Genomic DNA, 226,151 nt, shown 5'->3' on the forward strand with positions numbered 1-226,151 from the left:
CCGTGAAATCGGTGACGGGCACGGCGACGCAGCGCACTTCCGGATTGAACTCGCCGTCGTCGAAGGCAACCCCGGTGCGCTGCACCTCGGCGATCTCGCGCATCAGCGCGCCGACATCGCTGATGGATTTGGGTGTCGACGGTTTCAGCTCGACGCGGTCGATGAAGCGCTTGAGCTGCTCGGGGCGCAGCGAAGCCAGAATGATCTTGCCGAGCGCGGTGCAATGGGCGGGCCGCACCACACCGACGCGATCGGTGAGCTGGAACGCGCCGGGGCCGCTGGTACGGGCGATCACGACCACCGCATCGCCCATTCGTACGGCAAAATGCCCGCTTTCGCCGGTCTGGCGCGATAGCTCCTCCAGCACGGGCGTTGCGACATTGACCATCTCGATCTCGTCGAGCGCCGATGCGGCGAGTGCAAAAAGTGGCCGGCCGATGCGGTAGCGTTTGTTGTCCTTCTCCTGGCGGAGGTAGCCGAGCGAGACCAGCGTCTTTGCGAGATGAAAGGTGGTGGAGTTGTGCAAGCCGACCAGCTTGCTCAGTTCCGCAAGTCCAATTCCTTCGCGATGGCGCGCCACTTCTTCGAGGATCGAGAAGGCGCGCCCGAGCGATTGAACGCCACCGCCGCGTTGCTTGTCCTCGGCCTCGTCGTCGCCATCCGCCTTGGGTGCAGGGACCAGTTTGGCAATCGCGGCCTTGCGCGGGCTTGCAGGCTTCTCGCCGGTGGTCGGGTTGGTACGCGATCTCAAGGACTGGGCTCCCTCTGGTGAATCGTCATGGCTCCGTTCTTGCGACAGTAGCACGCAACCGGCGCAGCCGTCGGCGCGGAGCTTCGCGTTTCCTCAAGCGCGAGTCTATCACAATATAAATTGACGTACAGCATTATGAGAAATAGGCTCCCCGCGGCCCCATGATGACCGGCCGCGTTCTCCGCATCGGTACACAAGAAATCGACGGGCCGAGAGGGAGACCGGTTGATGTCGAAGAACATGCTCAATGGCGCCCAGGTCATTGTCGATTATCTGATCCAGGAGAAGGTGCCGCAGGTGTTCGGGCTCTGCGGCCATGGCAACATCCAGTTCATCGACGCGCTGTACGAGCGATCTTCCGAAATCAAGACGATCTCCGTGCATCACGAGAGCGTCGCCGGCTTCATGGCCGACGTCTACTACCGCGTCTCCGGCCGGCCGACTGCGACCTTCACCTCTTGCGGGCCGGGCTCGGCGAATCTGCCGATCTCGCTGGCGAATGCTTTCCTCGATTCCGTGCCGTTCATGGCGATCACCGGCAATGTGCCGACCAGCCAGTTCAACCGCGGAGCGTTCCAGGAGATGTACCGGCACTACCAGGCCGACTTTCCCTCAACCGTGCGCACGATGTGCAAGAAGGTGTTCCAGCCGACGCGCGGCGAGATGGTGCCGCTCGCGGTACGGCAGGCCTGGAAGACGATGGTCACAGGACGGCCGGGGCCCGTTGTGATCGATGTACCCTTCGATGTCTTCATGGAATCGGCGGCCGAAGAGGCCCCAAAGGCGAGCGAGTGGAGCGCTAATATCTCGAGCCGCTGCGGCGCCGATCCGGAAGGCGTCGAGAAGGCGGTCGACATGCTGCTTGCGGCCGAGCGGCCGGTGATGCTGGTCGGGCAGGGCGTACGCTATGGTGGTGCGGCGGAGGAGTTGCGTAAGCTTGCCGAACGGCTGCAGATTCCGGTTGCGGCGTCCGCGAGCGGCCTCGGTGCGCTCGACGTCAATCATCCGCTGGCGCTCGGCCTCGTCGCGCGCGCCGGGCACTACCAAGCCAATCACGCCGCGCGGCAGGCCGACGTTCTGCTCGCGCTCGGCGTCCGCTTCGACGACCGTACCTCGAGCTCGTGGATTCCTGGCTATTCCTTCACGATCCCGCCGACGCGATTGATCCATGTCGACATCGACCCCGAGGAGATCGGCCGCAACTATCCCGTCGCGCTCGGATTGATGGCCGACGTCCGCACTTTCCTGCGGCAGGTGCACGCCGAGCTCGATCGCCGCGACAATCTGTTCAAGAAATCGGATGCGCGTAAAAAGTGGCTGGCGCAGATCGACGGCTATCGCAAGGAGTGGGACAAGTTCGTCGCGGCCGGCTTCTCCGACGACACCACGCCGATCAATCCGCAGCGCGCGGCGGCCGAGATCGACAAGGCGCTGCCGGAGGATGCGATTCTCGTTTCCGACATTGGTGTACATCACAACTGGCTGCTCGGCTTCTGCAAGCCGAAGCGGCCGGACTCGCTGATCGGCTCGATGGGATTTGGCCCGATGGGCTTTGGCGTTGCCGGCGTGATGGGCGCGAAATTTGCCGCGCCCGATCGGCCCTGCGTGTCGGTCTGCGGCGACGGCGCCTTCTTCATGCATGCCAACGTGCTGGGCACCGCGGTCGAATACAATCTGCCCGTGGTCTGGGTGGTCTGGAACAATTACGCCTATGCCTCAATCCGCGGGCTTCAGCGCGGCTATCTCGGCGGTCGCGAGCTTGCGACCGACTTCAAGCACCCCGAGACGGGCCAGCGCTACAACCCGGATTTCGCGGCGATGGCGCGCTCCTGCGGCGTCGAAGGCGTGCGGGTCGATCGTGCCGGTGATCTTGGCGAGGCGATCCGCAAGGGCATTGCCGCCAACAAGCCCTATCTGATCGACGTCGATATCGCCGCGGACGTCAATCCCTCCGGCGCCGGCGTCTGGGAATTGCCGGGCCTCGGCCAGAGCAAGGCCGGTATCGGCACGCGCTTCCAGCCGGGCTGATCGCGGTTCGCAGAAGCAATCAACAAGAATACAGGGAGATGGGAATGACGCTCGCAGGCAAGAAAATCGTCGTGATCGGCGGCTCCTCAGGCATCGGCCTCGCCACGGCGGAGCTTGCAAAACGAGAGGGTGCTGACGTCGTCATCGCCTCGCGCAGCGCCGCAAAGCTCAATCCGGTCGCCGAGCGGCTGAAGGTGACGGCGATCCCGGCCGACGTCACCAGCGATCAGAGCGTCGCCGAGCTGTTCAAGCGCATCGGCGCTGTCGATCATGTCGTGCTGACGGCTGCGCAGCTCCGCACCGGGCCGTTCAAGACCGTCGCGATGGAGGATGTGCGGGCCACGATGGAGGGAAAATTCTGGGGCGCCTGGCGCGTTGCGCGCGAAGCCGAGATCCGGCCCGGCGGCTCGCTGACGCTGGTCACCGGCTTCCTCAGTGTCCGGCCGCGGCCGAACTCGGCGATCATCAGCGCGGCCAATGGCGCGCTGGAGTCGCTGGCCCGTGCGCTGGCACTCGAGCTTGCGCCGGTGCGTGTCAATGCAGTCTCGCCCGGCGTGATCGACACGCCGATCCGGGCTGCGATGCCTGAGGCTGCACGAAAGGAGATGCTGGCCAAAACGGCGGCCGCACTTCCGGTCGGCCGCGTCGGCATGGCCGAGGACATCGCCCAGCAGATCGCGAGCTTCATGAACAACGGCTTTGCCACCGGCTCGATCGTCTATGTCGACGGCGGCGCGCTGGTGAATTAGGGAGCACTGACATGGTCGAGGAAAGCAACGGCGCCTTCATCCGCAACATCGCGGAAGTGCCCTGGCGCGAATTCCCCAACCATTTTGGCGGCGCGCTGTCGAAGCCGCTGGTGATGCCGGAGACCGCGGGCTCGCGCCGTATCGACTACCGCATCTCGATGTACCAGCCGATGGCCTATGTGGCGCGCCATCACCACAAGGTGCAGGAGCAGGTCTATCACGTGCTCGACGGCGAAGGATTGATGGAGATCGCCGGCAAAAACCATGTCGTGCGCAAGCACGACGTGATCTTCCTGCCGCCCGGCGTCGAGCACGCGATCTCGAATTCGGGCCTGACCGATCTCGTGTTCCTGGTGGTCACGTCGCCGGTCACCGACGACGAGAAGCCGGTGTGATCTAGCCCGAGGAATGTTCGCGCCGCGATAGGATGGCAGGAGCGGGTCGGCGTCGGCTACGCCTTGGGGAAATCCTTGCGCATGGCGATCTCGGCGGCATCGCCGGGCGACAGCACGGTCTGCTCAAACGCCGGCTGCGGCTTCGTCATGATGTCGTAGAGCGAGATGCCCTTGATCGGCTTGTCCATGAGCTCGCGGACGCAATCCGCCAACGTGCCGTTGTAGACGAGATAGGGCGGACCTCTGTCCTTCTGTCTTTCGCCCTTCAGCGAGGGCCACTTCTTCAACTCGGCCGGCGCGTCGTAAGCGATCGGCGATCCCTCTTTGAACATGCGCGTGGCCCCCGGGCGGCTTGGACTATCGGGGAATCTTAGGGCCGCCCGGTAAACACGCGTTAAAGAATTGGTTCAAATTAGCCGGGAATGAAGGCGAGCAGGGTGCCGTTGGCCTTGGCCGGGGGCACGACGATCGCGGCTCCGCTGCGGATACCGGCCGAACCCAGCGCCTTCTCGGTCGCCGCGAGATCGCCGCTGACGAGCACCAGCGCGGCGCCGCCACGCTCGGAAAGGCCGGCGAGTGGCACGCCGGGATAGCGTTTGCCGAACTGGTCGAGCGTCAGATAGACGAAGTCGGCGCGGTCACCGCCCGATGTCACCGTCACCGCGCCGTCGGCCTCCGCCTTCGGCTCGCGATCGATCAGCCGCGCCAGATGTGCTGCTTCCTTTGCGGGCTCGGGCGTTGCGATCAGCACCTCGCTGATCCGCTTCGTCGCATTGGCGTGCGTCATCAGTTCGGGGATCCATACCGTCTCGCAGGTTTTGTGCTGGCAGGCGAAGATGCGCACGCCGCCGGGGGCTTCTGCCGTCGGCCACATGAAGGTACGGAATTTGGCCGCCGAGATCGTGCCGTTCGGCAGCGTGACCGGCCGCTCGAAATCGGTCGGACCGATCGGCGTCAGGCCACGCGCGCGGATCTCTTCGGCGCCTTCAGCGGAATCGACCGCGGTGAAGGCGATGCGCTCGATGCCTTCACCGTGCCGCTCGACGAACGCGCGGGCCGGGGCGTTGTGCTCGGTTGGCACCAGCACGCCGAGCAGCTCCATATAGTCCGGGTCGAACATGATGGTGTAGTTGCCGGTACCCATATGCGCGCTGTGGGTGCCGCGCGGCGAGAGGGTGAAGCCGAGCTGTCTGTAGTTTTCGGCGGCCCTGTCGAGGTCCTGCACCATGACCACGGCGTGGTCGATACCGATGATGTTCTTGAGGGCCACTGTGATTTCCCCGGCAATTGCATACTGACTTTGGGCGGCCCGCGGCCGCTGGTCTTGTCTACGCCGGATGGGCGATCAAGTCATTTTCAAATCGGCGGGAGAGGCGGAATTTCATTCCGCGAAAAGCTCGATCGACGCGCTATGCCGTCAGCGATCCTGCTCGCTGATATAGGCGGCGAGGATGGCGCGCTCCTCGCTGGTCATCTCGGTGATATTGCCCGGCGGCATCGCATTGGACCATGCGGCCACGCGCCCGATCAGGCGGATGTTGCGGTGGATGTGCTCGGGCGCGTCGAGCAAGATCCCCTTTGGCGCGGTCACGATGCCGGCCCAGACTGGCTCGGCCGAGTGGCACATGCTGCAGCGGGACATCACGATCTCCTCGACATTGGCGACCGTAGGCTGCGCCGACAGTGCGCCCGTCTTCACCTCGCGCGGGCCGGCCGCAGACAGGAAGAGGATCGCGATGGCGCCCGCTGCTGCGACGCCCCACACCCACCACGGCGATTTGCGCCCGGCATGGCCCTCGTTGAAGAAATGACGGATCACCGGTCCCAGCGCCAGCACGATCGCAACGATGATCCAGTTGAAGCGCGTGGCGTAGAGCAGGGGATAGTGGTTGCTGATCATCAGCACGACGACCGGCAGCGTCAGATAGTTGTTGTGGACCGAGCGCTCCTTGCTGGTCTTGCCGAGTTTTGGGTCGGGCGCCTGGCCCGCGACCAGGCTGGCGACGATCTTCTTCTGGTTCGGGATGATCACCGCAAACACGTTGGCGACCATGATGGTGCCGATGATTGCCGCGATCTGGTTGAAGGCGCCGCGTCCGCTCAGCACATGGGTGAAGGCGTAGGTCAGTGCGACCAGGAACAGATAGCCGCCGATGCCGAAGGGCAGCTCGCGCTGTGCAAGCCCGGTGCGGCAGGCGGCCTCATAGAGCAGCCACGCCAGCGCAAGGCTACCAAAGCTGAACAACCCGGCCTGGATCGGCGTGAGGTCGAGGATCGACTTGTCGATCAGGAACAAATCAGCGTCGAGATAGTACACCACCACCATCAGCGCGAAGCCGGACAGCCAGGTGGTATAGGCCTCCCATTTGAACCAGGTGAGCTCGTCCGGCATCTGGCTAGGGGCCACCAGATATTTCATGATCCGGTAGAAGCCGCCGCCATGGACCTGCCAGGCGTCGCCCTGCACGCCATCAGGCAGGTCGCTCCTGGGTTTGAGGCTGAGGTCGAGGGCGATGAAATAGAACGAGCTGCCGATCCAGGCGATCGCAGCCACTACGTGCAGCCAGCGCAACAGCAGGCTCGCCCATTCCGATACGATCGATCCCCACATGATCACCCCATCAATCGCGACATCGATGCCGCAGCTTTGATGACCGCAACCGGCGGTCGTGCCCTTACAATCTGTTGCACCGATCCGCGCCATTTTCCAGTACGATGGGTCATACCAAATGCACATCGTGCGGGCATGAGCTGACGTGGGATTTGGCAGAAAAGTCCGGGAGGAAGGCGACGTGACAATTCGCGTTTCGCACATGATGGTGCCCGCATGGCTGTTGGTTGTGTGCGTCGGCGCGCAAGCCGAGTCCGTGCTGCAAGGCAAGGATGCCTATGGCAGCTGGCAGGCCGACAAGCCCGGCGTGGTCAGGCTGATCCGCCCGCAGGATCTGGCCAAACCCGGCGCCTCGCCGTCGGTCGCCAATTTTACGCGTGTGACGTCGCGCAATGGCGCCACGCCGCTCGTGCCGGAGGGATTCAAGATCGCACTGCTGGCTGACGGCCTGTCCAATGCGCGCGTGCTGCGTGTCGCGCCGAATGGCGATATTTTCGTTGCCGAGACCGAGCCGGGACGCATTCGCGTGCTGCGTCTTGGGGAGGGCGGCAAGGTCGTCACGAACGAGGTCTTTGCCAGCGGGCTCACCCGTCCTTTCGGCATCGCCTTCTTCCCGAACGGTGAGAATCCGCGATGGGTCTATGTCGCCAATGCCGGCAATGTCGTCCGTTTTCCCTATCACGCCGGCGACCTGAAGGCGTCGGGCAAGCCAGATGTCGTGGTGGCAAACCTGGCGCAGGGATCGGGCCATTCCACCCGCGATATCGTGTTCACGCCCGACGGCAGGCGGATGCTGGTCTCGGTCGGCTCCTCCAGCAATGTCGCCGAGGGCATGGGGAGCCCGCCTGGCGGGCTCGAAGCCTGGTCGCGCACGCAAGCTGTCGGCGCCTCCTGGGGCTATGAGGCCGAGCGTGCGGCGGTGCTCTCCTTCGATCCCGAAGGCAAGGACCGCAAGCTCTATGCCACCGGCATCCGCAACTGTGTCGGCCTCGCGATCCAGCCGCAGACCGGCCTGCCCTGGTGCTCGACCAACGAGCGCGACGGTCTCGGCGACGATCTCGTGCCCGACTACGTCACCAGCGTGAAGGAAGGCGCCTTCTACGGCTGGCCGTGGTTCTACATCGGCAACAACGAAGATCCGCGTCACGCCGGCGCGCGGCCGGACCTCAAGGACAAGGTGACGGTGCCTGATGTGCTGGTGCAGCCGCATTCGGCCTCGCTCGGCATGACGTTCTACCAGGGCACGCAGTTTCCATCCGAATACCAGGGCGACGCCTTTGCCGCCGAGCACGGTTCCTGGAACCGTTCGAAACGCACCGGCTACAAGGTGATCCGCATCAGGATGAAGGACGGCAAGCCGACCGGCGAGTACGAGGATTTCGTCACGGGCTTTGTCGTGAACGACACCCAGGTGTGGGGACGGCCGGTGGGGATCGCGGTGGCCAAGGATGGCGCGCTGCTGATCTCGGAGGACACGGGCGGCACGATCTGGCGGGTGACGCATTAGACTCGCGGCGCTGAAGGTGCACCCTCGCCCCTTGCGGGAGAGGGTGGCTTCGCGATAGCGAAGCCGGGTGAGGGGTTCTATCCGCGAGTCCATCTCGCTATGAGTTCGCCGACAGAACCCCTCATCCGGCGCTTCGCGCCACCTTCTCCCGCAAGGGGAGAAGGAAGAAAGGCCGTGCTCGCTTCGACCTACCCCCGCCGCACACTCGCTCCGCCGTCCACCGGCAGCGTCACGCCCGTAATGAAATTCGCCTCGTCCGAGGCCAGGAACAGCGCGGCGTTGGCGACGTCCCATCCCGTGCCCATCTTCTTGCGTAGCGGCACCTTGCTGTCGCGTTCGGCTTCGACTTCGGCGCGGGTCTTGTGCCATTCGCGGGCGCGGGTGTCGACGGCCATCGGCGTGTTCATCAGGCCGGGCAGGATGACGTTGGCGCGAATGCCGTATTCGGCGTTCTGGTAGGCGAGCTGTTCGGTGAAAGCGATCATCGCCGATTTCGTCGCCTTGTAGGCGACGTAAGGATAGGTGGTGATCGCCGCCATCGACGAGATGTTGATGATGGCGCCGCTGTTCTGCGCGCGCATGATCGGGATCACTTCCTTGGCCGCCAGAATGCAGCTCTTCAGATTGATGGCGACGACGCGGTCGAACGCCTCCTCGGTGATCTCCAGCAGCTCGGCATCGCCGCCGGACAGGCTGACGCCGACATTGTTGTGCAGCACGTCGATCCGGCCCCAGCGCGAATGCGCGTCCGCCACCATCGCCTTGATGTCGGCAGACTTCGTCACGTCGGCACTGAACGCCGCGGCGGTTCCGTGCTTCGCCGTAATCATCGCGACGGTTTCCTGCGCCGATTCCAGATGATGGTCGACGCACAGCACCTTCGCGCCTTCGCGCGCAAAGGTCAGCGCGGTGGCGCGGCCATTGCCCATGCCTTCGCCGGGGCTCTGGCCGGCGCCTACGACGATCGCAATCTTGTCCTTCAGGCGCATGTCAGTTCACTCCGGGGATCGGGTACTGCTGGAGTACCTCTTTGTAATAGGGCTCGTTGTCGATCTTCATGGTAGCGAGCACGCGCACCACGCCGCAATAGAACGCGATGGTTAGCACGAGGTCGACCATGTGCTCGTCGGAGAGAGTCTGCTTGATCTCGGCGAAGGTTGCGTCCGACATGGCAAGCTCGCGCACCATCTCCCGGGCGCCTTTCAGGATCGCTTTTGCAAGCGGCTCCAGCTTCGAGGGCTTGCCCACGGTCTCCGCCATCAGGGCGGCGATGTCCTCGTCGGTGACGCCGAACTCCTTGCCGATTTTCACGTGGTGGGTGAACTCGTATTCCGATTTCTCCATCCAGCCGACCTGGAGGATCGCCAGCTCCCGCAGCCGCGGGTCGAGCTTGCTCTTGAAGCGGATGTAGCCGCCGATACCGTTGAAGGCGCGCGCCATCTCCGGCGAGTTGACCAGCAGCTTGTGCAGATTGGTGTTGCGCTTGAGCATGTCGCGATATTCAGGCGCGACCTGGTCGGCCTCGAGATAGGGCAGGCGGGCCATCCGTGGTGTTCCTTTCAGTGCTCTTGTGAATCAAGTTGGGGCGCTTGCAGCGTCACGCCGCCATCGACCACCAGCACCTGGCCGGTGATGTAGCGCGCAAAATTGCTGAGCAGGAATTTGACGGCATAGCCGACGTCCCAGCCGGTGCCTTCGGTCTCGAGCACGGGAGCCCTGGCTCGCGGGGCGCGGGCCAATTGCTGCAGCGCGGCCGTTGCCGATGCCTTCGCCTGCGGCTCCTGCATGTCGTTTCATCCCGATATTTTTGTGCAAACTAGCAATGGAGCGTCAAGGTGAGAAGGCCGCGCGTCCCGCGCGGATGTCATTGACATCGCACGGAATTGCATGCCGGCGGACGAGACGAGCTGCGGCTGAGTGGCGATGGTGTGGAACCCTCTTCACACAACTGCGTTTGTGGCGGGGAGTTTTTGGCGCTACGCTTCCCCTCGGGGTTTCCCAATCGCCATTGGCTTTGCCGATGAATCTGCTCAATCCACAAGGGCCGGTGGCTGCCGCCAACAGCACCATCCTGGTCGATTCCGTCGCCATCATGCTCGCGATCGTGGTGCCAACCATTTTCGCGATCCTGGCTTTTGCGTTCTGGTTTCGCGCCTCCAATCCGAAGGCACGCTTCCAGCCCGACTTCGTCTATTCGGGCCGCATCGAGATGGTGGTGTGGGCGATCCCCGCGCTCACCGTGATCCTGCTCGGCGGCGTCGCCTGGATCGGCTCGCACCAGCTCGATCCCGCCGCGCCGGTGCCGGGTACGGGCAGTCCGGTGCGTATCCAGGCCGTCTCGCTCGACTGGAAATGGCTCTTCATCTATCCGGACCAGCGCATCGCCACCGTCAACACGCTGACGGTGCCGGCAGGCGCAGAACTGAATTTCCGGCTGACATCGTCGAGCGTGATGAACGTGTTCTTCATCCCGCAGCTCGGCAGCATGATCTACACCATGAACGGGATGGTGACGCGGCTGAACCTGCGCGCCGACAACGAGGCCAAGCTTCAGGGACTGTCGGCGCATTTCTCCGGCGACGGCTTTCCCGAGATGATGTTCGACGTCAACGTGATCTCGCCGCTTGCCTTTCCCGATTGGGTCGCGGCCACCGCGAAGTCCGGTGCCGTGCTGAACGAGGAGAGCTACAAGAAACTGATGCAGCAGGGCGTCGAGAGGGGTAGGCCGACCTATCGGCTCGAGGACCCGCGCCTGTTCGACCTGATCGCGACCCAGCACATTCCGCCGGGGCCGGGGCCGGAGCTCGTCTCCGATGCCGGCCGTCCGCACAGTGGAGGCCATGATGCTCGGTAAGCTCGATTGGTCGGCGATCCCGTTCGGCCAGCCTATACCGCTCGTCGCAGGCGCCGTGGTGCTGGTGGCGATCCTGGCGGTGCTGATCTGGGTCGTGGTGAAAGGGCATCTGCCTTATCTCTGGCACGAATGGATCACCAGCGTCGACCACAAGCGCATCGGCGTGATGTATATCCTGCTGGCTTCGGTGATGCTGCTGCGCGGCGGCAGCGATGCGATCATGATGCGGATCCAGCAGGCGATCGCCTACCAGTCGCAGGGCTACCTCCCGCCGGAGCATTACAACCAGATCTTCTCAGCGCACGGCACCATCATGATCTTCTTCACGGCGATGCCGTTCGTGATCGGGCTGATGAATCTCGTCGTGCCGCTTCAGCTTGGGGTGCGCGACGTCGCTTTCCCTACGCTCAACTCCGTCGGGTTCTGGCTGACCGCGACCGGCGCGCTGCTGGTCAATATCTCGCTCGTGGTCGGCGAGTTCGCGCGCACCGGCTGGCTCGCCTTTCCGCCGCTGTCTGAATTGACCTACTCGCCCGGCGTCGGTGTCGACTACTACGCCTGGTCGCTCCAGATCTCCGGCGTCGGCACGCTGGTGGCCGGAATCAATCTCGTCACCACCGTGCTGAAGTTGCGCACCAAGGGCATGAACTATTTGCGCATGCCGATGTTCTGCTGGACCACGCTGGCCTCGAACCTGCTGATCGTCGCGGCCTTCCCGATCCTCACGGCCACGCTCGCGATGCTGCTGCTCGACCGCTATCTCGGCTTCCACTTCTTCACCAACGAAGCCGGCGGCAACATGATGATGTTTATGAACCTCATCTGGGCCTGGGGACATCCCGAGGTCTATATCCTCGTGCTACCTGCCTTCGGCATCTTCTCCGAGGTGGTCTCGACCTTCTCCGGCAAGGCGCTGTTCGGTTACCGCTCAATGGTACTCGCCACCATGGCGATCTGCGTCATCTCTTTCATGGTCTGGCTGCACCATTTCTTCACGATGGGGGCGGGCCCTGACGTCAACGCCATCTTCGGAATCGCCAGCATGATTATCGCGGTGCCGACGGGGGTGAAGATCTACAACTGGCTGTTCACGATGTATGGCGGCCGCATCCGCTTTGCGACGCCGATGCTGTGGGCGGTCGGCTTCATGGTCACCTTCATCATCGGTGGCTTGACCGGCGTGCTGGTCGCGGTGCCGCCCGCCGACTTCATGCTCCACAACAGCATGTTCCTGGTGGCGCATTTCCACAACGTCATCATCGGCGGCGTGCTGTTCGGCGCCTTTGCCGGCTTCGAATACTGGTTTCCCAAGGCGTTCGGCTTCCGCCTCGACGAGCGCTGGGGCAAGCGGGCGTTCTGGTTCACGTTCACGGGCTTCTACATCACCTTCGTGCCGCTCTATGTCGCCGGCATGCTCGGCATGACGCGGCGCATGCAGCACTATGATGTCGCGGAGTGGCGGCCGTGGATGATCGTCGCGGCGCTCGGCATGGCCGTGCTGTCGATCGGCGTCGTCTGCCAGATCATGCAGCTCGTGGTCAGCATCCGCAATCGCGAGGCCTTGCGCGATCGCACCGGCGATCCCTGGGACGGCCGCTCGCTGGAATGGGCGACCTCATCGCCGCCGCCGGTGTTCAACTTCGCCTTTCATCCCGACGTCCGCGGCGAGGATGCCTATTGGGACATGAAGGTCGCCGCCCAGCAGCAATCGTTCGATCACACCGCGCCTGAGTATCACGACATCGAGATGCCCAGGAACTCGCCGACAGGGTTCGTCTGCGCGTTCTTCGCCACCATCATGGGCTTTGCGCTGATCTGGCACATCTGGTGGATGGTGATCCTGGGCGGTATCGGCGCGTTCGCGACCTTCGTCGTGTTCGCCTGGCGCGACCATGACGAATACGTCATTCCGGCCGCGGAGGTCGCCGCGATCGACCGCGTCAATCTCGAGGAACGGCGCAGCCTCGTCAGCATGGCGGGAGCGAGCTGATGTCGATGACCGCGACCGTCGGCCGCGCCCACGCCGATCCCCATCACATCGGGCTCGTCGTCGAGCATCCCGGACCTGCGCCGAAGCGGACCGTGACCGCCTACGGCTTCTGGGTCTTCCTGCTCTCCGACATCGTGATGTTCTCCTGCTTCTTTGCGGCCTATGCGGTGCTGGTGAGCCAGACCGCCGACGGCCCAAAGGGTTCGGAGATCTTCGAGCAGCGGAACGTCGCGATCGAGACGGTTTGCCTGCTGCTCTCGAGTTTCACCTGCGGCATGGCCAGCATCGCGGCCGACGTCCGCAACCGGTTCTGGTTCTATCTCGGCATGGCCGTGACCTGCGTGCTCGGCCTCATCTTCCTGGCCATCGAGTTCCGCGAATTCGCCGATCTCGTTTCGCGCGGCTACGGTCCATCGCGCAGCGCGTTCCTGACTGCGTTCTTCTCGCTGGTCGGGTGTCACGGCCTGCATGTGTCGGCTGGCGTGCTCTGGCTGCTCACCATGATGGCCCAGGTCTTCGCCAAGGGCTTTCGCGCCGATGTCCTGCGCCGGATGATGTGCTTTGCGCTGTTCTGGCACGCGCTCGACATCATCTGGGTCGGTGTCTTTTCCGTCGTGTACCTGCTTGGGAGTGGCGTATGAGCGATCAAGCGCATATTCCGGTCGAACGCGATCTCGCACCGGGCGAGGAGGAGCAACACAGTGTCGGCGCCCGGATCGTCGGCTACGTCGTGGGCCTTGGCCTCGCGCTGCTGCTCACGGCCACATCGTTCTTCATCGCCGGCACCAATCTAGTGTGGCAGCCTTCGATCCCCGTCGCGCTGGTCGTGCTCGCGATCGCGCAGATGGGCGTGCATCTGGTGTTCTTCCTGCACATCACCACGGGCCCGGACAACACCAACAACGTGCTGGCGCTGGCCTTCGGGCTTCTGGTCGTGTTCCTGGTGGTAGGCGGAACCGTCTGGATCATGTCGCATCTCAACCAGAACATGCCGCCGATGGATCAGTTCATTCGGATGCACAGCTAGCGTTGCGCAAAAAAGAAGAGCCGCTTGTTGTGACAAGCGGCCCAAGTCTAGGGAGGAAACGCCCGAGCAAAGCAATCGACCGAAGCCGGATTGCCGCCAAGGAAACGCTCGCGCAAAGCGCTTGCGTACACATATAGGTGTAGCAACTCGCGACGGAGTTCAATTCCGGATCAATACTGTCTCCGGCTACCACTCACGGCTGCGTGAACCATCTGTTCACTTTGGCCGGCGGCAATTGTAGGCCTTGCGGAAGCCTGAGGCCTGCGCGTCGTCCTCCGAGCAGAACCAGCGGTCCGGCCTGGTGGTCGCGGCGTAGCTCGGGCAGCCCCGCAGATGATAGATGCCGATATTTCCGGTGACGCGCGCGCGCACCGCGAGCTTGCCCTTGATGGCGCAGCTCGGCGGCGCCGTCAGCTCCTCCGGAAACAGCACCGCGCGAATCTCCTTGTCGCGGTCGGCGCGGCAGGCGGCGCCGAGCAGGGAGCCGTCCTTCTTCCCGGTGCGGAATTCCTGCGGTGCAACAAAGCAGCCCTTCCAGATGCCGGCTGACGCTGTCTTGGCCTCGGCGGCCGCCGGCTTGACGTTGGCCTTGAGGGGCTCTCGCGCGATGGCAAAGCCCAGCTTCACCAGCTGCTCGTTCAACGAGACCTTGTCGCCCTCGACCGTGCAGATCGCGCGGTGGCGCTTGCCAAAATTCTTCTCTGGCCCGACATCGTCGCAACGCACGGACTTTCCGCCGATCAGCTTGGTGAGCTGGTCGCGGGCCTCGATGCCGCAGGTCCAGGGATCGGCGTGGTCGTCGATGCAGACCTGGTCCAGCTCGGGCGCGTCGACGCCGTCGAGCCGGTAGGTGACGTCGCCGAGCTGGATCGAATTGGCGTCCCGGACCGTCGCAGCCGCGGTCAGCGCGGTGGCGGGGTTGGAGGTCCCCAGAAATCCGGACAGAGCGAGAAACAAGACAAGCGCGAAGGCGCGGGCGGCGACAAATGAATTCTCGACGGACATAATTTCTCGCTATCGATTGCTCTTGCCCCTCGTTCCTAGCATCCGGATGGGACGATACCAATGGTCTGCGCTGTGCGAAGTGCGACATTCGCGGGCCAGCCTTTACTCGCCGGCCGGTCTGCCCCTATCGTTTGCCGGCCTTGTGAACCGCGATGGCCGAATCGCCCGGGAAGCGGCGAGGGCGGGAGGAAGACTTTTCGATGAAAGACCCCGTGGACGTCCTGATCATCGGCGCCGGCGCTTCGGGCGCCGCGGTGGCGTGGTCGCTGGCCGAGACCAAGATGCACATTCTCTGCCTGGAGCAGGGCGCCTGGATGAACCCGGCGGAATATCCCAGCACGGGCCGCGATTGGGAAGCCAAGTTCTACGGCGAGTGGTCGTCGAGCCCTAATGTTCGCGGCCGGCCCGAGGACTATCCGATCAACGATGACAATTCGCCGATCAAGGTCGTCAACTATAATGCCGTCGGTGGCTCGACGGTGATGTACACCGCGCACTGGCCGCGGCTGCATCCCTCCGATTTCAAGGTGAAGACGCTGGACGGCGTCGCCGACGACTGGCCGATCGATTACGACGCGCTGACCCCGTTCTTCGAAGAGAACGACCGGATCATGGGCACGTCCGGCCTGTCTGGCGATCCGCTCTCGCCTCTGACGCATCCGCCGATGCCGCAACAGCCGATGGGATTGTCAGGCGCAATCATCGGCAAGGCTATGAACAAGCTCGGCTGGCACTGGTGGCCGTCGGATACGACGGTCGCGACCACAGACTACGAGGGCCGCGCCCGCTGCATCAATCTCGGCCATTGTACGCCGGCCTGCGCGCAAGGCGCAAAATCCTCGACCGACATCACCTATTGGCCGCAGGCGGTCCGCGCCGGCGTCGAGCTGCGCACCCATTGCCGGGTACGCGAGATCACGACCGACGAGAACGGCATGGCCACGGGCGTGGTCTATTACGACAAGGACGGTGTCGAGCAATTCCAGCCGGCGCATGTCGTCATCATCGCCTGCAACGGCGTCGGCACGCCGCGGCTGCTGCTGAACTCGAAATCCGATCGTTTCCCGAATGGCCTCGCCAATTCGTCGGGCCTCGTCGGCAAGAATTTGATGTTCCATCCCTATGCACAGATCTACGGTTACGTGAAGGAGCCGACCGACAGCAACCGCGCGCCGCCGACCTGCCTGTGGAGCAAGGAGTGGTATGACACGGACCTCTCGCGCGGCTTTGTGCGCGGGTATGGCGTCCAGTTCGTGCGTGGGGCAGGGCCGGTGTTCGAGGCTGTCGTCAGCGAGCAGAAGGGCATTCTGCCCTGGGGCGCGGATCATCACCGCGTCTTCCGCAAGCTCAACGGCCATCGGCTCGGCTTCTCCGCAATCTGCGAGGATCTGCCGGAGGAGCACAACCAGGTCACGCTGGATCCCGTGCTGAAGGATAGCCACGGCATCCCCGCGCCGAAGATCGACTACACGATCTCCGAGAACAGCCGGAAGATGATGGATCATGCGCTCGCCCGCGGCCGGGAGATCCTCGAGACAGCGGGCGCGACCGACATCTGCGTCAACTCGCCGATCCCGTGGGGCGGCTGGCATCTGCTCGGCACCGCGCGGATGGGCACCGACCCCAAGCGCTCCGTCGTCAACGAATGGGGCCGCACGCATGACGTAAAGAACCTGTTCATCGTCGACGGCAGCATCTTCGTCACGTCGGGCGGCGTGAACCCGACGTCCACCATCCAGGCCCTCGCGCTTTACATCGCCGACCAGATGAAGAGCCGCCTCGCCAATTTGTTCGATTGAGGCCGTCATGTCCGCAAGTCTTCAGCTCACGCGCGCCCAATGCAGCGATCTTCGCACCATTGCCGCGATGATCGTTCCCGCCAGCGACGAGTACAAGGTGCCCGGCGCCGACGACCCCGCGATCCAGGCCGATATCCTTGCGACGCTCGGCCGCGACACCAAACTGGTCGTGGCAGCGCTCGACCATTTGGCGTTGCTCGCGGGCCAGCCGCTCGCCGAGCTCGATGCCGCCAGGCGCGATGCCGTGGCGCAGGAGTTTCGTAGCTCCGGCGGCGCGGCCGCGGCAACGCTCGTTCGCGTGGTGCTGCAATGCTACTACCGCGACGACCGCGTGCTGCGTTCGCTTGGGCTCGAGCTGCGTGCGCCGTTCCCCAAAGGCTATGTGCTCCCGGATGGCGACTGGTCGCTGCTCGATCCGGTCAGGTCCAGGTCCGGTACGTTGCGACGAGCGCCCTAGCCACTTGGGTAGTCAAGCGCTGGCAGTCCAGCCTTGCGCCCCGGGCAGGCCACTTGCGCGAGAGGGAACAGGCCACCATCTGTGTGAGCCTCAAGGACTCTTGCCATGTTGGATTTGACCTCAGACATCGCCGATGACGGATCGTCATCGCGAACGGCGGCGGCTGTCCCGGACAATGACCGGGCCGTGCTGGATGCCTATTCCAATGCCGTGATCGACGTGACCGACCGCGTCGGTCCCGCCGTCGTGCGCGTCGAGACCGGGCCGAAAGTGCCGAACGGCCGCGAGCGCGGCGGGCTGGGCTCGGGCATCGTGATCTCGCCGGACGGCCTCGTCCTCACCAACAGCCATGTGGTCGGCGCCTCCAAGGAGATCCGGCTGCGGGATGTCGAGGGCAATGTCGGCGACGCAAGGGTGCTTGGCGTCGATCCTGACACCGACTTGGCGCTGCTGCGCGCCAATGGCGTACGCGACTTGCCCTATGCCGCGCTTGGCAATTCAAAGACCTTGCGGCGCGGCCAGCTCGTGATCGCGATCGGCAATCCGCTTGGTTTTGAATCGACCGTCACCGCCGGCGTCGTCTCGGCGCTGGGACGCTCGATCCGCTCGGTCAGCGGACGCACCATCGAGGACGTGATCCAGACCGATGCCGCGCTCAATCCCGGCAATTCCGGCGGGCCGCTGGTGTCATCGAATGCGGAGGTGATCGGCATCAACACCGCCATCATCAGCGGCGCGCAAGGCATCTGCTTCGCGGTCGCCAGCAACACCGCGCAGTTCGTGCTGTCGGAGATCATCCGCCACGGCTATGTCCGCCGCGCCTTCATCGGCGTCGCCGGACAGACCGCGCCGGTCCCGCGGCGGCATGCGGTGCTGGCCGGCATCGAGAACAAGATGGGCGCGCTGCTCGCCCAGATCGAGCCGGATGGACCAGCGGCGAAGGCGGGGCTGTTGCCTGGCGACGTCGTGATCAGGCTGGATGGCGTCGAGATCAACGGCGTCGACGATCTGATCCGGGTGCTCGATCGCGACCGGATCGGCCGGCGGCTGGCCATGGACGTGCTGCGGCTCGGCCGCCTGCGCGGGTTCGACATCGATCCCATTGAGCGGAAGCCGCAGCGCTAACCCCTGGTCCGGAAAGCCAGTGGTGGCTTCCCGGAACCAGCGTGTTCCTAGGTGTGCGACGACGCCAGGAACGTCGCGACCGCGGCACCCGTCAGCCCAGGATCGGTGATGAGCGTGCCGCCTTGGAAATCGCTCCACGCATGGAAGTCCGCCGCGGCGTACTGGCCCAGCAGGGTGATGGCGGAACTGTGGGTCCCGTCGCTCACTGTGAGCAGCCCGCCGCTGTTGTCCTGATTGGCGGCGTAACCGAGCGTGGTGCTCGGACCGAACGCGATACTGGCGAGGTCGATGCCGATCTTCACTGCGAGATTCGCGAAGGGCGTCGTCATGGCGGAGAAATCCGGTCCCTTCCCGTTACCGTCCACGATGACTGCGCCGTTCTGGGCGCCCCCGACGACCGCGAGCGAGTCCACGTTGTGCGCGTTATAGTCGGCACTGACCGTGTATTTGAACACCAGCTTGGTCGGATCGCTTAGCGCCGAGGTCGCGGCGGCGTCATAGGTAGCGATCCCGCCATCATTGAGCGTCAGGGTCGGCGCGCCGCCGGTGACCGTCACAGCCCGGCTCATGGTCATGGTCAGCGTGATGACGTCGCCGGGCAGCTCGGTCCCGCTCGAAGGCGAGGCCACGAACGAGGTTATCGTCGTCGCCGGCGTCGAAACTTCGACGCTGGGAAAATTCGTGAAGGCGCCGGAAAAATCGGGCCCCTGACCCGACGCATCCAGGATGTTCGCGCCATTCGTATCGCCTCTCACGACCGCAAGGCCTTGCGGAGCGGAGAGATCGGACGCCGAGATCGTATATTTGAACACCAGCTTGGTCGGATCACCCAGCGCCGCGGTTGCGGCCGCGTCATAGGTGGCCGTCCCTCCGTTGTTGAGCGTCAGCGTCGGCGTTCCGCCCGTGACCGTCACGGCGCGGTTCATTGTCATCGTCAACGTCACCGTGCCGCCGGCAAATTCGATCGGCCTCGGCGCCGAGGCAACCATGGACATCACCGCAGTCGGTGGCAGCGCAATCGCAATGTCAGGGAAATTCGTGAAGGCTCCCGAGAAGTTCGGTGTGTGCCCCGCCGTATCCTGGACGATTGCGCCGTTCTGGTCGCCGCGCACGACGGACAGCCCGTTCGCCGGCAGGTTCGATGTCCCGACGGTGTAGCTGAACACCAGTTTAGCGGGATCGCCGAGGGCAGCGGTCGCGGCTGCGTCATAGGCCGCTGTCCCGCCGTTGCTGAGCGTGAGCGTCGGGGTGCCGCCCGAGACTGTGACGGACCCACTCATGGTCATCGTGAACACGATGGTGTCACCGCCGTGCTCGGTCCCGCTCGCGGGTGAGGCAACGAGGGACGTCACCGTCACCGACGGAAACGCGTCGATCTGAATACCGGGGAAATTCGCCGACGCTCCCGAGAAATCGGAGGACAAGCCCGACGCGTCCAGGATCGCGGCGCCGTTCCGGCTGCCGAATGTGACGTAGAGGCCGTTCACCGACTCGTCCGACGCCGTGACCGCGTAGCTGAAGACGAGCTTGGTTGGATCACCGAGCGCTGCGGTGGCTGCAGCGTCGTAGGTCGCCGTTCCGTTGTTGCTGAGCTTGAGCGTCGGCGTTCCCCCCGAGACCGTCACGGCGCGGTCCATGCCGATCGTGAATGTCAGGGTATCGCCGGCATGCTCGACGCCGTTGGCGGATGACGCGACCATGGAAACGACCGCCGCACCCGACGGGAGCTGGATAGCCGGGAAACTGGTGAACGCGGCCGTGAAGTCCGGATTATGTCCGGCGGCATCGACGATGACGGCGCCGTTCTGGTCGCCGCGCACGATCGCAAGACCATTCACCGGCGGATCCGACGCTGCGACCGTGTAGCTGAAGACCATTTTGGTCGGATCGCCCAGCGCCGCGGTTGCAGCCGCATCATAGACCGCCGTCCCGCCATTGTTGAGCGTGAATGTCGGTGTACCGCCCGACACGGTCACACCCTGGTTGAACACCAGCGTCAGCGTGATGGTCTGGCCAATCAACTCGGAGCCGCTCGCTGGCGACGCAAGCACGGCCGTGACGGTGGTCGGCCGCACCGACAGGCCGGTAAGACTTGCAGAGAGACCGCTGTAATCAGGCGCATTGCCGGCAAGATCCGTGATGGTCGCGCCGTTCAAATTGTGGTCCACGACCGCAAGGGCGTCGACCGGCGTGTCGGAAGCGCCGACCGTGTAACTGAAGGCGAGCTTGGTCGGATCCCCGAGGGCCGCGGTCGCGGCCGCGTCATAGGTTGCTACACCTCCGTCGTTCAAGGTCAGCGTCGGCGTGCCACCCGAAACCTGAATGGCCTCGCTGAACGAGAGAGTGAGCTTGATCTTTTGGCCGAGATGCTCCGCTCCGGAGGTTGGTGATGCGCTAATTGACACGAGTTGAGGAGGCGTCGTCTCGAGCGTCGCGGTGAAGACGGGCGCGTTTGCCGTTCCCGCGCCATTGGTCGCCTGCGCGGTCAGGCTGTTGGCGCCCTGCGCCAGCGTCACGCCGGCGAGGCTCCAATGGCCATCGGCCGTCGCCGTCGTCGTGCCGACCAGCGTCGCACCGTCATAGACCGATATCGTCTGCCCGGCGTCTGCAACGTCGATCGTGCCGTTGACGGCCACCGTGGGCGCGTTGGTCAGACCATCGCTCGCGCTCGCTCCGTTGTCAGGGGAAATACCCGTGATCGTCAGCGTGAGAGGGGCGACAACAAAACCGCTCCCGGTGATCTCGAACACCGTGCCCTTATTGGACGCCCCGCCGGATGAGGTCGTGCCGAACAGGTTGCCGTTGGCGTCGGCGATCAGGCTGCCTTGCGGGTACGCGCCGTTGCTGGACGTGAAGCTGATCAGCGTGTTGGGGGCGCTAGCATAGCCGCTGCCGGTCTTGGCGATCTCGAACACCGTGCCTAGGTTGTTCGCACCGCCGTAGTTTGTCGTGCCGAACAGGTCGCCGTTGGCATCGATGATCAGGCTATCGACCGGGTTGGCGCCATTGCTGGAGTTGAAGCTGGCCAGGGTGGTGGGGGCGCTGGCATAGCCATTGGCGGTCTTGGCGATTTCGAACACAGTCCCATAACCATTCGCCCCGCCATAGGTTGTCGTGCCGAACAGGTTGCCGTTGGCATCGGCGACCAGGCCGCCTTGCGGGCTGCCGCCGTTACTGGAGGTGAAGCTGGCCAGGATGGTGGGAGCGCTGGCATAACCCTTGGCGGTCTTGGCGATCTCGAACACAGTCCCATAGCCGCTCGCCCCGCCACCCGCGGTCGTACCGAACAGGTTGCCATTGGCATCGGCGATCAGGCTGCCCATCGGAACGGCGCCATTGCTGTAGTTGAAGTCGACCAGCGTGGTGGGGGCGTTGGTATAGCCGGTGTCGGTTTTGGCAATCTCGAACACGGTCCCATAACCATTCGCCGTGCCGGAGACTGTCGTACCGAACAGGTTGCCGTTGGCGTCGGCGATCAGGTTGGACGGCTGGGCGCCATTGCTGTAGTTGAAGTTGACCAGCGAGGTGGGAGCGCTGGCATAGCCGCCGTCGGTCTTGGCGATCTCGAACACGGTCCCGGAACCACCCGCCCCGTTCGCGGATGTCGTGCCGAACAGGTTGCCGTTGGCGTCGGCGACCAGGCTGCCGTACGGGTAGGCGCCATTGCTGGAGTTGAAGCTGACCAGGACGGTAGGGACGCTGGCATAGCCGTCGGCGGTCTTGGCGATCTCGAACACGGTCCCACGGTTATTCGCCCCGCCGCTGTCAGTCGTGCCGAACAGGTCGCCGTTATTATCAAAGATCAGCTTCCCGTCCCACGGACCGCTGCCGTTAGTCCCGTCGAAGCTCACCAGGGTCGTCAGCGTGGCAGTCATGGTCTTCTCCTCCCCAGCGGATCGCGCTGGACACGTCGCTGCGGCGCCGCGGCGGATCAGCTCCGCTGCAGCCTGCGAATTAGTTGAACGCTGAGGGTGAGAGAACCTGCGCCCCGGTCGCCCCAGTTGTGGGACAGCTAAAGTAGTTATGTTATGTGTTAACGACATTAACATGAAGGGGCGGCGAGCAAGTCGCTATCGCCTGACCTTGTCCGAACGCGGTATGACAATGGCATGCCTCGTTCACGACGCCTTGCCGCATGATGCCGGCGCACGAAACCTACGACGTCATTGTCATCGGCGCTGGCGCCGGTGGCATGACGGCCGCGGCCGTGGCCGCTGCCGAAGGGCTGCGCGTGCTGGTGATCGAGAAGACCGCCTTTGTCGGCGGCACCACCGCGTGGTCTGGCGGCATGGTCTGGATCCCTGCCAATGCCAAGATGAAAGAGGCGGGGCTCTCCGACAGCGTCACGGATGCCGTCCGCTATCTGTCGAGCACGGTGCCTGAGCCGGCGAACGCCGGACTGCGTGCCGCCTTCCTCGCGCGCGGGCCGGAGGCGGTCGCCTGGCTCGAAGCCAACACGGAAGTTCGCCTGAAGCCGGTGAACGCCTATCCCGACTATTATCCGGAGCGGCTGGGTGCGACGCCGGGCGGGCGCGTGCTCGAGCCGGTTGTCTTCGACGGCACACGGCTGGGCGCGAATTTTGCCCGGCTGCGTGCGCCGCTGCCGGAGTTCACGCTGTTCGGCGGCATGATGGTCAATCGCCTCGACATCCCGCATCTGCGCCGGGTCGGGAAATCATTGCGCTCGACCTTGCGCGCGGCGCGACTGGCCTCGGAGTACGCGCTGCAGCGGCTGCGCTGGCCGCGCGGCACGACGCTGCATCTCGGCAATGCGCTCGCCGCGCGGCTTTACGCCTCGCTGCTGGCGCGGCAGGTTGAAATCCTCTTCAGCGCCGATGTCGAGGACTTGTCGATGCAGGGCGATCGTGTCAGTGGCGTGGTCATACGCCATGGCTCACGCGACCGTTTGATCGCCGCGCGCCGCGGCGTGGTGCTCGCGACCGGCGGCTTCTCGCACGATGCGACATTGCGCAAACGCCTCTTCCCTGCGGCGGCCGGCTTCGTGTCGGCCACTAACACGGCAGGCACCGGCGACGGGCTTCGCCTTGCGACCGCAAGCGGCGCCGCGCTCAACACCGAGGCGACGAGCCCGGCCTATTGGGTGCCGGCCTCGCTGTTCCGGCGCGACGATGGAAGTCGTGGTGTTTTCCCGCACACAGTGACCGACCGTGCCAAGCCCGGCGTGATCGCGGTGAATGCGGCGGGGCGGCGTTTCGTCAATGAGGCGTTGTCCTACCATGAGTTTGTGCTTGCCATGCTGCGCGACGGCCATGGCGAGCCGGATCGGCCGTTCTATTTGATCTGCGACCGTCAGTTCCTGTGGAGCTATGGCCTCGGTCGCATCAAGCCGTTCACACGCAGTGTGCGACGTTATGTGGCAAGTGGGGAGTTGATCGAGTCGCCTGACATCGCAGAGCTCGCAGCCAAGATCGGCGTCAAGCCGGCCGTGCTTACGGCAACGATCGCGGCCTATAATGATGGTGCCAAGGAGGGGCGCGATCCCGAATTCGGCCGCGGTAGCACCATCTATCAGCGGCACCTCGGTGACTTCAGCCACAAGCCCAATCCTTGTGTCGCGCCGATCCTTCGCGGCCCTTTCTTCGCGATGCGCATCTATCCGGCCGATCTCGGCACCGCCATCGGCATGAAGGTCGACGCGCAGGCGCGCGTGCTGCGCGAGGACGGCACGCCGATCGCGGGCCTTTACGCCTGCGGCAACGACATGGGCTCGATCATGAACGGCAACTATCCGGGCCCGGGCATCACGCTCGGACCGGCGCTCACGTTCGGGTATATCGCCGGCAGGCATTTGGCGGAGGGGAGTGTGGCAGCGACGCCGAGCGCCGCGAAGGGCTCCGTTTTGTAGTTGCGGTCTCCGCCGCGTCCGCAATCTCCGTCATTGCGAGCGCAGCGAAGCAATCCAGGCTGCCTCCGCGGAAGGACTCTGGATTGCTTCGTCGCAAGGGCTCCTCGCAATGACGGACGGAGAGAGTTTAGGCTCTAACGGCTACTCCGCCGCCACCGCAAAGCGGCTGTTCTCGAGCTCCGCTTCCAGCCGCGCCTTCTCGACCGCCGCCAGCTTGACGTTCGCTTCCTTGACGTGGCCGAAGCCGCGGATCTTTTCCGGCACGCGCGCGAGCCTTGCCAGCAGCGGAATTTGCTCCGCCTTCAGCCCGGCTGTCCGCTGATCGATCATCGCCAGATAATCAGCAACCAGCTTCCGCTCGGTCCGGCGCTCCTCGGTGCGGCCGAACGGGTCGAGCGCGCCGCCGCGCAGGAACTTCAGCTTCGCAAGAACGCGGAACGCGTGAAGCATCCAGCCGCCGAACTCCTTCTTCTGGAGATGCCCGGTCGTCTTGTCACGCTGCGCGAAGATCGGCGGGGCGAGGTAATATTTCAGCGTGAATTCGCCGTCGAACTTCTCCGACACCTTCTTGGCAAAGCTGCCGTCAGTGTAGAGCCGCGCAACCTCGTACTCGTCCTTGTAGGACATCAGCTTGAACAGGTTTTTCGCGACCGCCTCGGTCAGCTCCGTCGACGCGGGCGAGGCGGCCGTTTCCGCCTTGCGCACCTTGGCGACGGCGGCGAGATAGCGGTCGGCATACGCTTTGTCCTGATACCCGGTCAGGAATTCGGCGCGGGTTGCGATGACGTCGTCGAGCGATTTCGTCGGAGCAGACGCCCGGCTCTTGAACTGAAGCACGCTGCGCACCCGCGACATGTCGTGGGCCGCCAGACGTCCCCAGGTGAAGGCGAGCTTGTTCATCTCGATCGCGGCGCCGTTAATCTCGATGGCACGCAGCAGCGCCTCCAGCGACAGCGGGATCGCGCCCTTCTGGAAGGCGAAGCCGAGCATGAAGGGATTGGTCGCGATAGAATCGCCCATCAGCGCCGCGGCGATGCCCGTCGCGTCGATGATATCGAGGCTCTTGTCGCCGACGGCGTCGCGCAGCACGGTCTGCATCGTGCCCATCTCGAAATCGATATCGGGGTTTTGCACGAAGCTGGCGGTCGGCTGCAAATCGGCGTTGATATAGGCCTTGGTCACCCCGCGCTCGGCGCGGCTGAGTGCGGCGGGGCCGGCCGAGACGATCATGTCGCAGCCGAGGATGACATCGGCACCGCCGGTGGTGATGCGGACCGCCGAAATATCCTCCGGCTTCGGCGCGATACGGACATGGCTCATCACGGCGCCGTTTTTCTGCGACAGGCCGGTGAAGTCCAGCGCCGAGCAGCCGCGGCCGTCGACATGGGCGGCCATGCCGAGCAGGGCACCGATGGTGATGACGCCGGTGCCGCCGATGCCGGTGACGAGGATGTTGTAGGGGCCTTCGAGCTCACGCGCGGGCGGCAGCGGCAAATCGGCGAAGAGCTGGCCTGAGTCCACTGCCGATGTCTTCATGCGCTTTAATGAACCGCCATGGACGGTCACAAAACTCGGGCAAAAGCCCTCGACGCAGGAAAAGTCCTTGTTGCAGTTCGACTGGTCGATCTGGCGCTTGCGGCCGAACTCGGTTTCCAGCGGCTGCACCGAGACGCAGTTGGAGGCCTGCGAGCAATCGCCGCAGCCTTCGCAGACGAGCTCGTTGATGAAAGCGCGCTTGGCGGGATCGGGATAGAGCCCACGCTTGCGGCGGCGGCGTTTTTCCGCGGCGCAGGTCTGGTCGTAGATGACCACCGTGAGGCCCTGGATGTCGCGCAGCTCGCGCTGCACGGCATCGAGCTCGCGGCGGTGATGGATCGTCGCGCCCTGCGGGAAGTAGTTGCCGTCAGGGTATTTGGTCGGATCGTCCGAGACGATCGCAAGGCGCTTGACGCCCTCGGCCCAGACCTGGTGTGCGATCTGTGCGACGTTGAAGGCGCCCTCGGCCGGCTGGCCGCCGGTCATCGCGACGGCGTCGTTGTAGAGGATCTTGTAGGTGATGTTGATGCCGGCGGCCGATGCCGCGCGAAGGGCGAGGAGCCCGGAATGCGTATAGGTGCCGTCGCCGAGATTCTGAAAGATGTGCTTCTCGCTCGTGAAGGGCGACTGGCCGATCCAGTTCACGCCCTCGGCGCCCATATGCGAGATCAGGTCGGTGCGGCGGGTCGGCATGCTCAAGGCCATGCCGTGGCAGCCGATGCCGGCCATGGCGCGGCTGCCCTCGGGCACCTTCGTCGAGGAATTATGTGGGCAGCCCGAGCAGAAGAACGGCGTGCGCGCGAGCTTGATCTGCGTGCTTGACGTGACGGGATTGTCGAAGGCCTCGAGCCGGGCGAGGCGCTGCTCCAGCAGCGGGCTGTGATGCCCGAGCTTGCGCAAGCGCGCCACCAGCGCGCCCGCAACGATGGTCGGGGTCAGCTCGCCCTCGCTCGGCAGCAGCGGCGCACCGCTCTCGTCGCGTTTTCCCGTGACGGTCGGACGCCGGGACGCATCGATGTTGTAGAGGATGCGCATCAGCTGGTCTTCGATGAAGCCGCGCTTTTCCTCAACCACCAGCACGTCCTGAAGGCCTTCGGCAAAACGCCTGGCGCCGCTTTCCTCCAGCGGCCAGGTCAGTGCGACCTTGTAGATGCGAAGGCCGAGATCCTGCGCGTCCTTGTCGGTGATCCCCAGGTCGGCGAGCGCCTGGCGCAGATCGAGATAGGCCTTGCCGGTCGCGACAATGCCGAGCCGCGCGGGCTTTGAATCGAGCACGATGCGGTCAAGCTGGTTGGCGCGGGCAAAGGCGTGCACCGCGGCCATCTTCGGGCCGAACAGCCGTCGCTCGGCCTCCAGCGGCGGATCGGGCCAGCGGATATTGAGGCCGCCCGGTGGCATCTCGAAATCGTCTGGGATTACGATCTTGATGCGTTCAGGGTCGCTGTAGATCGATGCTGAGCTCTCCACGGTCTCGCTGATCGCCTTGAAGCCGACCCAGCAGCCGGAGAAGCGCGACAACGCAAAACCATAGAGGCCGAGATCGAGATAATCCTGCAGCGTTGCCGGATTGATCACGGGGATCAGCGCGGCCGCGAAGACCTGCTCGCTCTGATGCGCCAGCGTCGAGGATTGGCAGCCGTGGTCGTCGCCGGCGAGCGCGAGCACGCCGCCATTGAGCGACGTGCCGGCCGCATTGGCATGCTTGAGCGCATCAACCGAGCGGTCGACGCCGGGGCCCTTGCCGTACCAGATGCCGAACACGCCATCGACCTTGGCGCCAGGAAACAGGCCGACCTGCTGGCTGCCCCAGACCGCGGTCGCAGCTAAGTCCTCGTTCAGGCCGGGCACGAAGGCGATATCGTGCTGCTGAAGGTGCGACTTCGCGCGCCACAGCGCGTGATCGTACATGCCGAGCGGGGAACCGCGATAGCCGGAGATGAAGCCGCCGGTGTTGAGCCCCTGGAGCCGGTCGCGTTCGCGCTGCAACATAGGCAATCGAACCAGGGCCTGCGTGCCGGACAGGAAGATACGCTTCGATTCGAGCCGGTATTTGTCGTCCAGCTCGACCTGCATCAGCGTCATTTCAGAAGTCCTTGCTTTTCTTGGTCGGGCGGGGATTTTGCGCCGCGGAATGAGCTGCGGCTTGCGAAGCGGGAACAGGCAGTCAAAAGCATGGGCCAGCGAAGTCAATACGGCTAGCCGCATCCGTGGCGCTCCTGCTAGTCATGGCTTCGACCGGAGGACATCATGGCTGCAAACGCGTTCGACACCGAGATCACAGAGACTGCCGAGGCGCTGATCGGGCCGTGGCGTCAGCCGCGGCAGATGCTCCACGCGCAAACTTACGACGCGCATGCCTCGATCCATGACGACGCCACCGCGCAGAAGCTCGGCTTCAAGGGCGGCACCATCGAGGGTCCCACGCATTTCAGCCAGTTCGCGCCGCTCGGCGCGCGGTTGTGGGGACAGGCGTGGTTCGAGAGCGGCTGTCTCTCCGCGCATTACCGCAACGCCTGCTTCGAGGGCGAGGAGGTGCAGGCGATCCTGTCGAAGCCGCTGCCGGGCACGACCCAGTGCCAGATCCAGATGGTCAAGCGCGACGGCACCGAAGTGCTGCGCGGTACAGCCTCGGTCGGCGATGCGCAGATAGCGACTGCGCTGGAGACGCGCCTGACCGAGCTCAAGCCGCTTGCCGATCCCGTGATCCTGCGCGACGTGAACGTGGCGCAAACGAGCAAACGGCAGACGGTGCGGATGGCGTTCGACCAGAACATGGGCGACCTCTATCCGTTCTCGCTCAAGCAGAAGCTCGCCGTCATCACCGAGAGCTCCCCGTATTATGCGAGCGCCGACAACCCTTGGGGCAAAGCCATCATCCCGATGGAGATGCTGAGCGTGCTGTTCCAGTACCGTTCCAAGGACGATCCGCTGCCGGCGAAGGGGCCGGCCGTCGGCCTGTTCGCCGACCAGGAGATCCGGCTGGTGAAGGGGCCGCTCTTCGTCGACGAAGACTATGAAGTCGAGCGCGAGGTCGTCGCGCTCTCCGGCAGCCGCCGCACCGAAAGTGCCTGGATCAAGACGCGCGTGTTCGACACGGCGGGCGCGATGGTCGCCACCATGCTGCTCAACATGGCGACGCTGAAGGACTCTTACGCACACTATGAGGAGGAGCATCGGCGGCTGTATGGAGATACTGCCCGCTAAAAAAGCGAGCTTCGCTGCCGCTCATCCTTTGAGCAAATGCACGTCGCAAAGCCGTCGCACAGCGAATAAGCAGACGCGATCTCTTCCGATAACGTTCTGACAGCGCAGCAGATTTCCCCGCGCTGTCGGTCCAATCGCTATTGTACACAATGGCACGGCGCTTGCAGAACTCCTGGCAAAGAGAGTTCTCGCGGGGCCTGCGTCATGTTGAACTCAACCAAGCCGACACTGGGCGTCATCAGCGCCGAGCCCGAGCCGATCAAGCTCGACTGGGCGAGCACCGCGCTCGTGATCATCGACATGCAGCGCGATTTCATGGAGCCCGGCGGCTTCGGTGAAACGCTCGGCAATGACGTCAGCCAGCTCGCGCGTGCGGTGAAGCCGATCGGCGCGCTGCTCAAGGCGGCGCGCGACACCGGCATGCTCGTGGTCCACACCCGCGAGGGCCATCTGCCCGATCTCTCCGATGCGCCGCCGGCGAAAGTCGAGCGCGGCGCGCCGTCCTTGCGCATCGGCGATCCCGGCCCGATGGGCCGCATTCTCATTCGCGGTGAAGCCGGCCACGACATCATCCCCGAACTTTATCCGCTCGACAGCGAGGTCGTCATCGACAAGCCCGGCAAGGGCGCGTTCTACGCCACCGAGCTCACCGACGTGCTGGAGAAATACGGCATCGAGAACCTTCTGGTGTGCGGCGTCACGACAGAGGTGTGCGTCAACACCACCGTGCGCGAGGCCAACGACCGCGGCTATCGCTGCGTCGTCATCTCGGATGGCTGCGCATCCTACTTCCCCGAGTTTCACGAGATGGGCCTGAAGATGATCAAGGCCCAGGGCGGCATCTTCGGCTGGGTCGCGGACTCTGCCGCAGTACTGGAGGCGATGAAGGTTTCGACCACATAGGGGTAGCATCATGAGCACATCGACGGGAACGGCCGGCAGGTCTGATCTGAACAAGTCCGCTTTTCAGCCGGCACTATGGACACCGGGCGACTGGAACGCATTTTTCGGCTTCGGCACCAACATCCTCGTCAACATGCTGGTGCTCACGGGCCTGTTGCGCTTCGTGCTGAAGATGCCGGACAGTCTCGTGTTCGGCCGCATCCTGCCCGCGCTGGGGCTGATGATGTGCCTTTCCACCTTCTACTATGCGTTCCTCGCTTATCGCCTTGCGCAGAAGACCGGCCGTAGCGACGTTTGCGCGCTGCCCTCGGGCGTCAGCGTGCCGCACATGTTCATCGTGACCTTCGTGATCATGCTGCCGGTGACGCTCAAGACCGGTGATCCCTTGAAAGGCTGGTCCGCGGGTCTGGTCTGGGTGTTCTTCCAGAGCTTTATCCTGATGATCGGCGGCTTCATCGCGCCGTTCATCCGCAAGATCACGCCGCGCGCCGCGCTGCTCGGCACGCTTGCCGGCGTCTCGTTGACCTTCATCGCGATGCGCCCGGCGCTCGAGATGTACATGACGCCGCAGATCGGTCTGGTCTGCTTCGCTGTCATTCTCGTGAGCTGGTTCGGTGGCGTCAAATATCCGAAGGGAATTCCGGCCGGTCTCGTCGCGATCGTGGTTGGCATGATCATCGCCTGGGGCTCGAACCTGTTCGGTCTTAGCCTGGGCGGATTGAGCCTCAAGGGCGTCGGTGATGCCTTCGCCAATTTCGGCTTCTCGGTTCCGATCCCGGCGGTGGGCTACGTCTTCTCCGGCTTCGAATATCTCGGCGTCATCCTGGTCACCGCCATTCCGTTCGGCATCTATGACCTCGTCGAGGCCATGGACAATGTCGAGAGCGCGGAAGCCGCCGGCGACGAATATCCGACCACGCGGGTGCTGACCGCCGACGGCGTCGTCAGCCTGATTGGCTGCCTGATGGGCAATCCCTTCATCAACGCGGTCTATATCGGCCATCCCGGCTGGAAGGCGATGGGCGGCCGCATCGGCTATTCGGCTGCGACCGGCATCATGGTGGTAGTGCTGTCCTGGTTCGGCGTCATTTCGGTGCTGCTGGCGCTGGTGCCTGTCGTCGCGATCTCGCCGATCCTGCTCTATATCGGCATGCTGATGACCGCACAGGCCTTCCAGACCACGCCGTCGAAGCACGCGCCCGCCGTGGCTCTGGCCTTCACGCCTCATCTCGCCGCCTGGGCCAAGCTTCAGATCGACACGATGCTGGGTTCGACCATGAATGCGGCGGCGACGGTCGGCGGCATGGCCGCCGACAAGGCCGACGCTGTCAAGGCTGCCGCGATCGCAGCACTGCCACAGCAGGGTGTGTTCTATCACGGACTCGAAGTCATTGGCGGCGGCTCCATCCTCGGCGGCCTCATCCTGGGTGCGATCGGCGTCTTCATCATCGAACGTGACTTCGAAAAGGCGGCGGCCTTCGCTCTCGTCGGGGCAGTGCTGACCTTTTTCGGCTTCATGCATGGCGAGGCCGTCGGCATCGGCGTGACGCCTGCGGTGGCCTTTGCTTATGCCGTGATGGCAGCCGGGCTGTTCGCGGCCAGCAGGCTCGGCACCACCGAGCACTACGCCTCGCATCCGGAGATGTCGGCAGCGCCGGCGGAATAGGTTCGGCAAGCATGGATCCGGCCGGGCGGCGTCGTGTCGCCCGGCCGCTGCTTGTCTTCCGTCCCAAGCACGCGGCCCCGGTTGAATTTGCTGCGCCTGAAAAGGCAGATGTTGCGGTAATCCGCTATGGGGCCAGAAGCGGACATCGATCGGAGTATCGATGCCGCCCCAAGGGGCCAAGTTCCGAAAGGGAAGGTTCTACGACTTAAAGTGCAAGTACGTTCGAGGCGTGTTGTAGTAGAATTGGGAGCGTGGACGTTGACCGAGAGTCCATCATCTCGCGACGGCGAGTACGCCCCGAGAGAACGTCTCCGTCGGCTCTAACGAGCGATCAGCTTCAGGGGCGGGGATCGATCTTCCGCAGGCTTGCGGAAGCTGGCAACAGGCAACCTTGTTGGGTGAGCACATGAACCCGCAAGACCGCACACGCGCAGGGTGGAGCTGGTGGTACCTGCTCTTTCTGGTCCAGTATGTCGCCGTTCTCTGGCCGCCGTTCTTCAACAGAGCTGAACCGTCCTGGATCGGCATGCCCTTTTTCTATTGGTACCAGCTTCTCTGGGTCATCCTGGGGGCCATCCTGACGGCAATTGTCTACTTTGCAACCGACGACTAGGAGCTGCGGGGACCACGCAAGAGGAGATGACAGGGAGGGCTGCTCGGGAGAAGCGTCGTGCAGAACGTCGATTGGACTGCCTTCATCATTTTCCTGGCGCTGTTTGCCTTCATAACGTGGCTGGGCTTTGCGGCTGCGCGCTGGCGCAGGGGCGACCTCGACCTGTTGCACGAATGGGGGCTCGGTGGACGTCGCTTCGGCACCGTCGTCACCTGGTTCCTGATCGGGGGCGACCTCTATACGGCCTACACGTTCATCGCCGTTCCGGCGCTGGCTTTCGGGGCCGGCGCTGTTGCATTCTTCGCGGTCCCCTACACGATTGTCGTCTATCCCATTCTTTTCTTGGCCTTTCCGCGGCTTTGGTACGTTTGCCACAAGCACAATTACATCACTGCTGCCGACTTCGTCCGAGGGCGCTTCGGCAACCGCTGGCTTGCGCTGGCAGTGGCGATCACGGGCATCATTGCGACGTTGCCGTATATTGCGCTGCAACTCGTCGGGCTGCAGGTCGTGATCGGAGGTCTGGGCATTTCGGGTGAGGGCTATGCCGGCGACCTGCCGCTCGTCATCGCGTTCATCATTCTCGCTGCCTTCACTTATTCGAGTGGGCTGCGGGCCCCGGCCTCGATCGCGATCGTCAAGGACATCCTCATCTACCTGACGGCATTCGCCGCCATTATCGTTGTTCCCATACAGCTCGGCGGGTTTGAAAAGATCTTCGCCGCCGTACCCGCCTCGCAATTGCTGCTGGCCGTCCCCGGCGACAACACGACCGGCGCATACGGGGCCTATGCGACGCTGGCGCTGGGATCGGCGCTTGCGCTCTTCCTTTACCCGCATTCCATCACCGGAATCCTGGCCGCCAATAGTGGACACGCTATTCGTCGCAACGCGGCACTGTTGCCGGGCTATTCGTTCATGCTCGGTCTGCTGGCCCTCATCGGTTTCTTCGCCATCGCTGCGGGCGTCAGCGAGAGTCCTGAATATGCCGAAGGCTTCAAGCAATTTGGCAACAATTTCGCGGTGCCGGCGCTGTTCCTTCATAGCTTCCCGTCATGGTTCGTCGGGATCGCCTTTGCCGCCATTGGGATCGGCGCGCTCGTCCCCGCCGCGATCATGTCGATCGCCGCGGCCAACCTCTATACTCGCAACATCCACCGCGAGTTCATCAACAGCGAGCCGACCGACAAGCAGGAATCGCAAATGGCAAAATGGGTGTCCCTGATCGTCAAGTTCGGCGCTTTGGCCTTCATCGTCTTCATCCCCTCGAAATATGCAATCTACCTGCAGCTTCTCGGGGGCATCTGGATCATTCAGACGCTGCCTTCGGTCATGCTGGGCGTCTATACCCGCTGGTTCAACGATTGGGCGCTGCTCATCGGCTGGGCCGCGGGAATCACTGCCGGGACCGCAATGTTCGTCGCCGCGAACCTCACCCCGACCTACACTCTTGCGGTGGGCAGCTTCACTTTTCCCGGCTACGCCGCGTTGTATGCCGTCGTCATCAATCTCGTTTTGACAGTCGTCCTCACGCCGCTGTTCGACCTTGTGGGCAGAGGCCATGTCGACGAAACCATCGCCGCCGAATATCGAGCGCCGCAGCCAACCTGACGCCTAGCTGTGTCTTCATTAGCTACCCGCCCTTCACGGCTCCTGCCGTGAGCCCGGCAACGATCTGCCGCTGGGCGAACACCGTCAGCAGCAGCACCGGGAGGGTGACGATCAGCGCGGCGGCGGCAAGCGGGCCCCAGCTCAGCTGGTCGAACGAGATCATGTTGTAGACGGCGACGGGCAGGGTGCGGGTCTCGCGTCCGGCCAACACGATGCCGAACACAAAATTGTTCCAGGAGAAGATCACCGCGAGGATGAAGGCAACCGCGATGCCGGGCTTTGCAATCGGCAGCGCGACGTGGCGGAACACCTGCCAGCGTGTGGCGCCGTCGATCAGTGCGGCTTCCTCCAGCTCCATCGGGGTCGTCTCGAAATAGCCGATCATGATCCAGATCACGATCGGCACCGTCACCACGAGATGAATGATGATCTGCGGCACCAGCGTGCCGAGCAGGCCGAGCCACTGGAACAGCAGGAACAGCGGGATCAGGTAGGACAGGCCGGGCGTGATGCGGGCGATCAAAATGACGATCGCGGATTTATGCGCGGCCATGCGCGCGATGCCGTAGCCGGCGGGGACGCCGATGACGAGCGCGAGCACGGTCGCGCTGCCGGTTACGATCAGGCTGTTGAAGAAATAGGTCACGAAGCGGTTGGAGGCGAGCACGTCGGCATAGTTCTTCCATGCGAAATGCTCGGGGATGAAGACCGGCGGGTAAGAGGCATTATCGATCTCGAATTTGAGCGAGAGCGACAGCATCCAGAGGAAGAAGAGGATCGCCGGTGACACGATGACGAGCACCGCGAACCACAGGCCGATCCTGCCGATGATCTGCTTCGGGCTCATGCGTCGCTCGCGATCTCGGTCCACAGCATGCGCTGGCGGGCGTAGAGCATCACCGCCGCAAGCAGGACAATCAGCAGGAAGAACACGACCGCGATCGCTGAGCCGTAGCCCAGGTCATAATAGATGAACGCGACGCTGTAGAGATAGAGGTTGATCGTCTCCGACGCCGAGCCTGGTCCCCCCTGCGTGATCGCGAAGATGATGTCAAAACTCTTCACCGCGTCGATCATGCGGATCATGCCGGCGATGAACAGAAATGGCATGATCAGTGGCAGGGTGATGAAGCGGAACACCTGCCACAGGCTGGCGCCGTCGATCTGCGCGCTCTCGTAAGGTTCGGTCGGGATCGCAGCAAGGCCGCCGAGCACGATCAGCATCACCAGCGGCGTCCATTGCCAGGTCTCGACCAGCACCAGCGAGGGAATGACCGTTGCGGGATGAAACACCCAGAGCTGTGCGGGGATCCCGACCAGCGACAGCAGGTAGTTGAGCACGCCGAGCTGCGGGTGGAACATCATGGTCCAGACCAGCGCGATCGCTACCGGCGTTGCCATCATGGGCATGATGAAGATGCCACGCAGGAAGCCGCGGCCGGCGAATTTCTGGTGAAACACCACGGCCGCGAACGTGCCGAACACGAGCGGCAGCAGCACGGACAGCACGGTGTAGACCAGCGTATGTCCGATCGCCTCGATGAAGCGGGGATCGCTGGTCAGCCGCAGATAGTTGGAGAAGCCGACGAAAGTGGTCGACGAACCGACCTTCCACTCGTTCAGGCTCATCCAGATCGTGAAGACCCACGGGAAAATGATGATGGCGAGCACGACGACCAGCGCCGGCACCACGAACGGCCAGTAGGACGGCGGCCGCAATTCCTTCTCCGGCGCGGCATCAGACCGTGCCGCGGCCGGAGTCGATTGTATCAATGCACTCACGCCTTCTCGCTACGCTCCAGGATCGGCCGGTACTGGTCGTTGGCCTTCTTCAGCTCAGTTGCGGGATCGGCGCCGGACAAGGTCGCGGTGAGCGCCGCACCGACGATGTCGCGGAATTCGGCGACCGGGATCACCACTGGCAATCCAAGCTTGCTGATCTTGCCGGAATCGATCACCGATTGCAGCCATTCCTTGGGCATCTTCACGCCCTTCTGGACCTCTGCGTCGTTCAGGATTGAGTTGCGGAACGGCACACCACCGCCGGCCTGCAACAGCCGGGCACCCTGCTGCTTCGAGACAATCCACTGGCAGAGCAGATAGGCCGCCTCCTTGTTCTTGCTTGCCGCGGCAATACCGATGCCGTCGCCATAGGTGGCTGAATACTGTCCCTTCGGTCCGGCCGGGACCACGGTGTAGCCGACTTTGCCGACCACGCGCGAGGCGGCCGGATCTTCCAGCGGCGGCGCCCAGCCGACGCCGTCGATCCACATCGCAGACCTTCCTTGCGTGAACGATGCCATCGACTCCATCCAGTTGAAGCCGGCGACGCCGGGAGGGGCGACTTTCGTCAGCAGCGTCTGATAGAGTTTTGTCGCCTCGATGGCTTCAGGACCGTCCGTCAGGATGTTGCCCTTGGCATCGAGGAATTCGCCGCCGTAGTTGAGGAAGAAGTTGGTCCACAACGTCATGTTGGCGTTGCGCAAGCCGCGGCCGACGAAGCCGAAGGTGCCTTCCTTAGGATCGGTGAGCTTCTCCGCGGCCGCAACCATCTCATCGAGGGTCTTGGGGACCGCGACGCCCTTCTTCTGGAACAGCTCCTTGTTGTAGTAGAGGATGAAATAGTCGACCGACCAGGGCAGCGACAGCATCTGACCCTTGTCGTTCTTGGCGTATTGCAGGCCGGCGGCCGAGAAATCGCTCTCGACGAGGTCGGGCGCGGTCAGCGTCGGATCCTTCATGAAGGGCGTCATGTCGGCGAGCCAACCGGCTTTCTCGAACTGCCGCTTCTGCACGTGATAGCTGATATGGACCACGTCGAAGCTCGGCCGTCCCGAGGTGAGCTCGATGACGCATTTCTGGCGCTGCTGCTGCTCGGGAATCTGCTCTGATTCGACCTGGATGCCGGTGAGCTCGGTGAATTCCTTGACGTATTTTTGCAAATTGTCGCCGCGTGGGCCTTTGGCGAGGATCACCTCCAGCTTGGTGCCTGCGTATTTCTTCCAATTTACCTCGGCGCGCGCCGGAAGCCCGGTCAGGCTGAGCGCGCCGGCTGCAGCGGTGCCCGTCAACAGCGTGCGGCGCGAGATCTTATGGTCAGCCACTTTAGTCCCTCCCTATGATTCAATTCTTTGGGAGGGATACTAGCGACCGTTCCACGCCTGCCTAGCCCTAATTTGTGCGTTACGGTCGCACCGCTGGCGTTTCCATCGGCATGCCGCGTGCGCGCGCCATCAGATAGAGCTCGAGCGCGACCAGCTCGGGCGCGCCGTAATCATAGGCCTGGGCGCGGACGCCGGTCATGCAGCTGCGCAGGCGCCGCTCCAGCGATCCGAGCGTCTGCCATTCCAGCCGATAGAGCGGGTAGCCGGTCGGCTGTGCTTGTGTGATCGGCGAGCCCGCGAGGCGCTTCTCAAAGTTGTCGTCGTGGCAATTGGTGCAGGCCAGGTTGAGCTGACCCTCGCGCTGCATGAAAAGATTGCGGCCTTGCTCGACGAAAGGTCTGAGTTGTGGATCGTCGCCTGCGGTGATTGCGACGCCGCGCGATTGGTGGGCAACGAAGGCGGACAGCGCCAGGATGTCGCGGCTCTCGTAGGGCAGCGGTGCCGCCTGCTGATGATTGGCGCGGCAGAGGTTGATGCGCTGGTCGAGCGTGACGGGGCGCGCCAGCGCCTTGTCGAAGGCGGGATAGCGGGCCGCGACGCCCTTCATGCTTCGTGCATCGCCATGGCAGTCCGCGCACGCCTTGTCCGCGCTGCCCGCCTTCTTCGTCCACAGCGCCTCGCCGTCGAGCACGAACAGCATGCCCGGATTGGAGGTGTCGTCATCCTGCATGGCGCGCGTATCGGGGCCCATGAAGGAATAGCCGGAGCGCCGCGCATCGGGCGGGATTTCACCAGCGAGCAGGGCGGGGGCCGTGGCGACAAGCGCCGCCAGCGCTATCGCGCGCCAAAAATTCATTCGACCGTGATCGATGCCGATGCGGTGGACGAATAGCCGTTGTCGCCGATCCATTCGAATTCGAACTTGCCGCTCTCGTTGGCGAGCGTGAAGAAGGACAGATACGGATTGGCGGCGATGGCCGGAAACAGATCGGCGCGGAAGATCTCGGTGCCGTTGTAGCGGCAGGTGAAGCTCGTGATGATGTCGCGCGGCACCAGCGCACCATCCATGGTGTGGCGAAAGCCGGTTTCCATGATGTGCGAGGTCAGCGTGCGGATTTCGATGATGTCGCCGCGTTTGGCCTTCGCCGGGACGTTGATGAGGGCGGCCATCAGTTCACCTCCTCGGTGCAGGCGGCCAGCGTCACGACGATATCCGCCGTGACCTGCCAGAAACTGTCGTCGGACAGGCGCGCGATCGCGACCACCTTCTGGGTGTCGGCGAGCCGGATCCGCGTCGCGATCTGGGCCCGGCCGGAAGACGGGTTCAGATAGAAATTGCCGATGTTCGGTTGCGGGTTCTTCTCGTTGAAGACGTGGATGCTCTTGACGTAGTCGTCCGCCGTCATCGGGCTCGTGACGCTCACCGTCATCGGCACTGTGTTGCCGTTCTCGACCAGCGGCGGAATGTCGAGCTTGACCTTGCCGGTGCGAATTGGCGCTTCGCCGACGACGTTGCGGATGGCGGTGTTGAGCATCGCGGGCGTTGCTTCGACCGGCCGTAGTGTAACGATCGGAATGACCGTGGCACCGCCAGCCAGGCTTAAAAATCGTCGTCGCGTCGTTGGCATGACGAGTCCTAGTTCCGAAGTGTTGCAAGATAGGCCACGATGTCCTCGATCTCGGCGGCCGACAGTACCGGTTTGCCGGTGAAATTACGCCCGACGCGAACGAGGCCGTCCGCACGATAGTAGGACGGCATGATGGTGTCCGGGTTGAAGCGCGAGGCGTCGACCATCCGAAGCCGCAACTGGCTCACCGTCCAGCGGTTCCCCGCGCCGGTGAGATCAGGCGCGAGGTCGCCCTGGAATCGCGTTTCAGGGAACGGGCCGGAATGGCAGAGGATGCACGTCGTTGTGCGCGCCAGCACCAGCGCGCGCCCGCGCGCGGCATCGCCGGGCGTGCCTGTGAGCGAATTGGCAATGCCGCCGCCGGTGATCTCATAGGGCGCGAGTCCGTCCGCGCGCGCATTGGAGGCGAGCGCGAGTCCGGCGATCAACGCAGCGATGCAGACTGTCGACCTAGCCAAAGGTGTCCGCCGTGATGGTTTGAAACCAGCGCTCCGCCTCGGCCGCCTCGCGGGCGCGCAGTTCGCGCGGCGCATCGACCGGACTCGTCGCGCCGCCCTCGACCTCGGCAAAGATGTCGCCCTTGGGCTGGTAGTTGCCGGCGAGCGAGAAGCCGTAGCCGGGTGCGACGGTGTTGTAGCAGACGCCGGTCAGCCGTGGCGCCTCCGGCGTGCGGCCGGCGAGCAGGTTGACAATGGCCGCAGCGCAGGCCTTGCCTTGCGCGCTCGCGGCCGATGCCGATTTGGGAATGCCGCCGCCGAGGCAGGCGTCGCCGATGACATGGACGTTTTTGACGAGCTTTGACTCGAAGGTCACAGGATCGATCGGGCACCAGCCGGTCGCGTCAGTTGCGCCCGCTATCTCGGCAATGTGCCCGGCGCGCTGCGGCGGGATGACGTTGGCGACATCAGGCGTGTAGTTGCCGAACTCGGTGACGATGGTTTTGGTCGCGGGATCGACCGAGGTCACGCGGCCGCCTTGCGACAGGCCGATGCGCTCGATCATGTCGCCGTAGAGCTCCTTCCATGCCTTCTCGAACAGCCGCTGCTGCGAGAAATTGTCCTTGGCATCGAGGATCAGCACTTTCGAGCGCGGCTTCCGCGTCTTCAAATAATGCGCGATCAGGCTGGCGCGCTCGTAAGGAGCCGGCGGACAGCGCGAGGGATTGGCGGGGATCGCGATGGCGACCGTACCACCATCGTCCATTGCTTCCAGCTGCCTGCGCAGCAGCAGCGTCTGCGCGCCGGCCTTCCAGGCGTGCGGCATCTTTTCCGATGCGGCCTCGTCGTAGCCGGGTAGCGCCTCGAAATGGAAGTCAATGCCAGGCGAGAGCACGAGGCGGTCATAGGGCAGGGCGACGCCATCGGCTGTCAGGACGCTACGCAGCTGCGGCTCGATGGTGGTCACGGCCTGGCCGATCACGGTGACGCCCTCTGCAGCCAGCCTCTCGTAGTCAAACTGCTGCGCTTCGATGCCGCGCAGGCCCGCGATCACCTCGTTGCTCAGGGGGCAGCAGGTGAAGACCGCATTGGGTTCGATCAGGATGACTTGCGAGTCTTCTTGCGCACGCTTGAGCGCGCGGGCGCAGGCCGCGCCGCCGAAGCCGCCACCGACCACGACGACGCGGCTTGTCGATTGCGCGCGCAAGACCTGCGGTCGGGCCAATGTCGCGGTCGCGGCGGTGATGCCGAGCACGGCAGTTCGCCGTGTCATCGGTCGCGTGGTCATGCGGATCATCCAGTCAAATGCCGCGGCGGCCGTTGTGGCCGCCGCGGCCGCCTTTCTTACGCGAAGCTGATGTTTTGGTCGCGCAGCGGCACCGAGCGGATTCGCTTGCCCGTCGCCGCAAAGAAGGCGTTGAGCACCGCGGGCGCCGCAACACCGATGGTCGGCTCGCCGACACCGCCCCAGAATCCGCCGCTCGGCACCATCACCGATTCCACCTTCGGCATCTCGTTGATCCGCATCGAGTTGAAGGTGTCGAAGTTGGTTTGCTCGATGCGGCCGTCCTTGACGGTACAGCCGCCGTAGAACAGCGCCGAGAGGCCATAAACGAAGGAGCCCGCGATCTGCCGCTCCACCTGTGCCGGGTTGACCACGTAGCCGGGATCGGTGGAGGCGACGATGCGAAGCACCTTGATCTTGCTGCCGTCGGTCACCGAGATTTCGGCGGCGCCGGCGACATAGCTGCCATAGCCCATCACCTGCGCGATGCCGCGATAGACGCCTTGCGGCGCCGGCGTGGTCCAGCCGATCTTCTCGGCTACCGCATTGAGCACCGCCAGATGCTTGGGGTGATTGCCCATCAGCTTGCGGCGGAACTCGAGCGGATCCTGGCCTGCTGCATGGGCCAGCTCGTCCATGAAGCATTCCATGTAGATCGCGTTGTGATTGACGTTCACGCCGCGCCAGAAGCCGGGCGGAATGTGCGGGTTGCGCATCGAGTGCTCGATCAGCAGGTTCGGCACCGAGTAGCCGATCGCGGCTTCGCCGGATTGGGCGACGCCCTGGAACGCGGCCGGGTCCATGCCGTTCTGCAACGCTTCGGGGCGGAGCGAGAACAGGATCGACTGCCCGGACAGGCGGTAGTGCAGCGCGACCAGGTTGTTGTTGGCATCGAACGCGCCGGTCATCTTGCATTGGGTGACCGGGTGATACTTGCCGTGCGTCATGTCCTCTTCGCGCGACCACAACAGCTTGACCGGCGTGCCCGGCATCTGCTTGGCGATCTCGACGGCCTGGCGGACGTAATCGGTTATGCCGCGCCGGCCGAAGCCGCCGCCGAGCATCACCTTGTGCACGTCGCACTTCTCCGCCGGCAGGCCCGAGGCCTCCAGTACCGCCGCGAAGGCCGCCTCGCCATTCTGCGTGCCGCACCAGACCTCGCATTTGTCCGCGGTGTAGAGCGCGGTGGCGTTCATCGGCTCCATCGTGGCGTGGTTCTGGTAGGGATAGTTGTAGACGGCCTCGACCTTCTTGGCAGCGCCGGCAATCGCCGCCTTCACGTCACCGTTCTTGTTGCCGACATAGGCCGGCTGCGCGTCGTCGAGGCCCTCGGCCAGCCACTTCGCAATCGTCTCGCTCGAGACCTTTGCGTTGTCGCCTTCGTCCCAGACGATCGGCAGCGCTTCCAGCGCGGTCTTGGCGTGCCACCAGGTGTCGGCAACGACCGCGACCGCGGAATCGCCGACCTTGACGACCTTCTTGACGCCTTTCATGCCGGTGATCTTGGCTTCGTCAAAACTCTTCACCTTGCCGCCGAACACAGGGCAATCCTTGATCGCGGCGTTCAGCATGCCCGGCAGCTTGATGTCGATGCCGTAGACCATCGTGCCGGTGGTCTTGTCGGCGGTGTCGAGCCGCAGCAGGCCCTTGCCTGCGATGGTCCAGTCCTTGGGGTCCTTGAGCTTGACCTCGGCCGGTGGCGTCAGCTTGGCCGCGGCCTCGGCGACCTTGCCGTAGGTCGTCGTCTTGCCCGATGGCTTATGCGTGATGACGCCCTTGGCGACGGTGCATTCGGAGGCCGGCACCTTCCACTCGTCGGCGGCGGCCTGGATCAGCATCACGCGCGCGGTGGCACCGCCCTTGCGGACATAGTCCTGCGAGGTCCGGATGCCCCGGCTGCCGCCGGTCGAGAAATCGCCCCAGACGCGCTTGCGGGCAACGTTCTGGCCGGGTGTCGGATATTCGGTCGTGACCTTCGACCAGTCGCATTCGAGCTCCTCGGCGACGAGCTGGGCGAGGCCGGTGAGCGAGCCCTGGCCCATCTCGGAGCGGGCGATGCGGATGACCACGGTGTCGTCGGGCCTGATCACGACCCAGGCATTGACCTCGGGCGAGCCGTCGGCTGCGCGGACCACAGCGGGGCCGCCGAAGGGGATATCGAGGCCGATGGCGAGGCCCGTGCCGACAGCGGCGGTGCCGATGACGAAGGCGCGGCGGTTCATCTTGGGAGAAACGTGCTGGTTCATGTGCCGGCTCCTTTAGGCGCTCGCGATCGTGTGGATCGCCTCGCGGACCTGCTGGAAGGTGCCGCAGCGGCAGATATTGGTGATGGCCTCGTCGATATCGGCATCGGTCGGCTTCGGCTTCTCGCTGAGGAGTGCCGCCACGGCCATGATCATGCCGCTCTGGCAATAGCCACATTGCGGGACGTCCTTGGCGATCCAGGCCTGCTGCACCTTGTGCAGCTCGCTGCCCGAGGCGAGCCCCTCGATCGTGGTGATCTTTTTGCCTTCGGCCTCGGCGACCGAGATTCCGCAGGAGCGGGTGGCGACACCGTCCATGTGAACGGTGCAGGCGCCGCATTGTGCAATGCCGCAGCCATATTTGGTACCGGTGAGACCGGCATTCTCGCGGATCGCCCAGAGCAGCGGCGTGTCCGGCTCGACGTCGAGCGTGAAGGTTTTTCCGTTGATTGTTAGGTTTGCCATCGCAAGTCCCCTGATTGGCCCATCCACCGATGGACTCAGGGGCGCAATGTGTCCGGCAAACTGGAACTGTTCAAATCAATAGTCCGAGGGGCAGCTATCCAAGAATCTCGCGGCTGCGGGAAGATTATGGACCAGGCGGTGTTGTGCGCGTTCTGAGAAGGCCCGGCTGGCGCACCGATTGCGCCATCTCCCTGAACGCCAGTGGCATGGTCTGAGGCGACGTTTGCGCTCTTGGGGGCGCGACAGCTTGTCCCTTTTGACGGGGTGCAAGACCACGCTGCTTTGCTACACTGTGCCGAAACATTTGAGAGTTCCTTGGGAGTTCCATGAAGGTGCCGAGCCCCTGCAACGTGCTCATGCTCTATCCGCTGTTCACGGCGGAGTCCTTCTGGAGTTTTGGCGAGTCCTGTAAGCTGATGGGCGTCCGGCGGCCGGCCGCTCCCCTCGGCCTGATTACCGTGGCCGCGATGTTGCCGGAGAGCTGGACGGTGCGGCTCATCGACTGCAACACGCAAGCCTTCGGGGACGAGGATCTCGCCTGGGCCGACGTCGTCTTCACCGGTGGCATGCTGCCGCAGCAGGCCGATACGCTGCGACTGGTCGACAAGTGTCGCGCGGCAGGCAAGCCGGTGGTGGTCGGCGGCCCAGATCCGACGTCGAGCCCTCACGTTTACGCCAGCGCAGATTTTCAGGTGCTCGGCGAAGCCGAGGGCGTGATCGACGAGTTCATCGCGGCCTGGGACAGCGGCGCGCGCGCCGGCGTCTTCACCGCGCCGAAATTCCAGGCCGACGTCACCAGGACGCCGGTGCCGCGCTTCGACCTGCTCAAGTTCGAGGACTATCTCTATCTCGGTGTGCAGTATTCGCGCGGCTGTCCGTTCACCTGCGAGTTCTGCGACATCATCGAGCTCTATGGCCGCGTGCCACGCACCAAGACGACCGAGCAGATGTTTGTCGAGCTCGAGCGGCTCTACCAGATGGGCTATCGCGGTCATCTCGACTTCGTCGACGACAATTTCATTGGCAACAAGAAGTCGCTGCGCCAGTTCCTGCCCCAGCTCGCCGAATGGCAGCGCGCGCACGGCTATCCCTTCGAGCTGTCGACCGAAGCCTCGGTCAATCTCGCCGACGATCCCGAATTGCTGGAGCAGATGGGCGCTGCGAACTTCTTTGGTGTCTTCGTCGGCATCGAAAGTCCTGATCCGGCGACCCTGGTCGCGATGCGGAAGAAGCAGAACACGCGGCGCAACATCGCCGAGAGCATCCACAAGATCTACGGCGCCGGCATGCTCGTCACCGCGGGCTTCATTGTCGGTTTCGACAACGAGAAGGTCTCGATGGCGGAGGCCATGATCGATTTCATCGAGGAGGCCGCGATTCCCGTCGCCATGGTCGGCCTGCTCTATGCGTTGCCGAACACGCAGCTTACGCGCCGGCTTGCGAAGGAGGGCCGGTTGCATGCGGACCACGATCTGGCATCCACGACAGGCGGCGACCAGTGCACGGGCGGCATCAATTTCGACCCGGTGCGCCCGCTGCGCGATATCCTGATGGACTACAAGACGGTGCTGGAACGCGTCTACAGCCCGGCCGCCTATGCGGGTCGTGTCGACAAGCTGATGACGCTGCTCGACCGATCAAGGCAGCGCCATGAGCTCGCCGAGGGCGACATCCGCGCGCGAGTCGGCGCGATGGAAACCGTGCACCGCGTGGTCACCGCGATCCCCGAGGCGCGCGGACCGCTGTGGCAAACCTTCATGAATTGCGCCAAGCGCGACACCTCCTCGGCGCGGATCGCGGTGCAGATGATCGCGGCCTATGCGCATCTCGGACCGTTCTCGCGCAAGGTCATTGATGCCATCGACGCGCGCCTCGCCGCGCTGGACCACGAGACCGTGATGCCGGCGACTGTCGACTCGGCGGCACGGCACCTGGCCTGACGGCCTTACTTCACCGCCAGCCGCAAAAAGCTCATCACGCTGCCGAGCGCGGCAAAGCCTGCACCTAACGCCAGCGCGACGGTGGCGCCGTTGTGACCGGCCATGGCGAAGCAGGCTGCGGCGAGCGCCGCGCCCGTGGTTTGTCCGGTCAGGCGCGCGGTGGCGACGATGCCCGAGGCGCTGCCGCCGCGGTGCGGCGGCGCGCTTCCCATGATCGCCTTCATGTTCGGCGCCTGGAAGAAGCCGAACCCCATGCCGCAGATCATGATCCGCCAGACGATATCGGGAATGCTTGGGCTCGCCGGAAGCAGCGCGAGCAGCGCCATGCCGAGGCCGAGCAGGATGAGGCCGATGCCGCCCAACAGGCCGACCGGATGGCGGTCGGAGAGGCGTCCCGCGATCGGCGCCATGATGCCGACCACCAGCGGCCACGGCGTCATGAAGAAACCGGTCTCGACCTGCGAGCGCCCGAGCACGTCTTCGAAATAGAACGGCAGCGAGACGAAGGCGATGCCTTGCACCGCGAAGGAGCAGACCGCGGTCGCAGCCGACAGCGCGAACATCGGCCGGCTGAACAGGTCGATCGGCAGCATCGGCGCGGGATGGTCGGCGTGACGTCGTGTCAGGATGAAGCCGAGCGCCAGCGCCGTGACCAGTTCGACGGCGACGATAACAGGCGACAGATTATGCGCGGCGCTGCCGATGCCCGTGATGAACAGGCCGAGGCAGACGGCGGCGAGAAGCGCGCCGAGGAAATCAAAGCCGTGATCGGCGCGCGGCGTCTTCGGCAGCATCGCAAAGCCGATGCCGGTTGCGGCGAGGCCGAAGGGGATATTGACGGCGAACAGCCACGGCCACGGCCCGACCGCGAGGATGGCGGAGGCGATCGACGGCCCGACAGTGAAGGCGGTGGCGACCACCAGCGCGTTGTGGCCGAAGCCGCGGCCTTGCATCCGGCCGGGATAGACGAAGCGCACCAGCGCGGTGTTGACGCTCATGATGCCGCTGGCGCCGAGGCCCTGCAGCGTACGCGCGACCAGCAAACTGTCGAGCGACCAGGCGACCGCGCAGAACAGCGATGCGATGGTGAACAGCACGAGGCCGCCGAGATAGATGCGCTGGTGCCCGACGATCTCGCCCAGCGCGCCAAGCGGCAGCAGCGTCGCCACCAGCGCGATCTGGTAGACATTGACCACCCAGACCGACTGCTCCGGGCTGACATGCAGATCCGCGGCAATGGCGGGCAGCGCGATGTTGGCGATCGCGGTGTCGAGCGAGGCCATCGCCAGCGCGGTGAAGATCGCGGCGATCGCCCAGCGGCGCTGCTCGGCCGGCAGGCCATCGGCAACGGGATGATCGGGCTCGCGCACAGCGGCAGGTAACGTGATTGTCATTGCCTTGCGCGTTCTCCGACAGCGGGGCTCGAATGGTCTTTCGGCATGTACTACGCCCGGGGCTGCTTCCACAGGCATATGCTTGCATGCATTGTATGCACGACGGTCAGGCGCTGAGCCTGCGCCCTGGCGTATGATCGCGCCAGCTGCCGCTCTCGGAAGGGGATCACCATGCAAATCGTCGTTCTGCCGGGGGACGGCATCGGACCTGAGATCACGGCCGCGACAACGGGCGTGCTGCGCGCGGCGTCAGAGCGCTTCCAGCTCAATCTGCGGCTGGAGGAGCATGCGGTTGGCCATGCGAGCCTCAAGCAGTTCGGCACGACCGTGCGCTCCGAGCTGCTCGACACCGTCCGTGCTGCAGACGGCCTGATCCTGGGGCCGACCGCGACCTTCGACTTCAAGGACGAGGCGCATGGCGAGATCAATCCGTCGCGCCACTTCCGCAAGAACCTCGACCTCTACGCCAACATCAGGCCCGCCCGCACCTATGCAGGTAGGCCCGGCCGGCTCGGCGATTTCGACCTCGTCGTGGTCCGGGAGAACACCGAAGGGTTTTATGCCGACCGCAACATGGAGCAGGGCAATGGCGAGCTCTTGGTCACGCCCGACGTCGTGATCTCGCTGCGCCGGATCACGCGGCTGTGCTGCGAGCGCATCGCGCATGCTGCCTGCCGTCTGGCGGTGAAGCGGCGAAAACATCTCACCATCGTCCACAAGGCCAATGTGCTGAAGATCGGCGACGGCATGTTTCTGGACATCTGTCGCGAGGCGGCGAAGTCCTACGCGAACCTCACCGTCGACGACATCCTGGTCGACGCGATGATGGCGCATGTGGTGCGCAACCCCGATCGTTTCGATGTCATCGTCGCCACCAACATGTTCGGCGATATCCTGTCCGATCTCACCGCGGAGCTCTCGGGCAGCCTCGGCCTCGGCGGCTCGCTCAATGTCGGTAACCGCTACGCCATGGCGCAGGCTGCGCACGGCTCGGCGCCCGACATCGCAGGCCAGGACGTCGCCAACCCGGTCTCGCTGATCCTGTCGACGGCACTACTGCTCGGCTGGCATGGCGAGACAAACGGCGCGGTCCGTTACGAGGAAGCGGCGCGTGCAATCGAAGCGGCGGTGGCGAAGGCGATCGGCGAGGGCAGGGCGACGCGCGATGTCGGCGGCAAGCTCGGCACGATTGCGGCGGGGGCTGCGATCGCGGAGATCCTGCAGGCGGGGTGAGCCGCGCCTGCGCTTTTTCTGCTTTTTCTTTTGGGGTTCGAACCAAACAGCTCGAAAACAACCCCATGCACAGTAGAAGGCCCCTTGGTGGACAGGGGGTTTTCAGCGGGCTCCGATGCGACCTCCAGCACACCCGGGAAGTCGACACGTCGGGCAAAACACCGGCACGATGTCATCCTGGTGGTCATCCGGCTAAGCGAGAGAAAAACGCAGGGAGGTCGGACCATGCAATCTGCAAAGCCCTTGCTCGCCGCTTTTGCCTTGGTCCTGCTTGCGCCAGCGGCGCATGCCGAGCTCGACGTCGCGAGCCTGAAGCAATCGATCGAGACTTCGTTCGAGCGCGATTATCCAAAGCTCGATGCGCTCTACAAGGACATCCACGCCCATCCCGAGCTCGCCTTCCAGGAGGAGAAGACCGCCGCGAAGCTTGCCGCCGAGATGCGCGCGGCCGGCTTCGAGGTGACGGAGAAGGTCGGCAGGACCGGCCTGGTTGCGCTCTACAGGAATGGCGACGGTCCGACCATCATGGTCCGCACCGAGCTTGATGCGCTACCGATGGAGGAGAAGACCGGCCTTCCCTATGCAAGCCACGACAAGACCAATTGGCAGGGACGCGAAACCTTTGTCGCGCACAGCTGCGGCCACGACATCCATATGGCGAGCTGGATCGGGACCGCGAAGACGCTGGTAGGGCTGAAGGACCGGTGGAAGGGTACGCTGATGTTCATTGCCCAGCCCGCCGAGGAAGTAGGCGCCGGTGCGATGGCCATGCTGAGCGACGGCCTGTTCATCCGCTTTCCCAAGCCGGATGCCGGCTTCGCCCTGCATGATGGGCCGTTTCCTTATGGCGCTATCAGATACCGGGTGGGGGCCGGCTCCTCGAGTGCCGATGACCTCTTCATCAGGTTCAAGGGCCGCGGCGGCCATGGCGCGGTGCCGCAGGCGACCATCGATCCCGTGATGATGGCGTCGCGTTTTGTGGTCGACGTGCAGAGCGTCATTAGCCGTGAGAAGGACCCGGCCGAAGTCGGCATCATCTCGATCGGCTCGTTCCATGCCGGCACCGCCGGCAACATCATTCCCGACGAGGCGGTCCTGCGCGGCACCATCAGGACCTTCAAGCCGGACGTGCGCACCAAAATGTTCGATGGGATCGAACGGACCGCCAAGGCAATCGCCGCCATGGCGAACGCGCCGGCGCCGGATATCATCATCACCGAGGGTATCAAGGCGGTCATCAACGATCCCGCTTTGGTCGCGACCGCCGAGAAGGCACTGAAGCCGGCGTTTGGCGCGAAGCTGAGCCTGTCGCCGGCGAATACCACGAGCGAGGATTTCTCCGAATTCGGTGGATCCGGCGTACCATTGATGATGTTCAATATCGGCGTGTATGACTGGGATGCGTGGGCGGCAGCCAACAAGAGCGGAACGCCGCTTCCCGGCAACCATTCCCCGCTGTTTGCACCAGTGCCGAAGCCCACCATCCAGACCGGCATCACCGCGATGACGCTCGCGGTGCTGAGCGCGTTCGACCAGAGAGCCGGAAGCCCGTAGGATGGGTAGAGCATTTGCGAAACCCATCATGTTGGCGTTGGATGCTGTCGATGGGTTTCGCTGCGCTCTACCCATCCTACGAGCTAAGAGCTGATTCTCGCCGACTTAATCGATGATGTTGCCACCCTCCGCCTTCAGGCGGGCGACATTGTCCTTCATCTGCTGCAGCTGTTCAGGCGCGTGGCCTTGCCACTGCGTCACTTCGGCAATCACGCGTAGCGGGTCGCGGGAGCGATAGGACAGCGTCGGATTGCCGGGAAACTTCTTATCCGTCACGTTCGGATCGTCCATGATCGGTCCGGTCGGCTCCACGACATAAATGCGCCCTCGCGCGGTGCCTGCGGCAAGCTCCGCGCCCCAGATCGCCGCGTCTAGCGTAGCCGCGAAATACACCCAGGACAGCGGTTTGACGTCGGTTAAGTTGGATCGATGGCCGACGACGATGAGGTCGCCGGGTTTCAAATCGGCGCGCGTGCCGTGGAAGAACGATTGCGCGAAAATGGTTGCAGCAGATGACATCAGACGATCCTGCGAATGCGGAGGCAGCCCTCACGCCAACCCTCTCCCCGTAAGAACGGGGCGAGGGAGCGCACCGAGCGCGTAGCGTGAGCGAAGATCTAGAACTGATACCGTCTCAAGCCGCCATCCACCGGGATCACTGTCCCCGTGATGTAGCGCGCCACGGGTGAGGCCAGAAACACCGCGAGCGCCGCGAGGTCTTCCGGCTCGCCCCAATAGCCGACCGGAATCTCTTCCTCGGCAAAACGCTCGCGATAATCCGGCGGATAGTTGCGGCGGATCTGCTCGCTCATGATACGGCCGGGCGGGATGCAGTTGATGGTGATGCCGTGCTCGCCGATCTCGCGCGACAGGCCCTTGGCCCAGGCGTGCACGGCGGCCTTTGCCGCGAAGGCGGCGTTGAGGCCTTCCGGCTCGGACTTGCCGGTGATGTTGACGATGCGGCCCCATTTGCGTTCGATCATCTGCGGCAACAGCGCATGCGTGATGCGGCGATAGCTGGTGAAATTCAGCGCGATCGCCTCGTCCCATTTGCTGTCGGGCGCATCGACGGGCAGGGGGCGGCTGCCGCCGGCATTGTTGATGAGGATGTCGACATGGCCGAGCTCCTTTAGCGCGAAAGCCGCGATCCTCTCGGCCGCGTCCTTTGCCATCACGTCCTGCTCGAGCGGCGCGATCAGCCCGCCGCCGACTTCCTTCGCCAGTTCTGCGAGCAGGTCGGTCCGGCGCGCCACGCCGACGACGCGCACGCCTTCGGCCGCCAGGCCCTTGGCGATGGCGCGGCCGATGCCGATGCTCGCTCCGGTGACGACAGCGGTTTTAGATTTCAGCCCGAGGTCCATGGTCACACGCTCTCTTGTTCGCTTTTTGCGTTTTGGTGTTCGTTTGCCGTTCGTTTCCTGCCCTGTTCCGGGTGCGGCGATTTGCCCGACCGGGACGAGCAGTGGTAACCAAGGGCGACGGCGAAGGAAACACGAAAAAGAAAAGGCTCGAACGATGGTATGGGATCCGCAGCAGTACTTGAAATTCTCCGGCCACCGGCTCCGGCCCGCGGTCGACCTGTTGATGCGGATTCCCGATGTCGGCCCGCGCACGGTCGCGGACCTTGGCGCCGGCGCCGGCAATGTCACGAAGCTGATCAAGGAACGCTGGCCGTCCGCCGCGGTGACAGGCGTCGAGAGCTCGGCCGAGATGGTTGCTGCGGGGCGCAAAGCCGCGCCGGACGTGGAATGGTCGCACGAAGACCTCGGCCATTGGCGCCCCGCCAAGCAATATGACGTCGTCTATTCCAATGCCGCACTGCACTGGTTGCCCAATCATGCGGCACTCTTTCCCTCGGTGATGGAGAAGGTCGCGCCCGGCGGCATGCTGGCCGTGCAGATGCCGCGCAACTTTCTGGCGCCGTCGCACGTGCTGATCGGCGAGACCGCCCTGAACGGGCCCTGGCGGTCCAAGGTCGAGCACCTCGTGACGCCGCCGCCGGTCGAGGGGCCGGCCTTCTATCATGACGTACTCGCCCCCTTGTCGCAAAACATCGACATCTGGGAGACCGAATATCTCCAGGTTCTCGAAGGCGACAATCCTGTGAAGGAATGGACCAAGGGGACCTGGCTGACGCGCTATCTCGACGTGCTCGAGGGCGACGAGAAGGCCGCGTTCGAAGGGGCCTATGGGATGCGGGTGGCAAAAGCCTATCCGAAGAATGAAGCGGGGCAGACGCTGTTTCCGTTCCGGCGGCTGTTCATGGTCGCCCAGCGCAAGGGTTAATGCCCTGCGGCGATGCGACATAAGCGCTCGCTTCCGGGGACGGAGCGGGCGCCGGGTTGCGCATGCGACCGCCATCAAGATAGCTTCCCTGCGGCATAGCTTCGCTGCGGCAAATTGGGCTTAGGTCTAGTTGTTCGTAGTCCGGATTGCTGCCACTACTGAAACCGTAAAACAAAAAAAACGCCCGGTTTCCGAGGTTGTTGGGGAGGTTCTTCATGCGCAAACTGCTCTTTGCGGTCGCTGCGGCCGCGTTCGCTCTGGCCCCGGCCTTGTCTCCTGACTTGGCTCAAGCCCAGAGCCCGATCGTCATCAAGTTCAGCCACGTCGTCGCCAACGATACCCCGAAGGGCAAGGGTGCGCTGAAGTTCAAGGAGCTTGCCGAAAAGTACACCGACGGCAAGGTCAAGATCGAAGTCTATCCGAACTCCTCGCTGTACAAGGACAAGGAGGAGATCGAGGCGCTGCAACTCGGCTCGGTGCAGATGCTGGCGCCCTCGACGGCAAAATTCGCGCCGCTCGGCATCAAGGAATTCGAGGCGCTCGACTTGCCCTGGCTGTTCAAGGACGACGCGACCTATTCCAATGCGATGAAGGGCACGGTCGGCAAATGGCTGTTCCAGAAGCTGGAGGCCAAGGGCATCACCGGTCTCGCATATTGGGACAACGGCTTCCACATGGTGTCGTCGAACCGACCGCTGATGAAGCCGGAGGATTTCAAGGGGCTGAAATTCCGCATCTCCGGCTCGAAGATCGCCGACCAGTATTTCCGCCTGATGGGGTCGATCCCGCAGATCATGGCGTTCTCGGAAGTCTACCAGGCGCTCCAGACCGGCGTGGTCGACGGCTGCGAGAACACGGCGTCGAACTACCTGACGCAGAAATTCTACGAGGTGCAGAAGGACATCACCGTGTCCTATCACGCCCATCTGCAATACGCCGTCATCGTCAACTCGAAGTTCTGGTCCGGCCTGCCGCCCGACATCCGCAGCCAACTCGAGAAGGCAATGGCGGAGGCGACCGAATACACCAACCAGATCGCGCACCAGGAAAACGAGGACGCGCTGGCCGAGATCAAGAAGGCGGGCAAGACCACGCTGCATTATCTGAGCGACGCCGACCGCAAGGCGTGGCAGGAAGCGATGCGGCCGACTTATACCTGGGCCAAGGGCCGGGTCGGGCAGGAAGTGCTCGATCTCGTCGCCAAGGAACTTGACGTCAAGATGAACTGACGCGTTTTCCGGGAGAATAATACCAACGGTCGGGGGTGTGTACGCTCCCGGCCGTTTCGTATCGATAGGGGGACTTTGATTTGCTTCGCGCGCTCAACCAGTTGCTCAATCATCTCGAAGAATGGTTGATCGCGACGCTTATTGCGGCTGCAACCGGCCTGATCTTCATCGCTGTCGTGCACCGCTACGGTGCGGGCGAGTCGATCGTGTTCTCGCGATGGGCCGCCGCGCACGGCATGACCTGGCTGGCATCGCTGTCGATGGCGGTGTTCACCTTCCTTTCCGAACTCGATCTGTCCTGGGCGCAGGAACTCTGCATCTACATGTTCATCTGGATGGCGAAGTTCGGCGCGGCCTATGGCGTGCGCACCGGCATCCATGTCGGCGTCGATCTGCTCGTCAACCGCCTGCCCGAACATTCGCGCAAGCATGTCATCCTGTTCTCGCTGCTCTGCGGCGCGCTGTTCACCGGCATGATCGCCGCCTTCGGCGCCTCCTTTGTTTCGGAGATGTTCAAGACCGGCCAGCAGTCGAACGATCTGGAAGCGCCGATGTGGTTCGTCTATCTGGCGATCCCGCTCGGCTCCGGGTTGATGTGTTTCCGCTTCCTTCAGGTCTCCTGGTTCTATTACTGGACCGGCGATCTGCCGCATCATGACGAGGCCCATGTCGAGGGTGTCGAGACCGACGTTTCGCCGGCGCTGCATCCGCAGCCAGCCGGCGCCGCAACGAAGGCTGCTGCGCGAAAAGTCTCGCCGCTCGGCGTGATCCTGATCATGGCGCCGATCCTGATCTTCGCGATGTGTCTCGCCGAGAAGTTTGGCGTGATCGTGCTGCCGCATTGGCTGCGCGCCTTCACCGTGTTCGCGCTGCTGATCGCGCTGATGCTGACTGGCATTCCGGTTTCGATCGCGCTCGGCCTCACCGTGATGACGTTCCTGTTCACGCTGACGACGGTGCCGATCGAAGCCGTCTCGATGAAGCTCTTCACGGGCATTGAAGGCTTCGAGATCATGGCGATCCCGTTCTTCATCCTCGCCGGAAATTTCCTCACCCATGGCGGCGTCGCGCGCCGCATGATCAATTTCGCGACCTCGCTGATCGGGCACTGGCACGGCGGCCTGGGGCTTGCCGGCATCGTCGCCTGCGCGATGTTCGCGCTGGTGTGCGGCTCGAGCGTGGCGACGGTCGCTGCGATCGGCGCCATCGTGCTGCCGGAGATGGTCCGCCACGGCTACCCCATGCGCTTCGGCGCCGGCATCATCACGGTTGCGGGTTCGCTCGGCATCCTGATGCTGCCGTCGATCCCGAAGATCGTCTATGCGGTCTCGACCAACACCTCGATCGGCGCGTTGTTCGTCGCCGGTCTCTTGCCCGGTATCCTGCTGACGACGATGCTCTGCATCGTCACCTGGTGGCTTGCGCGCAAGCGCGACTATCCGCGGCTGCCGAAGGCGACCTGGGGCGAGACCATTCACGCCTTCCGCGAGAGCATCTGGGGCCTGATGCTGGTCGTCATCATCATCGGCGGCATCTATAGCGGCCTGTTCACCGCAACCGAAGCCGCCGCGATGGCTGCGGTCTACTCCTTCGTCATCGCCGTGTTCGTCTACAAGGCGATCAAGATGGCGGACGTGCCGCGGGTGCTGCTGCGCGCGGCGAACACCAGCGCGATGCTGCTCTACATCGTCACCAACGCGGTGCTGTTCTCCTTCGTGCTGTCCAACGAGAACCTGCCGGCGACCCTGGCCGACTGGATCGCGGCACAGAATCTCGGCTGGGTCGGCTTCCTGCTGGTCGTCAACGTGCTGTTGCTGCTCGCCGGCAATTTCATGGAGCCGAACTCGATCATCCTGATCATGGCGCCGATCCTGGCGCCGGCCGCGAAGAAGCTCGGCATCGACCTCGTCCATTTCGGCATCGTCATGGACGTCAACATGGAGGTCGGCCTCTGCCACCCGCCTGTCGGCTTGAACCTCTACGTCGCATCCATGATAGCGCGAATGCGGATCACCGATCTGGCGGGCGCGGTGATGCCGTGGCTGCTCACCATGCTCGGCTTCCTCGTCATCGTGACCTACTGGCCCGATCTGACGCTGTGGCTGCCGCGGGTGCTGGGCATGCATTAAGCGGCGCGTCGTAGCCCGGATGGAGCGAAGCGTAATCCGGGATTCTCTCGCAGCTCGATAGAAGGCCCCGGATTGCGCTTCGCTCCATCCGGGCTACGCACTACTCCTCGACTGACGATAGCAATCAACCGCGAGATGCGGTTAGATGCCGGGCATCAAGCCGGGAGGATACAAATGACCGAGATTTCCAGCAATGAGCCGAAGGACGCAACGCCGTCCGTCATTGCGCAGCAAACGGCGATGCTGAATGCGCTGCCGTTTTCCGACACACGGGATTTCGACGACGCTGCGCGCGGCTTTCTCGGCACGATCGAGCACGCGAAGATTGCGAACCCGCAGGGACGGACGGTCTGGAGCCTCGAGCCTTATGGCTTTCTGTCCAGCGAGCAGGCTCCGCCGACGGTCAATCCCAGCCTGTGGCGGCAGTCGCGGCTCAACATGCAGCACGGCCTGTTCGAGGTCGTGCCCGGCGTCTACCAGGTGCGCGGGCTCGACATCGCCAACATGACGCTGATCGAGGGCGACAGCGGTGTCATCGTTGTGGACACCCTGACCTCGATCGAGGGGGCGCGCGCCGCGCTTGATCTCTATTTTGAGCACCGAGGCCAGCGGCCGGTCGCGGCCGTGATCTTCACCCACACCCATACCGACCATTGGGGTGGCGCGCGCGGCGTGCTGGAGGAGGATGCGCTGGCCAAGGCCAGCGTGCCCATCATCGCGCCGAATTTGTTCATGGAGCACGCCGTCTCCGAGAACATCATCGCGGGACCGGCGATGCTGCGCCGGGCGCAATACCAGTTCGGGCCGTTCCTGGCCAAGGGGGTACGCGGGCAGGTCGATTGCGGCCTCGGAAAGACCATGGCGGCGGGCGCGGTGGCGCTGCTGCGGCCGACCGACCTGATCATGGCGACCGGGGACAAGCGCGTCATCGACGGCGTCGAATTCGAATTCCAGATGGCGCCGAACAGCGAAGCGCCGGCGGAGATGCACTTCTTCCTGCCGCGCTACAAACTGTTGAACCTCGCCGAGAACTGCACGCATAATTTCCACAATCTGCTGCCGTTCCGCGGCGCCGACGTGCGCGACGCGCTGGCGTGGTCGAAATATCTCAACGAGGCGCTGCAGCTGTGGGGCGGCAAGGCCGAGGCGATGTGCGGCCAGCATCACTGGCCGGTGTGGGGGCGCGAGCGCATCGACAGCATGATCCGCGAGCAGCGCGACCTCTACAAATTCGCGCATGACCAGACCATCCGCCTGATGAACCACGGGCTGAACGCGGCCGAGATCGCCGAGACGATCCAGCTGCCCAAGAGCCTGGAGGGCGCCTGGCACGGCCGCGGTTACTACGGCCATATCCGCCATAACGTGAAGGCGATCTACCAAAAATATCTCGGCTGGTACGACGCCAATCCGGTCAATCTCGATCCGCTGCCGCCGGTGGAGTCGGGGAAGAAGTACGTCGCGTACATGGGCGGCGCCGACGCGATCCTGACGCGGGCGCGTGCCGATTTTGACAAGGGTGAATTCCGCTTCGTGGCGCAGGCGCTCGGCCATCTCGTCTTCGCCGAGCCCGACAATGCAGCGGCGCGCGCATTGCTGGCGGATACGCTGGAGCAGCTCGGCTATGCCGCCGAAAGCTCGACCTGGCGCAACGCCTATCTGTTCGGTGCCCAGGAGTTGCGCCAGGGCATGCCGAAGACTCCGCCGCGTCCGCCGATGCCGCGCGAGACGCTGGCGGCGCTGCGCACCTCACAGCTCTGGGACGTGCTCGGCATTCGCCTCAACGGCCCGAAGGCGGACGGAAGGCACATCGTGCTGAACTGGAATTTTTCGGATACCGGCGAAACGTTCGTGCTCAATCTGGAGAACTGCGCGCTGACCTATACGGAAGGCGTGCAGGCCGACAATGCCGATGCCAGCTTCACGCTGGCGCGCGCGACGCTGGATGAGGTGATCGCGAAGCTGACGAGCTTTCCGGAAGCGGTCGCTGCAGGGAAGGTGAAGCTGTCGGGCAACCCAATGAAGCTCGCCGAGCTGATGGGCTTGATGGACGAGTTTCCGCGGATGTTCGAGATTGTGGAGCCGAAGCGGGCGGTGGTGGGGTAGGGCGCCCTTCTTCCTTCTCCCCTTGTGGGAGAAGGTGGCGCGAAGCGCCGGATGAGGGGTCTCTCTCCGCGGAGATGCTCTTTGCGGTGTGGAGGCAACCCCTCACCCAAGCGAGTGTGCCGCTCTGTTCGCGCAGCCCTCTCCCACAAGGGGAGAGGGCATTTCGCACCGGTGTAGAATCTCTACTCCGCGCTGCTCACCAGCTTGATCCGTGGCGCGGTGGCTTCGGTCAGGCTGCGATAGGCCGCGAGATAGTCCAGTGCCATGCGCCGCGCCGTAAAGCGCTTCTCGAACTGCTTGCGGATGGCGGTGCGGTCGAGCTGCGCGAGGCGGCCCACGACGCCGGCGGCGCTGAGGATGTCCTCGACCACGAAGCCGGTGAGGCCCTCGTCGATGATCTCCGGCACCGAGCCGCGATTGAAAGCAACCACCGGCGTGCCGCAGGCCATGGCTTCAATCATGACGAGGCCGAACGGCTCCGGCCAGTCGATCGGTAGCAGCAGGCCGAGCGCACCGCTGAGGAAATCGGACTTCTCGTGATCGCTGATCTCGCCGATGAAATCCACCAGCGGGTTGTTCACGATCATCGGCTTGATCAGCTCGTCGTAATAGTCCTGGTCGGCGCGATCGACCTTGGCCGCAATCTTCAGCGGGATGCCGCAATGCATGGCGATCTTGATGGCGCGGTCGACGCCCTTCTCCGGTGCGATGCGGCCGAGCACGGCGAGATATTCCTGCTTCGCCGGCTTCGGCGTCAGCAGGTTTTCCGGCAGACCATGGTGGATGGTCGTCACCCAGTTCGCCTGCGGCACCGGGCGCCGCTGTGCATTCGAGATCGAGATGACAGGCATCTTGGAGAAGGTGTTGAAGACAGGCTGATGCTCCGGCAGATCGAGCCGGCCATGCAGCGTGGTCAGGAACGGCGTCGGCTGCCGGTAGAACAGCGACCACGGATAATAGTCGAGATGGAAGTGGAGGAAGTCGAACTCCTCGTCGTCACATTTTTGCCGCACGCGCTCCAGCAGCACCATGTGCAGCGCGTTGGGATCGCGCACGGAACCGTCGAGGCGAAGCGCCCGCGGCCATAATGCATCCAGCTTCGCCGATGTCCGCGAGTCGCCGCTGGCGAACAGCGTGACGTCGTGACCAAGGCCAACCAACTCTTCCGTCAACCAATGCACCACCCGCTCGGTGCCGCCATACAGCTTGGGTGGAACAGCCTCCGTCAACGGAGCTACCTGCGCAATGCGCATCTCACCTTCTCCTTTGTGTGATCATGGAAGTTAAGCCCCTACCGACTTCGGCACCGGCATGCCGCGGAGGGAACGTTCTCGCATTTGCGAAGTTCCTTCTCCCGAACGTTACTTCTTCGACACACTGCAGCGTGGCCGCGATGATGCCATCACCTCATCTCACATCGTCCGCATCCGCATGTCGTGATGGTTTCGCCCGGGAACCGAGGCGAAGCGGTCGATGTTCAATCGGCTAAGAGAAAAATCGAAATCATCACGACGGGGTCGCAACGAATGGATCATCTTTCTGGATACGCGCGCAGGCCATTTGCCTTTGTCTTGCGCTATCTGCGGCGTCGATTGGCGTCGCATCTGGTGATCCTGGGCGCCGTCGTTGCTGCCGTTGCCTGCTCGGTAGGCACGCAATACGGCGTCAAATCGCTGGTCGACGCCTTGTCCGCGGGAACCTCGCATGGTGGCAGCGTATGGCTGGCATTCATTCTGCTCATGTCGCTGATTGCTGCCGACAACTTCCTGTGGCGGATCGCGAGCTGGACCGCCAGCTTCACCTTCGTTCGCGTCACGGGTGATTTGCGCCGCGACATATTTCGTCATCTGACCGGGCATGCGCCGAGCTACTTCTCGGACCGGATGCCGGGCATGCTGACCAGCCGCATTACCGCCACATCAAATGCGGTGTTCACCGTCGAGAACATGTTCGTCTGGAATGTGTTGCCGCCGTGCATCGCCACAATTGCGGCGATCGGGTTGATTGGAACCGTGAGCCCTTATATGGCGCTCGGCTTGATCGTGATCGCAGGTGGCATGGTGGTCGCGATGTTCCATCTGGCCGCGGCCGGCAAGCCGTTGCATGACGATTTTGCCGACAAGGCCGCCGCCGTCGACGGCGAGATGATCGACGTCATCAGCAATATGCCATTGGTCCGCGCCTTCTGCGGTATTGGCCACGAGCATGAGCGGTTCGATGCCACGGTGAACCGGGAGGTCAATGCGCGCGGGCGCAGCTTGCGCTATCTGGAGAAGCTGCGGTTGTTGCATGCCGCCGTGACCGTGGTTTTGACGATTGCTCTGATGGCCTGGGCCGTCACGCTCTGGCAGCAGGGCGAGGCGACCACCGGTGACGTCGTGCTGGTCTGTACACTCGGCATTTCGATCCTGAGCGCGACCCGCGACCTCGCGGTGGCGCTGGTCGACGTCACCCAGCATGTCGCGCGCCTGACCGAGGCGATCGCCACGCTGCTGGTGCCGCACGAGTTGCGTGATCACCCCGAGGCCGAGCCGCTGGTCAAGACCGGCGCCGCGATCGCGTTCAACAACGTCACCTTCGGCTATCCCGGGGCCGAGAAGATCTTCGAGCGGTTCAGCCTGCGGCTGCAGCCCGGCCAGCGCGTCGGCCTGGTCGGCCAGTCCGGCGGCGGCAAGTCGACCCTGTTCACGCTGCTGCAGCGCTTCTATGATGTCGATGATGGCAGCGTGACAGTCGATGGTCAGGACATCTCGATGGTGACGCAGCAGAGCTTGCGCGAGGCGATTTCCGTCGTGCCGCAGGATATTTCGCTGTTCCACCGCTCCATTCGCGAGAACATCCGTTACGGCCGGCCGAACGCGACCGACGACGAGGTGCTACGCGCTGCGATTGCGGCGCGTTGCGACTTCATCGATAGTCTTCCGGACGGTCTCGACACCATGGTCGGCGACCGCGGCGTGAAAATGTCGGGAGGCCAGCGCCAGCGCATCGCAATCGCGCGGGCATTCGTGAAGGATGCGCCGATCCTGCTGCTCGACGAGGCGACCGCGGCGCTCGACAGCGAGTCCGAGGAAGCGATCCGCGAGGCGCTGGGGCGCCTGATGCGCGGCCGCACGGTGATCGCGATCGCGCATCGCCTTGCAACGCTGCGCAATTTCGACCGGGTGGTCGTGCTCAAGAACGGCAAGATCATCGAGGACGGTGCGCCCGACCGCCTGATGCAGCGCCACGGTCCGTACCATGACCTGGTGACGCAGGAAATGAGCCGGCTCGCGAAGTTCGCCGCGTAAAACCCAGACGTTGCGTTTGCGTTGGCCGCGTTCGAAAAACAAGCCGCAGGGGAGCAGCTCATGGCAGCCGAAGCCGCGACCAAGATCATTTCGGCATCGCAGACGATAGAGACCGTCGCGGAGCAAGCGTTCTACATTCCGATGACGGGGCCCGCTGCGCGGCCCCGTCGCTCGCTCAAGCACGATGACACCTTTATCGTGCTGGACAGCCATGGCGACATCGGAGCGTCGGCCGGCGGGCCGGATGGGCTGTTCAACCATGACACGCGCTATCTGGCCCGGCTGGAGCTCGTGCTCGACGATCTCCAGCCGCTCTTGCTTGGCTCGAACCTGCGCGACGACAATTCGGGATTGACAGTCGACCTGACCAATCCCGACATCTATCGCCAGGGCCGTATTGTCCTGCAAAAGGACCTGCTGCACATCGTGCGCACGATCTTCCTGTGGCGCGGAACGGCGTATCAGCGCATCGGGCTGCAGAACCACGGCGAGCAGCGCGCCAGTTTCGAGCTGACGCTGCTGTTTGACAACGATTTTGCCGATCTGTTCGAAGTGCGCGGCGAGCGGCGTCCGCGCCGCGGCACCGGCACCAGCAAGCTGCTCGGGCCGACCGACGTCCTGTTCGAATATCGCGGTCTCGACGACGCCGAGCGAACGACCGGACTGCATTTCGATCCGCGTCCGACGCGGCTCTCGGTCAATGCCGCGACCTGGCAGCTCGAGTTGGATCCGCATGAGACGAAATCGCTGTTCGTGGCCGTGTCCTGCAACCGGCCGATCGCGGAGAAGCCGGCGCGCTTCTTCAGGAGCCTGCTCGCGCATCGTCGCGAGATGCGGCAGTCGACGATCGGCGCGGCCAGCATCGAGACGTCCAACAACATTTTCAACGAGGTGCTGTGCCAGGCCATGGCCGACCTCAACATGCTGATGACGGAGACGCCGCAGGGGCGCTATCCCTATGCCGGCATTCCCTGGTACTCGACGACCTTCGGCCGCGACGGCCTGATCACGGCGCTGCAGATGTTGTGGGTCGATCCGCGGGTCGGCAAGGGCGTGCTGCGTCGGCTTGCGCATTTCCAGGCCAAGGCGGTCGATCCGCTCGCCGATGCCGCGCCCGGAAAGATCCTGCACGAGATGCGCGGCGGCGAGATGGCGGCGCTGCGCGAGGTGCCGTTCTCGCAATATTACGGCAGCGTGGATTCGACCGCTTTGTTCGTCCTGCTCGCCGGCCGTTATGTCGAGCGCACCGGCGACGAGAAAACGCTGGTCGAGCTGTGGCCGGCGATCGAAGCCGGGCTCGCCTGGATCGACGGTCCCGGCGACCCCGACCAGGACGGCTTTGTCGAATACCAGCGCGCCACGGAAAAGGGGCTCGCCAACCAGGGATGGAAGGACTCTTTCGACGCCATCTTCCACGCGGACGGCAAGCTCGCGGAGGGCAACATCGCGCTCGCCGAGGTCCAGGGCTATGTCTACGCCGCAAAACAGCTCGCCGCGCGATGCGCGCTGCGGCTCGGCAAGCCTGACGTCGCCAAGCGGCTCGAGGCGGAGGCGAAGACGCTCGCCGAGCGTTTTGAGGAGGCGTTCTGGTGCGAGGAGCTCGGAACCTACGCGCTTGCGCTCGATGGCAAGAAGCGGCGATGCGAGGTGCGCACCTCGAATGCCGGGCAGGTGCTGTTCAGCGGCATGGTCCGCGAGGACCGCGCCCGTCTCGTCGCGGCCGATCTGATGCAGCCGCATTTCTTCTCGGGCTGGGGCATCCGCACCGTCGCGCGCGGCGAGGTGCGCTACAACCCGATGTCGTATCACGACGGCTCGATCTGGCCACACGACAATGCGCTGATCGCGCTTGGCTTGGCGCATTACGGGCTGAAGCATTCGGTAGCCCAAGTGTTCAAGGGCCTGTTTGACGCCGCGACCTACATGGATTTGCGCCGGCTGCCGGAATTGTTCTGCGGCTTCCGCCGCGAGAAGCGGCGCGGCCCGACGCTCTATCCGGTTGCTTGCGCACCGCAGGCCTGGGCCAGCGCGACGCCGTTCACGCTGCTGGAGGCGGCGCTCGGCATCGAGTTCGACGCCGCGCGCTGCGAGATCCGCCTGCGCAATCCGCAACTGCCGGCGTTCTTGAACGAGATCATCTTGCGCGATCTGCGATTGGGCGAATCCAGCGTCGATCTGCGCGTCAGCCGCCACGGCCACGACGTGGCGCTGGAGGTGCTACGGACGCGCGGTCAGATCCAGGTGTCGATCGTGCTGGCGCGCTAGCGGCGCGCGGCAAGGAGGGGTCATGCGTACCGCCGGATGGTTGGTCCTGAGTGTGGCGATCGTCGCGGGATTGACGGTTGCCGTATCGCGTGCCGCGGAGCAGCCGCCCGCGGCCGCAACCGAGGCGAACGCACCGCCGACGGTGCAGCCGCCGGCTTCGGTCGTGCCCGTCACGCCGAAGGATGCGGCGCCGCCGCCGTCGGTGACGATCATCGGCGCCAGCGATGCTCACGGCGTGCTCGGCCGTGACGTGCGCAGCGCTGCGGACGAGGACATGGGTCATATCGTCGACGTCATCGTCGACCTTACCGGCCATGTGCGCGCCGCCGTGATCGATTTCGGCGGCTTCCTCGGCGTCGGCAGCCGCAAGATCGTCGTGGATTGGAACGCGATGCGGTTCGGAAAGATTGTCAACAAGAAGGATAGCATCACGCTGGAATTGACCAAGGCGCAGGTCGCGGCCGCGCCGGAATACAAGGAAGACACGCCGATGGTCGTGCTCGGCGCGTCCGGCAGTCTTCAACCGCTGCAAGCGATTCAGTGAGGCGCGGGGAGGGATGGCCGCCGGTGCTTTTATCGAAGAAGCCGAACCATGGAGCCCGGGATCGCGGCGGCCGCGTTGAGCAGGACAATTTCGCTGGCGCGCCAACGGCCACGGGCATTCCGGCGCCGTCGCGCCGGAGCCTGCGCGGCCTCGACTGGTTCATCTTCTTCCTCGCCGACGTGCAGACCGGATTCGGCCCCTTCATCGCCGTCTATCTGACCACGCAGAAATGGACCCAGGTCGAGATCGGCCTGGTACTGTCGATCGGGGGCATCGTCGCGCTGATCGGCCAGATGCCGGGTGGGGCCATCATCGACGCCGCGAAATCCGAGCGGCTGGTTGCGGCGCTTGCGATCGTAACCATCGGCTGCTGCGCGCTCGCCTATGCGGCGATGCCGATCTTCCCGGTGGTGATCGTGGCGGCCACGCTGCATGCGGCGGCGAGCTGTGTGCTGGGCCCGGCGATCGCGGCGATCAGCCTCGGTTTGGTCGGCCCGTTCGCGATCGGCGAGCGGCTCGGTCGCAACGCCCGCTTTGCGTCGCTCGGCAACGGCGTCGCCGCTGCGGTGATGGGCACGGCCGGATATCTTCTCTCCAGCCGCTCGGTATTCCTTGTCACCTTTCTGCTCGCGATCCCGACCCTGATCGCGCTGTCGCGGATCCGCGAAGAGGAGGTCGACATCGCGCGCTGTCACGGCGAGATGCCGCGCGAGGCGCCGGTTCCCGGCGACACCAATATCTGGCATCTGATCCGGCAGAAACCGCTCATCGTCTTTGCACTGAGCGTGCTGCTGCTGCAGCTCGCCAACGCCTCGATGATGCCGCTGATGGCAAGCGCGGTGACGGCGCGGTCGAGCCAATGGGCGACAGTGCTCGTTGCCTTCTGCATTGTCGTGCCGCAGGCGATCGTCGCGTTGTTGTCGCCGACGGTCGGGCGCAAGGCGCAGCTCTGGGGCCGGCGGCCGTTGCTGCTGATCGGGTTCGCCGCGCTGACAATCCGCGGGGTGCTGTTCGCGACCGTGCGCGATCCCTATCTGCTGGTGCTGGTGCAGGTGTTCGACGGTTTTACCGCGGCGGTGTTCGCGGTGATGATCCCGCTGATCGTGGCCGACGTCGCTTTCGGCAGCGGGCATTTCAATCTGGCGCAGGGCATCGTCGGCACTGCGACCGGCATCGGTGCGTCCTTGAGCACTGCGCTTGGCGGCTATGTCAGCGACAAGTTCGGCAATGCGACCGCGTTCTTCGGGCTGGCGAGCATTGCTGCGACAGGGCTGCTGCTGATCCTGTTCGTGATGCCGGAGACCCGGCGCACCGGCGTCGCTGCAAAAGAAATGGCCGGCTGAACCAGGTCAGCCGGCCACAAATGGTCCTCGGCGGCGTGGCGCGGTCGCCGGCGGTCATGGCCAGCAGCCAGCAAAGCGTTAACGCTCCGCCGGTTCCGCTGATATCTGCACCCCCATCCGGACGATGGTCGCTGGACGGCCGGCGGTCGCCGGGCGTAACAATGCCGGAGGATTTTGCGTAAGGCTCTTTGGAGCAGGAGTGCGACGGGCATGCAGGGAAACGCCGAGATGTGCAGGCCCAACGACCTGCCGGGACAGATCGTGCTGGTGCTGCAGGGCGGCGGTGCGCTCGGCTCCTATCAGGCCGGCGTCTACCAGGCCCTGCACGAGGCGGGCATCGAGCCGGACTGGGTCATCGGCACCTCGATCGGCGCCATCAATGCGAGCCTGATCGCGGGCAACGCGCCGGAGAACCGGCTCGCGCGCCTGAAGCAGTTCTGGAAGCGGATGGAGCAGAGCCCGGCCTGGTCGCTGCGGACCGGCGTTCCCGGCTTCGACGACGTGCTCGGCTATTGGTCGACCGTCACTGGCGGCATTGCTGGCTTCTTCCAGCCTAATCCGCTGGCACATGCCGGCGAGTGCTATCCGCTCGGCGCCGATCGCGCCGGCTATTATTCGACCGCGCCGCTGGAGAGCACGTTGCGCGAGCTCGTCGATTTCAGCCTCGCCAATCGCGGCGCGCCGCGTCTCACGGTTGGCGCTGCGCATGTCGGCACCAGCCAGATGCGCTATTTCGACAGCCGCGACTGCGCGCTGACGGTGAAGCATGTGATGGCCTCGGGTGCGCTGCCGCCGGCTTTCCCGGCGGTGCGTATCGATGGCGAGCTCTATTGGGACGGCGGCATCCTCTCGAACTCGCCGACGGAAGCCGTGTTCGACGACAATCCGCGCCGGGATTCGCTGATCTTCTCCGTGCATCTGTGGAATCCCATCGGCGCCGAGCCGACCACGATGAGAGAGGTCCTGACCCGGCACAAGGACGTGCAATATTCCAGCCGGATCGCGAGCCAGATCGAGCGCCAGCAGCAGGCCCATCGGCTGCGCCACGTCATCAACCAGCTTGCGGCACGCTTGCCCGAGGGCGAGCGCGATGATCCCGCGGTGAGGGAGTTGATCAGCTATGGCTGCTCGACGCGCATGCATGTGGTGCGGTTGCTGGCACCGCAGCTCGATCGCGAGACCTATACCAAGGACATCGACTTCAGCCCGTCCGGCATCATGCAGCGCTGGGAGGCCGGTTACGCGCATACAAGGTCGGTGCTGGCGCGTGCGCCGTGGACCGGCGAATTCGATCCGTTGTCGGGCGTGGTGCTGCACGAGCATATCGACGAGATGCCGCTGGCCGCGGAATAGCGCTGCAAGCCGTCGTCCGCTTCATCGAATTGCCACAGGCCTTGCGGATCGTCGGCTTTCGTCCGCAAGCGAAAGGCCCTGCAAGTGGTGACCGGGAACGATCTGGAATTGGCTCTCGATCGGGTCCGTGCCCAAGCGGCGGGATCGGTGCCCGGCGTGTTCGGTCCTGACACGGTGACCTGGCGGATCGATCGCGAGGCCGTCATCTTTCTCGGTGCCGGCCGTGCGCTGCTGCTTCAACTCGCGCATCCCTGGGTCGCGGCGGCCATTGCCGAGCACTCCAAAACCCTTGCCGATCCGATCGGGCGCTTCCATCGTACCTTCGATATCGTCTTTGCCATGGTGTTCGGCTCGCTCGATCGGGCCATGCTGTCGTCCCGCCAACTGCACCGGCGTCACGGCATGATCGTCGGCGAGATGCCGGAGGCGGTCGGTCCCTTCGCGGCGGGCTCGCGCTATTGCGCCAACGACATCCCGTCGCTGCGCTGGGTTCACGCGACACTGGTCGAGACCGCGCTGATGGCGCACGATCTGGTGCTGCCACCGCTCTCGGTGGAGGAGCGCGAGCGCTACTGGACCGAGGGCCGGACGTTTGGCGCGCTGTTCGGTCTGACGGCCGATGATCTGCCGGCGGACTGGTCCGGCTTTGCGGCCTACACCGCAGCGATGGCACAGTCGGATACGCTGACCGTCAGCCCGGCGGCACGCGAGATCGCCGCGCAGATCTTTGGCGGTGCGCGCCCATGGTTGCGGCCGCCGCGCTGGTATCGCGCGCTCACAGCGAGCCTTTTGCCGGAGCGTCTGCGCGCAGGCTTTGGGTTTGAGCTTGATGAGCGCGACAAGAGGGCAGCCGACAATGCGCTGAGATGGATACGCCGCGTCTATCCGAAATTGCCCGACCGGCTGCGCTATGTCGGCCCCTATCAGGAAGCGCAGGCCCGGCTCCGAGGGGAGCCGCAGCCCGACTGGATGACCCGCTGCCTCAATCGCGCCTGGATCGGCCGGCCGCGGATGGATGCGCGCGGGAAGGGGTGAGGATCTCCACTCTTAATCCGTCATCCTCAGGTGCGAGTGGCGCGATGCAAAAGCATCGCGCCGGGAGCCTCGAAGGATGCACGGCCCCGCTGCTGCAGGCGGGCCGTCGCCCTTCGAGGGCCGCTGAAGGAGCGGCCACCTCAGGGTGACGGGAGATAGAGTAGCGCTCGCAATGACGGAGGTTGTGGAAGCAGATCCTGCCTCACACCGCCGCCAGCTTCCGGTACAGCGCGCTGTAGCTTCCCGCCGAGATGTTCCACGAGAACGACCGGCCCATGGCGCTGCGGCGCATGGTGTCGAGCTGGTCCTGGGCCATGAACGCCTCGAAGGCGCGGCGGACACCGCCGAGGAACGACTCGTGCGAAGGTCTTGAGAACAGGAAGCCGGTCTCGCCGTCGGTGATGGTTTCTGCAAGGCCGCCGGTCTGGTGGCCGATCGGCAGCGAGCCGAAACGCTGGGCATACATCTGGCTGAGCCCGCACGGTTCGAAGCGCGACGGCATCAATGTGAAATCGCTGCCGGCAAAAATGCGCCGCGCCTGGGCGTCGTTGAAGCCGATGGTGACGCCGATGGCGTCGGGACGGCGGCGATGGGCGTCGACCAGCGCCTGCTCGAGCGCCGGCTCGCCGGATCCGGTGACGACGATCTGCCCGCCGGCATCGATGATCTCGTCGGCCGCCGACAGCACGAGGTCGATACCCTTCTGGTGCACGAGGCGTGCGACGATCGCGAACATCGGCCCGCGCGAGACCGCGAGGCCAAACTGCTTGCGCACGTAATCCGCATTGGCCTTCTTGCCGACCCAGTCGCCGGCGCCGAATTGCTGCGCGAGCTGGGCGCAGGAGCGTGGGTCCCAGCTCTCGTCGATGCCGTTGAGGATACCGGTGAGCTCCGATGCATCGGAGCGGACGCGGAGCAGGCCTTCGAGGCCGCAGCCGAATTCCTCCGTCGTGATCTCGCGCGCATAGGTGCCGCTGACGGTGGTGAGGTGCGAGGCATAGACGAGGCCGGCCTTGAGGAACGAGAGCTGGTCGTAGAACTCGACGCCGTCGATGTGGAAGGAGCTTTCGGGAACGCCGATCCGCCGCAGCGAGTCCTTCGGGAAGAGACCCTGATAGGCGAGGTTGTGAATGGTCAGGATCGACGGCAGCTTGGCGCCGCGCCAGGCGAGATAGGCCGGCACGAGCGAGGCCTGCCAGTCATTGGCATGGACCAGGTCTGCTGCCCAATTCTTGTCCAGCTTGCCCATCGCAAGCTCAGCGGCAGCCGAAGCAAAGCGTGCGAAGCGGATGTCGTTGTCGGGCCAGTCGCGCCCGGACTCGTCGCCATAGGGATTGCCGGGCCGGTCGTAGAGTTGTGAGCACAACAGTACATAGACCGGCAGGCCGTCCTTGGTGGCGGCCCGGCCGAGCGAGCAGGCCGGCATCTCCGCGAACGCCGGGCAGCGCCCAACGATCTGAATATGCGTGAGTTGCTCGATGATATCGCGATAGCCGGGCAGCATGATCCGGATATCGGCGAAGGGGCGGAGCGCTCGGGGGAGGGCAGCGGAAACGGCACCAAGTCCGCCGACGCGGACGAAGTCGTCCATCTCTGTGGTAACGAATAAGACCCTCAAGAACGATTGCCCTCTCCCGATCCCGATTGCTGCTATGCAAGATCGGGTCCAGTTGTCCTGAAAATCGCTAGCCCCCCTGCGAGGCGCGTCCGTTCGGTAAAGACTTTCCTACTCAGCCGCCGCCATCTAGGGTCTGCGCACCAACAACAGGGAACATCGATGGTTCCTAAGGGCCCCAAGGACACCGGCAAGGACGCAGGCAAGGACGCGGCACGTATGCAGTTAGCAGATAAGCATGAGGGGACGACGACAAAGGCCTTCGCCGGCCTGCGGGTCCTGGATTTTTCGACCACGATCGCCGGCCCCCATTGCGCGCGGATGCTGGCCGACATGGGCGCCGAGGTCATCAAGATCGAGACCGACGGCGGCGAGACGATGCGGACGCGGCCGCCGTTGCGCAAGGGCTGCAGCACCGTGTTCGGCCAGCTCAATGTCGGCAAGAAGAGCGCGGTGCTCGACCTCAAGTCCGAGGACGGCAAGGAGGCGGTCCGCCGGCTGGTCGCCACCGCAGACATCCTGGTCGAGAATTTTCGTCCGGGCGTGATGCGTCGGCTGCGGCTCGACTATGACAGCCTCCGTTCGGTCAATCCCAGGCTGATCTACTGCTCCATCTCCGGCTATGGCCAGAGCGGTCCCTCGGCCGAGCTGCCGGCCTACGCGCCGGTGATCCATGCGGCGTCCGGCTACGACATGGCGCATCTCGCCTACCAGCCCGGTCGCAACCGTCCGGACTATTGCGGCATCTACCATGCCGATGTCGTCACCGGCACCTACGGCTTCGGCGCGATCGCATCCGCGCTCTATCAGCGCACCGTGACCGGGCTCGGCCAGCACATCGACGTCTCCATGCTGGAGTCGATGCTGACCTTGACGGTGATCGAGCTGCAGAACTCGCAATTTGCGGTGAAGCCGCCGCCGCGCCCGATGTTCGGGCCGACCGAGACGGCCAACGGCTATGTCATGATCACGGTCGCCAGCGAGAAGACGTTCCAGGCGCTGATGGGCGTGATCGGCCGTCCCGAATGGATCTCCGATCCGCGCTTCGCCTCCTACGCTCCGCGGCGCGAGCACTGGGCCGACATGATGGACGGCGTCGAGGAGTGGTCCAAGCAGCTCACGACTGACGCATGTCTTGTGGATTTAAGCGCTGCCGGCGTGCCGGCCTCGGCCTATCGCACGATCAAAGAAGCCCTGGCCGACCCGCAGCTCGCGCACCGGCAGGCGCTCTCGTCGGTGGACGACGGAGGCGGCTCGTTTAGGGTGATCAACCTGCCGTTCCGGATGACGGGCGCCGATACTACGCCGGGCGAGACCGTGGCCGAGCTCGGCGAGCACACGCGCGAACTGCGCGAGGAGATCGGCCTCGGCGGCGCGGCGCCAATTCCGTCAGGCAAAACACAAGCGACCAGCTGAGCGCGTCACGCCGCGCACGTGCGGCATCGAACCCCCTGTGTTCCTCTTGCCGTGGCGCGCATTTGTCGCCAAGCTCGCCCCCGAGTCATTCCAACGATCCGAAACATCGGACGAGGATCCCGGGAGGAACCATGACGAACATCGCCGCCGCAGCGTGCAAGCGCGCGCCGATTTTCCTTGTTGCGGCATTTGCGCTTCTTCCGCTGGCTACCCCAGTGCACGCGCAGAAGCCGGGCGGCAGCATCACCGTCGGCCTGGAGCTCGATGTTCCCGGCTTCGATCCGCTGAAGGTTGGCGTGTACGACGCGGCGGTGCTCACCCCGGCGGCCGCGATCTTCGACACGTTGACCTATCTCGACGACAAGGGCGAGGCGCAGCCCAAGCTTGCGCTGTCCTGGACGCATTCGGACGACTTCAAGACCTGGACGTTCAAACTGCGCCCCGGCGTCAAGTTCCACGATGGGACGCCTTTCAACGCCGAGGCGTATAAGGCCAATTTCGACCGGCAGAAGGATCCCGCCAACAAGTGCCGGTGCGCATTCTACATCGCTGCCGTCAATAACGTTCAGGCGCCTGACGAGCTGACGGTCGTCTATAATCTCAACGATCCCTCGGTGAATTATCCGACGCTGGTGTCCTATCCCAACCAGAACGCCGCGGTGCATTCGCCGACCGCCTGGAAGACCAAAGGCGACGACTACAACCGGAACCCCGTCGGCACCGGGCCCTATATTCTGAAGTCATGGACCGCCGGCGATCGCATGATCCTGGAGAGGAATCCCGACTATTGGGACAAGGACAAGGTCTATCTCGATCGCATCATCCTGAAGCCGCTGCCCGACGCGCAGTCGCGCTTTGCAAGCCTGCAGTCGGGCGAAGCCGACCTCATCTGGGATGACGAATACGATCCCGACAACATTCAAAAAGCTCAGAAGGATCCGAAGCTGACCGTGCACAGCTACACGGGCTCGGGCGCTCAGGTCTACGCCTTCAATACAAAGACACCGCCGTTCGACGACGTCCGGGTGCGGCAGGCGCTGGTGATGGCGATCGACCGCAAGAAGATGTCACAGGCGATCACCAACGGGCTCGCCAAGCCTGCGACAAACCCCTACGGCGACGGCTCGTGGGTCAAGTGCAAGGATGACGGCGCATTGCCGCTCGACGTTGCAAAAGCCAAGGCCCTGATCAAGGAGTATGGCAAGCCGGTCGAGTTCAAGATGGTGGTCACGGCCACGCCGCGCGGCCGTATCATCGGCCAGGTGTTGCAGCAATTCTGGAAGAATGTCGGTGCCAGCATGGAGCTCGATCAGGTCGATCAAGCGACCATTCCGCCGCGAGCCTTCATGCGGCAATTCCAGCTCATCCCATGGCGCATCGTCGACCTCGCCGATCCCGATCCGCAGATGTTCGCCAACTTCCACACCGGCAGCCCGGTCGCGCTGGCAAATTACTCGAACCCCGAGCTGGACAAGCTCCTCGAGCACGCGCGCGTGACCGCCGAGGTCGGCCAGCGCACCGAGGATTATTGTGCGGCCACGCGCGTAATCAACAATGAAGCGATCTGGTTCTGGACCTTCCAGAACACGTATTTCGCGGTATCGAGCGCGAACATCAAAGGGCTGCCCAAGATGTATAGCGGGATGATCGACGTGTCCCGCGTCTGGAAGGAATAACCTGCGCATGGTCGCCTTCGTTGCGCGCCGCTTCCTGTACGTTGTTCCGGTCCTGCTCGCCGTCTCGTTGCTGACCTTCCTGATCGCCTCGCTGCTGCCGGGCGATCTTGCCTATGTCATCCTCGGCGATCAGGCGACGCCAGAGAAGGTTGCCGCGCTTCGCCACGATATGGGGCTCGATCAGCCGATCTGGTGGCGCTATCTGAGCTGGCTTGGTCATGTGCTCCAGGGCGATCTCGGCCGCTCGTTCCGCACCGGGCAGACCGTGCTGCAGGCGGTCTCCGAGCGCATTCCGGTCTCGCTCGAATTGATGCTGATGGCCGAATTCATCGGCCTTCTGATCGGCGTTCCTGTCGCCATCGCCTGCGCCGCGCGCGCCGGCGGCGCGTTCGATCGCTTCATGACCGGCAGCGCGTTTGCAATGCTGTCGATGCCGTCCTTTCTGGTTGCGATTCTGCTGATCTACCTGTTTGCAGTCGAGCTGCACTGGCTGCCGGCGACGGGCTACGTGCCGTTCACTGAAGAGCCGCTCGCGAATCTGCGCTTCTTCGTGCTGCCGTCGTTGACACTGGCACTCGCCGAATGGCCGGGCATCATGCGGGTGCTGCGCTCCGACATGATCGCGACCTTGCAGGAGGACTACATTGCGCTCGCCAAAGCAAAAGGCCTGAAGCCCTCGCGTATCCTGTTCGTGCATGCGCTGAAGCCGTCGTCGCTGACGCTGGTGACGGTCACCGGCATCAATATCGGCCGCCTGCTTGGAGGCACGCTGATCGTGGAATCGATCTTCGCGCTACCGGGCATCGGCCGGCTTCTGGTCGGGGCGATCTACACCCGCGACCTCGTCATCCTCCAGGGCGTGGTGCTGCTGGTCGCCTGCGGCTTCGTCCTCGTGAACTTCATCGTCGACATGCTCTACGCCGTGCTCGATCCGAGGATCCGCCATGGCCACGCTTGAGCTCTCGATGCAGGACGAGGTGTCGGCGCCGGTCCGGCGCAAGCGCAAGCTCGGGCTGCTGTTCTGGATCGCGAGTACCTGGCTCGCCGCCGTTCTTGCGCTCGCGATCCTCGCGCCGGTACTGCCGCTGCAGAACCCTGTAGACATGGACATGCTGGAGCGCCGCGCGGCCTTTTCGAGCGAGCACTGGCTCGGCACCGACGGCCTTGGCCGCGACGAATTCGCCCGGCTGATCTTTGGCGCGCGCGTATCGCTCACGGTGGGGCTGATCGCGCCGATGATCGGCCTGACGCTCGGCGGTGCGCTGGGCCTGCTTGCCGGTTATTTCCGCGGCCGGTTCGAGACGCTCGTGGTCGGCAGCATGGATGTGCTGCTCGCGTTTCCGCCGCTGATCTTCGCGCTCGCCGTGACCGCCTTTCTCGGCCAGTCCATTCCCAATCTCACCATCATCCTCGGCGTGCTCGGCATTCCCGCCTTCATGCGGGTGGCGCGTGCGGCGACGCTGACGCTGGCGCGGCGCGAGTTCGTGATCGCCGCCGAGGCGCTCGGTGCCAGCCATGCGCGCATCCTGCTGCGCGAGCTGCTGCCGAACGTGATCCTGCCGCTGCTCGCCTTCTTCCTGCTCGGCGTTGCCGTCACCATCGTGGTCGAGGGTGCGCTGTCTTTCCTGGGGCTCGGTGTGCCGCCGCCGATGGCAAGCTGGGGCAGCATGATCGGCGAGGGGCGCGACAGTCTCGACGTCGCGCCGCGGCTGGCCTTCCTGCCGGCGATCGGGCTGTTCATGACCGTGCTGGCGTTCAACCTCGTCGGCGACACCATGCGGGCACTGACCGACCCGCGTCAGGGGGCGCTGTGAGCACGCCGCTGCTGACTATCGAGGATGTCGGGGTCGAGCTGCCGACCCCGCGCGGCAATTTGCGCGCGGTCGATCATGTCGATTTGTCGCTAGAGGCGGGCCGTACGCTCGGCATCGTCGGTGAATCCGGCTGCGGCAAGACCATGCTGTCGCGCGCGATCCTTCAACTGCTGCCAAGGAAGGCGAAGCTCTCCGGGCGTGTGATGTTCGACGGCCAGGATCTGGTCCGGCTCGCGCCTGAAAGCCTGCGACGCCTGCGCGCGCGTGACCTCGCGGTGGTGTTCCAGGATCCCATGACCTCGCTCAATCCGGTGCTCACGATCGGCACCCAGTTGATGGAGACGATCCAGGAGCATCTCGAGCTCGACGGGCCGGCCGCGCGGAAGCGCAGCATCGAGTTGCTCGCCGCCGTCGGCATTCCCGCGCCGGAGCAGCGGCTCGCGCAATATCCGCATCAATGCTCCGGCGGCATGCGTCAGCGCATCGCCGTTGCGATCGCGCTGTCTTGCGAGCCGAAGCTCCTGATTGCGGACGAGCCGACCACGGCGCTCGACGTCACCATCCAGGCGCAGATCCTCGATCTGCTGGCGCGAGAGCAGCGCCGCCGCCACATGGCGATGATCATCATCACCCACGATCTCGGCGTTGTCGCGGGCCGCGCCGACGAGGTCGCGGTGATGTATGCGGGCAGGGTGGTGGAGCGCGCGCCGACGCAGGCGCTCTTCAAGCGCATGCACATGCCCTACACCGAGGCGCTGCTGGCGGCGATCCCGAAGCTTGATACAGCGCCGCATACACCGTTGCCCGCCATCTCCGGCCGTCCGCCCGATCCGACGCGACCGCTCAAAGGCTGCTCGTTCGCGCCGCGCTGCCGCTATGCGGCCGGGCGCTGTCACGAAGCCAAGCCGGAATTGAAGAGTGCCGAGATGCCGGGCCATCTTTACGCCTGCTTCCATCCGATCCAGATGGCGGAAGGGATTGGCGCATGATGCAGCTCGCCGTGCGCGATGAGCCGCTGCTGAACGTCGACAATCTCGTCGTCGAATATGGTCTCGGCAACAAGACCGTGCACGCCGTCTCCGGCGTCAGCCTTTACGTTGCCCGTGGCGAGACGCTGGGGCTGGTCGGCGAGTCTGGCTGCGGCAAGTCGACGCTGGGGCGCGCGGTGCTGCAATTGCGCCGCGCCAAAAGTGGCCGCGTGCTGTTCGACGGCGAGGACCTCACCGCGATGGAGGGCGAGGCGCTGCGAAAAATGCGCCGCCGCGTGCAGTTGATCTTCCAGGACCCGATCGCTTCGCTCAATCCGCGCCGGCGCATCGGTGACATCGTCGCCGAGCCGTTGATCATCGCCGGTGTCAAGGATGCCGCCGAGCGCAAGCGGCGTGTTCACGAGGTGCTCTCCGCGGTTGGGCTCGATCCCGATCTCGTGGCAGGGCGCCTGCCGCACGAGTTCTCCGGCGGACAGTGCCAGCGCATCTGCATCGCGCGATCGCTCGTGCTCAACCCCGAGTTCATCGTCTGCGACGAGCCGGTCTCCGCGCTTGACGTCTCCATCCGCGCGCAGATCCTCAATCTGCTGGAGGAGATGAAGACGCGGTTCGGCCTGACGCTGCTGTTCATCGCGCATGACCTTGCCGTGGTCAAAGCGGTCAGCGATCGCGTCGCGGTGATGTATCTCGGCCGGCTCTGCGAGGTCGGCCCGTCCGAGCAATTGTTTGCAAAGCCCGCGCATCCCTATACCGGGCTGTTGCTGGAAGCGATCCCGGTGCCTGATCCGGATGTGCGTCCCGCCGAGAGTGTGGCGATCGGCGAGCCGCCATCGCCGATTGCGCCACCGTCCGGTTGCCGCTTCCGCACCCGCTGCCCGCGGGCGGACCAGCGATGCAGCGCGGAGATACCGGAGTTGCGTGAGGTCGCGCGCGGCCAGTTCGTAGCTTGCCACCATCCGCTGGGCTAAACTAAGACAGGTCCCGGGTTTGTCTCGCCTTGCCGGCCGTGGCATGGTGGCGCGACGAAGAGTATGCCGGGAGGACGCCATGAAGAGTTTCAAGGTCGCCGATTTCAAGGCGCCGCTGCAAGAGTTCGACGAGGCGACGCCGCAACCGTCGGGCACGCAGGTGCTGATCAAGGTGAAGGCCGCCGGCGTCTGCCACAGCGACCTTCACATCTGGGAAGGCGGCTACGATCTCGGCCATGGCCGCAAGCCGCTCTCGCTGAAAGACCGCGGCATCAATCTGCCGCTGACCATGGGCCACGAGACCGTGGGCGAAGTTTTGGCGTTCGGACCTGACGTGAAGCCGACCGACCAGGGCGGCCTCAAGCTTGGCGATGTCGGCCTGGTCTATCCCTGGATCGGCTGCGGCAAATGCGCCACCTGCCTCGCCGGTGACGAGAACATGTGCCTGACGCCGCGCTCGCTCGGCGTCTATTGCGACGGCGGCTATTCCGATCACATGCTGGTGCCGCATCCGCGCTATCTGCTTAACCTTAGGGGTCTCGAACCCGCGTCGGCCGCGCCCTATGCCTGTTCGGGCGTCACCACCTACAGCGCACTGAAGAAGGTCGAGCAGCATTTTGATACGCCGATCGTGATGTTCGGCGCCGGCGGTCTCGGCCTGATGGCGCTGTCGCTCTTGAAGGCAATGGGCGGCAAAGGCGCGATCATGGTCGATATCGACGCCAGAAAGCGTGAAGCGGCGGAAAAGGCCGGCGCGCTCGCGACCGTCGATCCCAAGGCGCCGGATGCGCTGGAGCAATTGGCGAAGAAAGCGGGCGGCCCGATCCGCGCCGTGATCGATCTCGTCGGCAATGCCGCGACGACACAGCTCGGCTTCGACTGCCTGACCAAAGGCGGCAAGCTCGTCATCGTCGGCCTGTTCGGCGGCGGCGCGACCTGGGCCCTCCCATTGATCCCGATCAAGGCGGTGACGATCCAGGGCAGCTACGTCGGAAATCTGCGCGAAACGCAGGAGCTGCTCGATCTTGTCCGCGCGAAGAACATACCGCCGATCCCGGTGACGCGACAGCCGCTCAACAGGGCCAACGACGCGCTGGTGCAATTGCAACAGGGCGCGGTGGTCGGGCGCACGGTGCTGACGCCGTAACGAGCGCTCCATCCTCCGTCATTGCGAGCGTATCGAAGCAATCCAGAAATCCACCCGCGGAAGCAGTCTGGATTGCTTCGTCGCGAGAGCTCCTCGCAATGACGAAATCACTCTGACCTTCGCGCAGGAACGCCCTCATGCCCGCAAACAACGCCTTCCACATTGCCGTGCTCGCCGGTGACGGCATCGGTCCCGAAGTCATGGCGCCCGCGCTCGAGGTGCTGCGCAAGATCGAGACGAGGTCGGGCTTGCGCTTCCGCTTCACCGAGGCGCCCGCCGGTGCCAACAACTATCTCGCCACCGGCAAGTCGATGCCGGAGTCCACAATCAAATTATGCGAGGAAGCCGACGCGATCCTGCTTGGCGCCTGCGGCCTGCCGGCGGTGCGCTACCCCGACAATACCGAGATCGCGCCGCAGATCGAGCTGCGCTTCATCTTCGATCTCTATGCGGGCGTGCGCCCGGCGCGGCTGATTCCGGGCGTGCCGAGCCCGATCGTCGGCGCTGACAAGCGCGGCATCGATCTCGTCGTGATCCGCGAGTCCACCGAAGGCCTGTTCGCCTCGATGGGCAAGGGCGTGGTCACGCATGACGATGCGCGCGAGACCATGGTGATCACGCGCAGGACCTCCGAGCGGCTGTTCGACTTCTCGTTTCGCCTCGCCGAGCGTCGCAAGGCACGTGGCAAGCCGGGCAGCCTCGCCTGTGTCGACAAGGCGAATGTGTTCAAGGCGTTTGCGTTCTTCCGCGGCATTTTCGACGAGATCGCGAAGAAGCATCCCGGGGTGAAGACCGATCGCCTCTATGTCGACGCCTGCTCGGCGATGCTGGTCAAGCGGCCCTGGGATTTCGACGTGATGGTAATGGAGAACATGTTTGGCGACATCGTCTCCGACATCACCGCGAGCCTGATCGGTGGCCTCGGCATGGCGCCGTCGGCCGATATCGGTGACAAGTACGCCGTGTTCCAGCCGTGCCACGGCACAGCGCCCGACATCATGGGGCAGGGCAAGGCCAATCCCACCGGCATGATCCTGTCGGCGGCGATGATGCTGGACTGGCTCGCCGACAAGCACGGCATCGAGAGCGCGGCGGAAGCCGGCGAGCAGATCGAACGCGCGGTCGATCAGGTCTATGCCGGTGGTCTCAAGCCGATGGAATTTGGCGGCAGCAACGGTACCGCCGACATCGCGAAGGCGGTGATTGCGGCGCTCTGAAAGTCATCGGACGGCGTGGTTGCTTCACCTAATGGGTCGTGGCGGCCGCTTCCTCGAGGTCAGCGTCTCCAAGGGGAGCAACGCGATAGCGCCCCATTGACAAGAAGAGGGCCGCGGGGATGGCCTGCAATGCGACCAGCATCAAAAGCGGTGTGCCTGCGCCGCCAAAGCTCGCGCTGAGCTGCGCGAAAGCCAGTGGCCCAACGGACGCCCCGAGGAAGAAGGCAAACAGGAACCAGCCAAAAATACGCGACACCGCACCATTGCCGAAATAGCGGCTGGCCAGATAGGGCATAAGGTCCGTGTCGCCGCCGATAGCGAGGCCATTCAGGACCGTCGCGATCACGATCAGTGCCGGCATTGCGCTGAGCGAGTAAGTTGCGGCACAGACCGCAGTCAGCGCCAACGCGATCAAGCCGACGATCGGCGCGTGGATACGATCGAGCAGATAGCCGAATCCGATCCGACCGAACAGCACCGCGATGCCTGACGCCGCTTGAATCATGGCGACGTCGCCTACGCTCATGCCGGCCTTCTTGGTCAAGATGTAAACGATGTTGGGCGCGATGGCGTAGAATGTCATGCCCATGATCGCGAAGCTGATTGCGAGTTTCCAGAACACCGCGGTGCGCAGGATCGCATTGGTAGGCATGCTGTCATCAACAGCTCGCATCGGCGCTTTCCGGTCCGGCTCACGGTCGCCGTCGGGCAAGAGACCGTAAGGTTCCGGACTATCCTTGATCAGAAGACCAACGAGCGGCAAGCAAACGACAATCTCAAAGGCCGCAAAGGCGATAAGGCTGAACGACCACCCGTATGCGTCGATTAGCCGATGTGCGAGCACCGGGATCAGGAAAGAGCCGATGGCTTGTGCACTTGCGGCAAGGCCGAGTGCGAAGCCGCGCTTGCGATTGAACCAAAGGGCGATTGCTCTGGCGTACGACACCACGTTGGTGCCGGCGCTGATAAAGCCCATGAAGGCGAAGGCAAGATAGAGCTGCGTCAGCGAATCACCGATCCGGCTGAGCAAAACCAGCGACACCGCGAACAGCGCGATGCTCAGCATCGCGAAGCGGCGTGAACCCCAACGGTCGAGCGGCAGGCCACAAAGGGGATAGGCCAACATCTGCATGAACAGATAGATCGATGCCGCTTTGGCGACGTCGGGCTGGGTCCAGCCGAACTGCTTGGCCATCGCGCTCGCGAGCAAGGCAAATCCCGCGGCGAAGAACGGCACGGAGCCGAAGGCAATCCCAACGCCGGACCCGATCACCACGCTCCAACCGGGGAAGTAGCTGCGCTTGCCCATGACTTTGCCTCACCGAACATGAAATCAATTTCATAATTCAGTCCTACGCAGCTGATTTCGTCAAGAGCGACGACGGTCGAATTTACGGCAATCCGCCTTCGAAATCCCGAGAAGCAGCCTATTTTTCGCTCAACTCAGGCCAATGCTTGACTTCCTGACGGTCTCCCGTTACGCCTATGGCTCACTGAAATTGTTATCATAGACTATGCCCGGCACCATCAAGACGTCTGGAACCAGCCGCCTCGCGGAAGTCGCCCGTCTCGCCGCTGTGTCGCCGGCGACCGTCTCGCGCGCCTTCAATGCGCCGAACCTGCTGAATGGCGAGACGCTCAAGCGCGTCACCGACGCCGCTACCCGGCTCAACTACATTCCAGACGGCCTCGCGCGCTCGTTGCGCAAGAACCGCAGCATGGTGATCGGTGCGGTGATGCCCGCATTGCGCCACGCTTACTTCGCCAGCACGGTGGAGGGCCTCCAGTGCGAGATTGCGAAGCACGGTTATACGCTGCTGCTGGCCGTCTCCGATTTTAGCGAGGCCACCGAGCTTGCCGCGGTGCGCTCGATGATGCGCCAGGGCGTCGACGGCTTCATTCTGGTCGGCATGCAGCACGATCCGGCGCTGCTCCCGCTCCTGCGAGATCTCAAGAAACCGTTCGTCATCACCTGGTCCTACGACCAGACTATTGCCTCAGTCGGGTTCGATCATCGCAAGGCAATCCAGCCGGTCATCAATCATCTCCTCGATCTCGGTCACCGCGACATCGTCGCGACGATGGCTTTTCTCAACGTCAGCGACCGCGAACGCGAACGGCTGGCCGGCATCCAGGAGGCGTTCGCCAAGCGCGACCTGCAATTTACCGCCGATCGCGTGATCTATGCCGGCGGCAGCGGATTGCAGGACGGCCGTAACGCTTTTCGCACCGTTCAGGTACGCTTTCCCAAGGCGACTGCTGTGATCTGCGCCAATGATCTTCTCGCCGCTGGCACCATGATGGAATGCGCCGCGCGCGGCCTCTCGGTTCCCGGAGACGTATCCGTGGTCGGTTATGGCGACCTCGACATCGCGGCGGCGATGAATCCCGCCATCACCACGGTGCGCACGCCCGCCGACGAGATGGGCCGCCTTGCCGCCGAATGCCTGATAGGGCGGCTCGCTGGACGCGATGGGCTCGAACATATCGAACTAGCCACCGAACTGATCGTGCGCGGCAGTACCGGCCCGGCGAAAACCCTTTGAGCCGACACCAAGGAGATCACGATGATGGCCCCGTCTCGCCCGCATGCTTCGCAGCCTTTCGTCGACAAGATCTACGAGGTGGGTGTCACCAAAGATGTGACTTACGGCTTTGGCGGCGTTGACTACGTTGCCGGGCGGGGGCCGTCACGCTATCGCGCGCTCAAGCTCGACGTCTATCAGCCGCAAGACGGTCGGACGACGCCGCGGCCGGCGCTCATCCTGGCTTTCGGCGGCGCATTTCACCGGGGCTCCAAGGGTGTCGAGGTCTTCGAGGGAGAGAATCCGAGCACCGCGATGGCGGAATACTGCCTCGAATTCGCGCGGCGCGGCTATGTCTGCTTCTCCATCGACTATCGACTGATGCAGGAAGCGCCCGATCCTGGAGTCACGCCCATTCTGCTGCCAGGCCAGCCGCAGAACCGTGACCGCATCGATTTCGTGCGCAGTCTCTTGGGTCTTCCGCCGAGTACAGCAGAGATGATGAACGACACACTGGAGGCCGCAACCGACGACATGACCATGGCGGTCAATTTCGTGCGCAGTCGGTCGGGGCACTTCGGCGTCGATGTTGCGCGAATTGCCGTCGGCGGCTTCTCCGCGGGCGCGGCAATTGCGCTCAACTCGGCTTTCGCCGAACAGGCACCCGTGGCAGCCGTCATTGCGCTGTCGGGTCGCATTGCCGGCCCCACTATGCAGGCAAATTTGAAGTCGCGCGCTCACCTGCCCGCCGCGTTTGTCTCGTATGGCGAGAGCGACCTTCCGGTTATCCTCGGTGGCATCGATGAAATGCGCGCCCATTTCGACGGAGTCGGCCTCGGCAGCCTGTTTGTCCGTGTCCCCGACGCCAATCACTTTTATCTGCGCAGCGCGCCGTCCGCCGCAGCCGATGGCCGCATAGCGCCTCTGGAAGACCTGATGGCCGGCTTCCTGTACGACCATCTCGCGCTGGCGCGTCTCGCAGACGCCGCCTGACCTCTTCAGACTTTCCGGGTATGTCCATGGCCGAAATGACCGAACAAATCCTCCAGGCTTTCGCCGATGCGTGGAACAGGCACGACATCGACGCGCTGATGTCCTACATGACGGAAGATTGCGTCTTCGAGGCCAACGCCGGCCCGGATGTGGTCGGCACCTCATTTCGTGGGTACGACGACGTTCGCCGCGGCTTTCAACGCGCCTGGCAGATCTACCCTGACGCCCGCTGGATGGACGCCCGGCATTTCGTCAGCGGTGAGCGGGGCGCTTCCGAGTGGATTTTCTCGGGCACCGACAAGAGCGGCAACCGAATTGAAGTCGCCGGTTGCGACCTGTTTCAGTTTCGCGGTGACAAGATCGTCGTGAAGAACTCATTCAGAAAGCAGAGGGGCTAGCACAGCCTTTGTTGCCAGAATTCATTGTGATCGAGTTTTTTAGTGGCGCGACCGGATTCCGGGGCTACTGCCCCGAAAACTGCGGCTTGCGCTTCTCCATGAAGGCCTGCCGGCCCTCGCGAAAATCCGCCGAGTCCATGCAGGCCGTGCCGATCGCCTTGATCGCGGCCATGTCGCGCGCACTTTCGTCCTTCAGCACCTGCGCGATGGTGATCTTGGCGGCCTTGATCGCAAGCGGTGCGTTCTGCGAGATCGTTGTGGCGATGGCCATCGTCTCGCCCCAGAGCTGATCGTCCGGGATCACGCGTTCGACGAGGCCGATGCGCAGCGCTTCGGCGGAATCGATGCGCATGCCCGTGTACATCAGGAGCCGCGCCCAGGACGGGCCGACCAGCGACACCAGATGCTTCAAGCCGTCATAGCCATAGGCGATGCCGAGCCTGGCGGCAGGGATGCCGAACTGGCTGTCATGCGCGGCGACGCGGATGTCGGCGAGCATCGCGACCTGCATGCCGCCGCCGAGGCAAAAACCCTGGATGCAGGCAATCGTCGGCTTCGGGTAATCGGCGAGCAGCGCGCGCTGGGCGGCGCTGCGCTTGCCGTATTCCTCGGACGCCGCCGCATTGTGGCGGGTTTTCTCGAACTGGCTGATATCGGCGCCGGAGACGAACGCCTTGCCGCCGGCGCCGCGCAGGATCACGACGCGCACCGTGTCGTCGTCGCGCAGGCTCGTCAGCGCCTCGCCAAATCCCTCCCACATCTCCAGCGACATCGCGTTGCGCTTGTCGGGATTGTTGAAGGTGATCACACCGACGCCGTCGGTGATCTGTGTGATGATCTTGCCGTCGGCGTAGGGAGTTTGATGGGAGAGGTCAGTCATCGCGCGCTCGCTTGTCATGGGCGAGGCGCAATGTGCGACTATGGCGAGGGCCGGGTCAACCGCGACAGGGCAAGGGGCTCTGCATCCGCCCGTGCCGCGATTGCATGCCTACTGCGCCATATGCGCGGTCAGCGGATGGTTGCCGGCATTGCTGAAGAACGCGGCTTCTTCGGCGGTCGCCTCCAGCAACTGCTCGTCCTGGTTATAGACGTCGTTGCGGAACTGGATGGTCTGGTCCCTGGTCATCCACGCCGTCAGATAGATCCACGCCACCGGCACCTTCCTCGCCATGGCGACCTCCTGATGCTGACCGGTGGCAATCTCAGCGTCGATCGCGGCACGGCTCCATTTCGGCTGGTCCTTGAGCAGCCAGGCGGCGAGGTCGCGCACATTGTCGACGCGGGAGCAGCCATGGGAATCGAAGCGGTAGTCATCGCTGAACAGATTGCGCTGGTTGGTGTCGTGCATGTAGACCGAATAGGAGTTCGGCATGTCGATCTTCACTGCGCCGAGCGCGTTGAAGGTGCCGTTCTGCTGGCGCACGGTGAAGTTCGGCGTGTGTGTGCCCGACCAGTCGACCGAATGCGGATCGATCGGATTGTCGTGGCCGTCGAGCACCTCCATGTGCATGCGCGACAGATAGGTCGGGTCCTTGCGCATATGCGCGGAGATCTCGGTCTTGGCGATCGAGGACGGCACCGTCCAGGTCGGGTTCAGCACCACGCCGGTGATCTGGGCCGTCAGCGTCGGCGACGGCTTTTCTGTCTTGCCGACGATGACGCGATAACGCCGCACCACGACGTCGTTCTCGACCGCTTCGGCGAAGGCGGCGGGGATGTTGACGACGACATAGCGCGGGCCGAAGCTGAAATTGGTGTTTTCGAGCCGCTCGAGCGACGCCTCCAGCTGGCGGATGCGCTTTTGCACCGTGACGTTCATGGCCGCGAGCGTGCGCGGCGTCATCGTGCCCGTCGGCGCAAGACCGTGGCGGGCCTGGAAGTGCATCACGCCGTCGGCGAGATCGTGGTCGAAAGCGCCGCTCGCCTTCTCGGCAGCGAGGTCGCCCGAGAGGATCAGCCGCTTGCGGAGGAGGTCGTCATTGGCGCCCTGGACGCCGAGCGCAAACTTGGCGTCCGCAGGAATCGCCGGCCAGCCGCCGCGCACCGCGAGATCGGAATAGCTCAGCGCCGCGTCCTTGATGCGCTGGGCGGTGCCTTCGTCATAAGCCGGCTCATGCGTCAGCGCGAGTGCTGCGGCCGAGCGGCTCTCGGCAGTCGAAGCCGGTGCCGCAGTGGCAGCTTTGGGGGCGGCGGGTTTGGGGCCAGCCTGGCCCGTGGTCTCGGTCTGCGCGAGCGCAGCGGTGCTGGCGAGGAGGCCCATGGCAATGATCACGGCATGGCGTTTCGACATCTGTCTGGTTTTCCCCATCAGGCAATTCCCGGCCGCTGCTGCGTGCGCCGATTCGCGAAATCGGCGGGAAGCTAGGGCATCAGGGTTGCGGTCCCATTAAGCAGTGCATATCGAGGTCCCCGTACGTCCACGCGGAGGCTCTCGATTAGGTCGCAACAAGATTGGGACGGGTTCGCGTAAACCGCGGCGAATGGCGATAAAACGCCAAAAAAAGGGGCGGCCAAGCCGCCCCAAAAATCGAAGGCCGCGCGTAAGGTGCGCAAGCCCTTGGCCAGCCAATCAGGCCTCATCCTGCCAACAGGCCTCGCCCAATCCGGCCGCGCCCCCGTGACGCGGCGGATTGAACATTGGCCGTGATGGCCAGACCGTCGATCGATCAGGCTTCGTTCGCCGCGATCGATTCCATCAGCGAGACGAGCTGACGCTGCACCGTCTGATCCTTGATCTTGCTGTAGGCGCGCAGCAGGCGGAGGCTGAAAGCCGAGTCCAGGAACAGGAGGCTTTCGACTTCGCGAGCCTTGTTGTCGCCGTCATAGAAGAAGGTCACGGGCACATCGAGAGCGGAGGCGATCTGCTGAAGCCGAGCCGCGCCGACGCGATTGACGCCTTTCTCGTACTTCTGGACCTGCTGGAAGCTCACGCCGAGCTTTTCGCCGAGCTCGGCCTGCGAGATCTTCATCTCGACGCGCCGCAAGCGAATCCGCTTGCCAAGCTCAATGTCCGGCTTGCCGGCACTGCGCTGCTTCATTCTCTTCGCCGCTGCTTTCATTTTGGTTTTCACCTTTGTTCTTCGGTTGAAAATCCCCCGAAGAGCTGGGTCAGGGGTTCGCCCATATACGAGTCCTTGAATTCATGCGGGTGCACAAATTCTTCCTTAAACCACGGGAACCGAGCTGGATTGAAAGCTTCGATCAGCCAATCAATCATGTGCCGCACGCGGGGAATCCGGCCACTACCAGGGTGGTAGGACAACCAGATATCCAGCGGTCGGTTCAATTCGACCTCCAGTGGAATCAATTTCCCGCCAAGCGCAATGGCATAGCTCGGGAATACGCCGATTCCGGCGCCATTCGCGACAGCCCAGTAGTTGGCGCTTGAGACGTTGGTCTTCATGACCAGAAGGTCACGTTCCGGAACGCCCGGGAAGAAGCTCTCAAATGTTTCCTTGGCGGCGAGCTGGTCGGCGAATTGCAGCACCAGGCGGTGCTTGATCAATTCGAGGGCCGAGCGCGGCGTGCCGTGTTTCTCAAGGTATTTTTCAGAAGCCCAGAACATCAAATGCATGCGGCCGAGCCGCACCAGCTTGACGTCGAGCGCCGCCGGCCGCGACAGATGGATGGCGACGTCGGCCTCGTGACGGGAGACGTCCGCCGAGCGCATCGCGCAATGCAGGTCGACCAGGACCTTCGGATAGGCCTGCTGGAATTCCACCAGCCGTGGGGCGAGCCAGAAGGTGCCCAATCCCTCGGTGACGGCGACGCGGACCTCGCCGGTGAGGGCGTTGGCGGTCGAATCGCTGGTGCGCAGCACGTCGAAGGCGGCCGCCTCCATGCGCTCGACAGCGGAGACCACCAGCGCGCCTTCGTCGGTGAGATGGGTGCCGTGGACGTCACGGGTGAACAGTGTGGTGCCGGTCTGGCGCTCGAAATCATCGATTCGTCGGCGAACGGCGTTGATCGACAAGGACAAGCGTTCGGCCGCCGAGCGGAAACTGCCGCATCGAACGACTTCCAAGAAGATGCGGGCCGCATCCCAATCGGAGAGGCCGCTGATGTTTGTCTTTAGGCGTTCCTCCAGTGGAACGCCCCTTTCCGCCAAGGAGTGCATACAAGTCCCTTCGGGTCGCTAAACTGGCAGAATCTAGCGCAAACCACAACCACGACGGGTTGGGGAACGGTGAGTTTTGAACGCCATACTTACCGCGCCCGAAGTGGTATTTTAGTGTGATTGGGATCGGGAAGCGGGCTATTTGTCGCCCGGAAGAGGGGTACGCGTGCGTTCCGTTGCGAGCCTTACCATGGCTGCGGGATTGCCGGGTCCATGCGGACCGGAGGGCGTGCGAAATGCCGCGCGAGTTCGCGGGATGGATCGATCGCGCGGGCCCAGGTGCTTTAGCTTTAAGCGTTTCACCTCTCACCGTTCCGACCTGCACCGCGTGGTGATGCTGTCTGGAATCGCGGATTCGACGCGGAAACACACTGAAATCATATTCGAGGGCACTGAGTCCTCATGCTATCCTTGGCTCTCTATGGGGGCCGAGGGGATCGTTTCAAGCACGTCTCGCAGCCCGAATTAACGGAAAGAACGCCGTGTCGCATTCAGACGAACAGTTGCAGTCGGTGCTCGAGACGCTCGAGGAGTGCCGCAAGGTCCTCAATGAGAGCAACAGCCGTGAGTCGGCTGAGCTGCTCTCGATCGTCATCCTCGATGTCAGGATGAAGCTCAAAGGAATTGACAGTGCCGACCTCAAGGCGCTGTGCGACGAAATGCTGCGGAGCGCTGCCAGCGAACCGCTGCCCCCCTCCAAGCAGACGCAGGACCAGCCCCGGCGTCCGCTGCTCCGCGTGGTGAAGTAGCCGCGCGCCGCTGATCTCGCTTTTTGGCGAGGTTTGTGCGCGTCCCGATGCCGCATCTGTGATCGCAGACGGCATCGGGAGGAGCCCTGGTTTGATCGCGCCTCTGTTGCGCATTCCCCGGTATCGGCTACACCAGAGCCGGTTCGGCCCCGGTTGCGTGCGCATTTCCCGCGTCCAGCCCGAGGGCCCGGGATGGCTCCGACTGCATCATGCAAAATGTTTCGATCACGGCGGCGCTGATTGCCGGCCTCGTCAGCTTCCTCTCGCCGTGCGTGCTGCCCCTGGTCCCGCCCTATCTGATCTATCTCACCGGCGCCACGATCGAGCATGTCGAGAGCGATAAGCCGGCCTCGGCCTCCAAGCGCGCGATCATGATGGCGGCGCTGCTGTTCGTACTCGGATTCTCCACGGTGTTCGTGGCGCTCGGTGCCAGCGCCTCGCTGATCGGCGGACTGATCCGCGCCTGGTCGGCGGAGCTGTCGATCCTGGCCGGCATCGTCATCATCATTATGGGCCTGCACTTCCTCGGGCTGACGCGGATCGGCCTGTTGATGCGCGAGGGGCGCCTGACCGCGCCAAAACCTGTCGGCCTCTGGGGCGCCTATGTGATGGGGCTCGCCTTCGCCTTCGGCTGGACGCCTTGCATCGGCCCGATCCTCGCCGCGATCCTGTCGATCGCCGCGGCCGAGGCCACGGTAACGAAGGGCGCGGGGCTCCTCGCGGTCTATTCCGCCGGCCTCGGCATTCCCTTCCTGATCGCAGCCCTGATGATCGAGCAGTTCTCAAAACTGTTCGCGCGCATGAAGGGCCAGCTCGTCAATGTCGAGCGTGCCATGGGCGTGCTGATGGTCATCACCGGCATCGGCTTCCTCACCGGCGCGGTCTCCAATGTGAGCATCTGGCTGCTGGAGACGTTCCCGGCGCTGCAGACGATCGGGTAGGGCGCGCGTCCGGCTTGCGAGACTAAGCGCGCAACCTCGGAATGAGGCGCGTCGCATTCTCGTGGCCGACGGCATCAAGATCCACTGTTGAGAGGCCAAGCTTCTGCAATTGTGCAAACTGGCCAAAGCCGAAATAGGGGTAGTCGGTGCCGTAGGTGATCTGCGAAGCAGGCACGAGCTTAAGCAGCGCCGCCATTGACGGCGCGAACGTTGCGTTAGCGGTGTCGTAATGAAGACGGCGCAGCTCGCCCTCGATCCCCTCCGGCGCAAATTCCTTCAGGTCGGCCCGCGCGCCGTAGAACGAGTTGATCCGCCCGGCCATCATCGGGATCGTGCCGCCGGCGTGCGAGAACAGCCATTTGATGTCGCGATAGCGGGCAAATGAGCCGCTGAGCAGCAGGCTCGTCACCGTGCGCGTGGTGTCGTGCGGGACTTCGATCACCGCCGGAAACGTGCCGACGCTGAGAGCACTGCAGCAGTTCGCGACCAACGGATGCACATAGACGACCGCCTTGCGGCGATTGAGCTCCTCGAGCACCGGCCTGTAAGCGGCATTACCGAGCCATTTGTCGCCGTAGCTCGTCTGCAATCCAATCCCGTCCGCCTTCAATGTGTCGAACGCGTATTCGATCTCCTTGAGCGTGGCGTCGGTGTCCAGCATCGACAAGGTCGCAAACAGGCCGAAGCGGCCCGGATGGTCGCGCATCATCTCCGCCGCATAGTCGTTGCAGATCCGCGCGAGCCGCCCGGCTTCCGCAGGCCCGAGGTCGAACCACACGCCGGGGGTGGAGGCGACCGACAGGATGCCGGTGCGAACCCCGTTGCTGTCCATATCCTCGACCAGCTTCTCGCGGGTCCATGCGACCTGACCCGGGAAATGTGGCTGCTTGCGCGCGTCCTCGTAGCCGAGCCAGAGCTTTTGATATTCGGGCGGATAGAAATGCAGATGAGTATCGATCAGCGTTGGCCTGGTTTGGCCGAGTGCCGTAACGGACGGGAGGGTCGAAGCCAGGCCAAGTGCGCCGAATCCCGCAAGAAAGCCGCGTCGCGACCATTTCGGATCGCAACAGCTGCAGCTGCGGCCATGCCCTGGCGATTTTTGATCCCTCGTGTTCATCTTGCGATTCTCCGATGACGATATGACACAGCAAGGACCTTCGCACGGCAATGGGACTTCGCCCATCTGCAATCGTCGTTCATCGCGTTTCATCCAGCGCGCAAATCACCGTGCAGACGACGCCGCGCGGCAGGAAGTCGACCGTTGCCTCGCCGCCGAGCTGGTCGCGCGCGCTGCGCTCGATCAGGCGCGAGCCGAAGCCGCGCTGCACCGGTGCGGTCACCGGCGGGCCGCCAGTCTCGGTCCAGATTAGCCGGAGCCGCGGTTTGGGCGTATCTTCCACAATCTCCCAGTCCAGGGTCACCCGGCCGGTCTCGTTGGACAGCGCGCCGTATTTCGCGGCGTTGGTCGCGATCTCATGCACGATCATCGAGAGCACCACGGCAAGCCGCGGCGACAGTGGCACGGCGGGGCCGGCCATGCGGATGCGATCGGGACTTGTGAGCAGGAACGGCTGCAGCGCGCGCGCGATCACGTCGCGCAGCTCCGAGCCGGCCCATTTCTCCTGGCTGAGCAAATTATGTGCCTCGGCGAGCGCGCCGAGACGCCCCTCGAACTTGGTCCGCTCGTCGCGGCTGGCGCTGCGAAACGTCTGCACCGCGATCGCCTGCATCAGCGCCAGCGTGTTCTTGACGCGGTGGTTGAGCTCCTCGATCAGCAGATCGTGCAGCATCTCGCCGCGCGCAATCGTGGTCGCCATCCTGACTGCAAAGGTCAGGCCGATCAGCAGCAGCACGCCGCCGATCAGGCTGGTGATCGCGATGTTGCGCCAGAGCGGTGCGATCAGCGAACTCTCCGGAACGCCGGCGGCGACGGTCCAGCCGGTCAGATGCGATCGCGTATAGGCGGACGCGAGCAGAATGCCGTCGAGCGAGACCGACGAGAGTGCAGCCTCGTCGCTGCGAAACATTTCCGTGTAGAGCGAGGGCGAAGCGCGCTTGCCGAAGGTTTCGCTCGGATTGGGCACGCGGGCGAACACGGTGCCCGTAGTGTCGAGCAGGGAGACCGTCCACTCCTTGTCGGGCCGTTGCTTCTCGACGAGGTTCTGGAAAATGCCGATCGGCGGGCTGAAGCAGAGGTCGTAGACCACTTCGCCATCGTGGAACACCGGAACTTCGACGGTGAGAACCTGCCGATGGTTGTAGGCGCCGTTGAACAGGTCGGAATATTGCGGCGCCTTGGTCGAGAACAACTTCTCCACGATCGCGATGTTGCTACGTGGCGGCAGGCTCGCCGTGTCTTCCGTCGTGGAAGAAAACAGGATGCGTCCCTTGCTGTCGGAGACCAGCACCAGGCCGCCCTTGCCATATTGCTCAAGGAAGCCGAGCGCGATTGTTCGAAAATTGACGAAGTCATCGTTGCGCAGCGAATTCGTGAGCGCCAGAACCTGCAATCCGCCGGTCATCCGCTGCACCTCGGAATCCAGCACCAGGCGCATGCTGCGCACGTTCTCCAGCACGCGACGGGTCGCGTCGCTGCGGTCCTGCCTGTAATTGTAGACGGCGATGCCGACCGCGAAGACGATCAGCGGCAACATCGTTCCCGCGACCAGGAGAGCGAGCCGGACCGGCAGGGTGAGCTTTGACAAACGGGGATATCCCTGGCCCCGGCGCGACGGCGCCGGACAGGCGAAGCATAATGCAGCGCCGGTGTTCCGCCACTGCACTTTTCAGAGGGCTTGCGCGCCGGCGTCTGCGCGGCGCGCAGGTTGCAGTGCAAAAGCAGCTTACAGATTGCTCTCGGTGATCGCGGCGTAGACCATGCTGCGCAGCTCACGGCGAAGCGGATAGGCGCTCGACGGCAGCACCTGCGTCATGAAGATCGTGATCAGCTCTTCTGCCGGGTCGATCCAGAACGAGGTCGTGGCGGCACCGCCCCAATTGTATTCGCCGGGGCTGCCGGCGATCAGGGTTTCGGACGGGCGCATTGTCACGGCGAAGCCGAGACCAAAGCCGATGCCGTTATAGGTGGCTTCCGAGAACAGCGAGCGCGACATTTCCGGCAGCGCCTGTCCGCCCGGAATATGATTGCTCGTCATCAGCGCCAGCGTCTTCGGCCCAATCAGGCGGACGCCGCCAAGCTCGCCACCGTTCAGCAGCGCGCGGCAGAAGGTGAGATAGTCGGCCATCGTCGAGCACAGCCCGCCGCCTCCAGAGATGAGGGAGGGCGGTGACAGGAAAGAGCTCTTGGCCGGATCGTCCTGGAGCGTCAGGCCCTCGCGGCGCTGGCCGGCGTGGAAGGTGAATCCACCCGCGGGATCGGCGTTGTAGCAGGCGGCGAAGCGGTGCGCCTTCGAGGCCGGCACGTGAAAGTCGGTGTCGATCATGCCGAGCGGATCGAGAATCCGTGTTTTCAGGAACTGCTCGAACGGCATGCCCGAGATCTCGCCGACGAGGTAGCCGAGCACGTCGGTCGAGACCGAGTAATTCCACGCCTCGCCCGGCGAGAATTCGAGCGGGATTTTGGCAAGGCTCTCGATCATGGTCTGGAGCGTGCCGGCTTTCTCGACTTCGCCGATCTTCTCGGCGCGATAGGCGGCATCGACATTGGAGCGCTGCTGGAAGCCATAGGTGAGCCCCGACGTGTGGCGCAAGAGGTCGACGATCAGCATCGGCCGGGACGGCGGCCGGGTCAGGAAGTTGGGCGAGGTGCCGGCGACGAACACGCCAAGATTTTTCCATTCCGGAATGTATTTGGCGACAGGCTCGTCGATCGCGACGAGGCCTTCCTCGACCAGCATCATGAAGGCGACGCTGGTGAGCGGCTTGGTCATGGAATAGATGCGGTAGATGGTGTCGTCCTTGACCGGCGCCTTGCGCTCGACATCGGCAAAGCCCTGGACCGAGCTGTGCGCGACCTTGCCGCGGCGGTAGACCAAAAGATGCGTGCCGGGGAAACGGCCGGCATCGATGTATCGGTTCTTCAGATGGGCATCGACGCGGTCGAGCGCGGCCTTGGACATGCCCACGGATTCGGGCGAGGCGGGGGTAGGGGCGAGCATCAGTTCCTCCGGGCAGTTTCTCATGGACGTGATAGCCGAAATGGGGACCCCATTCCAAGCGGGTCGCGCTTAACGCGAGGCCGCCTACTGGTGTAGGCTCCAATCTGGAACGCCTCCAAGGAAGCCCCCAGGACCTGTAATGGGGCCAACGAGAAAAACGCAAGGCAGCGCATCATGACCCAGTTCAACGAGAGCGAGCTCACCGAAGCCGTCGTCAAGAGCTTCGACAACACGCCAAATCCGCGGGCAAAATTCCTGCTCCAGGAATTGGTGAAGTCGCTGCACGATTACGTGAGCAAGACCGGTCTCACCTTCGAGGAATGGGAATACGCCATCGACTTCCTGACCCGCACCGGCCAGAAATGCACCGACACCCGCCAGGAGTTCATCCTGCTCTCCGACGTGCTCGGCGTCTCCATGCTGGTCGATGCCGTCAACCACCGCGACCGCGATGGCGCGACCCAGACCACGGTGCTCGGCCCGTTCTATGTCGGCGAGCACAAGATCACCGCCCACGGTACCGACATCTCGCCAAACAATCTCACGGGCGAGCGGATGTTCGTGCAGAGCCGCGTCACCGATCTCCACGGCAAGCCGCTCGCAGACGTTCCTGTCGACGTCTGGCATGCCGACGATGACGGCTTCTACGATTCCCAGAAGGCGAATTATGACGAGGTCGGCGCCTCGGCGCGGGCGCGCTTCATCACCGACAGCGATGGCCGCTTCTTCTTCCGCACGATCCTGCCCTGCAGCTACCCGATCCCGACCGATGGCCCGGTCGGTGAGATGATCGTGCAGACCAAGCGGCATCCGATGCGCCCGGCGCATGTGCACTTCCTGGTCAACGCAAAGGGCCACGAGCCGCTGATCACCCACGTCTTCATGGACGGCGACAAATATCTCGATTCCGACGTGGTGTTCGGGGTCAAGGACGACCTCGTCGCCAAGGTCGAGCCGCGCAACGATCCGGCGATGCCCGACGGCACCAAGGCGAACGGGCAATGGCACCTGATGACCTACGAATTCCACCTCAAGCCGGGCGGCGGCATCGCGCCCAAGCCGCTGGGGACGAAGGCGGCCGAGCCGGCCTGACCGGGACAAATCTAGCGCCCGTGCAAGAGCGCGAGCAGAACGACGACGGCGCAGGCCAGGGTCACCGTGGTCAGCTTCCAGAACAGCAGCGGATTGCGCTCGATCAGGGGCGTGGTCCGCGTGCTGAGATAGGCCGGGTTCGGGATCCTGAGCTCGTAGGTGAATTCGGACAAATCCTCGTGGCGCTTGTTGGGATCGGGATGCAGCGCCTTGCGCAGCGCGCCGTCGATCCAGACCGGAACGGCGCGGTCGTCGTGGCTGGCCGGACGATATCTGAGCTTCCATGCGTCCGATCGTCCCCTGATGCGGGCGACCTGGGCGCCATATGGCAGCTCTCCGGTCAGCATCTGGTAGCAGATGGTCGCCAGCGCGAACATGTCCGATCGGGGCGAGCCGCCTTCGCCGAGGAAGTATTCCGGCGCGGTGTACTGCACCGTGCCGAGGATTTCAGCGTCGGCCGGATCTGGTGCCGCCTCGACGATTCCGGCGACCTTGACCGCCCCGAAATCGATGATCTTCGCGGTGCCGGTCTTGTCGATGATGACGTTGTCGGGCCTGAGGTCCTGATGCAGCATCTCCATGCGATGGAAGGCGCGCAGGCCCGCGGCGATCTGATCCACGATGCCGCGCACCGTCTCGAGGTCGGGACGCGGATTGTCCAGCATCCACTGCCGCAGCGTCTGTCCCTCGATGAACTCGGTCGCGACGTAGAGGTAGTTGCGTCGTTTGGACCGCGCGCGGGGTTTCAGGACGTGCGGGCTGTCGATGCGACGCGCGATCCATTCCTCCATCAGAAAGCGCTTCAGATAAGCGGGGTCGTCGCGAAGATCGATTGAGGGAATCTTCAAGGCGACCATCTCGTCGGTCTCGGTGTCGACCGCAAGATAGATGTGGCTGCGGCTGCTAGCGTGCACCTCCCGGACGATCCGGTAGCCGTCAAACAGCGCCCGCGGCTCCGGCAGCGGCGGAAGCGGCAGTTCGGCCGTGCTGCCAAACATGTCGGATGAGCCGGTCTGTGGCACCTCGTCGATCCGCAGGATCTGGACGGTGATGTTGTCGTCGCTGCCGCGCCGACAGGCTTCCTCGACGATGGATTTCGCTGCGCCATTGAGATCGCCGGCATAGGCATCGAGTGTGCTGGTGACAAAGCGATGATCGACGAATTCGTAGGCGCCGTCGGTGGCCAGCAGGAAGATGTCGCCTTGCTCGATATCGAGAGCCTGATAGTCGATTTCGATTTGCGGGTTGATCCCGAGTGCGCGGCCGAGATAGGTCCGATCCGACGAGGCGATGATGCGGTGGTCTTCGGTGAGCTGTTCGAGCGCCTTGCCGGCGACGCGGTAGATCCGGCAATCGCCGACGTGAAAGATATGGGCCGTGGTCGATTTGACGACCATTGCCGTGAAGGTGCAGACATAGCCCTTGTCGCGATCGTAGGCGTATTGGCTGCGGCGCGTCTCGGCGTGGAGCCATGAATTCGTGGCCTCCAGCACCCGTCGCGCCGAGGTCTTCACCGTCCAGGACTCGGATGTGCAGTAATAGTCGGTCAGGAAGCTCTTGACCGCGGACTCGCTCGCCACCTGGCTCACCGCGCTGCTCGAGATGCCGTCGGCCAGGACGACGGCGATCCCCTTCAGGCTCAACAGCGGCTCCGCCGGGATAAGGGCGCCGTGAAAGTCCTGATTGACCGGCTTGCGCCCCTTGTCGGAGTGCTGCCCGATCGAAATTCGCAAGCCCCGGCCCATCCTCGCCACCAATGCAAAGGGAGCCTCACCTTATCAGGCAAGGCTCCCTTGTTGACGTGCAATCCAATCAGGCCGCAGCGCGGGTCGAACTGCTGACTGCCGGCTGGCGCTTCGGCTTCGTCAGCACGTGCGTCGTGTAGAGCGTGAGGCCAGTGAAGGCGAGGCCGCCGACGAGATTGCCCAGCACGGTCGGGATCTCGTTCCAGATGAAATAATCCATGATCGAGAATTTGGCGTGGAGCATCAGGCCTGACGGGAACAGGAACATGTTCACCACGGAATGCTCGAACACCATGTAGAAGAACACCAGGATCGGCATCCACATCGCGATGACCTTGCCGGGCACCGTGGTGGAGATCATCGCACCGACGACACCGGTCGAGACCATCCAGTTGCAGAGCATGCCGCGGATGAACAGCGTCGCCATGCCGGCCGCGCCGTGCGCTGCGTAGCCCAGCGTTCGGCCTTCACCGATATTGCCGATGGCCGTGCCGACCTTGTCGGGATCCTGGGTGAAGCCGAACGTCGTGACGAACGCCATCATGAAGGCGACGGTGAGCGCCCCACCGAAATTGCCGATGAAGACAAGGCCCCAGTTCCGCAGCACGCCGCCGAGCGTGACCCCGGGCCGCTTGTCGATCAGCGCGAGCGGCGCGAGCACGAACACGCCAGTGAGGAGGTCAAAGCCCAACAGATAGAGCATCGAGAATCCGACCGGAAACAGCAGCGCGCCGACGATCGGCTGGCCGGTGTTGACGTTGATCGTGACGGCGAACCAGGCGGCCAGCGCCAGGATAGCGCCGGCCATATAGGCGCGGATAACCGTATCCCTGGTGGACATGAAGATCTTGGATTCGCCTGCGTCCACCATCTTGGTGACGAATTCCGAAGGTGCGAGATACGACATCAACAGCTCCTTTGCTCATGTGCGCGATCGACCCTGCCCGTGCCGGATCGACGCCTTTGTCAGACCAGTGAGCTTTCGCGCCCCGTGGGACGGCGTGCGTACCGGATAAGGACCATGCGCAAAGGGATAGCGTCACGATGACCGCGCCTTGGCGGACCAGCGAACAGGCTTCCCAGTGGCCTGCGGTGGCTTGGCGCTCCGGCTCACTGTCAGTCATCGTTGACTAAGCAGAATGGAAGCAATCGATGTGCCAGACGATCCGGCAACGACGCTCAGCATTCCGAGCCCGAACTTTGTCCGCGCTGGAAGGGGATAGCCCTCCTGGAGAAGATCGCATCAGCCTTTCCAGCAGCCCGCTGGCGCGAAAACGGGCTCGTGCCCAAGCCCTGTGCGACGCACAATCAACGGGCGAATCGGCATTCAAGAAATGAGCGGTCCGCAAGTTTTTGATGCAATTATGGGCGTGATTATCTTTTCATCACAACAGGCAAGCCATTGCAAATATTTACCTTTCTTGCCGTGTCCGATTTGGCACGGAGCTTGAATTAAGGCTTTCGACGCCATCGACGCCGTCACCGAGCAATCATTCAAATCGTGACACCGCCGAAAACGGGGGCTTCCCCGAGCGCGCATCTTTGCGCCCCCCGCGTCAGTCGGTGTCCTGCTTCCTAGTGAAAGGGACTTTTCCAATGAGGGAAGGCAATCCGACGTGGATTTCTGACTGGCGCCCCGAAGATGAGGCGTTCTGGAATGCGGGCGGCAAAGCCGTCGCCCGGCGTAACCTGATCTGGTCGATCGTCGCAGAGCACATCGGCTTCTCCGTCTGGCTGATCTGGAGCATCGTCGCGACCAAGCTGCCGCAGGCGGGCTTTCACTACTCGACCGACGAGCTGTTCCAGCTCGTGGCTGTGCCGGGCCTGATCGGCGCCCTGATGCGCTTTCCCTATACGTTCGCTGTCACCACGTTCGGCGGTCGCAACTGGACCATTTTCAGCGCTGCCGTGCTGTTCATCCCGACGCTGGCGCTTGCCTACTTCGTCGGTCAGCCCGACACGCCGTTCTGGCTGATGCTGCTGATCGCGTCGACCGCGGGCCTCGGTGGCGGCAATTTCGCCTCCAGCATGACGAACATCTCCTTCTTCTTCCCGGACCGGATGAAGGGTTGGGCGCTCGGTCTGAACGCGGCCGGTGGCAATATCGGCGTCTCCAGCGTGCAGCTGCTCACGCCGATCCTGATGACGCTCGCCGTCATCAACCTGTTCCAGGCCGCGCCGGTCGGCGGAGTCTACCTCCAGAACGCCGGCCTGATGTGGGTCTTGCCGATCGCGATCGCAGTGTTCGGTGCGGTGTTCTTCATGAACAACCTCACGTCGGCCAAGTCGTCGATCAAGAACCAGCTCGCCATCGTCAAGCGCAGGCACACCTGGATCATGGCCTTCATCTACATCGGAACGTTCGGCTCGTTCATCGGCTACTCCGCCGCGTTCCCGCTGCTGATCAAGACCCAGTTTCCGACGGTCACGATCTCGATCGCCTTCCTCGGTCCGCTGGTCGGCTCGTTGTCACGGCCATTCGGCGGCTGGCTCGCCGACAAGGTCGGTGGGTCCATCATCACCTTCTGGAATTTCATCGCGATGGCGGCGGCCACGATCGGCGTGCTGTACTTCGTCGGGCAGAAGGACTTCACCGGCTTCCTTTCGATGTTCCTGATCCTGTTCCTGACGACGGGCATCGGCAACGGCTCGACCTACCGCATGATCCCGTCGATCTTCCGCGAAGAGAACCTGTTCAAGGTGCGCGGCAAGGGCGATGCAGCGCGCGCGCTGGCGCTGAAAACCGCGAGCATCGAGAGCGGCGCGGCTGTCGGCTTCATCGGCGCGGTCGGTGCCGTCGGCGGCTATCTGATCCCGAGCAGCTTTGGCAAATCGATCGCGATGACGGGCGGGCCGCAGGTCGCGCTCGCCATCTTCCTTACGTTCTATGCTGTTTGCCTCGGACTGACTTGGTGGTTCTACCTGCGTCGCAGCCCGCAGGCTGAAGGCGCGCCAAGCCTTGCCGAAGCGCGTGTGTAATCGCGCGTTACGAATCCTGCCTCTCCCCGTACGCGGGGAGAGGTCGCTCTGATGACGTTTGATCCATGAACTTTTTCCGCAACGGCGCGGACAAAGGCAGACCGAAACAGACAGGAGACCATCATGACGCCCCAGCAGATCGCCCTCGTGCAGCAAAGCTTTTCCAAGGTCGCACCGATTTCGGAGGCAGCCGCCGTGCTGTTCTACGACCGCTTGTTCGACGTGGCGCCGTCCGTGCGCGCGATGTTTCCCGAGGACATGACCGAGCAGCGCAAGAAGCTGATGGGTATGCTCGCCGCTGTCGTCAGTGGCCTGTCGAACCTCGAGACGATCCTTCCCGCGGCCTCGGCGCTGGCCAAGCGTCACGTCGCCTACGGCGCCAAGGCCGAGCACTATCCCGTGGTCGGCGCGACCTTGCTGTGGACCCTGGAGAAGGGGCTCGGCGAAGCCTGGACGCCTGAACTCGCAACCGCCTGGACCGACGCCTATGGCGTGTTGTCCGGCTACATGATTTCCGAGGCCTACGGCGCACAGTCGCAGGCCGCCGAATAGGAGATGCCTTGTGAGTGAACCCCTGGTCATCGTCGGTAACGGTATGGCGGCTGCGCGTCTGGTCGATGAACTCGCCAAGACTGCACTCGGCCGCTACGCGGTTGCCGTCATCGGCGATGAGCCTCGGCTCGCTTACAATCGCGTGCTGCTCTCCTCGGTGCTGGCCGGCGAGACCGGCTCGCACGAGATCGAGCTCCGTCCGGCAGACTGGTGGCGCCATCGCGGCGTCACCGTGCGCTACGGCTATCGCGTAACCGAGATCGACACCGGCCGCCGCGAGCTCAAGATCGCCGGCGAAGAGAGCATGGAGTATTCCAAGCTCGTGCTCGCTACCGGTTCGACGCCGCTGCGGCTGAACGTCCCGGGCGCCGATCTTGCCGGCGTGCACACGTTTCGCGACACCCGCGATGTCGACCTGCTGCTGACGCTGGCGGCTGCGAAGAAGCGCGTCGTCGTGGTTGGCGGTGGCCTGCTCGGCCTTGAAGCGGCATACGGCCTGGCGAAAGCCGGCGCGCCCGTGACGCTGCTGCATCTGATGGACCGGCTGATGGAGCGCCAGCTCGATGGGCCTGCTGCCGATTTGCTCAAGACGCTGGTCGAACGCAAGGGCATTCGCATCCTGCTCAATGCCAGCACGAAGTGCATCCACGGCAATGGCCGCGTCGAAGCCGTCGAGCTTGCCGACGGCAGCCGCATCGAGGTGGACGCCGTGATCTTCGCCGCCGGCATCAGGCCCAACGTCGCGCTCGCCAAGGAGGCCGGCATCGCCGTCAATCGCGGTGTCGTCGTCAATGACGAGATGCAGACCGCATCGCCCGACATCTACGCGCTCGGTGAGTGCGCCGAGCATCGCGGCACCTGCTACGGCCTGGTCGAGCCGGCCTACGAGCAGGCGCGCGTCTTGGCGCGGCATCTCGGCGGCCGCCCCGCGGCCTATCAGGGCAGCGTGGTCTCGACCAATCTGAAGGTGTCCGGCGTCAGCGTATTCTCCGCCGGCGACTTCATGGGCGGGGAGGGCAGCGAGAGCCTGGTGCTGACCGACCGCAGGCGCGGCACCTACAAGAAGCTCGTAATCGCCGACGGATGCCTCACCGGCGCCGTCCTGATCGGCGATACGGCCGATGCGCTCTGGTATCTCGAGCTGATCCGCACCCGCGAGAAGATCGCCGGGATTCGCGCTGACATGATGTTCGGCCGCGCGCTCGCGCTTCCGTCCAAAGCGGCGTGAAGGAGGCGGCTTGATATGACGGCGATCGACCCGAACCTCCGCACCACCAAGACGACATGCCCCTATTGCGGCGTCGGCTGCGGCGTGCTCGCAACGCCTGACGGCGCGGGTGGCGCGGCAATCGCGGGTGATCCCGATCATCCCGCCAATTTCGGCCGGCTGTGCTCGAAAGGCTCTGCGCTCGGCGAGACCGTCGGGCTCGAGAGCCGGCTGCTGTATCCGATGATCCGCTGCAAGGGCGTGCTGGAGCGCGTTGCCTGGAGCGATGCGCTCGACCATGTTGCGCATCGCATGCAGCACATCGTCGCGCGCGACGGTGCGGATGCGGTCGCGTTCTATCTTTCGGGCCAGCTGCTCACCGAGGACTATTACGTCGCCAACAAGCTGATGAAGGGCTTTGTCGGCACCGCGAACGTCGACACCAATTCGCGGCTCTGCATGTCGTCCTCGGTCGCCGGCCACCGTCGCGCCTTCGGCGCCGACACTGTGCCCGGCTGCTACGAGGATCTCGACCAGGCCGATCTGCTCGTCTTTGTCGGCTCGAACGCGGCCTGGTGCCACCCGGTGCTGTTCCAGCGCATGCTGAAAAACCGGCAGGAGCGCGGCGCGCGGATGATCGTGATCGATCCACGCCGCACTGATACCGCGAGCGACGTCGATCTGTTCCTCGGCCTCAAGCCCGGCACCGATACCGCGCTGTTCTCGGGCCTGTTCGTCCATCTCGCCGACAGTGGCGCGCTGGATCAGGAGTATATCGCTCAGAACACGTCGGGCTTTGATGATGCGCTGGCGCGGGCGCGCAACATCGCCGGCAGCGTCATCGCAACCGCGCTGGCGACCGGCCTCTCCGAGCAGGACGTCGCCGCCTTCTTCAGGATGTTCCGCGACACCGAGCGTGTCGTCACGCTCTATTCGCAGGGTGTGAACCAGTCGGCGCAGGGCACCGACAAGGTCAACGCGATCCTGAACTGCCATCTCGCCACGGGCCGTATCGGCAAGCTCGGTGCCTCGCCGTTCTCGCTCACCGGCCAGCCCAACGCGATGGGCGGCCGCGAGGTCGGCGGCCTCGCCAACCAGCTCGCCGCGCACATGAACTTCACGCCGCCCGACATCGACCGTGTCAGGCGGTTCTGGAAGGCGCCGCGCATCGCCACCCATGAAGGGCTGAAGGCGGTGCAGCTGTTCGAGGCGATCAATCGCGGCGAGGTCAAGGCGCTGTGGGTGATGGGCACCAATCCCGCGGTGTCGCTGCCCGATGCGGATTTCGTGCGCGAGGCGCTGAAGAAGCTCGAGCTGTTCGTGGTGTCCGAGAACGTGCTGTCCAACGACACGGTCGAGGCGGGGCCGCATGTGCTTCTGCCTGCGCTGGCCTGGGGCGAGAAGTCGGGCACGGTGACCAATTCCGAGCGCCGGATCTCGCGCCAGCGGTCGTTCCTCCCCGCACCCGGCGAGGCGCGCCCGGATTGGTGGATCCTGAGCGAGACCGCAAAGCGCCTCGGCTTCGGCGACAGCTTCAATTACAAATCCGCCGCCGAGATTTTCCGGGAGCATGCCGCGCTCTCGGCGTTCGAGAACAATGGCAGCCGCGATTTCGACATCGGCGCGCTGACGTCGCTGTCCGACGAGGATTTCGATGCCCTAAAGCCCGTGCAATGGCCGGCGCGCGAGGGTGACGCGCCGGGCGAGCGCTTCTTCGCGACAGGCGGCTTCTTCACCAATGACGGCAAGGGCCGCTTCGTCGCGCCGGAGGTGCCGGCGCTGCGCAGCGAGACCGGACCGTCACGGCCATTGCGGCTCAACACGGGGCGCATCCGCGACCAGTGGCACACCATGACCCGCACCGGGCTGAGCAAGCGGCTCGGCGCGCATCTGCCCGAGCCGTTCGTCGAGATCCATCCCGACGACGCCAACAAATACAACATCGTCCATGACGGCTATGCCCGCATCACCACCGATTATGGCCAGTGCATCTTGAAGGCCATCGTCAGCGGGCGGCAGCAGCGCGGTGCGTTGTTCGCGCCGATCCACTGGAGCGCGATGAATGCCTCGCACGGCCGCGTCGGTGCGCTGGTCGCGCCGTTCACCGATCCGTTCTCCGGCCAACCGGAGTCGAAGGCGACGCCGGCTGCCATCGCACCCTATGAATACGTCTTCCGCGGCTTTGCACTCTCGCGGAAGCAGCTCGACTTGCCTCAAAACCTGCTGTGGACTCGCGCCACCGTCGCCGGCGGCTTCGGCTATCTCTTCGCCGACAACGCCGATCTGTCGCGCTGGCCGGCCTGGCTCGACGGTCTTGCCGGCGAGGATGTCGCCGACTATCGCGATTTCGGCGGCGGCGTTTATCGCGCGGCGTCGTTCGCGGGCGAGCGCATCGAGACCTGCCTGTTCGTCGGCCCTGCGCACGATGCCGGCGACTGGGAGGTGGTGAAGAGCGTGTTCGCGGCCGATCACGTCACCGACGATCAGCGCCGCATGCTCTTGTCCGGCAAGTCCAGCGAAGGCGCCGCGGCGACCGGTCCGATCGTCTGCGCCTGCTTCGGCGTCGGCCGTGGCACCATCTGCGACACCATCGCGAGCGGCGCGCGCACTGCTGCCGAGATCGGCGCAAAACTCAAGGCCGGCACCAATTGCGGTTCCTGTATCCCCGAGCTGAAGCGCCTGATCGCGACGACGGAGGTTGCGCCGGTGAAGCAAGTGAAGGTCGCGGGAGCGGCGGGCTAGGGGCGCGCACTCTCTCCCAATGTCGTCCCGGCCCCCCGTGCGCGATTGCGCACTAGGCCGGGACGACTGCGGAGAGCGTCGCACCAGCTCTGCCACATCATCCGCACCAATCGACGTCCCCCGCATTGTGCCCTATGCTGCCGCGCACTCCGTCAGCCCAATAACCACAACATCCAATCATGAACACAAAACCCTTCGGCAACACCGGCTCCAGTGTCTCCGTGATCGGGCAGGGCACCTGGTATCTCGACCATGGCGATCGCAAGCGCGCGGTCGCGGCGCTGCAGCGTGGGCTCGATCTCGGCATGACCCATATCGACACCGCCGAGATGTATGGCGATGCCGAGCTCGTCATTGCCGACGCGATTGCGGGCCGCCGTGATGAGGTATTCCTGGTCTCAAAGGTGCTGCCGAGCAATGCCTCGCGTCGCGGCACCATCACCGCTTGCGAGCGCTCGCTGAAGCGGCTGAAGACGGATCGTCTCGATTGCTATCTGCTGCACTGGCGCGGGTCGTATGATCTTGAAGACACCGTCGCTGCATTCGAGGATTTGGTGAAGGCCGGCAAGATCAAATCCTGGGGCGTCTCCAATTTCGACGCCGACGATCTCGACGAAATCCTCGATGTTTCCGGCGAAGGCAAGATCGCCTGCAATCAGGTGCTCTATCATCTGAAGGAGCGTGCGATCGAGCACGCCGTCGTCCCCTGGTGTGAGAAGCACGGCGTCGCTGTCGTCGCTTATTCACCGTTCGGGCACGATGATTTTCCCGACGAGCGCAGCAAGGGCGGCGCCGTGCTCGCGCGCATTGCGGAGGCGCGTCGCGCGACGCCGCGTCAGGTCGCGCTGAGCTTCCTCACCCGTGCGACTACGGTGTTCGCGATCCCGAAGGCGTCGTCCGCCGAACATGCCGGCGAAAATGCGGCCGCCGGCGATCTCGTGCTGACGAAAGAGGAGATTTCGGCGCTGGATGCGGCGTTTCCGCGCGGTCCGAAGCCGCGTAGCCTGCCCATGCTGTAGTGCACAAAGGCCTATTATTAATGGAGTATTGACGCGCGCGGACATGAGCGCATATCGGCATCCTGTTTTCGGAAGTTGTGAAAGCGGCGCATTTGTCGTTTTTTACGATCGATCCCGAATCGTCGTTTTCCCAGGTTCCAGCCGTGACACCGCCGCCCGCCGCAGCCGCAAGGCTCGACAGTATTCCCATGCCCGTGCCGGAGAAGAAGCAGGAGGCTCGCCGCGCGCCTGCGCGCGTCGATCATCCCTTCAAGGGCATCGCGCTGGTGCTGCTGTCGACGATCTTCCTCGGCTGCTCCGACGTCACTGCGAAATATCTTTCGACCAGCCTGCCGTCGATCGAGATCACCTGGATCCGCTTCGTCACCTTCGCGCTGATGTTCACGCCGGTGATGCTGCCGGGCTCGCCGCTGCATGCGATGCGCACCGAACGTCTCGGATTGCAATTGATGCGCGGCGTCGCGCTGCTCGGCTCCTCACTGTTCTTCATCACGGGCCTGCGTTTCCTCCCCATCGCGGAAGCCTCCGCCACCGGCTTCGTTTCACCGCTGTTCGTCACTGCGCTCTCGATCATCTTCCTGAGCGAGAAGGTCGGCATGCGCCGCTGGATCGCGACCGCGATCGGCCTCGTGGGCGTGATGATCATCCTGCGGCCGGGCTCGAGCGCGTTCCACATCGCCGCCGTCTTCCCGATCGTCTCGGCATTCTGCTGGGCCGCCGCGCTGATCATGACGCGCATGATGAGCGGGCGCGAAGCCGTGCTCACCACCATGGCGTACTCGGCTCTCACGGGTGTTGCGATCCTCAGCGTGATGGTGCCGTTCGTCTGGGTCACGCCGACCTGGACAGGCATCGGGCTCGGCATCCTGATCGGTCTTGCCTCCACCATCGGCCAGTGGATCGTCGTGCTCGCCTATCGCTACGGCGATGCCTCGGTGCTGGCGCCGTTCTCCTACACGCAATTGCTGTGGGTCAGCATTCTGGGCTTCTTCCTGTTCGGCGAGCTGCCGGACGTCTGGACCGTCACGGGCGCGGCCTTCATCGTCGCCAGCGGCCTCTACATCGCGCATCGCGAGCGCATCCGCCGCGCCCAGCTGCTGGTGCTGGAAGAGCGTTCCCCGAACCCCTGACGCAAGTTTGCACGTCCAACTTCGTGCTATCAGTGGCTCCAACGAAGTGGGAGGAGCCGGATGCGCGCTGCGATTTTCAGGAACGGTGAAATTGTCGTTGGTCAGATGGCCGAGCCGAAGCCCGGTCCCGGCCAGGTGCTGGTCAAGACGCTCGCCTGCGGCATCTGCGGCTCCGACCTGCACGCGCGCCATCACGCGCCGCGGATGGTGGAGATGGCCCGGAAGACAGGGCGACCGCCGATGGATCTGTCGCGCGACGTCGTCTTTGGCCACGAGTTCTGCTGCGAGATCGTCGACTACGGCCCCGGCACGACGCGCAAGCTCAAGGCGGGCACGCATGTGTGCTCGCTGCCCGCGCTGCTGACGCCGGAGGGCATCAAGGGCATCGGCTATTCCAACGACTTTGTCGGCGGTTATGCGGAGCAGATGCTGCTCAGCGAGCCGCTGCTGCTGGAAGTGCCGAACGGCCTTGCGCCGGAACATGCCGCGCTGACCGAGCCGCTCGCGGTCGGCGTTCACGCGGTCGAGAAAGCCAACATCCGCGGCGGTGAGGTGCCGCTCGTGATCGGTTGCGGGCCGGTCGGGCTCGCGGTGATCGCCGCACTCAAGATCAAGGGCCTGCATCCGATCGTTGCGGCGGATTATTCGCCGGCGCGCCGCGCGCTCGCAGCTCAACTCGGTGCTGACATCGTCGTCGATCCCAGGGTGTCGCAGCCCTATGCGACCTGGGCCGAGCACGCGCAGATGTCGGAGGCTGAGAAAGCGGCACGGCCGCCGCTCCAGGCCATGCTGCCTGCGCTGAAGCCTGCGGTCATCTTCGAATGCGTCGGCGTGCCCGGCCTGCTGCAGCAGGTGTTCGAGGGCGCGCCGCGCGATGCCAAAATCGTCGTGGTCGGCGTCTGCATGGAGAGCGATAAAAGCGAGCCCATGCTCGGCATCATGAAGGAGCTCAATGTCCAGTACGTGCTGGGCTACACGCCGGAGGAGTTTTCGGCGTCGCTGCGCCTGATCGCGGAAGGGCAGGTGGATGCCGCGGCGATGGTGACGGCGGAAGTGGGCATTGACGGTGTCGCAAAGGCGTTCGCCGATCTCGCCAATCCTGAGGCGCACACCAAGATCATCGTGCAGCCGTGGAAATAGGGAACGGCTGAAGCACGGCGCCATCGGATTCTTGCGCGACGTCGGCATGGCCGATCTGGGCGATCACGGCCCGGCGATCGACGATCGCCTGATGGAATTGCGCCAGCACGAGGCCGAAGGCGGCGAGATCGCCGTCCTCGATGGCCCCGTCTTCGTGACAGACAAGCGTCTCGCGCAAGATGTCGTCGGCCGCACTCTGCATCGAGGCGAGCGCGTCGAGCGATGTCGCCTCGCGCACGCTGGAGATCGCGTTGAGCAGGCGGTCGCGATGCAGCGCGTTCTCGCTGCGCTCCTCGCGCCGCAGATAGTGCCGTAGCCATGCGGCGACCGAGCCGAGGCCGGAGAGCAGCAGCACCACGCCCCAGATGTAGTCGCTGTACTTGTCCATGAAGCTGCGTTCGTTGCCGTCGATATAGGCGGCGGCTCCAGGATGCGCCGGCAGCGCGGCATCCTTGTCGGTGTCGGGCTTCTGGATGTGGCTCGCGCCGGGCAGCTCCTTGGCCAGCGACGGCTTGACCGCGAACAGGTCGCGGGTGAAGGCGCCAACCGTGTCGTCGGACAGCGCGCTCGACGCCACGATCAGATGATTGACGGCGATGGTCTCGATCTTGTCGTCGGGCCGCTGCGGTGAGGCAGCGAATGCGCCGGCCGGGATCTCCTCGGACTCGTAGAGCGGATGCCGCTCGGCGATGGCCTCGGAGACGTCGACGGAGAGGAATTTCGGCTCGCCGCGCAGGCGCGTGGTGGCGGCAATCGTCTCAGCAATGACCTTGTCGTCGAGCGCACCCACCATCATGAAGGCATCGAACGACGTGTCCTGGGTCATCTCGGAGATGCGGTCCGTGCCGAACTGGGTGGTCGTCACCTTCTGCGGATTGACGCCGGACTCGGCCAGGATGACGTGCAGCAGATCGGGATTGGCATCACCGAGGCCGACGATGCCGATGCGGCGGCCACTAAGCGACGCGATATCCGTGACCTTCGATTTGGGTGCGCCCTTGCGCCCCGTCGGCGCCCACAGCACCACAAAATTCCGGCGCAGGATTGCCACCGAATTGACATCGGGCGGCATGGTGAGGTCGCCGCGCGCGACCGCGAGGTCGGCCTTGCCGCCGCCGAGCAGATTGAGGCTTTGCAGCGTGCCGTCGGTCTCGATCGGCGCCAGCCGCACCGCTCCGCTTTTCGCCTCGATTGCCTTGGCGATGGCAAACACCAGCGTCTGGTCGTCGCTGCCGGCCGGTCCGACGGCGATGCGCAGCGTCGCTGGCTGCCAGAGCCAATAGGCAAGTGCGAGCACGACCGTCAGAAGCGACAGGAGGCTCGCCACCGCAAGCCATGGGCCGAAGCGATTGCGGCGGCGGGACGGAGTGTCCCTGGTCACGCTCAGATCGCTCGGCACGGGCATCTCGCTTTCCTCATCCGGAAGCTCGCCCGCCGGTCCACGCGGCGGGTGCCGTCAGTATTTCGAAGGCACGTACATCTCCGGCGGGATCGGGCCGCGGTGATAGTCGGGATTGTAGACGCGCGGCGGCAGCACCACGGGCGCACGGCCGACCTCCTGGTAGGGGATCTGGCTCAGGAGATGCGCGATGCAGTTGAGGCGCGCACGCTTCTTGTCGACGGCGTCGACGATCCACCACGGCGAGTCCGGCAGATGCGTGTGCTCCAGCATCGTCTCCTTGGCCTTGGTGTACGCCTCCCAGCGGCTGCGCGCCTCGACGTCCATCGGGCTCAGCTTCCACTGCTTGAGCGGATCCTTGATGCGCATGGTGAAGCGGAACTGCTGCTCGTCGTCGGTGATGGAGAACCAGTATTTGACGAGGATGATGCCGGAGCGGATCAGCATCCGCTCGAACTCGGGAACGGTCTTGAAGAACTCCTGATACTGTTCGTCGGTGCAGAAGCCCATCACGCGCTCGACGCCGGCGCGGTTGTACCAGCTGCGGTCGAACAGGACCATCTCGCCGCCCGCGGGCAGATGCGAGACGTAGCGCTGGAAATACCATTGCGTGCGCTCGCGCTCGCTCGGCGCCGGAAGCGCCGCGACGCGGCAGATGCGGGGATTGAGGCGCTGGGTGATGCGCTTGATGACGCCGCCCTTGCCGGCGGAGTCGCGGCCTTCGAACAGCACGACGACCTTCCTCTTCTCGCTCTGTACCCAGTCCTGGAGCTTGACCAGCTCGCCCTGGAGCCGGAGCAGCTCCCGGAAATAGAGCCTGCGATCGACCGTCGGGTTGAGAACGTCGGTCTCGTCCAGCAGCTCGTCGAGCCTGCTGTCGTCCAGCTCCATCTCCAGCTCCTCGTCGAGATCGTCGGCCATCTCCTGGATGATGCGCTCGCGCTTGGCGGACTGGGAGGTGCGGTCGGATGCAGTCATAGGTCTTTCTCGGGCCAAGGATGCCTGTCGCCCACGACCATCGACGGGGTTTATTGCGTCCATGTGACACCGGCGGCCGGCCGGGCAGGCCAGCCCGAAAATGGCTCGGCGGGGTCCGTTAGACCGGCAGCGCGATCGAATATTTGACCTGACTGAGCGCAAAGCTGGACTCGATCGAGGCGATGCCGTCAAGCCGGGTCAGCTTGGTCTTGAGGAAGGTCTCATAGGAGGCGAGGTCGGCTGCCACCACGCGGAGCAGATAGTCGCGGTTGCCGGTCATCAGATAGCATTCCAGCACCTCGTCCCATTTCGAGATCGCGCGGGCGAAACGATTCAGATCCTCCTCCTTCTGCCGCGCCAGCTTGATCGAGATGAAGACGCTGACATGCAGGCCCAGTGCCTTCTGGTCGACGGTCGCGATGTAGCGCGAGATGACGCCGCGTTCCTCCAGCAGCTTGACCCTGCGATGACAGGGCGAGACCGAGAGCCCGACCTTGTCGGCGAGCTCCTGCATGGTCAATCGACTGTCGGTCTGGAGGTAGCCGAGGATTTTTCGGTCGATGGTGTCGAGCTCGGGCATTGGGATAAAACCTGCATTTTATGGCCAATTATTGGTATGCTATACCAATATCGGCGGGTATGACGCTAAAAATTGAGAAATCTGGCGCGGCCCATAGGCGTATGATCGGCCTTATTTTCCGGAGCATCGCCATGCCCGTCGATTCCGCGCGTCTCGAAACCCTGACCGCACTGGCCCGCAAAGCGCTGTGGCTGTCGTCGTGGACTATCCACCACGCCAACCATGTCCGCCCCAATTCGGACGGCTTGAAGGTTGGGGGACATCAGGCCTCCTCTGCCTCGCTCGCGACCATCATGTCGGCGCTGTATTTTAGCGTGTTGCGGCCCGAGGACCGCGTCGCGGTGAAGCCGCATGCGAGCCCGGTGTTCCACGCCATCCAATATCTGTTCGGTCGGCAGAGCCGCGAGAAGCTGGAGAATTTCCGCGGCTTCAAGGGCGCGCAGTCCTATCCCTCGCGCACCAAGGACGTCGACGACGTCGATTTCTCGACCGGCTCGGTCGGCCTCGGCGTCGCGCAGACGCTGTTCGCCTCGCTGGTGCAGGACTACGTCAAGGCGCATGGCTGGATGAAGGATCGCCGCGAAGGGCGGATGATCGCGCTCGTCGGCGATGCCGAGATGGACGAGGGCAATATTTTCGAAGCGCTGGCCGAAGGCTGGAAGCACGGCCTCCGCAACACCTGGTGGGTGGTCGACTACAACCGCCAGTCGCTCGATGCCGTCGTGCGCGAAGGTCTCTGGGAAAAGTTCGAGACCATGTTCCGCAATTTTGGTTGGGATGTGGTGATCGTGAAATACGGCCGGCTGATGCGCGAGGCGTTTGCGGAGGCGGGCGGCGAGGCGCTGAAGCGCTGGATCGACAATTGCCCGAATGCGCTCTATGCGGCGCTGTGCTTCCAGGGCGGCGGCGCCTTCCGCAAGCATTTGCACGACGAGATCGGCGACCAGGGGCCGATCACGAAGCTGATCGACAAGCGCAGCGACGAGGACCTGCTGGCGCTGATGTCGAATCTCGGCGGCCATGACATGGCGAGCATGCTGGAGGCGTTCGAATCGATCGACCACGACCGCCCGGTCTGCTTCATCGCCTACACCATCAAGGGCGTCGGCCTGCCGTTCCAGGGACACAAGGACAACCATGCCGGCCTGATGACGGTCGCGCAGATGGAGAAATATCGCGAGAGCCAGAACATCCGTCCCGGCCACGAGTGGGACAAGTACGAGGGCCTGACGCTAGGCGCTGCCGAGCTCGACGCATTCCTCGCGCGCGTGCCGTTCAACAAGGATAGCCGCCGGTTGACCGCGCCGGTCGTCGAGGTGCCGCAGCAGCTCGCGTTCAAGCCGTCGCCGCAGATGTCGACGCAACAGGGCTTTGGCCTCGTGTTGAACGAGATCGCGCGCGGTGACAGCGAGCTCGCACAACGCATCGTCACGACCTCGCCCGACGTTACGGTCTCGACCAATCTCGGCCCGTGGGTGAACCGGCGCGGCCTGTTCGCGCGCGGTGAAAAGGCGGATTTATTCCGCAACGAGAAAATTCCATCCACCTTCAACTGGGACTTCTCGCCCAAGGGTCAGCATCTCGAGCTCGGCATCGCCGAGATGAACCTGTTCATCATGCTCTCCGCGCTTGGCCTGTCGCACCAGATCAACGGCGCGCGGCTGCTGCCGGTCGGCACGCTCTACGATCCCTTCATCGAGCGCGGCCTCGATGCGCTCAACTATGCCTGCTACCAGGATGCGCGCTTCATGGTGGCGGCGACGCCGTCAGGCATCACGCTCGCGCCGGAGGGCGGCGCGCACCAGTCGATCGCGACGCCGCTGATCGGCATGGCACAGGATGGGCTCGCCTCGTTCGAGCCGGCCTTCGTCGACGAGCTCGCCGTGATCATGGGCTGGGGTTTTGATCACATGCAGCGCGACCCGGGCGAGGGCGGTTCCGTCTATTTGCGGCTCTCGACGCGCTCGATCGAGCAGGCGCAGCGGATCATGACGCCGGAGCTGCAGCAGGGCATCACCGACGGCGCCTATTGGCTGCGCAAGCCGGGTCCCAATGCCGAACTCGTGATCGCCTATACCGGCGCGGTCGCGCCCGAGGCGATCGAGGCCACCGGGTTCATCGGCGAGAGCCGCCGCGACATCGGCCTGCTCGCGATCACCTCGGCCGATCGCCTCCATGCAGGCTGGACCGCCGCGCGAAAATTGCGGCGTGACCGGCGCGGCGTGCAGCATCTCAGCCACATCGAGAAATTGCTGGCGCCGCTGCCGCGCGACTGCGGCGTCGTGACCGTGATCGACGGCCATCCGTCGGCGCTCGGTTGGCTCGGCAGCGTCCGCGGCCATCGCGTCGAGGCGCTCGGTGTCGAGCAGTTCGGCCAGACCGGCACCATTGCCGACCTTTATCGCCACTACGGCATCGACGCGAATGCCATCATCGATGCGGCGGAAAGCCTCACCACCGGCGCGCCGGTGCTCCATCGCAAGTTGGCGGTTTGATTTCGTCGCCCCGGCGAAGGCCGGAGCCCATACGCCGTGGCGGTTATTGTAGGCGACAGATGGTAGACGCCTGAGCAAACCAACTGCGCCCTGTGGCTATGGGTCCCGACCCCCCGCGCGCAACTGCGCGCTAGGCCGGGACGACATCGTGAGTGAGGCGAGACCTTGCCACGTTCCCGCCATCGGCTCATATAACCTCCGTCCGCCGCAACGCTGGCCCCGCATATGGCGGGTTCAATTGCCGGCGCTTTCGTGCAAGGATGCCTGCCGAAACGCCCCCCAAGCCCCAAGAAGAGGTTAACGATGGTCAATCGCATGCAATTCTACATCGACGGCGCCTGGGTCGATCCCGCCGTCAAGAAGTCCACCCCGGTCGTCAATCCGGCGACGGAAGAGGCGATGTACGAGGTTGCGCTGGGCTCCAAGGCCGACGTGGACAAGGCTGTCGCAGCCGCCAAGCGCGCCTTTGCAACTTTCTCCCAGACCAGCCGCGAAGAGCGCGTCGCGCTGCTTACCAAAGTCATCGAGGTCTACAAGGGCCGCCTCAAGGAAATCGGCGCCGCCGTCTCCGACGAGATGGGCGCACCGCTGCCGATGGCCGAAAAACTCCAGGCCGGCGCCGGCCTCGGCCATCTCATGACCACGCTCGACGTGCTCAAGAACTACCACTTCGAGGAGCCGATCGGCACCGCCATGGTGCTGCGCGAGCCGGTCGGTGTGGTCGGCATGATCACGCCCTGGAACTGGCCGCTCAACCAGATCGCCTGCAAGGTCGCGCCCGCGCTCGCCGCCGGCTGCACCATGATTTTGAAGCCGTCGGAATTCACCCCGACCTCGGCGCTGATCTTCGCGGAAATCCTCCATGAAGCCGGCGTGCCGAAGGGCGTGTTCAACCTCGTCAACGGCCTCGGCCCCGAGGTCGGCGCCGCCATGAGCGAGCACCCCGACATCGACATGATCTCCTTCACCGGCTCGACCCGCGCCGGCATCGACGTGGCGAAGCGCGCTGCTCCCACCGTGAAGCGCGTCAGCCAGGAGCTCGGCGGCAAGTCGCCGAACGTCATCCTCGAAGGCGCCGACCTCACGAAGGCGGTGACCGGCGGCGTGATGCACATGTTCAACAACTCCGGCCAGTCCTGCAACGCGCCCTCGCGCATGATCGTGCCGGCCTCGAAGATGAAGGAAGTCGCCGCGATCGCGAAGGCTGTCGCCGACAAGACCAAGGCGGGCGATCCGCGCGCCGAAGGCACCACCATCGGCCCGGTCGTCAACCGCGGCCAGTGGGACAAGATCCAGGCGCTGATCAAGAAGGGCATCGATGAGGGCGCAACGCTCGTCTCCGGTGGTCCCGGCCTGCCCGAAGGCGTCAACAAGGGCTTCTATGTCCGCCCGACCATCTTCGCCGACGTCACCCCCGAGATGACGATCGCCCGTGAAGAAATCTTCGGACCGGTGCTGACGATTCTCGGCGCCAAGGACGAAGCCGAGGCCGTGCACATTGCCAACGACACGCCGTATGGCCTCGCTGGCTATGTCTCGGGCGCTTCGGTCGAGGACGCCAAGCGCGTCGGTCGCCAGATCCGAGCCGGCAACGTCAACCTCCAGGGCGTGCCCAACGACCGCACCGCGCCGTTCGGCGGCTACAAGCAGTCGGGCAACGGCCGCGAGTGGGGCAAGTATGGCCTCGAGGACTTCCTCGAAGTGAAGGCCGTCGCCGGCTTCAACGCGGCGTAAGTCTTAGCGCCTGAACAGAATGACGCCGGAGCGGGAAACCGCTCCGGCGTTTTTCTTTTCGTCATTGCGAGCGAAGCGAAGAATCGTAGCCCGCATGGAGCGAAGCGTAATGCGGGACCGGTCCCGGATTACGCTTCGCTCCATCCGGGCTACGGGACAATGACCACGGAGCGCCTATCCCCCACCGCGCCTTGCGTGTTCACATACAGCGCGTAGATCGACTGGCTCGCCGCCATGAACAGGCGGTTGCGCTTGACGCCGCCGAAGCAGAGATTGGCGCAGCGCTCGGGCAGCGCGATGCGGCCGATCATGACGCCGTCGGGCGCGAACACCACGACGCCGTCGAGCTCGGGATCGCCCATGCCCCAGCCGCACCAGAGATTGCCGTCGATGTCGACGCGGAAACCGTCCGGCGTGCCGGGGCCGGCATCGACGAAGACGCGCTTGTTCGAAAGCTTGTCGCCGGAAGGTGAAACGTCATAGGCGAGAATTTTGCGGGTCGGCACACCGCGGGATTCGATGAGGTAGAGGATTTTCTCGTCCGGCGAAAAGGCGAGCCCGTTCGGCCCGAGCACACTCTCGGCGACCACGGTGGCTTTGCGGGTCTCCGGGTCGAGCCTGTAGACGTTCATGTCGAGCTCGGGCTCGGACTTGTAGCCCTCGTAATTGCCGAGGATGCCGAAGATCGGATCGGTGAACCAGATCGAGCCGTCCGATTTAACAACGACATCGTTCGGCGAGTTCAACCGCTTGCCGTTGAATTGATCCATCAGCACGGTGATCTCGCCATCATATTCGGTGCGGGTCACGCGCCGGCCGCCGTGCTCGCAGGTGACCAAGCGGCCCTGGCGATCCCTGGTGTTTCCATTGGCGAAATTGGAGGGTTTTCGGAAATTCGAGACCGCGCCGGTCTCTTCGTCCCATTTGATGATGCGCTGGTTCGGGATGTCGCTGCAGAGCAGATAGCGCCCGTCGCCGAACCACACCGGCCCTTCGGCCCAGCGCAGGCCGGTTGCCAGCCGCTCCACCGCCGACAGTTTCAACCAGTATTTTTCGAAGCGGGGATCGAGGGCGTGAATGGCCGGATCGGGGTAATAGGTCGCCGGCCGCCAGCCTGGCCGCTCCTGGGTGTGGGACGATGCTTCATTCATGTCGGTTCTCTCGTTTCGTTCCCTCTGGACAATCCAGCTACCATCAGTGATCAACGACCGCAAATCGGTCGCCAAATACGAGGAAAGACATGCCGCGCATCTTGATGACGGGAGCTTCGGGCGGGATCGGAACGCGTCTGCGGAAACTGCTGCCGCCGATCTATCCGGACCTGCTGCTCTCTGACGTCCGCCCCCCTGCCGATCTCGGGGCGAACGAGCAGTTCAAGGCGGCGGACCTGGCCGATCTGGCGCAGGTCGAGGCGCTCTGCGAGGGCGTCGACGGCATCCTGCATTTCGGCGGTTATTCGGTCGAGGGCCCGTGGGACGACATCCTCCAGGCCAACATCATCGGCGGCTACAATCTTTTCGAAGCCGCATACCGCAAGGGCGTCAAGCGCGTCGTGTTCGCGTCCTCGAACCACGCCGTCGGATTCTATCCGCGCCACCACAAGATCGGGACCGACGTTACGCCGCGCCCCGACGGCCGCTATGGCGTCAGCAAGGTGTTCGGCGAAGCACTCGGCGCGCTGTATGCCGACAAGCACGGCCTGAAAGTGACTTGCCTCCGCATCGGCAATTTCGGTGACGTGCCGCTGGACCTTCGCCGGATCTCGATCTGGCTGAAGCCGGAAGACCTGGTGCAGCTCTGCCAGATCGGGCTCGAGCATCCCGACATTCATTTCGAGGTATTCTACGGCGCCTCGCTGAACGAGCGCGCCTGGTGGGACAACCACCGCGCCTACGAATTCGGCTATCGCCCCACCGGCCGCTCCGAGGATCACGCGGCGTACGCCATGGCCGAGCAGGCCAAGCTGAAGCCGGATCCGGTCGGCGACCACTATCAGGGCGGCCCGTTTTGCAGCAACGAGTTCGACGGCGACGCGAGCCGGATTATTGACTGGAATAAGCGGTAGCGCATCATGTGCCCCTTACTCCGATTGCGGGGTGAGGGGCACTTTTCGTGCCCGGCGATCTAGTCCATGCCCTCATCGGGAATGTTCAAGATCGTCCCGCACGCCTTGCAATGCACCGCGTCGACGTCATGGCGCTGCAGGCCGCAGATCGGGCAGGGGAAGCGCACCTTGGACGGTGCGAGCAACGCCTTGGCGAGATTCAGGAACAGCGTTACCCCGAAGATCATGATGACGACAGTGATCAGGCGTCCGACGGTGCCGGGCAAGGTGATGTCGCCGAAGCCGGTTGTGGTCAGCGCGGTGACTGTGAAGTAGAGCGCGTCGGCATAATTGGTGATCTGCTGGTTGTGAGACTTCTGGGTCTCGTAGACGACCCCCGTCATCACGAAAACGAACACGCCGAGTTTTGCCACCGCAAAGACGACTTCCTCGTTGCGCCGAAAGAAGGCGCTGTCGATTCGGAGCCGCGCCACCATCTGGTTGTCGCGCAGCAACCGCAATGTCCGAAATGCGCGCAGGAAGCCGCCGGCCTCGCCGGCGAGCGGCGCAAGAAACGAAATGATGACGACGATGTCGGTCCAGGTCGACAGCCGCGCGAGGTCATGCAGCGGCTGACGGCTGATGATCATCCGTGCCGAGAAATCCGCGAGGATCAGGACACCGAATACGACATCGAGCGCCTCGACGACCCCGGTGCGCGGCAGGAACGAGGTCGCGATAATGAACAGAACCGTGACGAAATCGAGCGCGAGCAGGGCGTATCGGAATTTGATGCAGCCGAAAGTGTCGCCCTCATAGAGTTGTCGCAGCCTGGTCTTGAGGGCCTCAAATGGGACGGTGATGGCGTAGAGCAGCCCATGTCCCTTCGTGGTGTCGCGATAAAATACCATGGTCGCCGTGGGTGTTTCCCTATCCTTCAGAGGGATCGAGCACTTCGCCGATCTTGTGAACGGCGACATTGATCGACATGCCCAGATAGTCGCCGGGATCGCCGAACCATGAGCCGGCCAGTGGCACGGCCTGGCCCGGATGCCGCGCAATGGCGACCGGGATGAGGTCGAAGCCGGCGCTCAGGCTGTTGGTCGGATCGTAGTCCAGCCAGCCGGCACCGGGCAGGAACACCTGCACCCATGCGTGTGTGGCACCGGAGCCGGTCATGCCCACGGCGCCGCCATCGAGCGCGGCGTCATAAAGATAGCCGCTGACGAAGCGAGCCGCGAAGCCAAGCCGGCGCAACGTCTCGATCATCAGCCAGGCGAAGTCCCGGCAGGTGCCTGATTTCGCGCGCAACGTTTCGCCCGGCGATTGGGTGCCTTCCGAATCTCTTCCGCGATAGCTGAACTCGCTGCGAAACAGGCCGAGCATGCGGCGCAGCACATCGGCGGTCCGATCCTGATCGCCGGCCACGAAGCTCTTGGTCCATGCCGCATGGTTGCCGTCGCTATCGTCGGCATGCGGGCGCAGGTAACCGGCAAGGTCTGTCCACTCGTCCGGCGTATACTGCACGGGCACCTGCTCGGCGCGAGGCTCCAGCGGAAACGCCTCCAGGCCCTTGATTCCGAAATAGACGCCGCGAACTTTGAACGTGAATGTCAGCTCGCTGCCGGGTTCGCTGAAGTCCACCACCGTGACGGCGTTGGATCGGGAGTCGGTGACCCAATGCACCTTTGACGACAAATTGGTGTGAGCGGACCAGCGAAGCAGCCGGGTCGAGGCGCCGCGACGCGGCAAGAACATGGCCCGGTGCGTGCCGAACGTCACCGGCTTTGCATAGCGATAGGTCGTGGTGTGCGTGATCTCGCCAATGATCGCCATGCATTGATCCGCTTCGCGCCGCGGAACGCGTTGAACGCCTTTCCGCGCAGGGACAAGCAATAGCTGTCGGTTCGGCTGCTTCTGCCCATTGATCTAGATCAAGGTCGCCCAGGGGATCGTCTGGCTCTTCAGGCGATCACGCATTCCCTCACGCGTCGATGCGCAAACGGACCGAATGGAGCGATGGCATGGGTATCCTTTGGACGATCATCATCGGATTTGTCGTTGGACTGGTCGCGAAGTTCATCATGCCCGGCGACAAGTCCGAGCCCAAGGGGTTCATCTTGACGACGGTTTTGGGAATTGTCGGCGCGTTCGTTGCGACCTGGCTCGGTCAAGCCGTGGGATGGTATCATTTCGGCGAGGGCGCCGGCTTCATCGGCAGCGTGGTCGGGGCCATCATCCTCCTCTTCCTGTACGGGTTGGTCATGGGCCGTCAGGGGCACGCTTGAAAATCACGCTGCCAGCCGTCGCGGTGCTCGCGATGCTCTCGCCAGGACCCTCGCGGGCCGCAACGCTTAGCGACGCCGAAGCGGTGTTCCTCGACCAGCTCGTCACCGCATCTGCGGTGCTCGAACAACGATGCGGCGGTTACGAGGTCGATGGCGCCGGCGGCGTTCAACTCGGCGCCCGGCTTCTTGGCAGCCCCAATGCGGCGATGGCCATGATCGACGCCTTTTCCGCGGCGATAAAGGCCCATGATGGTGAAAGCTACGATCCCGGCAAATTCCGCCCCGAGGTGTTCGAGGCGGCCAGCAAGACGATCAAGCGCGTCCTGGCGGATTTGGTCAGGGATCCAAAAGGGGCCTGCGCCGACTATGGCGATGCCAGCGTGGATCGCGGCCTGTTGAGGCGATACTGAACAGTCGAAGGCTACTCGGCAGCTTCGGCCAGCCGGCACTTGGGAGGCGTTGATGGCCATCCTGTATTTCGACGATGCTGAGGTCGGTCAATTGCGGACGGCGGGCCCGTATCAGGTATCGAAGGACGAAATCATCGAATTTGCCAGGAAGTTCGACCCGCAGCCCTTTCATGTCGATGAGGAAGCGGCCGCGCGCTCGGTCTTTTCGGGGCTGACGGCATCAAGTGCTCACACCTTCGCGATCCTCATTTCATTGTTGAGCAAGACACAGCCCTTTTCGCTTCGTGTTCTGGCCGGGCTCGGTTTTGATGAACTCAGGTTGCCCGCGCCGGTGCGCCCCGGAGACGAGCTTGGTCTTGAGGTGACGATCCTGGAGAAGCGCGAAACCAAGTCGCATTCCGACAGGGGTGTCGTCCGCAACCAGATCCATCTCCGCAATCAAAAGGGTGAAATCGTGCTGCAATGCCTCGGCACAGTCCTCGTCGCGCGCCGGCCGGTCGCGAGTTCCTGAGACATCGAAGCGAAGCCCTACCGCCGCGTCTCCTCCGCAATCCGCGCCAGATAATCCTCCTTGCTGAACTGCATGTGATCCACGCACAGTTGCGCCAGCGCCCAGCTGTCGCGGCCCTTCAGCAGCTCGATCATCAGCTCGTGCTGGCGCCGCGACTGCGCGAGCCCGTCGCGGTCGGCGAGGTTTTTCGCGCGCATCGGCAGCGTCAGGCTCATATAGTCCTGCAACGAGCGGACCAGATAGGGATTGCCGCAGGCGGCGAACAGCGTGACGTGGAAGGCGTCGTTGGCCTCGTGGATGCCGCGCAGGTCGCGGATGTCGGCCTTCGCGCAATAGTCGCGTTGCAAGGCGGTCAATTCGTCGATCAGGCCTTGCGGCGCGGGCAGGGGGATCATCAGCGCGGCCTGCCGCGTCAGCATCTCCCGAACCTCGTAGATCTGCCGGACCTCCTCGGCGGAATAGAACCGCACGGTGGCGCCGACATTCTTCTCGCGGCGGACGATGCCGCGGCGCTCCGCATCCACCAGCGCCTGGCGCACGAAGTGCCTGGAAGTGCCGTAGCGCGACATCAGCGCGTCCTCGGTCAGGCGCGCGCCCGGCGCGAGGCGGCCGAAGATGATGTCCTCCTCCAGCCGCGCGACGACGTCGTCCGGGTCGTCGCGCCTGATAGCCATGGCGTCTGCGGTGCGAATGTCGGACATGCCCTCAGCCTCCGGCGCCTCGCCGGTCCGCCTTGTGGAGCAGGGTGAGCCCAGATTGTCAATAATTTGCGTCCGCGAGCGTCGTCAGGAGCGGAAAGAGCGGTGATCCGGCCCAATCTTATTGACAATAAGGGGGCAGGCTGTAGCACAATTGCAGGTGAGAAGGAGTGGCATGATGACGAGTGGTTTGCGCAAGGGTCTGACGAGCTATGGCGATGCCGGCTTCTCGCTGTTCCTGCGCAAGGCGTTCATCAAGGCCATGGGCTATTCCGACGACGCGCTGGAGCGCCCGATCGTCGGCATCACCAACACCTATAGCGACTACAATCCCTGCCACGGCAACGTGCCGCAGATCATCGAGGCCGCCAAGCGCGGCGTGATGCTGTCGGGCGCGATGCCGTTCGTGTTTCCGACCATCTCGATCGCCGAGAGCTTTGCGCATCCGACCTCGATGTATCTGCGCAATCTGATGGCGATGGACACCGAGGAGATGATCCGGGCCCAGCCGATGGACTCGGTGATCGTGATCGGCGGCTGCGACAAGACGCTTCCGGCGCAGGTGATGGCCGCGATCAGCGCCGACCTGCCGACCGTCGTCATTCCCGTGGGGCCGATGGTGGTCGGGCATCACAAGGGCGAGGTGCTCGGCGCCTGCACCGACTGCCGCAGGCTGTGGGGCAAGTATCGCGCCGGCGAAATCGACGATGCCGAGATCGAGGCGGTGAACGGCCGTCTCGCGCCGTCGGTCGGCACCTGCATGGTGATGGGCACAGCCTCGACCATGGCCTGCATGATCGAAGCCATGGGCCTGTCGCTGCCCATGAGCGCGACGATCCCGGCACCGCATGCCGAGCGTTTCCGTCTGGCCGAGGCGAGCGGCCGCGTGGCCGCCGAGATGGCCAAGACCAAGGGGCCGAAGCCGAGCGAGTTTCTCACGCCGGCGTCCTTCAAGAACGCGCAGGTCGTGTTGCAGGCGATCGGCGGTTCGACCAATGGCCTGATCCATCTGACCGCAATGGCGCATCGCTCGCCGCACCGGCTCGATCTCTCGGCCTTCGACCAGATCGGCCGCGAGGTGCCCGTGCTGGTCGATCTCAAGCCGTCCGGCGAGCACTATATGGAGCATTTCCATCACGCCGGCGGCGTGCCGAAACTGCTGGCGCAGCTCGGCGATCTCGTCGATCTCGACGCCAAGACGATCTCGGGCCAGACGCTGCGCGATGTCGTGGCCAATGCAGAAGACGTGCCCGGCCAGGACGCGATCCGTCCGCGCGACAACCCGATCAAGAAGGAAGGCGGCCTCGCCATCCTGCACGGCAATCTCGCGCCGCGCGGCGCTGTGATCAAGCAGTCGGCGGCGAGCCCCAAGCTGTTGCAGCATACGGGCCGCGCGGTGGTGTTCGAATCCGTCGAGGACATGACGTTGCGGGTCGACGATCCCGAGCTCGACGTCACCGCCGACGACGTGCTGGTGCTGCGCAATGCCGGTCCGAAGGGGGCGCCCGGCATGCCCGAGGCGGGCTATCTGCCGATCCCGAAAAAGCTCGCGCGCAATGGCACCAAGGACATGGTACGCATTTCGGATGCGCGCATGAGCGGCACGGCGTTCGGCACCATCGTGCTGCACATCACGCCGGAATCCGCCGTCGGCGGGCCGCTGGCGCTGGTGAGGAACGGCGACAAGATCAGCCTCGATGTGGCCAAGCGCAGCATCGAGCTTTTGGTCGACGCGGCCGAGCTGGAGCGCCGCCGCGCCGCCTTGAAGCCGGCCACCGCGCCGGATGAAGCACGGCGCGGTTACGCCTGGCTGTTCAACGAGACCATCATGCAGGCCGACGAGGGCTGCGATTTCGACTTTATGCAGAGGACTGGGAAGACGACCGAAAAGGGCTGATCACGAACGAGCGCTCAGACCGCTAAAAGCGGCGGGCGATAAAAACAGGGGGAGACGATGATTGCACGATCCATGCGTGGATTGGTGGCCGTGGCCGCCATGCTGTTCGTCACGGGAGCCGGGGCACAGGAGGTGAAGCACTATCGCTTCGCCTATGACCAGCCCCGCAACACCGGCTACTCGATCGCGGGTGACCTCTTTGCCGACAAGCTCAAGGAATTGAGCAAGGGCACCATGATCATCGACCAGTATCCCGGTGCGCAGCTCGGCCAGGAGCCGCAGGTGCTTCAGCTCGTGAAGGCCGGCGACGTCGAATTCTCCATCGTCTCCTCGGCCAACACCGCGACGATCTCGCCACAGGCCGGCGTGATGTCGCTGCACTATCTGTTCCGCGACGAGAACCACGTGATCAAGGGGCTGGCCGATCCGCGCGTGTTCGAAGCGCTCAAGACCATGATCGATGAGACCACGCAGGGCCTGCACCTCATCGGCACCGGCTCGCAGGGCGTGCGCCACATGTACTCCAAGAAGGAGATCCACAATGTGGCTGATATCAAGGGCCTGAAGGTCCGCGTGCAGGCGACCGCGACAGAGGACACCATGTTCCCGGCCTATGGTGCCCAGACCGTGCATATGCCGTTCGGCAGCGTCTATACGAGCTTGCAGACCGGCGTGGTCGACGTTGCCGAGAACAGCATCAACGTCTACCTCGTCAACAAGCACTACGAGGTCGCGCCGGTGCTGAATATCACCGAGCACGAGGCCAACAACGCGCTGGTGTTCGTCTCCGACAAGCTCTGGCAGAGCCTCTCGGCCGAGCAGAAGGGCTGGATCCAGGCCGCGGCGAACGAGGTCAGCACGAAGGAGCCGGCGAAGGCGTTCGACCTCGAGCGTGCCGCGGCCGAGAAGCTGAAGAAGATGGGCGTCAAGGTCGTCGACAACGTCGACAAGAAGAGCTTTGCGGCGATCGCAGATCCCTATCTCGACAAGCTCGCCAAGGAGCTCGGCCCCCACGCCGAGAAGATCAAGGATCTGATCCGGTCGATTAATTAGGTTGCGGTCTCCGTCACTTCCACGAGTCGTCCCGGCGAAAGCCGGGACCCATACTCCGCGGCGGTGCTTGAGGCACGATGGCAGTCAGCTCGCTTTCATCATAACGGCCTGGGGCTATGGGTCCCGGCCTTCGCCGGGACGACATCGATGGCCATCGCCGACAAACTGCTCGTGCAGCGCCAGCGCCACCTGAAATGGCGCTGGCTCGACTGGCTCGAGCTCGCGCTCATGATGCTTTGCGGCCTGCTGTGCTTCGGCTTCTCGCTGTCGGTCACCGCCGACATCGTCACCCGCACCATCGGCCATCCCTGGCTGTGGCTCCAGGAAGTCACCTCGACGCTGTTCATCTACGCGATCTTCATCGGGACGGCGGTGGCGACCCGGCGCAACGATCACCTCTATCTCACGGCGATTTCCGAGGCGATGCATGGCGTGCCCAGGATCATCGTCGAGGTGATCATTCGTCTCATTGTGCTTGGCGTCGCCTTCTGCCTGATCTGGTACGGCTACCAGAACTATCTGCGCGGATTCGGCAGCTTCCGCCTGCCGTCGGGCACACCCATCGCCTCGCTTTACGCGATCATTCCGCTCTCCGGCATCCTGGTCGGCCTGTTCACCATCGAGCAGCTCGTCAACGGCCTGCGCAACGGTTTTGACCATCCGGAGCCGCCGGACGAGGACGCCGCGCCGGTTGCCACCGAAGCGCAGGTGAGGGCGCAGCCGTGAGCGCACCCTTTGTCCTGGCGTTGATGTCGATCTGCTTCCTGTCGTTCGGCTATCTCGGCGTGCCCGTGCCGTTCTCGCTGATGGCCGGCGTGTTCATCGGCGCGGTCCTGTCCGACGTGTCGCTCGCCGCGATCATCCAGAAGATATTTGACGGCATGGACTCCGAGGCTCTGCTGGCGATTCCCTTCTTCCTGCTGGTCGGCGAGCTCATGAGCTCGGCCAATGTCGTCGTGCGAATAGCAAACCTCTCGGTGTCGCTGGTCGGGCATATCAGGGGTGGGCTGTCGCAGGTCGTGGTTGTCTTCAGCATGTTCTTCTCGGAAATGTCGGGCTCGACCACCGCCGATGTCGCCGTGATGAGCCGCGCGCTCGGCGGGCCGATGAAGCGCGAAGGGTACGAGCCCGCGTTCATCGCCGCGATCATCGCCTCCGCCTCGACCATTGCGGCGCTGGTGCCGCCGAGCATCACCGCGGTGGTCTATGGTGCGGTCGGCAACGTCTCGATCGCCGGCCTGTTCATGGCGGGCGTGGTGCCCGGGCTGATGATCGGCTTCGGGTTGATGATCTATTGCTATTTCTTCGGCCCGTCCGGCCTGCGCAAGCCGCGGGCGCCGCTGCGGCAGGTGGTGTTCGCCGCCGGTGACGCGGCGCTGCCGCTGATGATCCCGGTGATCCTGCTTGGCGGTATCCTGACCGGCTGGTTCACGCCGACCGAGGCCGGCGTCGTCGCCGTGGCCTGGATCATCCTGGTCGTGATCCCCGCGCTCAACCGCGGGCATTTCCGGAAGATCCCCTACGATTTCTGCCTCGCCGGGTTGATCTTCTCGCTGCCGCTGATCACCATCGGTGCGGCCAACGCCTTCGGCTGGATGCTCGCCTACTTGCGTGGTGCCAGCTACATCGCCGACATGATCACCTCGATCGCCGGCAACGATCCGCATTTGATCATGTTACTGATGGTGCTGCTGTTCACCGTGGTCGGCGACTTCATCGAGCCGGTGCCGACCATCATCATCTTCATGCCGCTGGTCAACGCGCTGACGGAGGCGGGCGACATCAACGGCGTTCATATGGGCGTGGTGCTGATCGCGACGCTCGCCTTTGGCCTGATCACGCCGCCCTACGGGCTCGTGCTGCTGATGGCGTCTAAATTCGTCGGCATCAGTTTTGCGAAAGCGTTACGCGCGGCGCTGCCGATCTATGTGGTGTTCTTCGCCACCATCGCGTTCGCGATCTATTTCCCGAGCGTGGTGCTGTGGCTGCCGCAGCGCGTGCTGCCGGAATCGGTCGGCTGCTTCAAGTCGCCGGCGGGCACTGGCTACATCTGCCCGAAGTGATCATTTTAAGTGATCTTCTCAAACGACGATCTGCTCGATGCGCCAGCCGGCTCCGTCGCGGATGTAGCGAAACGGCGTGCCGTGGCTGTTCTTGAAGTAGCTGCCGGAGAGCGATTTCGCCATGCCCTGCATCACCGCGTCATGGCAGACGAACAGCAGATGGTCGCCGGGGTAACGGTCGAGCCAGCCGGACACGCAGCGCAGTGAGCGTTCAGTCATGGCGTCCCAGTTCTCGCCGTCGGCGGGCAGGATCGAGACGAGGCCCGTCGCGGAATTGACGCCGTGCTTGATCATGAGGTCGCGGACGGGGAGGCCCTCAAAGCTACCGAAATCGAACTCGATGATGCCGGCGTCGATCGTGAGCGGCACCGCAATCGCGTCCGCGATGATCTCGGCCGTTTTCGCCGCGCGCACCAGCGGGCTCGCGACGATGCGGCTGATGCCGGCGCCGCGCAAGATGTCCGCGGCCTCGTACGCTTGCCGCAGCCCATCCTCGTTCAGCGCATTGTCGGTCCGGCCCTGGAAAAGTCCCTGCCGGTTCCAGTCGGTCGCGCCATGGCGCAGGCCGCAGAACGAGCGCGATGGCGCGAGGGCGCTCACTTGCTCTTGCTCGTGAACTTCTTGACGGCAACACGAAACTCCTCCGTGTTCATCGCCATGATGATCTTGTGCTCCTCGGCATCGAGCTGTTGTTTTACGGGCGTGGTGGCCGCGGCATAGACCAGCGACTTGGTGCCGGCGATCGCGGCTGTCGGGTTCTGCGCCAGCCGTTCGGCCAGCTGACGCGTCGCTGCCTTCAGCTCGGTCGCCGGTACGGTCTTGGCGACGAGACCCCATTCATAGGCCTGCTGCGCCGTAAAATTGTCCTCCGCCAGAAAGATCTGCAGCGCGCGGCGCGAGCCGACCGTGCCGACGATCCCGACCGTCGAGCCGCCATCCGGCGAGACGCCGATCTTGGCATAGGCCGGCGTGAATTTCGCATCCTCGGCGGCGATGCAGAGATCGGTTACGAAGGCGAGGCCCATGCCGGCGCCGGCGGCCGAGCCGTGCACGCTCGATAGCGAGATCTTTGGCATGCGCCTGATGATCTCGATGAAGGCATGATAGTGCTTGAGCAGTTGGCCGACCACCGGCGTCACCGTGTTGGCTTCAGCCGCAGCGCCAATCGTCTGCAAATCGCCGCCGGCCGAGAACGCCCGGCCTTCGCCCTCGATCACCACGACCCTGATGGCGTCATCGCCCTCGATAGTGGCCGCGAGCTGCTCGAGCTTTTGCGCAATCGCAAGGTTGATCGAGTTGAACGCGGCGGGGCGGTTGAGCGTGATGGTGGCGATCGGGCCGTCGATCTGCAGCAGGGCGGGATCGTCGGGCTGGGAGATGGGTGCTGGCATCGGAAAATCCCCGGCATGAGGTCGTTGCTGCAACTAAATCGCAGAAGGCGAGGGGTGACAATCCCCGGCCGCCAGTGCCCCGCAGGCCGCTCTTGCGAAAGCCGGAACGATAGGCTCAAATAGCGCCGCCATCGTTTAGGGACGGACACGAGCGCCGGCTCCTCAATCGACGAGGCTGACAAGCCAAATCAGCAAGAGAGGGGACGACGTGGGGTATACCTGTGTCCTGAAAGTTGAGCTGTTCCAATGACGGATGGTCCGGTGATCATTGTCGGTGCCGGCCATGGCGGCTACCAGGTCGCGGCGTCCCTGCGCCAGGCGGGTTTTTCGGATCGCATCTGCCTGATCAATGACGAGGCGCATCTGCCGTATCAGCGGCCGCCTTTGTCCAAGGCCTACATCAAGGGTTCCGCCGGGCCGGAGAGCCTGATGTTCCGGCCGGAGAAATTTTACCACGACCAGGCCATCGAGCTGATCGCGGGCCGCGCCGTGTCGATCGACCGCGCGGGGCGCAAGGTGCTGCTGGCGTCGGGCGAGACGCTGCCTTACGGCCATCTCGTGCTGGCAACGGGCGCACGCAACCGGCTACTCGATCTGCCCAACGCCAATCTGCCCGACGTGAAATACTTGCGCATCCTCGACGAGAGCGAGGCGCTGCGAAAGATCATCCCGTCGAAGACCCGGGTCGTCGTGATCGGTGCCGGTTTCATCGGCCTCGAATTCGCGGCTACCGCGCGGATCAAGGGCCTGGAGGTTGACGTGCTCGAGCTCGCGCCGCGCGTGATGGCGCGCGCGGTGACGGCGGAGGTCTCGGAGTATTTTCAGGCGCGACATCGCGAGGCCGGCATCCGCATTCATCTCGGTGTGCAAGCGACGTCCATCGAGGCCGAGAACGGCAAGGTCACCGGCGTCAGTCTCAGCGACGGACGGCATCTGCCCGCCGACCTCGTCGTGGTCGGCGTCGGCGTGCTGCCGAACATCGAGCTTGCCGCCGAGGCGGGCTTGCCGGTCGCCGCTGGCATCATCGTCGATGAATATCTTGCGACGGCTGACCCGAACATTTCGGCGATCGGCGATTGCGCGCTGTTCGCAAGCCCGCGCTTTGGCGGCTCGCTGCGGCTGGAATCGGTGCAGAACGCCACCGACCACGCCCGCTGCCTCGCGGCGCGGCTGACCGGGGACAAGAAGCCCTATGATGGCCATCCCTGGTTCTGGAGCGACCAGGGCGACGACAAGCTCCAGATCGCGGGCCTGACCACCGGATACGACCGCGTCGTGCTGCGCGGCGATCCCGCCAAAAAGGCGTTCTCCGCGTTCTGCTATCACGGCAACAGACTGCTCGGCATCGAGTCCATCAACCGCGCCGGCGATCACATGTTCGGCCGCCGCTTGCAGGCCATGGATCGCTCCATCACACCGGAACAGGCCGCGGACGACAGCTTTGACCTGAAGAGCGCGCTGGCTTGATCTTCTTCTCCCTCTCCCCGTTCTTACGGGGAGAGGGTCGGGGTGAGGGGCCTCTCTCCGCAGATGAGATGATTGTGAGACCTGTACCCCCTCACCCGGATTGCGCCGGACGATGCTTCGCATCGCCGGGGGCAATCCGACCTCTCCCCGCAAGCGGGGCGAGGTAAGAACGGCATCAGCCGGCGCTGAGCACGGCCGCTACTTCCGCGGCTGTCGGCATCGAGGGACCTGCCCCCATGCGCTGCACGCTGATCGAGGCGGCTGCGTTGGCGAAGGCCAGGGCGGCGCGCAGAGGCACGCCATCGGCGAGCTGCGATGCGAGTGCGCCGACGAAACAATCGCCGGCGCCGGTGGTGTCGATCGCCTTCACCACGCGCCCCGGCACCGCGAACTCTTCGCTGGCAGCCAGCGCGAGGACGCCGCGTTTCCCGAGCGTGATGCAGATGGTCTGGTCCGCGCGCGCCTGAAGTTTTCGCGCCACCGCGATGATCTTTGCGGTCTCGTCGTCGTCGGTGAGCTCGGTGCCTGCAAGGAAACCAAGCTCGGTCTCGTTCAGCACCAGGATATCGACCAGCGCGAGCAGCTCGGGCGACATCTTCTGCGCGGGGGCAGGATTCAGCAATGTGGTGGCGCCCGCCGCGTGCGCGCGCTGGAAGAACGCGGCGATGGTCGGCAGCGGGATCTCGAACTGGCTGACGGCGACATCGCCCTTCGCCAGCGGCACATCCGCGACGTCATCGGCGCTAACCAGTGCATTGCTGCCGGGAATGACGACGATGGTGTTGTCGGAGGCCGCGACCGTGATGATCGCGGTGCCGGTGTGCGTTTCGGGCGTCTCCTTGATCGAGCCGGGATCGATGCCCTGCGCGTTAAGGAACGTCCTGAGCTCAGCCCCGAACGAATCCGTGCCCAGCCGCCCGATCAGCGTGGTCTTCGCCCCGAGCCGTGACGCGGCCACGGCCTGGTTCGCACCCTTGCCGCCCGGAAAATACAGCACCTGCCTGCCGGCGACGGTCTCACCGACCTTGGGATGGCGATCGGCGGTCGCCACCACATCCATGTTGATGCTGCCGGCGACGAAGACACGCCCCATGATATGCCTTTATTCCCTAGACCCTGACTTCGAACTCGTGCCTGACTTTGGCGATGTCCACAAGGGTCGGCAGGCCGGCCTCGTTGCCGAGGCGCTGGATCTTGAAGGTCGACGCGGCGCGGGCAAAGTCAAAATGCTCGCGCCAGCTTTTGCCGGGGTGCGCGAGGTAGGAATAGACATAGGCGCCGTGGAAGACGTCGCCGGCGCCATTGGTGTCGATCACGCGCTCGCGCGGGATCGGCATCGCCGGCATGGTCTCGACCGCGCCGGTCTCGTTGTACCAGAGCAGGCCCTTCTCACCCATGGTGATGCCGCCGATCTTGCAGCCGCGGCCTTTGAGGTAGTCGAGCATCTTTTCCGGCGTGAGATCCATCTGCTCGCAGAGGCGCTCGGCGACGATGGCGACGTCGATGTATTCCAGCAGTTCATGCGTGTTGGTGCGCAGGCCGCCGCCGTCGAGCGAAGTCAGAATGCCGGCCTCGCGGCAGACCTTTGCATAATGAATCGCCGCATCGGGCTGGTGGCCGTCGATATGCAGCGCGCGGCAGCCGCCGAGATTGAGCATCGGAAAAGGGTGGATGTGCTCGTCGTCGCGGCAGCGGACGATGGCGCGCTTGCCGTCCTTCGGCATGATGAAGGAGAGCGAGGACTGGTTCACCTTCCGCCCGTGCAGCGAGATCGCGTATTTCGCGCACATGTCCTGGAACATGCGTCCCAGCCAGTCATTGGCTGCGGTGGCGATCAGATCCGGCACGATGCCGAGCTTGGCGCAGCAGAACGCCGCCGTGACCGCGTTGCCGCCGAAAGAAACCGCGTAGTCGGTTGCCACGTGCTTTTCGTCGCCGGTCGGCATGTGGTCGGTGATGAAGACGACGTCGATATAGGTCTGTCCGATGAAGAGAGCCTGCATTGCTTGTCCGTGATGCGCTTGGTGGTCCCGGCCGGCGGGCTTACTCTAACACCGGTTCCGCTTCGGGGACGCTGAAATTATTCGCAAAACCGCCCCGAAGCGCTTGAGGTCGGCATGGGGCCGGAATACGACCATGACAGGGCAATGCCAAGCCCGGACAAATGCCGTATTTCGGCCGGTTGTTCCAGGTCCATAAAAAGGGGGGAATATGATCACCGGCCTCGATCACATCGTCGCGCTGGTCAAGGATATCGGTGCGGCCAAGGCGGCCTATCAGACGCTGCTGGGGCGCGCGCCGGCCTGGCAGAATTCCGGCGAGGGCGCCGATCGCGTGCTGTTCACCCTCGACAACATGACCATCGAATTGATGGCGCCGAGCGGCTTCACCGCGACCGCTGACCGGATGCGCGCGCTGCTCGACGACCAGGAGGGTGTGCTCGCCAGCCTGTGCTTTCGTGTCGCAGACATGGGCAAGATGCACCGGCGGCTGGACCGGGTGGCGCTGAAGCCCGATCCCGTCGCCGAGGTCGAGAGCAGCGACGATGCGAGCGGTGCAGCCCTGCACTGGAAGCGCACGCGGGCCGCGACCGAGCTGACGCGCGGCGTGCGCATGTTCTTCCTCGAGTTGGCCGAGGAGCGTCCGAAGTCGGTTGCGACCGACATCGCACCGATCGACGGGCTCGACCACGTCGTGATCACCACCGAGGATTCCGATCGCGCCGCCGCGCTCTACGGCGCGCGACTCGGGCTCGACCTCGCGCTCGACCGCTCCCATCACGATTGGGGCCAGCTGATGTTCTTCCGCTGCGGCGATCTCATCGTCGAAGTGGTGCGCCGACCCGTGGCGGGCGGGGATTCTCTGCATGACCGGCTCTGGGGCCTGAGCTGGCGCGTCGCCGACATCGACGCCACCCGCGCCCGCCTGCTCGCCGCCGGCCTCGACGTCACCGAAGTCCGCAACGGCCGCAAGCCGGGCACGCGGATCATGACCGTGCGCAACGGCACCTGCGGGATCCAGACGGTGCTGCTGGAGCGCTCACCGAAGCCGGTGGAGTGAGGCCGCCGTTCTCTCTTCTCGTCATTGCGAGCGCAGCGAAGCAATCCAGAATCCGCCGCGGTAGCAGTCTGGATTGCTTCGTCGCTTCGCTCCTCGCAATGACAGCGGGGGCGTGTTACACGCATACCGAAGCATCCAGCGGGCACCCGGTTTGGCGAAGGCAGCGGCAAAGCGAACTCTGAAATGGCAGCGCGATCCCGAGGGGATGCGGCTGCGCATTCTCGAAGCTGCCAAGCAGGAGTTTTCCGCTCACGGGCTCGCCGGCGCGCGCGTCGACCGCATTGCGGCCAAGGCCGGCGCCAACAAGCGCATGCTGTACTACCACGTCGGCAACAAGGACGACCTCTACCTCGCGGTGCTCGAAGGCGCCTATGACAAGATCCGCAGCGAGGAGCGGGGGCTCGATCTCGAGCATCTCGATCCGCCCGAGGCGATCAAGCGGCTGATCGAGTTCACCTGGGGTTACTTCCTGCGCAACCCCGAGTTCCTGTCGCTGCTCCAGACCGAGAACCTCGCCCGTGCAAAGCACCTCAAGCGCTCGACCAAAGTCAAGTCGATGCACTCGCCCTTCGTCGAGATGATCCGCACCGTGGTGCTGCGCGGCGTCGAGTCCGGCTATTTCCAGGTCGCGGTCGATCCGGTGCAGCTCTACATCTCGATCGCGGCACTGAGCTTCTTCTATCTCTCGAACTCGGCGACGCTGAGCGTGATCTTCGGCCGCGATCTGCTTGCGAAAGACGCCAAGGACGAGCGGCTCGCGCATATGACGGGTCTGGTGCTTGCCGCGCTGACCGGGCGGTCGGCGGAATTGCTGGAGATCGTCAAACCGCCGAAGTCGCGCGCCACGGTGGCGCAGACGGTGTAGGTCATCGTCGTCCCGGCCTAGTGCGCAATTGCGCACGGGGGGCCGGGACCCATACCGCGTGATCTATCAATTTGTGCGCGGTGCTGATCCCGAACGACCATCCTTGGCCAATCGTCTCCCTGTGGTTATGGGTCCCGGCCTTCGCCGGGACGACATCGGGGTTTGGCGCAAACATCGCTCTCAATGATGCCAAATTCCCCGGAACCCCCCGCGCAAAACGTCGCAGGAAAACCCCTAGACAGTATTTATCCAACGAGTTAATTTCTCCCTCGAACGAAAAGAATGCCGGGAGTGAGACGTGGCTGAATTGAAGCCGCAAGGTGCGATGTCCAAGATGCTGAATGCGGCCTGGATCAGGCCGTTCTTGTTCCTGGTTTTCATCGTCGTGGCCTGGGATCTCGCGATCCGGCTGTTCAGGATTCCCGCCTATCAGATCCCGTCGCCGGCTGACGTCGTCGCGGTGCTGCGCTCCGACTGGCCGGAATTGCTACGCCAGTGCTGGCCGACGACCTATGCGACCGTCTGTGGCTTCCTGCTGTCCGCGCTGTTCGGCATTCCCGTGGCCATGCTGATCGCGGGCTCGAAGACGGTGGAGAGCTACGTCTATCCGCTGCTGGTGTTCTCCCAATCCGTGCCGAAGATCGCGATCGCGCCGCTGTTCGTGGTCTGGTTCGGCTTTGGTATTGTGCCGAAAGTGATCTCAGCGTTCCTGCTCGGCTTCTTCCCCGTCGTGGTCTCGGCGGTGCAGGGCTTCAAGTCGGTCGATCCTGACATGGTCGATCTCGCCCGCGCCATGCAGGGCAGCCGCTTTCAGGTATTTTGCGCGGTGAACCTGCCGCATGCGCTGCCGGCGATCTTCTCGGGCCTTAAGGTCTCGGTGACGCTCGCCGTCGTCGGCGCGGTCGTCGGCGAGTTCGTCGGCTCCAATTCCGGCATCGGCTATGTGATGCAGCGCTCGATCGGCACCTTCGACCTGCCGACGATGTTCGCGGCCCTCGTTATCCTCGCGCTGCTCGGCGTGATCCTGTTCTGGATCGTCGACCGGATCGAGAAACTGGTCATTCCCTGGCATGTCAGCCAGCGCGAAGACGTGATTTTCGCCACTTAACTAGCAACGAACGGCCACCAACGGCCGAAGCAACAACGACAGGGAGAATAGCAATGAAGCGGTGGATTGGGGCTGTTGCGGCGGCGCTGATGGCGTTTGCAGTTGCGCCGGCGCAGGCGGCCGACAAGGTCGTGCTGATGCTGAACTGGTACGTCTACGGCGAGCATGCGCCGTTCTATTACGGCAAGGCCAAGGGCATTTATGCCGCCGAGGGCATCGACCTCGAGATCCAGGAAGGCCGCGGCTCGGCTGCGACCACCCAGGCCGTCGCCGCCAAGACCGCCGACTTCGGCTATGTCGACGTTCCCACCATGATGCGTGCCGCGATCAAGGGCGCGCCTGTGATCGCGACCGGCGTTCTGCTGCAGACCAGCCCGATGTCGGCCATGGGCTTCGTCGACAAGAACATCAAGAAGCCGGAGGACATCAAGGGCAAGACGGTGGCGATCACGCCGGCCGATTCCATGACGCAGATCTGGCCGCTGTTCCTGAAGAAGACCGGCCTGAAGGAAAGCGACTTCACCACCGTTGCCGGTGATGGCCAGACCAAGCTCAACGCCGTCATCAACGGCCAGGCTGATCTGCTGCTCGGCTACGTCATGGACCAGTCGATGAAAATCAAGGACGCCACCGGCAAGGACGTCTATCCGATCAAGTTCGCCGACTACGGCATCAACATGGTCTCTTCGGGAATCATCGCCAACTCCGACTATGTGAAGGCCAATGCCGACCTCGTCCGCCGCTTCATGTCCGCGACGACCAAGGCGGTCGAAGCCGCGGAGAAGGAGCCGAAGGCTGCCGCGCAGTCGATCCTCGATGCCAACCCGAAGGGCGGCAAGATCGACACGCTGACGCAGGGCTTTGAGCTGACCATTCCGCTCTACCGGACCGCCGAGACCAAGAGCAAGCGGCCGTTCCAGGTCACCGACCAGAACATGACGGACTCGGTCAACCTGATGGTCGAATATGGCGGCCTCGATGCCAAGGCCAAGGAGAACCCGAAGGCCTTCTACACCAACGACTACCTGCCGAAGAGCGGAACGTGAAACCAGCGACGATCGTGAGTGAAACCGTGCAACCGGCCGCGCATCTGAGACTGGTGAGCGACCGGGCCGCCGGCGATGCGTCGGGCATAACACTGTCCGGCGTGTCGAAGACCTACCGGACGCGCGACGGCGATGTACCGTCGCTGCGGCCGCTCGACTTCCACATCAATGACGGCGAGTTCTTCGTCGTGGTCGGCCCTAGCGGCTGCGGCAAGTCCACGCTGCTCAAGCTGATCTCAGGGTTGCTGCCACCGACATCAGGCGAGGTTCTGGTCGAGGGCGAGAAGGTGACGAAGCCGCACGGCAATGTCGGCATCGTCTTCCAGAGCGCGCTGCTGCTGCCCTGGCGCAACATCCTCTCCAACGTGATGCTGCCGATCGACATGAAACGGCTGCCGCGGGACGAATATCTCGTGCGCGCCAAGGCGCTCTTGAAGCTGGTCGGGCTCGAGGGGTTCGAGAAGAAGCTGCCCTGGCAGCTCTCGGGCGGCATGCAGCAGCGCGCTTCGATCTGCCGCGCCCTGGTGCACGATCCCAAGATCATGCTGATGGACGAGCCGTTCGGCGCGCTTGATGCGCTGACGCGCGAGCGCATGAATGTCGAGCTGATGCGGATCCAGCGCGAGACCAGGAAGACGGTGCTCCTGATCACGCATTCGATTCCGGAGGCCGTGTTCCTCGCCGACCGCGTGCTGGTGATGACCGAGCGGCCCGGTGCGGTTGCCGCGATCTACGACGTGCCGCTGCCGCGCCCGCGCTCCCTCGACGTCATGGCCGATCCGGTCTTCACCGAGCTCGTGCAACGCATCCGCAAGCATTTCTTCTCGCAGGGTACACTGGACTGAAACCATGGCGCCGCGCCTGAAGCTGCGAGACATCGCCTTCTTCGAACGTCCCGTGCCTTTCGCGCGGCCGTTCCGCTTTGGCGCGATCACCATCAATGCGACGCCGCAGCTGTTCGTGCGGGTCGAGATCGAGGTCGAGGGCAGGGGCACCGCGGTCGGCGCCAGCGCCGAGCTGCTGGTGCCAAAGTGGTTCGACAAGCGGCCAGTGCTTTCGCCGGCGCAGACGGTGGACGGCCTGCGCCGTTCCCTGGAGATCGCACGCGGGCTTTATCTGGCGCGGACCGGATTCCAGACGGCGTTCGATCTGCATGCCTCGTGCATCGGCGCGCAGGTTGTGACCTGCGCCAAAAAGGACATTCCGGCGCTTGCTGCGGCCTATGGCCCGGCGGAGATCGACAAGGCAGTCCTCGATGCACTCTTGCGCGCGGTGGAAACCAATTTCTTCGACGGGATGGCCGGCAACATCGCCGGCATCGATGCGCGGCTCTCGCCCGACCTGAAGGAAACGGACCTCACGACGTTTCTCGGCGGGCGCAAGCCGCTGCCGCGCGTGGCGATCAGGCATACCGTTGGCCTCGACGATACGGTCGAAGGCGGGGGCGGTGTCGCCGATGCACACGAGAGCGCCGGTGCAAATTACTTCAAGCTGAAGCTGTCTGGCGATCCCGCGGCCGATGCGGCGCGTCTGATGCGCATCGGCAAGGAACTCGACACGCTTGGGCGCGACTACAAGGTGACGCTCGATGCCAACGAGCAGTATGCCAATTTGGCGGCGCTGCAGGAGCTGGTCGATCGGTTCGATCGCGAGGCCGCACTGTGGCCGATCGCGTCGCGCCTGCTCTATATCGAGCAGCCGATGCCGCGCGATATCACGCGGCAATCGCCGCTCGGCTCACTTGCCGCGCGGGGCTTCATCATCGACGAGGCCGACGATTCCTATGACGCGTTCCCCACCGCGCGGGCGCTCGGCTATCACGGCATCTCCTCGAAATCCTGCAAGGGGCTCTACAAGTCCATCGTCAACGCGGCGCGCGCGGCGAAGTGGAGCGCGGGCGGCGAGAAATTCTTCGTCACTGGTGAGGACCTCACCTGCCAGGCCGGCCTTGCCGTGCAGCAGGATCTCGCGCTGGGTGCTTTCATCGGCGTCACCCATGCCGAGCGGAACGGCCACCACTATGTCGACGGCTTTGGCGAGACGCCGGCCGCAGAAGCGCAGGCCTTCGCGGCCGCGCATCCCGATCTCTACGCCGATGCCGGGCAGGGCATCCGGCTCTCCATTCACAACGGCGATCTCCTGACGGGATCGCTCAACGCAACGGGCTTTGCGACGCCGGTCCATCCGGACTGGTCGGCGCTCCGCCCGCTCGAACAGCCAAAATCACTTCAGGAGTAATCGGCATGACCACCCAACGCCTCGGCCTCATCATGAACGGCATCACCGGCCGCATGGGGCTCAACCAGCATCTGATTCGCTCGATCGTCGCGATCCGCGACCAGGGCGGCGTCAGGCTGAAGAACGGCGACCGCGTCATGCCTGATCCGATCCTGGTCGGTCGCAGCTCCGAGAAGGTTGAGGCGCTTGCCAAGCGCTTCAACATCACGCGCTGGACCACCGACCTCGATGCGGCGCTCGCCGACAAGAACGACACGATGTTCTTCGACGCCGCGACCACGCAGGCGCGGCCGGGCCTTCTGACCCAGGCCATCAATGCAGGCAAGCACGTCTATTGCGAGAAGCCGATCGCGACGAACTTTGAAGAGGCGCTCGAGGTCGTCAAGCTTGCCAATTCCAAGGGCGTCAAGCACGGCACGGTGCAGGACAAGCTGTTTCTGCCCGGCCTGAAGAAGATCGCCTTCCTGCGCGACTCCGGCTTCTTTGGCCGCATTCTCTCAGTGCGCGGCGAGTTCGGCTATTGGGTGTTCGAAGGCGGCTGGCAGGAGGCGCAGCGGCCGTCCTGGAATTATCGCGACGAGGACGGCGGCGGCATCATCCTCGATATGGTCTGCCACTGGCGCTACGTGCTCGACAACCTCTTCGGCAATGTCCAGAGCGTGGTCTGCATCGGCAATACCGACATCCCCGAGCGGTTTGACGAGCAGGGCAAGAAGTACAAGGCGACCGCGGACGACTCGGCTTACGCGACCTTCCAGCTCGAGGGCGGCGTCATCGCCCACATCAATATGTCTTGGGTCACGCGCGTCTATCGCGACGACCTCGTCACCTTCCAGGTCGACGGCACGCACGGCTCGGCGGTCGCGGGTCTCACCGACTGCATGATCCAGGCGCGGCAGGCGACCCCGAGGCCGGTGTGGAATCCCGACGAGAAGCGGCTGCACGATTTCTACGGCGACTGGCAGAAGCTGCCTGATAACGTCACCTACGACAACGGCTTCAAGGAGCAGTGGGAGATGTTCATCCGTCACGTCTACGAGGATGCCCCCTACAAGTTCACGCTGCTCGAAGGCGTCAAGGGCGTGCAGCTCGCCGAATGTGCGCTGAAGAGCTGGAAGGAGCGGCGCTGGATCGACGTCGCCCCGATCAAGGCCTGAGGAGGGACACATGAACAAGCCCGTCCTGCCCAATCCTACTCCTTCAATGTCGTCATTGTCGCTGAAGCTGCCGAAGGCCGATCGCTCGATCGAGACGTACCGGCTCGCGGCCTCGCGAATCTTTCCAGCGAAGCTCGAAGGCACGCTGAACCGCATCGCCTTCTCGGCCGTGCATACGGTCGTCGATCCCTTCGCCGACAACGATCCCTGGCTTTCGGTGGCCGTCGACTGGGACAAGACCATCGCTTTCCGCGAACACGTCTGGGACCTCGGCCTCGGTGTTGCCGAAGCCATGGACACAGCGCAGCGCGGCATGGGGCTGGACTGGCCGACCTCGCTGGAGCTGATCACGCGGTCGGTCGCCGCCGCCAAGCCGCGCAACGCGCTGGTGTTCTCCGGTGCCGGCACGGATCATCTTGCGGTCGAGGATGCAAGGAGCCTCGACGACGTGATCCGCGCCTATGAGGATCAGATCTCGGCGGTCGAAAAGGTCGGCGGCCGCATCATCCTGATGGCATCGCGCGCGCTGGCCAAGCTCGGCCGCAACGCCGACGACTACGCAAAAGTCTATGACCGCGTGCTCTCGCAGGTCCGCGAGCCCGTGATCATCCACTGGCTCGGCGACATGTTTGATCCGGCGCTGACGGGATATTGGGGGACCAAGGACCTCGACAAGGCGATGGACACGGCGGTCGCCATCATCAACGGCAATGCTGCGAAGGTCGATGGCGTCAAAGTCTCGCTGCTCGACAAGCAGCGCGAAATCGACATGCGCCGTCGTCTGGATAAGCGCATCAAGATGTACACCGGCGACGATTTCAATTATGCGGAGCTGATAGCTGGCGACGAACAGGGCTTCTCGCATGCGCTGCTCGGCATCTTCGACGCGATCGCGCCGGCAGCGTCCTATGCGCTGTCGCGGTTAGCTGCGGGTGACGAAGCAGGATTCCACGATGTGCTGGGGCCGACCGTGCCGCTGTCACGCCACATCTTCAAGGCGCCGACGCGCTTCTACAAGACGGGCGTCGTCTTCATGGCATATCTCAACGGCCACCAGGATCATTTCACCATGGTCGGCGGCCAGGAGAGCGCGCGCTCGATGCTGCACCTGGCCGAACTGTTCCGGCTCGCCGATCAGGCCGGGCTGCTCGCCAATCCGGAACTGGCGACGCAGCGGATGAAGACCGTGCTGGCTTCGCACGGGATCGAACACTGATGCGCGATTTCTCGTCCGACCACCATTGGCTGTCGCTGAACACGGCGACGGTCCGCAAGCAGGGTGACCTCGTTCAGATCATCGAGGCCTGTGCCAGGCACGGCATCCGCGCCATCGATCCCTGGCGCGACCAGGTCGCGACCGTCGGCCTTGAGCGCGCGGTCCGCGCCGTGCGCGATGCCGGCCTCGACCTCTCAGGCTATTGCCGCGGCGGCATGTTCACGTCGGACGCGTCGCGCCGCACCGAAGTGCGCGACGACAACCGCCGCTGCGTCGATGAAGCCAAGGCGCTGGGCGCGCCCTGCATCGTTCTCGTCGTCGGCGGCCTGCCGCAATATTCGCGGCCCGGCAGCGAAGCGTCGAAGGATATCGTCGCTGCGCGCGGGCAGGTCGAGGAGGCCCTTGCGGACATGCTCGATTACGCCAAGCAGGCAAACCTGCCGCTGGCGATCGAGCCGCTGCATCCGGCCTATGCCGCCGACCGCGCCTGCGTGAACACCACAAAGCAGGCGCTCGACATTTGTGATCGTCTCGACCCAGCCCGCAGCGGCATGCTCGGCGTCGCGCTCGACGTCTATCACATCTGGTGGGACCCGGAGCTGATGGGCCAGATCGCGCGCGCCGGCAAGGACCGCCTGCTCGCCTTCCACGTCTGCGACTGGCTGGTGCCGACCAGGGACATCCTCAACGACCGCGGCATGATGGGTGACGGCGTGATCGACATCAAATCCGCGCGCGCTGCGGTCGAGGCGCAGGGTTTTGCCGGCTATTCGGAGATCGAGATCTTCTCCAACGACTGGTGGGGCAAACCGATGGACGAGGTGCTCCGCACCTGCATCGCGCGTCACAAGACTGTGGTGTAGCTTACACGGGCGCTGCCCTCACGGGCTTGCAGCTTGTTTGCGTGTTGAAGCGCGCCCCTTCGCAGGCGACGGGAGGTTGGCATGAGGCGTATCGGCTGGCTGGGCCTCGTGATATCGAGCGCAATGTTGTACTTCCTACCGTCGTCCTCGCTTTCGGCTCAGGACGTTCTCTCGAAAGGCGCAGAGCAGCAGTTGTTCAACAACGCTTGTCGAACTTGCCATTCGACCCAAAAGGACGACAATCGTCTCGGTCCTAGCTTGCACCAGATTATTGGAAGGAAAGCAGGATCGCTGCCGGAGTACAATTACTCTTCAGCGATGAGGGACAGTGATTTCATCTGGGACGAAGCAAAACTCGCGCGCTTCATAGCCAATCCAGATGAAGTCGTTCCTGGGAATAAAATGGCTCCCTACGGAGGTCTTGCGTCCGTTGAGGATCGAAAGAAGATCGTACGTTTTCTGCAGTCGATGCGATCCCAATAAGGCTGTCGCTCACGTGCAAGCGCAAAAAAAGCCCGCCCGAAGGCGGGGCGCAAGATACTTCGTGATCCGCGGATCACTCGGAGCCGCACAATGCCTCTCCCGTGCTTCTGCGCAAGCTCGGTCTCGCCACACCAACGGTGAGCAGGCTGGCATCTGCTGAAGCCTCGACTATTTTCTGTGCTTTCGGGTGTGGCGTCAGAATCGCAATCTGACTGGAGGAAGCCGGCATCCCGGCTAACATGAGCGTCGGTGCAGCCGCACTCTCCTCCACCTGGGCCGCGCCGAGCACCGCTACTTGATGCCGGGAGATCGGGAAGCCTGTAACTTCGAAAGTTGGGCGCTGCAATGCGCATGCGTTGGCGTGATTGACCGTCATGGTTCCAATGCTGGAGATGGCGGTCACCATCAGAAACATTCTCTTCATGGGATTTCCCCTCTCTTGGATTAGAGATATTCCCACCACAAATTCCATACTCACCTTAATCTTGGTCCACTTGAAACCATGTGAACTGCTTAACTTTTGGTCCGAGGCATTCCGCAAAGGTTCAATTGCGTTGGGAAAGGTCAGCGTCGTTGCACTTCCACAGAAGGCCGCAGCCACGTCGAACTGACTTCAGGTTGAACTGGCGGAAAACCATTGCTACGTTTCGAGGCTCCATCATTCCTTCAAGTTGTGATGGAGCGGGCGATTCAGGCTTGCTGACTTCAACCCGTTCAGTTGGAATAGGGAATACTTGGGCCCGAGCGCCCGGCCTCCGGGCGCATTTCAAAGTCGACTGGGCGATGTCGTTGATGCATTTCCCTCCGTTTCCATCGACCTGGAGGCGGGTTTATTACTCGGCGTGATCGCGTTCAAACAATTGAATTTTGAACAGGGGGCTTTTATGCGAGCCCGGTTGCAGAATACCCACATCGTAAGATCGATGATGGTGGCAGTGCTGCTGATGTCCACCCCCGTGGCGGCTCGCGATCCAGAAGGCAGATACGCGCAAGCCGATCCGGAAATGCACAGATGGTTCGAGCAATTGAAGTCCGAAGGAGGAGAGGCCTGCTGCGCTCTTTCCGACGGAAATACTTTGCGGGACACAGATTGGCGAAGCCGGAACGGGCATTTCCAGGTCTTTCTTGCGGACGAGTGGATTGATGTCCCGGACGTTGCGGTCGTGAAGGTACCCAACCGCTTCGGGAGAACGGTTGTTTGGCCCTACTATGATGACGGTCGTCCCACTGTTCGCTGTTTCATGCCGGGTAGTATGATTTAGGGGCGCGTGGTTAGTCCGGAAATAGCCCATCTCGGTCCTTGGCAGCGGTGCTGTGCCCGGCTGGATTTGGTTGGAAATCAGCCCGGCGACGCATCGAACGGCGATCCGGTTGGAGTACCACCAACGAGAGGTGGACAGCCGTCAGCTTTCAAGCAGAATGATATCATGCCGATGCCGCAGCCTCGCCACGGGCTGCGCCACATCGGATACGGTCATCTGTGGCATCAACGATCAACGGGCGCGGCGGATGTACCCTGCCTGATGATTTTGAATGGCCCCGACGCGCAATCGTCGGGGCCATCGTTATGATTGGCGTCGCAAGGCTACCGACGTCTGCCGAAGGCCCGTCGTGGTTCGGCTCGGTCCCCCCGATGATTGTGGTGATTAAGGAGATCGCCCCGAAGGCGGTCTTGCAGTCCGATGCGATGGGCCAAAATAGTTTCGGGATCAAACCTCGGACCGGCCCGACTGTTCGCCGAAAAGTCGGACGATTGCGCTATCATGGATTGACCGTCAAACACCGGACTATCATGCGCCAATTCAATCTGCGAAGCTGTGACCTCACAAATGCGCTTGTAAACAAGTAAGCGCGAAGGGAGGTTCGCAGTGGAGAAAGTGCGACGGTTGCGTGCGATGAGTTCCCTGTGCCGCCAACAGGCCGCGTACAACAGCATGAACAAATGGAAGCTGCTCGCGGAAGCAGAATTCTGGGATCACCTGGCCGAGCTTGAGTTGTCTTCCTACTTCCAACAATGCAACGCCACCAGTTCGAATGAGAGAGAGCGGCCTCAAGCGATCGCAGACGCGAATGACGCTGAACCGAAGACGATCTCCGCCGCGTGAGGTCGGAACCGGATTGTCGCTTGCTTTCCGTGTCAGCGCACGTCTCACCGAGAGAAGCGGCCCGGACACGCATGTTCTCGTCGCGCTTTAAAGCACCCCAAATCGTTCGGCCGGTGCGCAAATAGCAACGAGGGAATGCCACGCTGCCCTCACGGGCTTGCGACCTGTTGCAGCGTGTTGAAGCGCGCCTTCTGCTCGCTGCTGAGCGTGGCCAAAGACTCGTCCAGGGTTGATTGTTTCCTACAACCGTTTCGAATTGCTTGGGGGCAAATCTCGGCCCTGTAGGAAGCTAAGCTATTCATGATGCTCAGGCCTGTAGCTTTTCCGGGGCGCGACACGATACTGCAGGGCAGGTCGCCCGTTGCAGCATTGGCCAATCTTCGCTTCAATCGTCTCTCACAGTCCACGGGCGGCATAGCCGGAAACAAGTCATAGAGGATCCATGCCATCAATCGTCATCGCCCAGGGCGGCGGCCCCACTGCCGTGATCAACCAGACCTTGTGTGGCGCCATCCTTGCCGCGCGCAGGCATGATCCGTCCATGCGCATTCTGGGCGCGCGCTATGGCGTGCGAGGCCTCACGGCGGGGAACGTCGTCGACCTAACCACCATGCCCGAGGCCGAACTCCGCCGCCTCGGCAACACGCCTAATTCGGCTCTCGGATCGACCCGCGACAAACCAGATTCCGGAGCATGCTCCGATATTCTTGCGGCTCTGGACCGGCTAGACGCCCGCGCCTTTGTCTATATTGGCGGCAACGACACCGCCGGAACGCTCGAACTGCTGCGGCAGCAGTCAAGTGGCCCTTGCCGTTTCGTGCATGCCCCCAAGACCATCGATAATGACCTGATGGAGAACGATCACGTCCCCCGCTTCATCTCGGCAGCCGCCTTCGTGGCCAATGCCTTTGTCAGCATAGATCTCGATTTTCGCGCCATGCCCGGCATCTATGTGGCCATCGTCATGGGCCGCCATGCCGGTTTCCTCTCCGCCGCGGCCGCAGGCTGGCAGCAAGCGCCCGACGATGCTCCGCATCTGATCTACACGCCGGAAAGGCCGTTCTCGGTTGTCCAGTTCCTCGACGACGTCGATGCGGTTAACACCCGGCTGGGCCGGTGTATTGTCTCGATGTCCGAGGGAGTGCAGGACGAATCCGGACGGCCTCTCGCCGAGGCGCTGGCAGGCGAGGCGATCGAGCGCGACGCCCATGGCAATCTGCAGTTGACTGGCGGTGATGTCGGCATCGAGATCCAAAAAGCGCTGAAATCGCGTTTTCCCAAGGCGAGGGCGCGTGTCGACACGCTGGGCTATCTGCCGCGCGCCTATATCGGCGTGATCGACGAAACCGACCGCAAGGAGGCTTTCGACGCCGGCGCATTTGCCGCGCAAAGCGCCTTAACCGGCAGCGGCTCGGTGGTGCTGCATTATGACGGCGAGCGTATCGAACCTCTGCTCGTGCCGCTCGATCGCGTGGCTGGCAAGACACGCCATATGCCCGACGATTTCCTTGTCGGCAGCAATGCCGTTTCGGAAGAAGGACGGCGCTATTTTCGGCGGCTTCTGCCCAAGCGGCCCGATATCTTCCTGCCGTTCGTGTGAAATTGCCGAAGAGTGTGAGTACGCGCCCTCTGGCAATCGCCCACGACTTTCAGCGCACAGACATGTGGCGGAATGGTTCGTTGTTGGCCGCGGCCGGCATTGCGATCGTCCGACGCGGCCCTCTCAAGACAAGTCCTGCGTCAGGATCGCCGCGAACTGCTCCAGCGCCCAGTCGACCTCGTCGCTGGTGATCACTAGCGGCGGGGCGATGCGGATCGTGTGCTCATGGGTATCCTTGGCGAGGATGCCCTTGCCCTGGAGCGCCTCGCAGTAGCGGCGCGCGCGGCCAGCCTCGGGATGCAGCTCGACCGCCAGCATCAGGCCGCGCCCGCGCACGTCGCGGATCGTGTTGGCGCGGATGTCTTTCAAGCCTTCGAGAAAGCGCGCGCCCTGAATGGCCGCGTTCTCGATCATGCCTTCCTCGACCAGCACGCGCATCGCCGCGCGCGCCACCGCGCAGGCCAGCGGGTTGCCGCCGAAGGTCGAGCCGTGCTGTCCGGGTCGGAGTGTCCCGAGCACGTCGTTGTTCGAGAGCACGGCCGACACGGGATAGAAGCCGCCGGACAAGGCCTTGCCGAGCAGCGTCACGTCCGCCTCGATTCCCTCGTGCTGCTCGGCGAGCAACTTGCCGGTGCGGCCGAGCCCGGTCTGGATCTCGTCGAGCACCAGCATGACGTTGTTGGCCGTGCAGAGCTCCCGGACCTCTGTGAAATAGCCGGCCGGGGGAATGATGACGCCGGCTTCGCCCTGGATCGGCTCGACCAGGAAGGCGACGGTGTTTGGCGTGATTGCCTCTTCCAGCGCTGCGGCATCGCCGAACGGGATGATCCTGAAGCCCGGCGCGAACGGCCCAAAGTGTCCGCGTGTCTCGGCGTCCGTTGAAAAGCCGACGATTCCCAGCGTGCGTCCGTGGAAATTGTCGGCGCAGACGATGATCTCGGCCTGGCCGTCCGGCACGCCTTTCACCTCATAGCCCCATTTACGCACCGACTTGATCGCGCTTTCGACCGCCTCGGCGCCGCTGTTCATCGGCAGCACCTTGTGGGAGCCCGTCAGCGCCGCGATCTCTTCGTAGAACGGGGCGAGCTGGTCGTTGTGGAACGCGCGTGAGGTGAGCGTCAGCCGGTGCGCCTGTTCCACCATCGCCGCCAGGATCTTGGGATGGCAGTGGCCCTGGCTGACCGCGGAATAGGCGGAGAGGCAATCGAGATACCGGTTGCCTTCGGTATCCCAGACCCAGACACCTTCGCCGCGCGTCAGGACGACCCCGATCGGCTGGTAATTCTGGGCGCCAAAGCGTGCTTCCGTTGCGAGGAAATCAATGACCGACGAGTTCATCTTCGTCACTCCATTGCTGCGCGCCGGCGCCGACCTACTGCGCTCAAACTGATTTGGGTATCAGCCTGCCTGCTTGGAAGTCCTCATGCGCAATGCCGCCTGATTTTCTCGAAATGTCAAATGGTTCGGCGGATCCGCAGGGCATTTTCGGCCGAGCTACCAGCTACTGTGCATGGGGTTGTTTTCGACATTTTTGTTTGGCCAAGCCGATTCAGGAGTCCTGATCGCGGTGCGCGATCTCCAGCGTGACGAGCCTTGCCAGCAGCGTTGCCGGATAGAGCTGACCGAACACCGCCTCGATGTTGCACAGGCTGCGCACGATCGGATGCACCGGCGCGACGTCGCCATAGCCGGTCGTCGTCAGCGTCGCGAAGCTGAAATAGATCACCTGGCTCGCCAGCGCCGGGCTGTCCTCCACCTTCATGCCGGCGAACGCGTTCGGCACCAGTGAGCCCATGAAGGTGTACAGCGCCGAGAAGATCACCGCGATCGTCATGTAGAGCAGCACCGCGCCGATCACGCGATGATAGGTGATGCGGCCCGGCGCGAAGGTGGCGCGCGCCACCACCCAGGCCATCGTGGTGCCGACGATGAACCAGGAGCCGGCGAACAGATTGAGGTCGAGGATGGAGGGCGAACGTATCCGCAGGATCGCCCCGGTCACGATCATGGCAAGCGCGATCAGCATCGCCGCGACCGCGACGGGGCTTCCCGAGATCACAAAGATGCCGACGACCAGCAGCAGTGCCAGCACCAGCTCGGAGGCCTGAAACGCAAAAATCCCCAGCGCCTGGAGCGGGGCGACCACGAACATCATGATCATGACCAGGGCGGTCAATCCGGTCAGCAGCGGATCGGCCCAGCGCTCGCGGATCTCGTCGATGTTCATGACATCCTCGTCAGCCGATGGAGCAGGGCACGCTCAGGAAGCCGCGGAACCGGACGCGGCCGCCGCGCACCGGCTGGCCGCTGACGGCATAGTCCGGGAAGCGCGCCAGGAAACGCGCGATCGCAATTGCGCCTTCGAGCCGGGCCAGCGCCATGCCGGCGCATTGATGCGCGCCGGTGGCAAACGCCAGGTGCCGGTTCGGCGTGCGCGCGACGTCGAACCGTTCAGGGTCGGGAAACTGCGCGGGGTCGCGGTTGGCAGCTCCAATGCACAGCGTCACCGACGTGCCGGCCTCGAGCATGACGCCGCCAAGCTCGATGCGCTCGGTCGTCATGCGATTGCCGAGCTGGTTCGAGCTTTCGTAGCGCAGGATCTCCTCGACGCCGGTCTTGATGAGATCTGGATTGTCGATCAGCCGCTGCTTCTGGTCCGGATTCCGATGCAGCGCGACGAGGCCGTTGCCGATCAGATTGGTGGTCGTCTCGTGGCCGGCGTTGAGCAGGAAGATGCAATTGTGCAGCAACTCCTTCTCCGTCAGCCGCTCACCGCTGTCTTCACCGTGGATCAGGCGCGTCAGCACGTCGCGCTCGGGATTACCGGGCTTCTGACGCCGGCGCGCGACCAGCGTTTCGAGATAGGCAAGGAAATCCGTCACCGCCTTGTTGCCGCGCGCAGCGACCTCGGGCGATACGACAGGCTCGAGCGCGCCAAGGATCGCCAGCGACCAGTCGCGCAATGGCACGCGCTCCTCATGGGGGACGTCGAGCAGATTACCGATCACCTCGATCGGGATGGAGGCGGCGAAATCCTCGATCAGCTCGCAATCACCCTTGGTGGCGATGGCGTCGAGCAGGCCGTCGACCAGCCTAACGATGTCAGGCTCCATCCCCGCGATCGCGCGCGGCGACAGCGCGCCCATGATCAGGCGCCGCACGCGGGTGTGCGCGGGCGGATCGTTGAAGACGAGGCTCGTCGTGTGGTGCTCGTAGAGCGGGGTGTCGCCATATTTCGGCGCGAACTCGCGCTTCTTGTCCGAGCTGAACGATTTTGTGTTCTTGTAGGTGGTGACGAGGTCGTCGTAGCGGGTCAGGAACACGGTGCCGCTCGGCAGGCGTTTGACCGGCTCGTTCTCCCGCAGTGCACGATAAGTCGGGTAGGGATCGTCGTAGAATTCGCTCGTCAGCTTCGCCAGATCGAAATTGGCCGCCAGTTCTTTCGCATCTGCGTTCATGCGCCATACTCGCCGGTTGAGACCGATATGCCGTTTTCGCTCTTTCGAGCCGTGCTGGTCACCGTCTACAGTCTCGCTGTGATTTGCTAGCCGACCGGACAGGAAAATGCACGCCCGCGCTGACGCTTCCGACACGGCCCCGAACTGGCCGGACGATATTTTTGCGACCTTGCAACGCTTCGACGTGCGGCAGGTACCTTACGTGCCCGATGCTGGCCATTCGAAGCTGATCCAGCGCGTGTTGGGCTCGTCCACGATGCGGGGCATTCCGCTGACGACGGAGGAGGAAGGCGTCGCATTGCTCGCCGGCGCCTGGACCGGCGGCCAGCGTGGTGTGCTGCTGATGCAATCGAGCGGCGTCGGCAATTGCATCAACATGTTGTCGCTGATCCCGATCCTGCGCTTTCCGTTCCTCACCCTCGTGACAATGCGCGGCGAGTGGGGCGAGTTCAATCCGTGGCAGGTGCCGATGGGTTCGACCACGCAGGGCGTGCTCGAACTGTCCGGCATCAAGGTGCTGCGCGCCTCGAACGCAGCCGAGGTGCCGGCGGTGTTGGAGGCGGCCGCGGCGCAAGCCTACAACGCGCTGACGCCCACCGCCGTCCTGCTGTCGCAACGCCTGATCGGCGCCAAGGTTTTCACCAGATGAGCAAGGCCAATCTCCTCGACCGCCGCCAAGTGGTGTCCGCGCTGCTTGCGAACCGCAAGGACGTGGTTGCGATCGGCGGCCTCGGTGCCTCCACCAACGACATCACCGCCGCCGGCGACCACGCCCGCAATTTCTATCTCTGGGGCGGTATGGGCGGGGCTGCGATGATCGGGCTGGGCCTGGCGCTGGCGCAGCCGAAGCTGCCTGTGCTGGTCATCACCGGCGACGGCGAGATGCTGATGGGGATGGGCAGCCTTGCCACCATCGGCCTGCAGAAGCCGTCCAACCTCTCGATCGTCGTTCTCGACAACGAGGCCTATGGCGAGACCGGTGGCCAGACCAGCCATACGTCGGCTGCGGCCGACCTCGTCGGCGTCGCCAGGGCCTGCGGCATCGCCGACGCTTGCGCGATCTCGACCATGGCGGAGGTGGAAGCCTTCGCCAAGACCGTCCACGACCTCTCGGCGGGGCCGCGCTTTGCCAATGTGAAGATCGACAGCGCCAGCGTGGAGCGGATCTTGCCGAGCAGGGACGGGACCTACATCGTCAACCGGATCCGCGGCGACCTCGGCTTTCAGCCGATCTGACGCCGGTCCCTGATCTCGTTCCCCGCGGGCGACGTTCCCCTCGCGGAGGTAAGCTGTGACCAATTTCCAACAGATCCCCACCCACCTAGGTTGCGTCGCACCATTTTGCTTGACTTTGGCGTGGGTGAGTGCTTACTCACTAGCATGAGCTCATTGCGTATGACGAGCGACCTGAGGCGTCAATTGATCCTCGGAGCCGCGAAACGCTGCTTTGCCCGGCACGGCTATACCGGCACCACGACGAAGAGCGTGGCGGCGGCTGCTGCCATTTCCGAGGCGCTGCTGTTCAAGCATTTCCCGTCCAAGGCGGCGCTCTATGCCGAAATCCTCAGCGACGAATGCGAGGCGGACCCGGCGCTCATGGAGCTGCTCGAGCGCGAGCCGTCGACGGCCACTCTGGTTGAGTTGATCTGCGGCATGGTCCAGCATTTCCTGCTGATCGTCGACGGCCCCGACCAGGAGGAGGCCCAGCGCCTGCGACTGATGGCCACCAGTCATCTGGATGACGGCGAATTCGCTCGTTTGCTATATGCCAAGATCGAGACGCTGATCGGAGCGGTCTTCGTCGCCTCGCTCGAACGCGCGGTCGCCGCCGGCGATGCGCGGGCGAGTGGCAGCGAACCGCTCAATCTGTTCTGGTTTGCGCATCATACGGTGATGACCGCTGCGCTGACCAGGCTGCCGTCCGTACCCTGTCTCGCTTATGGCAGGGCGAACGATCTGGAGCGGCAGCTCTGTGAGTTTCTCTTGAGAGGCATCGGACTTAACGACGCCGCAATTGCTTCGCATCTCGGCCGCGATCAGGCCGCGGGTGCCGGCAAGACGGCGATTGCAGAAAGCGCATGACAATGAACATCGTAGCCGAACACAAGATTTCGGGCGAACCGATCGACAGCAAGGCCCCCAAGCGTCCGGTTCGGCCGGTGCTCTGGTTCATCATCGTCGGCACGCTCCTGGGCGCGCTGGTCGGTGGTCTCGTCTGGTTCAATTATTTCCGTGGCCAGATGATCAAGCAGTTCTTCGCCAACAACAAGCCGCCGCCGACCGTAGTCAGCGCGGCGGAAGCGAAGTCCGAGGTGGTACCGAACCTGCTCACCGCTGTCGGCGGCCTCGCCGCCGTGCACCAGGTCGACGTCGCCGCCGACGTCAACGGCCGCGTCACCGAGATCAAGTTCGAGCCAGGCGCCCATGTCGAAGCCGGCATGCCGCTGGTGCAGCTGTTCGACGCGCCGGACCAGGGTGACCTCGCCAACTACAAGGCGCAGGCAACGGTCGCGCAGCTGTCGCTCGACCGCGCCAAGCAGCTGGCGTCGCGCCAGTTCGGTCCGCAGGCGACCGTCGATTCCGCACAGGCCGCCTACGACCAGGCGCTGGCCGGTATCGCCAAGACCGAAGCGCTGATCTCGCAGAAGCTGGTTCGCGCCCCGTTCTCCGGCGATCTCGGCGTCCGCAAGGTCGAGGTCGGTCAGTATCTGACCGCCGGCACGGCGATCGTCTCGCTCACCGATCTGTCGGAGCTGTGGGCCAACTTCACGGTGACGGAAAAGGATTCCGCCAACCTCAAGGTCGGACAGGCCGTCCGACTGAAGGTCGACGCCTATCCCGGCCGCGTCTTCGACGCCAAGGTCACCACGATCGAGCCGCAGGTCGCGGCCGATACGCGCAACATCCGCGTGCAGGCGACGGTCTCCAATCCGGAAAAGATCCTGAAGCCCGGCATGTTCGTGACCACCACGGTGGTGCTGCCGGACAAGCCGGCGGTGGTCACCGTGCCCGAGACCGCGGTCGACTACACGCTGTACGGCGACTCCGTGTTCGTGATCACCGAGAAGAAGGAAGAGGACGGCAAGACCAGCCTGAGTGCGGTGCGCACCTTCGTGCAGACCGGCAACCGGGTCGATGGTCGTGCTGAAATTATCAAAGGCTTGAAGCCGGGCGACAAGGTCGTTGCCGTCGGCCAGCTCAAGCTGCAGTCGGGCTCTGCCGTGTCGATTTCAACAGATCCGGCTCCGGCAATTCCGGCGCAGCCGCCACGCTACTGACAATGCGCTCGCATGATCCGGCAAAGCCGGATCATGCTTCATAAGCCCAAGAAATCGAGATCGAATCGAGATCGTTGCGATGCGCTTTACTGATATTTTCATCAAACGCCCGGTCCTGTCGGTCGTCGTCAGCCTGCTGATCCTGCTGATCGGCCTGCGCGCGGCGATGGTGCTGCCGATCCGGCAGTACCCGAAGCTTTCGAACACGGTCATCAACATCACGACCGTCTATCCCGGCGCGTCCGCGGAACTGATCCAGGGCTTCATCACCACGCCGATCGAGCAGGCGGTCGCTTCCGCCGAAGGCGTCGACTACATGACCTCGTCCTCGGTGCTCGGCACCTCGACGATCCAGGTTTACATCAAGCTGAACTTCGATCCGAACCAGGCGCTCACCGAAGTGCTGGCCAAGACGAACTCGGTCAAATATCTGATCCCGAAGGAATCCAACGACCCGATCGTCACCAAGACCACCGGCCAGACTACGGCCGTGATGTATCTCGGCTTCTCGTCGGACGAGCTGTCGGGGTCGGCGATCTCGGACTACCTCACGCGCGTGGTGCAACCGGTGCTGTCGACCGTCGATGGCGTGGCATCCGCCGACATTCTCGGCGCCCAGAACTTTGCGATGCGGCTGTGGCTCGATCCGGTGAAGATGGCCGGCCGCAACGTGTCGCCAGCCGACGTCGCCTCGGCGATCGCCGCCAACAACTTCCAGTCCGCGGCAGGCCAGACCAAGGGCTATTTGATCGTCTCGAATATCTCGACGAATACCGACCTCGGTAACGTCGAACAGTTCAAGAAGATGATCGTCAAGGCCAAGGACGGCGGCTTTGTGCGGATGGAGGACATCGCGAGCGTCGAGCTCGCCGCGCAGAGCACGGATGCGAGCGTCGCCTTCAACGGCGAGCACGCGATCTTCATCGGCGTGAACGCGACACCTCAGGGCAACCCGCTGACGCTGGTGAAAGGCGTGCGTGCGCTGTTCCCCGAGCTCGAGCGCAATTTGCCGCCATCGATGAAGATGAAGGTCGCCTACGATTCGACCAAGTTCATTCAGTCGTCGATCGACGAGGTCGAGAAGACGCTGGGCGAAGCCATCGTGATCGTCATCGTGGTGATCTTCCTGTTCCTGGCGTCGTTCCGCTCCGTCATCATTCCGGTTGTCACCATTCCGCTGTCGATGATCGGCGTCTGCACTCTGATGCTGATGTTGGGCTTCAGCTTCAACCTGCTGACACTGCTCGCGATGGTGCTCGCAATCGGCCTCGTGGTCGACGACGCCATCGTGGTGGTGGAGAACATCCATCGGCATCTGGAAGAAGGGAAGACACCGGTACAGGCCTCATTGGAGGGCGCGCGGGAAATCGTCGGTCCCGTCGTCTCGATGACCATCACCCTTGCCGCAGTGTATGCCCCGATCGGCTTCCTCGGCGGTCTCACCGGCTCGCTGTTCCGCGAATTCGCCTTCACGCTCGCGGGCTCGGTGATCGTGTCCGGCGTGATCGCGCTGACGCTGTCGCCGATGATGTGCTCGGTGCTGCTAAAGAACACCGAAGAGGGCCGTTTCGCCAAGCTTGTCAACAAGGTGTTCGGCGCGCTGACCCGCTGGTATGGCCGCAGGCTCGACCGCTCCCTCGACTACAAGGCCATCACCGGCCTGTTCGCTGTGACGATCCTCGGCCTTGTCGGCTTCCTCTACATGCACACCTCGAAAGAGCTGGCGCCCGAGGAAGACCAGGGCATCGTCTTCGCGGTGACCAAGGCGCCGAAATACGCGAACATCGACTATGTCGATTTCTACGGTGACAAGCTCGACAAGGAATTCCAGAAGTTCCCCGAGACCGATCTCCGTTTCGTGCTGAACGGCATCAACGGCCCGCAGGGTGGCATCGCCGGCATGCTGCTGAAGTCATGGGATGAGCGCAAGCGCTCGTCGATCGCGCTGAAACCGCTGGTGCAGGCCGAGCTCTCCAAGATCGAGGGCGTGCAGGCCTTTGCGTTCAACCTGCCGCCGCTGCCGGGCGGACCTGGCGGTCTGCCGGTGCAGATGGTGATCAACTCGACCGCGGGCTTCCAAGCCGTCTTCGAGCAGATGGAGAAGCTGAAGGACGCCGCGCGCAAGAGCGGCATGTTTATCGTTTCCGACAGCGATCTCGCCTATAATCAGCCGACCGTGACGGTGAAGATCGATCGCAGCAAAGCACAGGATCTCGGCGTCAACATGCAGAACCTCGGCAGCGCGCTGGCCGTGCTGCTGGGCGGCAACTACATCAACCGCTTCAATCTCGAGGGCCGGTCCTACCAGGTGATCCCGCAAGTGCCGCGCAGCCAACGGCTCTCGCCGGAGGCGCTTGGCAACTACTATGTCACGACGAATTCCGGCCAGCAGCTCCCGCTGTCGACGGTGGTGTCGATTCAGACCAGGACAGATCCGAATTCGCTGACGCACTACAATCAGCTGAACTCGGCAACGTTCTCGGCGGTGCCGATGCCCGGCGTGACCGTCGGTGCGGCTGTCGACTTCCTCGAGGGCGAGGCCAAGAAGATGCCCCAGGGCTTCAGCCACGACTATCTCGCGGACAGTCGGCAGTACGTGCAGGAAGGCAATCAGCTCGCGATCACCTTCGGTTTCGCACTGATCATCATCTTCCTGGTGCTCGCGGCGCAGTTCGAGAGCTTGCGTGACCCGCTGGTGATCATGATCTCGGTGCCGATGGCGATCGTGGGAGCGCTGATCCCGCTGTTCTTTGGCGTTGCGACCATGAACATCTACACCCAGGTCGGCCTGCTTACCCTGGTTGGCCTGATCACCAAGCACGGCATCCTGATGGTGGAGTTCGCCAATGAGCTCCAGGTCAACGAGCGGCTCGACCGCCGCTCGGCCATCGAAATGTCGGCCCGTATCCGACTGCGGCCGATCCTGATGACGACGGCCGCGATGGTCACCGGCCTGATCCCGCTGCTGACCGCGTCCGGCGCCGGCGCGGCCAGCCGCTTCTCGATCGGCCTCGTCGTCGTCGCGGGCATGTCGATCGGCACGCTGTTCACGCTGTTCGTGCTACCGGCGGTCTACGTCGTGCTGGCGACCGATCATCGTGCGGCGGCTGATTCCGAGCGGAATAAGCAGGTCAACGAGGTTGATCTCGACTCCAAAGTGCTCCGGCCGACCTGACCAGGGCTCGATTTGCGTGCGAAGCGGCAACAGCCATCGCTGTTGCCGCTTTTTTTTGTCGCGCGATATTTCGTAGTATGATCGCTGCAGCGCCGTAATTGTGCGCTTGAGGCGGGTTGTCGGATGAAGAGGCGCGAATTTCTGGCAGTGCTTGGCGGGGCGGCCTTGGCGCGCCCGGGCATGGCGTCGGCCGATGCGCCAGGCCGCCTCTATCGCCTGGGGACGGTGACGCCAATCGCTCCGATTACGGCGGACAGCCGGGGCGGCAAGATCCTGATCAAGGTTCTCGAAGAGCGCGGTTTCAAGCTCGGCCTTAACCTGACCTTCGAAGCGCGGGGCGCACTTGGCGACGTCGCGATGCTGCCCGCGTTGATCGCAGAGCTGAAGGCCAAGAACGTCGACGTCATCGTGATCATTGGCTACCCGACCGCCATGGCCGCCAAAGCGGCCGGCATTGCCACTGTCGCGGCCAGTGGCGTCGGTGATCCCGTCGAAACCAAGCTGATCGAGAGCCTGGCGCATCCAGGCGGCAAGATCACCGGCATTTCGGACGTCGCAGCGACACTCAGCGCCAAGCGGCTGTCGCTGCTCAAGGAGCTGTCGCCGAAACTGACCAAGGTCGCGATGCTCTGGAACAAGGACGACCTCGGCATGACCATGCGTTATCAGGCGTCCGCGAAGGCGGCCCAGGCGCTTGGACTCACCGTGCAGGCGCTCGGCGTGCGCGAGCCCGACGATTTCGACGAAGCCTTTTCGGCGATGAACAACGATTTGCCCGATGGCATTCTGATGGTGGCGGATGCGCTGACCATTCTCAATCGCGAGCGCGTGTTCGAGTTCGCCGCTCTCCGAAAGCTACCGGCGATCTACGAATTCGACGAATTCGCCCGCGACGGTGGTCTGATGTCCTATGGCGCGGATTCCTCGGAATCCTTCGAGCGAGCGGCCGCGCTGGTCGCCCGCATTTTCAACGGGGCTAACCCCGGCGACCTGCCATTCGAACTGCCGACCCGCTATCCCCTGGTGCTCAATCTCAAGACGGCGAAAGCGACCGGACTTGAAATTCCCCCGACCATGCTGGCACTTGCCGACGAGGTGATCGAGTAACCTTGTGCGCTGCGGCGAGAGACAAGGTCCGGCCTTCTTGCTAGGCTTGGGGCAATGAGCATTTCCGTCCATCCAGGCACCCCACAAGCCAGGCCGCTGCCGCGTGCGGCCGCGGATGGCGTCGCGTCCGGAGAGGCGGGACGGGGGATCAGGACGCGGCTGTTCACCAAATATGTCGCGCTGTTCGTGGCCGTGGTCGCCGTCGCGCTGCTGGCCAATGGCCTGTTCGAGGTCCTGTTCTACTATCGGGAGCACAAGGCTTCGCTGATCCGGGTCCAGCACGAGCAGGCCGAGGCGGCAGCCGCCAAGATCAGCCAGTTCGTCAAGGAGATCGAGAGCCAGCTCGGCTGGACCACGCAACTGCCGTGGTCTGCGGGCGATGCGGAGACGCGCAGCAAGGCAATCGAGCCGCGCCGGTTCGACGCGCTGCGGCTGCTGCGTCAAGTGCCCGCGATCACCGAGCTCGCCCAGGTGGATTCGACCGGCAGAGAGCGCCTTCGCGTTTCGCGGCTGGCGATGGACGCGATCGACAGCGGCATCGATCTGTCGAGCGATCCGAAGTTCACCGAAGCCGTCGCGCACAAGGTCTATTACGGACCAGTCTATTTTCGTCGCGAGTCGGAGCCCTACATGACGCTGGCGCAGGCCGGCGCCCGCAAGGATGCGGGCGTCAGCATTGCGGAGGTCAATCTCAAGCTGATTTGGGATGTCGTATCCCAGATCAAGGTCGGCGAGCACGGACATGCCTATGTGGTCGGCCCGGAGGGGCGCCTGATCGCGCATCCCGATATCAGCCTGGTTTTGCGCAACACCGACCTGTCGGGACTGGCGCAGGTGCGCGCTGCGCTCGCCGGCGGCGGCGTCATGCCGGACGCCTTGCAGGAAGCGACCAACATCCAGGGGCAGAAGGTTTTGACGGCGTCCGCGCCGATCGCCCCGCTCGGCTGGACCATGTTCGTCGAGCTGCCGGTCGAGGAGGCGTATGCGGCGCTCTATGCCTCGTTGCAGCGGCTTGCGATCGTATTGCTCGCGGCGTCAATCTTCGCGGTGCTCGCTGGGATTTTTCTCGCCCGCCGCATGGTCGGGCCGATCCAGGCGCTGCGCAGCGGCGCCGAGCGGATCGGCGGCGGCGACTTCTCACAGCGCATCAACATCAAGACCGGTGACGAGCTCGAAGGGCTCGCGGACCAGTTCAACGACATGGGCGCACGGCTGCAGGAATCCTATGCGGACCTGGAAAAGAAGGTCGAGCAACGGACGGCGGAGTTGACTGAGTCGTTGCTGCATCAGACCGCGACTTCCGAGGTCCTTCAGGTCATCAGCCGTTCGCCTGGCGATCTGAGCCCGGTATTCCAGACCATCATCGAGCGGGCGACCCTCATCTGCGACGCCAAATTCGGCAATTTGTTCCTGTTCGAAAATGGTGGTTTCCGCTGTGTGTCGGTATCGGACCTGCCTCCGGCCTTTGCAGAAACATTTGCACGCGCGCCGGTCATCGTCCCGCCTCCGTCCGATCCGTTGGGTCGGGTCGCATCGACGCGGCGGTTGGTTCACGTCGAGGACGTCAGGCGGGAGCCGGATTACCTGGCGGGCTTTCGGCCGATCGTGGAATTGGCTGATCTTGGAGGCGCCCGGACCATCCTGCTTGTGCCGATGCTCAGGGAAAGCGATTTCATTGGTGTGATCGCAATTTTCCGGCAGGATGTTCGCTTCTTTACCGACAAGCAAATCGGTCTGGTGACCAGTTTCGCCAATCAGGCAGTCATCGCCATCGAGAATGCGCGGCTGCTCGATGAGTTGCGCAAGCGCACGATGGAGCTCTCGCAGTCCCTTGATGAGTTGCGCGCGGCTCAGGGCCGCCTGATCCAGACCGAGAAGCTTGCTTCGCTCGGCCAGCTCACGGCTGGCATCGCCCACGAGATCAAGAACCCGCTCAACTTCGTCAATAATTTCTCGTCAGTCTCGACCGAGCTGATCGACGAGCTCAACGAGATCCTGCAAACGGCATCGCTCGACGGCAAGACGAAGGACGAGGTGGACGAGCTGGCGGGCATGCTGCGGGGGAATCTCGAAAAAGTGGTGCAGCACGGCAAGCGCGCCGATTCCATCGTCAGGAATATGCTGCTGCACTCGCGCGAGGGCTCCGGCGAGCATCGCCCCGCAGACATCAATGCGATCGTGGAGGAGAGCCTCAATCTGGCCTATCACGGCGCGCGCGCCGAACGGCCATCGTTCAACGTGACACTCCAGCGCGACCTCGATCCGACCGCGGGGATGGCCGACGTCTATCCGCAGGAGATCACCCGCGTCTTCCTCAATCTGATCTCGAACGGCTTCTATGCTGCGACCAAGCGCAAGGAAAGCGCCGCGGATGGATTCGAGCCGACCCTGAGCGCCGCGACGAAGAATCTCGGCGGCAAGGTCGAGATCCGGATCCGCGACAACGGCACAGGCATTCCGCAGGACGTGAAGGAGAAGATGTTCAATCCCTTCTTCACCACCAAGCCGGCCGGCGAGGGTACCGGGCTTGGTCTGTCCATGAGTCATGACATCGTCGTGAAACAGCACGGCGGCACGATCGACGTGAAATCTGAGCCCGGTGTATTCACCGAATTCATCATCACCTTGCCGCGCGTCATGGCGGCAGGCGGTACCTCCGGAGGCAAGACGTGAACGTTTACATCCTGGTCGTCGATGACGAGCCCGATGTCGAGGCGCTGTTCCGGCAGCAATTCCGGCGCGACCTGCGTGCCGGCCGTTTCCAGATGGAGTTCGCGCCCTCGGCGCCCGATGCGCTGAAGCTCGCGGCCGAGGTTCGCGACCCCTCGTTGATCCTGATCCTGTCCGATATCAACATGCCCGGCATGAGCGGGCTCGACATGTTGCCCAGGGTGCGCGCCGAGCATCCGCATGTTCCGGTCATCATGATCACGGCGTACGGCGATGCCGAGACGCGTCGCAAGGCGATCGAGCGCGGCGCCACCGGGCTCCTCACCAAGCCGATCGATTTTGCGCTGCTGCGCCAGCAGATCGACACGAGGCTCGAGCAGGCGGCATGACTCCGACCATCCTCTTCGTCGACGACGAGGCCGACCTCGAGGCGCTGATCCTGCAGAAATTCCGCAGGAAGATTCGCGACGGGCTTGTCGCCATCATATTCGCGCGCGACGGCCTGGAGGCGCTGGAATCGCTTGAGCAGAACCCGCAAGTCGACATGGTGGTTTCCGACATCAACATGCCCCGGATGGACGGGCTGTCGCTGCTGCAGAAGCTGCAGGAAGCCGAGGACAAGAAGTCGACCATCATCGTTTCGGCCTATGGCGACATGAGCAACATCCGCACCGCCATGAACCGCGGCGCGTTCGACTTCCTGACCAAACCGATCGACTTCGCCGACCTGGAAACCACGATCGAAAAGACCCTTCGCCACATCGAGATGTTGCGCGAAGTGAGGCGCCGTCAAGCGGAGGCCGAGCGAGCCCACGCTGCATTGTCGCGTCACTTCTCGCCGGAGCTTGCCAAGCGTCTGGCTGCGGGCGGCGAGGGCGAGGGGATCGAGGTGCAGTGGCGCGATGTCGCGACCATTTTCACCGATATCACCGGCTTTACCTCGCTGGTCGAAAGCGCGCCGCCCGAGACGCTGGGCGCGCTTCTCAACGAATATGTCGGCGGGATGACCGAAGTGGTCTTCGCGCATGACGGGACGGTCGCAAAAATCATCGGCGACGCGATCCAGGTACTGTTCAATGCGCCCGGTGATCAGCCTGACTACGCGACGCGTGCGGTCGCCTGCGCCCACGATCTCGATGCCTGGGCGCAGAATTTTTGCGCACGGCAGGGCGCAAAGGGTGTGAAGTTCGGCATAACCCGCATCGGCATTCACGCAGGCTCCGCACTGGTCGGAAATTTCGGCGGCAATCGCTTCTTCGATTACACAGCGTATGGGGACACGATCAACATCGCGGCGCGGCTTGAAGCCGCCAACAAGCAGCTGGGCACGCGCATCTGTGTCAGCTCCAGTGTCGCCGAGGCAGCCAGGAATTTTCAGGGGCGTCCCGTCGGCGATCTGATGCTGCGCGGACGCAGCGAGCCGCTGCGCGCGTTCGAGCCGCTGCCGCGTGAAAAGTTCGAGGCGCCCGAGGCGGCGCGTTATTCCGAGGCCTTTGCCAAGATGGAAGCCGGCGACGCGGCGGCCATGCCGGCCTTTGCAGCATTGGTCGGCGCGCACGCCGATGATCCTCTCGCCGGATTTCACCTGAGGCGCCTGCTCAACGGCGGCAGGGGCATCCGCATTCAATTGGATTAGGAGTTCGTCATGATTCGTGAATTCTCCCCCGGCAACTATCGGTTCATTCCCTCCGTGTTCCAGTATTCGGCTGGTGCGGCCGCCGATGATGGCTATGAGATCGAGCGCGTCCGGTTCGATCGCCTCGTGCCGCTGGCCGAAGGGTTTGCGCGTGCTGCAAGGTTCATTCAGGAGGCGGGGCGTCCGTTGACGGCCTTCTGTGCCTGCGAGCTGCGCTCGCCGGCCGCCTTCAGCGAGGAAGGTTTTCGCGCGTTCAACCTGCATTATGTCAAGACGCTCTCGGAATGGGGCATCTTCGACGGCACCACCAATCCGGTGGCGCGCAGCAATGTCTGTCCTGAACTCGATCCGCCGTCCGAGCCGTCGTTCTACGCGTTCTCCTTCACGCGCCCGACAAGCTCCAAGGCGCCGTCCTTCGTCATTGCGGGCGGCGCGGAGGCGCGCGAGGGCAGCGGCACCTATGTCGAGCGCACGGTGCGCTACCGCGACCTTAGCCCGGAGGGTTTGCGCGAGAAGGTCCGGTTCACCACGACGTCGCAGATGGAGAACCGGATGACGGCGTTCGGATTCGGCTGGAAGGACACCACCGGCGTGCAGGCCTATTCCGTGCACGACTTCCACCACGCGCTGGTCGACGAGCTCGTCCGTCGCGGCGCGCTGCGCTCGGGCCTCACCTGGCACTTTGCCCGGCCGCCGGTGGTCGATCTCGAATATGAGATGGATTGCCGCCGCGTGATGCGCGAGAGCGTGATCTAGCGTTGGCGCGGGTCGAGGGCATCGCGCAGGCCGTCGCCGAGCAGGTTCAATGACAGCACCACGAGGAAGATCGCCAGCCCCGGCCAGATCGCCATCCAGGGCGCCTGGGTCAGGAAGCGTTGCGCTGCGTTGAGCATGCTGCCCCAGGACGGTGCGGGCGGCTGCTGGCCGAGACCGAGGAACGACAGCGCCGCCTCGGCGATGATCGCCGCAGCGATCGAGAGCGTGGCCTGAACCAGCAGTGCAGGCAGGATGTTCGGCAGGATGTGCGAGACTGCGATGCGCCAGGGCGGATTGCCGAGCGCGCGCGCTGCTTCGACATAGTCCTCGGCCTTGACGCTCAGCACCTGGCCGCGGGTCAGCCGGATGAAGATGGGCGTTGCCGAGATGCCGATCGCGATCATGGCGTTGCCAAGGCTCGGACCGAGGAACGCCGCCAGCGCAATCGCCAGGATCAGGAACGGGCAGGCCAGCATCGCGTCGGTGATCCGGCTGATCAGCGCGTCGACGAACCCGCCGCGATAGCCGGCGACGAGGCCAAGCGGCACGCCGATGCCGAGCGCGATCGCGACCGAGATAAGGCCTGCCAGCAGCGAGGCGCGCGCACCGTAGACGACGCGGCTCAGGATATCGCGGCCAAGCTCGTCAGTGCCGAACCAGTGCGCCATTGTGGGCGGCTTGCGTACCAGGCTCCAGCTCGTCGCGATGGGATCGTGGGGCACGATCAGAGGCGCCAGCAGCGCGAGCAGGATGAAGATGCTGAGGACCACAAGGCCCGCGACCGCCGCCTTGCGCTTGAACAGGCGCCGCCGCGCGCGGCGCGCCGGGCTGTCCAGCTCGTCGCCTTCCACAAGGGGCCCGGACAGGGCGGCGTCGGTCATGGCCTAGCCCCTCAGCCGCGGATTGACGAGGATGTAGGCGACGTCGGCAACCAGATTGAGCGTGATGTAGACCGTGGCGGTCACCAGCACCACGCCCTGCACGACGGCGTAGTCGCGGTTGAACACGGCATCCACGATCAGCTTGCCGAAGCCGGGAATGGAGAAGATCTGCTCGGTCAGCACGGCGCCGGACAGCAGCGTGCCGAGCTCGAGCGCGCCGAGCGTGATAATCGGTGTCAGCGCGTTGCGCATGGCATGTTTCAGGATCACGGAACGCTCGGACAGGCCCTTGGCGCGCGCGGTGCGGACATAATCGCTCTCCAGCACCTGGAGCATGGCGCTGCGGGTGTGCCGCATCAGGACCGCGGCAATCGCGTTGCCGAGCACGAAGGCGGGCATGATGGTTGCAGCCAGGCTCGCCCGCCAGTTCTCGCTAAGCGGCACATAGCCCGAGGCCGGCAGCCAGCCGAGCTCGATCGAGAACAGGAAGATCAGCATAATGCCGAGCCAGAAGTTCGGTGTCGAGATGCCCCATAGCGCGAAGAAATTGGCGCCGTAGTCCCAGGCCGTTCCCTTCTTCACGGCGGCGACGATCCCGGCGGGAATGCCGATCAGGAAGGCGATGATAATCGCCATCGAACCGAGCTGTAGCGTCACCGGCAGCTTTTGCGCAATCAGCTCGCGCACCGGCATCTTGTTGCGCAGCGACTCGCCGAAATCGCCTGATAACACGCCCTTCATCCAGTAGGCGTACTGCACGGGGACCGGCTGATCGAGCCGGTATTGGTGGCGGATCTGCTCGATCACGGCCGGATCGCGCTCTTCGCCAGCCATCACCAGTGCGGGATCGCCCGGCAACAATTGCTGCAGCGAGAAGATCAGCACCGACACGAAGAACAGTGTCGGTACGATCTGCACAAGCCGGCGGGCGAGGAAGTTCAGCATCCCTGCGTCGTCACTTCAGCTTGAGGCCGACGACGCGCACGAGGCCGTCGGGCATCTGCTTGTAGCCCTCGAGCTTGGTAGTATGCGCGATGATGATGCGGCGGTGATAGAGGTAGAGCAGCGGTTCATCGTCTTGAACAAGCTTCGCCAGAGCTTCGTAGCTGGCCTTGCGCTTGGCGAGGTCGGTCACGAGCCGCGCGTCTTCCAGTGCCTTGTCGGCCGGCGCATTGTTCCAATCGCCGTAATTCTGAGGAGCGTTGCTGTGCAGGAAGATGAAACTGTTGCCGTCAGGATCGACGCGGCCGCTCCAGGCGAGCATGAAGGCCTGGTAATCGCCGGCTTCGGCCTGCTTCAGTCCGGTTGCGAACTCGGTGACGCGGATCTTCATGTCGAAACCGGCTTCTGCGGCCATCGACTGGATCACCTGTGCGGGTGTCTCCGTCTCCGCGCCCTTCGGCACCAGGAAGTCGACGCTGACTGGCGGCGTCACGCCGGCTTCCTTCAGCAGCGCCTTGGCCTTCTCCACATTGCGGGGGCGGACCGGCAGGCTCTTTTGGTAGTAGGGATGATCAGGATTGACCCATTGATTGCCGACCTGGAACTCGCCGTTGAACACGACCTGGTTGATTGCCTCGCGGTCGATGGCAAGGTCGAGTGCCTGCCGCACCTTGGCGGATTGGCTCAGCGGTCCCTTGGCCTTGTCCTTGCCGATGTTGAGCGTGATGCCCTGATAGCCGAGTTCGATCGCGGTGGCGACCTTCAGCCGTGAATCGGCACGCACCTCCTTGAGATCGGTGGCGAGCACACGCTCGATCAGATCGAGGCCGCCGGATTTCAGGTTCGCCAGCCGCACGGTGGCGTCGACGATGGGCTGGAACACGATGCGATCGATAAAGACATTGTCCTTGTTCCAGTAGTCCGCGAACCTCTCGAACACGATGCGGTCCTGCTGCACGCGCTCGACGAATTTGTAGGGGCCGGCGCAGACCGGGTGCAGACCGAACTTGTCACCGGCGGCCTTCGCGGCTTTCGGTGACACCATCATGCCGGCGCGATCTGTGAGCTGGGCAAGTAGGGGCGAGAACGGTGATTTCAGCACCAGCTTGATGGTGAGGGGATCGACGACATCGATATGATCGACCGAGGCGAGCTCCGGCTTGCGGAACGAGCCGGGGAGGGTCAGGTGGCGCTCCAGCGAGAATTTGGCGGCCTCCGCGTCGAACGGCTCGCCGTCGTGGAACTTCACGCCGGGCCGCAGCTTAATGACGAGACCCTTGCCGTCATCGAGCGTCTCGCTCGACAGCGCCAGCTGGGGCACGATGTTGAGCTTCTCGTCGATATCGAACAGCTTGTCGCAGAATGCGGCGAACACGATGCGGCCGACATAGGTGCGCGCCATCGAGGGATCGAGGATATCGGGGTCCTCGGCAAGGCCGATGCGAAGCGTTGTCTGCGCCTGGGCGGCCCCAAGCGACAGCAGGAACACAGCCGCGGTTGCGGCCAGGCGAAACATCTTCATCGGACAGTCCCCATTACTCCGGCTACGTCGTTGTAGGCGTTGCACTCTGTATACCAACCCCGGCCGGGTTTGCGCCTTCCGTCTTTCGGCTGAAGGCTGCGACTAATTTTGCCAGTTCCGGCGTGAATCCGCCCGCTGTGGGCAGGATGCTGTCGGCCGGCGGCAGCTCGGCGACGCGATGGCAGGCGGTGGCGTGGCCTGCCTCGTCTGCCACCAACGCGGGCGCCTCGGTGCGGCAACGATCGATCACGAAGGGGCAGCGGGTGTGGAAGCGGCAGCCGGCCGGCGGATTGAGCGCGCTCGGAATCTCGCCTTGCAGCACGACCTTCGCCCGCCTCGCGCGAGGTTGCGGCAGCGGGATCGCGGACAACAGGGCACGGCTGTACGGATGACGCGGCTCGGCGAACAGCGCATCCGCCTCCGCTGTCTCGACGATCTGGCCGAGATTCATCACCGCCACGCGGTCGGCGATGTGCTTGACCACTGCGAGATCGTGCGAAACGAAGATATAGGCCAGACCAAGCCGGTCCTGCAGTTCGCGCAGCAGGTTCAATATTTGCGAACGGATCGAGACGTCGAGCGCCGAGACCGGCTCGTCGCAGATGATCAGCTTCGGCTCGACCGCGAGCGCGCGCGCGATGGCGATGCGCTGGCGCTGGCCGCCGGAGAATTCGTGCGGATAGCGCCGCGCCAGCCGCGGCTCGAGCCCGACCAGCCGCAAGATTTCGGCGACGCGCTCACGCCGCTGCGCTGGTGGCACGAGATCGTGCAGCGCCAGCGGCTCGGTCAGGATCTGGCCGACCGTCATGCGTGGATTGAGCGAGGCGTAGGGGTCCTGAAAGATGATCTGCGCCTCGCGGCGGAATTTGCGGAGCGCATCTGCGTCGAGAGAGAGCAGATCGCGGCCGTCGAAGCGTACCGTGCCCGCATCGGGTTCTATCAGCCGCAGCACGAGACGGCTGACGGTGGATTTGCCGCAACCGGATTCACCGACCAGGGCCAGCGTCCTGCCGGCCTCGAGCGAAAACGACACGCCATCGACGGCTTTGACATGCGCCAGCGCCCGGCCGAACAGCGAGCGCTGCGCGACGAAATGCTTGACCAGGCCGTTGACCTCGAGGAGAGCCGTCATCCTCGGCGCTCCCCGCGAAAACCGGTCTCGTGTCCCGGGCGCGGCGCAGCACGAAGTGGTGCGCTGCTGAACCGGGACCCAGATTGTTGCTGCATGGGCCCCGGTTCAGCAGCGCACCACTGCGCTTCGCTTGTGCTGCGCTGCGCCCGGGGCAAGGGGGAAGAAAGCAGCGCCATCACGACACCAGGCGTTCGAGCGGCGCGCGGATGCAGCGCGAGAGGTGGCCGGGACTGACTTCCACCAGCGGCGGCGGCGCGCTGGTGCAGGCGTCCAGCGCGAATGGACAGCGCGCGGCGAAGCGGCAGCCGACGGGCGGCTGTGCCATGTTCGGCACCATGCCTTCGATCGTCGCAAGCTGCTCGGCGCGATGGTCCAGACGCGGGATCGAGCCGAGCAGTCCGACCGTGTAGGGGTGCTGTGGCGTGGAGAACAATTCGTCGACCGGCGCGCGCTCGACGATCTCGCCGGCATACATCACCGCGACTTCGTCGCAGACTTCGGCAACGACGCCCAGATCGTGGGTGATCAAAATGATCGCGGCGCCGCTCGCGGCCTTCAGCTCGCGCATCAGCTCCAGGATCTGGGCCTGCAGGGTGACGTCGAGTGCAGTGGTCGGCTCGTCGGCGATCAAGAGCTGTGGATCGCAGGCGAGTGCCATCGCGATCATGACGCGCTGGCGCATGCCGCCGGAGAGCTTGTGCGGATATTCGTCGATCCGACGCTCGGGCGAGGGGATGTGCACGCGGCGCAAGAGCTCGACCGCGCGGTCGCGCGCGTTGCGGCGCGAACCGCCGCGATGGCGCAAAATGGTCTCGATGATCTGGTCGCCGATGGTGAAGCTCGGGTTGAGCGAGGTCATCGGCTCCTGGAAAATCATTGCGAGCCGGTTGCCGCGCAGGTCGCGCAGCGTCTGGTCCGGGGTCTTCAGCAGGTCGAAGCCGTCGAAGCGGATTGCGCCTGATATCTCGGTGGTCTGCTTCGGCAGTAGGCCCATGATCGCCAGCGAGGTCACACTTTTGCCGCAGCCGGATTCGCCGACGAGGCCGAGCGTTGCGCCATTGGCGACGCTGAGATCGACGCTGTCGACCGCGTGGGTGACGCGGCCGTCGTCGCCGTGAAAGCGGATGCGCAGGTCCCTGATCTCGATGAGAGGGCTTGCGCTCATTCTTGTCTTGCCCGTGCCGCGGCGATGCTGGCGTCGATGACGCTGCGATCGGTATTGCCGGCCGGATTCTGCCGGGTCGGCATGGACGGGCGGAAGTGGACCCAGAGGTCGTGGCTGACCCGTTCGAGCCGCTCGAGCTCGCCAAGCGGGTCGGGATGATCGTCGGCGCGAATGTCCAATGCCGGCCATTCCTCCTCGCCGTGGATCAGCAGTGCCGCGGATTGCTTGCCGCGCTTGTCGCCACCGGCGGCTTCGCCTGCGCGCATCGCCGCGAGCAGGCGGCGCGGGAAAGGCAGGCTGTCATTGGCAATATAGGTCTTGGCCGTCTCGGCGAGCACATCGGCACCCGCGAGCATGTTGCCTGCGATCGAAAAGCCGCTGCCTGCGATGTGCCCGCACCAGTCGACGCAATCGCGCCCGGTATGCGCGGCGATCGCGCCATTCGCATCCATGATGTGGATCTGCCGGCTCTCGCGGCCGTTGTCGGACGCGAGCAGGGCGGCGAGCACGTCATGGGCGTTCAGGCCCTCGCGTAGCAGCTTGACGCCGTCGATCCCGTAATAGGGATTGACGAAAGCTTGCGTTGCAATGGCCCCTAGGCCCGCCGCGATGTAGGGCACACGTGCGCCGACGGCGAAGAAGCGGGTCGCTACCGTAATGCCGAACTGGCCGGTAGCAGGATCTCGCGCGATGATCGACCAGGTCATGTGCTGCCTTCAGCGTCCCGCGGCGTAGCCCTGCATGCCGCGCGGATTGGCGGCGGCGCGCCGGCGCACACCGACGCGCGAGGCCGCAGTGAGGCGGCCCTCGGACCAGTCGGGGCCGACCTCGACGATATGCCCGCGCTCGCGCAGGTTCTCGATCGTTGCCTTCGGCACCCTGTTTTCGACAACGAGCACTCCGGGGCGCGAGGTGCGCGGCCAGAACGAGATCGGGAAATGCTCGGAGTGCCAGGCCGGCGCGTCGATCGCCTCTTGGAGATTGAGGTTGCAATGGACGTGGCGCAGGAAGAACTGCGTGATCCATTGGTCCTGCTGGTCGCCGCCGGGCGAACCCCAGGCGAGATAGGGCTCGCCGTCGCGCAATGCCATAGTCGGCGACAGTGTGGTGCGCGGCCGCTTGCCCGGCGCGAGCGCGGCCGGATGATCTTCCTCCAGCCAGAACATCTGGGCGCGGCTGCCGAGGCAGAAGCCGAGCTCGGGAATGATCGGCGAGGATTGCAGCCAGCCGCCGGACGGTGTCGCGGACACCATATTGCCGGCCTTGTCGATGATGTCGAAATGCACGGTGTCACCGCGGACTTCGCCGAAGCGCCCCACGGTCGGCTCGCCGGCGCCGAGTGCGCCGACGGCTTCGCGCTGGCCCTCTGCACGTCGCAGCTTGACCACACCGCCAAACCCTTCGACCGATCCCGGGATGAAATCGAGCGACGCCCTGTCGGTGACGAGCTTGCGACGCTCGTCATTGTAGGCGTCCGACAGCAGCGTCGTGATCGGGATTTCGCTGAACTTGGGATCGCCATAGAATTTTTCGCGGTCGGCGAAAGCGAGCTTGGCGCATTCGATCTGGAGATGGATGAACTCCGGCCCGGTCGGATCGAGCCCGTCGAGCGCAAACCCTTTCAACAGTGCGAGCTGTTGCAGCGTCACCGGACCCTGGCTCCAGACGCCGGCCTTGCAGACGGTGTAGCGGCCGTAATCGTAGGTGAGGGGCGCCTCGATCGTCGGCTGCCAGCGTGCCATGTCGTCGGCGGAGAGCACGCCGCGATGCGGCGAGCCGCTGACGTCCATCACCTCCTGCGTCCGGCAGAACTTGTCGATGGCTTCCGCGACGAAACCATGGGACCAGGCCTTTCGTGCACGCTCGATCTCGGCGTCGCGGCCTCCGCCGCCGCCTTCGGCCTCGCTGAGGATACGTGCGTAGGTGGCCGCCAGCGTCTTGTTGGTGAAGAGCGTACCGGGCTTCGGTACCTCGCCGTTCGGCAGGTAAACAGCGGCCGAGGTCGGCCAGTGCTTGCGGAACAATTGTTCGACGGTCTGGATGGTGGCGCAGGCGCGCTCGACCAGCGGATAGCCGTCGCGGGCATAGGAGATCGCGGGCTCCAGCACGTCGCGGACACGCATCGTGCCGTAGTCGCGGAGCAACATCATCCAGGATTCGAAGGTGCCGGGGACGCAGGCCGCAAGCAGGCCGGTGCCGGGCACCATGTCGAGGCCCTCGCTCCTGTAATGCGCGATCGTGGCACGCGCCGGTGCCGGGCCCTGGCCGCAGATCACCTCGGTGCGGCCGCGCTTCACGTCATGGACGATAACAGGCACGTCGCCGCCGGGGCCGTTAAGATGCGGCTCGACGACCTGAAGCGTGAAGGCGGTGGCGACTCCGGCGTCGAAGGCATTGCCGCCTTTTTCCAGAATAGCCATGCCGACGGCGGTTGCGATCCAGTGCGTGGTTGCGACGACGCCGAACGTGCCCTCGATCTCGGGGCGCGTCGTGAAGGGATCGGGATTGACTTTGCTGGCCATGGGCTACCTCATTTGCGGCGCGCGCAATTGATCACAGGCAATGCCGAGCGGCCAATGCGCAGGCCGCATGGCACGCGCGCGTCACGCCGGGACCGGCGCGGTGTTAACCGCATGGCAGGCGACGCCGTCGATCAGTTCAGGAGCCTGCTTGCGGCACAGGTCGAACGCCAGCGGGCAGCGCGGATTGAAGGCACAGCCGGGCGGCGGATTGATCGGGTTCGGGATCTCGCCCTTCACCGGAATGCGCTGGCGACCGGACATCGCGAGATCAGGCACGGCGCCCAGCAGCATCTTGGTGTAAGGCATGCGCGGGCTGGCGAACAACTCCTTGCCTTCCGCGATCTCGACGATGCGGCCGAGATACATCACGCCGACCCGGCTTGCCATGTGGCGGACCACGGCGAGGTTATGGCTGATGAACAAATAGGTCAGGCCGAACTTGTCCTGCAGGTCGCGCATCAGGTTCAAAATCTGCGCCTGCACGGAGACGTCGAGCGCCGAGGTCGGCTCGTCGCAGACGATGAATTCGGCGTCGGAGGCGAGCGCCCGCGCAATTGCGATACGCTGGCGCTGGCCGCCGGAGAATTCATGCGGGAATTTCAGGCGGTCGTCGGGGTGCAGGCCGACGAGGCTGAGCAGCTCGCCGACGCGTGCCTGGATGTCGCGTTCGCCCTGGATCAGGTCGAAGGCGCGGATCGGCTCGGAGATGATCGCGTCGACGCGGAAGTGCGGATTCAGGCTCGCATACGGATCCTGAAAAATCATCTGGATGCGGCGGCGCAGCTTTCGGCGCGCCTGCCCTTGCCGCGGATCGGTCATCGAGACGCCGTCGATCAGGACGTTGCCCGCGCTCGGCGGCAACAGGCCGACCACCATCCGCGCCACCGTGGTCTTGCCCGAGCCGGACTCGCCGACCAGCGCGAAGGTCTCGCCCTTCTTGATGTCGAAGGTGACGTGATCGACAGCCTTGAGATATTCGAGGTGCCCGCCTTCCAGCAAGCGGTTGAGCCAGGGCTTCGAGACGTCGAAGACGCGGCGAAGATTTGTGGCCTGGACGAAGGGGGCGCTCATGCCGCGGTCTCCGCCGGCACACTGTCATAGAGATGGCAGGCAACCGACTGCGTGCCGCGCGACAGCGGCTCTGGCCGCTCCACCCGGCAGCGATCGAAGGCGGACGCGCAGCGCGGGTTGAACGAGCAGCCGCGCGGGATCGCCGACAGGCGCGGCATTGACCCTGGAATCTGCACCAGACGTTTGTCATCGCCGGCGAGCGTCGGGATCGCGCCCATCAGACCCTTGGCATAGGGATGCAACGGGTTCCTCACGACGTCCTGCACCGGGCCGATCTCGGCGACGCGGCCCGCATACATCACCGCGACGCGGTCCGAGGTCTCGGCGATCACGCCCATGTCGTGCGTCACCAGCATCACGGCGGTACCGTGGTCGCGGCCGAGACGCTTGATCAGCGAGATGATCTGCGCCTGCACGGAAACATCGAGCGCGGTGGTCGGCTCGTCCGCGATGATCAACTCCGGCTCGGCGCAGATCGCGAGCGCAATCACCACGCGCTGGCGCATGCCGCCAGAGAATTCATGCGGGTAGCCGTCGATACGCTTTTCCGGCGCGGGAATGCCGACCTCGGCCAGCAGGTCGATGGCGCGGCGGCGGGCCGCAGTTTCGGACAGACTGAGATGAGTGCGGATCGTCTCGATGATCTGGTCGCCGACCTTGTACAGCGGATTGAGTGAGGTGAGGGGATCCTGGAAGATCATGCCGATCCGCTTTCCCCTGATACGGCGCATGTCCTCCGGCGGGAGATTGTCGATGCGCTGACCCGCCAGATGGATTTCGCCACCGGCGATGCGGCCGGGCGGATCGATCAGGCCGATCACCGAGAGCCCGGTGACGGATTTGCCGGCGCCGGATTCGCCGACCACGCCGAGCACTTCGCCCTTGGCGATGTCGAAGGAGACGCCGTCGATCGCGCGCAGCGTACCGCGGCGGGAGGCGAACTCGACCTGAAGATTGCGGACGGAGAGAATGGGTTCGGTCATGAACGCTGCATACTCATCGGAGTTTCGGGTTGAGTGCGTCGCGCAGCCAGTCGCCGAGCAGGTTGATCGACAGGATCAGGGCCGCGAGCGCGATTCCTGGAAATGCGACGATCCACCATTCGCCTGCGAACAGATAGCCGTTACCGATGCGGATCAGCGTGCCGAGCGACGGCATGGTCTCGGGCATGCCCGAGCCGAGGAACGACAGCGTTGCCTCGGTGATAATGGCGAGCGCGAGGTTGATGGTGGCGATCACGAGGATTGGCCCCGTCGTGTTCGGCAGCACATGGCGCAGCATGATCACGGGGGCGGGCAGGCCGATCAATTGCGCGGCTGCGACGTAGTCCTTGTTCTTCTCGACGAGGACCGAGCCACGCACCGTGCGCGCATATTGCACCCAAAAGCTCAGCCCGATCGCGAAGACCAGAACCGCCAGCATGCTCATCTCGTCGAGCTTGTTGCCAAAGACCGATTTGGCAATGCCGTTGATCAAAAGCGCGATGAGGATAGCCGGGAAGGAAAGCTGCACGTCGGCGATGCGCATAATCAGCCCGTCGACGGCGCCGCCGAAATAGCCGGCCGTCAGCCCGAGCAGGATGCCGATCGCGCCGGACAAGACCACGCCTAGTACGCCGACGAGCAGCGAGATGCGCAGGCCGTAGAGGATCGCCGAGAGCACGTCGCGGCCCTGCTCGTCGGTGCCGAGCAGGAACGGGCTCTGGCCGTCGGCGGTCCAGAGCGGCGAGATGCGCGAATTCATCAGCTGGAGCTGCGCCGGGTCGAACGGATTTTGTACCGACAGCACCGAGGCGAAGATCGCGATCAGGAAGAACAAGAGCGTCACGCCCGCCGCAATCATGGTGATCCTGGAGCGGCGGAATGAATAGAACAGGTCGCTGTCGAGCGCGCGCCTGAACCAGCCGGGTGCGGCTGCGGCGCGCTTCTCGGTTGCGTGGGGAACGACGGCCTCGCTCATCTCAGTGTGCCCGGCTGACCGTCGAGCGCAGCCGCGGATCGACGATGGTGTAGAGGATATCAACCACGAGGTTGATGGTGACGAAGATCAGGGAGACCATCATCAGATAGGCCGCCATGATCGGGATATCGACGTTCTGAACGGCTTGCACGAACAGGAGCCCCATGCCCGGCCACTGGAACACCGTCTCGGTGATGATCGCGAAAGCAATGACGGAGCCAAATTGCAGGCCTGCCACGGTGATGACGGGAACCAGTGTGTTGCGCAGCGCATGGCCGAAATGGATCGCTCGCGTAGTCAGCCCGCGCGCGCGGGCGAAGCGGATGTAGTCGGTCCGCATCACTTCGAGCATCTCGGCGCGGACGAGGCGCATGATCAGCGTCATCTGGAACAGGCCAAGCGTGATCGAGGGCATGATCAGCGCCTTCAGCCCCGACAATGTCAGAAGGCCCGTCGTCCACCAGCCGATATGCACGACGTCGCCGCGCCCGAACGAGGGCAGCCAGCCGAGTGTCACCGAGAACAGGTAGATCATGAGAATGCCGATCAGGAAGGTCGGCAGCGAAATGCCGATCAACGAGACGGCTTGGAATATATGCGCGAGCCAGCTGTCACGGCGAAGCGCCGAATAGACTCCCATCAGGATGCCACTGATCATTGCGAAGATGGTGGCGCAGATCGCGAGCTCCAGTGTCGCGGGCATCCGCTCCATCAGCAGGTTGGAGACCGGCAGGCGGAACTGGTAGGACACCCCGAACTTGAACTGCGCGGCGTTACCGACATAACGGCCGAACTGCACGATCACGGGATCGTCGAGGCCGAGCGATTTGCGGATCGCAGCGCGTTCGGCGCCCGACGTATCCATCCCGACCATCTGGTTCACGGGATCGCCGGCAAAGCGGAACATCGAGAACGAAATGATCCCGACGGCGATCATGACACCAATGGCCTGGATGGCCCGGCGCAGTGTGAAAGCGAGCATCTGTTCCTTTCACATCTCTTCAGCAGCACGCATCATCGCGTTAGCCCGAAATAACAAGTCCCGGAAGCCAGATCTTGAAAGCGATGGCTTCCGGGACTTCACAACTTGTCGACACCTACTCGTCCTGCTTGGTCGCCCAGTAGAGCATGACCATGTTGTCCGCGCGTTGGGTCAGCTTCACCTTCTTCGACACGCCCCAGGCGAGCGCCTGCTGGTGCAGCGGGACATAGGCCCAGTCCTTCATCGAGACCTCGAAAGCCTGCTTGATCAGCTGATCGCGCTTGGCCGTATCGGATTCCACCAGAACCTTGTCGGCGAGCTCGTCGAACTGCTTGTTGCAGTAGCCGGCGAGATTGGCTTCACCGCGGTTGGGGTCCTTGGGGTCGTCCCGGCAGCCCATGATGTCGTGCAGCACGTTCTGGGAGTCGAGCGTATCCGGGGTCCAGCCCAGCATGAACAGCGAGGTCTTGTAGCCACCGGGCTTCAGCACCTTGGCGAAATACTGGGCCTTCGGTTGCGCCAGCAGGTCCACCTTGATGTTGATGCGGGCGAGCATGCCGACAATCGCCTGGCAGATCGCGGCGTCATTGACGTAGCGATCGTTCGGGCAGTCCATCGTCACCTCGAAACCGTCGGCATAGCCGGCGTCTGCCAGAAGCTTCTTGGCGGCGTCGGGATCGAACTTCGGCCGGGTGAAATCCTTCGAGGCAAAGATCTCTGGTGCGACCATCAATGCGGACGGCGTGGACAGTCCGCGCATGACGCGATTCTTGATCAGGTCGACGTCGATCGCCCGGTAGACAGCTTCGCGGACGCGAACGTCCTTGAACGGGTTCTTGCCCTTGATGTTGGAATACAGGAGCTCGTCGCGCGCCTGATCCATTCCAACGAAGATGGTGCGGAGCTCGGGTCCTGTCAGCACCGTGGCGTTGGGGCTTGCTTTGACGCGCTCGATGTCCTGGACCGGAACCGGCTCGATCACGTCGACCTCGCCCGATAACAGCGCCGCGACACGGGTGGCCGGGTTTGCGATCGGCGTGAAGACGATCTCCTTCAGATTATGCTCCGGCTTGCGCCACCAGTTCGGATTGGCCTTGAAGACGGTCTTCACACCCGGCTGATGGCTTTCGATGGTAAAGGCGCCGGTGCCGTTTTCATGGAGCGAGGCATAGCTCGGGGTCGTCGCCGCGGCCGGCGTCGGTGCCACCGCATCGTTCGCCTCTGCCCATTTCTTGTCCATGATGTACCAGGTCGCCCACAGCGCCGTCAGGATGGGATTGGGCGAGGTCAGGACGAAATCGACGGTGTAATCGTCGACCTTGACCACCTTTGCATCGGCGGGAACGCGACTCTGAAAATTCGAACCTTTCGCTCGCACGCGCTCGGCCGAGAACACCACGTCATCGGCGGTGAAGGGGTCACCATTGTGGAATTTCACGCCCTTGCGCAGGTGAAAGCGCCAGCGTGTCGGTTCCGGCGTCTCCCAGCTTTCGGCGAGTGCCGGGATGATCTTCAGGTCCTTGCCGCGCGCGACCAGGCCCTCATAGACATGACCGAGATGCGCACTGGTGGTCGACTCGTTCAGCGTGTAGGGGTCGAGCGACTTCAGCTCACCCTGGTTGGCGTAGCGCAGCGTCTGGCTCAGCGCCGGCGAGACCGCCAACGCAAGCGCACCGGCGAGCGTCGCCGCAAACAGACTTCGTCCGACTGACATTCTTGACCCTCTCCACTCGCCCGCACCGTGATTTTTGATTGTTCGGTGGGGCTGATCGATCCATGTTGCCCAGAGTTCTCGACCCGTGCAAGCGCCATTCCAGCAAGGAACGCGCCAAGTTGCACCGCTGTGCAGCAATGCTGACCAACAATTTAGGGGTGAGGGGCGTGTGGACGAAATTGGACTTTCGGCCAGCCGGGTCCCGAGAATAAGGGCGGAAACGGCTCGCCGGCGCCCATTCGCGCCGACAATTTGATTGACCATACCCGCCGATTGGGGGAGCCCGCGCCTGGCCTCACGTCTCAGGTCGCTTGCGTCGCACACCATGTCGTGGCGATACTGTGTGACGCCGCTCGAGTCTCATCCGGAGGGGACATGAAAGTTAATATCGAAATCGACTGCACCCCCCTGGAGGCCCGCCAGTTCTTCGGACTGCCTGATGTGTCGCCGATGCAGACGGCGGTGATGGACAAGCTGCAGCAGCAGGTGCTGAGCAACATCGACAAGGTCTCGCCGGAATCGCTGATCCAGAGCTGGTTCACCTTCGATCCCAAGATCGCGGAACGGTTTCAGGACATGTTCGTGACCATGGCCGGTCTCGGCAGCCCGCGCAGCGGCGACAAGAAGAAATAATGCCGGCCACGCGCGACGGGGCGCCAGGCCCGGGCCGGCTTCGCCCGCCGGCCCTTGGCCTGTTGCTCGCGGAGGTGCGCAGCCTGTTCGAATTCAACGCCAGCGTCCTGCTGTCGCCGCTGCTGATGCGCGCGCCCAGGGGCGACGGCCATCCGGTGCTGGCGCTTCCGGGCTTTCTCGCCAGCGATCTCTCGATGGCACCGATGCGGCGCTATCTCGGCGAACTCGGCTATGAGGCGAATGCCTGGCGGATGGGCCGCAATCTCGGCGGACTGGCGCGGATGCGGGAAGCCCTGCCCACTCGCCTCAGCGAAATCCACGCTGCAAGCGGACGGAAGGTCAGCCTGGTCGGATGGAGCCTCGGCGGCGTCTACGCCCGCGATCTCGCGCTGCAGGCGCCCGACATGGTCCGCTCCGTCATCACGCTCGGCAGCCCCTTTGCCAATGATGTGCGGGCCACCAACGCGACGGCTCTCTACGAGGCGTTGTCCGGCGAGCGGGTCGAGGATTTCGCGGAAGCGCGCGCAGCGATCGCCGGCGATCTTCCGGTGCCGGCGACGTCGATCTATTCGCGCACGGACGGCGTCGTGAATTGGCGGACTTGCCTGCTTCACCCCTCCGACCGGGCCGAGAATATCGAGGTGCATTTCGCAAGCCATATCGGGCTGGGAGTGAACCCGGCTGCCTTGTGGGCCGTGGCGGATCGCCTGGCGCAACCGGAGGGGGAGTTCTGGCCATTTGACCGGGCCGGTCCGTTTGCCATTGCATATGCCCCGCCGGAGCGGGCAGTATCGGCCTGACGAGAAGCGCCAGCAAGGGCGCCCGTCGAATATGAGCGGAGGGAACTATGGCTGACGGTAAGAAGCTGTCGTCGCTGGATGCGTCATTTCTTTATCTGGAAACGCCGGAAATGCCGATGCATGTCGGCAGCATGGCGATCTTTCGCCTGCCTGACGATCACAAGAGCGACTTCTTCGAAGACTTCAAGGCGATGATCGTCTCGCGGTTGCACATCGCGCCGATCCTCAAGGCGCGCCTGGAGAAGGCGCCGCTCGACATCGATCATCCGACCTGGGTCGAGGACGACCAATTCGACATCGACCGGCACATCTTCCGCGCCAGCCTGCCGGCGCCGCACGATCGCGCCACGCTCGAGCGCATCGTCGGCTGGATGCATGCCAAGCTCCTGAACCGTGCTCGCCCGCTCTGGGAGTTCTACGTGTTCGAGGGCATGAAGGACAATGAGGTTGGGCTCTATTCCAAGATGCACCATGCCGCCATCGACGGCGGGGCCGGTGCGGCCCTGACCAACATGATCTACGACATCTCGCCGATCCCGCGAAAGGTCGAGCCGCCGACGGGCGGATCGAAGCCGGGACAGGAGCCGCGCGATATCGCGGCCAACCTGCTCGATTCCTATCAGCAGCTCTTCACCCAGCCGCTCGATGCCTCGGCGGCCGCGAAGAACCTGCAACTGCCGCGCACCGGCAAGAGCGACATCGGCTCGATCCTGTTCGACAACGCGATGTACCAGATCGAGAGCGCGGTGCGCTTCGCCGGCAATATTCCGACCATGGTCAAGAGCGTTTCCGACGTGCTCGGCAAGATTTCCGATCCGAAGTCGCGCGAAAGCCTTGCCAGCATGGTGTCGCCCCCGACCATGCTCAACAAGTCGATTTCGTCGGAGCGAAGCTTTGCCGGTGTATCGATCTCGCTGTCGCGCTCCAAGGCGCTGGCCAAGCGGGCCGGCGGCAAGCTCAACGACGTGGTGCTGGCGCTCGCCTCCGGCGTGGTCCGCCGCTATCTCCAGCAGTACGCCACATTGCCGGCGAAATCGCTGACCGCTGCCGTGCCGATCTCGCTGCGTGAGGAGGGCAACACCGAGGCCAACAACCAGGTGTTCGGCATGATCTGCTCGATAGCGACCAACATCGATGATCCCAAGGCGCGGCTAGAGGCCATCATCGCGCAGTCGACCAAGTCCAAGGAGATGTCGCATCCGTTGCGGGCCCTGATGCCGCAGGTCTCCAACATCTCGATGCTGGGCGCACCGATCATCGTCCAGATCCTGGCGCTGCTCTACAGCCGCTCCGACCTGTCGGACGTGCTGCCGCCGGCGGCCAACATCACGGTGTCCAACGTGCCGGGGCCGCGGCAGACGCTCTATGCCGCAGGCGCGGAGCTGCTGCACATCTTCCCGGTGTCGATCTCGACACATGGGCAGGCGCTGAACATCACCGTGCAGAGCTACCGCGACCAGCTCGATTTCGGCTTCATCGTCGGCGCCAACATCATTCCGCATGTGCAGGTGATGTGCGATATGCTGCCGGAAGAGTTTGCCGCGCTCGAAGCGGCCTTTGCGCCACCCGCGGCCGACATCAAGGGTGCGGCCGAATAGGTAGTTTGTCAGGATTTCTGCAATGATCGAAATGCCGCCGCTCAAGTTCGCGCAGACGAACGGAATCCGCATGGGCTATTACGAGGCGGGCCCGGTCACCGACAAGCCGCCGGTGGTGCTATGCCACGGCTGGCCGGAGCTCGCCTTCTCCTGGCGCCACCAGATCAAGGCGCTGAGCGAGGCCGGCATTCGCGTCATTGCGCCGGACCAGCGCGGCTATGGCGCGACCGATCGGCCCGAGCCGGTCGAGGCCTATGACATCGAACATCTGACCGGCGATCTCGTCGGGCTGCTCGATCATCTGAATATCGACAAGGCGATCTTCGTTGGCCACGACTGGGGTGGCTTCGTCGTCTGGCAGATGCCGCTGAGGCACATCGACCGGGTTGCGGGCGTTGTCGGCATCAATACGCCTCATACCAACCGTGCCTGGGCCGATCCGATCGAGCTGCTGCGCGCTCGCTTCGGCGACAAGATGTACATCGTGCAATTCCAGGATCCGGCGTGTGAACCCGACAGGATCTTTGGCGCTCGCGTCGAGCAGACATTCGATGCGTTCATGCGCAAGCCGGCGCCGCGCGCGCCGGACGCGCCGGTAGAGGAAGTGGTTGCCGGCGTCGGCGCATCGCCGCGGGTCAATCTGGCGTTTCCGCAGATGATTGCGGCTTACGACGCGAAGCACGATCCGCGCACGCCGATCCTGTTGCCGGAAGAGAAAAAAGTGTTCGTCGAAAATTTCACCAGAACGGGCTTCACCGGCGGCATCAACTGGTACCGCAACATGTCGCGCAACTGGATGCGCGCCGGGGGGCTCGACCATACGGTGCGCGTGCCATCGCTGATGATCATGGCCGAGAACGATGCGGTGTTGCCGCCGTCTTCCGCCGACGGCATGGAGAAGCTGATTCCCGATCTCGAAAAATATCTGGTTCGCGACAGCGGCCATTGGACGCAGCAGGAGAAGCCGGAAGAGGTCAGCGCCAAGCTGATCGAATGGCGTAAAAGGCGGTTTGGCTAGCTCGTCATTGCGAGCGGGGGAAGCGTAGCAATGTCATCGAAGAATCGTCTGGATCCGATTCCGCATCCGCCGACCAAGCCGGTGGTCGGCAACATGCTGTCGCTGGATTCGGCAGCACCGGTGCAGAACCTGACGCGGCTTGCCAAGGAGCTCGGCCCGATCTTCTGGCTCGACATGATGGGCTCGCCGATCGTCGTCGTCTCCGGCCACGATCTCGTTGACGAGCTCTCCGACGAGAAGCGCTTCGACAAGGCCGTGCGCGGCGCGTTGCGGCGCGTGCGCGCGGTCGGCGGCGACGGCTTGTTCACCGCGGATACCAGGGAGCCGAACTGGAGCAAGGCGCACAATATCCTGCTCCAGCCGTTCGGCAACCGAGCCATGCAGTCCTACCACCCGAGCATGGTGGATATCGCCGAGCAGCTCGTCCACAAATGGGAGCGTCTGAACGCTGACGACGAAATCGACGTCGTCCACGACATGACGGCGCTGACGCTGGACACGATCGGCCTGTGCGGCTTCGACTACCGTTTCAACTCGTTCTACCGGCGCGACTACCACCCTTTCGTCGAGTCGCTGGTGCGCTCACTTGAAACCATCATGATGACGCGCGGCCTGCCGTTCGAGCAGCTCTGGATGCAGAAGCGGCGGAAGACGTTGGGCGAAGACGTCGACTTCATGAACAAGATGGTCGACGAGATCATCGCCGAGCGCCGCAAGAGTGCCGAAGGAATTGACGACAAGAAGGACATGCTGGCCGCGATGATGACCGGCATCGATCGCTCGACAGGCGAGCAGCTCGACGATGTCAACATCCGCTACCAGATCAACACGTTCCTGATCGCGGGCCACGAGACCACCAGCGGCCTGCTGTCCTACACGCTCTATGCGCTGCTCAAGCATCCGGACATTCTCAAGAAGGCCTATGACGAGGTCGACCGCGTCTTCGGCCCGGACGTCAATGCCAAGCCGACCTATCAGCAGGTGACGCAGCTCACCTACATCACGCAGATCCTGAAAGAGGCGCTGCGGCTGTGGCCGCCGGCGCCGGCCTATGGCATCTCGCCGCTCAAAGACGAGACCATCGGCGGCAAGTACAAGCTCAGGAAAGGCACATTCACCACGATCCTGGTAACCGCGCTGCATCGCGATCCCAGCGTCTGGGGGCCCAATCCCGACGCTTTCGATCCCGAAAACTTCAGTCGCGAGGCTGAGGCAAAACGGCCGATCAATGCCTGGAAACCGTTCGGCAACGGCCAGCGCGCCTGTATCGGCCGCGGCTTCGCCATGCACGAGGCCGCGCTCGCGCTCGGCATGATCCTCCAGCGCTTCAGGCTGATCGACCATCAGCGTTACCAGATGCACCTGAAGGAAACGCTGACGATGAAGCCGGAAGGCTTCAAGATCAAGGTGCGCCCGCGGGCTGATCGCGAGCGCGGTGCTTATGGTGGCCCCGCGGTAGCAGCAACGAGTGCCGGCACCACCACGCCGCGCGTCACCACACGGCCGGGACATAATACGCCGCTGCTGTTGCTCTACGGCTCCAATCTCGGCACGGCGGAAGAGCTGGCAACGCGTGTTGCCGACCTTGCCGAAGTCAACGGATTTGCCACCAAGCTCGCGCCGCTCGACGATCATGCCGGCAAGTTGCCGGACGAGGGCGGTGTGCTGATCTTCTGCGCCTCCTACAACGGCGCGCCGCCTGACAACGCCACCGAATTCGTCAAATGGCTGCACGGCGACGTCGCCAAGGACGCGCTCGCGAAGGTGCGCTATGCCGTGTTCGGCTGTGGCAACAGCGATTGGGCCGCGACCTATCAGTCGGTGCCGCGCTTCATCGACGAACAGCTTGCCGCCCGCGGTGCGCGCAGTCTCTATGCGCGCGGCGAGGGTGATGCGAGGAGCGATCTCGACGGCCAGTTCGAGAAATGGTTCGCTGCTGCAGCGCCTGCCGCGATGAAGGAATGGGGGCTCACCTCGGATTTCAGCCGTAGCACCGACGACCAGCCGCTCTACAAGGTTGAGCCGGTGGCGCCGGGCGCGGTCAATGCGATTGCGGCGCTGGGCGGCGCCGTCGCGATGAAGGTGCTCGTCAATAACGAGCTTCAGAACAAGAGTGGCCCCAATCCGTCCGAGCGCTCGACGCGGCACATCGAGGTGCAGTTGCCGCAGGGCGCGAGCTACCGCGTCGGCGACCATCTCAGCGTGGTGCCGCGCAACGATCCGGCATTGGTCGACGCCGTTGCGCGCCGCTTCGGCTTCCTGCCGGCCGATCAGATCAGGTTGCAGGTCGCCGAAGGACGCCGCGCCCAATTGCCGGTCGGCGACAGCGTTTCGATCGGCCAGTTGCTGACGGATTTCGTCGAGCTTCAGCAGGTGGCGACACGCAAGCAGATCCAGATCATGGCGGAGCACACGCGCTGCCCGGTGACCAGGCCGAAACTGCTGGCCTTTGTCGGTGACGATGCCGAGGCGGGCGAGCGCTACCGCGCCGAGATCCTGGCCAGGCGCAAATCGGTGTTCGATCTGCTGTCCGAATATCCGGCCTGCGAGCTGCCGTTCCACGCCTACCTCGAAATGCTCTCGCTGCTCGCGCCGCGCTATTATTCGATCTCGTCCTCGCCGTCGGTCGACCCAGTTCGTTGCAGCGTCACCGTCGGCGTGGTCGGCGGACCGGCTGCGTCCGGCCGCGGCCTCTACAAGGGCATCTGCTCCAACTATCTTAGCGACCGCCGCGCGGGCGATGCGATCTATGCCGCCGTGCGCGAGACCAAAGCCGGCTTCCGGCTCCCGGATGATCCGTCCGTGCCAATCATCATGATCGGCCCGGGCACGGGGCTCGCACCGTTCCGCGGCTTCCTGCAGGAGCGCGCTGCGCGCAAGGCCAAGGGGGCCGCGCTCGGCCCCGCCGTGCTGTTCTTCGGCTGCCGTCATCCCGACCAGGATTTTCTCTATTCGGATGAGCTGAAGACGCTGTCGGCCAGCGGCATCACCGAACTGTTCACCGCGTTTTCGCGCGCGGACGGACCGAAGACCTATGTGCAGCACGTCCTCGCCGCGCAGAAGGACAAGGTCTGGCGGCTGATCGAGCAGGGCGCGATCATCTATGTCTGCGGCGATGGCGGCAAGATGGAGCCCGATGTCAAAGCCGCGCTGGTCGCGATCTATCGCGAAAAGAGCGGCAGCGATGCGGCCGCGGGCGCGCGCTGGATCGACGAGCTCGGCACGAAGAACCGCTATGTGCTCGACGTCTGGGCGGGAGGGTGACCGCCGGCCCAATCGTGCTAAAGCTCACGCATGATTCCCTGGGAAAAGATCGATACCGCCAAAATCCCCGGCTCCGACGAGGAGCTCCGCCTGATGCGGCGCGGCAAGGAGTTTTCGATCAAGCTCGGCACCAACGAGCTGATGAACAACCGCCTGTCGGGCTCCGAAGCCGCGCTCGCGACGCTCGCGGCGAAGCAGATCGAGACAGTTGCCAAGCCCGTCATTCTCATTGGCGGCCTCGGCATGGGCTTTACGCTGCGTGCGGCGCTCACTGTGCTCGGAGCTAAGGCGAAGATCGTGGTCGCTGAGCTCGTGCCGGCGGTCGTCGCCTGGGCGCGAGGCCCGATGTCAGAGGTCTTCGGCAACAGCCTCGATGATGCCAGGGTGAGCATCCGGGAGATCGACGTCGGCGAAATCATCCGGGCGAAGGGCTCGACCTTCGACGCGATTCTCCTCGACGTCGACAACGGGCCGGAAGGGCTGACAAGAAAGGGCAATGACACGCTTTACAGCGCGAGCGGGCTGAAGGCGGCGAAGATGGCGTTGCGGCCGGGCGGCGTGCTCGCTGTCTGGTCGTCGGGACCGAACCCCGCATTCACCAAGCGTCTCGGCAGCGCCGGCTTCGACGTCAACGAGGTCAATGTGCGCGCCACCGGCAGGGGCGGCGGCGCGCGCCACGTGATCTGGATCGCGAAGAAGGGCTAAGCCGCCTGCGCCGCTGCGCCATGCGCGTGCTTGTCGATGGCGTCGATGACCTCGGGCCAGAACCGTGCCGGCAGCGCGTGGCCCATGCCCTCGATCATCAACAGCTTTGCACCGGGGATCGAGGCCGCGGTGTCCTTGCCGCCTTCAGGCCGCACCAGCGGATCGACGGTGCCGTGGATCACCAGCGTCGGCGTCTTGACGCCATGCAACCGCTCCTTGCGGCTGCCGGAGGCGAGCACGGCGCGGAGCTGTCGGCCGACGCCGGCCGGATTGAGCCCGCGCGCGAACGTGCGTTCGGCACGGCCGGGATCGAGTGCTTCTTCCTCAGGGAACGAGCCGGCGCGCAGCACGGTCCAGTTCCGGCAGAAGCGCGCGATGTACTCTTCTTTGCTGCGCGGCGGCGGCGCCATCAGCACCGCGGTCGCTTCGCGGCTCGGCGGCGGCAGACGCGGATTGCCTGTTGTCGACATGATCGAGGTCAGCGAGCGCACGCGCTGTGGAAACGACAGGGTTACCTCCTGCGCAATCATGCCGCCCATGGACGCGCCGACGAGATGTGCGGACTTGATGCCGAGCGCATCCATCAGGCTGACGGTGTCTTTCGCCATGTCGATCAGCTTGTAGGTGGCTGCGACTGGAATCTTCAGGAACCTCAGCTTCAGCAGCTCCAGCGGCGTCAGCCGCGCGCCGCCGGCCAGATGGCTGGACTTGCCGATGTCGCGGTTGTCGAACCGGATCACGCGAAAGCCCCGCGCGGCGAGCTGTTCGCAGAACCCATCGTCCCAATGGATCATCTGCGCCCCGAGCCCCATGATCAGCAGCAGCGGTTCGGCATTGTCGTTGCCGAAAATCTCGTAGCAAATGTCGATGCCGTTGGCGCGGAGGGTCTGGGGCGGCTGATGAGCGTTCACAGGCGTGTTCCCTTGGCTTTTGATCAATGCTGTATCGCACGGTTTCCCGCGGCAAAGAAGCGGTGTGCGCGGCACCCGCCGCTTGCCGGTTGACCGGCACGCCGCAACGGTGTGGTATGGCGGGAAAAGAAGGGCACAAGCCCTCCACATTGGGAGGACGCTAATGACCGACAAGATCACCGATCCAGTCGCCTTGTGGCAGAAGATGGTCGGCGACATGGAGAAGGGGTTCAATTCCTTCGCCACCAAGGCGATGGAGACGCCTGAATTCTCGCAGGCAATGAATCGCGCCGGTGGCGCTGCTGCGGGCGCTCAGAAGCAGTTCGGCGACCTCATGGAGAAGTACCTGCTCTCGATGAACCTGCCGAGCCGCGAGCAGATGACAGGCATCGCCGAACGGCTGCAAGCCATCGAAGGCCAGATCGGCGAGATCAAGTCGATGCTGAGCCAGATGTCGACTAATTCGGGCGATGCGCAGATCGGCGTCGCGCCGCGTCCGCCGCGCACCAAGCGTCCGCCATCCGAAGGCGGAGAGCAAAAATGAACGCGCCGACGGGACTTGATTTCGCAGCAATCCCGGAACGCATCCAGTCCGAGGTGCAGCGCGCGATCCAGCGCAGCATCAAGGGCGTCGAATATTTCTCGACCTCGGGTCCCACGCTCGGATCGACGCCAAAAGACGTGCTGCATTCGCGTGGCACGATGAGCCTTTACCACTATCGGCCGATGTCGGACGAGATCTACCGCGTGCCGGTGCTGGTCGTCATGGCGACGACCAATCGCGGCTACATCCTCGATCTCGTGCCGGGCCAGAGTTTCATCGAATTCCTGCTCAAGCGCGGCTACGACGTCTACATGCTCGACTGGAGCGCGCCGCGGCCGGAGGAGAGGAGCCTACGGATGGAGGACTACGTCCTCGACTTCATCCCGGATTGCGTACGCCGTGTGCAGGCCGATTCCGGCGAGCAGGATGTCTCCGTCATCGGCTATTGCTTCGGTGGCGTCTTGTCGCTGCTCTATGGCTCGATCTTCCCGGACGGGCCGATGAAGAATCTGATCTGCTTCACCACGCCGATCGACTTCCGCGAGATGAAGCTATTCTCGAATTTCTCCGACCGCCGCTATTTCGACGTCGACCGCCTCGTCGACAGCGTCGGCAACGTCCCGCCGGAGATGATCCTGTCATCGTTCGAGATGCTGCGTCCGGCCTCGCGCACGGTCAGCCAGATCCAGCTCTGGGAAAACATCTGGAACGATGAGTTCGTGAAATCGTACCGGATGTTCGACCGCTGGGCGACCGACACGCTGCCGCTGGCGGGCGAGTATTTCCGCACTATCACCAAGGACCTGATGTGGGACAACAAGCTCTACAATGACACCATGTCGGTCGGCGGACGGCTAGCGAAGCTCGAGAACATCAAGGTGCCGATGCTGCACGCTGTCGCCGAGCACGATCACATCGTGCCATATGACGCCGCCAAGCATCTGATTGCGAAGATCGGCTCCGCAGACAAGGAAGAGGTAATGCTGAAAGGCGGTCACGTCTCTCTCGTCGCCGGCGCGAACGCGGTGAAGCGGCTTTGGCCGAAACTGGATTCCTGGCTGGGGACAAGATCGACATGAGTGAGCAGCGTTCCTATCCGCGTCACGTCAAGACCGACGCGGGCGATATCGAGATCCGCCTGATGTCGCCTGCGGACGAGGCCGCAGTGCTCGCCTTCGGCAAGGGCCTGCCGACCCATGACCTGCTGTTCCTGCCGCGCAACATCAGCGAGCCGAAGGTGCTGTCCGCCTGGGTCAAGGAGATCGAGCGCGGCGCCATTCAGAGCCTGCTCGCGGTGAAAGACGGCAAGGTCGTCGGTTGCGGCACGCTGGTGCGCGACCCTCACTCCTGGTCGCCCCATGTCGGCGAGATTCGCATGGTGGTGTCGCAGGACGTACGCGGGAAGGGGGTGGGGAAGGCGCTGTCGCAGGAGACCTTTGCGCTCGCGCTCGGCGCCGGCCTCGAAAAGCTCTCGGTCCAGATGACAGTCGACCAGCAGGCGGCGATCGCGCTGTTCGAGAGCCTCGGCTTCAAGGCCGAGGCGCTGCTGCGCGACCATGTCAGGGATGTCGGTGGCAAGACCCACGACATCGTGGTGCTCGGCCACAACATCGCGCAGGTCCAGGCCCAGATGGAGGCCTACGGGCTGCCAGGCGCCGTCCAGCACTAGGGCCGCCGTTCGGTCCTGTTGAGGCCGTTCGGGAACTCAATGGCCAGGGAGGCGCCAAATTGCCTCGCATTAAGGCTGTTCACGATTTCGTGATATCGCAGTGCAATACGAATATTGCATCGCACAATTAACTGTGCCATATAAGCCGTGCCCCGGGCCACAACCGGACGGGGTGAGCCCATAGCTCAACCCAATGAGGATGGAGAGACCCCAATGACCACCGAAACCAACACCGCTTTCGAAGGCTTCAAGGACGCGTTCAAGAACATCCAGAACCTGGAAGTTCCTGAGGCTGCCCGCGAGTTCGTCAAGAAGACTGCCACCACCGCCAAGGACCGTGCTGCCGAGGCCTTCGCTGGCTCCGAGCGCGTGACCGCCGCCGTCGAGAACGCGGTGACCGAATCCGTCGCTGAGGCCGGCAAGATCAGCCGCAACATCCAGCAGGCGATCTATGAGGACGCCGAGGCGTTCTTCTCGGGCATCGACAAGCTCGCGTCCGCCAAGTCGTTCAGCGAAGCTCTCGAGATCCAGTCGGGCCTGCTCCGCGCCCAGGGCGAAGCCTTCGTCTCGCGCGCCAAGGCGACCACCGACTATCTCGGCAAGCTTGCCGCCAACGGTGCGAAGTCCGCTCAGGACAACTTTGCCAAGGTCTACACCAAGACCGCCTGATCTGGCGCCCTGAGTACCAACTGAAATTTGAGGCCCGCTTCGGCGGGCCTTTTGTTTGCGCCGCCGTCATTGCGAGCGAAGCGAAGCAATCCGGTCTGCCTTCGTGGAAAGACTCTGGATTGCTTCGCTTCGCTCGCAATGACGGAGTAGGGTGATGCAGTGATGACCCCACCCGCCACCTTTTCCTTCGACACTCCCGGCGATGCCGAACGCGCGGCCGAGCTGCGCCGTGTGAAAGCGCTGGCGACGCTGGTGCTGGCCTCGACGCTTCTGCTGTTCATCGTCGCGAAGTGGCTGTTGCCCGTGCATCCCGTGTTCGGCTTCGTCGCCGCCTTCGCGGAAGCCGCAACCATCGGCGGGCTCGCGGACTGGTATGCCGTGGTCGCGCTGTTCAAGCGGCCCCTCGGCCTGCCGATCCCGCACACCGCGATCATCCAGAGCAACCAGGCTCGCATCGCCGACAAGCTCGGCGAATTCATCCAGGTGCATTTCCTCGAGGCGGGTCCGGTCGAGGCCAAGCTGAAGGAGATCGATTTCGGCTCCTTCGTCGCCGACTGGCTGCGCGATCGCAAGCGCAGCGACAATCTGGCGCGTTTCGCGCTACGCCTGCTGCCGGAGGCGGTCTCCGCCACGGAGAGCTCGGGCCTGATGACCTTCATCATCCGCCGCATGTCCTCGCAGCTCCAGGCGATCGATCTTGCGCCGCTCGCAGCCGGCACGCTGCGCGGCTTCGTGGCCGAAGGACGCCACCAGATCCTGTTCGACGATCTCCTGCGCGTCATGCACGAGACGCTGAACCAGAAAGAGACGATGGCGATGATCCGCGAGAAAGTGCGCGCGGAGTTGCCGACGCTGCTCAGGCTCTACCGCGCCGACAAGTTTCTGGTGAATAAGATCGTGGCGTCCGCCACCGCTTTCTTCAACGAGGTGCGCAGCGACCCCAAGCATCCGTTCCGCGGCGAGTTCGACCGCATGGTGCTGAGCTTCGTCGACCGGCTCGGCACCGACCAGGCCTACATCGACCGTATCGACGGATTGAAGCGCGATCTCTTGGCGCGTCCGGAGCTTGCCGATCTCGCCCGCACCGTCTGGGCCAACACGCGCTCCTTCATCGAGCGTAGCGCGTCAGGCGAAACGCAAGTGCTGCAGCATCATCTCGCCGGCATGTTCGTTTCGGCGGGCGATGCGCTCGCCGGCGATGCCGAGCTGCGCGGCGAGATCAACAAGGGCCTGGTGACGGTGCTGCGCAGCTTCGTTGCCGACCAGAAGAGCGGCGTCTCGACCTTCATCTCCGACCAGGTCAAGGCGTGGGACATGGCGCAGCTGATTTCGCTGATCGAAATCAATATCGGGCGCGACCTGCAATACATCCGCTTCAACGGCTCGCTGATCGGTGGCCTCGCCGGTCTTGCGCTGTACTCCGTAGAATTCCTACTCCGATTGTTGTGACTTTTGCGTCACGGCCGGTAGCATTAACGCCTGGGCCTATTGTGGCGCAGTGCTGCACCGGCTTGAATGTCAGCAACCGGCCGCCTAGCTGATTCATGTTGCGCTGCGGAACGTTCAAGAAGCCGGCGTATTGGAATTCATGCCCATTGCCGGCATCGCGGCCGGCGCCTCCCGAGGGGATCCATTGATGACCGCTACTGCCCAGACGCTGCGTCCGCCGTCCCGTACTCTGATGTTTCTGGAAGGGCGCGCGATCCACGAGTTCGGCGCATTCCTCGGCGCGCTGCCGCTGCTGAGCCTTGCGCCGCGCGGCGACGGGCATGCGGTGCTGGTGTTGCCGGGCCTTGTTGCCTCTGACGAGTCCACGCGCGCGCTGCGCACCTTTCTGAGCAGCAAGGGCTATGCGGTGAGCGGTTGGCGCCAGGGTCGCAATTATGGCCTGCGCGAGGGCGTGCAGCACGCGATGGTCGATCTGGTCCACGAGCTCAGCGACAAGCATGGCCGCAAGATCAGCCTGGTCGGCTGGAGCCTTGGCGGCCTCTATGCGCGCCAGCTCGCCAAGATGATGCCCGAGCGCGTCCGCCAGGTGATCACGCTCGGCAGCCCCTTTGCCGGCAATCCACGGTCGACCAATGCCTGGCGCGTCTATGAATGGGCCAGCGGGCGCAAGTCCGACGAGGTCGATCCCGAGTTCGGGGGCGAGCTCGCCGTGCCGCCGCCGGTGCCGACCACCGCCATCTTCAGCCGCACCGATGGCGTCTGCGCCTGGCAGGGTTGCATGGAGAAATCGGGCGCGCAGACCGAGAGCATCGAGATCGAGAGCAGCCATTGCGGCATGGGGCATCACCCCGCCGCGGTCTACGCCGTCGCCGATCGCCTGGCGCAGAAGGAAGGCGCGTGGCAGCCCTTCGACCGCAGCGGTTGGCGTAGCCTGGTCTATCCCGATCCGCACAGGTAGCGCTGTTTTTCACCTCGCCCCGTAAGAACGGGGCGAGGGAGAAGAGGTGTCGCCGTCGCCGCAAGCGTCGCTCCCGTCCATTGTCGTGCCGGCACCAAACGCGCTATGCCTCGCGCATGGCGCATCCGCTCTCTCGTATCGTCGACCAGCTCAAGCGCGAACCGTCGCGCACCGGCTCCATCGTGATCACGGTGTTTGGCGACGCCATCGTGCCGCGCGGCGGCTCGGTCTGGCTCGGCACGCTGCTGGAATTTTTTGAAGGCCTCGCCATCGACAGCGGCGTGGTGCGGACGGCGATGTCGCGTCTGGCCGCCGATGGCTGGCTGACGCGTGAAAAGGTCGGCCGCAATAGCTTCTACCGTCTCGCCGACAAAGGACGCCAGACTTTCGAGGCCGCGACGCGTCACATCTACGATCCGCCGCAGTCCGATTGGACCGGGCGCTTCGAGCTGCTGCTGATCGCCAATGGCGAGGACCGCGATGCCTCGCGCGAGGCGCTGCGCAACGCTGGCTTCGGAAGTCCGCTTCCCGGGGTCTGGGTCGCGCCGTCCGGCGTGCCCGTGCCGGAGGAAGCCGCCGGCGCCATTCGTCTCGAAGTCTCGGCCGAGGATGATAGCGGGCGCCGCCTGCTCAGCGCGAGCTGGCCGTTGACGCGCACCGCCGACGCCTATCTGAAATTCATGAAGACCTTTGAACCGCTTCGCACCGCACTCGCGCGCGGCACGGATTTGTCCGAGGCCGACGCCTTCACCGCACGCGTCCTGCTGATCCACCATTACCGCCGCGTCGTGCTGCGTGATCCGCTGCTGCCCGAGAGCCTGCTGCCGGCGGATTGGCCGGGCAGGGCCGCCCGTGAGCTCTGCGGTGAGATCTATCGTGCGCTGCTTGCTCCGTCCGAACAATGGCTTGATAGCCATGGAACCAACGAAAAGGGGCCACTGCCGCCGGCACGAAAGCTCCTGGAGCGGAGATTTGGTGTCTGATTTTTATGTTACAGAAATATCTTGCATGAACTAATTTGTGTTATATGTTGTCTCCCAACAAATCGGGAGGACGCGCATGTATACCCAGGCGCTCAATATGGCGGATGCCGACGACCGGAACGTCGAGGATGCCGGCCAGGCGGCACGTTTCCAGGCCCGCATCGATGCCGAGGAGCGCATCGAGCCGAACGACTGGATGCCGGCGGCGTATCGCAAGACGCTCACCCGCCAGATCTCCCAGCACGCCCATTCCGAAATCGTCGGCATGCTGCCCGAAGGCAATTGGATCACCCGCGCGCCGTCGCTGCGCCGCAAGGCGGCGCTGCTGGCCAAGGTGCAGGATGAATGCGGCCATGGTCTCTATCTCTACGCCGCGGCTGAAACACTCGGCACGTCGCGCGAAGAGCTGGTCGATGCCATGCTGGCCGGCAAGGCCAAATATTCCTCGATCTTCAACTATCCGACGCTCACCTGGGCTGACATCGGCACCATCGGCTGGCTGGTCGACGGCGCCGCGATCATGAACCAGATTCCTCTGTGCCGCTGCTCCTATGGCCCCTATGCGCGCGCGATGATCCGCGTCTGCAAGGAGGAGTCATTCCATCAGCGCCAGGGCTACGAGATCATGCTGACGCTGTGCCGCGGCTCGGACGAGCAGAAGGCGATGGCGCAGGATGCGCTGAACCGCTGGTGGTGGCCGGTGCTGATGATGTTCGGCCCACCCGATGCCACCAGCCAGCACAGCGACACCTCGACGAAGTGGAAGATCAAGCGCTTCTCCAATGACGAGCTGCGTCAGAAATTCGTCGATGCCACGGTGCCGCAGGCGCAATATCTCGGCCTCACCATTCCCGATGCCGGCATGATTCAGGATGCCGACGGCCACTGGCGCTACAGCGAGATTGATTGGAGCGAGTTCAAGCAGGTGCTCGCCGGCAACGGCCCCTGCAACCGGGACCGCGTGGCCGCGCGCCGTAAGGCGCACGACGAGGGCGCCTGGGTGCGTGAGGCCGCAGCCGCCTATGCGGCGAAGCGCGCGCAGCGTCAGACCGCCCAAGCCGCGGAATAGGGAGATCAAAAATGGCCACGCCGAACACGCCGCTGTGGGAAGTCTTCATTCGCAGCCGCAACGGGCTCGCCCACAAGCATGTCGGCTCGCTGCATGCGAGCGACGCCACCATGGCCCTTCAGGCCGCCCGGGACATCTACACCCGGCGCGGCGAGGGCCTGTCGATCTGGGTCGTGCCGTCGACCGCGATCACCGCGAGCGATCCAGCCGAGAAGGGCATGATGTTCGAGCCGGCGGAATCGAAGATCTACCGGCATCCGACGTTCTATGAAGTGCCGGACGAAGTGGGGCACATGTGATGCCGGTCGCCAACATCCAGGTCTCCGAAACGCCGCTGGTGCTCTACGCGCTGCGTCGCGCCGACGATGCTTTGATCCTCGGCCATCGGCTGTCGGAATGGTGCGGGCACGCGCCGATGATGGAAGAGGACATGGCGCTCTCCAACATCGCGCTCGATCTGATCGGCCAGGCGCGCGAGCTTTACAGCTACGCCGCCAAGGCCGAAGGCAAGGACAACGACGAGGACAAGTTCGCGTACCTGCGCGACGTCAGGCAATATCGCAATCTGCTTCTGGTGGAGCAGCCCAACGGCGATTTCGCCCAGACCCTGGTGCGGCAGTTTTTCTATTCCGCTTTCGCCGATCTCTACTGGCGCGCGATGATGAGCTCGCGCGATACGACGCTGGCCGCCATTGCCGCGAAGTCGGAGAAGGAGAGCGCCTACCATTTGCGCCATTCCTCGGAGTGGATCATCCGGCTGGGCGACGGCACGGACGAAAGTCACGCCCGGGCGCAAGCGGCGATTGATCATCTCTGGGCCTTCACCGGTGAGATGTTTGCCGTCGATGAGGGCGAACGTGCTCTGATTCATGCCGGTATCGCCGTGGATCCCGGCACCTTGCGCGGTCGCTGGCTGAAGGTGCTCTCCGATGTCCTCGGCGAAGCCACGCTTGAGCTGCCACAGAGCGACTGGATGCAGCAGGGCGGCCGAACCGGCCGGCACAGCGAGCATCTCGGCCATCTCCTCAGCGAGCTGCAATCGATGCAGCGAACCTTCCCGGGGGCGACATGGTAATGGTGCTCGAAGGCGATACCGAGTTGCACCGGCGCGCCTGGGATGCCGCGGCGAGCGTTGTCGATCCGGAAATTCCGGTGCTGACGATTGCTGACCTCGGCGTCCTGCGCGATGTCGTGCTCGACGGCGACCATGTCGAGGTTGCGATCACGCCGACCTATTCGGGTTGCCCGGCCATGAACATGATCGCACTCGAAATCGAGCTTGCGCTGGAGCGCGCCGGCTTCCGCGAGCCAAAAGTGCGCACCGTGCTGTCGCCGGCCTGGACCACCGACTGGATGAGCGAAGAGGGCCGCCGCAAGCTGCACGCCTACGGCATCGCGCCGCCGCAGGCCGCGAGCTCGCGCCGCGCATTGTTTGGAGAACAGGCGGTTGCGTGCCCGCAATGCGGCTCGGAGATGACCGAGTTGCTGTCCGAATTCGGCTCGACCTCCTGCAAGGCGCTGTGGCGCTGCAAGTCCTGCCGCGAACCCTTTGATTATTTCAAGTGTCATTGACCATGTCAGCAGCCGCACCGCGCTTCCATCGCCTGGCCGTCAACGATCTCCGCCGCGAGGCGTCGGACGCTGTCTCGATGACGTTCACCATCCCCGGTGAACTCGCCAGCGATTACGCTTTCATGCCCGGCCAGTACCTCACGCTCCGCACTACACTCGACGGCGAGGAGGTTCGGCGCTCCTATTCCATCTGCTCCGGCCCCGACGACGGCGAAATCCGCATCGCCGTGAAGAAGGTCGACGGCGGCGCGTTCTCGAGCTGGGCGGCCGACGAGCTGAAGCGCGGCGACGAGCTCGATGTGATGACGCCGACCGGTCGCTTCGGCGTGGTCCCGCCGGCCGAGACCGGCCGCATCCATGTCGGCTTTGCCGCGGGCTCCGGCATCACGCCGATCCTGTCGATCGTGAAGGGCGTGCTGGCGCGCGAGCCCGACAGCCGCTTCTTCCTGTTCTACGGCAACCGCGCGACCGACAACATCATGTTCCTCGAGGCGCTGGAGGAGCTGAAGGATCGCTTCATCGATCGCCTTTCGATCTTCCACGTCATCTCGGGCGAGGAGCAGGACATCCCGATCCTGCATGGCCGGCTCGATGGCGACAAGGTGAGAGTGCTGCTGCGCTCGCTGGTTCCGGCTGACAGTGTCGACCACGTCTTCGTCTGCGGGCCGCTTGGCATGAGCGAGGATATCGAGGCGAGCTGTCGCGATATCGGCATCGCTCATGATCGCATTCATGTCGAGCGCTTCGTCTCCGAGTTCGGCGGCAAGCCAAGGCCGAAGAAAGCCGTTATCGCCGATGCGCCACCGAAGGCGATTGCCTCCCTGATTATTGACGGCAAGCGCCGCGATGTGCCGGTCGCCGAGGACGAGGCGATCCTCGATGCTGCGTTGCGCGCCGGCGTCGATCTACCCTTCGCCTGCAAGGGCGGGATGTGCTCGACCTGCCGGGCAAAGCTGGTCGAGGGTGAGGCTCCGATGGACCTCAACTATTCGCTGGAGCCCTGGGAGCTGAAAGCCGGGTTTGTCCTTACCTGCCAGGCCAAGCCATCGTCGGAGCGGGTCGTGGTCGATTACGACCACGTTTGACAGTGTCGGCCAACCAGCAGAACATCATGAGCAAGCATTTCGCCGGGAGAAGCGCGTGAACGTCAAAGCCGCACTGACGCCTGAGGATGTTGCCCGCGCCTGCGCCGATGCGATGTGGGCGGAGGACGATGCTTCCAAAGGCCTCGGCATGGAGATCGTCGAGGTCGGGCCGGGTTTTGCGACGCTCGCCATGACGGTGCGGCCGGACATGGTCAACGGCCAGCGCATCGCCCATGGCGGCTTCATCTTTACGCTCGCCGATTCCGCCTTCGCCTTTGCCTGCAACTCGCACAATGACCGTGTCGTGGCTGCACAAGGCCACATCACCTTCATCAAGCCGGGCAAGCTCGGCGATCGCCTCGTCGCGAAAGCGAAGGAGGTCACCCGTGGCAGCCGTTCCGGCATCTACGACGTGCGCGTCACCGCGGGTGACACTGTCATCGCTGAATTCCGCGGGCATTCGCGTGTCATTCCCGGCGCGTGGCTGCCGGCGCAAGATCGATAAAGAAAAAGAACGAACCAGTGTGGGGAAACGAGGATGGCTTCGACGAAGCTGAAGGAAGGCGGCCAGACCTACAGGGCTGAGCTGGACGCGCATGAGCGCGCTTCGCGCGACGAGATCAAGGCCTTGCAGACGCAGCGCCTCGCCTGGTCGCTGAAGCACGCCTACGACAACGTCGCGCATTATCGCAAGGCCTTCGATAAGGCCGGCGTGCATCCGTCCGACTTTCGCGAGCTGTCTGATCTTGCGAAATTTCCGTTCACCGTGAAAACGGATCTGCGCGACAATTATCCCTTCGACATGTTCGCAGTGCCACGCGAAAAGCTGGTGCGCGTGCATGCGTCCTCCGGCACGACGGGTAAGCCAATCGTCGTGGGGTATACGCAGCGAGACATCGACACCTGGTCCGAGGTGATGGCGCGCTCGATCCGTGCCGCCGGCGGCCGCACCGGCATGATCATCCACAACGCTTATGGCTATGGCCTCTTCACCGGCGGTCTCGGCGTGCACTACGGCGCCGAGAAGCTCGGCTGCACGGTGGTGCCGATCTCGGGCGGCATGACCGAGCGGCAGGTGCAGCTCATCAACGACTTCCGCCCTGATATCATCACGGTGACGCCGAGCTACATGCTGGCGATCCTCGACGAGTTCAAGCGCCAGAAGCTCGATCCGCGCCAGTGCTCGCTCAAGGTCGGAATCTTCGGCGCCGAACCCTGGACCAACGCCATGCGCAGCGAGATCGAGGACGCCTTCGACATGGACGCGACCGACATCTACGGCCTCTCAGAGGTGATCGGCCCGGGCGTCGCGCAGGAGTGCATCGAGACCAAGGATGGCCTGCACATCTGGGAAGATCATTTCTACCCCGAAGTGATCGATCCCGTGACCGGCGCGGTCCTGCCGGACGGCGAGAAGGGCGAGTTGGTCTTCACCTCGTTGACCAAGGAAGCCTTCCCGGTGATCCGCTATCGCACCCGCGACCTGACGCGGCTGTTGCCGGGCACCGCGCGGCCGGGCATGCGGCGCATGGAGAAGGTGACGGGCCGCTCGGACGACATGATCATCCTGCGCGGCGTCAACCTGTTCCCGACCCAGATCGAGGAGGTGCTGCTCGCCACCGACTGGTGCGGCGGTCACTTTATCCTCGAATTGACCCGCGAAGGCCGGATGGATGAGCTGACCATCATCGCAGAGGCACGGCCCGAGAGCTGGGACGGAAGGGGCCTCGTCGACCATGCCGACCGGATCTCGACCCACATCAAGAACACGATCGGCGTTAGCTCCAGGGTGCAGGTGGTTGCGCCGGCCACGCTGGAGCGGTCGCTCGGCAAGGCCAAGCGCCTCTACGACAAGCGGCCCAAGGACTGACTTGGCGGATTGACTTGACCACCCGTAGGAGCGACAAGGCCCGCGAGAAATCGCGGGTCTTTTCATGTCATTAGTCGATCCCAAAGCCGTCCAGGCGCGTTGCGTTCGCCTCAACGCCAAGGCCGAAAACGCGGCTGCAATTGCGCCAGTTGTCGAGCGCCATGCTCTCACGCGCGGCCCGAACGATCTCGTGATCGAGGTGAAGGCCGCGGCCGTCAATCCGTCCGACGTCAAGGCCGCCACCGGACTGATGCCCTATGCCGTCTTCCCGCGCACACCCGGCCGTGATTACGCCGGCGTGGTGATCGACGGGCCGGTCGGCACGGTCGGTCGCGAAGTGTTCGGCTCCTCCGGTGATCTCGGCATTCGTTGCGACGGGACGCACGCAACCCATCTCGTGGTCGAGGCCGATGCCGTGGTGGAGAAGCCGAAGACCGTGTCCTGGGAGGAGGCCGCCGGCATCGGCGTGCCCTTTGTCACCGCCATGGAAGGTTTTCGTCGCGCCGGCATTCCAAAGCCCGGTGAAACCGTGCTCGTGTTCGGCGTTAACGGCAAGGTCGGTCAGGCTGCGGTGCAGATCGCGACCTGGCAGGGTGCGCGCGTCATCGGTGTGGTGCGCAAGCCGGAAGCTTATGAAGGCCACAGCAATGCGCCGATCGAGGTGATCGACGCTTCCACAGTCGATGTCGCCACACGCGTGCGCGAATTGACCGGCGGCAAGGGCGCCGACATCGTCTTCAATACGGTTGGCGATCCCTATTTCCAGGCCGCGCACAAGTCGCTCGGCTTGCGTGGTCGCCAGATCCTGATCGCAGCGATCGACCGCATCGTGCAGTTCAACATCCTCGAATTCTACCGGGGGCAGCACACCTATGTCGGCGTCGACACGCTCGGGCTGTCGTCGGCTGCAACGGGCGCCGTGCTGCACGATCTCGGTCCGGGCTTTGCGGGCGGCCAGCTGCAGCCGTTCCCGATCAAGGCGAATGCGATCTATCCGCTCGAGCGCGCGAAGGAAGCCTATGTCGCAGTCGCCGGCTCCTCGCGCGACCGCGTGATCCTGAAGCCGTAATCATGGAGTTACCCGCCCAACTCGTCATCCTCGCCGGCCTCGTCATCGGCCTGATCTATGGTGCCGTCGGCCTGCTCAGCGGCTTCTGCCTGATGAGCAGCATGCGCGGCTGGCTGGCGAAGGGGGATGGGCGGCTGGTGCGGTCCTATGCGCTGGCAATTGCCGTTGCGATTGCCGCGAGCCAGTTCCTCGCCGGCAAGGGCATGGTCGACCTCGGCAAGTCGATTTATCTGCAAGCGACCTTTTCGGTGCCGGTGCTGTTCCTCGGCGGCTTGCTGTTCGGCTACGGCATGGTGCTGTCGAACGGCTGCGGCTCGCGCGCGCTGGTGCTGCTCGGCCGCGGCAATCTCCGTTCCTTCGTCGTCGTGATCGTGCTCGCCATTGCCGCGCAGATGACGCTCAAAGGCCTGATTGCGCCGGCGCGCATTGCGCTGGTTCAGGTTTCCCAAACCACCGTCAGCGCCAATTCGCTGCCCGCACTGTTGGCGATGGTTGGTCTCGGTGAAGCTCTTTCTCGCGTGCTCTCCGCAGCTGCGATCGTCACCGCGCTGATCCTGTTTGCTTTCGCCCATCCAGCGTTTCGCCGCTCGCCGGGCCAGATCGCGGCGGGCATCATCGTCGGTCTGCTTGTCGCCGGTGGCTGGTACGTTACCGGCTATCTCGGTGCAGACGACTTCAATCCCGTCCCCGTAACGTCGCTCACTTTCGTCGCGCCAATCGCCGATAGCCTGCAATACGCGATGCTCTCGACGGGCCTGACGCTCAATTTCGGCATCGCGACCGTTGCCGGCGTCTTCGCCGGCAGTCTGGTGACTGCGCTCGCCACGGGCCGCTTCCATCTCGAAGGCTATTCATCGCCACGCCACATGCTGCGATCGGCCGGCGGTGCCGTGCTGATGGGGATCGGCGGCGTGATGGCGTTTGGCTGCTCGATCGGGCAGGGGCTCACGGGCATCTCGACGCTCGCGCTGGGCTCGTTCATTGCGGTCGCCGGCATCCTGCTCGGTACGACGGCAGGCCTGCGCGGTAGCTTGCGCGTTCAACCGCTCGCCGTGGCCTGACGGCGCAGCAGCCGGTCGCCCAGCGTCGCAAGGCCAATGCCGGTCACAATCAGCGCGGCTGCAATGACAAGGCTCATGTCGATCGGCTCACCCAGCAATATTGCCGCACTGGCGATGCCGACGAGCGGCGTCCCGGTGGTGCCGAGCGCGGTCGTCAGGGCCGAGATGCTCTTGTTGACCATCGACATTGCCCAATAGGCCAGCGCTGTTCCGATCAAGCCAGAGTACAGGAACAGCAGCACGAGCTTCCACGACCATTCCGCGTGCGGCAGGCCATCCGTGATCAATGCCGACGCTGTGAGCACGATGGTTGCCACGAGCACCTGCCAGATCAGAAGCTGGAGTGGGGACGCGATCCAGCGATGCGCACGGATATAGATGATGTTCGCGGCCCAGGAGATCGCGGCCAAGATCACCATGCCGGCGCCGAGCACGACGTTGCTATTGGTCCAGTCGATCGACGTCGGGTTCAGGATCACGGCAAGGCCGATCAGTCCGAGCAAAGCGCCGGCGAGCTTTGGCGCGGTCAGGGTATCCTTCCCGAGCAGGGGCGCGGCGATCGCGACCCAGAGCGGCGTGGTGTAGCCGAGCACGATCGCCTTGCTCGCGGGCAGGAAGCGCACACCGGCCGCAACCAGGACCGAGAACACCGTCATGTGCAGCAGCGCCACGCTCAAGACCACAGGAATGTCACGCCGCTCCGGGATCACCAGATTGTTGCTCAGTCCCAGGATCACGAACAAGCCAGCCAGCGCGATCCAGCTCCGGATCGCCGACGTCCAGAGGGGCGGAAGGAATTGCACGAGCTGCTTCGTGATCGACCAGTTCACGCCCCAGGCGAGCACGACGATGAGGAACAGCCCGATTGCCGTGCGTGGAGAGAGGGAAGTGTTCATTGCAAGGTCCTTGAAGCAGTCCGATCTGGTGGATAGCATCCGGGCTGGAACCTGAAAAAGTGCCAGATTTGAAAGGAATAAGGTGCCAGTTTCGGAAAGCATGATCTCCGGCCTGATCGACCTGAATAGGGCCGAGGAAGAGGGACTGGTGGCGCAGCTGACCAGCCAGCTCCGGAGCCTGATCGCAACCGGCCGCCTCGCCAAAGGCCGCGCGCTGCCGTCGAGCCGCCGGCTTGCGAGCGATCTCGGCGTCTCCCGCAACACCGTCACCTATGCGTTCGAGCAGCTTGCCGCCGAAGGATATCTCGAGGCGTCGCACGGCCGTCGTCCTGTGGTGACAATCGATAGCGGTGAGCGCATCGAAGGGGCCGACGAAGCCGTTTCGAGCGTCCGCTCTTCCAAGACGCGGCTCTCGCCGTGGGCTTCGAAGCTCGAGCAGGCTGACTGGCCGATGTCCTATCAGGCACCGCTAAAGCCGTTGCGTCCGGGACATGGTGATTTCAGAGAGTTTCCGAACGAGGTCTGGGCGCGCTGCCTGCGCCGCAGTGCCATGCGTGCGGCCAAGCGTGAACTCGGTCCGGTCAACCGCACACGCCTGCGCGAGGCGCTGGCGCATTATCTGGCGAGCGGCAGAGGCGTTCGTGCCACGGCTGATCAGATCATGATCCTGCCCAGCGCGCAGGCTGCGCTGACCTTGATTGCGGCCTCGCTCATCACGCCGGGCGACGAGGTCTGGGTCGAGGACCCCGGCTATCCCGGCGCTGCGGCTGCCTTCCGCGCGTCCGGCGCGCGCGTGACAGGCATGAGGCTGGACGAGCAGGGCATGCAGCGGATGCCGGGGATGGCTGCACCAAAGCTCATCTTCATGACGCCGTCGCATCAGCATCCGACCGGACGGCTGATGTCGTTGTCCCGCCGCACCGAGTTTCTTCGGCTGAGCACGCCCGGCAAGACCTGGATCGTCGAGGACGACTACGACGGTGAATTCCACTACGACAGCCGGCCGGTGCCAGCCTTGCAGGGGCTCGATGCCCATGGCCGCGTGTTCTATGTCGGCACGTTCTCGAAGGCGATGACGTCGGATATCCGGCTCGGCTATCTCGTCGTGCCGCCGGCATTGGTCAGCACATTCGAGATCGCGCAGCGGCATATCGGCTTGATCGCTTCCAGTCACATCCAGGAAGCGCTCGCCGAGTTCATTGCGGATGGGCATTTCCTGGCGCATCTGCGCCGGGTGCGCCGGCTCTATCACGCGCGCCGCGATCATCTCGTGGAGGGATTGGAGCGCCATCTTGGCGAGGTGCTCACGGCCGAGGTGCCCTCTGGCGGCATCCAGCTCGTCGCGCGCCTCAAGCGCGGTCGCACCGATCAGGCGACGGTCAAGCGGCTGGGCGAAGCGGGCGTTGTGACGCGAGCCCTGTCCAGCCTGGCGCTTGGCCGGCCGCGTGATCACGGCCTGCTGCTCGGCTTTGCGGCCTGGCGCGAGAGCGAGATCAGCGCTGCGGTACGAACGATGGCCGCCTGCTTCTAGGCAGTTGCGCTAGTCCACGGCATTGGTCACGATGCGGATCTCCGAGGTCAGCGTCCGGTGCACCGGGCACTTGTCGGCGATCTCCATCAGTTTCTTGCGCTGCTCGGCATCGAGCGCGCCATCCATTGCGATGTCGCGCTCGATCTGGTCGAGCATGCCGTCCTGCGTCTCGCACTCCGCGCAATCCTTGGCGTAGATTTTTGAATGTTTCAGCGTGACCGTGACGCGATCGAGCGGCAGCGATTTGCGGTCGGCATAGAGGCGCATGGTCATGGATGTGCAGGCGCCGAGACCGGCCAGCAGGAAATCATAGGGCCCGGGACCGGCATCCTGGCCGCCGGCCGCAAGCGGTTCGTCCGCAACCAAATGATGCGGTCCGACGGTGATGAACTGGTTGAACTTGCTCTTACGGGTCTCCTGCACCACGACCCTTCGCGGCTCGTCCGAAGAGCTTGAGGCCTGTGCGGGTTTTGCGACTTCAACGTAGCGGCTCGCCCAGGCCGTGATCACATCGGCCGCGTAGAGCGCATCGACCGGCTTGGTCAGGAGATGATCGGCATGGTCGAGCGAGACGAAGCTCTTGGGGTGTTTTGCCGAAACGAAGATCTTGGTTGCATTGTCGATGCCGACGGTGTCGTCGATAGGTGACTGCATCACCAGCAGCGCCTTATGCAAACCGGCGACGTCCTTCATCAATTCGTGCTCGGCGATGTCGTCGAGGAACTCGCGCTTGATCCGGAACGGACGACCCGCGAGCGAGACCTCGACTTCGCCCTGTGCGCGGATCGCGTCGACGTGTTCCCTGAACATGCCAGTAACGTGAGCCGGATCGGACGGTGCCGCGATGGTTACGACCGCCTTGGCTTCTGGAATCTTTCCAGCGGCCGCCAGGATCGCCGCGCCGCCGAGACTGTGACCGATCAGGATCGACGGTGCCGTGCGGGTCGCGCGCAGATGATCGGCCGCATGCACGAGATCGGCGACGTTGGAGGAGAACGTCGAATTGGCGAAATCGCCTTCGCTGGAGCCGAGCCCGGTGAAGTCGAAGCGCAGCACCGCGACGCCTTTGGCGGCAAGCGCGACGGAGATGCGCTTGGCCGCGAGCGTGTCCTTGCCGCAAGTGAAGCAGTGCGCGAACAACGCATAGGCCGCGGGCTCGCCGTCAGGCAGCTCCAGCGCGGCTGCGAGCTGATGGCCGCCTTCGCCGGTGAATTGAAAGCGTTCCGTCGGCATGGGCTTCTCCCGTTCTTGTTTGACCCTAGTCGGCCGAATAGCGCTGCTCGGCCCATGGATCGCCGCGATTATGATAGCCGCGAACTTCCCAGAAACCCGGCGCATCGTCGGTCACGAATTCGATGGCCTGAAGCCATTTGGCGCTCTTCCAGAAATAGAGATGCGGTACGACAAGTCGCACCGGGCCGCCATGCTCGTCCGACAGCGGCTGGCCTGACCAGCTATGGGCGAGCAGCGCGTCCTCGGCGGCAAAGTCTTCCAGCGCGAGGTTGGTGGTGTAGCCGTCATAGGAATGCAGCACCACGAAGCGTGCATCGTCGCGCGGCTGACAGGCCGCCAGCAGCTCGCGCGTCGCGAGCCCTTCCCATTCATTGTCGTAACGCGACCAGGTCGTCACGCAATGGATGTCGGAGGTGAACTGGTCCTGCTTCTGCGCGGCGAACTCCGCAAAGGTCCAGAACAGGGGATTCTCGATCGCGCTGTAGACGTCGAGCCGCCAGCGTTCGCGCGAGACCGGCGGCATGACCCCGAGATCGAGCACGGGCCAATCTTTCGTCAGGTGCTGGCCAGGCGGCAGCCGTTGGTCCTCCGGGCGCGTCATCTTGCCCGTGAGAAAGCGGCCCTCGCGCGCCCATTTCTCCTTGCTGCGCGTCAGCTTGCTGTCGGATGGCGTCTCGTCGGCCATGATCTACTCGAAAATGAGCTACTCGTGGCGGTGCATCGCGGAGGCATGCTTGGTGTCGCGCATGGTAGAATAGATGATCAACGACAGGAAGATGACGCTTGCGAGATAGTAGTAGAACCACTCCTCGTGCCCGATGCTCTTGAAATAGAGCGCAATCGCCGGCGCCGTGCCGCCGAAGATCGAGACCGTGATCGCATAGGGCAGGCCGACGCCGAGGGCGCGGACATTGGTCGGGAACAGCTCGGCCTTCACCACCGCGTTGATCGAGGTGTAGCCGGCGACGAACAGCCAGGCGGCGCAGATCAGGATGAAGGCCATAAAGGGAGACTTGGTCTCTTTCAGCGTCATCAGAAGCGGCACGGTCGCGAGCGTGCCGGCGACGCCGAAGAAGATCAACAGCGGCTTGCGGCCGATCTTGTCGGAGATCGCGCCATAGATCGGCTGCAGGATGGTCGCGAAGATCAGCGAGCCGAAGATCACGAAAGTGGTCTGGTCCTCGGTCAGCCCGACCGAGAGTTTTACGAAGGTCTGCATGTAGGTGGTGAAAGTGTAGAACGCCGCGGTGCCGCCGGCAGTCAGGCCAACCACGAGCAAGAGCTCCCGCGGATATTTCAGCAAATTGGTGATCGAGCCGGTCGGCTTCACCACCTTCTTGGCTTCCTCGAAGGCTTCAGTCTCCTGCAGATTACGCCGCATCACTGCGGCGAAGATCGCGAGCGCCGCGCCGATCGCGAACGGAATCCGCCAGCCCCAGGCCTTCAGCTCGTCGGGCGTCAGGAAGACCTTTTGCAGAAGCAGGAGCACGATGATCGCCGTGAGCTGACCGCCGATCAGCGTGACGTATTGAAAGCTCGAATAGAAGCCGCGATGCTTGGGGTCGGCCACTTCGCTCAGGTAGGTAGCGCTGGCGCCATATTCGCCGCCGAGGCTCAAGCCTTCGATGACGCGGGCGAGCGCCAGGATCACCGGGGCGGCAAAGCCGATCGTGGCATAGGTCGGCGTCAGCGCGATGATCAGCGAGCCGAAGCACATGAAGACGACCGACAGGGTCAGCGAGATTCGTCGCCCGAAATGGTCGGCGACATAGCCGAATAACCAGCCGCCGAGGGGACGCATCAGGAACGTCGCCGCGAACACCACGGCAATGTTCAATTGCTGGACGACGGGATCGCTGCCCGGGAAGAAGGCCGGAGCGAAATAGAGCGCAAACGCCGTATAGGCGTAGAAGTCGTACCATTCGACGAGGTTGCCGATCGAGCCGATCAAGATCGCCTTGATCCGTCGCTCCGCGTCGGCGATGTCGATGTGGTCGGAGGCCGGTTTGATTGCTTGCTCTGTCACGTCCGGCCTCCCAGAAATCCTTTGTCTGGGAGCCTACATCGCCTTTCCAAGCAGAAATGGCAACTGGCGGGGGCCCCTGACCGTGCCCTGGGACCAGGTCACGGTGCCTGCCGGGTCGAGCCGGAAGTCCGGAATCCGCTTCAGCCATTCCTCCAGCGCGACCTGCATCTCCATCCGTGCCAGATTGGAACCGACGCAGCGGTGGATGCCGAGGCCGAAGGCGGCATGGCGGTTTTCCCGCCGGTCGATCACGACCCTATCAGCTTGCGGAAACATTTTTGGGTCGCGATTGGCGGCCGGGAAGGACAGCAGCACCATGTTGCCCGCCTTGACCGGACAGCCCGAGACGGTGGTCTCCTTGACGACCTCGCGGGCCATCGTCACCGGCGAATAGGCTCGCAGCAGCTCCTCCACAGCGATCGGGATCAACCCGGGCTCGGCGATCAGCCGCTCGCGATCGGCCGGCGTCCGGGCGAGGTGCCAGAGCGAGGAGCCGATCGCGCTCCAGGTGGTATCGATGCCGGCGATCAGGAGCAGCCGCAGCGAGCCCAGAACGTGCGACTCCTCCAGCGGCTGGCCTTCCTTGTCCTTGGCGTTCATCAAGTAGGAGATGAGATCGTCGGTAGGCCTCGACCTCCGCTCCTCGATATGCGCCCTGAAATAGGCGCTCATCTCCTGCACGGCCTGGAGCAGCTTGTTCTCGTCCTTGATGCCGAGCTCCAGGATCATGTGGATCCAGTTGATGAAGAGATCGCTGTCGCTCTCGGGAATGCCGAGCATGTGCGCGATGGCCTGAACCGGGATGTATTTGCTGTACTGCGCTGCGGCATCGACCTTGCCGTTGGCGATGAACCCGTCGATCAGCTCGTTGCAGATCGCACGCATCCGCGGCTCGAGCTTCTTCATCGCATCCGGCGTGAAGGGCGGCAGCAGCAATTGCTTGGCCGGCTTATGCACGGGCGGATCGGAGGTGATCGGCGGGGCCGCGTTCCTGGCGACCTCGGGCCGCACGTCGCGGACGATGATGCGGCGCGACGAAAAATGCTCGGTGTCGTTGGCGATCTCGCGCACCGCCTCGTAGGTCGTCGGCATATAGCAGCCGAGGAAGCGCTCGGTATGCACGACCGGGCTTGCGGCGCGCAGCTCTTCCCAGATCGGGAAGGGATCGTCCGTCCATTGCGGGTCGGTGTGGTCGAAATCATTGACCCAGTCGGTCACGGGCGGGTGGGCAGTGGGCTGGCTGACGTCGGACATGGCAGGAAAATCCCTTGAATATCCCTTGGGGCTCGTGTTCGCTGAAGGTACGCAAAGCGCGCGCGGGCAGGGGCCGCGCTACTCCTCGATCACATCGATCGCGATTTCCGGGCAGTTGGATTTGGCAAGCCAGGCCTTGTCTTCGAGGCCCGCTGGAACCGTGCCGTCTCCGGCCTCATGGGCGTTGCCGTATTCATCGAGCTCGAACAGCTCCGGCGCCAGCGCCTTGCAGCGCGCGTGGCCCTGGCATTTGTCGGGATCGACGTGAACTCTGAGTCGTTCTGCCATTGCGGCTTCCTCGGTCGTATGCACCTGGCCCGAAGGGCGGCGCGTTCCTCTTGTCAATGTTGTCTGCGGCATTTGCCGCTTGTTCTAAGTTATATGCTATTACATTCGCGACAGGCTTCCCCTGTCAAGCGCAAACTTATAGGCTTCGCCGTAACATGCGTTCACAACTCGCTCGAAAGCCCGAGAACACCTACCACCATGGCGATCTCCGCGACGCCTTGATCAAGGCCGCATTGCGTGAGGCGGAGCAGGGTGGAGCGGAAGCGATCAGCATCAAGGCGCTGGCAAAGCAGCTCGGTGTTTCGCAACCAGCGCCGTACCGTCATTTCGCTGACCGCGAAGCGCTGCTTGCCGCGGTGACGGCGGAGGCGTTCCGGCAGCTCAGTGCGCTTTTTCGGGAAGCGATGGCGAAGCCGTCGAAGCAATCAAAATTGTCGCGGCTGGCGCAGGCAACGCTCGATTTTGGCCTGCGCCGCAACGGGATTTACCGGTTGATGTTTACCTCGCGCACGGTGTCCTGCGCAGCCAAGGGCAGCGAGCTGCACGAGGCGACCCGCGAGACGTTTGCGCTCGTGATCGAAGCACTAGAAGCGCCTGCGGTCGGCTATTTGCGCGAGCGGCAGGCGCTCAAGATCTGGGCGGCACTGCACGGCGTGGTGATGCTGGCCGAGCAGGGGCTTTTCACCGGCGAGGCCGCACATGCCACGCGCGAGGAACTGGTCGAGGACTTTGTGAACGAGACGAAGGCCGCGCTCGCGGTTGCGATCAAGGATGCGCAGCGTCGCAAGAAGGCGGGCGCTTAAGCCTTAGCTTTCAGGAGCCGCATCAACTTTTCGACCGCGCTATCCGGTGTGGTCACGACGGGCCGGCCGGCGGCCTCCGCGACGAGCGGTGCAGTTGCCGCGATGCTGAACTGCGCCAGCGCAATGACGTCGCAGTCGCGCAAATCCTTTGACGCTTCGACGATCAGCCGGTCATGCGTGGCGCGATCGCCGCGGTCGAGTGCGGCCAGCGCGCCGTCGGCAAGCTTTGGCACGATCTGGACGGAGGCCGGAAACTCCGGCGGCATCGAGACCAGCGTTGGCGGGAAGGTCGAGAGCAGGCCGATCTTCTTGCCCATCGTCACGGCCCGTTCGATCATGGCTTGGTTCGGCTTGAGCACCGGCATCGGCGCATGTGCCCGCGCGACGGCCTCGATGCAGGGGCCGAAGGCCGAGCAGGTGAACAGGATGGCATTCGCCCCCGTCGCTGCCGCATAATCGCCGAGCGCAAGAAAGCGCTCGGTCATGGCATCGTTGAGCTTGCCGTCGCGCGCCAGATCCGCCGACAGGCTGTCGTCGAGCAGGTTCATCAGCCGCGCGTCCGGCCACGCCGTTGCGAACGCAGCCTCGATCGGAGCGATGGAATGCTTGAGGGCGTGGATCAGGGCGATGCGCATGATTGTCTCTTCTCCCTCTCCCCGTTCTTACGGGGAGAGGGCTGGGGTGACGGGCTCTTTACTTGAACGGCACCGCGTACATCAAGCCGCCCTTGGTCCAGAGGCCGTTGAGACCGCGCTCGAGCTTGAGCGGGCTCCCCTTGCCGACATTGCGCTCGTAGATCTCGCCGTAATTGCCGGTGGCCTTGATCGCGGTGACCAGCCATTTGTTGTCAAGTCCAAGTCGAGAGCCGAGGTCGCCTGAGGCGCCGAGCAGCCGCTGGATCGCGGGCGTTTGCGACTTCGTCATCTCGTCGACATTGGCCTGGGTGACGCCGAGCTCCTCGGCCTCGATCAGGCCGTAATGCAGCCAGGTGATGATGTCGCTCCAGACCTCGTCGCCGTTGCGGGTGAAGGGCCCGAGCGGCTCCTTGCTGATGGTCTGCGGCAGTACGACGTAGTCGGCCGGGTTCGGCGCGGCTGTCGTCACGGCACCGGCAAGCGCGGAGGCGTCCTGGGTCATGGCATCGCAGCGGCCGCCGAAGAAGGTCTGGTACATGGTGTCGACGCGGTCGAACACCAGCGGCTTCCAGTCGATGCCGTTGGCGCGGCCGTAATCGCCGAGCGTGACTTCGTGCGTGGTGCCTTGCGCAACGCAAACGGTGGCGCCCTTGAGGTCCTTCAACTCCTTCACACCGAGGTCCTTCTTCACGACAAAACCCTGGCCGTCGTAGAAGTTGATCGGTCCCTGCCGCAGGCCCAGCGTGACGCCGCGCAGATAAGTCTGCGTCGAGTTGCGGTAGAGCACGTCGATCTCGCCCGATTGCAGCGCGGTGAAGCGGTTCTGCGCGGTCAGCGAAACGTAACGCACCTTGTTGGGATCACCGAGCACGCCGGCCGCGAGTGCGCGGCAATAGTCGACATCGAGGCCCTTGTAATTGCCTTGCGAGTCGGGTGCCGAGAAGCCGGCAAAGCCCGCGCTGACGCCGCACACCAGCGTGCCGCGGCTCTTGACCGTGTCGAGCGTCGCCGCCTGGGCGACCACCGCCGATGCCGCGAGCACGCTCGCCGCGATAACCATTATCCTCATCATCTACTCTCCCCTCAGTGATTGACACTACGCAAAACGTTGTCGACGGTTGTGCCGAGCTTGTCGACGATCTGATCGATTTCGTCAGCGGAAGCGATATAGGGCGGCGCCAGCAGCACATGGTCGCCGCGGACGCCATCCACGGTGCCGCCGCCGGGATAGCAGCCGAGCCCGTTGGCAAAGGCTTCCGCCTTGATCTTTTGATTGAGCTTGAGCGTCGGGTCGAACGAGGTGCGGCTGGCACGATCAGCGACGAGCTCGATCGCCCAAAACAGCCCGCGGCCCCTGATATCTCCGACATGCCGGTGATTGCCGAAGCGCTCGGTGAGCCGCTGCTCGAGCTGCTTGCCGCGCTGCTTCACGTGCTCAAGCAGATTGTCCTCCCGGATCACGTCCTGCACCGCCAGCGCAGCCGCGCAGGCGAGGGGGTGCGCGAGATAAGTGTGGCCGTGCTGGAACGCGCCCGAGCCTGAGCGGATGGTGTCGATGATCTTGCCGCTTGCAAGCATTGCGCCGATCGGCTGGTAGCCGCCGCCGAGCCCCTTTGCGATCGCCTGGATATCCGGGGCGACGCCTTCCTGTTCCCAAGCGTGCGTGGTGCCGGTGCGGCCCATGCCGCACATGACTTCGTCGAGGATGAGCAGAGCGCCATGCCGGTCGCAGATCTCGCGGACGGCTTTGAAATAGCCGTCCGGCGCAGTCACAGCGCCCGCGGTCGCACCGACGACGGGTTCGGCGAGGAACGCTGCGACGGTGTTCGGGCCGAGCCGCTGGAACTCGGCTTCGAGTTCCGCCGCGAGCCGCGCCACGAACTGCGCATCCGACTCGCGCTCGTGCTTCTCGTGATAGGCGAAGGCTGGTGTGACATGGCTGAAGGCGGCGGACAGCAGCGGCGCATAGGGCGCGCGGCGCCAGGCATTGCCGCCGGCGGCGAGCGCGCCGAGCGTGTTGCCGTGATAGCTCTGCCGCCGCGCGATGAAATGCTGCCGCTGCGGCTCGCCGCGCTCGATGAAATATTGTCGCGCGAGCTTGATGCTGGCTTCGATCGCCTCCGATCCGCCGCTGACGAAATAAGCGTAGGCGAGACCGCCGGGCTCATGCCCGACCAGCGTTTCGGCAAGCCGCTCCGCCGGCTCGGAGGAGAAGAAGGCGGTGTGCGCATAGGCGAGCGTCGAGGCCTGCTTCGCCATTGCCGCAATCACGCGGGGATGCTGATGCCCGAGGCAGGACACCGCCGCGCCGCCGGAGGCGTCGATCACGCGCCGCCCGTCCTCGGCAAAAAGATAGATGCCTTCGCCGCCGATCGCCTTGGGCGGCGTCTCACGCAACGAGCGATGCAGCACGCGGCTGATGCGGGTGCTCATGGGTCAACCTTTCTCTGAGACGTAGGTGGAGGCTGTGGCGAGCCGTGCCTCGGTATCTTGAAGCCGTTTCTTTGCGGCCGCGCCGCCGAGCGCGAACGTCACCGCGGCGAGCGACTGCGCAATCGCCAGCGCGCCGGTGAGACTCGGGAAGAATCCGGGCGAGGAGGCGGCTTCGAACAGCAAGACGTGGTCGGCGCCCTCGGCCATCGGCGCGGCCACGCTGTCCGCGATCGCGATCAGGGTCGCGCCGGCGCGATAAGCGGCCTGTGCGACCCGGACGCTGGCGTTGGTGTAGGGCATGAAGCCGATGACGATCACGGCCTCGCCGGGCCGGAATGCGCCGAGATCGAGATCGTCAGGGCCGGACGCGCCGACGATCTGCACCTGTTCGGGGCGAAACAGCCTGAGCTCATAGTTGAGCAATTCCGCGACGCTGCGGCAGCTGCGATAACCGGTGATCCAGATCCGTTTGGCATCGTGCAGCGTGCGGGCCGCATCCGCGATCGCGTGGGCGGAGATGCGCGGCAGGCCCGCGGCTTCGGCCTCGAGCTTGTCGGAGACAAGCGCAACATCAGCGTTCGGGCCGTGGCGGCGGCCTTTGGCGCGCGCCGAAAAGGGCGAGATCTGCGACGGCCGCCGTGCCTCTGTCAGCGCGGCGCGCAACTCGTCCCAGCCGGAATAGCCGATCGCCTTCGCAAGCCGTGTGAATGCGGCGGGATCGGCACCGGCTTCGGCCGCGAGGTCGCGCATCGAACGGGTGGTGGCGTCGTAATCATTGGCCGCGACAAAACGCCCGACCTCCTGCAAGCGCAGGGGGAGCGATGGCAGCGCAATGCGCAGTTCGCTCAGCGGCGAGGATTTCGCGGGCTCGGCCATGAAACATTTGTTGCACGGTTATTGGTTTGGTGCAACAGTTGACGTGCGCCGCCGGAAATCGCTGTTTTCAGGAAGGATTTTTGTGCCGTGACCTCAGATGACCCTAGGCCGCCGCCGCGCCGCAGCTTTTTCGGCGCGCTCGGGCCGAACGAATTGAAGGGCCTGTTCTGGCAGGTGCTGGTGGTCGGCATCGCGGTCGCCGTCATCGTCTTCCTCTGGTCCAACACCGTCACCAATCTCTCGGCTCGCCGCATCACCACGGGCTTTGCCTTTCTCGGCCGTGAGGCCGGAATGCCGATCGCCGACAGCTTGCTCGCGTACAATCCGAGGGACAGCTACCTCTGGGCCTTCGTCGTCGGCATCGCCAACACGCTGCGTGTCGCCGTGATCGGCATCGTGCTTGCGACTATTCTGGGCACGCTGATCGGAATCTCGCGGCTGTCGGCAAACTGGCTGCTATCGCGGTTCGCCGCCGTCTATGTCGAAGTCTTGCGCGACATTCCCCTGCTGCTTCAGCTGCTGTTCTGGTATGTGCTGATGCAGGCATTGCCGGCCGCGCGTGCGGCGTGGCGGCCAGTCGAGGGTGTCTTCCTCTCCAATCGCGGCCTGATCCTGCCGGCGATCCCGGTGGGCTCGCCACAGCTCTGGGTGCTCGGCACGGCCGTGCTGGGCTGCGCCGCATTCTTTGTCATTCGGCGATGGCTGGTCGCGCAGCAGATGCGTGACGGCAAGCCGCGGCCGGCCTGGCCCTTTGCGCTCGGCCTCATCGTCGCGCTGCCGGCAGCGGTGTCGTTGTCGCTTGGTGTGGCCTGGACGATCGAATGGCCACAGCTGCGCGGCTTCAACTTCGTCGGCGGGCTGACGCTCGCGCCGGAATATTTCGCGCTGCTGATCGCGCTCGTGACCTATACCTCGGCCTTCATCGCCGAGATCGTGCGCAGCGGCATCCAGTCGGTACCGCGCGGGCAGTGGGATGCAGCCAGCGCGCTCGGCCTGCGCCGGAGCTTCATGCTGCGGCAGATCATCCTGCCGCAGGCGCTGCGCGTGATCGTGCCGCCGATGACGAGCCAGTATCTCAACCTGACCAAGAACTCGTCGCTCGCAGTCGCGATCGGTTACCAGGACGTGGTCTCGATCGCCAACACCACGCTGAACCAGACCGGGCAGGCGATCGAGGCGATCTCGCTGATCATGGCCGTCTTCCTCACCATAAGCCTCGGCATCAGCTTCTTCATGAATTGGTACAATGCGCGCATCGCGCTGGCGGAGCGCTGAGCATGACCGCGATCACCGATATTCCAGACGTGCCGCGCGCGGCCCGCCGCCCGCAAATCGGCAATCCGGTGCTGCGCTGGCTGCGCACTAATCTGTTCTCGTCGATCCCCAACGGCATTCTTACGGTCGTCCTGCTGGCGGTGCTGACGAAAGCCGTGGTGAGCTTTGCGCAGTGGGGCATTGCCAACGCGGTCTGGCTCGCGCCGGCCAACGATTCAAGCGCCTGCAAGGCCGTGCGCGGCCTCGGCGCCTGTTGGGCCATCATCCCCGAAAAATACCGCTTCATCCTGTTCGGTACCTATCCGTTCGACGAGCAGTGGCGGCCTGCGCTGTCGGTCGTGCTGTTCATCGCGCTGTTCTTTCTCTCCACGCGGCGCGCACTATGGCGGCGCGAATTAGCCTATCTCTGGATCGGCGCGCTCGCGCTGATCAGCGTGCTGATGTGGGGCGGCGTGTTCGGGCTGTCCTTCGTCTCGCAGGATCGTTGGGGCGGGCTGCCGGTGACATTGATCCTGGCGACGTTCGGATTGGCGTTCGGTTTCCCGCTCGGCATTCTGGTCGCGCTCGGCCGGCGCTCAAAGCTGCCGGCGATCCGCTCGCTGAGCGTACTCTATGTCGAGTTGATCCGCGGTGTGCCGCTGGTGAGCCTTCTCTTCATGGCGAGCGTGATGTTTCCGCTGTTCATGCCCAGCGGATTCAATATCGACAAGCTGCTGCGGGCACAGATCGCGATCATCCTGTTCGCGGGTGCCTATCTTGCCGAGGTCATCCGCGGCGGCCTCCAGGCCGTGCCGCGCGGACAATACGAAGCCGCTGACGCGCTAGGGCTGTCCTACTGGCGCAAGCACCGGCTGATCGTCCTGCCGCAGGCGATCCGCCACGTCATCCCGCCGCTGGTCAACACCTTCATCGCCTTCTTCAAGGACACCAGCCTCGTGCTGATCATCGGCATCTTCGACCTGCTGACGACGGCCAAGACCGCGATCATCGATCCGGCCTGGCAGCAGTTTTCGGTCGAAGTCTACATCTTCGTCGCCGCGATCTACTTTGTGTTCTGCTTCGCGATGTCGCGCTATAGCCGGAGCCTGGAGGCGACGAATACGAGGTGACGTCCGGTGTCCCGGACAAGGTGCAGCGCGCGAGCGCTGCGCCGCAGAGCCGGGACCCAGGGGGCACGGGAGGTCCCGGAGAGATGGGCCCCGGCTCTGCAGCGCACCGCTGAAGGAGCGCTGCGCTGCGTCCGGGGCACGAGAGAAGCTACTTCTTCACCCGCGGATCAATCGGCGTCTGCCCGCGCAGGCCCAAAATGTCCTCCAGCACCTTCGCGCCCGCGATCACCTGCGCATCCGCGCGGGGGGCGCCGACGACCTGCAGGCCGACCGGCAAGCCAGAGGCGGTGAAGCCGCAGGGCAGCGACAGCGACGGGCAGCAGGCCAGTGTGATCGCGTAGACGATGCCGAGCCATTCGACGTAATTCTCGAATTTCTTGCCGCCGCATTCGGCGACATAGCGGTTTTCGATCGGGAAGGGCGGCACGATTGTGGTCGGCGTCAGCAACAGGTCATACGTCTTGAAGAACTCGATCGCGCGCGCGGTCATGCCAACGCGCTGCGCTTCGGCGCGTGCCAGCTGTTCGACCGTGAGCTTGAGGCCCTCCTCGATGTTCCAGATCACTTCCGGCTTGAGCAGATCGCGCTTGGTGCGGAGCAGATTGGCCTTGGTGATCGCGAAATCGAAGGCGCGCAGCACGTGGAAGCATTCGTGCGCATCGCGCCAGTCGGGATGCGCCTCCTCGACGATGGCACCGGCTTCCGCGAAACGCTCGGCCGCCTTGCGCGTGATCGCCTCTACCTCGGGATCAAGCGGTGTGATGCCGAGATTGGGCGAGTAGGCGATGCGCTTTGACTTGCCGCCCGAGCGCGCGGCCGACAGGAAAGAGGTTGTCGGCGCCGGCAGTGACAGCGGATCGTTCGGATAGTCGCCGCTCATGGCGTCGAGGAGCAATGCCAGGTCCTCGACATTGCGCGCCATCGGGCCGACGACGCCGAGATTGCGATCGATGCCCGATTTGGGGGTATGGGCGACGCGGCCGATGCTCGGCCGCATGCCGACCACGCCGCAGAAGGCCGCGGGGCTGCGCAAGGAGCCGCCCATGTCCGAGCCTTGCGCCAGCCACGCCATGCCCGTCGCAAGCGCCGCCGCTGCGCCGCCGGAGGAACCGGCCGCCGACTTCGACGTATCCCAGGGATTGAGCGTCGCGCCGAACACTTCGTTGAAGGTGTTGGCGCCGGCTCCGAATTCCGGCGTGTTGGATTTTGCGTAGACGACCGCGCCATTTGCCTCGAGGTTTTCGACCATGAGGTCGGACGCCGTGGGAATGTTGTCCTTGTAGATCGGCGAGCCTTGCGTGTTCAGCACGCCGGCGACATCGGTCAGGTCCTTGATCGGCAGCGGCAGGCCGGCCAGCAGGCCACGCGCGCCGGCCGGCTTCTGCATCAGGGCTTTCGCATTGGTCCGCGCACGATCGAAACACAGCGTCGGTAGCGCGTTGATCTTGCAATCGACCTCGCTGATGCGCTTCTCCACAACGTCCAGCAACTCGAGTGGAGAGACATCGCCGGAACGCAGCTTGTCGACGACAGTGCAGGCGGTTTCGCGGATCAACTCTTGAGACAAACTATTTCACTCCTGTGCATATTCTGCGCGCGCAATGACGGAAAACTCAGCCCCACCCAGCGCTGATGCCGCCATCGACTGTGTAGATCACGCCCGACGTGTAGCCGGCGCGATCCGACGCCAGGAACGCCATGAGGTCGCCGATCTCGCGTGCATGCGCGGGGCGGCCGAGTGGCAGGCTCTTCTGGAATTCCTTGTAACGGCTCTCGTCGCCGAACTGGTGCTTTGCCCGGGTCTTGAGCAGCGTGACATGGCGGTCGGTGCCGACCGGGCCGGGATTGATTCCGACGACCCGGATGTTGTCGGCAAGGCTCTTGCCCCCGAGCGCGCGGGTAAAGGCCATCAGCGCGGCATTGCCGGCGCTGCCGCAGATGTAATTGGCGTCAAATTTTTCGCCGGCAGCACCAATGTCGTTGACGATGACGCCGCCGCCCCTAGCCTTCATCTGCCCGTAGATATGCCGCGTCAGGTTGATGTAGCCGAACACTTTCAATTCCCAGGCATGGCGCCAGGTTGCTTCATCGATCTTGTCGATCGAGCCGCCGGGAATGTCGCCAGCATTGTTGACGAGCACGTCGATGTCGGTGGCTTCTTTCGCGAGCCGCGCGAGGTCCTCGGCCTTGCGCAAATCCACGATGCTTGTCGCAGCATCGATCTGGTGTGCCGAGCGCAGCCGGTCGGCCAGCGCCTTGAGCTGCTCGCCGTTGCGGGCGGCGAGCAGGAGATGAGCGCCTTCCTCGGCAAACGCCTCTGCGGCAGCAGCGCCAATGCCCTTGGACGCGCCGGTGATCAAGACGCGTTTGCCGCGCAGATGCAGATCCATGGGAGTTACTCGCAGGATGGGAACAGGATGAAATCAGTAGGCGGTTGGCCGCGCCACGGTCAACATTGCAGTGCAGCGTTGCACTGCCGCCGAGTTTGGTCCATTGCAGTGCGGTCAAAAAGACGGCGGCCGCCGGACCAAAAAGGGACGTACTCGATGAGCAAGAAACAATACCGGATCGCAGTCATTCCCGGCGACGGCATCGGCAAGGAAGTGATGCCCGAGGGCCTGCGCGTTTTGGAGGCAGCCGCGAAGAAGCACGGCGTGTCCCTGCATTTCGATCATTTCGACTTCTCGTCCTGGGACTACTACGAGAAGCACGGGCAGATGATGCCGGATGATTGGAAAGAAAAAATCGGCAAGCACGACGCGATCTATTTCGGCGCGGTCGGCTGGCCGGCCAAAATTCCAGATCACATCTCGCTGTGGGGCTCGTTGATTAAATTCCGCCGCGAGTTCGATCAGTATGTGAATCTGCGCCCGGTGCGGCTGATGCCCGGCGTGCCTTCGCCGCTGGCGGGCCGCAAGCCCGGGGACATCGACTTCTGGGTGGTGCGCGAGAACACGGAAGGCGAATATTCCTCCGTCGGTGGCCGCATGTTCCCCGACACGGACCGCGAGTTCGTCACCCAGCAGACGGTGATGACCCGCACCGGCGTCGATCGCATCCTCAAGTTCGCCTTCGAGCTCGCCCAATCGCGGCCGAAGAAGCATCTGACCTCGGCGACCAAGTCGAACGGCATTTCCATCACCATGCCCTATTGGGACGAGCGCGTGGAGGCGATGGCGAAGAAGTTTCCGGGAGTGAAGTGGGACAAGTACCACATCGACATTCTCACCGCGAACTTCGTGCTGCATCCGGACTGGTTCGACGTCGTGGTCGGCTCCAACCTGTTCGGTGACATCCTGTCCGACCTCGGTCCGGCCTGCACCGGCACCATCGGCATTGCGCCGTCAGGCAACATCAACCCCGAGGGCGATTTCCCGTCGGTGTTCGAGCCGGTGCACGGTTCGGCGCCCGATATCGCGGGGCAGGGCATTGCGAACCCGATCGGCGCGATCTGGTCGGGCGCGATGATGCTCGAGCATCTCGGCGAGAAGGTTGCCGGCAAGTCGATCGTCGAGGCGATCGAACGGACGCTGGCCGAACGCACGCTGCGCACCAAGGACCTCGGCGGCAATGCCGATACCACGGCCTGCGGCAAGGCCGTGGCGGAGATGGTGGATTAGGGCACACCACCAACCACGGGGTCGTCCCGGCGAAAGCCGGGACCCATTACCCCAGGGCGTAGTCGTCGCGCGAGCTGGTGACAACGTGTCTTCGCCAAACCACTTTTGCGGTTATGGGTCCCGGCCTTCGCCGGGACGACATTGGTGATGATTGCTTATCTCGCGATCTTCTCGATCGCCGTCTGATCCAGCCCGAACTTCTTCCCGGCTTCCAAAATTTCCTGCCAGGTGGTCGGATCGACCGGAATGCCTTCGGCCAATCGCTTCTTCTTGGTCTCGCGCTCGGGCTCGCCGGCGATCTTGACCTTGTCGACGCCGGGGCCGGGCGGCGAGCCGGTGTGCCAGGCAACGAAGCTCTCGGCTTCGCGCGCGAGATTCTCGCCGGTGCCGAGCTTGTTCGGATCGATGACGATCGAGAGCATGCCGTTGAGGACGTTGTACTTGCCGTCGGAGGGGCCCTTGACCACCTGCCCGCCGGAGAGCGCGCCGCCGAGGATTTCGCACACCAGCGCGAGCCCCGAACCCTTGTGCTCGCCGAACGGCAGGATGGCGCCGTGCGGCGGGATCACGGTGTAGCGCGGATTGACGGTGGGCTTGCCTTCATTGTCGATGATGGTGCCGGGCTCGAGTTCGACGCCCTTGTTGTGGGCGACGCGGGTCTTTCCCTGTGCGATCCTGCTGGTGGCGAAGTCGAGCACGATCGGCTCCTTGCCCCTGCGCGGGATGCCGACGCAGAACGGGTTGGTGCCGTGGCGCGCGTCGCTGCCGCCCCAGGGCGCCACGATCGGGCGCGAGATCACGTTGACGAAATGAATCGACACCAGCCCGTGGTCGATGCACTGCTCGGCCCAGTGGCCGATGCGGCCGATGTGGTGCGCGTTGGAGAGGCCGACGAGACACACGCCGTTGCTCTTGGCGCGCTCTGCCGCCAGCTCCATCGCTTCATGGCCGATCACCTGGCCGTAGCCGGTGAGGCCGTCGAGGGTGAGAAGCGGGCCGGTGTCGAGCACGATCTTGACATGCTGGTTCACGGCGAGGCCGCCGTTGGTGACGCTCTGGACATAGCGCGGGATCATGCCGACGCCGTGCGAGTCGTGCCCCTTCAGATTGGCTTCGACCAGATTGGTGGACACGAGCTCGGCTTCGCGGTCCGAGGAACCGCCGGCCTTGACGATGGCGCGGATGGCGTTGGTGAGGGGCTCTGCCTTGATGGTGCGATAGTCGGCCATTGTTATTGCTCTTATCCTTTCACGATCCGGCGGCAATGGACCCATGCCGCCTCAATCAGGTTCTCACTCGCTTCCGGCGTGCGGAACGCCGAATGCGCCGACAGCGTCACGTTCGGAATCTTGGTCAGCGGATGGTCCGCCGGCAACGGCTCGATGTTGAAGACGTCGAGGCCGGCGTGGCGGATATGGCCCGACTTGAGCGCGTCGATCATCGCCTGCTCGTCGACGACCGCAGCGCGGGCGGTATTGATGAGGATCACGCCGGGCTTCATTTTTTCAATCTTCTCGCGCGTGATCATGCCGCGCGTCTCGTCGTTGAGCAGCAGATGCAGCGACACGACGTCGCTCTTCGCCAGCACCGTGTCGAGATCGGTGAATTCCACGCCGGGATAGCTCTTCGGCGAGCGATTCCAGGCGATCACCTTCATGCCGCTGCCCGACGCAATGCGCGCGACTTCGGCCGCGATACCGCCGAAGCCGATCAGGCCGAGCGTCTTGCCGGTGAGCTGCATGCCATCCTCGCGCAGCCAGTTGCCGGCGCGCATCTCACGGTCCATCATCGCGATGACACGGGCTGAGGACCACATCAGCGCGATCGCGGACTCCGCCACGGCCGTGTCGCCATAGCCCTTGATCAAATGCACGGAAATACCGAGCTCGGCGAGCTCCTCCGGATTCATGTAGCTGCGCGCGCCGGTGCCGAGGAACACCACGTGCTTGAGCCCCGCGCACTTCTTCGCGACCTCGGTCGGCAGCGCGGTGTGGTCCACAATCGCGATCTCGGCGCCGTCGAGGATCTCCGGATATTGCTCGGGCTTGATATCGGGGTCCCGGTGGATCCGCACCTTGGGATCGCCGGACTTCTCCAGCCGCTCCATGATCACGGCGAGCGCTTCATTGGCGTCGACGAAAACTCCGCGCATGTCTGTCTCCGATCAGGATGCGACGCCGGCGATCGCCAGCACGGTGTGCATCAGCACGTTGGTGCCTGCGGCGCAGTCGGGCTGCGTGGCATCCTCCAGCTCGTTGTGGCTGATGCCGTCCTTGCAGGGCACGAACACCATCGCCGCCGGCATCACGGTGTTGAGGTTGCAGGCATCGTGGCCGGCGCCTGAGGTGATGCGGCGAGAGGAATAGCCGAGCGTCTTCGCCGCGTTCTCGACTGCGGCAATCAGCTTGGGATCGAAATGCGTCGGCGGCTTGCGCCAAACCAGATCAATCTTGACCTCGACCTTGCGGCGCGTAGAGATCTCCGAGATCGCGGCACGAAGGTCGCGATCGAGCGCATCCATGATTGCGCCATCCGCGCTGCGGCAATCCATCGTGAAAGCGATCTCGCCGGGGATGACATTGCGCGAGGGATTGGCAATCACGGCCTCGCCGATGGTGCCAACCGCGTTCGGCCCGTGCTTTTTCGCGATGGCCTCCATCGCCAGAACGATTTCGGAAAGTGTCGCCAGCGCATCACGCCGCAGCGGCATCGGTGTCGATCCCGCATGGCTCTCGAAACCGGAGATCTTGCCGTCATACCAGAGCACGCCCTGGCCGGAATCGACCACGCCGATGGTCTTGCCTTCGGCCTCGAGGATCGGACCCTGCTCGATGTGCAGCTCGACAAAGCAGCCGAGCTTCTGGAAACCGACCGGCTTGTCGCCGCGATAGCCGATGCTGTCGAGCGCCTGGCCGACGGTGGTACCCTCTATGTCCTTGCGCGAGAGGATGTCGTCCGTGGTGAAATCGCCGACGTAGGCTGCGGACGCCATCATCGCCGGCGCGAAGCGCGAGCCTTCCTCGTTGGTCCAATTGACGACGCAGATCGGCGCTTCGGTCTCGATGCCGGCATCGTTCAGCGTGCGGATCACCTCGAGTGCGCCGAGCGTTCCGAGAATGCCGTCGTACTTGCCGCCGGTCGGCTGGGTGTCGAGATGCGAGCCGATGCCGACGGGCAGCTTCGACATGTCGCGGCCCTTGCGCAGGCCGAACTGTGAGCCGAGTGCGTCGACATGCACGTCGAGGCCGGCTTCCTCACAGGCCTTTCGGAACCAGTCGCGAACCTGCTTGTCTTCGCTGCTCAGCGTCAGCCGCCGTACACCGCCTTTGGCCGTCGCGCCGAATTGCGCGGTCTCGTGGATGGAGCCCCAGAGGCGGGCGGAATCGATTTGCAAATTAGTCGCGGCTCGGCTCATGCGTCAGTCTCTCATTGGTCCGGCGCCTGTTTCAATGACGCGCCAGCGCGGGCGCGTCAACCGCGAGGCTGCTCTGCGCAATCTGACATGCAAGCTCGGCGACGCGCTCCACTGCGACGACGTCGGGCGAGGCGAGCCAGCTTGCCGTGAACGTCAGCGGCGCGATCTCCAGATCGGTGTCGAGCAATTGCAGCCGACCGTCGGCGAGTTCGTTCTCGACGATGGCGTCGGGGATCACGGCGATGCCGAGCCCTTCCACCGCCATGTGGATCACGGTGGCAAGCGAGGCAGAGGCGTGGAGACGGATCGGCGGCAGATCCGGCCGGTCGAACACCTCGCGCACGACCTCGTAGGGCCTGGTCTTGCGCGGAAATGTGATGATCGGAAACCGCGCGAGATCGGCAGGTGTCACCGGGCCGTGGCCGAGCCCGAGCGACGGGCTTGCGAGAAAGCCGATCGGATAATCGGCGAGCACGCGGTTGTGCACGCCCGAGGCCGACAGCGGCCCGACCACGAAGGCAAGCTCGATCTCCTGTGCGAGCAGGCGCGCGGTGAGGTTCGGCGTGATGTCGACCTCGATCTCCAGCGACAGATTCGGATAGACCTCGTTCATGCTCTTCACCAGCCGCGGCAGCCAGGTGTGCACGATGGTCTCGGCAACGCCGAGCCGCATCACGCCGCGCATCGCCGAGCGATCGCCGATCTCGGCCATCATCTGAGCGCGCAGGCCGATCAGCTTTTCCGCATAGACCATCATCTGGCGGCCGCTCGGGGTGGGCGACGCCACGCGATGATCGCGGTTCAGGAGCTTGACGCCCATCTCGCGCTCGAGCTGGGCGATGCGCTGGGAGATCGCCGGCTGGGTCGTATTGAGCCGCGCTGCGGCGCCACGGAAGCTGCCGAGCTTCACAACCCAGAGGAAGGTTTCGATCGACCTGAAGTCCAGCATTGGAAGGATTTTCCCGATCGATAAAATAGATTTATCGATATCGATTAGAAAGGACGATTAGACTTTATAGTATGCTTGATGTTGGCTACGCTTGTCGAGTTCATAGGCAGGTCGATCACATGACTGTTTTGGTGGCAGTGCAGCAAACTGAAACACCCGACACCCTCCCGAGCCGCAAAGCGCGGCTCGCCTATCGTGGCGGCAAGGTCGGTTCCACCGCGGGAGTCGCGGCCGGCTTCGTCCAGGGCAATCTGGCGATCCTGCCGGCGGAATATGCGGGGGCTTTCCACCGTTTCTGCCAGCTCAATCCCAAACCTTGCCCGATCATCGGCATGTCCGACGTCGGCAGCCCGCACATCCCGGCGCTCGGCGCCGATCTCGACATCCGGACCGATGTGCCGCGCTACCGGGTCTGGCGCGACGGCGAGGTCGTGGACGAGCCGACCGACGTGACCAAGCATTGGCGTGACGATCTCGTGACCTTCGTGCTCGGCTGCTCGTTCTCGTTCGAAGAGGCGCTGCTCGACGAGGGCATGCCGATCCGCCACATCGAGCAGAACGTGCGGGTGCCGATGTACCGTACCAATATCGCCTGCGGCGAGGCCGGCCCGTTCGCGGGTCCGATGGTGGTCTCGATGCGCCCGTTCAAGCCGGCCGATGCGATCCGCGCGGTGCAGATCACCTCGCGCTATCCCGCCGTGCACGGCGCGCCCGTGCATCTCGGCCATCCGCATCTGATCGGCATCAAGGACATCGCCAAGCCCGACTATGGCGATCCCGTACCTGTTGCCGATGACGAGATCCCGGTGTTCTGGGCCTGCGGCGTGACGCCGCAATCAGTCATCAATGCCGCCAGGCTCCCGTTCGCGATTACGCATTCGCCGGGCTTGATGTTGGTGACGGATCTGAAGAATAGGAACATGGCCGTGATTTAGTGGGCAGCATTTGCTGCTTCTTCAGGCTTTACCGTACCCGTCAATCGTTTCATTCGAACTGTCGAAATTCAGTAACAGGGGACTCTGCCATGACGATCTCTCGCCGCGACGTTCTGCTCGGTGCTACCGCCACTGCTGCGCTGGTGCCGCTCGCTGCACGGGCCCAGACCTCTGAAGTCGTGATCGGCGTCATCTATCCGTTCTCCGGCGGCAGCGCCCAGCAGGGCGTCGACGCGCAGAAGGCTTATGAGACCGCGCTCGAGGTCATCAACAAGGACACTGATTTCGATCTGCCGCTGGCGAAGGGCGAGGGCCTGCCGGGTCTCGGCGGCGCCAAGGTTCGCCTCGTGTTCGCCGACCATCAGGCCGACCCGCAGAAGGGCCGTGCCGAGGCCGAGCGCCTGATCACGCAGGAGAAGGTCTGTGCCATCATCGGCACCTATCAGAGCGCGGTTGCCGTCACCGTCAGCCAGATCTGCGAACGCTACCAGATCCCGTTCGTCTCGGCCGACAATTCCTCGCCCAGCCTGCATCGCCGTGGCCTGAAATATTACTTCCGTGCCGCGCCGCACGACGAAATGTACTCGGCTGCGATGTTCGACTTCTTCGACGCGCTGAAGAAGAAGGGCACCAAGATCGAGACGTTGTCGCTGTTCCACGAGGATACCATCTTCGGCACCGACTCCGGCAACGCCCAGGCCAAGATCGCCGGCGAGCGCGGCTACAAGATCGTCTCCGACATCAAGTACCGCGCCAACTCGCCCTCGCTGTCTGCCGAGGTGCAGCAGCTCAAGACCGCGAATGCCGACGTGCTGATGCCCTCGAGCTACACCACCGACGGCATTCTGCTGGTCAAGACCATGGCCGAGCTCGGCTACAAGCCGAACGCGATTGTGGCGCAGGACGCCGGCTTCTCCGAGAAGGCGCTCTATGACGCCGTCGGCGACAAGCTCGAAGGAGTGATCTCGCGCGGCACCTTCTCGCTCGACCTCGCGCAGAAGCGCCCGATGGTCGGCAAGGTCAACGACATGTTCAAGGCCAGATCGGGCAAGGATCTCAACGACCTCACCTCGCGCCAGTTCATGGGCCTGATCGTGCTCGCCGACGCCGTCAGCCGCGCCAAGTCGACCGACGGCGAGAAGATCCGCGACGCGCTCGCTGCCACCGACATCCCGGGCGAGCAGACCATCATGCCCTGGAAGCGCATCAAGTTCGACGACATGGGCCAGAACAACGACGCTGACCCGGTCCTGCTGCAATATATCGGCGGCAAGTTCGTCACCGTCTTCCCGCCGCAGGCTGCGATCGCGGAAGCGACTTGGCCGATGAAGTAAGCGCTGCGGGAGCAGGGGAGCAAATCGAGATCGTCGTAAGGGCCTCGTCATTGCGAGGAGCGAAGCGACGAAGCAATCCCGGCCATTTCCGTGCAGGCACTCTGGATTGCTTCGCTTCGCTCGCAATGACGGAGCTGATGATGACGTTTCGAACGGGGGAGTAGAAGTGACAGCCCAAGCCATTATCCAAAGTCTCGCGAGCGGCCTGCTCATGGGCCTGCTCTATGGACTGATCGCGGTCGGCCTCGCGCTGATCTTCGGCCTGATGGACGTCGTGAACTTCGCTCATGGCGAGTTTCTGATGCTCGCGATGTATGTGAGCTTCTTCCTGTTCACGTTCTTCGCCATCGACCCCTTGCTGTCGGCGCCCCTGGTCGCGGCCGCACTGTTCGTGCTCGGTGCGGTGGTCTATCTCTTGGTCGTCCGCTTCGCCATGCGGGCCAAGGCCAACGCCGGCATGGTGCAGATCTTCTCGACCTTTGGCCTCGCCATCGTGATGCGCGGGCTGGCCCAGTTCTTCTTCACGCCCGACTATCGCAGCATTCCCCAGTCCTGGATCGGCGGCAAGACCATCTCGGTCGCCGGCATCTTCCTGCCGGAGCCGCAGCTGATCGGTGCGCTGGTCTCGATCGCGGCTTTCGCCGGCCTCTACTTCTTCATCCACCGTACCGACTTTGGTCGTGCGCTGGAAGCCACCCGTGAAGATCCCGGCGCGGTCGCGCTCGTCGGCATCGACAAGAATCGGGTGTTCGCGCTCGGTTGGGGCCTCGGCGCCGCGCTGGTCGGTCTTGCCGGCGCGATCATGGCGGTGTTCTTCTACATCTATCCCGATGTCGGCGCCTCCTTTGCGCTGATCGCCTACGTGACCGTCGCGCTCGGCGGCTTCGGCAGCGTGTTCGGGGCCTTTGCCGGCGGCATCATCGTCGGCCTGGTCGAGGCGACCACCGCCCTGGTGCTGCCGCCTTCGCTGAAATCGGTCGGCATCTACGCCGTCTACCTGCTCGTTGTCTTCATCCGGCCGCGCGGCCTGTTCGGGTCGATGTGATGGACAAGAATTTTGCTGTGCGGCGCCGCCGCGACCTCATCATCGCCGCGGTCCTGGCCGCACTTGCCGCACTCGCGCCGCTGGTCGTCAAGGACGTCTACGTCCAGAACATCCTGATCTTGACCCTGATGTATGCGGCGCTGTCGCAGAGCTGGAACATCCTGTCCGGCTATTGCGGGCAGATCTCGCTCGGACACGCGCTCTATTTCGGCATCGGCGCCTACACCACCGAGCTGCTGTTCACCAAATTCGGCGTGCTGCCCTGGTTCGGCATGCTGGCCGGCGGATGTGTCGCCGCCATCATTGCGATGGTGCTCGGCTATCCCTTCTTTCGTCTGCGTGGCCATTACTTCGTGATCGCGACGATCGTCATCGCCGAGATCGGGCTGCTGCTGTTCCAGAACTGGGAGTGGGCGGGGGCCGCGATGGGAATCACCATTCCGGTGCGCGGCGACAGCTGGCTGAAATTCCAGTTCATGCGCAGCAAGCTGCCGTACTTCTATTTCGCGCTGGCGCTGTGCAGCCTGGCCTGGTTCGTCACCTGGTGGCTCGAAGATTCCAAATGGGGCTTCTGGTGGCGCGCCGTGAAAGACAATCCGGAAGCCGCTGAAAGCCTCGGCGTCGTCGTGTTCAATTCCAAGATGGGCGCTGCCGCCGTTTCCGCTTTCCTTGTCGCCATCGGCGGTGCCTTCTATGCGCAGTTCCTCGCCTATATCGATCCCGAAAGCGTCATGGGCTTCCAGTTCTCGCTTCTCATGGCGCTGCCGGCGGTGCTTGGCGGCATCGGCACCCTCTGGGGACCTGTGCTTGGCGCGGCCATCCTGATCCCGATGACGGAGCTGACGCGCTCCTTTATCGGCGGCTCCGGGCGCGGCGTCGACCTCATCGTCTATGGCGCGCTGATCGTGGCGATCTCGCTGGCTCTGCCGCAAGGGTTGGTCAGCCTGTTCTCCCGTTCGAAAGCGAAGGGAGCCGCGCGATGACTGCTCTGCTTGAAACCCGCGGCGTCTGGCAGCGGTTCGGCGGCCTCGTCGCCAACAGCGACGTCTCGATCTCGGTCGGCCGCGGCGAGATCGTCGGCCTGATCGGCCCGAACGGCGCCGGCAAGTCGACGCTGTTCAATCTGATCGCCGGCGTTCTGCCGCCGACCCAGGGCTCGATCTGGTTCGACGGCGAGGACGTGACAAAGATGCCGGCGGCCGAGCGCTGCCAGCGCGGCGTCGGGCGCACCTTCCAGGTGGTCAAGAGCTTTGAGACCATGACGGTGATCGACAATGTCATCGTCGGCGCGCTTGTGCGCAACACCGTGATGCGCGAGGCGCGCCGCAAGGCGCATGAAGTGCTGCAGTTCACCGGCCTTGCCGGCCGCGCCGACGTGCTCGCGAGCGACCTCGTGCCGGCCGAGAAGCGCCGCCTCGAAGTCGCGCGTGCGCTCGCAACCGAACCAAAACTGTTGCTGCTCGACGAAGTCCTCACCGGCCTCACGCCGACCGAGGCGCAGACCGGTGTGGCGCTGGTGCGGAAAGTACGCGATGCCGGCATCACCGTGCTGATGGTCGAGCATGTCATGGAGATCGTAATGCCCCTGGTCGACCGCGCCATCGTGCTCGATCTCGGCAAGGTTCTGGTCGAGGGCAAGCCCGCCGACGTGGTCCGCGATCCCAAGGTGATCAGCGCATATCTGGGAGATCGTCATGCTGTCGGTGCATGAAGTCACGACTGCCTATCAGGGCCTGGTCGCGATCTCCGCGGTCAGCATTGAAGTCACCAAGGGCGAGATCGTCTGCGTCGCCGGCGCCAACGGTGCGGGCAAGTCGACGCTGCTCAAGTCCATCGCCGGTGCCGAGCGTCCGCGCTCGGGCACGGTGACCTTCGACGGTAAACGCCTGGACGGCATGGCGCAGCACCACATCACCGCGACCGGCATTGCCTATGTGCCGGAGAATCGCCGCCTGTTCCCGCGCTTATCGGTGCGCGACAATCTCCGCCTCGGCAGCTATCTCTATCGCGGCGACGCGGATCGCGAAGGACCGCTCGATCTCGTCTTCAAGCTGTTTCCGCGACTGTCCGAACGCCTCGAGCAGCGCGCCGAAACGCTCTCCGGCGGCGAGCAGCAGATGCTCGCGATCGGCCGCGCCCTGATGACGCGCCCGCGGCTTCTGATGCTCGACGAACCCTCGCAGGGCATCATGCCAAAGCTGGTCGATGAAATCTTCCAGGCGGTCCTGCGCATCCGCGACGCCGGCATGACCGTCCTGATCGTCGAGCAGCGCATGGCCGAGTGCCTCGAGATCGCCGACCGCGCCTACATCCTGCAAACCGGCCGCGTGCTGATGCAGGGACCGGCGGCGGAGATCAGGAGCAATCCGGACGTGCGCAAGGCATATCTGGGGCTGTAGCGGCTACCGGCGCCGCCACAATCTCCGCCGTCATCCTGAGGTGCGCGCTCTTGCGCGCCTCGAAGGATGGGCCGCAAGCGCCTGTAGCTCATCCTTCGAGGCTTCACCTTGCGATGCGTTGCATCGCAAGGCTCGCGCCTCAGGATGACGTCTGTGTTTGTTGTTAGTGCCCATGTGGGCTACGATTGCTACTCGAGCCTTGCCTTAGCCGCCGCCAGCAGCATCGCTTCGACGATTGCGTCGAACTCTTCCTTTCCGATCGCATCAGTTGCGGCCAGTTCATCGTACGTCTTCCTATACGGAGACCACCAGTGATGGTGTAAGCCAATTTCGTGGAGAACTCGGGCTGCCGCGTCTATCTCGGCCGGAGTCGGCCGCGTTGGATCGGTCATTCGTGCCCATGCTCCGGCAGCGTCACCCCGAACACCTTCACCAGATCCTTCACCTGTTCTGGCGAGAGATAGCGCGGGTTCATCCCGCGCAGCAGCAGATACAGCTTCGCCGTCTCCTCCAGCTCCTCGGTAGCAAACACGGCCGCTTCCAGTGTATCGCCGGCAACCACCGGGCCATGATTGGCGAGCAGCACGGATGAGTATTTCCCCGCCAGTCCCTTGATCGCGTCCGCGACCGCGGGATCGCCAGGGCGGTAATAAGGCACGAGCGCGGTGGCGCCGCATTTCATCAGATAATAGGCCGTCATCGGCGGCAGCGCGGCGCGCGGATCGATCTCGGGCAGCATCGAGAGCGCGACCGAATGGGCGGAGTGCAGATGCACGATCGCCCGCGCACTTCCGCGCGTGTCGTAGAGTGCGGTGTGCAGCGGAACTTCCTTGGTCGGCGCATCGCCGGAGATCAGCCGGCCCTGATCGTCGAGCCGCGACAGTTTTGCGGGATCGAGGAAGCCGAGCGAAGCGTTGGTCGGCGTCACCAGCCAGCCGCCGCCATCTAGCCTGACACTGATATTTCCGGAGGAGCCCGGCGTCAGCCCGCGCTCGAACAGGGACCGTCCGAAGCGGCAGATATCCTCACGCAGCCTTGTCTCGTTGCTCGTTTCAGTTCTCATGGCCGTCATGCTCGCTTGTCTCACGCTTTGGCAGCGCGGCCAAGCCGTGTTATTCGAGATCGCGAGCCGCCGCAAAGGCGGCCGTCCGGGAAACGTTCGCAAGGGTCAGTTGCATGTCCGCCTCCACGTCACAAAGTCAGCGTATCGCCGTCATCGGGCTTGGCTCGATGGGATACGGCATGGCGACCTCGCTGAGGCGCGCCGGCCATACGGTCACTGGCTGCGACGTTTCGGCTGATGCGATCGCGCGTTTTGTGAAGGATGGCGGCGCTGGGGCCTCAACGCCGGCCGAGGCGGCCAGGGGCGCGGACATCGTCGTCAGCGTCGTTGTCAACGCCGCGCAGACGGAGGCGATCTTGTTCGGCAAGGACGGCGTCGCTGAGACCCTGCCGAAAGATGGCGTCTTCATCTCCTCTGCGACCATGGATCCCGATGTCGCCCGGCGCCTGGCAAAACAGCTGGAAGCGACCGGCCGAAATTACCTGGATGCCCCGATCTCCGGCGGCGCGCAACGCGCAGCGCAGGGCGAGCTGACGATCCTTGCCTCGGGCAGTCCCGCAGCGTTCGCCAAGGCGCGTCCGGCGCTTGATGCCATGGCAGCAAAGCTCTACGAGCTCGGCGATGCCGCAGGTCAGGGCGCGGCGTTCAAGATGATCAACCAGCTGCTGGCCGGTGTGCATATCGCTGCCGCAAGCGAAGCGATCGCGTTTGCCGCCAAGCAGGGCCTAGACATCCGCAAGGTCTATGAAGTGATCACCGCGTCTGCCGGCAATTCGTGGATGTTCGAGAACCGCATGCCGCACGTGCTCGACGGCGACTATACGCCGCGCAGCGCGGTGGAGATCTTCGTCAAGGATCTCGGCATCATCCAGGACATGGCGCGCAGCGCCAGATTCCCGGTGCCGGTTTCCGCCGCAGCCCTCCAGATGTTCCTGATGACATCGGCCGCCGGCATGGGGCGTGACGATGATGCGTCGGTGGCGCGAATGTATGCGCAGGTCACCGGCGTAAAACTTCCCGGCGACAAGTAGAAGAGGATTCCAATGCCCCGTTTCGCCGCCAACCTCTCGATGATGTTCACCGAGGTGCCGTTCCTCGACCGGTTCGACGCCGCCGCCGCAGCCGGCTTCACCGCTGTCGAGTTTCTCTTTCCTTATGAACATCCGGTCGAAGCGGTCGGCGAGCGGCTCAAGCGTAACGGCCTGACACAAGCGCTGTTCAACCTGCCGCCGGGCGACTGGAATGCCGGCGAGAAAGGTTTTGCCGCACTGCCGGCGCGCTTTGCCGACCTCAAGGCGAGCCTGGAGACGGCGCTGCCTTACGCCAAGGCGACTGGCGTCAAGCGACTGCATCTGATGGCAGGTATCGCCAACCGCGGCGAACGGGTCGCAATCGAGGCCTTTTACAAATCGGTGACGTGGGCTGCGGAGTTCTTCGCCCCGCATGGCATCGACGTCGTAATCGAGCCGATCAATGCGCGCAACGTGCCCGGCTACTTCCTCAACGATTTCGGTTTCGCGCGCGACCTGATCCAGGAGTTGCGGCTTCCGAACCTGAAGCTGCAGTTCGACATCTATCACTGCGGGATCATCCATGGCGATGTCACCATGCGCCTGCGCGAGATGATGCCGATCATCGGTCACATCCAGATCGCCAGCATTCCCTCGCGCAACGAGCCCGACGGCGAGGAGTTCAATTATCCGTTCCTGTTCGATGAGCTCGACCGGCTCGGCTATGCTGGATTCGTCGGCTGCGAATACAATCCGCGCGGCAAAACCACCGACGGCCTGGCCTGGTTCAGGCCCTATGCGGGGGTGAAGCCGTGACACTTGCGTTGGGCTGCATCGCCGACGACTACACCGGCGCTTCCGATCTCGCCAATACGCTGACGCGCGCCGGCTTGCGCACGGTGCAGACCATCGGCGTGCCCGCCGACGATCTGAAGCTGCCGGAAGTGGACGCCGTCGTGGTGTCGCTGAAGAGCCGCTCGATCGAGGCTGGGCTTGCGGTGTCGCGCTCGCGCGCGGCCGAGAAATGGCTGCGTGGTCGCGGCGCGCGCCACGTGCTGTTCAAGATCTGCTCGACCTTCGATTCCACAGACGCCGGCAATATCGGCCCGGTGATGGATGCGCTGCGCGCCGATTGCGGTGAGGGCGTCGTGCTGGTGACGTCGGCTTTTCCCGAAACCGGGCGCACCGTCTACCAGGGCAATCTGTTCGTCGGTGCCGTGCCGCTGAACGAGAGCCCGCTCAAGGACCATCCACTCAACCCGATGCACGATTCCAACCTGGTGCGAGTGCTGGCGCGCCAGAGCAAGACGCAGATCGGTCTCGTCGATCTCGCGACCCTCTCCCGCGGGGCGCAGGCCGTTCAGGCCCGGCTTGCTGAATTGTCAGGCAAAGGCGTCGGCGCCGCGATCATCGACGCCGTGTTCGACCGCGACCTCGAAACCATCGGCCTTGTCGCCGCAGAGCACCGGCTGTCGGTCGGTGCCTCCGGTGTCGGCCTGGGCCTCGCCCGAGCACTGGTGTCGACCG

Annotated in this window: 202 protein-coding genes and 1 pseudogene (2 of these 203 cut by a window edge); 122 read left to right on the forward strand and 81 right to left on the reverse strand. The window is 64.0% G+C overall.

The features are described from left to right. Window positions 1-751, reverse strand: partial view of an IclR family transcriptional regulator gene (locus tag ACLFLU_RS12955; protein ID WP_426412569.1) — the 5' portion only. It extends 161 nt beyond the left edge of the window; the window shows 751 of its 912 coding nt (coding positions 1-751); it begins with the start codon at window positions 749-751; the stop codon falls past the left edge of the window. Between the two features lie 228 nt (window positions 752-979). On the opposite strand from ACLFLU_RS12955, the gene ACLFLU_RS12960 reads away from it, so the two are divergent. The 3 genes from ACLFLU_RS12960 to ACLFLU_RS12970 are packed head-to-tail and all read left to right on the forward strand — an operon-like array spanning window position 980 to window position 3,923. Further along, window positions 980-2,779: a thiamine pyrophosphate-binding protein gene (locus ACLFLU_RS12960; RefSeq protein ID WP_426412570.1), complete on the forward strand. Its 1,800-nt coding sequence runs from the start codon at window positions 980-982 to the stop codon at window positions 2,777-2,779. A gap of 44 nt (window positions 2,780-2,823) precedes the next feature. Further along, on the forward strand, window positions 2,824-3,528 hold the full coding sequence (locus ACLFLU_RS12965; protein ID WP_426412571.1) for an SDR family oxidoreductase: 705 nt from the start codon (window positions 2,824-2,826) through the stop codon (window positions 3,526-3,528). 11 nt (window positions 3,529-3,539) lie between these two features. Next, window positions 3,540-3,923 (forward strand): cupin domain-containing protein, encoded by a 384-nt coding sequence (locus tag ACLFLU_RS12970; RefSeq protein WP_426412572.1) that lies wholly within the window; start codon window positions 3,540-3,542, stop codon window positions 3,921-3,923. Window positions 3,924-3,979: 56 nt separating this feature from the next. Here ACLFLU_RS12970 and ACLFLU_RS12975 read toward each other — a convergent pair whose 3' ends face one another. The 3 genes from ACLFLU_RS12975 to ACLFLU_RS12985 all read right to left on the reverse strand — a co-directional run bounded on the left by ACLFLU_RS12975 (window position 3,980) and on the right by ACLFLU_RS12985 (window position 6,534). Next, window positions 3,980-4,255, reverse strand: a complete 276-nt coding sequence (locus ACLFLU_RS12975) for a hypothetical protein (protein ID WP_426412573.1) — start codon at window positions 4,253-4,255, stop codon at window positions 3,980-3,982. An 80-nt stretch (window positions 4,256-4,335) separates the two neighbouring features. Further along, window positions 4,336-5,193, reverse strand: a complete 858-nt coding sequence (locus ACLFLU_RS12980; RefSeq protein WP_426412574.1) for a VOC family protein — start codon at window positions 5,191-5,193, stop codon at window positions 4,336-4,338. Window positions 5,194-5,340: 147 nt separating this feature from the next. Further along, window positions 5,341-6,534: a urate hydroxylase PuuD gene (locus ACLFLU_RS12985; protein WP_426412575.1), complete on the reverse strand. Its 1,194-nt coding sequence runs from the start codon at window positions 6,532-6,534 to the stop codon at window positions 5,341-5,343. A gap of 205 nt (window positions 6,535-6,739) precedes the next feature. Here ACLFLU_RS12985 and ACLFLU_RS12990 point away from each other — a divergent pair, with 205 nt between their 5' ends. Further along, complete coding sequence (locus ACLFLU_RS12990; RefSeq protein ID WP_426413976.1) at window positions 6,740-8,041, forward strand: PQQ-dependent sugar dehydrogenase; 1,302 nt, start codon at window positions 6,740-6,742, stop codon at window positions 8,039-8,041. 188 nt (window positions 8,042-8,229) lie between these two features. On the opposite strand, the gene ACLFLU_RS12995 is transcribed toward ACLFLU_RS12990, so the two are convergent. The 3 genes from ACLFLU_RS12995 to ACLFLU_RS13005 are packed head-to-tail and all read right to left on the reverse strand — an operon-like array spanning window position 8,230 to window position 9,828. Next, window positions 8,230-9,030 carry an SDR family NAD(P)-dependent oxidoreductase gene (locus ACLFLU_RS12995; RefSeq protein ID WP_426412576.1) on the reverse strand — a complete coding sequence of 267 codons (801 nt, stop codon included), beginning with the start codon at window positions 9,028-9,030 and terminating at the stop codon, window positions 8,230-8,232. A gap of 1 nt (window position 9,031) precedes the next feature. Beyond that, a complete protein-coding gene (locus ACLFLU_RS13000) occupies window positions 9,032-9,586 on the reverse strand; it encodes a carboxymuconolactone decarboxylase family protein (protein ID WP_426412577.1) in 555 nt (184 codons plus the stop codon). 14 nt (window positions 9,587-9,600) lie between these two features. Continuing rightward, window positions 9,601-9,828: an SDR family oxidoreductase gene (locus ACLFLU_RS13005; protein ID WP_426412578.1), complete on the reverse strand. Its 228-nt coding sequence runs from the start codon at window positions 9,826-9,828 to the stop codon at window positions 9,601-9,603. 233 nt (window positions 9,829-10,061) lie between these two features. On the opposite strand from ACLFLU_RS13005, the gene ACLFLU_RS13010 reads away from it, so the two are divergent. The 4 genes from ACLFLU_RS13010 to cyoD are packed head-to-tail and all read left to right on the forward strand — an operon-like array spanning window position 10,062 to window position 13,912. After that, on the forward strand, window positions 10,062-10,895 hold the full coding sequence (locus ACLFLU_RS13010; protein ID WP_426412579.1) for a cytochrome ubiquinol oxidase subunit II: 834 nt from the start codon (window positions 10,062-10,064) through the stop codon (window positions 10,893-10,895). After that, window positions 10,885-12,885: a cytochrome o ubiquinol oxidase subunit I gene (gene cyoB / locus ACLFLU_RS13015; protein ID WP_426413977.1), complete on the forward strand. Its 2,001-nt coding sequence runs from the start codon at window positions 10,885-10,887 to the stop codon at window positions 12,883-12,885. Before ACLFLU_RS13010 ends, cyoB begins: the two co-directional genes overlap by 11 nt. Next, window positions 12,885-13,526: a cytochrome (ubi)quinol oxidase subunit III gene (locus ACLFLU_RS13020; protein WP_426412580.1), complete on the forward strand. Its 642-nt coding sequence runs from the start codon at window positions 12,885-12,887 to the stop codon at window positions 13,524-13,526. The genes cyoB and ACLFLU_RS13020 overlap by 1 nt, the downstream gene beginning before the upstream one ends. Next, window positions 13,523-13,912: a cytochrome o ubiquinol oxidase subunit IV gene (cyoD, locus tag ACLFLU_RS13025; RefSeq protein ID WP_426412581.1), complete on the forward strand. Its 390-nt coding sequence runs from the start codon at window positions 13,523-13,525 to the stop codon at window positions 13,910-13,912. The genes ACLFLU_RS13020 and cyoD overlap by 4 nt, the downstream gene beginning before the upstream one ends. Window positions 13,913-14,128: 216 nt before the next feature. On the opposite strand, the gene ACLFLU_RS13030 is transcribed toward cyoD, so the two are convergent. Beyond that, window positions 14,129-14,917, reverse strand: coding sequence for a thermonuclease family protein (locus ACLFLU_RS13030; RefSeq protein WP_426412582.1), 789 nt, complete (start codon window positions 14,915-14,917; stop codon window positions 14,129-14,131). Window positions 14,918-15,117: 200 nt separating this feature from the next. Here ACLFLU_RS13030 and ACLFLU_RS13035 point away from each other — a divergent pair, with 200 nt between their 5' ends. The 3 genes from ACLFLU_RS13035 to ACLFLU_RS13045 all read left to right on the forward strand — a co-directional run bounded on the left by ACLFLU_RS13035 (window position 15,118) and on the right by ACLFLU_RS13045 (window position 18,298). Further along, window positions 15,118-16,716, forward strand: coding sequence for a GMC family oxidoreductase (locus ACLFLU_RS13035; RefSeq protein WP_426412583.1), 1,599 nt, complete (start codon window positions 15,118-15,120; stop codon window positions 16,714-16,716). 7 nt (window positions 16,717-16,723) lie between these two features. Further along, window positions 16,724-17,173: a hypothetical protein gene (locus tag ACLFLU_RS13040; RefSeq protein WP_426412584.1), complete on the forward strand. Its 450-nt coding sequence runs from the start codon at window positions 16,724-16,726 to the stop codon at window positions 17,171-17,173. Between the two features lie 105 nt (window positions 17,174-17,278). Next, window positions 17,279-18,298, forward strand: coding sequence for a S1C family serine protease (locus tag ACLFLU_RS13045; protein ID WP_426412585.1), 1,020 nt, complete (start codon window positions 17,279-17,281; stop codon window positions 18,296-18,298). Between the two features lie 47 nt (window positions 18,299-18,345). Here the strand turns inward: ACLFLU_RS13045 and ACLFLU_RS13050 are convergent, their stop codons facing one another. Further along, entirely contained in the window at window positions 18,346-22,173 is a 3,828-nt protein-coding gene (locus ACLFLU_RS13050; protein ID WP_426412586.1) for a beta strand repeat-containing protein, read from the reverse strand. Window positions 22,174-22,433: 260 nt separating this feature from the next. Here ACLFLU_RS13050 and ACLFLU_RS13055 point away from each other — a divergent pair, with 260 nt between their 5' ends. Then, entirely contained in the window at window positions 22,434-24,164 is a 1,731-nt protein-coding gene (locus tag ACLFLU_RS13055; RefSeq protein WP_426412587.1) for an FAD-dependent oxidoreductase, read from the forward strand. A gap of 141 nt (window positions 24,165-24,305) precedes the next feature. Here ACLFLU_RS13055 and ACLFLU_RS13060 read toward each other — a convergent pair whose 3' ends face one another. Further along, a complete protein-coding gene (locus ACLFLU_RS13060) occupies window positions 24,306-27,782 on the reverse strand; it encodes an indolepyruvate ferredoxin oxidoreductase family protein (RefSeq protein ID WP_426412588.1) in 3,477 nt (1,158 codons plus the stop codon). Between the two features lie 165 nt (window positions 27,783-27,947). Between ACLFLU_RS13060 and ACLFLU_RS13065 the strand changes: the two genes are divergently transcribed. The 5 genes from ACLFLU_RS13065 to mctP all read left to right on the forward strand — a co-directional run bounded on the left by ACLFLU_RS13065 (window position 27,948) and on the right by mctP (window position 33,697). Continuing rightward, window positions 27,948-28,904, forward strand: coding sequence for a hypothetical protein (locus ACLFLU_RS13065; RefSeq protein WP_426412589.1), 957 nt, complete (start codon window positions 27,948-27,950; stop codon window positions 28,902-28,904). A gap of 204 nt (window positions 28,905-29,108) precedes the next feature. Further along, window positions 29,109-29,807 carry a cysteine hydrolase family protein gene (locus tag ACLFLU_RS13070; RefSeq protein WP_426412590.1) on the forward strand — a complete coding sequence of 233 codons (699 nt, stop codon included), beginning with the start codon at window positions 29,109-29,111 and terminating at the stop codon, window positions 29,805-29,807. 10 nt (window positions 29,808-29,817) lie between these two features. After that, the gene (locus ACLFLU_RS13075; RefSeq protein WP_426412591.1) at window positions 29,818-31,473 is read left to right on the forward strand and encodes a regulator; all 1,656 of its coding nucleotides are present in this window, start codon (window positions 29,818-29,820) and stop codon (window positions 31,471-31,473) included. Between the two features lie 406 nt (window positions 31,474-31,879). Next, window positions 31,880-32,086 (forward strand): DUF3311 domain-containing protein, encoded by a 207-nt coding sequence (locus ACLFLU_RS13080; protein ID WP_426412592.1) that lies wholly within the window; start codon window positions 31,880-31,882, stop codon window positions 32,084-32,086. A 57-nt stretch (window positions 32,087-32,143) separates the two neighbouring features. Further along, window positions 32,144-33,697 (forward strand): monocarboxylate uptake permease MctP, encoded by a 1,554-nt coding sequence (gene mctP, locus ACLFLU_RS13085; protein ID WP_426412593.1) that lies wholly within the window; start codon window positions 32,144-32,146, stop codon window positions 33,695-33,697. 22 nt (window positions 33,698-33,719) lie between these two features. Here mctP and ACLFLU_RS13090 read toward each other — a convergent pair whose 3' ends face one another. The 10 genes from ACLFLU_RS13090 to ACLFLU_RS13135 all read right to left on the reverse strand — a co-directional run bounded on the left by ACLFLU_RS13090 (window position 33,720) and on the right by ACLFLU_RS13135 (window position 42,859). Continuing rightward, window positions 33,720-34,544, reverse strand: coding sequence for a carbohydrate ABC transporter permease (locus ACLFLU_RS13090; RefSeq protein ID WP_426412594.1), 825 nt, complete (start codon window positions 34,542-34,544; stop codon window positions 33,720-33,722). Beyond that, complete coding sequence (locus ACLFLU_RS13095; RefSeq protein WP_426412595.1) at window positions 34,541-35,479, reverse strand: carbohydrate ABC transporter permease; 939 nt, start codon at window positions 35,477-35,479, stop codon at window positions 34,541-34,543. Before ACLFLU_RS13095 ends, ACLFLU_RS13090 begins: the two co-directional genes overlap by 4 nt. After that, window positions 35,476-36,801 (reverse strand): ABC transporter substrate-binding protein, encoded by a 1,326-nt coding sequence (locus ACLFLU_RS13100; RefSeq protein ID WP_426412596.1) that lies wholly within the window; start codon window positions 36,799-36,801, stop codon window positions 35,476-35,478. The genes ACLFLU_RS13095 and ACLFLU_RS13100 overlap by 4 nt, the downstream gene beginning before the upstream one ends. Window positions 36,802-36,880: 79 nt before the next feature. After that, the gene (soxA, locus tag ACLFLU_RS13105) at window positions 36,881-37,657 is read right to left on the reverse strand and encodes a sulfur oxidation c-type cytochrome SoxA (protein ID WP_426412597.1); all 777 of its coding nucleotides are present in this window, start codon (window positions 37,655-37,657) and stop codon (window positions 36,881-36,883) included. Then, on the reverse strand, window positions 37,654-37,971 hold the full coding sequence (gene soxZ, locus ACLFLU_RS13110) for a thiosulfate oxidation carrier complex protein SoxZ (RefSeq protein WP_426412598.1): 318 nt from the start codon (window positions 37,969-37,971) through the stop codon (window positions 37,654-37,656). Before soxZ ends, soxA begins: the two co-directional genes overlap by 4 nt. After that, complete coding sequence (locus ACLFLU_RS13115) at window positions 37,971-38,429, reverse strand: SoxY-related AACIE arm protein (RefSeq protein WP_426412599.1); 459 nt, start codon at window positions 38,427-38,429, stop codon at window positions 37,971-37,973. Before ACLFLU_RS13115 ends, soxZ begins: the two co-directional genes overlap by 1 nt. Window positions 38,430-38,437: 8 nt before the next feature. Continuing rightward, window positions 38,438-38,887 (reverse strand): sulfur oxidation c-type cytochrome SoxX, encoded by a 450-nt coding sequence (soxX, locus tag ACLFLU_RS13120; protein WP_426412600.1) that lies wholly within the window; start codon window positions 38,885-38,887, stop codon window positions 38,438-38,440. Next, complete coding sequence (locus ACLFLU_RS13125; RefSeq protein ID WP_426412601.1) at window positions 38,880-40,163, reverse strand: FCSD flavin-binding domain-containing protein; 1,284 nt, start codon at window positions 40,161-40,163, stop codon at window positions 38,880-38,882. The genes soxX and ACLFLU_RS13125 overlap by 8 nt, the downstream gene beginning before the upstream one ends. A gap of 47 nt (window positions 40,164-40,210) precedes the next feature. Then, window positions 40,211-42,397 carry a molybdopterin cofactor-binding domain-containing protein gene (locus tag ACLFLU_RS13130; RefSeq protein ID WP_426412602.1) on the reverse strand — a complete coding sequence of 729 codons (2,187 nt, stop codon included), beginning with the start codon at window positions 42,395-42,397 and terminating at the stop codon, window positions 40,211-40,213. A 12-nt stretch (window positions 42,398-42,409) separates the two neighbouring features. Continuing rightward, complete coding sequence (locus tag ACLFLU_RS13135; protein ID WP_426412603.1) at window positions 42,410-42,859, reverse strand: (2Fe-2S)-binding protein; 450 nt, start codon at window positions 42,857-42,859, stop codon at window positions 42,410-42,412. A 326-nt stretch (window positions 42,860-43,185) separates the two neighbouring features. On the opposite strand from ACLFLU_RS13135, the gene ACLFLU_RS13140 reads away from it, so the two are divergent. Then, window positions 43,186-44,799, forward strand: coding sequence for a B12-binding domain-containing radical SAM protein (locus ACLFLU_RS13140; RefSeq protein ID WP_426412604.1), 1,614 nt, complete (start codon window positions 43,186-43,188; stop codon window positions 44,797-44,799). A 5-nt stretch (window positions 44,800-44,804) separates the two neighbouring features. Here the strand turns inward: ACLFLU_RS13140 and ACLFLU_RS13145 are convergent, their stop codons facing one another. After that, window positions 44,805-46,193, reverse strand: a complete 1,389-nt coding sequence (locus ACLFLU_RS13145; protein WP_426412605.1) for an MFS transporter — start codon at window positions 46,191-46,193, stop codon at window positions 44,805-44,807. A gap of 171 nt (window positions 46,194-46,364) precedes the next feature. On the opposite strand from ACLFLU_RS13145, the gene ACLFLU_RS13150 reads away from it, so the two are divergent. Together ACLFLU_RS13150 and ACLFLU_RS13155 are read left to right on the forward strand one after the other, a co-directional pair. Then, on the forward strand, window positions 46,365-47,426 hold the full coding sequence (locus ACLFLU_RS13150; protein ID WP_426412606.1) for an isocitrate/isopropylmalate dehydrogenase family protein: 1,062 nt from the start codon (window positions 46,365-46,367) through the stop codon (window positions 47,424-47,426). Between the two features lie 225 nt (window positions 47,427-47,651). Further along, window positions 47,652-48,980 (forward strand): amidohydrolase, encoded by a 1,329-nt coding sequence (locus ACLFLU_RS13155; RefSeq protein WP_426412607.1) that lies wholly within the window; start codon window positions 47,652-47,654, stop codon window positions 48,978-48,980. A 105-nt stretch (window positions 48,981-49,085) separates the two neighbouring features. On the opposite strand, the gene arr is transcribed toward ACLFLU_RS13155, so the two are convergent. Both arr and ACLFLU_RS13165 read right to left on the reverse strand, forming a co-directional pair. After that, window positions 49,086-49,499, reverse strand: coding sequence for an NAD(+)--rifampin ADP-ribosyltransferase (arr, locus tag ACLFLU_RS13160; protein WP_426412608.1), 414 nt, complete (start codon window positions 49,497-49,499; stop codon window positions 49,086-49,088). A 98-nt stretch (window positions 49,500-49,597) separates the two neighbouring features. Then, window positions 49,598-50,341: an SDR family NAD(P)-dependent oxidoreductase gene (locus ACLFLU_RS13165; protein ID WP_426413978.1), complete on the reverse strand. Its 744-nt coding sequence runs from the start codon at window positions 50,339-50,341 to the stop codon at window positions 49,598-49,600. Between the two features lie 154 nt (window positions 50,342-50,495). Here ACLFLU_RS13165 and ACLFLU_RS13170 point away from each other — a divergent pair, with 154 nt between their 5' ends. The 5 genes and pseudogenes from ACLFLU_RS13170 to ACLFLU_RS13190 all read left to right on the forward strand — a co-directional run bounded on the left by ACLFLU_RS13170 (window position 50,496) and on the right by ACLFLU_RS13190 (window position 56,730). Continuing rightward, the gene (locus tag ACLFLU_RS13170) at window positions 50,496-51,266 is read left to right on the forward strand and encodes a methyltransferase domain-containing protein (RefSeq protein ID WP_426412609.1); all 771 of its coding nucleotides are present in this window, start codon (window positions 50,496-50,498) and stop codon (window positions 51,264-51,266) included. A gap of 215 nt (window positions 51,267-51,481) precedes the next feature. Next, window positions 51,482-52,495, forward strand: coding sequence for a DctP family TRAP transporter solute-binding subunit (locus tag ACLFLU_RS13175; RefSeq protein ID WP_426412610.1), 1,014 nt, complete (start codon window positions 51,482-51,484; stop codon window positions 52,493-52,495). Window positions 52,496-52,830: 335 nt separating this feature from the next. Next, window positions 52,831-53,049: pseudogene (locus ACLFLU_RS13180) on the forward strand (TRAP transporter small permease); the annotation flags it as partial. Between the two features lie 291 nt (window positions 53,050-53,340). Then, window positions 53,341-54,624 carry a TRAP transporter large permease gene (locus tag ACLFLU_RS13185; RefSeq protein ID WP_426413979.1) on the forward strand — a complete coding sequence of 428 codons (1,284 nt, stop codon included), beginning with the start codon at window positions 53,341-53,343 and terminating at the stop codon, window positions 54,622-54,624. Window positions 54,625-54,798: 174 nt separating this feature from the next. Continuing rightward, a complete protein-coding gene (locus ACLFLU_RS13190; RefSeq protein ID WP_426412611.1) occupies window positions 54,799-56,730 on the forward strand; it encodes an alkyl/aryl-sulfatase in 1,932 nt (643 codons plus the stop codon). 182 nt (window positions 56,731-56,912) lie between these two features. On the opposite strand, the gene ACLFLU_RS13195 is transcribed toward ACLFLU_RS13190, so the two are convergent. Next, the gene (locus tag ACLFLU_RS13195; protein ID WP_426412612.1) at window positions 56,913-57,983 is read right to left on the reverse strand and encodes a glycosyltransferase family 4 protein; all 1,071 of its coding nucleotides are present in this window, start codon (window positions 57,981-57,983) and stop codon (window positions 56,913-56,915) included. A 273-nt stretch (window positions 57,984-58,256) separates the two neighbouring features. Between ACLFLU_RS13195 and ACLFLU_RS13200 the strand changes: the two genes are divergently transcribed. The 6 genes from ACLFLU_RS13200 to ACLFLU_RS13225 all read left to right on the forward strand — a co-directional run bounded on the left by ACLFLU_RS13200 (window position 58,257) and on the right by ACLFLU_RS13225 (window position 66,560). Further along, window positions 58,257-60,020: an ABC transporter ATP-binding protein gene (locus tag ACLFLU_RS13200; RefSeq protein ID WP_426412613.1), complete on the forward strand. Its 1,764-nt coding sequence runs from the start codon at window positions 58,257-58,259 to the stop codon at window positions 60,018-60,020. Window positions 60,021-60,080: 60 nt separating this feature from the next. Continuing rightward, on the forward strand, window positions 60,081-62,285 hold the full coding sequence (locus ACLFLU_RS13205; RefSeq protein WP_426412614.1) for a glycogen debranching N-terminal domain-containing protein: 2,205 nt from the start codon (window positions 60,081-60,083) through the stop codon (window positions 62,283-62,285). A 22-nt stretch (window positions 62,286-62,307) separates the two neighbouring features. Further along, a complete protein-coding gene (locus ACLFLU_RS13210; RefSeq protein WP_426412615.1) occupies window positions 62,308-62,829 on the forward strand; it encodes a PRC-barrel domain-containing protein in 522 nt (173 codons plus the stop codon). A gap of 23 nt (window positions 62,830-62,852) precedes the next feature. Beyond that, window positions 62,853-64,172, forward strand: a complete 1,320-nt coding sequence (locus tag ACLFLU_RS13215) for an MFS transporter (RefSeq protein ID WP_426412616.1) — start codon at window positions 62,853-62,855, stop codon at window positions 64,170-64,172. Window positions 64,173-64,382: 210 nt separating this feature from the next. Continuing rightward, on the forward strand, window positions 64,383-65,525 hold the full coding sequence (locus tag ACLFLU_RS13220; protein WP_426412617.1) for a patatin-like phospholipase family protein: 1,143 nt from the start codon (window positions 64,383-64,385) through the stop codon (window positions 65,523-65,525). 84 nt (window positions 65,526-65,609) lie between these two features. Then, complete coding sequence (locus ACLFLU_RS13225) at window positions 65,610-66,560, forward strand: oxygenase MpaB family protein (RefSeq protein WP_426412618.1); 951 nt, start codon at window positions 65,610-65,612, stop codon at window positions 66,558-66,560. A gap of 202 nt (window positions 66,561-66,762) precedes the next feature. On the opposite strand, the gene glgA is transcribed toward ACLFLU_RS13225, so the two are convergent. Further along, entirely contained in the window at window positions 66,763-68,151 is a 1,389-nt protein-coding gene (gene glgA / locus ACLFLU_RS13230; protein WP_426412619.1) for a glycogen synthase GlgA, read from the reverse strand. A gap of 243 nt (window positions 68,152-68,394) precedes the next feature. Here glgA and ACLFLU_RS13235 point away from each other — a divergent pair, with 243 nt between their 5' ends. The 8 genes from ACLFLU_RS13235 (at window position 68,395) to ACLFLU_RS13270 (ending at window position 77,402) form a co-directional block, all read left to right on the forward strand. After that, window positions 68,395-69,591, forward strand: a complete 1,197-nt coding sequence (locus ACLFLU_RS13235; protein ID WP_426413980.1) for a CaiB/BaiF CoA transferase family protein — start codon at window positions 68,395-68,397, stop codon at window positions 69,589-69,591. A 131-nt stretch (window positions 69,592-69,722) separates the two neighbouring features. Next, window positions 69,723-71,267 carry an ABC transporter substrate-binding protein gene (locus ACLFLU_RS13240; RefSeq protein WP_426412620.1) on the forward strand — a complete coding sequence of 515 codons (1,545 nt, stop codon included), beginning with the start codon at window positions 69,723-69,725 and terminating at the stop codon, window positions 71,265-71,267. Between the two features lie 7 nt (window positions 71,268-71,274). After that, window positions 71,275-72,225: an ABC transporter permease gene (locus tag ACLFLU_RS13245; protein WP_426412621.1), complete on the forward strand. Its 951-nt coding sequence runs from the start codon at window positions 71,275-71,277 to the stop codon at window positions 72,223-72,225. Next, window positions 72,212-73,081 carry an ABC transporter permease gene (locus tag ACLFLU_RS13250; RefSeq protein ID WP_426412622.1) on the forward strand — a complete coding sequence of 290 codons (870 nt, stop codon included), beginning with the start codon at window positions 72,212-72,214 and terminating at the stop codon, window positions 73,079-73,081. Before ACLFLU_RS13245 ends, ACLFLU_RS13250 begins: the two co-directional genes overlap by 14 nt. Next, complete coding sequence (locus tag ACLFLU_RS13255; protein WP_426412623.1) at window positions 73,078-74,070, forward strand: ABC transporter ATP-binding protein; 993 nt, start codon at window positions 73,078-73,080, stop codon at window positions 74,068-74,070. Before ACLFLU_RS13250 ends, ACLFLU_RS13255 begins: the two co-directional genes overlap by 4 nt. Then, the gene (locus ACLFLU_RS13260) at window positions 74,067-75,038 is read left to right on the forward strand and encodes an ABC transporter ATP-binding protein (protein ID WP_426412624.1); all 972 of its coding nucleotides are present in this window, start codon (window positions 74,067-74,069) and stop codon (window positions 75,036-75,038) included. Before ACLFLU_RS13255 ends, ACLFLU_RS13260 begins: the two co-directional genes overlap by 4 nt. 79 nt (window positions 75,039-75,117) lie before the next feature. After that, complete coding sequence (locus ACLFLU_RS13265; RefSeq protein ID WP_426412625.1) at window positions 75,118-76,185, forward strand: alcohol dehydrogenase; 1,068 nt, start codon at window positions 75,118-75,120, stop codon at window positions 76,183-76,185. Window positions 76,186-76,322: 137 nt separating this feature from the next. Beyond that, a complete protein-coding gene (locus ACLFLU_RS13270) occupies window positions 76,323-77,402 on the forward strand; it encodes an isocitrate/isopropylmalate dehydrogenase family protein (protein ID WP_426412626.1) in 1,080 nt (359 codons plus the stop codon). Window positions 77,403-77,430: 28 nt separating this feature from the next. Here ACLFLU_RS13270 and ACLFLU_RS13275 read toward each other — a convergent pair whose 3' ends face one another. Further along, a complete protein-coding gene (locus tag ACLFLU_RS13275; protein ID WP_426412627.1) occupies window positions 77,431-78,711 on the reverse strand; it encodes an MFS transporter in 1,281 nt (426 codons plus the stop codon). A gap of 205 nt (window positions 78,712-78,916) precedes the next feature. On the opposite strand from ACLFLU_RS13275, the gene ACLFLU_RS13280 reads away from it, so the two are divergent. The 3 genes from ACLFLU_RS13280 to ACLFLU_RS13290 are packed head-to-tail and all read left to right on the forward strand — an operon-like array spanning window position 78,917 to window position 81,318. Continuing rightward, a complete protein-coding gene (locus ACLFLU_RS13280) occupies window positions 78,917-79,948 on the forward strand; it encodes a LacI family DNA-binding transcriptional regulator (RefSeq protein WP_426412628.1) in 1,032 nt (343 codons plus the stop codon). Between the two features lie 21 nt (window positions 79,949-79,969). Continuing rightward, window positions 79,970-80,920 carry an alpha/beta hydrolase gene (locus tag ACLFLU_RS13285; protein ID WP_426412629.1) on the forward strand — a complete coding sequence of 317 codons (951 nt, stop codon included), beginning with the start codon at window positions 79,970-79,972 and terminating at the stop codon, window positions 80,918-80,920. Between the two features lie 26 nt (window positions 80,921-80,946). Beyond that, window positions 80,947-81,318, forward strand: a complete 372-nt coding sequence (locus ACLFLU_RS13290) for a nuclear transport factor 2 family protein (RefSeq protein ID WP_426412630.1) — start codon at window positions 80,947-80,949, stop codon at window positions 81,316-81,318. 64 nt (window positions 81,319-81,382) lie between these two features. On the opposite strand, the gene ACLFLU_RS13295 is transcribed toward ACLFLU_RS13290, so the two are convergent. From ACLFLU_RS13295 to ACLFLU_RS13310, 4 genes are all read right to left on the reverse strand, one after another. Then, window positions 81,383-82,198: an enoyl-CoA hydratase gene (locus ACLFLU_RS13295; RefSeq protein ID WP_426412631.1), complete on the reverse strand. Its 816-nt coding sequence runs from the start codon at window positions 82,196-82,198 to the stop codon at window positions 81,383-81,385. Between the two features lie 108 nt (window positions 82,199-82,306). After that, the gene (locus tag ACLFLU_RS13300) at window positions 82,307-83,608 is read right to left on the reverse strand and encodes a L,D-transpeptidase family protein (protein WP_426412632.1); all 1,302 of its coding nucleotides are present in this window, start codon (window positions 83,606-83,608) and stop codon (window positions 82,307-82,309) included. Between the two features lie 376 nt (window positions 83,609-83,984). Then, a complete protein-coding gene (locus tag ACLFLU_RS13305) occupies window positions 83,985-84,356 on the reverse strand; it encodes a helix-turn-helix domain-containing protein (RefSeq protein WP_027546544.1) in 372 nt (123 codons plus the stop codon). Between the two features lie 29 nt (window positions 84,357-84,385). Beyond that, the gene (locus tag ACLFLU_RS13310) at window positions 84,386-85,435 is read right to left on the reverse strand and encodes a LysR family transcriptional regulator (RefSeq protein WP_426412633.1); all 1,050 of its coding nucleotides are present in this window, start codon (window positions 85,433-85,435) and stop codon (window positions 84,386-84,388) included. A gap of 482 nt (window positions 85,436-85,917) precedes the next feature. On the opposite strand from ACLFLU_RS13310, the gene ACLFLU_RS13315 reads away from it, so the two are divergent. Then, entirely contained in the window at window positions 85,918-86,184 is a 267-nt protein-coding gene (locus ACLFLU_RS13315; protein WP_027528892.1) for a hypothetical protein, read from the forward strand. Between the two features lie 209 nt (window positions 86,185-86,393). After that, window positions 86,394-87,125: a cytochrome c biogenesis CcdA family protein gene (locus ACLFLU_RS13320; RefSeq protein ID WP_426412634.1), complete on the forward strand. Its 732-nt coding sequence runs from the start codon at window positions 86,394-86,396 to the stop codon at window positions 87,123-87,125. Window positions 87,126-87,147: 22 nt separating this feature from the next. Here ACLFLU_RS13320 and ACLFLU_RS13325 read toward each other — a convergent pair whose 3' ends face one another. The 3 genes from ACLFLU_RS13325 to ACLFLU_RS13335 all read right to left on the reverse strand — a co-directional run bounded on the left by ACLFLU_RS13325 (window position 87,148) and on the right by ACLFLU_RS13335 (window position 91,243). Next, window positions 87,148-88,242: an amidohydrolase family protein gene (locus tag ACLFLU_RS13325; RefSeq protein WP_426412635.1), complete on the reverse strand. Its 1,095-nt coding sequence runs from the start codon at window positions 88,240-88,242 to the stop codon at window positions 87,148-87,150. Between the two features lie 79 nt (window positions 88,243-88,321). Then, window positions 88,322-89,779 (reverse strand): sensor histidine kinase, encoded by a 1,458-nt coding sequence (locus ACLFLU_RS13330; RefSeq protein WP_426413981.1) that lies wholly within the window; start codon window positions 89,777-89,779, stop codon window positions 88,322-88,324. A gap of 189 nt (window positions 89,780-89,968) precedes the next feature. After that, window positions 89,969-91,243: a serine hydrolase domain-containing protein gene (locus ACLFLU_RS13335; protein WP_426412636.1), complete on the reverse strand. Its 1,275-nt coding sequence runs from the start codon at window positions 91,241-91,243 to the stop codon at window positions 89,969-89,971. Between the two features lie 174 nt (window positions 91,244-91,417). Here ACLFLU_RS13335 and ACLFLU_RS13340 point away from each other — a divergent pair, with 174 nt between their 5' ends. After that, window positions 91,418-92,335, forward strand: a complete 918-nt coding sequence (locus ACLFLU_RS13340) for a dioxygenase (RefSeq protein WP_426412637.1) — start codon at window positions 91,418-91,420, stop codon at window positions 92,333-92,335. 11 nt (window positions 92,336-92,346) lie between these two features. On the opposite strand, the gene ACLFLU_RS13345 is transcribed toward ACLFLU_RS13340, so the two are convergent. Then, window positions 92,347-94,080: a protein kinase domain-containing protein gene (locus ACLFLU_RS13345; RefSeq protein ID WP_426412638.1), complete on the reverse strand. Its 1,734-nt coding sequence runs from the start codon at window positions 94,078-94,080 to the stop codon at window positions 92,347-92,349. Window positions 94,081-94,147: 67 nt separating this feature from the next. Further along, the gene (locus tag ACLFLU_RS13350) at window positions 94,148-94,987 is read right to left on the reverse strand and encodes a formate/nitrite transporter family protein (RefSeq protein WP_426412639.1); all 840 of its coding nucleotides are present in this window, start codon (window positions 94,985-94,987) and stop codon (window positions 94,148-94,150) included. Window positions 94,988-95,676: 689 nt separating this feature from the next. Between ACLFLU_RS13350 and ACLFLU_RS13355 the strand changes: the two genes are divergently transcribed. The 7 genes from ACLFLU_RS13355 (at window position 95,677) to ACLFLU_RS13385 (ending at window position 104,849) form a co-directional block, all read left to right on the forward strand. After that, entirely contained in the window at window positions 95,677-97,059 is a 1,383-nt protein-coding gene (locus tag ACLFLU_RS13355; protein WP_426412640.1) for an MFS transporter, read from the forward strand. 123 nt (window positions 97,060-97,182) lie between these two features. After that, complete coding sequence (locus tag ACLFLU_RS13360; RefSeq protein ID WP_426412641.1) at window positions 97,183-97,611, forward strand: globin family protein; 429 nt, start codon at window positions 97,183-97,185, stop codon at window positions 97,609-97,611. Window positions 97,612-97,621: 10 nt separating this feature from the next. Then, window positions 97,622-98,839 (forward strand): NAD(P)/FAD-dependent oxidoreductase, encoded by a 1,218-nt coding sequence (locus tag ACLFLU_RS13365; RefSeq protein WP_426412642.1) that lies wholly within the window; start codon window positions 97,622-97,624, stop codon window positions 98,837-98,839. A 15-nt stretch (window positions 98,840-98,854) separates the two neighbouring features. Beyond that, a complete protein-coding gene (locus tag ACLFLU_RS13370) occupies window positions 98,855-101,560 on the forward strand; it encodes a molybdopterin-dependent oxidoreductase (protein ID WP_426412643.1) in 2,706 nt (901 codons plus the stop codon). 179 nt (window positions 101,561-101,739) lie between these two features. Further along, window positions 101,740-102,579: an aldo/keto reductase gene (locus tag ACLFLU_RS13375; RefSeq protein ID WP_426412644.1), complete on the forward strand. Its 840-nt coding sequence runs from the start codon at window positions 101,740-101,742 to the stop codon at window positions 102,577-102,579. A gap of 188 nt (window positions 102,580-102,767) precedes the next feature. Beyond that, window positions 102,768-103,709: a DMT family transporter gene (locus ACLFLU_RS13380; protein WP_426413982.1), complete on the forward strand. Its 942-nt coding sequence runs from the start codon at window positions 102,768-102,770 to the stop codon at window positions 103,707-103,709. A 60-nt stretch (window positions 103,710-103,769) separates the two neighbouring features. Continuing rightward, window positions 103,770-104,849, forward strand: a complete 1,080-nt coding sequence (locus ACLFLU_RS13385) for a zinc-binding dehydrogenase (RefSeq protein WP_426412645.1) — start codon at window positions 103,770-103,772, stop codon at window positions 104,847-104,849. Here the strand turns inward: ACLFLU_RS13385 and ACLFLU_RS13390 are convergent. From ACLFLU_RS13390 to ACLFLU_RS13400, 3 genes are all read right to left on the reverse strand, one after another. Then, a complete protein-coding gene (locus ACLFLU_RS13390; protein ID WP_426412646.1) occupies window positions 104,827-106,254 on the reverse strand; it encodes a TAXI family TRAP transporter solute-binding subunit in 1,428 nt (475 codons plus the stop codon). The genes ACLFLU_RS13385 and ACLFLU_RS13390 overlap by 23 nt on opposite strands. A 51-nt stretch (window positions 106,255-106,305) precedes the next feature. Next, a complete protein-coding gene (gene ppk2 / locus ACLFLU_RS13395; protein ID WP_426412647.1) occupies window positions 106,306-107,226 on the reverse strand; it encodes a polyphosphate kinase 2 in 921 nt (306 codons plus the stop codon). Window positions 107,227-107,344: 118 nt separating this feature from the next. Next, a complete protein-coding gene (locus tag ACLFLU_RS13400; RefSeq protein ID WP_426412648.1) occupies window positions 107,345-107,806 on the reverse strand; it encodes an Lrp/AsnC family transcriptional regulator in 462 nt (153 codons plus the stop codon). A 131-nt stretch (window positions 107,807-107,937) separates the two neighbouring features. Between ACLFLU_RS13400 and ACLFLU_RS13405 the strand changes: the two genes are divergently transcribed. Continuing rightward, window positions 107,938-110,301: a transketolase gene (locus ACLFLU_RS13405; protein ID WP_426412649.1), complete on the forward strand. Its 2,364-nt coding sequence runs from the start codon at window positions 107,938-107,940 to the stop codon at window positions 110,299-110,301. A gap of 303 nt (window positions 110,302-110,604) precedes the next feature. After that, window positions 110,605-112,035, forward strand: a complete 1,431-nt coding sequence (locus ACLFLU_RS13410) for an aldehyde dehydrogenase family protein (RefSeq protein ID WP_426412650.1) — start codon at window positions 110,605-110,607, stop codon at window positions 112,033-112,035. 149 nt (window positions 112,036-112,184) lie between these two features. Here ACLFLU_RS13410 and ACLFLU_RS13415 read toward each other — a convergent pair whose 3' ends face one another. Next, entirely contained in the window at window positions 112,185-113,186 is a 1,002-nt protein-coding gene (locus ACLFLU_RS13415; protein ID WP_426412651.1) for an SMP-30/gluconolactonase/LRE family protein, read from the reverse strand. 89 nt (window positions 113,187-113,275) lie between these two features. Between ACLFLU_RS13415 and ACLFLU_RS13420 the strand changes: the two genes are divergently transcribed. Beyond that, the gene (locus ACLFLU_RS13420) at window positions 113,276-114,100 is read left to right on the forward strand and encodes an NAD-dependent epimerase/dehydratase family protein (protein WP_426412652.1); all 825 of its coding nucleotides are present in this window, start codon (window positions 113,276-113,278) and stop codon (window positions 114,098-114,100) included. A 59-nt stretch (window positions 114,101-114,159) separates the two neighbouring features. On the opposite strand, the gene ACLFLU_RS13425 is transcribed toward ACLFLU_RS13420, so the two are convergent. Then, window positions 114,160-114,990 carry a potassium channel family protein gene (locus ACLFLU_RS13425; RefSeq protein WP_426412653.1) on the reverse strand — a complete coding sequence of 277 codons (831 nt, stop codon included), beginning with the start codon at window positions 114,988-114,990 and terminating at the stop codon, window positions 114,160-114,162. Window positions 114,991-115,009: 19 nt separating this feature from the next. Further along, entirely contained in the window at window positions 115,010-115,915 is a 906-nt protein-coding gene (locus ACLFLU_RS13430; protein ID WP_426412654.1) for a transglutaminase family protein, read from the reverse strand. Between the two features lie 188 nt (window positions 115,916-116,103). On the opposite strand from ACLFLU_RS13430, the gene ACLFLU_RS13435 reads away from it, so the two are divergent. The 3 genes from ACLFLU_RS13435 (at window position 116,104) to ACLFLU_RS13445 (ending at window position 117,288) form a co-directional block, all read left to right on the forward strand. After that, complete coding sequence (locus tag ACLFLU_RS13435) at window positions 116,104-116,367, forward strand: GlsB/YeaQ/YmgE family stress response membrane protein (protein ID WP_426412655.1); 264 nt, start codon at window positions 116,104-116,106, stop codon at window positions 116,365-116,367. Between the two features lie 83 nt (window positions 116,368-116,450). Then, complete coding sequence (locus ACLFLU_RS13440; RefSeq protein WP_426412656.1) at window positions 116,451-116,777, forward strand: hypothetical protein; 327 nt, start codon at window positions 116,451-116,453, stop codon at window positions 116,775-116,777. Between the two features lie 52 nt (window positions 116,778-116,829). Then, a complete protein-coding gene (locus tag ACLFLU_RS13445; RefSeq protein ID WP_426412657.1) occupies window positions 116,830-117,288 on the forward strand; it encodes a MaoC family dehydratase in 459 nt (152 codons plus the stop codon). A 17-nt stretch (window positions 117,289-117,305) separates the two neighbouring features. On the opposite strand, the gene ACLFLU_RS13450 is transcribed toward ACLFLU_RS13445, so the two are convergent. Then, window positions 117,306-117,989 (reverse strand): GntR family transcriptional regulator, encoded by a 684-nt coding sequence (locus ACLFLU_RS13450; protein WP_426412658.1) that lies wholly within the window; start codon window positions 117,987-117,989, stop codon window positions 117,306-117,308. Window positions 117,990-118,164: 175 nt separating this feature from the next. Between ACLFLU_RS13450 and ACLFLU_RS13455 the strand changes: the two genes are divergently transcribed. The 4 genes from ACLFLU_RS13455 (at window position 118,165) to ACLFLU_RS13470 (ending at window position 122,999) form a co-directional block, all read left to right on the forward strand. Then, window positions 118,165-119,883, forward strand: coding sequence for an IlvD/Edd family dehydratase (locus tag ACLFLU_RS13455; protein WP_426413983.1), 1,719 nt, complete (start codon window positions 118,165-118,167; stop codon window positions 119,881-119,883). 57 nt (window positions 119,884-119,940) lie between these two features. After that, on the forward strand, window positions 119,941-120,936 hold the full coding sequence (locus ACLFLU_RS13460) for a TRAP transporter substrate-binding protein (RefSeq protein ID WP_426412659.1): 996 nt from the start codon (window positions 119,941-119,943) through the stop codon (window positions 120,934-120,936). Window positions 120,937-121,083: 147 nt separating this feature from the next. Further along, window positions 121,084-121,662 carry a TRAP transporter small permease gene (locus ACLFLU_RS13465; RefSeq protein WP_426412660.1) on the forward strand — a complete coding sequence of 193 codons (579 nt, stop codon included), beginning with the start codon at window positions 121,084-121,086 and terminating at the stop codon, window positions 121,660-121,662. Further along, window positions 121,659-122,999 (forward strand): TRAP transporter large permease, encoded by a 1,341-nt coding sequence (locus ACLFLU_RS13470; protein WP_426412661.1) that lies wholly within the window; start codon window positions 121,659-121,661, stop codon window positions 122,997-122,999. Before ACLFLU_RS13465 ends, ACLFLU_RS13470 begins: the two co-directional genes overlap by 4 nt. An 18-nt stretch (window positions 123,000-123,017) precedes the next feature. Here ACLFLU_RS13470 and ACLFLU_RS13475 read toward each other — a convergent pair whose 3' ends face one another. Together ACLFLU_RS13475 and ACLFLU_RS13480 are read right to left on the reverse strand one after the other, a co-directional pair. Continuing rightward, window positions 123,018-123,599 (reverse strand): histidine phosphatase family protein, encoded by a 582-nt coding sequence (locus ACLFLU_RS13475; RefSeq protein ID WP_426412662.1) that lies wholly within the window; start codon window positions 123,597-123,599, stop codon window positions 123,018-123,020. Further along, a complete protein-coding gene (locus tag ACLFLU_RS13480) occupies window positions 123,596-124,390 on the reverse strand; it encodes an enoyl-CoA hydratase/isomerase family protein (RefSeq protein WP_426412663.1) in 795 nt (264 codons plus the stop codon). Before ACLFLU_RS13480 ends, ACLFLU_RS13475 begins: the two co-directional genes overlap by 4 nt. A 246-nt stretch (window positions 124,391-124,636) precedes the next feature. On the opposite strand from ACLFLU_RS13480, the gene ACLFLU_RS13485 reads away from it, so the two are divergent. Beyond that, window positions 124,637-125,857 (forward strand): NAD(P)/FAD-dependent oxidoreductase, encoded by a 1,221-nt coding sequence (locus tag ACLFLU_RS13485; RefSeq protein ID WP_426412664.1) that lies wholly within the window; start codon window positions 124,637-124,639, stop codon window positions 125,855-125,857. 175 nt (window positions 125,858-126,032) lie between these two features. On the opposite strand, the gene rbsK is transcribed toward ACLFLU_RS13485, so the two are convergent. Both rbsK and ACLFLU_RS13495 read right to left on the reverse strand, forming a co-directional pair. Beyond that, on the reverse strand, window positions 126,033-126,950 hold the full coding sequence (gene rbsK, locus ACLFLU_RS13490; RefSeq protein WP_426412665.1) for a ribokinase: 918 nt from the start codon (window positions 126,948-126,950) through the stop codon (window positions 126,033-126,035). Window positions 126,951-126,966: 16 nt separating this feature from the next. Continuing rightward, window positions 126,967-127,860, reverse strand: coding sequence for a sugar kinase (locus ACLFLU_RS13495; protein WP_426412666.1), 894 nt, complete (start codon window positions 127,858-127,860; stop codon window positions 126,967-126,969). A 208-nt stretch (window positions 127,861-128,068) separates the two neighbouring features. On the opposite strand from ACLFLU_RS13495, the gene ACLFLU_RS13500 reads away from it, so the two are divergent. From ACLFLU_RS13500 to ACLFLU_RS13545, 10 genes are all read left to right on the forward strand, one after another. Beyond that, window positions 128,069-128,917 (forward strand): VOC family protein, encoded by an 849-nt coding sequence (locus ACLFLU_RS13500; protein WP_426412667.1) that lies wholly within the window; start codon window positions 128,069-128,071, stop codon window positions 128,915-128,917. Window positions 128,918-129,122: 205 nt separating this feature from the next. After that, the gene (locus tag ACLFLU_RS13505) at window positions 129,123-129,782 is read left to right on the forward strand and encodes a TetR family transcriptional regulator (RefSeq protein ID WP_426413984.1); all 660 of its coding nucleotides are present in this window, start codon (window positions 129,123-129,125) and stop codon (window positions 129,780-129,782) included. A gap of 298 nt (window positions 129,783-130,080) precedes the next feature. Beyond that, a complete protein-coding gene (locus ACLFLU_RS13510) occupies window positions 130,081-130,890 on the forward strand; it encodes an ABC transporter permease (RefSeq protein ID WP_426412668.1) in 810 nt (269 codons plus the stop codon). 53 nt (window positions 130,891-130,943) lie between these two features. Beyond that, window positions 130,944-131,936: an ABC transporter substrate-binding protein gene (locus ACLFLU_RS13515; protein ID WP_426412669.1), complete on the forward strand. Its 993-nt coding sequence runs from the start codon at window positions 130,944-130,946 to the stop codon at window positions 131,934-131,936. Next, window positions 131,933-132,781 (forward strand): ABC transporter ATP-binding protein, encoded by an 849-nt coding sequence (locus ACLFLU_RS13520; protein WP_426412670.1) that lies wholly within the window; start codon window positions 131,933-131,935, stop codon window positions 132,779-132,781. Before ACLFLU_RS13515 ends, ACLFLU_RS13520 begins: the two co-directional genes overlap by 4 nt. A 4-nt stretch (window positions 132,782-132,785) precedes the next feature. Beyond that, complete coding sequence (locus ACLFLU_RS13525; protein ID WP_426412671.1) at window positions 132,786-134,174, forward strand: hypothetical protein; 1,389 nt, start codon at window positions 132,786-132,788, stop codon at window positions 134,172-134,174. A gap of 5 nt (window positions 134,175-134,179) precedes the next feature. Continuing rightward, window positions 134,180-135,331 carry a Gfo/Idh/MocA family protein gene (locus ACLFLU_RS13530; RefSeq protein ID WP_426412672.1) on the forward strand — a complete coding sequence of 384 codons (1,152 nt, stop codon included), beginning with the start codon at window positions 134,180-134,182 and terminating at the stop codon, window positions 135,329-135,331. A gap of 10 nt (window positions 135,332-135,341) precedes the next feature. Next, entirely contained in the window at window positions 135,342-136,547 is a 1,206-nt protein-coding gene (locus tag ACLFLU_RS13535) for a dihydrodipicolinate synthase family protein (protein ID WP_426412673.1), read from the forward strand. Beyond that, window positions 136,547-137,410: a sugar phosphate isomerase/epimerase family protein gene (locus ACLFLU_RS13540; protein ID WP_426412674.1), complete on the forward strand. Its 864-nt coding sequence runs from the start codon at window positions 136,547-136,549 to the stop codon at window positions 137,408-137,410. The genes ACLFLU_RS13535 and ACLFLU_RS13540 overlap by 1 nt, the downstream gene beginning before the upstream one ends. Window positions 137,411-137,491: 81 nt before the next feature. Continuing rightward, window positions 137,492-137,893 carry a c-type cytochrome gene (locus ACLFLU_RS13545; protein WP_426412675.1) on the forward strand — a complete coding sequence of 134 codons (402 nt, stop codon included), beginning with the start codon at window positions 137,492-137,494 and terminating at the stop codon, window positions 137,891-137,893. A 73-nt stretch (window positions 137,894-137,966) separates the two neighbouring features. Here the strand turns inward: ACLFLU_RS13545 and ACLFLU_RS13550 are convergent, their stop codons facing one another. After that, the gene (locus tag ACLFLU_RS13550) at window positions 137,967-138,494 is read right to left on the reverse strand and encodes a hypothetical protein (protein WP_426412676.1); all 528 of its coding nucleotides are present in this window, start codon (window positions 138,492-138,494) and stop codon (window positions 137,967-137,969) included. Between the two features lie 133 nt (window positions 138,495-138,627). On the opposite strand from ACLFLU_RS13550, the gene ACLFLU_RS13555 reads away from it, so the two are divergent. The 3 genes from ACLFLU_RS13555 to ACLFLU_RS13565 all read left to right on the forward strand — a co-directional run bounded on the left by ACLFLU_RS13555 (window position 138,628) and on the right by ACLFLU_RS13565 (window position 141,598). After that, the gene (locus ACLFLU_RS13555; protein ID WP_426412677.1) at window positions 138,628-139,155 is read left to right on the forward strand and encodes a hypothetical protein; all 528 of its coding nucleotides are present in this window, start codon (window positions 138,628-138,630) and stop codon (window positions 139,153-139,155) included. A gap of 606 nt (window positions 139,156-139,761) precedes the next feature. Then, complete coding sequence (locus tag ACLFLU_RS13560) at window positions 139,762-139,998, forward strand: hypothetical protein (RefSeq protein WP_426412678.1); 237 nt, start codon at window positions 139,762-139,764, stop codon at window positions 139,996-139,998. 442 nt (window positions 139,999-140,440) lie between these two features. Then, window positions 140,441-141,598: a diphosphate--fructose-6-phosphate 1-phosphotransferase gene (locus ACLFLU_RS13565; protein ID WP_426412679.1), complete on the forward strand. Its 1,158-nt coding sequence runs from the start codon at window positions 140,441-140,443 to the stop codon at window positions 141,596-141,598. Window positions 141,599-141,721: 123 nt separating this feature from the next. Here the strand turns inward: ACLFLU_RS13565 and rocD are convergent, their stop codons facing one another. The 3 genes from rocD to ACLFLU_RS13580 form a co-directional block, all read right to left on the reverse strand. Next, window positions 141,722-142,936: an ornithine--oxo-acid transaminase gene (rocD, locus tag ACLFLU_RS13570; RefSeq protein ID WP_426412680.1), complete on the reverse strand. Its 1,215-nt coding sequence runs from the start codon at window positions 142,934-142,936 to the stop codon at window positions 141,722-141,724. Window positions 142,937-143,147: 211 nt separating this feature from the next. Continuing rightward, window positions 143,148-143,825: an ion channel gene (locus ACLFLU_RS13575; RefSeq protein WP_426412681.1), complete on the reverse strand. Its 678-nt coding sequence runs from the start codon at window positions 143,823-143,825 to the stop codon at window positions 143,148-143,150. A gap of 10 nt (window positions 143,826-143,835) precedes the next feature. Next, the gene (locus tag ACLFLU_RS13580) at window positions 143,836-145,056 is read right to left on the reverse strand and encodes a cytochrome P450 (RefSeq protein WP_426412682.1); all 1,221 of its coding nucleotides are present in this window, start codon (window positions 145,054-145,056) and stop codon (window positions 143,836-143,838) included. A 106-nt stretch (window positions 145,057-145,162) separates the two neighbouring features. Here ACLFLU_RS13580 and ACLFLU_RS13585 point away from each other — a divergent pair, with 106 nt between their 5' ends. The 10 genes from ACLFLU_RS13585 to cnbZ all read left to right on the forward strand — a co-directional run bounded on the left by ACLFLU_RS13585 (window position 145,163) and on the right by cnbZ (window position 157,678). Next, entirely contained in the window at window positions 145,163-145,705 is a 543-nt protein-coding gene (locus ACLFLU_RS13585; RefSeq protein WP_148748957.1) for a phosphonopyruvate decarboxylase, read from the forward strand. Next, window positions 145,702-146,292: a thiamine pyrophosphate-dependent enzyme gene (locus ACLFLU_RS13590; RefSeq protein WP_426412683.1), complete on the forward strand. Its 591-nt coding sequence runs from the start codon at window positions 145,702-145,704 to the stop codon at window positions 146,290-146,292. The genes ACLFLU_RS13585 and ACLFLU_RS13590 overlap by 4 nt, the downstream gene beginning before the upstream one ends. Before the next feature lie 144 nt (window positions 146,293-146,436). Next, window positions 146,437-147,138, forward strand: a complete 702-nt coding sequence (locus ACLFLU_RS13595) for a TetR/AcrR family transcriptional regulator (protein ID WP_426413985.1) — start codon at window positions 146,437-146,439, stop codon at window positions 147,136-147,138. A gap of 2 nt (window positions 147,139-147,140) precedes the next feature. Then, the gene (locus tag ACLFLU_RS13600; protein ID WP_426413986.1) at window positions 147,141-148,334 is read left to right on the forward strand and encodes an efflux RND transporter periplasmic adaptor subunit; all 1,194 of its coding nucleotides are present in this window, start codon (window positions 147,141-147,143) and stop codon (window positions 148,332-148,334) included. Between the two features lie 79 nt (window positions 148,335-148,413). Further along, on the forward strand, window positions 148,414-151,509 hold the full coding sequence (locus tag ACLFLU_RS13605; RefSeq protein ID WP_426412684.1) for a MexW/MexI family multidrug efflux RND transporter permease subunit: 3,096 nt from the start codon (window positions 148,414-148,416) through the stop codon (window positions 151,507-151,509). A 123-nt stretch (window positions 151,510-151,632) separates the two neighbouring features. Next, the gene (locus ACLFLU_RS13610; RefSeq protein WP_426412685.1) at window positions 151,633-152,616 is read left to right on the forward strand and encodes an ABC transporter substrate-binding protein; all 984 of its coding nucleotides are present in this window, start codon (window positions 151,633-151,635) and stop codon (window positions 152,614-152,616) included. Between the two features lie 54 nt (window positions 152,617-152,670). Further along, window positions 152,671-155,289, forward strand: a complete 2,619-nt coding sequence (locus tag ACLFLU_RS13615) for an ATP-binding protein (RefSeq protein ID WP_426412686.1) — start codon at window positions 152,671-152,673, stop codon at window positions 155,287-155,289. Then, window positions 155,286-155,675 carry a response regulator gene (locus ACLFLU_RS13620; RefSeq protein WP_426412687.1) on the forward strand — a complete coding sequence of 130 codons (390 nt, stop codon included), beginning with the start codon at window positions 155,286-155,288 and terminating at the stop codon, window positions 155,673-155,675. Before ACLFLU_RS13615 ends, ACLFLU_RS13620 begins: the two co-directional genes overlap by 4 nt. Next, window positions 155,672-156,922, forward strand: a complete 1,251-nt coding sequence (locus ACLFLU_RS13625) for an adenylate/guanylate cyclase domain-containing protein (RefSeq protein ID WP_426412688.1) — start codon at window positions 155,672-155,674, stop codon at window positions 156,920-156,922. Before ACLFLU_RS13620 ends, ACLFLU_RS13625 begins: the two co-directional genes overlap by 4 nt. A gap of 9 nt (window positions 156,923-156,931) precedes the next feature. Beyond that, the gene (gene cnbZ, locus ACLFLU_RS13630; protein ID WP_426412689.1) at window positions 156,932-157,678 is read left to right on the forward strand and encodes a 2-amino-5-chloromuconate deaminase CnbZ; all 747 of its coding nucleotides are present in this window, start codon (window positions 156,932-156,934) and stop codon (window positions 157,676-157,678) included. Here cnbZ and ACLFLU_RS13635 read toward each other — a convergent pair. The 12 genes from ACLFLU_RS13635 to ACLFLU_RS13690 form a co-directional block, all read right to left on the reverse strand. Continuing rightward, complete coding sequence (locus tag ACLFLU_RS13635) at window positions 157,675-158,559, reverse strand: ABC transporter permease (RefSeq protein ID WP_426412690.1); 885 nt, start codon at window positions 158,557-158,559, stop codon at window positions 157,675-157,677. The genes cnbZ and ACLFLU_RS13635 overlap by 4 nt on opposite strands. Window positions 158,560-158,562: 3 nt before the next feature. Next, window positions 158,563-159,504: an ABC transporter permease gene (locus ACLFLU_RS13640; protein WP_426412691.1), complete on the reverse strand. Its 942-nt coding sequence runs from the start codon at window positions 159,502-159,504 to the stop codon at window positions 158,563-158,565. A gap of 10 nt (window positions 159,505-159,514) precedes the next feature. Further along, window positions 159,515-161,023: an ABC transporter substrate-binding protein gene (locus ACLFLU_RS13645; protein WP_426412692.1), complete on the reverse strand. Its 1,509-nt coding sequence runs from the start codon at window positions 161,021-161,023 to the stop codon at window positions 159,515-159,517. A gap of 22 nt (window positions 161,024-161,045) precedes the next feature. After that, window positions 161,046-162,155: an ABC transporter ATP-binding protein gene (locus ACLFLU_RS13650; protein ID WP_426412693.1), complete on the reverse strand. Its 1,110-nt coding sequence runs from the start codon at window positions 162,153-162,155 to the stop codon at window positions 161,046-161,048. Between the two features lie 175 nt (window positions 162,156-162,330). Next, window positions 162,331-163,320 carry an ABC transporter ATP-binding protein gene (locus ACLFLU_RS13655; protein WP_426412694.1) on the reverse strand — a complete coding sequence of 330 codons (990 nt, stop codon included), beginning with the start codon at window positions 163,318-163,320 and terminating at the stop codon, window positions 162,331-162,333. Next, on the reverse strand, window positions 163,317-164,027 hold the full coding sequence (locus tag ACLFLU_RS13660; RefSeq protein ID WP_426412695.1) for a DUF1028 domain-containing protein: 711 nt from the start codon (window positions 164,025-164,027) through the stop codon (window positions 163,317-163,319). Before ACLFLU_RS13660 ends, ACLFLU_RS13655 begins: the two co-directional genes overlap by 4 nt. Window positions 164,028-164,036: 9 nt before the next feature. Next, window positions 164,037-165,842 carry a gamma-glutamyltransferase family protein gene (locus tag ACLFLU_RS13665; protein ID WP_426412696.1) on the reverse strand — a complete coding sequence of 602 codons (1,806 nt, stop codon included), beginning with the start codon at window positions 165,840-165,842 and terminating at the stop codon, window positions 164,037-164,039. A gap of 81 nt (window positions 165,843-165,923) precedes the next feature. Further along, window positions 165,924-166,913 (reverse strand): ABC transporter ATP-binding protein, encoded by a 990-nt coding sequence (locus tag ACLFLU_RS13670; RefSeq protein ID WP_426412697.1) that lies wholly within the window; start codon window positions 166,911-166,913, stop codon window positions 165,924-165,926. Then, the gene (locus ACLFLU_RS13675; protein WP_426412698.1) at window positions 166,910-167,896 is read right to left on the reverse strand and encodes an ABC transporter ATP-binding protein; all 987 of its coding nucleotides are present in this window, start codon (window positions 167,894-167,896) and stop codon (window positions 166,910-166,912) included. The genes ACLFLU_RS13670 and ACLFLU_RS13675 overlap by 4 nt, the downstream gene beginning before the upstream one ends. Window positions 167,897-167,909: 13 nt before the next feature. Then, window positions 167,910-168,872 (reverse strand): ABC transporter permease, encoded by a 963-nt coding sequence (locus tag ACLFLU_RS13680; RefSeq protein ID WP_426412699.1) that lies wholly within the window; start codon window positions 168,870-168,872, stop codon window positions 167,910-167,912. Between the two features lies 1 nt (window position 168,873). Further along, window positions 168,874-169,854 (reverse strand): ABC transporter permease, encoded by a 981-nt coding sequence (locus ACLFLU_RS13685; protein ID WP_426412700.1) that lies wholly within the window; start codon window positions 169,852-169,854, stop codon window positions 168,874-168,876. A 115-nt stretch (window positions 169,855-169,969) separates the two neighbouring features. After that, window positions 169,970-171,568 carry an ABC transporter substrate-binding protein gene (locus ACLFLU_RS13690; protein ID WP_426412701.1) on the reverse strand — a complete coding sequence of 533 codons (1,599 nt, stop codon included), beginning with the start codon at window positions 171,566-171,568 and terminating at the stop codon, window positions 169,970-169,972. A 375-nt stretch (window positions 171,569-171,943) separates the two neighbouring features. Between ACLFLU_RS13690 and ACLFLU_RS13695 the strand changes: the two genes are divergently transcribed. Genes ACLFLU_RS13695 through ACLFLU_RS13720 form a run of 6 tightly spaced genes read left to right on the forward strand, consistent with a single transcriptional unit; the run spans window position 171,944 to window position 179,586 of the window. Beyond that, window positions 171,944-172,201, forward strand: coding sequence for a DUF6489 family protein (locus tag ACLFLU_RS13695; RefSeq protein ID WP_247562036.1), 258 nt, complete (start codon window positions 171,944-171,946; stop codon window positions 172,199-172,201). Continuing rightward, a complete protein-coding gene (locus tag ACLFLU_RS13700; protein WP_426412702.1) occupies window positions 172,201-173,001 on the forward strand; it encodes an esterase/lipase family protein in 801 nt (266 codons plus the stop codon). Before ACLFLU_RS13695 ends, ACLFLU_RS13700 begins: the two co-directional genes overlap by 1 nt. 47 nt (window positions 173,002-173,048) lie before the next feature. Next, complete coding sequence (locus ACLFLU_RS13705; protein WP_426412703.1) at window positions 173,049-174,599, forward strand: wax ester/triacylglycerol synthase family O-acyltransferase; 1,551 nt, start codon at window positions 173,049-173,051, stop codon at window positions 174,597-174,599. A gap of 22 nt (window positions 174,600-174,621) precedes the next feature. Further along, window positions 174,622-175,617: an alpha/beta fold hydrolase gene (locus ACLFLU_RS13710; RefSeq protein WP_426412704.1), complete on the forward strand. Its 996-nt coding sequence runs from the start codon at window positions 174,622-174,624 to the stop codon at window positions 175,615-175,617. Window positions 175,618-175,647: 30 nt separating this feature from the next. Then, window positions 175,648-178,881: a bifunctional cytochrome P450/NADPH--P450 reductase gene (locus tag ACLFLU_RS13715; RefSeq protein ID WP_426412705.1), complete on the forward strand. Its 3,234-nt coding sequence runs from the start codon at window positions 175,648-175,650 to the stop codon at window positions 178,879-178,881. A gap of 30 nt (window positions 178,882-178,911) precedes the next feature. Further along, window positions 178,912-179,586 carry a spermidine synthase gene (locus ACLFLU_RS13720; protein ID WP_426412706.1) on the forward strand — a complete coding sequence of 225 codons (675 nt, stop codon included), beginning with the start codon at window positions 178,912-178,914 and terminating at the stop codon, window positions 179,584-179,586. Here the strand turns inward: ACLFLU_RS13720 and ACLFLU_RS13725 are convergent. Next, window positions 179,583-180,497 carry an alpha/beta fold hydrolase gene (locus ACLFLU_RS13725; RefSeq protein ID WP_426412707.1) on the reverse strand — a complete coding sequence of 305 codons (915 nt, stop codon included), beginning with the start codon at window positions 180,495-180,497 and terminating at the stop codon, window positions 179,583-179,585. The two genes, ACLFLU_RS13720 and ACLFLU_RS13725, sit on opposite strands and share 4 nt — an antisense overlap. A gap of 163 nt (window positions 180,498-180,660) precedes the next feature. Between ACLFLU_RS13725 and ACLFLU_RS13730 the strand changes: the two genes are divergently transcribed. From ACLFLU_RS13730 to ACLFLU_RS13805, 16 genes are all read left to right on the forward strand, one after another. Beyond that, window positions 180,661-181,041, forward strand: a complete 381-nt coding sequence (locus tag ACLFLU_RS13730; RefSeq protein WP_426412708.1) for a hypothetical protein — start codon at window positions 180,661-180,663, stop codon at window positions 181,039-181,041. Continuing rightward, window positions 181,038-182,120, forward strand: a complete 1,083-nt coding sequence (locus ACLFLU_RS13735; protein WP_426412709.1) for an alpha/beta fold hydrolase — start codon at window positions 181,038-181,040, stop codon at window positions 182,118-182,120. The genes ACLFLU_RS13730 and ACLFLU_RS13735 overlap by 4 nt, the downstream gene beginning before the upstream one ends. Next, window positions 182,117-182,710, forward strand: a complete 594-nt coding sequence (locus ACLFLU_RS13740; protein ID WP_426412710.1) for an N-acetyltransferase family protein — start codon at window positions 182,117-182,119, stop codon at window positions 182,708-182,710. Before ACLFLU_RS13735 ends, ACLFLU_RS13740 begins: the two co-directional genes overlap by 4 nt. A 213-nt stretch (window positions 182,711-182,923) precedes the next feature. Continuing rightward, complete coding sequence (locus tag ACLFLU_RS13745) at window positions 182,924-183,379, forward strand: phasin (protein WP_426412711.1); 456 nt, start codon at window positions 182,924-182,926, stop codon at window positions 183,377-183,379. Window positions 183,380-183,541: 162 nt separating this feature from the next. Further along, a complete protein-coding gene (locus ACLFLU_RS13750; protein WP_426412712.1) occupies window positions 183,542-184,828 on the forward strand; it encodes a DUF445 domain-containing protein in 1,287 nt (428 codons plus the stop codon). 187 nt (window positions 184,829-185,015) lie between these two features. After that, complete coding sequence (locus ACLFLU_RS13755) at window positions 185,016-185,786, forward strand: esterase/lipase family protein (RefSeq protein ID WP_426412713.1); 771 nt, start codon at window positions 185,016-185,018, stop codon at window positions 185,784-185,786. Window positions 185,787-185,902: 116 nt separating this feature from the next. Further along, a complete protein-coding gene (paaX, locus tag ACLFLU_RS13760; protein ID WP_426412714.1) occupies window positions 185,903-186,769 on the forward strand; it encodes a phenylacetic acid degradation operon negative regulatory protein PaaX in 867 nt (288 codons plus the stop codon). Between the two features lie 76 nt (window positions 186,770-186,845). Further along, on the forward strand, window positions 186,846-187,838 hold the full coding sequence (paaA, locus tag ACLFLU_RS13765) for a 1,2-phenylacetyl-CoA epoxidase subunit PaaA (RefSeq protein WP_426412715.1): 993 nt from the start codon (window positions 186,846-186,848) through the stop codon (window positions 187,836-187,838). An 11-nt stretch (window positions 187,839-187,849) separates the two neighbouring features. Continuing rightward, the gene (gene paaB, locus ACLFLU_RS13770) at window positions 187,850-188,137 is read left to right on the forward strand and encodes a 1,2-phenylacetyl-CoA epoxidase subunit PaaB (protein ID WP_080136639.1); all 288 of its coding nucleotides are present in this window, start codon (window positions 187,850-187,852) and stop codon (window positions 188,135-188,137) included. After that, entirely contained in the window at window positions 188,137-188,913 is a 777-nt protein-coding gene (gene paaC / locus ACLFLU_RS13775; RefSeq protein ID WP_426412716.1) for a 1,2-phenylacetyl-CoA epoxidase subunit PaaC, read from the forward strand. The genes paaB and paaC overlap by 1 nt, the downstream gene beginning before the upstream one ends. Continuing rightward, the gene (gene paaD / locus ACLFLU_RS13780) at window positions 188,907-189,410 is read left to right on the forward strand and encodes a 1,2-phenylacetyl-CoA epoxidase subunit PaaD (RefSeq protein ID WP_426412717.1); all 504 of its coding nucleotides are present in this window, start codon (window positions 188,907-188,909) and stop codon (window positions 189,408-189,410) included. The genes paaC and paaD overlap by 7 nt, the downstream gene beginning before the upstream one ends. A gap of 2 nt (window positions 189,411-189,412) precedes the next feature. Further along, window positions 189,413-190,495, forward strand: coding sequence for a 1,2-phenylacetyl-CoA epoxidase subunit PaaE (gene paaE / locus ACLFLU_RS13785; RefSeq protein WP_426412718.1), 1,083 nt, complete (start codon window positions 189,413-189,415; stop codon window positions 190,493-190,495). A 55-nt stretch (window positions 190,496-190,550) separates the two neighbouring features. Beyond that, entirely contained in the window at window positions 190,551-191,000 is a 450-nt protein-coding gene (paaI, locus tag ACLFLU_RS13790; protein ID WP_426412719.1) for a hydroxyphenylacetyl-CoA thioesterase PaaI, read from the forward strand. 33 nt (window positions 191,001-191,033) lie between these two features. Next, the gene (paaK, locus tag ACLFLU_RS13795; protein ID WP_426412720.1) at window positions 191,034-192,365 is read left to right on the forward strand and encodes a phenylacetate--CoA ligase PaaK; all 1,332 of its coding nucleotides are present in this window, start codon (window positions 191,034-191,036) and stop codon (window positions 192,363-192,365) included. Between the two features lie 64 nt (window positions 192,366-192,429). Beyond that, window positions 192,430-193,434, forward strand: coding sequence for a quinone oxidoreductase family protein (locus tag ACLFLU_RS13800; protein ID WP_426412721.1), 1,005 nt, complete (start codon window positions 192,430-192,432; stop codon window positions 193,432-193,434). Window positions 193,435-193,436: 2 nt separating this feature from the next. Beyond that, on the forward strand, window positions 193,437-194,495 hold the full coding sequence (locus tag ACLFLU_RS13805) for a YeeE/YedE family protein (protein ID WP_426412722.1): 1,059 nt from the start codon (window positions 193,437-193,439) through the stop codon (window positions 194,493-194,495). Here the strand turns inward: ACLFLU_RS13805 and ACLFLU_RS13810 are convergent. Further along, window positions 194,474-195,391: a DMT family transporter gene (locus tag ACLFLU_RS13810; RefSeq protein WP_426412723.1), complete on the reverse strand. Its 918-nt coding sequence runs from the start codon at window positions 195,389-195,391 to the stop codon at window positions 194,474-194,476. The genes ACLFLU_RS13805 and ACLFLU_RS13810 overlap by 22 nt on opposite strands. Before the next feature lie 100 nt (window positions 195,392-195,491). Between ACLFLU_RS13810 and ACLFLU_RS13815 the strand changes: the two genes are divergently transcribed. Then, window positions 195,492-196,922: a PLP-dependent aminotransferase family protein gene (locus ACLFLU_RS13815; RefSeq protein WP_426413987.1), complete on the forward strand. Its 1,431-nt coding sequence runs from the start codon at window positions 195,492-195,494 to the stop codon at window positions 196,920-196,922. A 9-nt stretch (window positions 196,923-196,931) separates the two neighbouring features. Here the strand turns inward: ACLFLU_RS13815 and ACLFLU_RS13820 are convergent, their stop codons facing one another. From ACLFLU_RS13820 to ACLFLU_RS13840, 5 genes are all read right to left on the reverse strand, one after another. Next, on the reverse strand, window positions 196,932-198,155 hold the full coding sequence (locus ACLFLU_RS13820; RefSeq protein ID WP_426412724.1) for an alpha/beta fold hydrolase: 1,224 nt from the start codon (window positions 198,153-198,155) through the stop codon (window positions 196,932-196,934). A 25-nt stretch (window positions 198,156-198,180) separates the two neighbouring features. Next, window positions 198,181-198,840 (reverse strand): sulfite oxidase-like oxidoreductase, encoded by a 660-nt coding sequence (locus ACLFLU_RS13825; protein ID WP_426412725.1) that lies wholly within the window; start codon window positions 198,838-198,840, stop codon window positions 198,181-198,183. A gap of 18 nt (window positions 198,841-198,858) precedes the next feature. Next, the gene (locus ACLFLU_RS13830; RefSeq protein ID WP_426412726.1) at window positions 198,859-200,181 is read right to left on the reverse strand and encodes an MFS transporter; all 1,323 of its coding nucleotides are present in this window, start codon (window positions 200,179-200,181) and stop codon (window positions 198,859-198,861) included. Window positions 200,182-200,214: 33 nt separating this feature from the next. Next, window positions 200,215-201,435, reverse strand: coding sequence for a cytochrome P450 (locus ACLFLU_RS13835; protein ID WP_426412727.1), 1,221 nt, complete (start codon window positions 201,433-201,435; stop codon window positions 200,215-200,217). A 78-nt stretch (window positions 201,436-201,513) separates the two neighbouring features. Beyond that, the gene (locus ACLFLU_RS13840) at window positions 201,514-201,723 is read right to left on the reverse strand and encodes a ferredoxin (protein ID WP_426412728.1); all 210 of its coding nucleotides are present in this window, start codon (window positions 201,721-201,723) and stop codon (window positions 201,514-201,516) included. A 155-nt stretch (window positions 201,724-201,878) separates the two neighbouring features. On the opposite strand from ACLFLU_RS13840, the gene ACLFLU_RS13845 reads away from it, so the two are divergent. Further along, entirely contained in the window at window positions 201,879-202,526 is a 648-nt protein-coding gene (locus ACLFLU_RS13845) for a TetR/AcrR family transcriptional regulator (RefSeq protein WP_426412729.1), read from the forward strand. On the opposite strand, the gene ACLFLU_RS13850 is transcribed toward ACLFLU_RS13845, so the two are convergent. The 4 genes from ACLFLU_RS13850 to ACLFLU_RS13865 are packed head-to-tail and all read right to left on the reverse strand — an operon-like array spanning window position 202,523 to window position 206,470. Then, complete coding sequence (locus tag ACLFLU_RS13850) at window positions 202,523-203,161, reverse strand: aspartate/glutamate racemase family protein (RefSeq protein WP_426412730.1); 639 nt, start codon at window positions 203,159-203,161, stop codon at window positions 202,523-202,525. The genes ACLFLU_RS13845 and ACLFLU_RS13850 overlap by 4 nt on opposite strands. 58 nt (window positions 203,162-203,219) lie before the next feature. Beyond that, window positions 203,220-204,233, reverse strand: coding sequence for an amino acid ABC transporter substrate-binding protein (locus tag ACLFLU_RS13855; RefSeq protein WP_426412731.1), 1,014 nt, complete (start codon window positions 204,231-204,233; stop codon window positions 203,220-203,222). Window positions 204,234-204,244: 11 nt separating this feature from the next. Then, on the reverse strand, window positions 204,245-205,594 hold the full coding sequence (locus ACLFLU_RS13860; protein ID WP_426412732.1) for an aspartate aminotransferase family protein: 1,350 nt from the start codon (window positions 205,592-205,594) through the stop codon (window positions 204,245-204,247). Between the two features lie 3 nt (window positions 205,595-205,597). Then, on the reverse strand, window positions 205,598-206,470 hold the full coding sequence (locus tag ACLFLU_RS13865; protein ID WP_426412733.1) for a MurR/RpiR family transcriptional regulator: 873 nt from the start codon (window positions 206,468-206,470) through the stop codon (window positions 205,598-205,600). A gap of 87 nt (window positions 206,471-206,557) precedes the next feature. Here ACLFLU_RS13865 and ACLFLU_RS13870 point away from each other — a divergent pair, with 87 nt between their 5' ends. Both ACLFLU_RS13870 and ACLFLU_RS13875 read left to right on the forward strand, forming a co-directional pair. Then, complete coding sequence (locus tag ACLFLU_RS13870; RefSeq protein ID WP_426412734.1) at window positions 206,558-207,745, forward strand: amino acid ABC transporter permease; 1,188 nt, start codon at window positions 206,558-206,560, stop codon at window positions 207,743-207,745. 2 nt (window positions 207,746-207,747) lie between these two features. Next, window positions 207,748-208,854, forward strand: a complete 1,107-nt coding sequence (locus tag ACLFLU_RS13875) for an amino acid ABC transporter permease (protein WP_426412735.1) — start codon at window positions 207,748-207,750, stop codon at window positions 208,852-208,854. Between the two features lie 148 nt (window positions 208,855-209,002). Here ACLFLU_RS13875 and ACLFLU_RS13880 read toward each other — a convergent pair whose 3' ends face one another. Both ACLFLU_RS13880 and ACLFLU_RS13885 read right to left on the reverse strand, forming a co-directional pair. Continuing rightward, window positions 209,003-210,421: an amidase gene (locus ACLFLU_RS13880; protein WP_426412736.1), complete on the reverse strand. Its 1,419-nt coding sequence runs from the start codon at window positions 210,419-210,421 to the stop codon at window positions 209,003-209,005. 46 nt (window positions 210,422-210,467) lie between these two features. After that, on the reverse strand, window positions 210,468-211,244 hold the full coding sequence (locus ACLFLU_RS13885) for an SDR family oxidoreductase (RefSeq protein ID WP_426412737.1): 777 nt from the start codon (window positions 211,242-211,244) through the stop codon (window positions 210,468-210,470). A 156-nt stretch (window positions 211,245-211,400) separates the two neighbouring features. Here ACLFLU_RS13885 and ACLFLU_RS13890 point away from each other — a divergent pair, with 156 nt between their 5' ends. Continuing rightward, a complete protein-coding gene (locus tag ACLFLU_RS13890; RefSeq protein ID WP_426412738.1) occupies window positions 211,401-212,474 on the forward strand; it encodes a tartrate dehydrogenase in 1,074 nt (357 codons plus the stop codon). Window positions 212,475-212,629: 155 nt separating this feature from the next. Here the strand turns inward: ACLFLU_RS13890 and ACLFLU_RS13895 are convergent, their stop codons facing one another. The 4 genes from ACLFLU_RS13895 to ACLFLU_RS13910 are packed head-to-tail and all read right to left on the reverse strand — an operon-like array spanning window position 212,630 to window position 216,838. Continuing rightward, window positions 212,630-213,703 (reverse strand): malate/lactate/ureidoglycolate dehydrogenase, encoded by a 1,074-nt coding sequence (locus tag ACLFLU_RS13895; protein ID WP_426412739.1) that lies wholly within the window; start codon window positions 213,701-213,703, stop codon window positions 212,630-212,632. Window positions 213,704-213,714: 11 nt separating this feature from the next. Further along, complete coding sequence (locus ACLFLU_RS13900) at window positions 213,715-214,626, reverse strand: NAD(P)-dependent oxidoreductase (protein ID WP_426412740.1); 912 nt, start codon at window positions 214,624-214,626, stop codon at window positions 213,715-213,717. A gap of 12 nt (window positions 214,627-214,638) precedes the next feature. Beyond that, complete coding sequence (locus ACLFLU_RS13905) at window positions 214,639-215,889, reverse strand: Zn-dependent hydrolase (RefSeq protein WP_426412741.1); 1,251 nt, start codon at window positions 215,887-215,889, stop codon at window positions 214,639-214,641. Window positions 215,890-215,920: 31 nt separating this feature from the next. Next, on the reverse strand, window positions 215,921-216,838 hold the full coding sequence (locus ACLFLU_RS13910) for a LysR family transcriptional regulator (RefSeq protein WP_200469036.1): 918 nt from the start codon (window positions 216,836-216,838) through the stop codon (window positions 215,921-215,923). Between the two features lie 119 nt (window positions 216,839-216,957). Here ACLFLU_RS13910 and ACLFLU_RS13915 point away from each other — a divergent pair, with 119 nt between their 5' ends. The 6 genes from ACLFLU_RS13915 to ACLFLU_RS13940 all read left to right on the forward strand — a co-directional run bounded on the left by ACLFLU_RS13915 (window position 216,958) and on the right by ACLFLU_RS13940 (window position 222,551). After that, window positions 216,958-217,773, forward strand: coding sequence for a putative hydro-lyase (locus ACLFLU_RS13915; RefSeq protein ID WP_426412742.1), 816 nt, complete (start codon window positions 216,958-216,960; stop codon window positions 217,771-217,773). An 89-nt stretch (window positions 217,774-217,862) separates the two neighbouring features. After that, window positions 217,863-219,107: an ABC transporter substrate-binding protein gene (locus ACLFLU_RS13920; protein WP_426412743.1), complete on the forward strand. Its 1,245-nt coding sequence runs from the start codon at window positions 217,863-217,865 to the stop codon at window positions 219,105-219,107. 211 nt (window positions 219,108-219,318) lie between these two features. Then, on the forward strand, window positions 219,319-220,152 hold the full coding sequence (locus ACLFLU_RS13925; RefSeq protein WP_426413988.1) for a branched-chain amino acid ABC transporter permease: 834 nt from the start codon (window positions 219,319-219,321) through the stop codon (window positions 220,150-220,152). Further along, window positions 220,152-221,135: a branched-chain amino acid ABC transporter permease gene (locus ACLFLU_RS13930; RefSeq protein WP_426412744.1), complete on the forward strand. Its 984-nt coding sequence runs from the start codon at window positions 220,152-220,154 to the stop codon at window positions 221,133-221,135. Before ACLFLU_RS13925 ends, ACLFLU_RS13930 begins: the two co-directional genes overlap by 1 nt. Beyond that, window positions 221,132-221,863 carry an ABC transporter ATP-binding protein gene (locus tag ACLFLU_RS13935; protein ID WP_426412745.1) on the forward strand — a complete coding sequence of 244 codons (732 nt, stop codon included), beginning with the start codon at window positions 221,132-221,134 and terminating at the stop codon, window positions 221,861-221,863. The genes ACLFLU_RS13930 and ACLFLU_RS13935 overlap by 4 nt, the downstream gene beginning before the upstream one ends. Next, window positions 221,847-222,551: an ABC transporter ATP-binding protein gene (locus ACLFLU_RS13940; protein ID WP_426412746.1), complete on the forward strand. Its 705-nt coding sequence runs from the start codon at window positions 221,847-221,849 to the stop codon at window positions 222,549-222,551. Before ACLFLU_RS13935 ends, ACLFLU_RS13940 begins: the two co-directional genes overlap by 17 nt. A 188-nt stretch (window positions 222,552-222,739) precedes the next feature. Here the strand turns inward: ACLFLU_RS13940 and ACLFLU_RS13945 are convergent, their stop codons facing one another. After that, window positions 222,740-222,943, reverse strand: a complete 204-nt coding sequence (locus ACLFLU_RS13945; protein ID WP_426412747.1) for a hypothetical protein — start codon at window positions 222,941-222,943, stop codon at window positions 222,740-222,742. Further along, on the reverse strand, window positions 222,940-223,623 hold the full coding sequence (locus ACLFLU_RS13950; RefSeq protein ID WP_426412748.1) for an aldolase: 684 nt from the start codon (window positions 223,621-223,623) through the stop codon (window positions 222,940-222,942). The genes ACLFLU_RS13945 and ACLFLU_RS13950 overlap by 4 nt, the downstream gene beginning before the upstream one ends. A 104-nt stretch (window positions 223,624-223,727) precedes the next feature. Here ACLFLU_RS13950 and ltnD point away from each other — a divergent pair, with 104 nt between their 5' ends. The 3 genes in view from ltnD to otnK are tightly spaced (at most 12 nt apart) and all read left to right on the forward strand, a layout consistent with a single transcriptional unit that may run on beyond the window. Next, on the forward strand, window positions 223,728-224,645 hold the full coding sequence (gene ltnD, locus ACLFLU_RS13955) for an L-threonate dehydrogenase (RefSeq protein WP_426412749.1): 918 nt from the start codon (window positions 223,728-223,730) through the stop codon (window positions 224,643-224,645). 12 nt (window positions 224,646-224,657) lie between these two features. Then, window positions 224,658-225,440: a 2-oxo-tetronate isomerase gene (gene otnI, locus ACLFLU_RS13960; protein ID WP_426412750.1), complete on the forward strand. Its 783-nt coding sequence runs from the start codon at window positions 224,658-224,660 to the stop codon at window positions 225,438-225,440. After that, window positions 225,437-226,151: the 5' portion of a 3-oxo-tetronate kinase gene (gene otnK / locus ACLFLU_RS13965; protein WP_426412751.1), read on the forward strand. The gene runs 563 nt beyond the window's last position; only the first 715 of its 1,278 coding nucleotides appear in the window; it begins with the start codon at window positions 225,437-225,439; its stop codon lies off the right edge, out of view. The genes otnI and otnK overlap by 4 nt, the downstream gene beginning before the upstream one ends.

Origin of the sequence: Bradyrhizobium ganzhouense (assembly GCF_049949285.1) — a bacterium.
Classification (GTDB): domain Bacteria; phylum Pseudomonadota; class Alphaproteobacteria; order Rhizobiales; family Xanthobacteraceae; genus Bradyrhizobium; species Bradyrhizobium ganzhouense.

What these genes read in the sequence shown, in the direction of transcription:
- ACLFLU_RS13130 (WP_426412602.1), bottom strand. Translation starts at nt 42,397, where the DNA reads ATGAACCAGCACGTTTCTCCCAAGATGAACCGCCGCGCCTTCGTCATC.
- ACLFLU_RS13705 (WP_426412703.1), top strand. Translation starts at nt 173,049, where the DNA reads ATGGCTGACGGTAAGAAGCTGTCGTCGCTGGATGCGTCATTTCTTTAT.
- ACLFLU_RS13040 (WP_426412584.1), top strand. Translation starts at nt 16,724, where the DNA reads ATGTCCGCAAGTCTTCAGCTCACGCGCGCCCAATGCAGCGATCTTCGC.
- ACLFLU_RS13465 (WP_426412660.1), top strand. Translation starts at nt 121,084, where the DNA reads ATGGCCATCGCCGACAAACTGCTCGTGCAGCGCCAGCGCCACCTGAAA.
- arr (WP_426412608.1), bottom strand. Translation starts at nt 49,499, where the DNA reads ATGTCATCTGCTGCAACCATTTTCGCGCAATCGTTCTTCCACGGCACG.
- ACLFLU_RS13655 (WP_426412694.1), bottom strand. Translation starts at nt 163,320, where the DNA reads ATGAGCGCAAGCCCTCTCATCGAGATCAGGGACCTGCGCATCCGCTTT.
- ACLFLU_RS13575 (WP_426412681.1), bottom strand. Translation starts at nt 143,825, where the DNA reads ATGAACATCGACGAGATCCGCGAGCGCTGGGCCGATCCGCTGCTGACC.
- ACLFLU_RS13370 (WP_426412643.1), top strand. Translation starts at nt 98,855, where the DNA reads ATGACGGCGATCGACCCGAACCTCCGCACCACCAAGACGACATGCCCC.
- ACLFLU_RS13690 (WP_426412701.1), bottom strand. Translation starts at nt 171,568, where the DNA reads ATGTCAGTCGGACGAAGTCTGTTTGCGGCGACGCTCGCCGGTGCGCTT.
- ACLFLU_RS13700 (WP_426412702.1), top strand. Translation starts at nt 172,201, where the DNA reads ATGCCGGCCACGCGCGACGGGGCGCCAGGCCCGGGCCGGCTTCGCCCG.
- ACLFLU_RS13165 (WP_426413978.1), bottom strand. Translation starts at nt 50,341, where the DNA reads ATGGACCTCGGGCTGAAATCTAAAACCGCTGTCGTCACCGGAGCGAGC.
- ACLFLU_RS13920 (WP_426412743.1), top strand. Translation starts at nt 217,863, where the DNA reads ATGACGATCTCTCGCCGCGACGTTCTGCTCGGTGCTACCGCCACTGCT.
- ACLFLU_RS13840 (WP_426412728.1), bottom strand. Translation starts at nt 201,723, where the DNA reads ATGGCAGAACGACTCAGAGTTCACGTCGATCCCGACAAATGCCAGGGC.
- paaB (WP_080136639.1), top strand. Translation starts at nt 187,850, where the DNA reads ATGGCCACGCCGAACACGCCGCTGTGGGAAGTCTTCATTCGCAGCCGC.
- ACLFLU_RS13340 (WP_426412637.1), top strand. Translation starts at nt 91,418, where the DNA reads ATGACCCAGTTCAACGAGAGCGAGCTCACCGAAGCCGTCGTCAAGAGC.
- ppk2 (WP_426412647.1), bottom strand. Translation starts at nt 107,226, where the DNA reads ATGACTGCATCCGACCGCACCTCCCAGTCCGCCAAGCGCGAGCGCATC.
- rocD (WP_426412680.1), bottom strand. Translation starts at nt 142,936, where the DNA reads ATGAACTCGTCGGTCATTGATTTCCTCGCAACGGAAGCACGCTTTGGC.
- ACLFLU_RS13290 (WP_426412630.1), top strand. Translation starts at nt 80,947, where the DNA reads ATGGCCGAAATGACCGAACAAATCCTCCAGGCTTTCGCCGATGCGTGG.
- ACLFLU_RS13405 (WP_426412649.1), top strand. Translation starts at nt 107,938, where the DNA reads ATGCCCGTCGATTCCGCGCGTCTCGAAACCCTGACCGCACTGGCCCGC.
- ACLFLU_RS13435 (WP_426412655.1), top strand. Translation starts at nt 116,104, where the DNA reads ATGGGTATCCTTTGGACGATCATCATCGGATTTGTCGTTGGACTGGTC.
- ACLFLU_RS13615 (WP_426412686.1), top strand. Translation starts at nt 152,671, where the DNA reads ATGAGCATTTCCGTCCATCCAGGCACCCCACAAGCCAGGCCGCTGCCG.
- ACLFLU_RS13900 (WP_426412740.1), bottom strand. Translation starts at nt 214,626, where the DNA reads ATGCGCGGAGTTTTCGTCGACGCCAATGAAGCGCTCGCCGTGATCATG.
- ACLFLU_RS13730 (WP_426412708.1), top strand. Translation starts at nt 180,661, where the DNA reads ATGACCGACAAGATCACCGATCCAGTCGCCTTGTGGCAGAAGATGGTC.
- ACLFLU_RS13415 (WP_426412651.1), bottom strand. Translation starts at nt 113,186, where the DNA reads ATGAATGAAGCATCGTCCCACACCCAGGAGCGGCCAGGCTGGCGGCCG.
- ACLFLU_RS13065 (WP_426412589.1), top strand. Translation starts at nt 27,948, where the DNA reads ATGGCTGCAAACGCGTTCGACACCGAGATCACAGAGACTGCCGAGGCG.
- ACLFLU_RS13425 (WP_426412653.1), bottom strand. Translation starts at nt 114,990, where the DNA reads ATGGTATTTTATCGCGACACCACGAAGGGACATGGGCTGCTCTACGCC.
- ACLFLU_RS13505 (WP_426413984.1), top strand. Translation starts at nt 129,123, where the DNA reads ATGCGGCTGCGCATTCTCGAAGCTGCCAAGCAGGAGTTTTCCGCTCAC.
- ACLFLU_RS13125 (WP_426412601.1), bottom strand. Translation starts at nt 40,163, where the DNA reads ATGATCCGCATGACCACGCGACCGATGACACGGCGAACTGCCGTGCTC.
- ACLFLU_RS13755 (WP_426412713.1), top strand. Translation starts at nt 185,016, where the DNA reads ATGACCGCTACTGCCCAGACGCTGCGTCCGCCGTCCCGTACTCTGATG.
- ACLFLU_RS13930 (WP_426412744.1), top strand. Translation starts at nt 220,152, where the DNA reads ATGGACAAGAATTTTGCTGTGCGGCGCCGCCGCGACCTCATCATCGCC.
- ACLFLU_RS13170 (WP_426412609.1), top strand. Translation starts at nt 50,496, where the DNA reads ATGGTATGGGATCCGCAGCAGTACTTGAAATTCTCCGGCCACCGGCTC.
- soxZ (WP_426412598.1), bottom strand. Translation starts at nt 37,971, where the DNA reads ATGGCCGCCCTCATCAACGTCCCGGCGAAGGCCAAACGCGGCGACATC.
- ACLFLU_RS13005 (WP_426412578.1), bottom strand. Translation starts at nt 9,828, where the DNA reads ATGCAGGAGCCGCAGGCGAAGGCATCGGCAACGGCCGCGCTGCAGCAA.
- ACLFLU_RS13530 (WP_426412672.1), top strand. Translation starts at nt 134,180, where the DNA reads ATGACCACCCAACGCCTCGGCCTCATCATGAACGGCATCACCGGCCGC.
- ACLFLU_RS13205 (WP_426412614.1), top strand. Translation starts at nt 60,081, where the DNA reads ATGGCAGCCGAAGCCGCGACCAAGATCATTTCGGCATCGCAGACGATA.
- ACLFLU_RS13275 (WP_426412627.1), bottom strand. Translation starts at nt 78,711, where the DNA reads ATGGGCAAGCGCAGCTACTTCCCCGGTTGGAGCGTGGTGATCGGGTCC.
- ACLFLU_RS13585 (WP_148748957.1), top strand. Translation starts at nt 145,163, where the DNA reads ATGCACGCCCGCGCTGACGCTTCCGACACGGCCCCGAACTGGCCGGAC.
- ACLFLU_RS13500 (WP_426412667.1), top strand. Translation starts at nt 128,069, where the DNA reads ATGATCACCGGCCTCGATCACATCGTCGCGCTGGTCAAGGATATCGGT.
- ACLFLU_RS13565 (WP_426412679.1), top strand. Translation starts at nt 140,441, where the DNA reads ATGCCATCAATCGTCATCGCCCAGGGCGGCGGCCCCACTGCCGTGATC.
- ACLFLU_RS12990 (WP_426413976.1), top strand. Translation starts at nt 6,740, where the DNA reads ATGGTGCCCGCATGGCTGTTGGTTGTGTGCGTCGGCGCGCAAGCCGAG.
- ACLFLU_RS13715 (WP_426412705.1), top strand. Translation starts at nt 175,648, where the DNA reads ATGTCATCGAAGAATCGTCTGGATCCGATTCCGCATCCGCCGACCAAG.
- ACLFLU_RS13380 (WP_426413982.1), top strand. Translation starts at nt 102,768, where the DNA reads ATGCCCGTGCCGGAGAAGAAGCAGGAGGCTCGCCGCGCGCCTGCGCGC.
- ACLFLU_RS13685 (WP_426412700.1), bottom strand. Translation starts at nt 169,854, where the DNA reads ATGCTCGCTTTCACACTGCGCCGGGCCATCCAGGCCATTGGTGTCATG.
- ACLFLU_RS13890 (WP_426412738.1), top strand. Translation starts at nt 211,401, where the DNA reads ATGAGCAAGAAACAATACCGGATCGCAGTCATTCCCGGCGACGGCATC.
- ACLFLU_RS13310 (WP_426412633.1), bottom strand. Translation starts at nt 85,435, where the DNA reads ATGCACTCCTTGGCGGAAAGGGGCGTTCCACTGGAGGAACGCCTAAAG.
- ACLFLU_RS12975 (WP_426412573.1), bottom strand. Translation starts at nt 4,255, where the DNA reads ATGTTCAAAGAGGGATCGCCGATCGCTTACGACGCGCCGGCCGAGTTG.
- ACLFLU_RS13650 (WP_426412693.1), bottom strand. Translation starts at nt 162,155, where the DNA reads ATGACGGCTCTCCTCGAGGTCAACGGCCTGGTCAAGCATTTCGTCGCG.
- ACLFLU_RS13695 (WP_247562036.1), top strand. Translation starts at nt 171,944, where the DNA reads ATGAAAGTTAATATCGAAATCGACTGCACCCCCCTGGAGGCCCGCCAG.
- ACLFLU_RS13545 (WP_426412675.1), top strand. Translation starts at nt 137,492, where the DNA reads ATGAGGCGTATCGGCTGGCTGGGCCTCGTGATATCGAGCGCAATGTTG.
- ACLFLU_RS13080 (WP_426412592.1), top strand. Translation starts at nt 31,880, where the DNA reads ATGAACCCGCAAGACCGCACACGCGCAGGGTGGAGCTGGTGGTACCTG.
- ACLFLU_RS13660 (WP_426412695.1), bottom strand. Translation starts at nt 164,027, where the DNA reads ATGACCTGGTCGATCATCGCGCGAGATCCTGCTACCGGCCAGTTCGGC.
- ACLFLU_RS13010 (WP_426412579.1), top strand. Translation starts at nt 10,062, where the DNA reads ATGAATCTGCTCAATCCACAAGGGCCGGTGGCTGCCGCCAACAGCACC.
- ACLFLU_RS13950 (WP_426412748.1), bottom strand. Translation starts at nt 223,623, where the DNA reads ATGACGGCCATGAGAACTGAAACGAGCAACGAGACAAGGCTGCGTGAG.
- otnI (WP_426412750.1), top strand. Translation starts at nt 224,658, where the DNA reads ATGCCCCGTTTCGCCGCCAACCTCTCGATGATGTTCACCGAGGTGCCG.
- ACLFLU_RS13245 (WP_426412621.1), top strand. Translation starts at nt 71,275, where the DNA reads ATGGTCGCCTTCGTTGCGCGCCGCTTCCTGTACGTTGTTCCGGTCCTG.
- ACLFLU_RS13195 (WP_426412612.1), bottom strand. Translation starts at nt 57,983, where the DNA reads ATGCGCATTGCGCAGGTAGCTCCGTTGACGGAGGCTGTTCCACCCAAG.
- ACLFLU_RS13375 (WP_426412644.1), top strand. Translation starts at nt 101,740, where the DNA reads ATGAACACAAAACCCTTCGGCAACACCGGCTCCAGTGTCTCCGTGATC.
- ACLFLU_RS13635 (WP_426412690.1), bottom strand. Translation starts at nt 158,559, where the DNA reads ATGACCGACGCCGCCCTGTCCGGGCCCCTTGTGGAAGGCGACGAGCTG.
- ACLFLU_RS13800 (WP_426412721.1), top strand. Translation starts at nt 192,430, where the DNA reads ATGTCATTAGTCGATCCCAAAGCCGTCCAGGCGCGTTGCGTTCGCCTC.
- ACLFLU_RS13385 (WP_426412645.1), top strand. Translation starts at nt 103,770, where the DNA reads ATGCGCGCTGCGATTTTCAGGAACGGTGAAATTGTCGTTGGTCAGATG.
- ACLFLU_RS13910 (WP_200469036.1), bottom strand. Translation starts at nt 216,838, where the DNA reads ATGCTGGACTTCAGGTCGATCGAAACCTTCCTCTGGGTTGTGAAGCTC.
- ACLFLU_RS13850 (WP_426412730.1), bottom strand. Translation starts at nt 203,161, where the DNA reads ATGCGCATCGCCCTGATCCACGCCCTCAAGCATTCCATCGCTCCGATC.
- ACLFLU_RS13145 (WP_426412605.1), bottom strand. Translation starts at nt 46,193, where the DNA reads ATGACAATCACGTTACCTGCCGCTGTGCGCGAGCCCGATCATCCCGTT.
- ACLFLU_RS13535 (WP_426412673.1), top strand. Translation starts at nt 135,342, where the DNA reads ATGAACAAGCCCGTCCTGCCCAATCCTACTCCTTCAATGTCGTCATTG.
- ACLFLU_RS13540 (WP_426412674.1), top strand. Translation starts at nt 136,547, where the DNA reads ATGCGCGATTTCTCGTCCGACCACCATTGGCTGTCGCTGAACACGGCG.
- ACLFLU_RS13090 (WP_426412594.1), bottom strand. Translation starts at nt 34,544, where the DNA reads ATGAGCCCGAAGCAGATCATCGGCAGGATCGGCCTGTGGTTCGCGGTG.
- ACLFLU_RS13020 (WP_426412580.1), top strand. Translation starts at nt 12,885, where the DNA reads ATGTCGATGACCGCGACCGTCGGCCGCGCCCACGCCGATCCCCATCAC.
- ACLFLU_RS13055 (WP_426412587.1), top strand. Translation starts at nt 22,434, where the DNA reads ATGATGCCGGCGCACGAAACCTACGACGTCATTGTCATCGGCGCTGGC.
- ACLFLU_RS13935 (WP_426412745.1), top strand. Translation starts at nt 221,132, where the DNA reads ATGACTGCTCTGCTTGAAACCCGCGGCGTCTGGCAGCGGTTCGGCGGC.
- ACLFLU_RS13280 (WP_426412628.1), top strand. Translation starts at nt 78,917, where the DNA reads ATGCCCGGCACCATCAAGACGTCTGGAACCAGCCGCCTCGCGGAAGTC.
- ACLFLU_RS13590 (WP_426412683.1), top strand. Translation starts at nt 145,702, where the DNA reads ATGAGCAAGGCCAATCTCCTCGACCGCCGCCAAGTGGTGTCCGCGCTG.
- paaK (WP_426412720.1), top strand. Translation starts at nt 191,034, where the DNA reads ATGGCTTCGACGAAGCTGAAGGAAGGCGGCCAGACCTACAGGGCTGAG.
- ACLFLU_RS13610 (WP_426412685.1), top strand. Translation starts at nt 151,633, where the DNA reads ATGAAGAGGCGCGAATTTCTGGCAGTGCTTGGCGGGGCGGCCTTGGCG.
- ACLFLU_RS13925 (WP_426413988.1), top strand. Translation starts at nt 219,319, where the DNA reads ATGGGCCTGCTCTATGGACTGATCGCGGTCGGCCTCGCGCTGATCTTC.
- ACLFLU_RS13330 (WP_426413981.1), bottom strand. Translation starts at nt 89,779, where the DNA reads ATGTTGCCGCTGATCGTCTTCGCGGTCGGCATCGCCGTCTACAATTAC.
- ACLFLU_RS13525 (WP_426412671.1), top strand. Translation starts at nt 132,786, where the DNA reads ATGGCGCCGCGCCTGAAGCTGCGAGACATCGCCTTCTTCGAACGTCCC.
- cnbZ (WP_426412689.1), top strand. Translation starts at nt 156,932, where the DNA reads ATGATTCGTGAATTCTCCCCCGGCAACTATCGGTTCATTCCCTCCGTG.
- ACLFLU_RS13345 (WP_426412638.1), bottom strand. Translation starts at nt 94,080, where the DNA reads ATGGGCCGGGGCTTGCGAATTTCGATCGGGCAGCACTCCGACAAGGGG.
- ACLFLU_RS13670 (WP_426412697.1), bottom strand. Translation starts at nt 166,913, where the DNA reads ATGAGCGCCCCCTTCGTCCAGGCCACAAATCTTCGCCGCGTCTTCGAC.
- ACLFLU_RS13865 (WP_426412733.1), bottom strand. Translation starts at nt 206,470, where the DNA reads ATGGCCGAGCCCGCGAAATCCTCGCCGCTGAGCGAACTGCGCATTGCG.
- ACLFLU_RS13740 (WP_426412710.1), top strand. Translation starts at nt 182,117, where the DNA reads ATGAGTGAGCAGCGTTCCTATCCGCGTCACGTCAAGACCGACGCGGGC.
- ACLFLU_RS13035 (WP_426412583.1), top strand. Translation starts at nt 15,118, where the DNA reads ATGAAAGACCCCGTGGACGTCCTGATCATCGGCGCCGGCGCTTCGGGC.
- ACLFLU_RS13305 (WP_027546544.1), bottom strand. Translation starts at nt 84,356, where the DNA reads ATGAAGCAGCGCAGTGCCGGCAAGCCGGACATTGAGCTTGGCAAGCGG.
- ACLFLU_RS13355 (WP_426412640.1), top strand. Translation starts at nt 95,677, where the DNA reads ATGAGGGAAGGCAATCCGACGTGGATTTCTGACTGGCGCCCCGAAGAT.
- ACLFLU_RS13235 (WP_426413980.1), top strand. Translation starts at nt 68,395, where the DNA reads ATGCAGTTAGCAGATAAGCATGAGGGGACGACGACAAAGGCCTTCGCC.
- ACLFLU_RS13300 (WP_426412632.1), bottom strand. Translation starts at nt 83,608, where the DNA reads ATGTCGAAACGCCATGCCGTGATCATTGCCATGGGCCTCCTCGCCAGC.
- cyoD (WP_426412581.1), top strand. Translation starts at nt 13,523, where the DNA reads ATGAGCGATCAAGCGCATATTCCGGTCGAACGCGATCTCGCACCGGGC.
- ACLFLU_RS13060 (WP_426412588.1), bottom strand. Translation starts at nt 27,782, where the DNA reads ATGACGCTGATGCAGGTCGAGCTGGACGACAAATACCGGCTCGAATCG.
- ACLFLU_RS13605 (WP_426412684.1), top strand. Translation starts at nt 148,414, where the DNA reads ATGCGCTTTACTGATATTTTCATCAAACGCCCGGTCCTGTCGGTCGTC.
- ACLFLU_RS12970 (WP_426412572.1), top strand. Translation starts at nt 3,540, where the DNA reads ATGGTCGAGGAAAGCAACGGCGCCTTCATCCGCAACATCGCGGAAGTG.
- ACLFLU_RS13070 (WP_426412590.1), top strand. Translation starts at nt 29,109, where the DNA reads ATGTTGAACTCAACCAAGCCGACACTGGGCGTCATCAGCGCCGAGCCC.
- paaC (WP_426412716.1), top strand. Translation starts at nt 188,137, where the DNA reads ATGCCGGTCGCCAACATCCAGGTCTCCGAAACGCCGCTGGTGCTCTAC.
- ACLFLU_RS13320 (WP_426412634.1), top strand. Translation starts at nt 86,394, where the DNA reads ATGCAAAATGTTTCGATCACGGCGGCGCTGATTGCCGGCCTCGTCAGC.
- ACLFLU_RS13745 (WP_426412711.1), top strand. Translation starts at nt 182,924, where the DNA reads ATGACCACCGAAACCAACACCGCTTTCGAAGGCTTCAAGGACGCGTTC.
- ACLFLU_RS13580 (WP_426412682.1), bottom strand. Translation starts at nt 145,056, where the DNA reads ATGAACGCAGATGCGAAAGAACTGGCGGCCAATTTCGATCTGGCGAAG.
- ACLFLU_RS13515 (WP_426412669.1), top strand. Translation starts at nt 130,944, where the DNA reads ATGAAGCGGTGGATTGGGGCTGTTGCGGCGGCGCTGATGGCGTTTGCA.
- ACLFLU_RS13845 (WP_426412729.1), top strand. Translation starts at nt 201,879, where the DNA reads ATGCGTTCACAACTCGCTCGAAAGCCCGAGAACACCTACCACCATGGC.
- ACLFLU_RS13915 (WP_426412742.1), top strand. Translation starts at nt 216,958, where the DNA reads ATGACTGTTTTGGTGGCAGTGCAGCAAACTGAAACACCCGACACCCTC.
- ACLFLU_RS13285 (WP_426412629.1), top strand. Translation starts at nt 79,970, where the DNA reads ATGATGGCCCCGTCTCGCCCGCATGCTTCGCAGCCTTTCGTCGACAAG.
- ACLFLU_RS13815 (WP_426413987.1), top strand. Translation starts at nt 195,492, where the DNA reads ATGATCTCCGGCCTGATCGACCTGAATAGGGCCGAGGAAGAGGGACTG.
- ACLFLU_RS13335 (WP_426412636.1), bottom strand. Translation starts at nt 91,243, where the DNA reads ATGCTCGCCCCTACCCCCGCCTCGCCCGAATCCGTGGGCATGTCCAAG.
- ACLFLU_RS13240 (WP_426412620.1), top strand. Translation starts at nt 69,723, where the DNA reads ATGACGAACATCGCCGCCGCAGCGTGCAAGCGCGCGCCGATTTTCCTT.
- ACLFLU_RS13115 (WP_426412599.1), bottom strand. Translation starts at nt 38,429, where the DNA reads ATGCCAACGACGCGACGACGATTTTTAAGCCTGGCTGGCGGTGCCACG.
- glgA (WP_426412619.1), bottom strand. Translation starts at nt 68,151, where the DNA reads ATGGACGACTTCGTCCGCGTCGGCGGACTTGGTGCCGTTTCCGCTGCC.
- ACLFLU_RS13430 (WP_426412654.1), bottom strand. Translation starts at nt 115,915, where the DNA reads ATGGCGATCATTGGCGAGATCACGCACACCACGACCTATCGCTATGCA.
- ACLFLU_RS13250 (WP_426412622.1), top strand. Translation starts at nt 72,212, where the DNA reads ATGGCCACGCTTGAGCTCTCGATGCAGGACGAGGTGTCGGCGCCGGTC.
- ACLFLU_RS13445 (WP_426412657.1), top strand. Translation starts at nt 116,830, where the DNA reads ATGGCCATCCTGTATTTCGACGATGCTGAGGTCGGTCAATTGCGGACG.
- ACLFLU_RS13190 (WP_426412611.1), top strand. Translation starts at nt 54,799, where the DNA reads ATGACCGAGATTTCCAGCAATGAGCCGAAGGACGCAACGCCGTCCGTC.
- ACLFLU_RS13175 (WP_426412610.1), top strand. Translation starts at nt 51,482, where the DNA reads ATGCGCAAACTGCTCTTTGCGGTCGCTGCGGCCGCGTTCGCTCTGGCC.
- ACLFLU_RS13050 (WP_426412586.1), bottom strand. Translation starts at nt 22,173, where the DNA reads ATGACTGCCACGCTGACGACCCTGGTGAGCTTCGACGGGACTAACGGC.
- ACLFLU_RS13825 (WP_426412725.1), bottom strand. Translation starts at nt 198,840, where the DNA reads ATGGCCGACGAGACGCCATCCGACAGCAAGCTGACGCGCAGCAAGGAG.
- ACLFLU_RS13220 (WP_426412617.1), top strand. Translation starts at nt 64,383, where the DNA reads ATGCAGGGAAACGCCGAGATGTGCAGGCCCAACGACCTGCCGGGACAG.
- ACLFLU_RS13270 (WP_426412626.1), top strand. Translation starts at nt 76,323, where the DNA reads ATGCCCGCAAACAACGCCTTCCACATTGCCGTGCTCGCCGGTGACGGC.
- ACLFLU_RS12965 (WP_426412571.1), top strand. Translation starts at nt 2,824, where the DNA reads ATGACGCTCGCAGGCAAGAAAATCGTCGTGATCGGCGGCTCCTCAGGC.
- ACLFLU_RS13295 (WP_426412631.1), bottom strand. Translation starts at nt 82,198, where the DNA reads ATGACTGACCTCTCCCATCAAACTCCCTACGCCGACGGCAAGATCATC.
- ACLFLU_RS13805 (WP_426412722.1), top strand. Translation starts at nt 193,437, where the DNA reads ATGGAGTTACCCGCCCAACTCGTCATCCTCGCCGGCCTCGTCATCGGC.
- ACLFLU_RS13810 (WP_426412723.1), bottom strand. Translation starts at nt 195,391, where the DNA reads ATGAACACTTCCCTCTCTCCACGCACGGCAATCGGGCTGTTCCTCATC.
- ACLFLU_RS13600 (WP_426413986.1), top strand. Translation starts at nt 147,141, where the DNA reads ATGAACATCGTAGCCGAACACAAGATTTCGGGCGAACCGATCGACAGC.
- ACLFLU_RS12985 (WP_426412575.1), bottom strand. Translation starts at nt 6,534, where the DNA reads ATGTGGGGATCGATCGTATCGGAATGGGCGAGCCTGCTGTTGCGCTGG.
- ACLFLU_RS13460 (WP_426412659.1), top strand. Translation starts at nt 119,941, where the DNA reads ATGATTGCACGATCCATGCGTGGATTGGTGGCCGTGGCCGCCATGCTG.
- ACLFLU_RS13875 (WP_426412735.1), top strand. Translation starts at nt 207,748, where the DNA reads ATGACCGCGATCACCGATATTCCAGACGTGCCGCGCGCGGCCCGCCGC.
- ACLFLU_RS13390 (WP_426412646.1), bottom strand. Translation starts at nt 106,254, where the DNA reads ATGCCCGTGCCGAGCGATCTGAGCGTGACCAGGGACACTCCGTCCCGC.
- ACLFLU_RS13625 (WP_426412688.1), top strand. Translation starts at nt 155,672, where the DNA reads ATGACTCCGACCATCCTCTTCGTCGACGACGAGGCCGACCTCGAGGCG.
- ACLFLU_RS13645 (WP_426412692.1), bottom strand. Translation starts at nt 161,023, where the DNA reads ATGAAGATGTTTCGCCTGGCCGCAACCGCGGCTGTGTTCCTGCTGTCG.
- cyoB (WP_426413977.1), top strand. Translation starts at nt 10,885, where the DNA reads ATGCTCGGTAAGCTCGATTGGTCGGCGATCCCGTTCGGCCAGCCTATA.
- ACLFLU_RS13860 (WP_426412732.1), bottom strand. Translation starts at nt 205,594, where the DNA reads ATGAGCACCCGCATCAGCCGCGTGCTGCATCGCTCGTTGCGTGAGACG.
- ACLFLU_RS13030 (WP_426412582.1), bottom strand. Translation starts at nt 14,917, where the DNA reads ATGTCCGTCGAGAATTCATTTGTCGCCGCCCGCGCCTTCGCGCTTGTC.
- ACLFLU_RS13750 (WP_426412712.1), top strand. Translation starts at nt 183,542, where the DNA reads ATGACCCCACCCGCCACCTTTTCCTTCGACACTCCCGGCGATGCCGAA.
- paaA (WP_426412715.1), top strand. Translation starts at nt 186,846, where the DNA reads ATGTATACCCAGGCGCTCAATATGGCGGATGCCGACGACCGGAACGTC.
- ACLFLU_RS13155 (WP_426412607.1), top strand. Translation starts at nt 47,652, where the DNA reads ATGCAATCTGCAAAGCCCTTGCTCGCCGCTTTTGCCTTGGTCCTGCTT.
- ACLFLU_RS12960 (WP_426412570.1), top strand. Translation starts at nt 980, where the DNA reads ATGTCGAAGAACATGCTCAATGGCGCCCAGGTCATTGTCGATTATCTG.
- ACLFLU_RS13150 (WP_426412606.1), top strand. Translation starts at nt 46,365, where the DNA reads ATGCAAATCGTCGTTCTGCCGGGGGACGGCATCGGACCTGAGATCACG.
- ACLFLU_RS13820 (WP_426412724.1), bottom strand. Translation starts at nt 198,155, where the DNA reads ATGCCGACGGAACGCTTTCAATTCACCGGCGAAGGCGGCCATCAGCTC.
- ACLFLU_RS13045 (WP_426412585.1), top strand. Translation starts at nt 17,279, where the DNA reads ATGTTGGATTTGACCTCAGACATCGCCGATGACGGATCGTCATCGCGA.
- ACLFLU_RS13360 (WP_426412641.1), top strand. Translation starts at nt 97,183, where the DNA reads ATGACGCCCCAGCAGATCGCCCTCGTGCAGCAAAGCTTTTCCAAGGTC.
- ACLFLU_RS13200 (WP_426412613.1), top strand. Translation starts at nt 58,257, where the DNA reads ATGGATCATCTTTCTGGATACGCGCGCAGGCCATTTGCCTTTGTCTTG.
- ACLFLU_RS13835 (WP_426412727.1), bottom strand. Translation starts at nt 201,435, where the DNA reads ATGTCCGACGTCAGCCAGCCCACTGCCCACCCGCCCGTGACCGACTGG.
- ACLFLU_RS13885 (WP_426412737.1), bottom strand. Translation starts at nt 211,244, where the DNA reads ATGGATCTGCATCTGCGCGGCAAACGCGTCTTGATCACCGGCGCGTCC.
- ACLFLU_RS13075 (WP_426412591.1), top strand. Translation starts at nt 29,818, where the DNA reads ATGAGCACATCGACGGGAACGGCCGGCAGGTCTGATCTGAACAAGTCC.
- ACLFLU_RS13680 (WP_426412699.1), bottom strand. Translation starts at nt 168,872, where the DNA reads ATGAGCGAGGCCGTCGTTCCCCACGCAACCGAGAAGCGCGCCGCAGCC.
- ACLFLU_RS13495 (WP_426412666.1), bottom strand. Translation starts at nt 127,860, where the DNA reads ATGCAGGCTCTCTTCATCGGACAGACCTATATCGACGTCGTCTTCATC.
- ACLFLU_RS13895 (WP_426412739.1), bottom strand. Translation starts at nt 213,703, where the DNA reads ATGGCCGACTATCGCACCATCAAGGCAGAGCCCCTCACCAACGCCATC.
- ACLFLU_RS13945 (WP_426412747.1), bottom strand. Translation starts at nt 222,943, where the DNA reads ATGACCGATCCAACGCGGCCGACTCCGGCCGAGATAGACGCGGCAGCC.
- ACLFLU_RS13735 (WP_426412709.1), top strand. Translation starts at nt 181,038, where the DNA reads ATGAACGCGCCGACGGGACTTGATTTCGCAGCAATCCCGGAACGCATC.
- ltnD (WP_426412749.1), top strand. Translation starts at nt 223,728, where the DNA reads ATGTCCGCCTCCACGTCACAAAGTCAGCGTATCGCCGTCATCGGGCTT.
- ACLFLU_RS13000 (WP_426412577.1), bottom strand. Translation starts at nt 9,586, where the DNA reads ATGGCCCGCCTGCCCTATCTCGAGGCCGACCAGGTCGCGCCTGAATAT.
- paaD (WP_426412717.1), top strand. Translation starts at nt 188,907, where the DNA reads ATGGTAATGGTGCTCGAAGGCGATACCGAGTTGCACCGGCGCGCCTGG.
- ACLFLU_RS13350 (WP_426412639.1), bottom strand. Translation starts at nt 94,987, where the DNA reads ATGTCGTATCTCGCACCTTCGGAATTCGTCACCAAGATGGTGGACGCA.
- ACLFLU_RS13940 (WP_426412746.1), top strand. Translation starts at nt 221,847, where the DNA reads ATGCTGTCGGTGCATGAAGTCACGACTGCCTATCAGGGCCTGGTCGCG.
- ACLFLU_RS13455 (WP_426413983.1), top strand. Translation starts at nt 118,165, where the DNA reads ATGACGAGTGGTTTGCGCAAGGGTCTGACGAGCTATGGCGATGCCGGC.
- paaX (WP_426412714.1), top strand. Translation starts at nt 185,903, where the DNA reads ATGGCGCATCCGCTCTCTCGTATCGTCGACCAGCTCAAGCGCGAACCG.
- ACLFLU_RS13480 (WP_426412663.1), bottom strand. Translation starts at nt 124,390, where the DNA reads ATGCCAGCACCCATCTCCCAGCCCGACGATCCCGCCCTGCTGCAGATC.
- ACLFLU_RS13410 (WP_426412650.1), top strand. Translation starts at nt 110,605, where the DNA reads ATGGTCAATCGCATGCAATTCTACATCGACGGCGCCTGGGTCGATCCC.
- ACLFLU_RS13675 (WP_426412698.1), bottom strand. Translation starts at nt 167,896, where the DNA reads ATGACCGAACCCATTCTCTCCGTCCGCAATCTTCAGGTCGAGTTCGCC.
- rbsK (WP_426412665.1), bottom strand. Translation starts at nt 126,950, where the DNA reads ATGGGGCGTGTCTTCGTCGCCGGCAGCATCAACATGGATGTGGTGGCG.
- ACLFLU_RS13325 (WP_426412635.1), bottom strand. Translation starts at nt 88,242, where the DNA reads ATGAACACGAGGGATCAAAAATCGCCAGGGCATGGCCGCAGCTGCAGC.
- ACLFLU_RS13450 (WP_426412658.1), bottom strand. Translation starts at nt 117,989, where the DNA reads ATGTCCGACATTCGCACCGCAGACGCCATGGCTATCAGGCGCGACGAC.
- ACLFLU_RS13140 (WP_426412604.1), top strand. Translation starts at nt 43,186, where the DNA reads ATGAAGGTGCCGAGCCCCTGCAACGTGCTCATGCTCTATCCGCTGTTC.
- ACLFLU_RS13135 (WP_426412603.1), bottom strand. Translation starts at nt 42,859, where the DNA reads ATGGCAAACCTAACAATCAACGGAAAAACCTTCACGCTCGACGTCGAG.
- paaE (WP_426412718.1), top strand. Translation starts at nt 189,413, where the DNA reads ATGTCAGCAGCCGCACCGCGCTTCCATCGCCTGGCCGTCAACGATCTC.
- ACLFLU_RS13595 (WP_426413985.1), top strand. Translation starts at nt 146,437, where the DNA reads ATGAGCTCATTGCGTATGACGAGCGACCTGAGGCGTCAATTGATCCTC.
- ACLFLU_RS13400 (WP_426412648.1), bottom strand. Translation starts at nt 107,806, where the DNA reads ATGCCCGAGCTCGACACCATCGACCGAAAAATCCTCGGCTACCTCCAG.
- ACLFLU_RS13210 (WP_426412615.1), top strand. Translation starts at nt 62,308, where the DNA reads ATGCGTACCGCCGGATGGTTGGTCCTGAGTGTGGCGATCGTCGCGGGA.
- ACLFLU_RS13855 (WP_426412731.1), bottom strand. Translation starts at nt 204,233, where the DNA reads ATGATGAGGATAATGGTTATCGCGGCGAGCGTGCTCGCGGCATCGGCG.
- ACLFLU_RS13710 (WP_426412704.1), top strand. Translation starts at nt 174,622, where the DNA reads ATGATCGAAATGCCGCCGCTCAAGTTCGCGCAGACGAACGGAATCCGC.
- ACLFLU_RS13420 (WP_426412652.1), top strand. Translation starts at nt 113,276, where the DNA reads ATGCCGCGCATCTTGATGACGGGAGCTTCGGGCGGGATCGGAACGCGT.
- ACLFLU_RS13265 (WP_426412625.1), top strand. Translation starts at nt 75,118, where the DNA reads ATGAAGAGTTTCAAGGTCGCCGATTTCAAGGCGCCGCTGCAAGAGTTC.
- ACLFLU_RS12995 (WP_426412576.1), bottom strand. Translation starts at nt 9,030, where the DNA reads ATGCGCCTGAAGGACAAGATTGCGATCGTCGTAGGCGCCGGCCAGAGC.
- ACLFLU_RS13665 (WP_426412696.1), bottom strand. Translation starts at nt 165,842, where the DNA reads ATGGCCAGCAAAGTCAATCCCGATCCCTTCACGACGCGCCCCGAGATC.
- ACLFLU_RS13260 (WP_426412624.1), top strand. Translation starts at nt 74,067, where the DNA reads ATGATGCAGCTCGCCGTGCGCGATGAGCCGCTGCTGAACGTCGACAAT.
- soxA (WP_426412597.1), bottom strand. Translation starts at nt 37,657, where the DNA reads ATGAATTTTTGGCGCGCGATAGCGCTGGCGGCGCTTGTCGCCACGGCC.
- ACLFLU_RS13720 (WP_426412706.1), top strand. Translation starts at nt 178,912, where the DNA reads ATGATTCCCTGGGAAAAGATCGATACCGCCAAAATCCCCGGCTCCGAC.
- ACLFLU_RS13640 (WP_426412691.1), bottom strand. Translation starts at nt 159,504, where the DNA reads ATGCTGAACTTCCTCGCCCGCCGGCTTGTGCAGATCGTACCGACACTG.
- ACLFLU_RS13485 (WP_426412664.1), top strand. Translation starts at nt 124,637, where the DNA reads ATGACGGATGGTCCGGTGATCATTGTCGGTGCCGGCCATGGCGGCTAC.
- ACLFLU_RS13905 (WP_426412741.1), bottom strand. Translation starts at nt 215,889, where the DNA reads ATGAGCCGAGCCGCGACTAATTTGCAAATCGATTCCGCCCGCCTCTGG.